Here is a 200,609-nt window from a genome sequence, read left to right on the forward strand (position 1 = left end):
GGATTCGGTCTTCGTACGAATACATGAACTACCTCCAAGTAGTCCAAGATTTTGTCCGCACCCCCAGTGGATCAGTTTTCAACGGAAATCAACAGTCCATGCAGACGGAAAACGGATTTTTGGCGTTGCGCCGGAAGGACTCTTCCAGCAGATGGGTCAGCGATTTGAAAGGGGAGACGTCAATGTCGTGGGGGACGTCGTCGGGGTAGCTCTTCAGCCAGATTTTTTCCATGGGTACTCCTGTTCAAACCATTGTGCCGACGCGGGCAGCAGGAGTTCACAGGGCTTTTCCTAGGCACTGGTGCAATTCCGTCTCGCAGGCGACAACGGGCGCGTTGAACAAGGCCTCTATCCAATGAGTTTCGCGCTGTGCGATGGTGTTCAAGAACTCACGCGCTTGCGCGCCTTTCCCGCCCATGCCAGCGAAAGTGTCAAAACCCGCTTCCAGAAACGCTTGCAGCGAAGCCAGCCCTGCCACTTTGGCGGGGCCGCGCATCATGCGCAAGGTCATGCGCAGGCCTGGGGTGCGTGTCAACCGGTCTAGCTGTGCGCCAATGTCCAATACCGCTTGCAGCTGCGCTTGGCGAATTGCCAAAGATCCCACGGAGCGCCACGCGTTGATATACCTTGGCACGTCGTTGCCATCCAACGCACACCAAGCCTGTGCCATCGCCAGGTCAAGCACCTCGGTCTGGGCGTGCAATTCTGCCAATGCCACGGCCGTAGACACGACCTGGGCAGGGAAGAAAGTCTGCAATGCGCCAGCGATGCGCGCAAACTGTTGGTCCCGATCCGAGAAATCGCGTTCGCTGTACAACTCATGCAGGAAGAAGTGGGTGGGGGCGGCGAAGGCCTTGGTGGCCAGTAAATCGCCATAGGTGCCCGCAAAACGTCGTGCCTGCAGCCGTTTGACGGCCTTCAGGCCTTGCAGCAAGCGGGCGTCACCTGCGGCCTCGCTGCGCAGGGCAGCAACCCGGTCCAGGGCGTGGCGAATGGTGTCGGCTGCGGTCATAAATGGTGGTTGAGCCCGAGTGTATCGGCGAGGTAGGACTTTTCTGTTGCAGCTGGGTCAACGGGCTTTACACGATTGAGGTGAAAATACTAGGGAAAACCCTTACATTAGCGCCATGGTTGATACAAAGAGTCTGATCAGAGCTTCATTGGAGGCTGGCCGCGAGTTTTTGCGCCCGCCTTCGGAATCTGACGACACCGGCACGCCTCGGGCCACCCCCGCGCTGGTGCCTATCCGTTCGCTGGGCGAAAACCACCGTGGGCGCATTGCCCGGCATCTGCTGGCTTTGGAGCCGCAAGACCGCTACCTGCGCTTCGGCCAGTGGACACGGGATGAGCAAATCCAGCAGTACGTGGACGCGTTGGATTTTGAGCGCGACGAAATCTTTGGCATTTACAACCGCAAGTTGGAGCTGATTGCCGTGGCGCATTTGGCCTATGCCAAGGACCAGCGTTATGACAGTTGCGCCGAGTTTGGTGTTTCCGTACTCCCCGGCGCACGCGGGCGTGGTTACGGTGCGCGCCTGTTTGACCGCGCAGCCATGCACGCGAGCAACGACGGTGTGAGCCTGATGTTCATCCACGCGCTGACCGAGAATGCCGCCATGCTCAAGATTGCCCGCAACGCTGGCGCAAGGGTCGAGCGCGATGGCTCCGAGTCCGAGGCCTACCTGCGTCTGCCACCTGCAACGCTGGACTCGCGCATGACAGAAATGATTGAAGAGCAGATCGCGCAGACGGACTACCGGCTCAAGTCGCAGGCCAAAAGCTTCTGGAGTTTTCTGGCCGACATCCAGGAAATCCGCCGCAGCGTGATCGACGCCAACCAGCGCAGTTCGCCCTGACACGCAAATCCGCTATCCTTAGCGCTCCGCAACCACGGCAGTTTCTGCCCCACACGAGTGTCCGACCCCCATCCCGCGCGTTTGTCCGATAAAGAGGACAAACGCACCTTCCTTCAGAAACTGGCCGAATTCATCCACCCGGGCCCGGACTCCACGGCCGAGCTGATCGAGACGCTGGCCGAGGCGGAAGACAACAACATCATTGGTGCCGAGTCGAGGGTGATGCTCGAAGGTGTGATCCGCATGGCGGACATGACGGCCGGCGATGTGATGGTGCCCGCCACCCGTATGGACCTGCTCAACATCCAGGAGCCTCTGGACGCGCTGCTGCACATGGTGATCGACACGGCGCACTCACGCTTTCCGGTGTTTGATGGCGAGCGCGAAAACATCATTGGCATCCTGATGGCCAAGGATCTGCTCAAGCTGCAACGCGCGCCGGAGCTGAACATCCGCGCCCTGTTGCGCCCCGCAGTGTTTGTGCCCGAGTCCAAAGGGCTGAACGACCTGCTACGCGACTTCCGTGGCAACCGCAACCACCTGGCCATCGTGATCGACGAGTTTGGCCGAGTGGCTGGGCTGATCACGATTGAGGATGTGCTGGAGCAAATCGTCGGCGAGATCGAGGACGAGTTTGACATTCCCGAAGACGAAGGCGACATTTTTGCCTTGGCCGACCGCACCTACCGCGTCAGTGGCGACACGCCACTGGAGCGCGTGAACGACGCCTTCTCGGTCACCCTGGCGGGTTCCGACCCCGAAGACCACTTTGACACCATTGGCGGTCTGATCGCCCACGAGATGGGCCACGTGCCCAAGCGCGGTGAGCGCCATACGCTGGGCGGCCTGGACTTTGTCGTGCTGCACACCAAGGGCGGTGCGGTGAAGTGGTTCAAGGTGTCGCCCACGCCCAACCACGCTGAGGCGTGAGCACGCGGTCTGTCATGTTCGCCCGGGCGCAGGTCGCGCCCAGGTCCCCACTCCTGTTTGCTACGCTTTTCATAGCTGCTTGCGCACAATCGGCGGGGGCTAGTTGGCCATTCGGCGTATTTTTTACTCAAGGCGCCACGCTCTGGTGGCTGCAGTTGCTGGCCCAGTCGGTGCTGGTGCTTGCCTTGCTGCGGGCCCCGACCGCAGGCATCGCCGCAGGGCGCGCCTGGTGGTTTGTCACCGTGTGGCTCAGCACCACGTTCTGGTGGTTGTTCATTGCCCTGCACACCTATGGCGGCCTGCCGGCGCTGCTGGGGGTGATCGCCATCGTGGCGCTGGCCGCGGCATTGGGCTTGTACTACGCCATGGCAGCCTGGGCGTTCTGGCGCTGGCACCATGTGCGGCCGATGGTGGCCGCGTTGTGCTTTGCCGCCCTGTGGACGGCGGCTGAGCTGGCCCGAGGCACTTGGCTCACCGGCTTTGGCTGGGGCGCGGTGGGCTATGCGCACCTGGACGGCCCCTTGGCCTGGTACCTGCCGTGGGTGGGGAGCTACGGTGTAGGTCTGCTGGCGGCCTGGGGTGCAGCCTCCATCGCACTGCTGGTCTTGCGCCGCGGCGTGGTGAGTTTCGGTTTGGCTGCCTGCGTGTTGGTGTTTCCCTTGCTGGCTCCGCCAGCGTGGAACACCTGGACCCAACCCAGCGGCACGCTCAGCGTGACCCTGCTGCAAGGCAACATCCCGCAGGACGAGAAGTTTGAGCCGGGCAGCGGCGTGCCGCTGGCCCTGCAGTGGTATGCCGAGCAACTGCAGCAGAGCAACACTGCGCTGGTGGTGGCGCCCGAAACGGCCGTGCCGCTGCTGCCGCAGCAACTGCCTGAGGGCTATTGGTCTGCGCTGGAGCAGCACTTTGTTCACGGCAAGTCGACCGCCATCATCGGTATCCCGCTGGGCAGCTACACGCAGGGCTATACCAACTCGGTGCTGGCCTTGGCGCCGGGCCAGAAAGAGCCCTGGCGCTATGACAAGCACCACCTGGTGCCGTTTGGCGAGTTCATTCCTCCGCTGTTCAAGTGGTTCACCCGCATGATGAACATCCCGCTGGGAGACTTCAACCGCGGGCCGCTGGGCCAACCGTCCCTGCCCGTGGCCGGTGAGCGCGTGGCGCCCAATATTTGCTATGAAGACTTGTATGGGGAAGAGTTGGCCAGTCGGTTCACGGACGCAGCGCTGGCCCCCACAGTGTTTGCCAATGTGAGCAACCTGGGCTGGTTCAACGACTCAATTGCGCTGGACCAGCACCTGAACATTTCGCGCGCCCGGGCACTGGAGTTCCAGCGCCCGTTTGTGCGCGCCACCAACACGGGCGCCACGGCCATCCTGGACTACCAGGCGGTGGTGCAACAAGCGCTGCCGCGCCTGACCCGCGGGGTGCTGGTGGGCGAGGTGCAGGGGCGCACCGGCGTGACCCCATTTGCCTGGTGGGCGGCGCGCTTCGGGCTGTGGCCTTTGTGGGTGGTGTGCCTGCTGTTGATTGCGGCCGCCTGGCGCTTGGGTCGTCGCACGCGCTGAGGGCCTGCAGCCCCGTAAAATGCGGGGTTTACTCGAACGAACGTTCTTGCCCGGCACCCGCCGCGCACCAGCCCACGCACCATGCTTACTTTTCAGCAAATCATTTTGAAACTGCAGTCCTACTGGGCTGACCGGGGCTGCGCCCTGTTGCAACCCTATGACATGGAAGTGGGCGCCGGTACCTCGCACACCGCCACCTTCCTGCGCGCCATCGGCCCCGAGCCGTGGAAAGCCGCTTACGTACAGCCCAGCCGCCGCCCCAAGGACGGTCGTTATGGCGAGAACCCCAACCGCCTGCAGCACTACTACCAGTACCAGGTGGTGCTGAAGCCAGCACCCAGCAACATCTTGGAGCTGTACCTCGGCTCGCTCGAGGCGCTGGGCTTTGACCTGAAAAAAAACGACATCCGCTTTGTGGAAGACGACTGGGAAAACCCCACGCTGGGCGCCTGGGGCCTAGGCTGGGAAGTCTGGCTCAACGGCATGGAAGTCACGCAATTCACCTACTTCCAGCAGGTGGGCGGCATTGATTGCAAGCCCGCCACGGGCGAGATCACCTACGGCCTGGAGCGCCTGGCCATGTACCTGCAGGGCGTGGACAACGTCTACAACCTGCAATGGACCGATGGCCTGAGCTACGGCGACGTGTACAAACAAAACGAGGTGGAGCAGTCGACCTACAACTTCGAACACAGCGACGCCGACTTCCTGTTCACCGCGTTCACCGCGCACGAAAAACAGGCCAAGCATTTGATCGAGGCCCAGCTGGCCCTGCCCGCCTACGAGCAGGTGCTCAAGGCCGCGCACAGTTTTAACCTGCTGGACGCGCGTGGCGCCATCAGCGTGACGGAGCGCGCTGCCTACATCGGCCGGATTCGCAACCTGGCGCGCAGTGTGGCGCAGAGTTATTACGAGAGCCGTGAGCGCCTGGGCTTCCCCATGGCGCCGCGTGAATGGGTGGAACAGATGACGAAGAAGGCCGCGTGAGAGCAATGACGATGACTACCCAAAACCTGCTCGTTGAACTGTTTGTCGAAGAGCTGCCGCCCAAGGCCTTGAAGAAGCTGGGCGAGGCGTTTTCGTCCGTGTTGGCGGACTCGCTGAAATCCCAAGGCTTGGCCGCTGCTGATGCGGCGGTCACCCACTTTGCCTCGCCGCGCCGTTTGGCTGTGCATGTCACTGCCGTGGCTGCGCAAGCTGCGGACAAAGCAGTCTCACAAAAGCTGATGCCCGTAGCCGTGGGTCTGGATGCATCCGGCAACGCAACGCCCGCACTGTTGAAGAAACTGCAAGCACTGGGTGCCGATGCGTCTGCCGTGGTAGGCCTCAAGCGCGCGCCCGATGGCAAGGCAGAAGCCCTGTTCTTTGAGAGCACCGTCAAAGGCGCCACGCTGACTGAGGGCCTGCAAAAGGCGCTGCTGGACGCGATTGCCAAGCTGCCCATTCCCAAGGTCATGACCTACCAACTGGAGTCGGGCTGTGAATTGCCAGGTTGGAGCAGCGTGAGCTTTGTACGCCCCGCGCACAGCCTCATTGCGCTGCATGGTACGGATGTGGTGCCCGTGCAAGCTCTGGGCCTCAACGCTGGCAACAGCACACAAGGCCACCGTTTCGAAGCAGCCGTGTCGCCTGTGGTGATTCCGGATGCCGACGGCTACGCAGCCATCCTGGCCATGGACGGCGCCGTGATCGCCAGCTTTGCTGACCGTCGCGCTGAGATCGTGCGCCAGCTGGCTGCCGCTGCAGCCAAGGTAGGCGGTGGTTGCAAGCCGATTGACGACGACGCGCTGCTGGACGAAGTGACTGCGCTGGTGGAGCGGCCCAATGTGCTGATCTGCGAGTTTGAAACCCAGTTTCTGGACGTGCCGCAGGAGTGTCTGATCCTGACCATGAAGGCCAACCAGAAGTACTTCCCGCTGCTGGACGCTACAAATAAGCTGACCAACAAGTTTTTGGTGGTGAGCAACATCAGCCCTGAAGACACAAGCTTTGTGATCGGCGGCAACGAACGCGTGGTGCGCCCGCGCCTGGCTGACGCCAAGTTTTTCTTTGACCAGGACCGCAAGAAGACGCTGGCTTCGCGCGTCGAAGGTCTGGGCAAAGTGGTGTACCACAACAAGCTCGGCACACAGGGCGAGCGCGTGGAGCGCGTGCGTGCGATCGCCAAGGCGATTGCGGCGCAGCTGGGCGATGCGACCTTGGTGGCGCAAGCCGACCAAGCTGCGCAACTGGCCAAGACCGATTTGGTGACCGACATGGTGGGTGAGTTCCCAGAGCTGCAGGGCATCATGGGTGGCTACTACGCGCTCAACGATGGTTTGCCCGAAGCCGTGGCCCATGCGATTGAAGACCACTACAAGCCGCGTTTTGCGGGCGACACCTTGCCGCGCAACGATGTGGGCGTGGTGGTGGCGCTGGCTGACAAGTTGGAAACGCTGGTGGGCATGTTTGGTATCGGCAACTTGCCGACGGGTGATAAGGATCCGTTCGCGCTGCGCCGCCATGCGCTGGGTGTGGTGCGTATGCTGGTGGAAACGGAAATCGCCTTGGACTTGAACTGGATCGTTGCCGCAGGGGGCCGCGCGCTCGATCCGATCAAAGTTAAATGGAAACCAGAAGAGTTTGAGGCTTTTGGATACAACATTCAACAACTGAAAGAGTTCATTTACGAACGCCTCGCTGGCTCGCTGCGCGAACAAGGCTACAGCGCGCAAGAAATCGATGCCGTGCTGGCTTTGCGCCCCCAACGTCTGGGTGATGTGGCGAAACGCCTCGCTGCGGTGCGTGCTTTCGCTGTATTACCAGAAGCTCCAGCATTGGCTGCTGCCAACAAGCGCGTGGGCAACATCCTCAAGAAGGTCGAAGGCGAAGTTCCTACGGCTATCAATCCCACGTTGCTCGTAGAGCCCGCCGAAATTGCATTGGCAGATGCTCTCAAAACCGTAGCGCCTACCGCAGATTCAGCGTGGGCTGCAGGCAATTACGCCGGAAATTTGCAAGCACTGGCCGCGCTCAAGGCACCGGTCGATGCATTCTTCGACGGCGTCATGGTGAATGCCGAAGACCCCGCGCTCAAGGCCAACCGCCTGGGCCTGCTGGCCACCCTGCACGCCGCGATGAACCGCGTGGCCGACCTGTCCAAGCTGGCGGCATAACCCAGGCGCAACGCACCATGAAACTCTGCATCCTCGACCGCGACGGCACCATCAACATCGACAGTGCGGAGTTCGTCAAATCGCCCCACGAATGGCGGCCACTGCCCGGCGCGCTCGAAGCCATTGCCAAGCTCAACCACGCGGGCTGGCATGTGGTGGTGGCCACCAACCAGAGCGGCCTGGGCCGCGGGTTGTTTGATGTGGTGGCGCTGAACGCCATGCACGCCAAGATGCACACCATGCTGGCCGCGGTGGGTGGGCGAGTGGATGCGATTTTTTACTGCCCGCACGCACCTGATGACAACTGCCACTGCCGCAAGCCTGAGCCCGGTTTGTTTGAGCAGATTGGCGAGCGCTTTGGGGTGGACCTGCGCGGCATGCCTGCCGTGGGCGATTCGGCGCGCGACCTGATTGCCGGTGCCGCCGTGGGCTGCGTGCCGCACCTGGTGCTGACCGGCAAGGCCGCCGCCTACAAGGGGCGCGAGCTGCCCGACAGTTTTCCGGCGGGCACCATCGTGCACGACGACCTGCCCGCCTTTGCCGACCACCTGGTGGCGCAGGCATGAGCGGCATGCCCCCCATCTCCGGCGTGCCCGCGCAGAAACGCCCCAACTGGCTGATGGCGGTGCTGCGCTCCTGCCTGCATATGTTGTGGATGCTGGTCACGGTGATGCCTTGGGCCATCATCATGCTGGTCGCGTCCATCCGCGTGCGCGGCAAGCCGCTGTGGTGGATGGCGGTGCGCTGGCTGGGCTGGGCCATTGGTGGCGCGCGCGTGCTGTTGGGCATCCGCACCCACGTGATTGGCTGGGAGAACCTGCCCACGGGCGACACGGCGCCTGCGATCCTGTTGGTCAAGCACCAGTCCACCTTCGAGACCTTTTTGATGCCCACGCTGATGCCACACCCGCTGGCCTATGTGTTCAAAAAGGAGTTGCTCTACGTGCCGTTCTTCGGTTGGGCTATGGGCCGGCTGGACATGGTCCACATCGACCGCAGCCAGCGCAACGAATCGTTTGCCAAGGTGGTGGAGCAGGGCAAGCGCCTGCTGGCGCAAGGCATCTGGGTCATCATGTTTCCCGAAGGCACGCGCATCCCACGCGGCCAGACCGGTACCTACAAGCTGGGTGGCACCCGCCTGGCCGTGGCCACGGGCGCGCCGGTGATTCCCGTTGCCGTCACGTCTGCCAAGTGCTGGCCACGCAAGGCCTTTATCAAGACGCCTGGTGTGGTGGAGGTGTCGATTGGCAAGCCCATCCCCAGCGAAGGGCGCGAGCCCAAAGAGCTGATGGAAGAGGTGCAGGCCTGGATCGAAGGTGAGATGCGCCGCCTGGATCCTGAGGCCTACGCGCCCCAGCGTTAACACCTGTGCGGCCCACCCAGCGCCATGCACCCATTGCTACGCTATACCCTCGATCTCTTTGAGCCTTTTGGGGCTGTAGCCCCCGTCGATAGTGCGCCAGAAGCTCCTAAAAAGGTAGCAAATCCGCTGCCTAGCCAGCCCTTTGTGGCTGGGCAGCCGCTGCACAACGCCATCGCCCCGGTCAACTACGCCCACCCCAAGGCCAACCGCGAGGTGCGGCTGGACGGCGCTGTGGTGGCCTACGCCTTTGCGCGTGGCAAGCGCCGCACCATCGGTTTTGTCGTGGGGCCCGACGGCCTGAGCGTGCGTGCGCCACGCTGGACACCGCTCTACGAGGTGGACGCTGCACTGCAGGAAAAGGCCGGCTGGATTCTGCGCAAGCTGGACGAGACGCGTGAGCGCCAGACTCGCCAGGAACATGCCCAGGTGGTGTGGCAGGAAGGGGCGGTCATTCCCTACCTTGGCAATTCCATCCGCATCGCACTGGACGGTGCCCACGGCTTTACCGCCAAGGGCGCGCAGCTGGACGAGGCAGCACGGGACGACGGCGTCACCACCCTGCGCATTGCCCTGCCGCACACCGCCACGGAGGCGCAGATCCGCGATGCGGTACAGGCCTGGCTCATGCGCCAGGCCAAGGCCAACTTTGTGCAACGGCTGGACCACTTTGCGCCGCAGCTGCAGGTGCGCTGGGCCAAGATGAGCCTGAGCAACGCCGGCACCCGCTGGGGCAGCGCGAAGAGCGACGGCTCCATCCGCCTGAACTGGCGCCTCATCCACTTCCGCCAGGCCGTCATCGACTACGTGGTGGCCCATGAGCTGAGCCACCTGCGCGTGATGGACCACAGCCCCCGCTTCTGGGACACCGTGCGCTCGGTGGTGCCCGACTACGCGGAGCTGCGCGGCAGCCTCAAGGACCCGGCGATTCCGAAGTGGTGATGATTGCTATGAAATCAGGAGCTGCTCGCGCAGATTCCATGGGGGCTGGAGGCTGATTTCTTATCTGACGGTGCTCGCATCCTGCCCAAACAGGATCTTCTTGGCCGCCTCGTCCATGCCCGGATTGCGGATGCCTTCCGCTATCGCATACGCCTTGACCGTCGCGGGGCGCGCCGCCACGCGGGCAAACCAGGCGGCCAGGTGGGGGAAGTCTTCCAGTTTCTGGCCCTGACGCTCGTAAGGCACCACCCAGGGGTAGCTGGCCATGTCGGCAATGCTGTATTCGCCGGCAATGTACTCGCGGCCATCGCTCAGGTGTTTGTTCAGCACGCCGTAGAGGCGCGATGTTTCCTTGGTGTAGCGCTCGATGGCGTAGGGCAGTTTTTCGGGTGCGTACTGCGAGAAGTGGTGGTTTTGCCCGGCCATGGGGCCCAGGCCGCCCATTTGCCAGAACAACCATTGCAGTGCCACATTGCGCTCGCGCAGGTCCTGCGGCACAAAGCGGCCAATCTTGTCGGCCAGGTAGAGCAGGATGGCGCCGGACTCAAACAACGGAATCGGTGCGCCTCCGTCGCTGGGAGCCTGGTCCACGATGGCGGGAATGCGGTTGTTGGGTGCGATGGCCAGAAACTCGGGGGCGAACTGCTCGCCGCGGCCGATGTTGATGGTGTGTAGCTGGTAGGGCAGGCCGGCCTCTTCCAAAAATAGGGTGATCTTGTGGCCGTTGGGCGTGGTCCAGTAGTACAGGTCAATCATGCAAAGCGCTCCGGTGAAAGAGAGCAAACCTTAGCTGATTTGCTTTGGGCTTGCAGTGGCCCGCCCAATCCACAGCACGGCCCCGCCGATCAACCCCATTCCGACTACCAGCACAGTAATCACGCCGCGCGCATCGGCTCCCTGGGCACCCAGGCCCACGGCCAGGCCGGCCAGGGGCTGGGTCAGGTTATTGAGCAGCACGACCACGCCGCTGGTTTTTCCAAAGTCTTGCGGCGGAATGATGCGTTGGCGCCCGGCGCGGATGTAGACGCTGAACATCTTGTCGAAGCCGATGACCAGCAAAAACCCCAACGCGTACACCATGGGGTGCACAGCCCAGGCCGTCATGAGCCCACCCGCCAGCAACAGGGTGTAGGACCACACGCCCAGCGTGTGGCCGCGCCAGTGCACGCGGGCCACCCAGGCGAGCACCAGCACGGTGACCATAGCGCCCGCGGTTTGCAGCTGGGCATACACCCCATCGCTTTGGGCTAGCAGGCCGGTCACCATCGCCGCAGCGGTGGCCTGCGTCACGCCCACCACCAGGTTCACACCGGCCGCCAGCGCAATCAGCGGTTTGAGGCCAGGCAGTTGCACGATGTGGCGCAGTGCGGTGCGCAGCGGTACCCACCAGCTCTCCCCCTGCGTGCTGCGGCCCTGGGGCAGGGTGCCGGTGTGCTGGCGCTGCCACCAGGCCAGCCCAACGTCGGCCAGCAGAAACAACAGCGCACTGCAGCCCAGCACGCCTTGCCAAGGCCACAGCGCCAAGGCCGCGGCAGCCACCGCCGGGCCAGCCACCATGCCCAGTTGGTCGGCAATCTGGGCGTGGGCCAACACCCTTTCAAACCGCTCACCGGGAAAGATGTGCGGCAGCAGCACCTCACGCGCCATCACGCCCTGGGTGGTGAACACACCGCAGGCGGCTGACACCAGCACCAGTGCCACCAGCGCGGCCTGCCCATTCAGGGTAAAGCCTGCTGCCAGCCCGGCCGCACAGCTCAGTGCCCGCAAGGCCTGGCTTTGGCGCAGCAGGCGCATGGGCGGGTGCCGGTCGCTCAGCACTCCACAGACGGGGAAGGCGACAAAACGCGTGAGCGTTTCCACAAAAAATGCAATCCCGGTCCACGATGCGCTGCCGGTCTGCTGGTACACCACCAGCGGCACCAAAAACAGCAAGATCTGATCGGCCAGACGCGAGAGCAGCAAGGAGGCGTAAAACAGCAAATGGTGGGTGCGTAGCATGGGCCCACTGTAGCGGCGATCGGTGCGCCCCCACGGGCTACTGTGGGGTGTCCTGCAGCGTTCCGGTTTTGTAACTGACCGGCGGTGTGCGGCTAGCCTGGGGTGGCGGCAAAGCGCAGCACGCCATCCGCGCCCCGCGTGCGCTGTAGCTGCCCTGCGTGCCAGAGCGCGTGCAGGTGGGCAACGGCCTCGCCCAGCGCAAAGGTGGTCTGGTGAAAGTCCATGGCACGGGTGAACAGAACGGGAATGATGTCAGCCGCACTGCTAGGCTGTTGGCGGCAAGCCTCCAGCACCTTGTCCAGGTGGGCGCGGTGGTGGTCGTGCAGCTGCTGGATGCGTTCGTGCAGGCCCGTGAAGGGCTTGCCGTGTGCCGGCAGCACCAGCGTGGACGCGGGCAGGGAACGGAACTTGTCGATGGAGCCCAGGAACAGGGCCAGCGCATCGGCCTCGGGCTCGGACTCATAGACGCTCACATTGGTGGAGATGCGCGGCAGCATCATGTCACCGCCGATGAGCACGTTCAGGCCTTCGCAGTACAGCGCCATGTGTTCCGGCGCATGGCCGTAGCCGCTGATGCAGCGCCAGGCGTGGGCGCCAATGCGCAGCGTCTGGCCGTCCAGCAGGCGGTGGTAGTCGTCGGGCACCGAAGGCACCAGGGTGGTGAAGTAGTCACGCCGGTTCAGCAGCTTGCTCTGGGTCTCGGCATCGTGGAGGCCATGCTGAGCGAAGAAGGCGGCTGTTCGCGCACCACCAAAGCTGGTCGGCGCGAGGCAGGCCAGGCGCGCCACCTGGTAGTCCAGCCCGCTGATCCACAGCGGGGCATTCCAACGCTGGCACAGCCAGTGCGCCAGGCCAATGTGGTCGGGGTGCATATGCGTGGCGATGACGCGCAGGATGGGCAGTCCCTCCAGCTCGTGGGTGAAGACCTCTTCCCATTGCGCCTTGGCTTCGTCGCGGTGGATGCAGGTGTCCACCACGCTCCAGCCCGCCACGCCGTCGATCTCGTCGCGCAGCAGCCAGAGGTTGATGTGGTTCAGCGCAAACGGCAGCGCCATGCGGATCCACTTCACGCCGGACGCCACTTCGATGCAACGCCCGCTCTCGGGCAGGGCGTCGCCCAGGGGGTAGTGCAGGCGTTGTTCCAGGTCGTTCATAAGCCTCAATCGTTTTGCTTCATAATTGACGTTTACGTAAACGTCAATCATCGAGGCATTGTAGACAGGCCCAACCCGCCCGTCTGTCGCCTCTATTACCGCCCATGAGCACCACCTACAGCATCAGCGATCTGGCCCGCGAGTTTGACCTGACCACCCGTGCCATCCGGTTTTATGAGGATTTGGGCCTGCTGCAACCCGAGCGCACCGGCCCTGGCGGGCGCAACCGCGTGTACAGTGGGCGTGATCGTACCCGCCTGAAGCTCACCCTGCGCGCCAAGCGCCTGGGCCTGTCGCTCACCGAGGCGCGCGACATCATCGAGATGTACGACAGCCCGCGCGACACCGGCGCACAGCTCAAGAAGTTTTTGGACGTGCTGGCCGTGCACCGCAAGCAGGTAGAGGAGCAGATGGCCGAGCTGCAGTCCAACCTGGACGAGATCAAGGTGCACCAGCGCGAGGCCCGTGCCCTGCTTGCCGCCAGCGAAGCCCGGGTCGGCAAGCCTGCAGCCAAGACAGTCGCCAAGGCCGCCACCAAGAAAGCCGCCTGAGCGGCAACCCCCCATACCAAAACGAGGAGACACCCCATGAACAACCTACCCGGACTCAACTTCCAACTTGGCGAAGACATTGACGCCCTGCGCGACGCCGTGCGCGAATTCGCCCAAGCCGAGATCGCCCCTCGCGCGGCCGAGATCGACAAGACCGACCAGTTCCCGATGGACCTATGGCGCAAGATGGGCGATCTGGGCGTGCTCGGCATCACCGTGGGTGAAGAATACGGCGGCGCCAACATGGGCTACCTGGCCCATATGATCGCCATGGAAGAAATCTCCCGTGCCAGCGCCTCCGTGGGGCTGAGCTACGGCGCGCACAGCAACCTGTGTGTGAACCAGATCAAGCGCAACGGCACGGACGCACAACGCGCCAAATACCTGCCCAAGCTGATCAGCGGTGAACACGTGGGCGCATTGGCGATGAGCGAACCCGGCGCTGGCTCCGACGTGCTCTCCATGAAGCTCAAGGCAGAAGACAAGGGCGGCTACTACCTGCTCAACGGCAACAAGATGTGGATCACCAACGGCCCCGACGCCGACACACTGGTCGTCTACGCCAAGAGCGAACCCGAGCTGGGTGCACGCGGTGTCACCGCCTTTTTGATCGAAAAGGGCATGAAGGGCTTCAGCATTGCGCAAAAGCTCGACAAGCTGGGCATGCGCGGCAGCCACACCGGTGAGCTGGTGTTCAACAACGTGGAAGTGCCGCACGCCAATGTGCTGGGCGCGGTCAATGGCGGCGCCAAGGTGCTGATGAGCGGCCTGGACTACGAACGCGCCGTGTTGACCGGCGGCCCGCTGGGCATCATGCAGTCGGTGATGGACAACGTTGTGCCCTACATCCACGACCGCAAGCAGTTCGGCCAGAGCATTGGCGAATTCCAGCTGATCCAGGGCAAGGTTGCAGACATGTACACCGTGCTGCAGGCCGGCCGTGCGTTTGCCTACACCGTGGCCAAAAACCTGGACCTGCTGGGTGTGGAGCACGTGCGTCAGGTCCGCAAAGATTGCGCCTCCGTCATTTTGTGGACGGCCGAGAAGGCCACCTGGATGGCGGGCGAGGGTGTGCAGATCTTCGGTGGCAATGGCTACATCAACGAATACCCGCTGGGCCGCCTGTGGCGCGACGCCAAGCTCTATGAAATCGGGGCTGGCACCTCGGAGATTCGCCGCATGCTGATTGGCCGGGAGCTGTTCGCGGAGACAATGTAGGGCTATGAGCCCTGCCATTGCCCGCACCCTGACAACTCTTCTTCACAGCATCCTGCGCGGTCTGCTGCGCGCCTGGGTGCTTGTTGTGCCACTCGTCGTGGCGATGAGCCTGATTCGGTGGGGGCAACTGGCCTATTTCTGGCCCGCGGGCTATCAGGCATCAAGCAGTGATCTTGCCGCGGTTGCGCTGCAGGGCTTTCGCTTTGACCTGAAGGTCAGCGCCATCGCAGGTTTCCTACTGTTGCTGCTGTTGCCCTGGGTCTCCGGCAAGGTGCATGGGCGCATCGTGACCGGGCTGGCGCTGCTCTATGTGATGCTGTCGCTGGTCAACCTGCATTACTTCGGCTTCTACAAGACCCCTATCGATTCCCTGGTGTTCGGCATCGTTGAAGACGACACCAACGCCGTGCTGCAAACCATCTGGCACGACTTCCCCGTCATCTGGACTCTGCTGCTGGCGGCTGCGCTCACCTGGGGCGCGGTGGCGCTGCACCGCGCACTGGTGGGGCGGGTGCAGCCCGACACGCTACTGCATACCCGCCATGCGGTGGTCAAGATAGTGACCATTGTTGTTGCATTTTTCGCGCTGGTGTTTGCGGGCAAGGGCACCATCCGCGAGATGGCGTTGCAGCGCCAGCACTTGACGGTGACCACCTCGCAGTTCCTCAACGACATGGTGCCCAACGGCGTCATCGCGCTCAAATACGCGTGGGACAGCCGGCGCGAATCGCAAAACCTGTCCGACCCGCTGGTCGGCCTGAAGGCCATGGGCTTCCCCTCGGCCCAGGCCGCCGCCCAGGCGCTGGGCCTGCCGCATGGCTCCGAGGCCGAGGTGAAAGCCGCGCTCTACCAGCACGACCCGCTGCCCGCCAGCGCGCCCAAGAAGAATCTGGTGTTCTTCCTGATGGAGTCGTGGAGCGCCGAGCCTATGCTGTACCAGAGCCCGACCTTCGATGTGCTGGGCCGCATGGCACCTACGCTGACGGATCCCAGCAAGGCCTGCCACTTCTCCAACTTCGAATCGGCCCAGCCGGGCACCCACCCGTCGCTGGAAGCCATCCTGTTCTCCACGCCCATCACGCCGCTCACCATGGGGGATGCGGGCCGCAAGCCGCTGCCGTGGTCCGTGGCGCAGGTGGCCAAACGCGCAGGCTACGACACGCTGTTTGTCACCTCGGCCCGCTCCGGTTGGCGCGACCTGAATCGCGTGCTCAAGATTCAAGGTTTTGACGAAGTCATTGACGCCAACAACCTCAAAGAGACCTACCCCGATGCCGTGGTGGGCCTGTGGGGCGTGTGGGACAGTTATGTTTACAAATACCTGGAAAAGCGAATGGCCGCGCAGCCCAAGGACCGGCCGCTGTTCGTGTTTGTGCTCACGTCCACCAACCACCCGCCCTACGACCTGCCCAAGGACTACCAACGCGTGCCGCTGGACATGAAGCAGTGGAAGGGTGAAACCAGCGAGGCCACCCTGGTGCCCAACCTGGACACCTATCGCTACGCCCACGATCTGTTGGGCGCTTTTGTGCAAGATATCCAGAAAGGTCCGTTCAAGGACAACACCATCATCGCCGCAACGGGGGACCACAATGTGCGCTCCTTCGGTGTGTACGCCGACGCGCAGCGTCGCTACCTCATGCGCCAGGTGCCCTTTGTGATCTGGGGCGACAAGTTGCAGTGTGGCAACCAGCTCACCCAGCCGGCCAGCCACCGCGACATGTTCAGCACCCTGTTCCCGCTGGCGGGGATTGACGGCAGCTATGTGAATGCGGGGCGCAACCTGCTCAAACCCCTGCCGACCCAGCCCGACCCGATGAACACGCCGCGCGGCCTGTTTTTCACCGGGGACGCCCGCAACGCCCAGGGCATGTGGCAGCTGGGCAATCCCAAATCCTTTGTCTGCACCTCCGCGCACATGGACAGCAAGCAGCCTTGCGAGTTCAACGCACTGGACGATTTGCAGGAACGTGCCCGGTACGGACTTCTGGACTGGAATGTTCGCATCTCACTTAAGAAATAATGGCGGGTATGACTGACAAACTCAACGACCTTTTTTCCCGCAACCGCGAATGGGCCGCCGAGATGGAGCGCACCCGCCCCGGTTTCTTCACCGGGCTGGCCAACCAGCAAAAGCCCAAGTACATGTGGATAGGTTGCTCCGACAGCCGCGTGCCCGCCAACGAAATCATTGGCCTGGCGCCGGGTGAGATTTTTGTTCACCGCAACGTGGCCAACGTGGTGGTGCACTCCGACCTGAACGCGCTGTCGACCATCCAGTTCGCTGTGGAGCGGCTCAAGGTCAAGCATGTGATGGTGGTGGGCCACTATGGCTGCTCTGGCGTGCAGGCCGCGCTGGAAGGCGCGCGCATCGGCCTGGCCGACAACTGGCTGCGCCACATCCAGGACGTGCGGGATCGCCACCGCGACGTGATGGACCTGATCCCTGACCACGGCAAGGCCGCCGCCCTGTGCGAGCTGAACGTGATTGAGCAGGTGGTGAATGTGGCGCAAAGCACGGTGCTGCAAGACGCCTGGGCGGCCCAGCAAGATGTGACGCTGCACGGTTGGGTGTATGGCGTGCACGACGGCCTGGTGCAGGATTTGCACATGACGGTGACGCGCCAGGACGACTTGGAAGCGTTGTACCGCGAGGCCGTATCCGGTGTGCGCCTGATGCCCCGAAATCCAAGATAAATAAGCCTCTAGCCCCCGCGGAATATGCACGAGCAGCTATCAAAAGCATAGTATCTGCTGGTCGCCATGTTCCCCACCCGCCTGGATTCCCCGCTCGCCCCCGACATTGCCCGGGCGATGATGGATGGCTTCAACCGCCACTACCAGCTGTTCCGCACCGAGAGCGCGCGCGCCAAACACCGCTTTGAGACGGCCGACTGGCACGGCCAGCAGCGGGCCCAGCGCGAGCGCATCGAGTTTTACGACCTGCGCGTGAAGGAGTGCTCCAAGCGGCTGGAGCGCGAATTCAAGGCCGGCGAGCAAAGCATGGACGTGTGGCAACAGATCAAGCTGCACTACATCGGCCTGCTGGTGAACCACCACCAGCCCGAGCTGGCCGAGACTTTTTTCAACTCGGTCACCACCAAGATCCTGCACCACAGTTACTTCCACAACGACTTCATCTTTGTGCGCCCGGCCGTCAGCACCGAGTACATCGAGAACCTGGTGTCTTCCGTGCGGCCCAACTACCGCCCGAGCTACCTGTGCTACTACCCCACACAGGACGACGTGCAGGCCCAGCTGGTTCGCATGGTGCAAGACTTCGACCTGCGCGTGCCCTTTGAAGACCTGGAGCGCGATGCTCTGCGGGTGATGGAGGTGATGCGCAGGCAGTTGGGCGAGGTGAAGTTGCGCGCCAACTTTCAGGTGCAGGTGCTGTCCAACCTGTTCTTTCGCAACAAGGGCTGCTACATCATCGGCAAGCTCATCAACGGGTTCTACGAACACGGCTTTGCACTGCCCGTACTGCATGGCCCAAACGGCAAGCTGCGCATCGACGCGGCGCTGTTTGGCGAAGACGACCTGCTGCGCCTGTTCAGCTTTGCGCGCGCCTACTTCATGGTGGACATGGAGATCCCGAGCGCCTATGTGCAGTTTCTGTGCAGCATGATGCCGCGCAAACCCCGCAACGAGCTGTACAACGCGCTGGGGCTGGCCAAGCAGGGCAAGACCCTGTTTTACCGTGACTTTCTGCACCACCTGCAGCACAGCACCGACAAATTTCGCATCGCCGCGGGCATCAAGGGCATGGTGATGCTGGTGTTTGATCTGCCCAGCTACCCCTATGTCTTCAAGGTCATCAAGGACCACTTTCCGCACCAGAAAGACACCACGCGAGCGCAGGTCGAGGGCAAGTACCAACTGGTCAAGCTGCACGACCGCGTGGGCCGCATGGCGGATACGCTGGACTACAGCGAGGTGGCGTTTCCGCGCGCGCGCTTCAGCGACGAACTGATCGCCGAGCTGCAGCAGTTCGCGCCCAGCCAGATCGAAATCAGCGACCGCGATGGCGATGGCCAGACCGAGGTCATCATCCAGCACCTCTACATCGAGCGGCGCATGATCCCGCTCAATATGTTCCTGCAGGAAGCGTTTGACGCCGGCGGCGCCGACCCTGCCAACACCAGCCCGGCCGCGCTGCGCGCCCGCGAGCAAATCACTCGCGCCGTCATCGACTACGGCTACGCCATCAAGGACATGGTGGCGGCCAACATTTTTCCGGGCGACATGCTGTGGAAGAACTTCGGCATCACGCGCAACAGCAAGGTCGTGTTCTACGACTACGACGAAATCGAATACCTGACCGACTGCCACTTCCGCAAGGTGCCCGAACCGCGCAACGAAGAGGAGGAAATGTCCGGCGAGATCTGGTACCGCGTCGGCCCGCACGACGTGTTCCCCGAAACCTTCGCGCCCTTTCTATTGGGCAACCCGCTGGTGCGCGAGGTCTTCCTGCAGTACCACGCCAACCTGCTGGACCCCGTGTTCTGGCAGACGCAGAAAGAGCGCATTGCGGCGGGCTATGTGCATGATGTGTTTCCGTATGAGCGGGAGAAGCGGTTTATCAACAAAGTGTGAAGGAGAGGGGACGATGAAATACAAAAATATGCTGGTGTGCGCTCTGCTGTGCGTGGTCAGCCTGTGGTCGCATGCGCAAATCAATCTGCAGCCCAAATACGGCGGGCAAACCAAAAATGCCGCGCAGCTTGCGGCAGATGCCGACTTCCTCGCGGGCATGGACAAGATGTTCGATAACGACCGAGCGAAGGCTGCGGAAGAGGTCGCCGCGCGGGGATGGACGCTGTACCGTAGAGGCCAGCAGGATGACGCCATGCGCCGCTTCAATCAGGCCTGGCTGCTCAACCCGGAGAATGGATCTGCCCTGTGGGGCATGGCCGCGATGGAGATGAGCAAAGAGCGTATTGCCTCGGGGCGTGCGCTGTTTGAAGAGGCCGCGAGAACAATGTCCCAAGATATTGATTTCCAAGCGGACTATGCACGCAACAAGGCCGAACTTTCTGAAAGTGAATCCGACTTGGAGGCGGTTTGGCTGGAGTTCGCGCGTATCCACGCCAAAGCGCCCAATCACACATTGAATCTGCAGAACTGGGCGATCAGCTACTTCGCGGTCGAACGGTACCGGGAGGCCTGGGAGAAGATTCTGCTGGCCGAAAAGACGCCACGTGCACGTGAGTTAGACCCGAGGTTCATCAAAGCCCTGAGCGACAAAATGCCACGCCCTTGAGCCAACGCCTTGGTGGGTGGCGTGTGACTTGGCGTACACTCCGCCCTGCCCGGGGTGCGCAATGGTTGCGCTGAGATGGATACCGAACCCGCGAACTTGATCTGGTTCATACCAGCGTAAGAAGTGCAGCGCAGCCGACGGCCGAATGCCGTCCGGGCGGCGTCTTTTCTCATCAGTTTGCGGGGCAGGTGTCTTTTCTGTCTTCGGGTCTTAACCGGAGATATCCCGTGAACGCACCCGACAAACTCGCCCAGTTCATTCGCCTCACGCGCGAACCGCTTCCCGCCTCCACCAAACGCTATTTGCAAGGCAGCCGCCCTGACATCCAGGTGCCGCTGCGCGAAATCATGCAGAGCAACGGCGAAGCCATCACCGTCTACGACACCTCCGGCCCCTACACCGACCCGCGCGCCGATATCGACGTGCGCCAGGGCCTGCCGCTGGTGCGCCAGGGTTGGGTGGATGGTCGGGGTGATACCGAGTTGTACGTGGGTCGCCCGCCTTTTGCCTTGGACGATGGCCTGAAAAATGGCGAGACTGATGCGCTGGCCGCCCTGCGTGCCCAGGCCGCCGGCCTGCAACGCCAGCCACGCCGAGCAAAAGGCGGTGTGGGCAGCGGCGCCAACGTGACGCAGATGCACTACGCCCGCAAAGGCATCGTCACCCCCGAGATGGAGTACGTGGCCCTGCGCGAGAACCAGAACCTGGAATGGCAGGCGCAGTACCTGGGCAATGCCGAGCGCGAAGCGCGCCTGGCGGGCAACAGTTTTGGCGCCAGCATCCCCAAGGTGGTGACGCCCGAGTTTGTGCGCGATGAAGTGGCCCGTGGCCGCGCCATCATTCCCGCCAACATCAACCACACCGAGCTGGAACCCATGGCTATCGGCCGCAACTTCCTGGTCAAGATCAATGCCAACATTGGCAACTCGGCGGTCACGTCCAGCATCGAGGAAGAAGTGGAAAAACTGGTCTGGTCCATCCGCTGGGGCGCAGACACCGTCATGGATTTGTCCACCGGCAAAAACATCCACACCACGCGCGACTGGATCGTGCGCAACAGCCCCGTGCCCATTGGCACCGTGCCGATTTACCAGGCGCTGGAAAAGGTGGGCGGCATTGCCGAAGACCTGACCTGGGAAATCTTCCGCGATACGCTGATCGAGCAGGCCGAGCAGGGCGTGGACTATTTCACCGTGCACGCTGGCGTGCGTCTGCCTTTTATCCATCTGACGGCCAACCGCGTGACGGGCATCGTGTCGCGCGGCGGCTCCATCATGGCCAAGTGGTGCATTGCCCACCACAAAGAGAACTTCCTCTACACGCACTTCGACGAGATGACGGAGATCATGAAGGCGTACGACGTGAGCTACTCGCTGGGCGACGGCCTGCGTCCTGGCAGCGGCGCGGATGCGAACGACGAAGCCCAGTTTGCCGAACTGCGCACGCTGGGTGAACTCACGCACAAGGCCTGGCAGCAGGACGTACAGGTGATGATCGAAGGCCCCGGCCACGTACCCATGCACATGGTGCAGGCCAACATGACCGAGCAGCTCAAGCACTGCGGTGAGGCCCCGTTCTACACGCTCGGCCCTCTGACCACCGACATCGCGCCGGGCTACGACCACATCACCAGCGGCATTGGCGCCGCCATGATTGGCTGGTTCGGCACGGCCATGCTGTGCTACGTCACGCCCAAGGAACACCTGGGCCTGCCGGACCGCGAAGACGTGAAGGTCGGCATCATCACCTACAAGATTGCCGCCCACGTGGCCGACGTGGCCAAGGGCCATCCGGGTGTGCGGGCGCGTGATGACGCGCTGTCCAAGGCGCGCTTCGAGTTCCGCTGGATGGACCAGTTCAACCTCTCGCTGGACCCGGAGACTGCCAAGCAGTTCCACGACGAAACCCTGCCCGCCGAAGGTGCCAAGGTGGCGCATTTCTGCAGCATGTGCGGCCCCAAGTTTTGCTCCATGAAGATCACGCAAGAGGTGCGCGAGTACGCCAAGAACCTGGGTGTGAGCGAGGAGCAGGCGCTGCAGTCGGGCATGGATGTGATGTCCGACGCGTTCAAGAAGGTGGGCGGGGAAATCTACATTCCGATCGCGAAGGCCTGAGCGTGGCGGCGAAGCGCATCGGCATTGCCGGCGCGGGCGTGCTCGGGCGGCTGCTGGCGTTCACGCTCAGCCGCGCGGGCCACGCCGTGCAGGTGTTCGACCCCGCATCCGGTCCCGGTCCGCGTGCGGACTCGGGCTCGCTGGCCGCGGGCTGGACGGCCGCGGGCATGCTGAGCCCGGTGGCCGAGCTGGAACGCGCGGGCGCCGAGGTGTTTGCGCTGGGCCTGCGCTCCTGCGCGCTATGGCCGCAGATCGTGCAGAGCTTGAATCAACCCGTGGAGCTGCGCATGGAGGGCAGCCTGCTGCTGGCGCACCGCAGCGATGCGGGCACCGCCCAGCGCGTGGTCGGGTTGCTGCAGGCCAAAGCCGATGCGCCCCACCAGCCGCAGCCGTTGACGCCAGCGCAGTTGCGCGAACTGGAGCCGTCCATCAGCGGCCCGGCACTAGCCTGGCTGTTGCCCTGCGAGGGGCAGATTCATCCTATACAGGCATTGCAAGCACTGGCTGCGCAGGCCACCGCGCAGGGCGTGCAGTGGCATTGGGACTTAGCAGTGAGTGCGGTGGAGTCTGGTGCGTTGCAGGTGGGCGATGCACAGCATCGCTTTGACCATGTGTTCGACGTGCGCGGCGTCAGCGCCAAGCCTGCGCTGCCCGTGCGCGGTGTGCGCGGCGAGGTGTTCTGGCTGCACGCGCCCGGCGTGCCGCTGCACCGCCCCGTACGCCTGCTGCACCCGCGCCATTCGGTCTATCTGGTGCCGCGCCCGGACGATGTAATCGTGGTCGGCGCCAGCGAGATCGAGAACGAGGACCGATCCCCCGTGTCGCTGCGCAGCACGCTGGAACTGTTGAGTGCCGCGCACAGCGCCATCCCCGCACTGGCCGAAGCGCGAGTGCTGCACACCGAGACCAACCTGCGCCCCGCGCTGCCTGACAACCTGCCCGTGGTGCGCCACAGCGCGGGCAAAACAGAAATCAATGGCCTCTTCCGCCACGGCTGGCTCATCGCGCCCGCCTTGGTAGAGCAGGCCCTGCACGAGTTATCGCTATGAGTACCTCAGACACTGCGCTGCACACCATCACCGTGGTGGTGAACGGCAACCCCGAGAGCACCACTGCCTCTACGCTGCAAGCCTGGGTGGAAGCGCGCGGCGTACTGCCCGCAGCCCTGGCCACCGCCGTCAACGGTAATTTCGTGCCACGCAGTCTGCGCGCCCAGCTGCCGTTGACTGAGGGCGACACCATCCTGACCTTCCAACCCATTGAAGGAGGTTGAACCATGTCCGCAACACCAAGAGACTGGGAGGCCGGGCGTTCTGCGCAGGTCAAGGAGGAGCCCGCAAAGCGGGCGGGGGACACGGAGCAGAACGCCCGGCCTCCTAGTCGCGCCCACGACCAGAGCGAATGGCAGATAGGCGGTCGCACGTTAACGAGCCGCTTCTTCCTCGGCACCGCCAGCTACCCCTCACCCCAAGTGCTGCAAGAAGCCATCGCCGCCTCCGGCGCCCAAGTCGTCACCATGGGCCTGCGCCGCCAACTCGCCCACGGCGCTGAAGCAGGCGACTTCTTTGCCCTCATCAAAGCCACAGGTGCCGACCTGCTCCCCAACACCGCCGGCTGCCACACTGCGCGCGAAGCCATCACCCTGGCCCACATGGCGCGCGAGTTGTTTGACACGAAATGGATCAAGCTCGAAGTGGTGGGCGACGCCCACACGCTGCAGCCCGACCCGTTTGAGTTGCTGACTGCCGCTACACAGCTGGTCAAAGACGGCTTTGACGTCTTCCCCTACTGCATGGACGACCTGGTGAGCTGCCAGCGCCTGCTGGACGCGGGCTGCAACATCCTCATGCCCTGGGGCGCGCCCATCGGTTCGGGCCAGGGGCTAGTCAACCCCGGCGCGCTGCGCACCCTGCGCGCGCGCCTCCCGGGCGTGCCGCTCATCGTGGACGCGGGCATAGGCTCGCCGGCCGACGCAGTGCAGGCCATGGAGCTGGGGCTGGACGCTGTGCTGCTCAACAGCGCGGTTGCCCACGCCGTGGACCCGGCGCGCATGGCGCGTGCATTCAAGCTCGGCATCGAATCTGGCCGCCTCGCGTTTGAGGCCGGCGTCATGGCCCGCCAAGACATGGCCGTGGCCTCCACGCCGGTAGCGGGCCATCCTATCTTGCTCTGATGGTTGCTATGAAAAAAGAAGCTACTCGCGCAATGCCTATGAGGGCTAGAAGTACATTAAGCACTGAAATGCACTTGGTGGCCGCTGGAGCACGTCCCATAGTCTGGGGCATTGCCGGCTCCGACTCCGGCGCAGGCGCCGGTCTGCAGGCGGATCTCAAAGCGGTGCACGCCTTTGGCGTGCATGGCTGCACAGCCGTGGCGGCCGTTACTGCGCAAAACTCGGTGGCCGTCACGCGCGTGGAGCCTGTCAGCGCCGAGCTGCTGGACGCGCAACTGGCCGCCCTCGCGCAGGACATGCCGCCGCACGCCATCAAGACCGGCCTGCTGGGCAGCGTGGACAACGTGCGTGTGGTCTGCCAGTGGGTAGACCGCTTGCGCGCGCAGGGCTTGCCGGTGGCGTTGGTGGTGGATCCGGTGCTGGGCGCGAGCACGGGCACCGCCTTTGCCGACGACGCGGTGTGCCAAGCCTATGTCACCGAGCTGCTGCCACGCGCCACGCTGGTGACGCCGAACCGGGCAGAGGCCATACGCCTGGGATTGGCGGAGCCCACCGCGCAGCAGGCGCTGCGGGCACAAGGTGTGTCGCTGTGCATCACCGGCGGTGATGCGGATGATGCGCAGGCCAGCGACTGGTTCAGCGGCCCACAGGCCACAGGCTGGCTCAGCCTGCCGCGTGTGGCGACCAACCACCACCACGGCACGGGTTGTACGTTCGCGTCCACCGCCGCCGCCGCGCTGGCCAGTGGCTACTGCGTGGCCGATGCGGTGGTGCTGGCCAAGATGGCCACCACCCACGCGCTGCGCCACGCCTATGCCGCAGGGCAGGGCGCGGGCCCGGTGCAAGCCCTGCCGGACTTTGCGCAGCACATCGACAACCTGCCCGCCTTCACGCTGCCGGGAGCTACAGCGCCGCTGGCCATGCATGCGCTGCAGTCCTTCGCGCCGCTGAGCAACCCCGCCCTGGGCGTCTACGCCGTGGTCGACAGCGCCGCCTGGGTACGTCGCGTGCTGCAGAGTGGCATTCGCACGGTTCAGCTGCGCATCAAGGACCCGACTGAGCCCACGCTGGTTGCACAAATTGCAGAGAGCATTGCCATTGCGCGCGCCACGCCGGGTGCGCAACTCTTCATCAACGACCACTGGCAACTCGCCCTGCAGCACGGCGCCTACGGTGTGCACCTGGGGCAAGAAGATTTGGACACCGTGGACTTGGACGCCCTAAGAAAGGCCGGTATACGCCTGGGCCTCAGTACCCACAGCTACTGGGAAGTCGCCCGCGCTTGGGCCCTGCGCCCCAGCTACATCGCCTGCGGCCCCATCTTCGCCACGCAGAGCAAAGACATGCCCTGGATTCCCCAGGGGCTGGACAACCTGCGTTACTGGGCGAACGTGTTGCCGCTACCCGTGGTGGGCATCGCGGGCATTGACGCCAGCAATGTGGCAGAGGTGGCGGCCACGGGTGCAGCCAGCGCGGCGGTGATTTCGGCGATTACGAAGGCAGAGGATCCACAGGGTGCGTGTCAGGCGTTGCTGGCGGGCTTCAAACGCCTGCTTTAAGGTTCATCGCCAGAAAGCTCTTGTCACTGCCATGCTGTACCAGCAGCGCCACCGAACCCTTGGCCTGCATCAGCAGCGCGCGAGCTTGCTCTACGGACGTGACGGGCACCTGGTTGATGGCCAGCAGGATGTCGCCGGGCGCAATGCCGGCCTTGTCGGCTTCGGGTTGCACGCCCTCGACCATCAGGCCGTAGCGCGTGTCGGCGGCGCGTTGTTCCACCGGCAGCAAAGGGCGCACGGCCAGGCCGATGGGCACAAGGACGGGGACGTTGGGTGTCGCGTTGGTCACCGGTTTGCGCAGCGCAGGATCGTCCATGGTGGCGCGGGTTTGCACCGGTTTGCCGTTGCGCAGCACATCCACCTGCACCTGCTGGCCCGGTACCGCCATAGCCACCCACAGTGGCAGGTCGTTGGATGTTTCGATGGGGTGGCCGTCAATGCCCACAATCACATCGCCCAGCAGCAGTCCGGCCTTGGTCGCCGCACTGTCTGGTCGCACTTCGGCAATGAGCGCGCCCATGGGCTTGGGCAATTTGAACGCATCGGCCAGCGCTTGCGTGACCTCCTGGGCTGAGACGCCCAGCACGCCGTGTGATGCGTGGCCCGTGGCCACGATCTGGCGCTGTACCGATTGCGCCAGGTCGATGGGGATAGCAAAGCTCAGGCCCTGGTAGCCACCGCTGCGCGTGTAGATTTGCGAGTTGATGCCCACCACCTCGCCACGCGCGTTGAACAACGGGCCACCCGAGTTGCCGGGGTTGATGGCCGCATCGGTTTGGATAAAAGGCACGGTGTAGTCGTCGGGCAGCGTGCGGCTCTTGGCGCTGACCACGCCGGTGGTCACCGTGTTGTCCAGCCCAAAGGGTGAGCCAATGGCCAGCACCCATTCACCCACGCTCAAATCTGCGGGTTTGCCAATGGCCACAGTGGGCAGGTTGCGGGCTTCGATCTTCAGCACCGCCACATCGGTTTTGGCGTCGCTGCCCAGCACCTTGGCCGTGAACTCGCGCCGGTCGGTCAGCTTGACGATCACTTCGCTGGCATGGGCAATCACGTGGGCATTGGTCAGTACCAGGCCATCGGCACTGACGATGAAGCCTGAAGCGCGCCCACTCACGGGGATCTGCATGCTGGCGCCGGTGGCGCCAAACTGTTCCTGGAATTTGCGCAGAAACAGTTGCGTGGGGTCGTCGCCGTCACTGCTTTTGCTGTTGGTGGCACCGTCCTTGCCATCGGCCGTGACCAGGCGCGTGCCGCTCACGCTGATGTTGACCACAGCCGGGCCGTAGCGCTGCACGATCTGCGCAAAGTCCGGCGTGCCCAGCGTGCGGATGGTTGGCAGGGCGGCGCTTGCAGGGCTGGTGGTTTGCGCGTGGCCGTTGGCCAGCAGGCCGGCGCTAGCCAGGACGATGAGGACAGTGCGCGCCAAGCGCGGCAGGGGACGGGAAGTGGCAAAGGCGTTCATGCAACGATGGTGCCGGGCTTGCATAAAGACGTGTAGACCGCGCATGAAGCTGCGGTAAAGTTTTTCTGCCACAATTGACGTTTACGTAAACGTCAATTGCGTTCAACCACCCGGAACAACGAGGAAGACCATGTCAGACACCATCGTGATCGTCAGCGCCGCCCGCACCCCTATGGGAGCTTTTCAGGGCGATTTCTCCAGCCTTGCCGCCCATGACCTGGGCGGTGCCGCCATCCAGGCAGCCGTACAACGTGCGGGTATCTCGCCCGAGTTGGTGACCGAGGTGCTGTTTGGCAACTGCCTGATGGCGGGCCAGGGCCAGGCGCCTGCGCGCCAAGCGGCGTTCAAGGGCGGACTGCCCAAGAGCGCGGGTGCGGTCACCTTGAGCAAGATGTGCGGCTCTGGCATGCGTGCAGCCATGTTTGCGCACGACATGCTGCTGGCAGGCAGCCACGACGTGCTGGTGGCCGGTGGCATGGAGAGCATGACCAACGCACCGCACCTGCTGTTGAAAGGCCGCAGCGGCATCCGCATCGGCCATGACCGCGTGATGGACCACATGATGCTGGACGGCCTGGAAGACGCTTACGAGGCCGGCCGCTCCATGGGCACCTTTGGCGAAGACTGTGCCGCCAAGTACAGCTTCACCCGCGAACAACAAGACAATTTCGCCACAGCCAGCGTGCAACGTGCGCAAGCCGCTATCAAATCAGGAGCGTTTGAGGCTGAGATTACCCCCGTTACTGTCAAGACCCGTGTCGGCGACGTGCAGATCAGCGTGGACGAAGGCCCCGGCAAGATCAAGCTCGACAAAATCCCCACGCTCAAGGCCGCGTTCAAGAAAGACGGCACCATCACCGCAGCCAGCAGCAGCTCCATCAACGACGGCGCGGCCGCCATGGTGCTGATGCGCGCTGGCACCGCCGCCGAGCTGGGTTGCAAGCCGTTGGCCCGCATCGTCGCCCATGCCACCCACGCGCAAGAGCCCAACTGGTTTGCCACCGCCCCCGTGGGCGCCACGCAAAAGCTGCTGGCCAAAGCGGGCTGGAAAGTGGAGGACGTGGACCTGTGGGAAATCAATGAAGCCTTTGCCGTGGTGCCCATGGCGCTGATGGCCGAGCTGCACATTCCGCACGACAAAGTGAACGTGAACGGCGGCGCCTGCGCGCTGGGCCACCCCATTGGCGCGTCCGGTGCGCGCATCATGGTGACCCTGATCCATGCGCTCAAGGCACGTGGGCTCAAAAAGGGCGTAGCCACTCTGTGCATTGGCGGCGGAGAAGCCACCGCGCTGGCGCTGGAGTTGCTATAAATTCGGTAGCTGCTCGCGCATGTTACACGAGGGCTAGGAGCATATTTTGAACGTATTTGTCATCGGCGCGTCGCGCGGCATCGGTTTGGAAGTGGTACGCCAGCACCTGGAGGCGGGTGACCGCGTCATCGCCACCGCGCGCGATGACGCGGGCCTGCAACGTCTGCGTGACCTGGGCGCCCAGGCCATGAAGCTGGATGTGGCGGACCCCGCCAGCGTCAGCGGCCTGAGCTGGGCGCTCGACGGGGAGAAGCTGGACCTGGCCTATTACGTGGCCGGCGTCTTCAGCACCGAAGACGCCCAGTCGCCCCCGACCCAGCAGGCCTTTGATTCCATGATGCATGCCAACGTACTGGGCGCCATGCAGGCGCTGCCGCAGGTGGCACCCTGGGTGCAAGAGGCGCAGGGCCAGTTTGTATTTCTGACCAGCGACTTTGCGCAGATCGGCGGCGTGGAAAGCAGCCGCGGTTGGGTCTACCACGTGAGCAAGGCGGCGCTGAACATGGCCGTGGTGGCCGCGCAGCCCGACTATCCCAAGGCCCAGTTCCTGCTGATTCACCCCGGCTGGGTGCGTACCGAGATGGGCACACCCGATGCCCCGCTGCTGCCCGAAGAGAGCGTGGCCGCCATCCGCGCCACCGTGGCCGCACGCAAGACCGGCAAGGTGGGCTTTGTCTGCAGCGATGTGCCCTACCTGCGCTGGGACGGCACACCGTTTTCCAGCTGGTAAGCCCCAAGAACAACGACGAGAGACATCCATGCTGCTGACCCAAGACCAGGAAATGGTGCGCGACGCTGTGCGCGCCTTCGCACAGGCCGAACTCTGGCCCCACGCCGCGCAGTGGGACAAGGACCACACCTTTCCCAAGGCCGCCCACCAGGGCCTGGCCGCGCTGGGCGCCTACGGCATCTGCGTGCCCGACCACCAGGGCGGCGCGGGGCTGGACTATGTGACGCTGGCCCTCGTTCTGGAAGAAATTGCGGCCGGCGACGGTGGTACCAGCACCGTCATCAGCGTGACCAACTGCCCGGTCAACGCCATCCTCATGAAATATGGCAACGCGCAGCAGCAGAAGCAGTGGCTGGAGCCGCTGGCGCAGGGGCAATTGCTGGGCGCGTTTTGCCTGACCGAGCCGCATGTGGGCAGCGATGCCTCCAGCTTGCGCACCACCGCGGTGAAGGATGGCGACGGCTACGTCATCAACGGCGTTAAGCAGTTCATCACCAGCGGCAAACATGGCGATGTGGCCATCGTCATCGCGGTGACGGACAAAGGTGCGGGCAAGAAGGGTATGAGTGCGTTTCTGGTGCCCACCAACGCACCGGGCTATGTGGTGGCGCGCTTGGAAGACAAGTTGGGCCAGCACAGCAGTGACACCGCGCAGATCAACTTTGACAACTGCCGTATCCCCGCCGAGAACCTGATCGGCAAAGAGGGCGAGGGCTATGGCATCGCCCTGGGCGGGCTGGAGGGCGGGCGCATTGGCATTGCCGCGCAAAGCGTGGGAATGGCGCGCAGCGCGTTTGAGGTGGCCGTGACTTACGCCAAAGAGCGCCAGAGCTTTGGCCAACCCATCTTCAACCACCAGGCCGTGGGCTTTCGCCTGGCGGAGTGCGCCACGCAGATCGAGGCCGCTCGCCAACTAATCTGGCACGCCGCCGCGCTGCGCGACGCAGGGCGTCCGTGTCTCAAGGAGGCCGCCATGGCCAAGCTGTTTGCCAGCGAGATGGCCGAGCGTGTCTGTAGCGCCGCCATTCAGACCTTGGGTGGCTATGGCTATGTGAGTGACTTCCCGGTGGAGCGCATCTACCGCGATGTGCGCGTATGCCAGATTTACGAAGGCACCTCCGACGTGCAAAAAATCATCATCCAGCGCGCACTGGGGTGACAACGGAGGTAGTCCGATGGCGGGGCTTGCACATCCGGGGCGTTTGAGCGAATATTTCCCCATTACAGGGGGCGCTCCAAAGGGGCGGAATCGATGTTCATTCGTCAGATCTTGATTTTGGCTTGTGGCCTGTTGTGGTCGCTGGCAGGTGTGGCACAAATCCCGGCAGAGCTGCGCTTCTCCGGGGCATTGGGTTGGTACCCGATCTTTCCCTCACAAGACAAAAAAATGGTGTTGCCCGCGCTGGGCAACGATATCGCCCAGGAGCTGGCCCGGCGCCTCAATGTCAAAGCCAGCTGGACCCGGGACGTGCCTTGGGCGCGGCTGTGGACCATGATGGATGATGGCGACCTGGACCTGATTGTGGGCGGCGCCAACAACGCCGAGCGCAAAGAGAAATACCTGGTGCTGGAGCCCTTCATGACCAGTAGCTACCACGCGTATGTGCCCTGGGGCAAGCAGTTCAAGTTTGAAAAACTGGAAGACCTGCGTGGTAAGGCGGTCGCGCGCGGCCTGGGCTCCAAGTATGGCGACGAGTACGAAACCTTCCTCAAGGAAAGCAATTCCCCTGTGCAAGACATTGGTGGCGGGGTGAAGGAAAACCTGTTTCCCATGTTGGCCGCGGGCCGCATGGACTACATCGTGCAGGACCCGGTGGATGCGAACTATTGGCTCAAGCAAAACCGCATGGAGGGGCAGTTCGTTCCCTTACCCCGGCCCATCTGGACTTCGGATGTGTACATCTTTTTGTCCAAAAAATCCCCGTGGGCCAAAGACGCCGCGCTGCTGCGCAAGACCTTGCAGGACATGAAGAAAGACGGATTTCTGGCCAGTGCATTGGCCAAGTACTGAAAGCCATTTAACGACATGACATTGCCCGACAGCATCACCGTCCTCGAGCGCGGCTGGCTCTCTAGCAACAACATCCTGATCCGAGGCAGTGACATCGCGGTGCTGATCGACAGCGGCTATTGCACCCATGCCGAGCAGACGCTGGCATTGGTGGAGACCACGCTGCAGGGCCGGCCACTGGACTTGTTGCTTAACACCCATCTGCACAGCGACCACTGCGGTGGCAACGCTGCGCTGCAGGCCCGCTACCCCGCGCTGCACACCCTCATTCCCCCAGGCCATGCCGAGTACGTGCGCGTGTGGGACGCCTATGCGCTGAGCTACACGCCCACAGGGCAGCAGTGCCCGCAGTTCCGCATGGATGGTACGTTGGAGCCCGGTACCGAGATGCGCCTGGGTGATCTGCTGTGGCAGGTGCACGCCGCGCCAGGGCACGACCCGCACTCCGTCATCCTGTTCGAACCCGCCAGCCGCACGCTGGTGTCGGCTGACGCGCTGTGGGAACGCGGCTTTGGCGTGGTGTTCCCCGAACTGGACGGCGAGGGCGCGTTTGACGAAGTGGCCGCCACGCTGGACCTGATCGAGCGCCTGAACCCCGCCACCGTCATCCCCGGCCACGGAGCTCCGTTTGCCGATGCACCAGCCGCCATCGCCTTTGCGCGCCAGCGGCTGAATGGTTTTGTGCAAAACCCCGCCAAGCACCTGCAGTACGCGGCCAAGGTGTTGCTGAAGTTCAAGCTGTTGGAAGCCCAGCAGCTGGAGATGGACGCGCTGCTGGCTTGGGCCGGGCGCACACCGTTTTTTGCCTCCACCTTTGCCGCTGGTACGGCGGGGTTGGCTTTGGAAGAAGCGGCGGGCCAACTCGTCAAGGATCTGGTGCGTTCCGGCGCGGCCACGGTGCAGGGCTCGTTGGTACTGAACGCCTGAACGGTCGCCCGGCCAAGGCATGATGGCGGGCATGAAATCCTTGGACCCTGACAACGCCTGCCCCTGCGGCCGGCTGAATAGCAAGAAACCCGCACCCTATGGCCAGTGCTGTGGCCGCTGGCTGGACAGCGACACCCCCGCGCCCGACGCCGAAAGTCTGATGCGAAGCCGCTACTGTGCCTTTGCCCTGGAGCGTGCACCCTACTTGTTGCGCACCTGGCACGCCAGCCACCGCCCGTCAAGCATCGAGTTTGAGCCCGGTGTGAAGTGGCTGGGGCTGGAGGTGCGCAGCCATACGGTGCTGGACGCGACCCACGCCGAGGTGGAATTTGTGGCGCGTCAAAAACCGCTGGCTGGTCCCGCTGTGCGCCTGCATGAGCGCAGCCGCTTTGTATGGGAAGACGGCCACTGGCTGTATGTGGATGGAGATGCGCTGTGAAGTTTGATGCTGTGTTGTTTGACTGCGATGGTGTGCTGGTGGACAGCGAGCCGATTACCAACGGCGTGCTGCGCGACATGCTGGCCGAGCAGGGCTGGCGGCTGAGCGTGCAGGAATGCATGGATATTTTTGTCGGCAAGGCCGTGATCGACGAGTGCGCCCGCATTGAAGCGGAGACCGGCAAGCCGCTCACGCCCGAATGGATGGCCGAATTCCGCGTACGCCGCAATGTGGCGCTGGATGCGCAGGTGGCTGCCATTGCCGGTGCCGTGCCCGCGGTGGTAGCCGTGCATGCCAATGTGCAGGGGCGTATTGCCTGTGCCTCCGGGGCCGACCGAGCCAAGGTGGAAATGCAGTTGCAGAAGGTGGGCCTGTGGCCTTACTTTGACGGGCGGGTGTTTAGCGGCCACGAGATGCCACGCTCCAAGCCGCATCCTGATGTGTACCTCGCTGCGGCGCAGGCCCTGGGTGTGCCCGCCAGCCGCTGTGCGGTGGTGGAAGACACGGTGACTGGCATTGCCGCCGGTGTGGCCGCTGGCGCTACGGTGTTTGCGTATGCGCCTGCGGGTCAAGGCGATGTGCTCATCCAAGCCGGCGCCCACCAGGTGTTCACACATATGGACGCGCTGTACGCCTGTCTGCTGGGCGCCGACCTGCGCCAGCGAGCCTAGGGCCGAATGTCGGGCGATGGCGTGGTCGGCACGCCCTGGTCCAGCGCCGCTTGCTGCTGCACCTGCAGCGCCCGCTGGTAGGCCGGGCGCGCCTGCAGGCGCCGCCAGTAGGCAGCCACGGCGGGCGGAAACTGCGGGGATAGGCCCAGGTGCTGCGCCAGCAACAGCGCATAGCCCACGGCCACGTCGGCCGCGGTAAAGCGGCCCGCACACAGGTACTCCGCGTTGTGTAGCGCAGCGTCCACCGCGCGCAACCGCGCCAGAAACCAGCGTGCATAGTCGGCCGCCACCTGGGGCTGCAGGCGTTCGGGCGGCTCGAAGTGGGTGTAGCGCAGTACCAGGGTCTGCGGGAAGGTGAGGGTGGCGTCACTCATGTGCAGCCAGTTCAGGTAGGCGCCAAATGCTGCATCGTCCACCGGCACATCGAGTACGCCCGCGCTATGGCGTGCGGCCAGGTACTGGCACATGGCGGCGGATTCGGTCATGCGCGTCGCGCCGTCCACTAGCAGCGGCACCGTGCCTAGCGGGTTCTCCTGCAGGTAGTCACGCGCCAGCGCGCGGGGCGGAAAGGGCAACATGCGCAGTTCGTAGGGCAGACCCAGTTCCTCCAGCATCCACAGGGGCCGCAGGGAGCGTGCGCTGACGCAGTGGTGCAGAACAATCATGGCAAGCAGTGTAGGCTGGCGGCCGGTACAGGGTGTGCCACGGCAGGGTACAAATCACGCCAAATGCAGGGCGACAGGGGCTTCACGCCAGTGGTGTGGCGCTGCGGCGGAACTCGGCGGGGGACTGGCCGGTCCAGCCCTTGAAGGCGCGGATAAAACTCTTCTCGTTCTGAAAGCCAGCCGCCTCGGCCACCTGCTTGATGGGGCGCTGGGTGCGCAGCAGCAGCTCGGTGGCGCGGCTTTGGCGCACCTCGTCTTTCAGGGCCTGCAGCGTGGCGCCTTCTTCCTTGAGCTGGCGGTGCAGGGTGCGCGGCGACACATGCAACAGCGCGGCCAGCGCCTCGGCGCCATGCGTGTCCTGCGGCTGGGCGCCCAGCAGCTGGCGCACGCGCTGCACCAGCAGGCGGTCGCGCCGGTACTGCAGCACCGTTAAGGGCAGGGCGTGCTGCAGCATCTGCTGCAGGGCTTTCTCATCACGCCGCAGCGGGAGCTGCAGGTACTGCGCATCAAAACTGATAGCGGCCTGCGCTTGCCCGAAGCGGGTCGGGCCCGAAAACAGCACCTGGTAGGCCTCGGCGTGCGGCGGCGCCGCAAACGGAAACTGCGCGTGCAGGAGCGGAATGCGCGAGTCCACCAACCAGCAGGCCAGGCCATGGATGTTGCGCAGCACCGAAACCAGGCAGAACTCGCGCAACGCGCCCCGCTCGCCCAATTCCCGGTGCTCCGCAATGCTGATGCTGGCTGTGCTGCCAGTGGTCTGCAGCGTGAGCGTGATGTCGTCCGCAATCAGGCCATGGTGGCGGCACCAGCGCTTGACGGCCAGCGCCAGCGTGGGTGCGCTGATGGAGGCGCGCGCCAGCATGCCGTAGCTGCCCCAGGGCAGGCGGCGGCTGAACCAGCCCAGCGCCTCGTCGTCCAGTTCGCGCATGGCCAGGTCCGAAATGCGCTCCATCTGCCAGGCGGTGATGCGGGCTTGCTCCTGCGGCACCTGCTCTGGCGCAATCTGTGCCTGCGCCAGGGCGCTGGCCGGGTCGTGGCCGTAGCGCGCGTAGGCGGCCACAATGGCTTGGACAAAGGCCATGGGCGTGGCGGCAATGGGGCTGGGGTGCGGCATGCCCGCAGTGTGCCAAAAAATGCGCAGGATGTGGCAGGATTTGCAACCTCAGTGGCGTCCCGCCCGGCGGGCGGCGGACGCACAATGCCTGCTGACTGTCCAACCCCTGACCGGATGCGCCCATGACGATTCTGGAATCCCAGCTCAACCCCCGCTCGGCCGATTTTGTGGCCAATGCTAGCGCTATGCGCGCCCTGGTCGATGACCTGCAGGCCCAGGTGGCCCGCATTGCCGAAGGCGGCGGCGAGGCGGCCCGCGCCAAGCATGTGGCACGTGGCAAGCTGCTGCCGCGCGACCGCGTGGCCATGCTGCTGGACCCCGGCACACCGTTTCTGGAGCTGGCACCGCTGGCCGCGCTCAACGTCTACGACAACGCGGCACCGGGCGCCGGCATCGTGGCCGGCATTGGCCGTGTGAGCGGGGTGGACTGCATGGTTGTGTGCAACGACGCCACGGTGAAGGGCGGCACCTACTACCCGCTGTCGGTCAAAAAGCATTTGCGCGCGCAGGAGATTGCGGCGCAAAACAACCTCACCTGCATCTACCTGGTGGACAGCGGCGGCGCCAACCTGCCCAACCAGGACGAGGTGTTTCCCGACCGCGACCACTTTGGCCGCATCTTCTTCAACCAGGCCAATATGAGCGCACAGGGCATTGCGCAGATTGCCGTGGTCATGGGCAGTTGCACTGCTGGCGGCGCCTATGTGCCCGCCATGAGCGACGAGACCATCATCGTCAAGAACCAGGGCACTATCTTTTTGGGTGGCCCGCCGCTGGTAAAGGCGGCGACGGGCGAGGTGGTGACGGCCGAAGACCTGGGCGGTGGCGATGTGCACACGCGCTTGTCCGGTGTGGCGGACCACTTGGCGCAGAACGACCTGCACGCGATTGCCCTTGCCCGCCAGGCAGTCGCCCATTTGAATAAAAAGAAGCCTCCAGCCCTTGCCACACTTGCGCCAATAGCTCCTAAATATGTAGCGGATGAGCTGTATGGGGTGATTCCCACCGACACGCGCAAGCCCTTTGATGTGCGCGAGATCATTGCCCGCATCGTGGATGGCAGCGAGTTCCATGAGTTCAAGCCGCGCTATGGCGCCACGCTGGTTTGCGGCTTTGCCCACATCGAGGGCATGGCGGTGGGCATCATCGCCAACAACGGCATTTTGTTCAGTGAATCGGCCCTCAAGGGCGCGCACTTCATCGAGCTGTGCTGCCAGCGCAAGATCCCGCTGGTCTTCTTGCAGAACATCACCGGCTTCATGGTGGGCCGCAAGTACGAGAACGAGGGCATCGCGCGCAACGGCGCCAAGATGGTGACCGCCGTGGCCACCGCCAAGGTACCCAAGTTCACCATCATCATCGGCGGCAGCTTTGGCGCTGGCAACTACGGCATGTGTGGCCGCGCCTACAGTCCGCGCTTTTTGTGGATGTGGCCCAATGCGCGCATCAGCGTCATGGGTGGCGAGCAGGCGGCTAGCGTGCTGGCTACCGTCAAGCGTGACGGCATTGAGGGCAAGGGTGGGCAGTGGAGTGCGGACGAGGAAGAGGCCTTCAAGGCGCCGATCCGCCGCCAGTACGACGAACAGGGCCACCCCTACTACGCCAGCGCCCGCCTGTGGGACGACGGGGTCATTGACCCTGCCGACACGCGCCGTGTGCTGGCCCTGGGCCTGAGTGCGGCATTGAATGCGCCGATCGAAGACACCAAGTTTGGTGTCTTCCGCATGTAAGGGGCTCGCCATGACCGCACTGACCCTGACCCACACCGGCGCGCTGCTCACCATCACGCTGAACCGCCCCGAGGTGCGCAACGCCTTCAACGATGAGGTGATTGCCGAGCTGACCCAGGCCTTCCAGACCGCAGCGGCGAGTGCCGAGACACGCGTCGTGGTGCTGGCGGCCGAAGGCCCCGCCTTCTGCGCGGGTGCCGATCTGAACTGGATGCGCCGCATGGCCGACTACACGCGTACTGAGAACCTGGCGGACGCCGCCAAGCTGGCCGAGATGCTGCGCGTGATGTATGCCTGCCCCAAGCCCACCATTGCGCGCATCCAAGGCGATGTGGTCGCCGGTGGCATGGGTCTGGTGGCCGCGTGTGACATGGCGGTGGCCGTGGACAGCGCGGGCTTTTGCCTCAGCGAGGTGAAACTGGGCCTGATCCCCGCCACCATCAGCCCGTATGTGGTGCGCGCCATGGGCGCACGCGCCGCGCACCGCTACTTTTTGACGGCCGAGCGCTTCAGCGCGCCGGAGGCGCATCGCATCGGCTTTGTGCACGAGGTGGTGCCGGCCGAGCAGCTGGACGCCAAGGTGGCCGAGCTGGTCAAAGCCCTGGTCAATGCCAGCCCGAATGCCGTGCGCAGCTGCAAAGAGCTGGTGCAGACCGTGGCCGGCCGAGAGATTGACGGCACCCTGATCGCCCACACCGTGGAAGGCATTGCCGACATCCGCAGCAGCAGCGAGGGCAAGGAGGGCGTGCAGTCCTTCCTGCAAAAGCGCAAACCGAACTGGCTGGTCTGAGTTCCCGAGGAAAACAACATGTTCACCAAAATCCTGATTGCCAACCGCGGTGAAATCGCATGCCGCGTGGCCGCCACGGCTGCGCGACTCGCCATCAAAACCGTCGCCGTGTATTCCGACGCGGACGCCAATGCCAAACATGTGGCCGCCTGCGATGAAGCCATCCACATCGGTGGCAGCGCGCCCAAGGACAGCTACCTGCGTTGGGAGAAGATCATTGCCGCGGCGCAGGCCACCGGTGCGCAGGCCATCCACCCAGGCTATGGCTTCTTGAGCGAGAACGAAGAGTTCGCCCAGGCCTGCGCCACGGCGGGGCTGGTGTTCATTGGCCCACCCGCGTCGGCCATCCTGGCCATGGGGCTCAAGGCCGAGTCCAAGCAGCTTATGGAAAAGGCTGGCGTGCCCCTGGTGCCCGGCTACCACGGCAAGGACCAGGACCCTGCGTTGCTGCAGCGCGAGGCGGACCGCATCGGCTACCCCGTGCTCATCAAGGCCAGCGCGGGCGGTGGCGGCAAGGGCATGCGCGCGGTGGACAAGGCGGAGGACTTTGCCGCAGCACTGGCCAGCTGCAAGCGCGAGGCCATCAACAGTTTTGGCGATGACGCGGTGCTGATCGAAAAGTATGTGCAGCGCCCGCGCCATATTGAGATCCAGGTGTTTGGCGACACGCTGGGCAACTACGTCTACCTGTTCGAGCGCGACTGCTCGGTGCAGCGCCGCCACCAGAAGGTGCTGGAAGAGGCGCCCGCGCCGGGTATGACCGAAGTCTTGCGCCAGCAGATGGGTGAGGCGGCGGTGGCCGCGGCCCGCGCCGTGCACTACGTGGGGGCCGGCACCGTCGAATTCATCGTCGAGCAAAAGCCCGATGGCGCCATGACCTTCTTCTTCATGGAGATGAATACGCGCCTGCAGGTGGAGCACCCGGTCACTGAGGCGATTACTGGGCAAGACCTGGTGGAGTGGCAACTACGCGTGGCGTCGGGCGAGCCGCTGCCGCTGCAGCAGCATGAGCTGAAGATCCAGGGCCACGCCATTGAGGCGCGCATTTGCGCCGAGAACCCCGACAACAACTTCCTGCCCGCCACCGGCACGCTGCACGTCTATGGCTTGCCCGCGCATGTGACCTTTGAGCGCGCCAGCCATGGCACACGCGTGGACTCCGGCGTGCGCCAGGGCGACACCATTAGCCCCTATTACGACTCCATGGTGGCCAAACTCATCGTGCACGGCAGCACGCGTGAGGAGGCGCTGGCGCGCATGGATGCCGCACTCGCACAAACGCATATCGTGGGGCTGGCCACCAATGTGCAGTTCCTGCGCCATGTGACCACCAGCGCGTCGTTTGCCCAAGCGAATCTGGATACCGCGCTGATTCCACGCGAGGCCGCGGCCCTGTTCAACCAGGACAAGCTGGGCCTGCCGCTGGCCGCCGCCGCCTTGGTGGCGCACACGCTGCAGGCCGAGCAGGACCAAGGCGCGCAAACCGATGCGACGGGCTGGTGCGACCCCTGGGCGCAGCGCGATGGCTGGCGTTCGCATGGTCCGTCGGTGCGCGGCTTTGCGCTGGAGTACGCCGGCGCACCCCACACCGCCGTGCTGACCACGGTGCGCGGCAACTACATGCTGGCCGTGGCGGGGCAGACCTTGCCGCTGCAGTGGGCCGTGAGCGCCACGGGCGCGCTGGACTTGCAGCTCGGTGCGCAGCGCGTCTTGGCCCATATCTATAGAAATGGCGATGTGGCCCACGTATTCACTGCGCAAGGCGCTATACAAATCGTAGCAGTTGACGCGCTGGCGCACGCTGGCGAAACCCATGCCGAGGGCGGCCGTCTGACCGCACCCATGCCAGGCAAGGTGGTGTCCTTTGCGGTGAAGGCGGGTGATGCGGTGACAAAGGGCCAGGCCCTGGCCGTGATGGAAGCCATGAAGATGGAGCACACCATTGCCGCGCCGGCCGATGGCACCGTGGCCGAGCTGCTATTTGCGCCTGGAGACCAAGTGACTGAAGGGGCCGAATTGCTGCGCCTGGAGGCGGTTGCCTGACTGCGGCGAAAATGGCCGCATGCCTTCTTTGAACGTTATTTACTACTCGGCCGATATGGATGCGGCCTCCTGGATTCCCGGCCTGCAGGCAGCCTTGCCGGGTGCCAACGTCAACCTGTGGGAACCCGGCGCTCCTGCCGCAGATTACGCCGTGGTGTGGAAGCCACCCCAGCAACTGCTGGACGAACAACCCGGCCTCAAAGCCATCTTCAACACCGGTGCGGGCGTCGATGCGCTGATGAAGCTGGACCTGCCCCAGGGCGTTCCGGTGATCCGGCTGGACGACGCTGGCATGTCGGTGCAGATGGCCGAGTACGTGTGCCACACGCTGATCCGCCACTTCCGCGAGTTCGATGGTTATGAGACCGATATGGACCACGGCAAGTGGTCCTTCCGCAAGCCCCGCAGCCGGTTGGATTACCCCGTGGGCGTGCTCGGCCTGGGTGTGCTGGGCGAGCGCGTGGCCCGGGCCGTGGCGCAGTTTGATTTTCCGGTGAACGGCTGGAGTCGCTCGCCCAAGGCCGTGCCCGGCATCCAGAGTTTTGCGGGCGAGGACCAACTGGACGCCTTTCTGGCCGCCAGCCGCGTGGTGGTGTGCCTGCTGCCACTCACACCCGACACCGAAAACCTGCTCAACGCCGAGCGCTTGGCAAAGATTTGTCCGGGGGGCTATGTCATCAATGTGGCGCGCGGTGCCCACGTGGTGGACGCCGACCTGATCGCTGCCATCGACAGCGGCCACCTGGCTGGCGCCACGTTGGACGTGTTCCGCGTGGAGCCCCTGCCCAAGGACCACGCGTTCTGGGCTCACCCCAAAATTACCCTGACCCCCCACACCTCCGCCCGCACGCTGCGCAGCGAGAGCATTGCCCAAATCGCCTTCAAGATCGGCGCGCTGCAGCGCGGCGAGGCGGTGGCGGGCCGCGTGGATGCTGCGCGCGGCTACTGAACCCAGGAGACACCCCATGGCCTACCCCTCCCAAGTCAAGATCATCGATGTAGGCCCGCGCGACGGCCTGCAGAACGAGAAGCAACCCGTGCCCGCCGCCATCAAGGTGGAGCTGGTGCACCGCCTGCAGGACGCGGGGCTCAAGGAAATTGAGGTCACCAGCTTCGTCAGCCCGAAGTGGGTGCCACAGATGGCGGACAACGCCGAGGTCATGGCGGGCATCCAGCGCAAGCCGGGTGTGCGTTACTCGGTGCTTACCCCGAATATGAAGGGCTACGAGGCGGCGGTGCGGTCCAAGCCCGACGAGATCGTGGTGTTTGGCGCAGCCAGCGAGGCCTTCAGCCAGAAGAACATCAACTGCTCGATTGAAGAAAGCATTGAACGCTTTCGCCCCGTGGCTGCTGCGGCCAAGGCGGCGGGCATTGCGGTGCGTGGCGCCATCTCGTGCGCCGTGGGCTGCCCGTACGAAGGCGAGATTGCGCCCGAGCGCGTGGCGCTGGTGGCGCGGCTCATGAAGGACATTGGCGTGGAGCATGTGGGCGTGGCCGACACGATTGGTGTGGGCACACCGGTGAAGGTGCAGCGCGCGCTGGACGCCGCGCTGCAGCACTACAGCGTGGACCAGGTGTCCGGCCACTTCCACGACACCTATGGCATGGCGCTGGCCAACACGCTGGTGAGTCTGGAGATGGGCATCTGGCATTTCGACACCTCGTCGGCCGGGCTGGGCGGCTGCCCCTATGCCAAGGGCGCCACGGGCAATGTGGCCACGGAGGATGTGGTCTACCTGCTGCACGGCATGGGCATTGAGACCGGCATTGACCTGGACAAGCTCATCGACGCGGGCAAGTTCATCAGTGACTTTCTGGTGCGCAAGCCGCATTCGCGTGCGGCCAATGCGCTGCTGACCAAGAGGGCTGAAGGATGAGCGCCGCCGGGCCGCCCCAAGGCGCGAGGGCCCCCTTGGGGGGCAGCGACCCACATGCAATGGGGGAGCGTGGGGGCCATGCGCTACCCGAAGGCGTGCAGCGCGTAGCCGCTGCGCTGCAAGAGAAAAACCACCCGCACAGCCCGGTGATGCTGGACGGCGCCGCGCGCACCGCGCAGCAGGCGGCCGACGCCCTCGGTATTGCGGTGGGCCAGATTGCCAAGAGCATCATCTTTCGGCGCCTGGCGGATGACGTGGCCGTGCTGGTTGTCACCTCGGGCGACCGGCGCGTGGACGAGGCCAAGGTGGCCGCGCTGGTGGGGCCGCTGGGTCGGGCCAACGCCGCGTTTGTCAAAGAGCGCACGGGGTTTTCGATAGGCGGCGTGAGCCCCATCGCCCATGCCACGCCCAGCGTGACGCTGATCGACCAGGACCTGTTCCGCTTTGACGAGGTGTGGGCCGCCGCCGGGCACCCGCATGGTGTGTTCAAGCTGGCACCGCAGGACTTGCTGACGCTGGCGAATGCGCCGGTGGCCGATGTGGTGGAGGTGCCAGCGTGAGTGCTATCAAAAGACTAGCTGCTCGCGCAGTGTCCATGCGGGCTGTGGCCGACAATGTGCCATCTCCGTGCAGCTCGGTGTGCCGCATGGGCCCCAGCACCGGTCTGTGTGAAGGCTGCTTTCGTTCGTTGGACGAGATCCGCGACTGGAGCACCAGCACCGACGCCACCAAGCAGCAGGTGTGGGCCGCCATTGCAAGGCGCATCGCCACTGCGTATCCGCAGGAGTTCCCCGCATGAAACAGATCACCTTCTACCTGGACCTCATCTCGCCCTATGCCTACCTGGCGTTCGAAGAGTTGCCGATGGAGCTGCTGGGCCTGAGCTACAGCGTGACCTACAAGCCCGTGTTTCTGGGCGGCCTGCTCAAGCACAACGGTGTGCTGGGCCCGGCCGAGGTACCGCCCAAGCGCGCCTGGATTTACCGCCACGTGCAATGGCTGGCCCACAGCAAGGGCGTGGTGCTGGACATGCCGGCGGTGCACCCCTTCAACCCGCTAGGCCTGTTGCGCCTGGCTGTGGCCACCGATGCGGCTGGCCTGCCCAACCGCTATGTCTGCGAGACCCTGTTCCACCACGTTTGGCGCGGCGGTGCCGATGCGGGCGATGCGCGGCGCCTGGCCGCCATCACGCAGTCGCTGGCACCCGTGCAAGACCCCGCCGGTCCGGAGGTGAAAGCCCAGCTCAAGGCCCATGCGGACGAGGCCATTGCGGCGCAGGTGTTTGGCGTGCCCTCGTTCGAAGTGGACGGCAAGGTGTTCTGGGGCGTGGACGCGTTGCCCATGCTGCGCGCCTATCTGGAAGGCGACGCCTGGTTCACCGATAGCGAAGCTGACACGCGTTGGGCTGGGGTGCACGCTGTGCCCTCGGGAATACCCTTGCGCTCCGCGTGAATTGCCGTGATGTGAAATGGTCCTACAGGGTTAGACCTTAATCTGTCAGACCCTAGTCAGTTTCGCGCAAGCCAGCGTTGGTTTCGCGTCAGAGCAGGGTCAGTGCCTACTCCAAGAATACGACAAGCCTTCATGTCGGGGGCTGTACAACGATTGGAGACACACACATGGCAACAACCGCCCCACGGCCGATGTCTGCGGAAGAGAAGAAAGTTATCTTCGCTTCCTCACTCGGCACCGTTTTTGAGTGGTACGACTTCTACCTCTACGGTTCTTTGGCAGCCATCATTGCCAAGCAGTTCTTCAGTGGTCTGGATGAAGGCTCTGCCTTCATTTTTGCGCTGTTGGCGTTTGCTGCCGGCTTCATCGTGCGCCCCTTCGGTGCCATTTTCTTCGGCCGCTTGGGCGACATGATTGGTCGCAAGTACACCTTCCTGGTGACCATCCTGATCATGGGCTTGTCCACCTTCATCGTGGGTATCTTGCCCAACTACGCCTCGATTGGCGTGGCCGCTCCCGTCATCCTGATTGCCCTGCGTCTGCTGCAGGGTCTGGCGCTTGGTGGTGAGTACGGCGGTGCTGCAACCTATGTGGCGGAACACGCACCCCACGGCAAACGTGGTGCCTACACCTCCTGGATCCAAACCACAGCGACCTTGGGCCTGTTCCTGTCGCTGATCGTGATTCTGGGTACCCGTACTGCGATGGGCGAAGAAGCCTTTGCCGACTGGGGCTGGCGCGTTCCGTTCATCGTGTCCATCCTGTTGTTGGGCGTGTCGGTCTACATTCGTTTGAGCATGAATGAGTCGCCTGCCTTCACCAAGATGAAGGCCGAAGGCAAGACCTCCAAGGCGCCCCTGTCCGAGTCCTTCGGCCAGTGGAAAAATCTGAAGATCGTGATCCTGGCGCTGATCGGTTTGACCGCTGGTCAGGCCGTGGTCTGGTACTCCGGCCAGTTCTATGCCTTGTTCTTCCTGACCCAGGCGTTGAAGGTGGACGGTCCTACGGCCAACATCTTTGTGGCGGTCTCCCTGATCATCGGCACACCGTTCTTTGTGATCTTCGGTTCCCTGTCTGACAAGATCGGCCGCAAGTGGATCATTTTGGGTGGCTGCGCATTGGCTGTGGTGACCTACTTCCCCGTGTTCACCGCGCTGACCAAAGCCGCCAACCCTGACCTGGCTGCTGCGCAAGCCGCTGCCAAGGTGACGGTGACTGCCGATCCTGCCGAGTGCTCCTTCCAGTTCAACCCCACAGGCACCAAGAAGTTCACATCGAGCTGCGACGTGGCCAAGCAACGCCTGGCCAGCGCCTCCGTGTCGTATGACAACGTGGTGGCCGCAGCCGGTACGCCTGCCGTGATCAAGGTCGGTGAGACTGTGGTGAACGTGAAGTACAGCCCCGAAGACATCGCCGCTGCCAAGGCCAAGGCCGAAGCAAAGCTGGCTGAAGTGTCTGCCGCCAACCCAGTTGACGAAAAGGCTGTGGCTGCTGCCAAGAAGTCGGTTGCCGACCTGGGCAACGAGAAGACGGCTGGTGCCACCCTGTTGGGTGCCAATCTGGGCGCTGCATTGAAGGCTGCTGGTTACCCCACCAAGGCAGATCCCACCAAGGTGGACAAGGTCATGGTGATTGCCCTCCTGACCTACCTGGTGATTTTGGTGACCATGGTGTACGGCCCTATTGCCGCCATGCTGGTGGAAATGTTCCCGACCCGCATCCGTTACACCTCCATGAGCCTGCCGTACCACATTGGTAATGGTTGGTTCGGTGGTCTGCTGCCTACCACTGCGTTCGCTATCGTGGCGCAGACCGGCAACATGTACAACGGCCTGTGGTACCCCATCATCATCGCTGGTGCAACCGTCGTCATTGGTGCCTTGTTCATCAAGGAAACCAAAGACGTGGACATCTACGCGAACGACTGATCTGTTCGATTGACATTGAGTTAACGCCCCGGCCACTCTGGTCGGGGCAATTTCCAAGCCCTCCTTGTGGGGGCTTTTTTTTTGAAAGAAATGGTATGTGGAAAATTGCAGTGGGTTTTGTGGTGTTTGCCGCAGTGGCCCTGTTCATCCTGAGCAAGGGTGGCGACATTGACATGAGTGGTGAGAAGCACGGCACCGAGGCCACACACAGCGAGGCTGCCTCTGCGCCTGCAGCCGCAGCCAGCGCAGCCAAGTAGGGTTTACCTGAGGGCACAAACGCCACATGTGGTCGCAAAAGCGGAATGCGGCCTCTAGAATGCCTGCATGAGATATGCAAAGACGGAGGCGGGGCAGCAGGCGTTCAAAGAGCGCTCGCCCCTGTTTTCTGCAAAACAGCGTTCCACCTTCATCCTGTTCGACGGCAACAAGACGCTGGAGCAGGTGCTGGCGGCCACTGCTGGCATGGGCGTGGTCGAAGCCGATGTGCAGCACATGGTGGAGCAGGGCTTTCTGGCGGAAGTCGCCCAGGCAGAACCCGCGCCTGCGGCCTCGGCCGAGATGATTCAAGACGCGGAAGATGCCGCAACGCCCCCCAGCAACCGCACCGCACAAGAGCGCTATAGCGATGCCAAGCCCATTGCCACCAAGCTCACCGCGGGCATGGGGTTGCGCGGCTTTCGTTTGAACCTGGCCGTAGAGTCCGCTGCGGGGTTTGACGACCTGCTGGTTTTGCTGCCCAAGATCCAGGAAGCCCTGGGCTCCAAAGCTTGCCGGGAATTGGAGCGCGCTCTTAAAGGGTAATCAGAGCTGCCTAGAATGTCTCTCCTCCTCCAGAAGAGCATTCACTTATGTCCCAGGGAACCATCCGCATACGCGGAGCGCGGCAGCACAACCTCAAGAACCTTGACCTGGACATTCGCACCGGCGAATTGACCGTGGTCACCGGGCCCAGCGGCTCGGGCAAGTCCAGCCTGGTGTTTGACACGCTGTACGCCGAAGGCCAGCGGCGTTACGTGGAGACCTTTAGCGCTTATGCGCGCCAGTTTCTGGACCGCATGGACAAGCCCGCCGTGGACAAGGTGGAAGGTGTACCACCCGCGATTGCCATCGATCAGACCAACCCCGTGCGCTCCAGCCGCTCCACCGTGGGCACCATGACGGAGCTCAACGACCACCTGAAGCTGCTGTTCTCCCGCGCGGGCAACCTGTTTGACAAGGACACCGCGCTGCCGGTGCAGCACGACACACCCGAGACGATTTATGCCGAGCTGGTGCGTCGGGCTGCGGAGGCGTCTGGCCCCCGTTTGGTATTGACCTTCCCGGTGGAGCTGCCCGCCAGCACCACGCAAGAGGAAGTGACCCAGTGGCTCAGCGCCAGTGGCTTCACGCGCGTGCAGGCGGAGCGCGAAGTGGGCACCGTCAGTGGCCCGCGCAAGGTGCTGGATGTGGTGGCCGATCGCTTTCGCATCGACAGTGTGGAGAAGGCCCGCGTGCTGGAAGCCATTGAAGTCGCTTTGAAGCGCGGTAGCGGTCGGTTGAATGTTTATGTATTGAATGAGGCTGCAGCCCCCGTAGACAGTGCGCAAACAGCTCCTGAAACTGTAGCAAGCGTAGCGCCCCTCTTGTGGCGCTTCTCCACCGGCCTGCACTGTCCGCAGAGTGACCTGCGCTACACGGACCCGATCGCGTCCATGTTCAGTTTCAATTCCGCCGTAGGCGCCTGTGAGGCCTGCCGCGGCTTTGGCCGCGTGGTGGGCGTGGACTACGGGCTGGTGATTCCCAACGACAAGCTGACCCTGCGCGCGGGCGCCGTCAAGCCCATGCAGACGCCCGCCTGGCAAGAATGCCAGGACGACCTGATGCGCCACGCCGAGGCTGCGGGCATCCCGCGTGATACACCTTGGTACAAATTAACCGAAGAGCAAAAAAACTGGGTCTACAAGGGCTCCCCCAACTGGAACGGCAAGTGGAACCAGCACTGGTTTGGCGTGGACCGATTTTTTGAATATCTGGAGAGCAAGGCTTACAAGATGCACATTCGCGTGCTCTTGTCCAAGTACCGCAGCTACACGCCCTGTGGCACCTGCGGCGGCGCACGGCTGAAGACCGAGAGTCTGTTGTGGCGCATTGGCACCAAGGCGCAGGCCGATGCGGTGTTGCCGCCTGCCAAACGCTTTATGCCCCAGGGTGTGAAGTGGACACGCGCGCAGCTGGAAGCCCTGCCGGGTCTGTGCCTGCACGACATGATGCTGATGTCGCTGGACAAGCTGAAGCGCTTTTTTGATTCGCTGCAAGTTCAACTGGATGCACCTGACTCCGTGTTGTCGGCGGCAGCAACGTCTGAGGCCGAACAGAAGACCCTCAAGCTGCTGTTCGAAGAGGTGGGCACGCGGCTCAAGTACCTGTGCGACGTCGGCATTGGCTACCTCACGCTGGACCGGCAGAGCCGCACGCTGTCGGGCGGGGAGGTGCAGCGCATCAACCTGACCACCGCGTTGGGCACTTCGCTGGTCAACACGCTGTTTGTGCTGGACGAGCCCAGCATTGGCCTACACCCGCGCGACATGAACCGCATCATCGTGGCCATGCAGCGCTTGCGCGATGCAGGCAACACGCTGGTGGTGGTGGAGCACGACCCGGCGGTGATGCTGGCTGCCGACCGCATGATCGACATGGGCCCTGGCCCGGGCGAGAAGGGCGGGCAGATTGTGTTTGACGGCACGACCGAGGCCCTGAAAGGCGCGGACACCATGACCGGCGCCTACCTGGGTGGCCGCAAGCAGGTGGGCATGGGCTTCAAGCGCATGGTGGCGCCCAACACGCCGCGCCTGGTGCTGGAAGGCGTGACCGAGCACAACCTGAAAAACGTGTCGGTAGAGATTCCGCTGCAGCGTTTGGTGTGCGTGACCGGCGTGTCCGGCTCCGGCAAGTCCACGCTCATTCAGGACGTGCTGGCGCCCGCGCTCTTACGCCACTTTGGCAAGGCCACCGAGACACCGGGCGCGCATGCACGCCTGCTGGGTGCCGAGCAATTGAGCGAAGTGGTGTTTGTGGACCAGTCACCCATCGGCAAGACCGCGCGTTCCAACCCCGTGAGTTATGTAGGCGCGTGGGACGCGATCCGCGAGCTGTTCGCGGGCGCTGCCCTGTCCAAGGAGCGCAGCTACACGGCCAGCAAGTTCAGCTTCAACAGCGGCGATGGCCGTTGCCCTACCTGCGGTGGTTCCGGCTTTGAGCATGTGGAGATGCAGTTCCTGAGCGACGTGTACCTGCGTTGCCCGGACTGTGATGGCAAACGCTACCGGCCCGAGATTCTGGAAGTGACGATTGAACGCAAGGGCCGCAATGTGAATGTGGCCGATGTGCTGGACCTGACGGTGAGCGAAGCGGCCGACCTGTTCAGCGCGGACCGCGATGTGATCCGCGTGTTGCAGCCCATTGTGGATGTGGGGCTGGAGTATGTGAAGCTGGGGCAGCCGGTGCCTACGCTGTCCGGCGGTGAGGCGCAGCGGCTCAAGCTGGCGGGCTTTCTGGCGGAAGCAGCCAAGAGCAGCAGCGCGAGCAAGCAGCTCATGGCCAAGCGCGGCTCGCTGTTCATGCTGGATGAGCCCACCACGGGGCTGCACTTTGATGACATTGCCAAGCTGATGCGCGCGTTGCGCAAGTTGCTGGATGCGGGCCATTCGCTGGTGGTGATTGAGCACAACCTGGATGTGATTCGGGCTTCCGACTGGCTGATTGACTTGGGGCCCGAGGGTGGGGATGCAGGTGGTGAGGTGGTAGCCTTTGGCACGCCGGAAGATCTGCTGTTGCATGCCACGTCGCACACGGGCAAGGCGCTGCGGGAATATGCGGCGGCGATGGGGGTGGTGCATGAGGTGGCGGAGTCCTCTGCGGTGTACTCGTCGCTCGCTGCTCCGGTAGGGGACGCGCCGGGCTCCTCATACGGGTACACGAAATCGTCGCCCAGCGCATCCCCAACCTCCGCGGACAATTCCATTCGCATCGTCAATGCCAAGGAACACAACCTCAAATCCTTGTCGGTGGACATTCCGCGTGGCAAGTTCAGTGTGGTGACGGGGGTTTCCGGTTCCGGCAAATCGACGTTAGCGTTTGACATTTTGTTCAACGAAGGCCAACGGCGCTATCTGGAGTCGCTCAACGCGTATGCGCGTTCCATCGTGCAGCCCGCGGGGCGGCCTGAGGTGGACGCGGTGTACGGCATTCCGCCAACGGTGGCGATTGAGCAGCGGCTCTCGCGTGGGGGGCGCAAGAGTACGGTGGGTACGACTACCGAGGTCTGGCACTTCCTGCGCCTGCTGTACGTGAAGTTAGGCACGCAGCATTGCTACAAGGATGGCGCGGCGGTGGAGCCGCAGTCGGCGGACAGCATTGCGGCGCAGTTGCTCAAGAACTACCGCGGCCAACACATTGGCCTTCTGGCCCCGCTGGTGCAAGGCCGCAAGGGCGTGTACACCGAGCTGGCCGACTGGGCGCGGCCGCGTGGCTATACCCACCTGCGGGTGGATGGCAACTTTCTTCCCACCACCAGCTTCCCGCGCATTGACCGCTTCAAGGAGCACAACATCGAGCTGCCGGTGGCCAGCCTCGATGTCACGCCATCCAACGAACCCGCGCTGCGCCAGGCGTTGGCCGATGCGCTCACGCATGGCAAGGGTGTGGTCTATGTTTTGAGCGAGATAGATGGTCTACGCGAAGCCATGGTCACTGGCTCGCCAGCAGCGGGTATTGGCAAGGTGCAGGTGTTCTCCACCAAGCGCGCTTGTCCCGTGTGCTCCACCTCGTATGCCGAGCTGGACCCGCGCCTGTTCTCCTACAACAGCAAGCACGGCTGGTGCCCGGACTGCGTGGGTACCGGCGTGGCGCTGACCAAGGAACAGCGCAAGGTGTTTGACGATTCGGTGAAGGACGACAACAAGGGCCGCGAGCAGACCTTTGCCGAGGCTGACATTGAAGACCTGCACGACGCGACCTGCCCCACTTGCAGCGGTACGCGCCTGAACGCCAAGGCGCGTAACGTGAAGTTTGCCAATGTGGGCATTACCGACATTGCGCGCCTGAGCGTGACCGATGTGCGCAAGTGGGTGCAGACGCTGCAGGTGGCCGGCGGCATGACCACGCGCGAAGGCGACATCGCACGCGATCTGGTGCCCGAAATCAAGAGCCGGCTGGAGTTTCTGGAAGAGGTGGGTCTGGGCTATCTCACGCTGGACCGCGGTGCGCCTACGCTCAGTGGTGGCGAGGCGCAGCGCATCCGCCTGGCCGCACAGCTGGGTAGCAATCTGCAGGGCGTCTGCTATGTGCTGGACGAGCCCACCATTGGTCTGCATGCGCGAGACAACAAGATTTTGCTGGGCGCTTTGCAGAGCTTAAGCGACAAGGGCAACACGCTGGTGGTGGTGGAGCATGACGAGGACACGATTCGCCATGCGGACCACATCATCGACATTGGCCCCAGCGCGGGCAAGCGGGGTGGGCGGTTGGTGGCGCAGGGGTCGATTGAGGACGTGCAGAACGCTCCCGAGTCGCAGACGGGGCGCTATCTTTTGCATGCGATGAAGCACCCTCTGGCTGTTCGCAGGGGTATGGTTAGCCATGCGGAGACGTTGGTGCTCGACGCGGCGGAAGCCGTTTCGCCGGGTTCCTCATACGGGACCACGAAATCGTCACCCGGCGATACGACTCCCGCCGCGGGTGTTGGCGCCAAGCCGGGTAAGAAACTCAGTGCGAAAGCCGCAAAGGCCGCGGTCGCTGCAGCACAAGTGAGCGCCAGCGAGACGGCAAACATCGAATTGGCAGAGCGAACGAAAGTAGCCGCCGAATACGCTGCGCTGGCCGACCGTCGCACCGCCCAAATGTCCGTCGCTGCAGCGGGTAGCCCCGGGGTGGGTGACGATTTGGCAGTTGCGCAGCGAGTGTATGAGGAGCCCGCCCCGGGGCTGCCCGCTGCGGGCACAGTACCCACGCACAAACCAAAAATCGACTGGCTAACCGTCAAAGGAGCCAATCTGCACAACCTGCAAACCGTCACCGCCCACGTGCCCCTGAAGCGCCTGGTCGCCATCACTGGCGTCAGTGGTTCCGGCAAATCCACTTTGGCGCGCGACGTGTTGCTGGCCAACGTGCAGGTGGCCGTGCAAAAACGCAGCACCAAGGCTGGCCGTGATGCGCTGGACGCGGGCGAGAAAATCCAGTGGACCGGTTGCGAAGGTGTGGAAGGTTTTGAGACCGTGGATCGCGTGCTCGAAGTGGACCAAACCCCCATCGGCAAAACCCCGCGCAGCTGCCCTGCCACCTACATCGGTTTCTGGGACACCATCCGCAAACTCTTTGCCGACACGCTGGAAGCCAAGGCGCGCGGGTATGCGTCCAACCGGTTCAGCTTCAACACCGGCGAAGGCCGCTGCCCATCGTGCGAAGGGCAGGGCATACGCACCATCGGCATGAGCTTTTTGCCCGATGTGAAAGTGCTGTGCGAGACCTGCAAGGGCGCACGCTTCAACCCCGAAACCTTGGCCGTGACCTGGCGCGGCAAGAACATTGGCGATGTGCTGCAGATGGAAGTGGACGAGGCAGTGGATTTCTTCGCTGCCATGCCCGTGATTGCGCATCCGTTGCAGCTGCTGAAGGACGTGGGCCTGGGCTACCTCACGCTGGGCCAGCCGTCCCCCACCTTGAGCGGTGGTGAGGCGCAACGCATCAAGCTGGTGACCGAGCTCAGCAAGGTGCGCGACGACGTGGGTAAGCGCGGCAACAAGGCGCCGCACACGCTGTATGTGCTGGACGAGCCCACCGTGGGTCTGCACATGGCCGATGTGGAAAAACTTATCCACGTGCTGCACCGCCTGGTCAACGGCGGCCACAGCGTGGTGGTGATTGAGCACGACCTGGACGTGATTGCCGAAGCGGATTGGGTGATTGACCTGGGGCCGGACGGCGGCAATGGTGGTGGCCGTGTGGTAGCCGCCACAACGCCCGAAGCCGTGGTGCAGCTTGGCACCCACACGGGCAAGGCGCTGGAGGCGGTGTTGGCGCGATGAAAGGCGTGCGTTAACTTCTTTTGAAACTAAGAACCGTTGGCTTGATCGGAATTGTGCTGGCAAGTGTGCTGTTTTCGGCGGCTTGCTCAAAGGGTGGCAAGGACTCGCCACCCGCAGCGGTTTCGCAGGGTGTTGAAGAAGTGCGGCCCAAGGAATGCATGGATGGCCCTGAGCTGAGCGCTTTCGGAACACGCTTCGCGCGAGAGGATGTATGGGCCAAATTGCCTGAGACCAAGACGCTAGGCGAAACCTTTGGTGATTATGCTTTGCAAGCAGTCGAGGTCACCGAGTTCGGCGTGATCGGCAGTTTGGGATGGCATGAAGGTCCCAATGTTTGTGTTCAACATCGCGATGGCGAATTGTGGGCACAAGTGCTTGGCGCAGGCGATGCCAAATGGGAAGGGCCTTTCATTGCGGTTGACGCGAAAGGCGGTTTCGAGAGAGCGTATTTCAACCGCATCTTTGGGAAGGCCTGCTACCAGACTGTAGAGGGCGAAGATTGGTGCTTTGGGGATGGATCAATCCAGATAGGGGGACGGGCGCTCAAGACAGCGGTACTGCTGGACACAAGTGAAATGCCTGAATACGGGATTCCTGTCACTGTTGAAGGAGAACCTGCTGGATTCTGGATGTTCGTCCGTGTGCAAGAGCAATGGCATGTTTTCAAGGACGAAGTGGTGACTCAGGAAGGGCATGTTGACATAGATCCCGCCCAATTCCCTCCGTGGCGTGTGCTGAGGCTGAAGCATTGAAACCACGTCACGGGTAGAGCTCGCCCAGCTTGAATCAGGTCGGTGGCTTACCGCCAGGCAACATTTGCTTACCTTCGTTCGTCATCGTTGTTTGCAAGGTAGGCGTTGTAGAAAGGTTTCTTGAAAGGAATCCCATATGAAAAACATTCTTCGCGCACCGCGCATGTTGACTACCCTGTGCATGGGGCTTGGCTTGGCCGCAGCGGCCCTTGCCCAGACGGCCCCCACGCCGCCTGCCCCTACCGCACCGATTGCGACAGCGCCTCGTCCTGCCTCCGACAAACTCGTGGGGGACTACACCGTCTGGGCGGGATCGCGGCCAAACGCCGAAGCCCTGGTGCTGGGACTGCGCAATGGTTCCTCGGTCACGTTGGGGGCTGCAGCGTCCGGGACAACCTTCACACCCAGTACCACCACCAAGCTGGGCACCGGCGAAGTCAACATCGCTCTGTCATTGGCCAAGACGTCCCTGGCCCAGCAAGGCATCACCCAGCCCACGCCTGCCCAGATTGCTGCTGCGCTTAATGGCGGTACTGTGACCACCGCCAAGGGAACCCAGACCTTGCCCGGTGTGCTGGCACAGCGCCAAAGCGGCATGGGCTGGGGCCAGATTGCCCATGCCATGGGCGTGAAGTTGGGCTCGGTGGTCAGCGCCTCCAAGTCCGGCAAAGGTACCACGGGTACGCAGTATGCCAAGGCCAAGCTGCACGACAAGGCGGGATCAGCAGGTACCCATGGCAAGGGCGAGCATGGCGGCGGCGGTTCCTCCGGTGGCGGGGGGGGCGGTGGTGGAGGCGGGGGCAAGAAGTAAGCGCCCGGAAGCCCTGTCCACACCCCGCATAAGCCCGGCATCGTCCGGGCTTATGTTTTTAATTTACCCGGATATAATTTGCCCATCAATTAAATCCGGGTAAATTTATGGCATGGTTAGAAACACCGTCTACGGCATTTGAGGGCGGCCGCTGCATCGCCGGTGGCTCGCTGAGAGAAGTGGCCTTGGCCACCAAGCCGGTGGTAGACCGCTGGGCCAGCAGCATCAGCCCGCCGCCTATCCTGGTCTTTGAGGACGCGAGCAGCGAGGTGATCGAGTTGGACTGGCGCGGCACGTTGGCCGACTTTGAGGCGCGGCTCAACGCACTGAACCCAGTCATGACGCAGGCCATGCCGCCTATTCCCGTGGAAGAGCCGCCGGTGGTGGTCGATGCGCCACGTGGCCCGGGCCGGCCCAAGCTGGGCGTGTCGGCCCGTGAGGTCACGCTGTTGCCGCGCCATTGGGAATGGTTGGCACGCCAGCCCGGCGGCGCCTCGGTGGCGCTGCGCAAGTTGGTGGAAACCGCACGCCTGGCCTCCGAAACCAAAGACCGCGTGCGCCACTGCAGCGCTGTGACCTACAAATTCATGTCCACCATGGCCGGGCATGAGCCAGGCTTTGAAGAGGCCAGCCGCGTGCTGTTTGCCGGTGACTCCGTCGGCTTTGCGGCACGTGTGGCGTCCTGGCCTGCGGACGTTCAGGCGCATCTACTCAAAATATCAACCCACGCCTTTGCCGCGTGACATAAACCGAAACAAACCGAAACTGCCCCGACACCCTGTATCAGGCCTGCGCCGGCACCATTGCAGTCATGTTCAACACATCCTTCGGGATTCGAAAGGTCAACATGAGCCACTTCTTCCGCCGCAACCTCAAACGTACCCTCATCGGCGCCCTGGGCGTCACCTTGCTGGTGGGCGGCCTCTCCGCCTGCGGCCACCGCCCGCACGACTACGGCAGCAACATGAGCGCTGAGCAATACGCGCAGAAGCGCGACAAGATGGTCGACAAAGCCGCCAGCAAGCTGGACCTGAACGAAGACCAGAAGAAACGCCTGGCCACGCTGGGTGACAAGCTGTTTGAGCAGCGCACCGCGCTGATCGGCCAGACCAAAGACCCACGCGCCGAGATGAAGGCCCTGGTGGCAGGCGACAAGTTTGACGCTGCCCGTGCCCAGGCCCTGATCAATGACAAGACCACCGCCGTGCAGGCCAAGAGCCCCGAGGTGATTGCCGCATTGGCCGATTTCTACAACAGCCTGAACCCTGCCCAGCAGCAAAAGGTGCGCGACTATATGGATGGTCGCGGTCACTGGTTCAACCGCGGATAAACCACCATGCCCACCACCACGCTGAGCGCTTTGACCGCCCCCCTGCGGGCCTATGGCGCGGTGCTATTCGAGGGATACGAGGAGCCCCACGCCGAAGTGATGGCGTTGGTGTGGGGCCCGCGGTTTGACCGCGAGCACGCCCATACCCTGCTGGAGCGTCGCCCCGGCTATGTGCCGCAGGTTTTGCACACGGTGCAAAGTGCGGCCGACCAGTTTGACCAGTTGGCGGCGGAGGAGCAGCGGCGCGTGCGCCAGCTCATCCTGCGCCACCGCAGCCGGTGGGACAATGCGCAGGCCACCCAATAACGCCTATGCACCGCATCCTGCTGATTGACGACGACACCCAACTGGGCCCGCCCCTGGCGGCCTACTTTGCGCGCTTTGACATGGTGCTGGAATGCGCCCTCAAGCCCAGCGAAGGCCTGGCCCGGCTGGCGCAGGGTGGGGTGGACGCCGCCATCCTCGACGTGATGCTGCCCGAGATGGATGGCTTCTCGCTGTGCCGCGCCATCCGCAAGGACAGCGACATTCCCATCATCATGCTCACCGCGCGTGGCGAGGTGATGGACCGCGTGGTGGGTCTGGAGCTGGGCGCGGACGACTACGTACCCAAGCCCTTCGAGCCGCGCGAGCTGGTGGCCCGCGTGCAAACTGTGTTGCGTCGGCGCCTGCCCGCAGCGGCCAAGCCCGCGGCGGCGGACGCCAACACTTTCGTCTTCAACGGCCTGGTGGTCAACGGCACCACGCGCACCGTGCAGCGCCAGGGCGAGGCGGTGGACCTCACCAGCACCGAGTTTGATTTTCTGTACATGCTGGCGCGTGAGCCCGGCAAGGTGTTCAGCCGCGACGACATCCTGAACCAGCTGCGCGGCCATGAGGCCGAGCTCTACACCCGCGCGGTCGACATTGTGGTGAGCCGCCTGCGCAAGAAGCTGGAGCCGCTGGACTGCATTAAGACCCTGCGCAACGCGGGCTACACGCTGGCCCTGGCGGGCGCGGCCCCATGAGGCTTCATGGTTTCAAGGCGTGCATGCGTGCCAGCCGCCGCGCCAAAAAGGCGCTAGCCCATTCGCTGCGCGTGCGCTTGGTCGCCATGTTTGTGCTGCTGGCCATGGCCATGGCCGCGTGCTTTCTGTTCGGCATGCAGTCGGCCCTGTCCGTGGGCTGGCGCGACGCGGCCAAGCCCCTGGTGGCCGACTACATCGACAAGCTGGCCGCCGACATCGGCAGCCCGCCCAGCATCGAACGCGCCCAGGCGCTGACGCAGCGCCTGCCGCTCAGCGTGCGCATCAGCGGCCCCCAAACCAACTGGCGCAGCCACCCGCAAGACCCCGACTACGGCCACGGCTGGATGGACGACAAACGCAACAAGACCGACGAGCTGCGTTTTTACGAACGCACCACGGCCGACGGCCACCGCATCCAGTTTGGTGTGAGCGTGCAGGCCTGGCACGACCGGCCGCGCTTCATTGGCTGGGCCACGCTGGCCATTTTGCTGAGCCTTACCGCACTGGCCTATGTGCGCGTGCGCCGCATGTTGCGCCCGCTGGACGACATCCGCGCCGGCGCCCTGCGCTTTGGCCAGGGCGATTTTTCTCAGAAGATTGTGGTGCGCCACTTTCACCACCCCGACGAGCTGGGCGAGCTGGCCCACACCATCAACACCATGGGCTCAGACATCCACCAGATGCTGGAGGCCAAACGCACGCTGCTGCTGGCCATCAGCCACGAGCTTCGCAGCCCGCTAACCCGCGCCCGCCTGAACACCGAGCTGCTGCCCGAGACCGCCGAGGTGCAGCCCAGCCGCGAAGCCCTGCTGCGCGATCTGGCGCTGATGCGCGACCTGGTGACCGACCTGCTGGAAAGCGAACGCCTGGCCAACCCCCACGCGGCCCTGTACCGCGAGCCGGTGAATCTGGCCGCCCTGGTGCACGACGTGGTGTGCGAACTGCAGGCCTCACATGCTGCCGCGCCCCACATCACCGTGGATGTGCAAGCCGCCTTGCCCCCCATGGCGTTGGACCCCACACGCATCCGCCTGCTGGTGCGCAACCTGCTGGACAACGCACTGCGCCACAGCGCGGGCGAGCACGCTGCACCCCAGATCAGCGTGCAGCGCCAACCCGACGGTTGCATCGCCATCACCGTGCGCGACTTTGGGCCCGGCGTGGCCGAGGCGCAACTGCCCAACCTGGGCCAACCGTTTTACCGGCCTGACGCGGCCCGCACCCGCGAGGGCGGTGGCGTGGGGCTGGGCCTGTACCTGTGCCGCCTGGTGGCGCAGGCGCATGGCGGAACCTTTGCCGTGCGCAACGCGCAGCCGGGGCTGGAAGTGCAGGTGGTCTTGCCAGACGCTACAGTCTGAGGCATGACCGATACCACCCTGGTTCTTCTTCCCGGCCTGATGTGTGACGTGGCAGTGTGGGCACCGCAGGTGCAGGCGCTGTCATCCCACGCCACTTGCCATGTGCCCCACTGGGGTCCGTTGGACTCGCTCACCGCCATGGCCGAGCACGTGCTGGCCACGGCACCCGCGCGCACCTTTGCCCTGGCCGGCCACAGCATGGGTGGGCGCGTGGCGCTGGAGGTGATGCGCATGGCACCCCAGCGCGTGGAGCGCCTCGCCCTGCTGGACACCGGTACGCCTGCGCTGGCCGCTGGCGCAGCCGGGGCCAAGGAAAAGGCTGGCCGCATGGAGTTGCTGGCATTGGCGCAGAGCAGCGGCATGCGCACCATGGGCGCGCAGTGGGCCAGCGGCATGGTGCACCCCAGCGTGCTGGGTACCGCCTTGTTTGAACAGATTCTGGACATGCTGGAACGCAGCAGTCCCGCCCAGTTTGCCGCCCAGATCCACGCGCTGCTGAACCGGCCCGACGCAGGACCCGTGTTGCCCACCATCACCTGCCCCACGCTGGTCCTCACCGGCCGCGAAGACCTGTGGAGCCCACCCGCCCAGCACGAGGCCATGGCCCAAGCGATTGCCGGTGCGCAGTTAGGCATCGTGGAGCAGTGCGGCCACATGAGCACCATGGAGCAACCGGAGGCGGTGAATGCGGCGTTTGTGGCGTGGCTGGCAAGTTAGGGCGCTATCAAAAGAGAAGCTGCTAGCGCAATGAATACGGGGGATAGGGCCTGTTTTTGTTTGTAACATAGAATGCAAACACGGGAGGACAGGGCATGACGCCAGAGCTAAAAGCCAGAGTCAGCATCGACGCGCTGCTTGTCGCAGCCGGTTGGCACGTCTGCAATGTGTCTGACGCCAACATCCACGCGTCCGTAGGCGTGGCCATCCGCGAATTCCCCCTCAACTCCGGCTTTGGTTTTGCCGACTACCTGCTCTACGTGAATGGCAAGGCCTGCGGGGTCATCGAAGCCAAGAAAGAGGGCGCCACGCTCACTGGCGTAGAGCTGCAAAGCGGCCGCTACGCCCAGGGCCTCCCCACCACCTTGCCCGCCTGGCGCCGCCCGCTGCCCTTTGTATGGGAGAGCACCGGCATAGAAACCCACTTCACCAACGGCCTGGACCCCGAGCCGCGCGCCCGCAGCGTATTTGCCTTCTTCCGCCCCGAGCTGCTGGTGCAGTGGTTGACCTATTTGCCGGCACCGGTAGGTTCCACCACGGAACAAGAAACCGCAGGCAACCTCCAGCACGGGCAGTCGCTGCGGCAGGCTACGCTTGCCAAAGCTTTTTCCTCCAAAAGTAATCTCGGAGTTTCTCTATGAAATACAGATTGCTCGAACTTGATGTTCCATCTGACAACCCGTTTCAGCACGACGCACTGGAACGAAAACCGCTCGTTGAATTCCTGGCCAGCCTGATTGGTAGGCTTGAAGGGCCGTTTGTTCTTGCGCTGGATTCCCCTTGGGGCACAGGTAAAACAACCATTATCAGAATGCTACAAGCTAAGTTGGTGATGGATCAATTCCAATGCGTCTACTTCAACGCGTGGAAGGTTGACTATGTGACAGATCCATTGGTGGCGCTGGTTTCTGCGCTCGATGACATTCACCTGACTGATGATGGCGCTGAGTCAGTATTCCGTGGGCACCTTAAGACGGCCAAAAAAATTACCTCCGCAGTTGCCAAGCGTGCTGTCGTCGCTGGCGTAAAAGCTGCGACTTTGGGAATTCTGGATATTGAAGAGGATTTGGAAAAGATGGCTGCCGATGCGGTAGGCGAGGTGGCGGGGAACTTGGTGGACGTTTTTCAAAAGGAAAAGCAGGCACTTGAAAAATTTCGAGTTGAAGTTGAGAAGGCCATCAAACAGTTGAAGGCGGCTGGAAAAAAGGAAACTCTCGTCTTCTTCATAGATGAGTTGGATCGCTGCCGTCCCACTTTCGCCATTGAGATGCTTGAACGCATCAAGCATCTTTTTGATGTTCTCAATATCGTTTTTGTGCTGTCAGTGGACAAGTCTCAGCTTGAGGCAAGTACGGCAGCTGTGTATGGCGAGAAGATCAATGCACCAGAGTATTTGCGGCGGTTCATTGATATTGAATACGCCCTACCTTTGGCCAGAGGAAAGAAATTCACGGAAGCATTGTTCGCGCGTTTCAACTTGGACGAGATCTTTGCGAAGCGAACACACGAGCAATTGCGATACGACCGGCAGCACTTCATTGAATTCTTTTCGTTGCTGGCTGATGCGACGCATCTATCGCTGAGAGCCCGTGAGAGGTGCTTGACTAGGCTCGTCGTCGCAATGGAGCAGACACCTGAGAACACCTTCCTATTCCCACCACTTGTCGCCTTGTTAGTAGTGCTGCGTATGGCTAAGCCTGATTTGTTTGGCGCGCTAAGGAGTGGGATAGCTTCTGCAGCGGACGTGATGGTTTACCTGAACAAGTTGCCTAGTGGGCCTGAGATTGTTGCTGATAGGTCTGGCGTAATCTTGGAAATTGGATTGCTACTAGCAGATGAAAACCAGGAGAGAAAGCAGCGAGTTCTTACTGACTTGAAAAAAACTGCGGAGGACGAAAAAACAAAGCAAGTGTCCGGCCGAGCGACGGAATTGTTGTCGATGACGAGGTATTTTCAAAACTTCCATTCAGATGGACCGCGCCTTGGCTACCTTTTGGACAAAATTGATCTGACTTCTGGTTTGAAGAGCTGAATTCTTAGGTAATTAACCAACAGACCCCATGCGCCAGCTCGACCTCTTCTCCGCCCTCCAATCCAGCACCGAAGGCATCGACACCGAATTCAAGTCGGCGCGCGGTGGCATGCCTGGCAGTTTTTGGGAGTCCTATTCCGCCATGGCCAACACCCAAGGCGGCACCATTGTGTTGGGCGTGGCCGAAAAGGCCACCGGCCTGGCGTGGGAGGGCGTGCCCGATGCCGCGCAGCTGCGCACCGTGCTGTGGGGCCAGTTGAATGACCGGCACAAGGTCAGTACCAATCTGCTGCGCGATGACGATGTGCGCACGGTGGAAGACGAGGGCCGCCAGTTTGTGGTGGTGAACGTGCCGCGTGCCTCACGGCTGCAACGCCCGGTGTTTGTAGGGCCCAACCCCATGACGGGCACCTACCGCCGTGCGGAAGAGGGCGACTACCGCTGCTCGGACGACGAGGTGCGCCGCATGCTGGCCGACCAGTCCGACACTCCTGCCGATTCGCAAATCTTGGAGCACTTTGGCCAGCCAGACTTTGACCCCGAGACGGTGAAGCAATACCGCAACCGCTTTGCCTCCCGCGCGCCAGACCATCCGTGGCTGCTGTTGGACGATGCGCCGCTGCTCACCAAGCTGAGCGCCCTGCGCCGTGACCGTGCCACGGGTGTGGAGGGCGCCACCGTGGCGGGCCTGCTGATGTTTGGCCGGTTTGAGGCGCTGCGCGATGCGCTGCCGGGCTTTCATGTGGACTACCGCGAGCGCCTGTCCGACGACCCCGCCGTGCGCTGGACCGACCGCGTGGTGCCCGATGGCACTTGGGAAAACAACCTGTTCCAGTTTTATCTGCGGGTGATGCAGCGCCTGTCGGGTGATTTAAAAATGCCCTTTCAGTTGGACCGCGAGCTGTACCGCAAAGACGATTCTGCTGTGCACGAAGCCCTGCGCGAGGCGGTGGTCAACGCGCTGGTGCATGCGGACCACCGCGGGCAGGGCGGCGTGGTGATTGAGCGCTATCCGGACCGCATTGAGTTGTCCAACCCTGGCACTTTGCTGGTATCGCGCGTGCAGTTGCTGCAGGGCGGCGTGAGCGAGTGCCGCAACAAGAGTCTGCAGCTGATGTTCCAACTCATGGGTGGTGGCGACAAGGCGGGCTCGGGTATGGACAAGATTCGCGCCGGCTGGCGTGCGCAGCATTGGCGCTCGCCTCGGCTGGAAGAGACTTTGCAACCCGACCGTGTGAAGTTGGTGTTGCCCATGGTCAGCCTGATACCGGACGAAGTGGACCAGGCGCTGCGTGTGCGCTTTGGTGACCGGTTTGCCAAGCTGGACAAAACGGCGGTGCAGGCGGTGGTGACCGCCCAAGTAGAAGGCAGCGTCACCAACAGCCGCATGCAGGAAATCACCGGCGAACACTCCAAAGACATCACCAGCGTGCTGCAAAGCCTCGTGCGTGATGGCCTGCTGACCCAGCAAAATCAGCGGCGCTGGGCAAGCTACCGTGTGGCGGAAGACTCCCCTCAATCTGGCGACGACTCCCCTCATTTGGCGAGCGACTCCCTTCAAAGCTCCCCCCAATTGGCCGGGGAGTCCCCTCATTTCGATATGAACTCCCCTCATTTGACGCCGGAGCTCCTGTCATTGGCGGAACCCGCCCGCCTCAAAGGAAAGCTGCCTGCGGCTGAAATGCAAGCGCTGGTATTGCGTCTGTGCGAGGGCCGGTGGCTGACATCCAAGGACTTGGCGGCTCTGTTAAACCGTGAAGCGGAAAACTTGCAGGGCCGCATTCTTGGCGGGATGGTGAAGAACGGGTTGCTTGAGCTGCGGTTTCCGGATGTACCGAATCGGCCTGATCAGGCGTATCGCAAGGTGGTCGTCGTTTGAGGTCGCAAATTGCGACTTCAAGTTTGCCTCTGTTTTCATAGCCGCTTGCCCAATATCTACAGGGGGCTAGAGGTGTATTCAACATGGAACCCATGAAGACTCTCCCCATCCGCCTCACCCCCGGCCAAGACCTGCGCGCCGCGCTGGAGGCGGCAGTCCTCGACCAAAACTGCCGCGCAGCCTTTGTGTTGTCCGGCATCGGCAGCCTGTCCACCGCCGGTATCCGGCTGGCGGGTGCGGATCAGCCCACGCGGCTGACGGAAAGCATGGAAATCCTTACTCTGTCGGGCACAGTGGCGGTGACTGAGGGTGGCAAGACCGCCTCCCACATGCACATGGCTATTTCCACCGCCACGGGGCAGGTGCTGGGCGGGCATGTGGCACCCGGTTGCATCGTGCTCACCACCGCCGAGGTGCTGTTGGCCCTGTTGCCCGACTGGCAGTTCACCCGTGAGCCGGATGCTGCAACGGGTTATGACGAGCTTGCGATCCGGGCGCGAGGCTGATTCTTGTCGTGGCTGGACGACATGGTGATTTGTGATTAAAGTAAGGAATCCTTACTTTCTGCCAAATGCCATGCTTGCCAAAATCACTTCCAAAAACCAGCTCACGCTGCCCAAGAGCGTGACGCAGGCCGTGGGTGCCACGGAATACTTTGACGTGGAGGCCCGTGCCGGACAGATCATCCTCACGCCCGTGCGCATCCAGCGCGGGGACGCCGTCCGGGCCAAGCTGGCCGAGTTGGATTTGACCGACGCCGACATTGCCGACGCCGTGGCCTGGGCCAGAGCGCCGCAAGCCACACCAGCCTTGGCTGCTGAGCCGGAGGCGTCATATGCCGTTACGCCTGCTAAGCCCAAGAAGGCGGCTGCCAAAAAGGCCCAGACCAAGGCATGAGCGCCCCAGTGCGCGTGGTGTTGGACACCAACGTGGTTTTGTCAGCGCTGGTGTTTGGCGGTGGATCAGCAGTGCGGGTGCGGAGGGCCTGGCAGCAGGGCGGGCTGCTGCCATTGGCCAGCACGGCCACGGTGCAAGAACTGATGCGTGTGCTGGCCTACCCCAAGTTACGACTTTCAAGTGAGGAGCAGCAAGAGTTGTTGGCCGACTACCTGCCGTATGTGCTGACCGTGCGCATCCCCCAGCCACCGCCCACCGTGCCCGACTGCCGCGACGCGATGGATTTGCCTTTCATGCAATTGGCAGTGGTGGGCAAGGCTCAAGTGCTGGCGTCTGGTGACCGGGATCTGCTGGCAATCGCCGCAGAGTTTGAGCAGGCCAGTGGCTGCCCGATTTTGACCTTGGACGCTTTTTGCAAGGCCTACTGTGATGTGTAATGCCTGCGACTGATTGAACCCAATGAACACCACCACCAAACCCCATGTCCACATTCGAAATTGAAGGTGGCGTGCCGCTGCGGGGCACCATCCGCGCCTCTGGCAACAAAAACGCCATCCTGCCCATGATTGCCGCCTGCATTCTGACCGACCAGGAGGTGGTGCTGGGCAATGTGCCCGACATCATCGACGTGCGCCACATGCTGGACGTGATCGTCGAGATTGGCGGCAAGGTCGAGCGCAGTGGCGAGCGGGTCAGCATCCATGTGGCCAGCGTGCGCACGAATGAAATCGGGCAGGTGCTTTGCAACAAGGTGCGCACCTCCATCCTCTGCGTGGCGGGCCTGCTGCACCGCACGGGCAAGGCGCGCCTGCACCCGCCCGGTGGTGATGTGATTGGCCGACGCCGGCTGGACACGCATTTTTATGGTCTGCAGAAGCTGGGCGCCAAAGTCACCATCGACGGTACCTACGACTTTGAAGTGGCCGGTGCGCTCACGGGCGCAGAGCTGTTCTTTGACGAGCCCTCGGTCACCGGCACCGAGCATATCCTCATGGCCGCCGCGGTGAGCCGGGGCCACACGCTGATCCGCAACGCCGCCTGCGAACCCCATGTGCAAGACCTGGCGCACCTGCTCAATGCCATGGGCGCCAAGATCACCGGCATCGGCACCAACCAACTCAGTGTGGACGGCGTGGAGTCGCTGAGCGGCACCACCTACACCGTGTGCCACGACCACATCGAGGCCGCGTCTTACCTGGCCCTGGCTGCGGCCACGGGCGGCGAGATCACGGTGGAGGGCACTGACAAACACGCCTACGGCATGTGCCACCGCGTGTTTGAAACCCTGGGCGTGAAAATCGAGCTGCACGACAAACACATCCACCTGCCCGCCAACCAGAGCCTGCGCGTCACGCGCGAGTTTGACGGCGCCATGCCGGTGATCGGCGATGGCCCCTGGCCCCAGTTCGCCACCGACCAGATGAGCTGCATGATCACCCTGGCCACGCAGGTGGAGGGCAATGTGCTGTTCTTCGAGAAGATGTTCGAGTCGCGTTTGTACTTTGTGGACAAACTCATCGCCATGGGCGCCGCCGCCGTGGTGTGCGACCCGCACCGCGTGGTCATCAGTGGACGCAGCAAGCTGCGCGCCACCACGCTGCCGTCGCCCGACATCCGTGCTGGCATGGCGCTGTTGGGCGCAGCCCTGTGCGCCAGTGGCAAGTCCACGCTGCAAAATGCCAACATGATCCAGCGTGGCTACGAAAAACTGAACGAAAAACTGCTGGCGCTGGGTGCCCGTATCACCCAAAAGGCTTGAGGCTTGCTATATAAAGCATAGCTGCTTGCGCATATCCCATAAGGGCTGTAGTCCTATTTGATGCTTAGATCATGAAAACCTTCTACAACCACCTCCACGCCCAGCACCAGGGCAAAGTCGAAATGTTCCGCGGCGCGCTGGTACCGTGCTTTGAAGTGCCGGCGCGTGCCGACCATGTGCTGGCGGAGCTAAAGCGCCGCCAACTGGGCACGGTGCAAAACCCGCACGCGTTTGACGACAGCGCGCTGACCGCCATCCACAGCCCGCGCTACCTGAACTTTCTGGCCACGGCCTGGGACCAATGGGTGGCGCTGGACCCGGCCAATGCGGACAAGGACATCCTGCCCTCGGTCTGGCCCACGCGCACCTTCCGCACCGACATCGAGCCCGACAACTTTGCGGCCAAGGTGGGCCTGTATTCGTACGACGCGGGCTCACCGTTCACCAGCGGCACCTGGGTGGCCGCGCGTGCCGGGGCGCATTGCGCGCTCAGTGCGGCGCAGCAGTTGGTGCTGGGCGACCGCGCATCCTTCGCGCTGAGCCGCCCGCCGGGTCACCACGCGGGCATGGACTTTTTTGGCGGCTACTGCTTCCTGAACAACGCCGCACTGGCCGCGCAGCACCTGCGCAATGCGGGCATGAAAAAAGTGGCCGTGCTGGACGTGGACTACCACCATGGCAATGGCACGCAGGCCATCTTTTACGACCGACCCGATGTGTTCTTCGCCAGCATCCATGGCGATCCGCGCACCGAATACCCCTTTTACCTGGGCCATGCCGATGAAAAAGGCCAGGGCGCGGGGCTGGGCACCAACCTGAACCTGCCGCTGCCACGCGGCACCAACTACGCCACCTGGGCGCAGGCGCTGGACACGGCGCTGGCGGCCATCCAGGCCTTTGGCGCCGAGGCGCTGGTGGTGTCGCTGGGCATGGACACTTTCGAGGGCGACCCCATCTCGGGCTTCACCCTGAAAAGCGACGACTACCTGCGCGTGGGCGAGCGCCTGGCGAAGGCGGGTTTGCCCACAGCGTTTGTCTTTGAGGGCGGTTATGCGGTGGAAGAGGTCGGTATCAACGCCGTGAACGTGCTTCAGGGATTTACCGGCGATTAACAATTGCGCGCCACGGGGCTCACCCCAGGCAGGCTAAGCTAGCGCCCCATGAAACGAGACATTTCCAAGTGGCTGGTCACGGGCCTGCTAGGTGCGCTGTGTGCCGTGGCCATTCCCGCATCGGCCGCCACCCCGGCCGAGCCCGCATCTTCCAGCCTGTTCACAGACGAGCTGTCCGAACGGCTGGTCGCCGAATTCACGCCCTGGCTGGGTAGTCGGGACGATACCGAGGCCCTGGTCAACACGCTGCGCAGCGGCCAGCCCACCCGCCCCAGCGGCGCAGCGGGCGTGGGCCCTGCCACCGGCGCCCTGGGCTATGGGGAGGCGCGTCTGGCGCTGAAGATGGCGCAGAGCACGCTGGCCCAGCAGGGCGTGGCCCAACCCAACACCGAGCAATTGCGCGCCGCCCTCCATGGCGGTGCGGCGGAAACCCCCGGCGGGGTGCAAGAGCTGCCCGGGGTGCTGCCGCTGCGTGCCCAGGGCATGGGCTGGGCGGCCATCGCCGAGCGCTCCCATGTGCCCATAGACGACCTGATGGTGCCTCCACCGCGGGCGCCCCGCCAGGCGCACAGTGCCAAACACAGCAAGACAAAGGGGCACACGGCCAAGGGCCGGGCCTCCAAAAAAACCTCTGCCAAGGGCACCAAGCCCAGCGCCAAAAAGCCCCGCAAGTAGGGCTTGCTCCGTGGGCGACTAAAACCGGCCCGCGCGCCGGGTGCGCAGCAGTGCTACCAAACCGATAGCAGCTACCGTAATCAGCACGAGGGGGAAGCCCATATTGGGCGACCAATCGATAAGCGCGCCCGACACGGCCGATGCCACCAGCCCGCCTAGCGTGTAGTTCAGCACCAGCACCGCCGTGCTGTTCACCAGCGCGATGCCCTGTTCGCGCGCGCCAATGTCCGTCATGCTGAGCGTATACAGGCTGCTGCCCGCCGCGCCCAGCACAAAGACGATGGGCCAGGCCAGCGCATGCCAGCGTGCCACCAGCAGCAAGCCGCAGGCGGTTGCCAGTGCCATGGCCACGCACAGCGCCATGAGCGTGCGCCGCCCGCGGACCTTGTCGGTGAAGCGGTCCGCCACCATGCCCACGGGAATGGCCGCCAGCGTGCTGCCCAGGCCGCTCACCGAGATCAGCAGCGCCCCTGCCGCCGCGCCCAGGCCCATGGCCAGCCCGTAGAGCGGCAGGATGGACGCCAGGCCCAGCTCAAAAAAGCCGCCAATGAAGCCGGCCAACATGATGATGGGATGGCTGCGCACCGCCTGCCACAGGCCCCGCAGACCCACGTGGGTGTTGGTGGACTCCGCGTGCGGTGGCACCACGGGGATGAATGTGGTCCAGGCCAAGCCGAGGCTGAGCAAGGCGATCACCAGGCCCAACGCGGCGGGGCCCTCAGAACCCACCCAGGCCAGCAGCGTGGGACCGATGATGAAGGTGGCGCCCACCATGGTGGCGTAGATGCCGATGGTGCGGCCCAGCCGATCCGACGGGGAGAACTCGGCAATGAAGGCCTCGGCCAGCACCCAGCGCAGCCCGCCCGCCACGCCGGCCAGCAGCTCCAGCGCAAACCACAGCCACAGCGAATCGGTGGTCAAAAAGCCGATGGCCGCCAGCAGTGGCGCGCCCGATGCAAACCACATGGTCCTGCGTTGCCCCCAGCGCCGCGTGAGTGCGGATGCAAACGGCGTGACGATAAAGATGCCTAGCCAGGTGGTGGCCGCAAACAGGCCGGCCACGGTGGTGGACACCTCGCGCTCCTTCAGCAACACCAGCATCAGCGGCGAGAGCATGAACACGCCCGACAGCTGGAACAGCGTGGAGCCAAAGACGCTGAGCAGGCCCATGGGAGAGCCGGCTGAGGTGCGGCGAACGGTGGTGTCCGTCATAGGCCGCGTGCCTGCAAAATCGCCCGCGCCACCTCGGCAAAGCCCGCGCCGCGTTCGGCCGTGGTCACGTAACCCGGCAGGTGTGCCAGCTGTGGCACAAAGCGCGCAATGTTGGCCACGCCCACGCTGTGCGTGAAGTGTTCAAACATGGCCTGGTCGTTGCCTGAGTCGCCCACAAATACCCAGCGGTCCAGCTCTTCGGTCAAGTCGCGCCTCAGCAGTTCACGTGCAATCCAGCAGGCGCCCTGCCATTTGTTGAAGTTGCCAAAACAGCCGTGGATGTGGATGCTGCTCACTGTGGTCTGCATGCCCGCGCGCTGCAGCACAGCCAGGACCTGTTGCACCGTGTCGGGGGACAGGCGCGCAAATTCGGCGTAGTCAAACGCCAGGTCGGTCTCGCGGCCCGCGCTGTCGCGGCTGAGCCGCACACCGGGCACCTCGGCCTCCACCTGCGCGGCAATGGCTTGCATGCACGCCTGGTTGGTGGCACGCATGGCTGCATCCTGTTGATGCAGTTTTGATAGCGGCTCGCGCAGATTCGACGCGGGCTGCGGGCCTTTTTCATGCACAAAGGCGACCGCGCCGTTTTCTGCCACCATGGCGTCCACAGGCCACGCCGGGCCCTGTGTCCCGGCCATGAACGGTTCGCACCAGCCTATGGGCCGCCCGGTGATGGGAATGACGGTGAGGCCTGCCGCCTTGAGGTCGGCCAGCGCCTGCAGTGCGTCCGCAGTGATGGCGCCATCGGTGGTCAGCGTGTCGTCAATGTCGGTGAACACGCCGATGATCTGCCGGCGCTGCGCGGCAGGCCATTGGTGCAAAGGGTGCATGCAGTTTCAGTCCACCAGCTCGTACAGGGCAGAGCCGTCGCCGTTGTCCTGTACTAGCCGGATTTCCGAGTGCTGGCCCAGAAAGCGGCTGGCCGCGCTGCCCGACAAAAAGGTGGGGTGTACGCCGGGGATGCGGGCGATGCGCCAGTTGCCGTCGGCTGTGGGGTTCACTGTGTGGTCCGCCGCCAGCTTGTCCGACATACGCAGGTACTCCACCAGGGCCTGGCGGTTTTCGTCGGGCGCGTCCAGCACCACCTTGTCGGCCTTCAGGCCAGGGAAGTTGCCGCCGCCAAAGGCGCGGTAGTTGTTGGTGGCGACCACAAAGCGGGCTGTGTCCACGATGGGCTTGCCTTCAAACAGCAGCTTGCGGATGCGGTGGGCGTCCGGGTTGGCCAGCTGGCCCTTGGCGTCGTAGCGGGCGGACTGGCTCACGTCGATCTCGTACTGCACGCCGTCGATCACGTCGAAGTTGTAGGACGGGAAAGCATCGTTGATGAGCGGCTGGCGTGCCGGGCCCTTGGGGTCGATGCGCAGAAACTGACCGGCCGACATTTCCAGCCATTCCCGCACCTCCGCGCCCGTGATCAGCATGGCCTTGAGCGTGTTGGGGTAGATGTAGAGGTCGGCCATGTGCTTGATAGCCAGGGGACCAGCCGGAATGTCGGTGTAGTAGTTCCAGCCCTGGCGCCCACCCGCCTTGAAGGGGGCCGCGGCCGAGAGCACAGGGTACTTCTCGTAGTCGGTACCCTGCATGGCGCGCTTCACATAGGCAATCTGCGCGTTGGACACGATCTGGATGGACGGGTCATCTGCCACCTGGGCAAAGTAGCTGTAGATGGGGGCGCTGCTCAGGGCCACCTTGTTGCGCACATAGTCCAGCGTGCGCTGGTGCTCGGCGCCAATGAGTTGCATCACCATCGGGTCTTCGGTGGCCAGTGACTGTTTGGCTGCGCGGTCAAAGATGGGGCGAATGGCGGCCTGGCTGCCCACCACCTTCCAGCTGCCGCTGCTGTTGTCCAGCGTCAGGTCGATCACGCCCAGGTGGTCGCCCCAGCGGCCGGGCATGACGGCCGGCACGCCGTTGATGGTGCCGCGCGCGATGTCCACCTTGGGGTAGTCGGCAAAGGCCTTGCCGGGAAATTCGGCATGCGCGTGGCCGAACAGAATCGCATCCACCCCGGGCACTTCGGCCAGGCGCGACACGGCGTTTTCTGCAAAGCTGCCGATCTCGCCTTTCTCGAAGCCGGAGTGGGGAATGGCAATCACCAACTGCGCGCCCTTGGCCCGCATCTCGGGCACATAGCGTTGGGCCATGTCCACCATGTCGCGGGTGACTACTTTGCCATCCAGGTTGGCCTTGTCCCACTGCATGATTTGTGGCGGCACAAAGCCGATCACGCCCACGCGCAGCTTCTGCTCCTTGCCGCTGGCATCCTTGAAGCGTCGGTCCAGCAGCACATAGGGGGTGAAGGCGTGGGTGGGCGTGGCGCTGTCCTGCTTGCCGTCGGCCAGCAGCACGTTGGCGTTCACGTAGGGGAAGGCAGCTCCGGCGATGGAGCGGCGCAAAAAGTCCAGGCCGTAGTTGAATTCGTGGTTGCCCAGGTTGGCCGCGTCGTAACCCAACGGGTTCATGACCTTGTAGGCCGGGTGCGTCTGGCCGGGCTGCAGCGGGGCCACGCGCGCCACCACATCGCCCAGCGGGTTGCCTTGCAGCAGGTCACCGTTGTCAAACAGCAGGCTGTTCGGCGTTTCGCTGCGTGCGGCCTTGATGAGGCTGATGGCACGGGCCAGGCCGTACTGGTCGGTCGGCTTGTCCTGGTAATAGTCGTAGCTCAGCAGGTTGATGTGCACATCGGTGGTCTCCAGGATGCGCAGTTTCAATTGTTCGGCGTTAGCGGCGGTACCTAGCGCTGCCAGTAGCAGGGCGCTGGCGAGGCGCAGGGAAGAGGGAAATGTCATGGGGAACTCCTGTCCGGTCAAGCCAATAAAAAAAGCCCGCTGGCTGCAGCGGGCTTTTGATCTTACTTCGGTGGGCGAAGGGGCTGGCGCTTCAGCCCGCGCTTTGCAGCGCCAGGCCCGCGTGCTCGCGCAGCGGGTGGAAGTGGATCTTGGGGAAACGCTCCTGCGCCAGGCGCACGTCGTAGGGGCTGGTGCACAGGTAAGCCAGCGTGTCGGCCGCGTCGCGCGCCATGCGGGCGGGGTAGGCGTTGATGAATTCCTGCAGCTCTTTGGGCGTGTCGGCGGTGATCCAGCGCGCGCCGGTGTACTGGCTGCCCTCCAGGCGGATGTCAGCGTCATATTCGCCCTTCAGGCGGTGCTGCACCACTTCAAACTGCAACTGGCCCACGGCACCCAGCAGCATGTTGCCGCCCATCTCGGGGCGGAACACCTGGATGGCTCCTTCTTCGCCCAGCTGGGCCAGGCCCTGCTGTAGCTGCTTGGTGCGCAAGGGGTTCTTGAGCACCACGGTCATGAACATTTCGGGCGCAAAGAAGGGCAGGCCGGTGTACATCAGGTTCACGCTGCCATCGGTAATCGTGTCGCCCAACTGCACGCCTCCGTGGGTGGTAAAGCCCACGATGTCACCCGCGTAGGCTTCTTCCACCGCCTCGCGGCGCTGGCTCATGAAGGTCACCACGCTGGTGGGGCGCAGCTCTTTGGCGGTGCGCATGACCTTGAGCTTCATGCCCGGTGTGTACTTGCCACTGGCCATGCGCACAAAGGCGATGCGGTCGCGGTGGTTGGCATCCATATTGGCCTGCACCTTGAACACCACGCCGCTGAAGGCGTCGTCTTCGGGCTGCACTTCCTTGATGACAGGCTGCTTGTTGACGATGAAAGAACTGGTGCGCGGGCCGGGCGAGGGTGCCAGGTCCACCAGCGCGTCCAGCACTTCCATCACACCAAAGTTGTTCACCCCCGAACCAAAGAACACGGGGGTTTGCTTGCCAGCCAAAAAGGCCTCCAGGTCCCAGGCGGGGGAGGCGCCGGTGGCCAGCTCCATGCTTTCCATGGCCGTGGTCCACTCGTGGCCAAAACGCTGGGCCAGCGAGGCGGAGTCGTTCAATGGCACGGCGTCAAAGTCCTGCGGGCGGCGTTCGCTCCCGCTCTCAAACACCGTCATCGCCTGCGTGCGCAGGTTCACGATGCCGCCAAACAGCTTGCCCTGGCCCACGGGCCAGGTCATGGGCACGCAGGGCATGCCCAGCTCGCGCTCGATCTCGTCCAGAATGTCCAGTGGCTCGCGTACTTCGCGGTCCATCTTGTTCACAAACGTGATGATGGGCGTATCGCGCTGGCGGCACACCTCAATGAGGCGGCGCGTCTGCGCTTCCACGCCGTTGGCAGCGTCGATCACCATCAGTGCCGAGTCCACGGCGGTCAGCACGCGGTAGGTGTCCTCGCTGAAGTCCTTGTGGCCGGGCGTGTCCAGCAGGTTGATCACGTGGTCGCGGTAGACCATCTGCATCACGGAGGATGCGACCGAGATACCGCGCTGCTTTTCAATTTCCATCCAGTCGGACGTGGCATGGCGTGTGGCCTTGCGGGCCTTGACCGAGCCGGCGATCTGGATCGCTCCCGAGAACAGCAGCAGCTTTTCGGTCAGCGTGGTCTTGCCCGCGTCAGGGTGGGAAATGATGGCAAAGGTGCGGCGGCGGCGGGTTTCGGGGGCGTAGGTCACAGGGGGTCCAAGGTCGGGGGTGGGCAGCGCACGGTGGCGGGCCACACGAGAGAAGCTCGGTATTTTACAGAGGGCGCCCGCGGCCTGCGTGCCCTTACACTCGCGCTCCAACAAGCGAAACGAGCGGAGCAGCGTGTGAGCATCAAGCAACTGGCCAGTGCACTGGGGTTATCCACCTCTACGGTCAGCCGCGCCTTGAATGGCTACACCGATGTGAACGAGCAGACCCGCGAGCGCGTGCAGGCCATGGCAGCCGCCATGGGCTACCGGCCCGATGCGGGCGCGCGCCGCCTGGTGCGCGGCAAGACCGATGCGGTGGGCATTGTCTACTCCGCCGCGGTGGAAAATCTGGGCAACCCGCAGTTTCTGGACATGGCCGATGGCCTGGGAGAGCGCCTGCAAAGCAAGCAGCTGGACCTGTTGCTGGCCGTGGCCAAGAACGAAACCGACCTGACCTTTTACGAGCGCCTGTTTCACGGTGGGCGGGTGGATGCGGTCGTCGTGCCCAACACCCGGGTGCACGACCCGCGCGTGGACTACCTGCGGGAAAAGGGCTACCCCTTTGTCGGCTATGGCCGCACCCATGCGTGCGACGACTATTCCTGGGTGGACTTTGACAACGACATGGGCAGCCGCCTGGCCGTGGAGCATTTGCTCGAACTGGGCCATACGCGGTTTGCCTATGTACATGCGCCGCTGGAGCTGAACTTTGCCTTCCAGCGCCACCGCGGCTATATGGCTGCGCTAAAGGCGCGCAACCTGGATTGCCCGGCCCACTACCGCGTGGGCGATGTGCAAGACCGGCGCAGTGGGCTGCAGGCGGTGCAGGCCCTGCTGGCTATGAGCCCACGGCCTACCGCTGTGCTGGTGGACAACAACCTGGGCGGCGTGGGCGTCATCCGCGGCCTGATGGATGCAGGTTTGCGCGTGGGGCAAGACATTTCGGTCGTGGTGCATGGCGACATTCCGCAAGACACGTTGCTCACCGGCATGCCGGTTACCACCGTCACCCAGCCCACGCCCCACACCACGGGGGAGGCGCTGGCCGACATGGTGTTCCAGGTGCTGCACGCGCCTGAAGATGGCCCCTACCACCTGCTGCGCCAGCCTGGACTGCAGCTGGGCACCACCACCGGGCCGGTGCGATAAACCCCTAAAGGTTGCCGCAGTCCGTGGCAACAGGCTAAAATGCGCCACTTCCGAGGAGCGTTGCAGCTCGCCCGATGCCCGCAGCGGCACGGCGAGTGAGGCTCGGAAAACACGGTGCGCCCTGCGCCGTGCCTCCCAACGGCGCTCACCCACTGGTATGTGTGCGGTGAGTTTTGCCTCTTGAATCCCCGCCCACCAGTGTTTATTCAAATGAACTTTTGGAGTGAACCATGAGCGCTGTGTTGAAATTTTCCAAGACCCCCAAGGCTGTCAAGGCCGCCGTTAAATCTGTCGCCCCCAAGGCCGTGAAGGCTCCCGTGGCCAAGACTGAAGACTTCAAGATTGCCGACATCAGCCTGGCCGCTTGGGGCCGCAAAGAGCTGACCATTGCCGAGACCGAAATGCCCGGCCTGATGTCCATCCGCGAAGAGTTCGCCAAGAGCCAGCCGCTGAAGGGCGCGCGCATCACCGGCTCGCTGCACATGACCATTCAGACCGGCGTGCTGGTCGAAACCCTGCAAGCCCTGGGCGCTGACGTGCGCTGGGCTTCGTGCAACATCTTCTCCACGCAAGACCACGCTGCCGCCGCCCTGGTGGCTGCCGGCACCCCCGTGTTTGCCCACAAGGGCGAGTCGCTGGAAGAGTACTGGGACTTCACCCACCGCATCTTCGAATTTGGCCCCAAGGGCTCCAAGACCGAAGGCCCCAACATGATTTTGGATGACGGCGGCGATGCCACTTTGTTGATGCACCTGGGCGCCCGCGCCGAGAAGGACATCAAGGTGCTGGCCAAGCCCGGCAGCGAAGAAGAAATCTGCCTGTTCAACGCTATCAAGGCCAAGCTGAAGGTGGACCCCACCTGGTACAGCCGCCGCCTGAAGGCCATCATCGGCGTGACCGAAGAAACCACCACCGGCGTGATGCGCCTGGAAGAAATGTCCGCCAAAGGCACACTGGCCCTGCGCGCCATCAACGTGAACGACTCGGTGACCAAGAGCAAGTTCGACAACCTGTACGGCTGCCGCGAATCCCTGGTGGACGGCATCAAGCGCGCCACCGACGTGATGATTGCTGGCAAGGTGGCCGTGGTCGCTGGCTACGGCGATGTGGGCAAGGGCTCGGCCCAGGCCCTGCGCGCCCTGTCTGCCCAAGTGTGGGTGACCGAGATTGACCCCATCAACGCCCTGCAGGCCGCGATGGAAGGCTACAAGGTGGTGACCATGGAATACGCCGCCGACAAGGCCGACATTTTCGTGACCACCACTGGTAACAAGAACGTCATCACCTACAAGCACATGGAGGCCATGAAGGACCAGGCCATCGTGAGCAACATCGGCCACTTTGACAACGAAATCGACGTCGCGTCGCTGGAAAAGCTGCAGTGGGAAGAGATCAAGCCCCAGGTGGACCACGTGATCTTCCCGGCCAAGGGCAAGAAGCCTTCCAAGCGCATCATTCTGCTGGCCAAGGGCCGTCTGGTGAACCTGGGTTGCGGCACCGGCCACCCCAGCTTCGTGATGTCTTCCAGCTTTGCGAACCAGACCATCGCCCAAATCGAGCTGTTCACCAAGCCCAAGGAATACAAGGCTGGCAAGGTCTATGTGTTGCCCAAGCATCTGGACGAAAAAGTGGCCCGTCTGCACCTGAAGAAGGTCGGCGCCATGCTGACCGAGCTGACCGACGAGCAGGCTTCGTACATCGGCGTCTCCAAAGCCGGTCCGTACAAGAAAAACACCTACCGCTACTAAGCCAAGGACTCCATGCGTATAGACCAACTGCTGGTACAGCGCGGGCTGGCCAGCACCCGCTCGCAGGCCCAACGCCTGATCGCCGATGGCGTGCAGTGGCAGAAGAGGGAAGCGGGCGGCGAGGTCTGGAAACGCGTGGTCAAGAATGGCGACGACGTGCCCGAGGACGCTCGCATCGAGCTTTTGGACGACTCCGAGGCACGCTATGTGTCGCGGGGTGGTCTGAAACTGGAGGCGGCCCTTAAGCACGTGGGCTTGTCGGTGGCGGGGCTGCGTTGCCTGGACGTGGGGCAGAGCACCGGTGGTTTCACCGACTGCCTGCTGCAAGCCGGCGCTCAAGCGGTGGTTGGGGTGGACGTAGGCAGTGCCCAGTTGCACCCGAGCCTGCGCGAAGATGCCCGGGTCTTGTGCGTGGAAAGTGTCAATGCCCGTACCCTGTCTGCTGCAGATTTGATAGCTGCTTACGCAGATAGCACGGGGGCTGAAGGCCAATTTGATCTGGAAGAGGATGGCGCAACCTTTGAAGGTTTCGATGGCTCCGATGACAGCCGTGAGGAGGCCGAGCTAGCCACCTTGCCGCCAGAATTTGCGCCACCGTTTGACCTGCTGGTGGCCGACCTGTCCTTCATCTCGCAAACCTTGGTGCTGCCCGCGGCGGTACCTTTGTTGCGGGATGGAGGCACCTTGCTAACCCTGGTGAAGCCGCAGTTTGAACTGCAGCCGGGCCAGGTAGGCAAGGGCGGCATTGTCAAAGATCCGGCCATGTACGCCATCGTCGAGCAGCGCCTGCGCGAGGCCTGTGCCGAATTGGACCTGACGGTCACCGCGTGGTTCGACTCGCCCATCGAAGGCGGCGACGGTAACCGCGAATTTTTCATTTGCGCCCGCAAGGCGGGCTGAACGCGGGCCCGCGCATGCGTGGCCGGTGAGATGGAGATGCTGATGTTGATCAACGACCGAATTCCGCTGAGTCTGGAATTCTTTCCCCCCAAAACGCCCGAAGGCGCGGAAAAGCTGCGTGGCGTGCGCCAGCAGCTGTACGCGTTGGGGCCCGATTTTTGCTCGGTCACCTTTGGTGCGGGCGGTTCCACGCAAGAGGGCACCTTCGGTGCGGTGCGTGAGATCCTGGCCGAGGGCGTGAGCGCGGCTTCGCACTTCTCGTGCATCGGTGCCACCAAAAACACCGTGCGCGATCAGTTGGCCATCCTCAAAGCCATGGGCGTGAAGCGCCTGGTCGCTTTGCGTGGCGACCTGCCCAGCGGCTACGGCGCGGGCGGCGAGTTCCACTACGCCAGCGACTTGGTCGCCTTCATTCGCGCCGAAACGGGCGATGACTTCCATATCGAAGTGGCGGCCTACCCCGAGGTGCACCCCCAGGCCAAGTCACCGGCCCATGACCTGCAGGCTTTTGCCGCCAAGGTCAAGGCTGGTGCCAACTCGGCCATCACCCAGTATTTCTACAACTCAGACGCCTACTTCCGCTTTGTGGAAGAGGTGGATGCACTGGGGTTGGAGGTGCCTGTGGTGCCCGGCATCATGCCTATCTCCAGCTCCACGCAGCTGATGCGCTTTTCGGACGCCTGCGGTGCCGAAATCCCGCGCTGGATTCGCTTGCGCCTGCAAAGCTATGGCGACGATGTGGCCTCGATCAAGGCTTTTGGGTTGGAAGTGGTGACCGATTTGTGCGAGCAGTTGCGCGCAGGCGGCGCCCCCGCGCTGCATTTTTACACCATGAACCAGAGCGCAGCCACGCTGGCGCTGTGCCAAAACCTGGGGCTGGTGCCCACGGTGCAATAACGCGGAATCGCTACGCCCGGAGAGAGGCGGTATTAGCCGCCCGACTCCAGCGTTGACGTGGCATTCGCGTCTTGTTTGAGCAATTCCACCATCTGCGGCAAGGCGTCTTTCAACGCGGCTTTGAGCGTGTGGGGTGGGTTGATCAGGAACATGCCACTGGCTGGCAGACCCGGGCGTACCACTTCGCCTTCAGCGTCCTGCAGCAGCTTGCTGGACTTCACGGTCAGCGTGGCGTGCAGCCAAGACTTGCCTGATTTGTTGGCCAGGGTCTTGAGCTTCTTGGGCAAGTCGTGTGCCTCGGGGCGTGGAATGATGGGGTACCAGACAGCGTAGGTGCCGGTGGCAAAGCGCACCATGGCGTCTGCCACCATGGCTGTGACACGGGCGTAGTCGTTCTTGACTTCGTAGCTGGGGTCGCATAGCACCAGCGCGCGGCGTGAGGGTGGCGGCAAGAACTTCTTCAGCCCTTCAAACCCGTCTTCGCGCAGGATGGCCACTTGGCGGCCCGCTTCAAGCTGGGCGATGTTCGCCATCAGGGTTTTGGTGTCGGTGGGGTGCAGCTCGAACAGTTTGAGCTTGTCGCGGTCACGCAGCAGGCTCTGGATGATGAATGGCGAGCCGGGATACACGCTCCAGTGGTTGGTGCTGTTGAAGCCTGCCACCATGTCCACATAGTCTTGCAGGGCGGGCGCAAACGGCGTTGCGGGCTTGGTGGCAACCAGTTTCAGGAAGCCCTCGGCGGCTTCCTCGCTGGTTTTGGCGAAATCGCCATCCAGCCGGTACAGGCCTGCACCCGCATGGGTGTCGAACACGTTGAGCGCGGTATCTTTTTGCGTCATGTGACGCAACACCGCCAGCAATACGGTGTGTTTGAGGACGTCGGCATGGTTGCCGGCGTGAAAGGCGTGGCGGTAACTGAACATCCCCTATGATACCTACGCAAGGCCAGCCGCCACAGGGCGGGATGTTGGAAGCGCGGCCTGAAAATAATATTGTGTAGAGCCTGAAGCTCTTTCCTACTGTTGCCACAGCATGAGTGATACCACCACCCAGCCCAGCGAGCCTGCGGCTTTGCCCCTGGGCCACATGGACGCATTGCCGCCCGGCACGATGCTGGGCGAGTTTGAGCTGCAGGCGTTGCTGGGTGTGGGTGGCTTTGGCATGGTGTACCGCGGCTACGACCATTCGCTGCACCGCCCCGTGGCTATCAAGGAGTACATGCCATCTGCATTGGTAGGGCGTGGCACTGACTTGTTGGTGTCGGCCCGCTCTACGGCCGACGCCAAGCCCTTCCAGGCCGGTTTGCAATCCTTCATCGCTGAGGCCCGGTTGCTCGCCCGTTTTGACCACCCCTCGCTGGTCAAGGTGTACCGCTTTTGGGAAGCCAACAACACGGCCTACATGGCCATGCCGCTGTATGAAGGCATCACCCTCAAGGAAGCCCGTCGCCGCATGAGCGGCCCGCCTTCGGAAGAATGGCTGCGCCAGGTGCTGTGGTCGGTTCTGGAGGCACTGCGCGTGCTGCACGACAACGACACCTTGCACCGCGACGTATCGCCAGACAACATCTTTCTGCAGAACCTGGGCCCTCCGGTGCTGCTGGACCTCGGCGCTGCGCGCCGTGCGCTGATGGACTCCAGCCAAAAGCACACCGCCATCCTGAAGGTGAACTACGCGCCCATCGAGCAGTACGCCGATGCGCACGACCTGCGCGAGGGGCCGTGGACGGATCTCTACGCGCTGGCCGCCGTGGTGCATGGCTGCCTGTGCAATGAGCCACCGCTGCCCGCTACCTTCCGGGTGGTACGTGACCGCATGCCCGCTTTTGCCCAGGTCGCCAAGACCGCAGAAACGCATTTTGGCCAGCTGTATTCGCTGGCGTTTGTAGAGGCCGTGGCCCATGCCCTGACCATAGAGCCAGCAGGACGGCCTCAGAGCGTAGACGCCTTTGCACAAGAAATGGCACTGCAGGTGCCAGCCGATATGGCGCGATTTGATTGGCACCAGGGTTTGGGGCCTTCCATCACGCTGGAGGAGCGTGGGGTGGCATCGGTGCCGTTGACCACCGCCTTACTAACCACGCAGCCAGCGCCTCAGCAGCACACCCAGCCGGTAACGTCCAAGACCTCGCGGGCTTCGGCCAAAACGGTACGAGTGCCTCCTCGTGCCAAGCACAAACCCGATGTAGTGGCTGCTATCGCTCCACGCAAGACGGCCCCTTCGGGGTGGTGGATTGCCGCCGTTGTGGCGTTGGTCGTTGGGGTGCTGGCAGCTGCTGTCACGGTAGGCATAGGTCATAAACCGACGCCGCAGGCAGCAATCGTAGAGCCGGAAAAATCCGCGACACCAGCGGAAATCGTTCCCGTAACGGAAGTGCCAGTGCCCGCAGCGGGACCCAATGTCGCGGCCTCCGCACCTCGCAATGCGTCCGCGGCCTTGGCCAAACCTGCAACGGCTGCCGTCGCAGGGGTGGCCGCAGACAAGCCGGTGGTGGTCAAGCCCAACCGGGCAGAACCCAAGCCCTCCTCCGCCCCGTCCGCCCCCCCGGTGGTTCAGGTGGCGCCGGTAGAGCTGTGCCCCGATGCCACGGTCCTCACCAAAACCATGTGCGTCTACAGGGAATGCCTAAAACCAGAGCACGCGCAGCTACCGGTTTGCATTGCCGACCGCAAGCGCTGGGAGAGTCAGAACAACCGGGCAGTCCTTCCCTAAAAAGGGGATATTTGCCGATTGGCGGGGCTTTTTGTATAATCGTGGGCTTCGCAGCGCTTTTGTGGCTCCGCGGCGAAGGCTTTTCACGAAGTACCCCCACCTAAGAGATTCCCATCAGAGGAACGCCGACCGTGGAAAAGAGCCCGCCAAACCCTCCTTTAAAAGAGAAATCTCATGTCTACTTTCAGCGCAAAACCCGCTGAGGTCGTGCACGAGTGGTTTGTGATTGACGCGACCGACAAGGTCCTCGGACGAGTAGCCAGCGAAGTTGCTCTCCGTTTGCGCGGCAAACACAAGGCCATTTACACGCCTCACGTCGATACAGGTGACTTCATCGTCATCATCAACGCAGCCCAGCTGCGCGTCACAGGGGCCAAGACCCTGGACAAGGTGTACTACCGTCACTCGGGTTACCCCGGCGGTATCACAGCCACCAACTTCCGCGACATGCAAGCCAAGCACCCTGGCCGCGCTTTGGAAAAAGCCGTCAAGGGCATGTTGCCCAAGGGTCCTCTGGGCTACGCCATGATCAAGAAGCTCAAGGTGTACGGTGGTGCTGAGCATCCCCATACCGCCCAGCAGCCCAAAGTTCTGGACATCGCTGGTATTTCTGCCAACGCAGTGAAGAGAGAGGCCGCCCAATGATCGGTGAATGGAACAATGGCACCGGCCGTCGCAAATCCAGCGTCGCCCGCGTGTTTCTGAAAAAAGGCTCCGGCCAAATCGTGGTGAACGGCAAGGCCATCGAAAAGTTTTTCGGTCGCGCAACGTCCATCATGATCTGCAAGCAGCCCCTGCTGTTGACCAACCACGCTGAAACGTTTGACATCATGGTCAACGTCGCTGGTGGCGGTGAGTCCGGCCAGGCTGGTGCAACCCGCCACGGCATTACCCGCGCTTTGATCGACTACGACGCCACACTCAAGCCCGTCTTGAGCCAGGCTGGCTTCGTGACACGCGATGCGCGTGAAGTCGAACGTAAGAAGGTCGGCTTCCACGGCGCTCGCCGTCGCAAGCAGTTCTCCAAGCGTTAATCGCCGCAACATTGCGTTGCAAAGCAACAGCCGCCAGAGTGCAAATTCTGGCGGCTGTTGTCTTTTCGGCTGCTAGACTTCGCCCTCCATGAGATTCCGCCTGCTCCGCCGCCGCCTCACCATCAGTGCGCCACGCATGGCGGTACGCAGCGCATTGCCCTGGCCGTTTCGCTGGGCCGTGTTGGCCATCGTGCTCGGGTTTTGCTCGGCCATCGGCCTGTGGGCGTTTGAGTTTGGCAAGGACATTGCCGGGCTGGACAAAGGCTCCAAGGAAGAGCTGATGCAGTTGCGTACCGACGTGGCTACCTTGCGCGCCGAGCTGACGGATGTCAAAACCGAGCGCGACCAAGCCCAGTCCATTGCCAATACCGCCGACACCTTGGTCACAGCCGAGAAGGCCTCGCACGAGAAACTGCTGGCGCAGGTCAAGCAGTTGGAAGCAGAAAACCGGGGCTTGCATGACGACCTGGGCTTCTTTGAGAAGCTGATTCCAGCGGGTGCGGTCGAAGGTTTGGCGATTCGTGGTCTGCAGGCGGAGCTCAGTGCTCCCGGAACGTTAAAATGGCAAGTGCTGGTCATGCAGCCGGGCCGCAATACGCAAGAGTTCACAGGTCGTTTGGAGTTGACTTTTGCGGGAACGGTGAATGGCAAACCCTGGTTCGCAACCTTGCCGGATGGGGCTATCCCCATCAAGATCAAGCAGTACGGACGCATGGAGGGCGAGTTGGCGCTTCCTCCTCAGGTGCTTGTCAAAAGTGTGTCAGCGCGGGTTCTTGAAGGTTCATCGGTCAAGGCGACCCAAACCCTCAAGCTGTAATGTTTACAGAGGTTCACCATGTTCAATAAGAAAAAGCAGCCCCCCATCAAAAGCTTGATTGCCGAAGGCACGCAAATCGACGGCAATATGGCCTTCTCGGACGGCCTGCGGGTCGATGGCGTCATTGTGGGCAATGTGATGGCCAGTGATACCGTGGTCAGCATTCTGGTGATTTCCGATTCCGCTAGCGTGACCGGTGAAATCACCGCCGACCACATCATCATCAATGGCACGGTGAAGGGGCCTATCCACGCCCGCCACATGCTGGAGTTGCAGCCCAAGGCGCGCATTGAAGGCGATGTGGAATACGCCGCCCTGGAAATGCACCAGGGGGCGCTGATTTCGGGCCAGTTGCGCCCGCTGCTGGGTGCAGAGGAAAAACCCACACTGAAATTAGCGGCAAATAACCAGTAAAAAGAATTCCCGAGCGAATTCCTGTACTATTTGCAGCATTCTGATACCGACCGGAGTCCCCCATGAGCGCAGTTGCCGAAAACATCCAGACCGAAATGCCTTCCCCCATTCTGTTTACCGACAGCGCGGCGGCCAAGGTGGCGGACTTGATCGCCGAAGAGGGCAATCCTGATCTGAAACTGCGCGTGTTCGTGCAGGGTGGCGGTTGTTCCGGTTTCCAGTACGGTTTCACGTTTGATGAAATCACCAACGAAGACGACACCACCATGACCAAAAATGGCGTGTCTCTGTTGATCGACGCGATGAGCTACCAGTACCTGATGGGCGCAGAGATTGACTACAAGGAAGACCTGCAGGGCGCACAATTTGTGATCAAGAACCCCAACGCCACGTCCACCTGCGGCTGCGGTTCTTCTTTCTCGACCTGAGGTCTGCCAAGCCCTGCGATTTACGCAGGGTAAATTGCACCGAGTATGCGGGCGCCCAGAGCGCCCGTTACTTTTTGCAGACTGGCTGTCTGGCGCAGGCAGGTCTGGCGGGCCAGCCAAGCAAAGGCGCTGGCTTCCACCTGTAGGGGGGGCAAGCCCTGGGCTTCGGAGGATTCCACTGCGCATCCCGGCAGATGGTGTGCCAACCTTTGCATTAAATGGGTATTGAAGGCACCACCACCGCAGACCACCAGGGTCTTGCAGTGCGGGGCGACCTTGCGCAGGGCTTCTGCACACGACCGGGCCGTTAGCTCTGTCAATGTGGCTTGCACGTCTTGCGGTGATACACCGGTCACCTTTGACAAACAGCGTGCCAGCCACGCGGCGTTGAACAGGTCGCGTCCCGTGCTTTTGGGAGGTGGTTTCGCGAAGAAGGGTTCATTGAGCAAACTCGCCAACAAGGCCGCGTGCACCTGACCACCGGCAGCCCAGCTGCCCGCATCGTCAAAAGCCTGGCCGATATGGGTTTGGCACCAGCCGTCCATCAAGGCATTGCCTGGACCACAGTCAAAGCCCTGCACGGGCGCATCCGCAGAATGATCCAACACCGTGATATTTGAGATACCGCCAATATTCAGTACGGCCATTGCGCAACCGTCTTGCCCGAAGAAGGCTTGATGAAAGGGTGGAACCAGCGGGGCGCCTTGACCGCCGGCTGCCACATCGCGGCTGCGGAAATCGGCGACCACGTCGATGCCGCAGAGTTCGGCCAGCAAGGCGGGTTGGTTCAGCTGCAGGGTGTAGCCCGTGCCATCAAACTCTTGCGGGCGGTGTCGCACGGTTTGTCCGTGGGCGCCTATGGCTCGAACTGCGGACTTCGGCGTATCGCCATCCCGCAGCAAGTTGGCGACCACTTCGGCGTATACCCTCGCCAAGCCGTTGCCAGCCAGGGCGGCACGGTGGAGCTCGTTGTCAGCAGGGGTGTTCAGGGCCAGCAACTCTGACTGCAACGCCGCAGGCAGGGGGGCGCTGCAGTGCTGCAGCACGCGCATGCGTCCTTGGGAAAAATCGGCCAGCACGCCGTCCACACCATCCATCGAGGTGCCGGACATCAGGCCAATGAAGAGCTCGGACACAGCGCGGCTCGTGCGCTTATTCGGCGCTGCTTGGGCGCAGCTGGGCCGCGGCGGCCAACTGGGCGCGCACGCCCATGGCGGCCTGGTCGAACTGGGGCTTGAGCGCCGCGGTAACGGGCACAGATTCGCTCTGGCGTGCAATCGTCAGTGGGTCATGGTGTACGCCGTTGACGCGGAATTCAAAGTGCAGGTGCGGGCCGGTGGCCCAGCCCGTGGAGCCCACGGCGCCAATGTTCTGGCCCTGCGACACGTTCTGGCCTTTTTTGACATTGATGCGGCTCAGGTGGGCATACACCGTAGTTTGGTTGTTGCGGTGCTTGACCATCACCACATTTCCAAAGCCGTTTTGCACACCCGCAAAGTCCACCACGCCATCAGCCACGGTGCGCACAGGGGTGCCTGTGGTGGCTGCGTAATCCACGCCCAGGTGGGCTTTCCAGGTTTGGAGAATCGGGTGAAAGCGCATGCTGAAGCCGCTGCTGATGCGCGAGAACTCCAGTGGCGAGGCCAGAAACGCGCGGCGCAGGCTTTCACCGGCGAGCGTGTAGTAGCTGCCCTTGGTCGTGCCTGCAACGGCGGCGGTGGGGTCGCGGAACCACATGGCTTGGTGGGCCTTGCCTGCGTTCACGAACTCGGCGCTCAGCACGCGGCCGGAGCGCAGGGGTTCACCATCGCCTTCCAGTGTTTCATACACCACGGAAAAGCGGTCGCCCTTGCGCAAGGCGCGGTGGAAGTCGATGTCGCCGGAAAAGATTTCAGCCATCTGCACGCCGATGGAGTCGGGCAGGTGGGCGTCGTCGGTGGCAGCAAACAGCGAGGTCTGGATCACGCCGCTTGCCAGGCGCGTGGTGGCCACCAGCGGCAGGGTTTCCAGCTGGGCCTTGAAGTCGGCGCCATCTTTGGTCACGCTCAGGCGCTTGAAGGTGCCATCGTCCAACGGGCTCCAGCGCGCAGTGAGGGCGGTCAGTCCTTGCAACTCGTTCACTTCGGCGGTCACGTTGCGGCCCGCGCGGCCCAGCAACTGCTGTTGCACCTGGGGGTTGGCGCGCAGAAAGGCGGAGGCTGCGGGGTCAAACACGCCCAAGCGCTTAAGCAGGCTGTCGGCGGTGTCGGTGGAGCGGGTGACTTCCGAGCGGTACAGGCGCAGCGCCTGTTCGGGCAAGGCCATGTCCAGTGGCGCGGCGGGCAGGGCCTGCACGGCCTCGACCACGGTGCGCACGGGAAAGTCAGATGCATCGGGTGCAAAAGACGCTACGGCGAAAGCGCCGCCGGTGCCGCCTACCAAAAGGGCGGCAAGAGTGGCGGTGATGCGTTGGGGGTGGCGCTGGGCCAAGTCACGTGTGTACGCAAAGCAAGCCTCTACGGCTTGGGTCAATCCGTGTTTCAAAATCTGGAACTCCGATGGATGGTGCGGCACGACTAAAATCCAGCCGCTGGCAACGAACACGTTGCAGGAGAGAGCCCGCAGTATAGCGGCGGCACCTCCCCCAGCAACCAGAAAAAACCCTTATGAATCAAGCCTCAAGCCCCCAAATTGTTGTAACCGACCGTGTGCGCGAGGCCCTGGCGGTGACCCTGCGCGGCGTGGACGAATTGCTGCCGCAAGACGAGTGGGTCAAAAAACTCGCCAAATCGGAAGCCACCGGCACGCCGCTGCGGATCAAGCTGGGGCTGGACCCCACCGCGCCCGACATCCACATCGGCCACACCGTGGTGCTGAACAAGATGCGGCAATTGCAAGATCTGGGCCACACGGTCATCTTCCTGATTGGCGATTTCACCAGCATGATTGGGGACCCCAGTGGCCGCAACAGCACCCGCCCGCCGCTGACGGCCGAGCAAATCAAGGTCAACGCCGAAACCTACCGCGCACAGGCCGACAAGATTCTGGACCCGACCAAGACCGAGCTGCGCTACAACAGCGAATGGAGTGACCCGCTGGGCGCCCGCGGCATGATCCAGTTGGCCAGCCGCTACACCGTGGCCCGCATGATGGAGCGCAACGACTTCCACGACCGCTTCAAGGCCGGCACTCCGATTGCCGTGCACGAGTTTCTGTACCCGCTGATGCAGGGTTATGACAGCGTGGCGCTGAAGAGCGATCTGGAACTGGGCGGCACCGACCAGAAATTCAATTTGCTGATGGGCCGCACGCTGCAGGCCGAGTACGGCCAGGAGCCGCAGTGCATCTTGACCATGCCGCTGCTCGAAGGCCTGGACGGCGTCGAGAAGATGTCCAAGAGCAAGAACAACTACATCGGCATTTCCGAGGACGCCAACACCATGTTTGCCAAGGTGTTGAGCATTTCCGACGTGCTGATGTGGAAGTGGTACACGCTGCTAAGTTTCAAGAGCGAGGCGGACATCGCCAAGCTCAAGGCCGAAGTGGAAGGTGGCCGCAACCCCAAAGACGCCAAGGTGGCGTTGGCCAAGGAAATCACTGCGCGCTTTCACAGTGCCGCCGCCGCCGATGCCGCCGAGCAAGACTTCATCAACCGCAGCAAGGGCGGTGTGCCGGACCAGATCGACGAGATCAGCCTGCCGCTGGGCGAAGGAGGGGCAGCCCTGGGCATCGGTGCCTTGCTCAAATCCGCAGGCTTGGCGGCTTCGAGCGGCGAAGGCAATCGACTGATTGATGGCGGTGGTGTGCGCATCGACAGCAATGTGGTGAGCGACAAGGGCCTGAAGTTGGGCGCCGGTACCTATGTGCTGCAGGTGGGCAAGCGCAAGTTCGCCCGCGTGACACTCGCCTGACCCCGCGCCATGCTGGCCTTGGTGCAACGGGTGCGACGCGCCCAGGTGACAGTGGATGAGGCGGTGGTGGGTTCCATTGGTCGCGGTCTGCTGGTGCTGGTGTGTGCCGAACAGGGTGATACCGAGGCGCAGGCGGACAAGCTCTTGGCCAAGCTGCTGAAGCTGCGCATCTTCAGCGACAGCGCGGGCAAGATGAACCTCGCGGTGCCGGACCTGGATGGTGCGGGCACGGTGGGGGGCTTGTTGCTGGTGAGCCAGTTCACGCTGGCCGCAGACACTTCGGGTGGCAACCGGCCCAGCTTTACCAACGCGGCTGCTCCGGCAGAGGGGCGGCGTCTGTACGACTACTTCGTGGCCCAGGCGCGTGTGGTGCACCCTATCGTGCAGACTGGAATTTTTGCGGCTGACATGCTGGTGGAGCTGGTTAATGACGGGCCGGTGACCATTCCTATGCGGGTGGCGCCCTCTGTCTGATTGCTATTAATTTGGTAGCTGCTTGCGCAATGTTTGCGGGGGCTAGGGGGCTCAAAGGCTTGTGAATCGTTTGGTTGGTGGTTGCCCGCGAGAGAAGGGGCTTGGCGTTTTGCTTCGTGTCCCCCGCCCGCTGTGCGGGCTCCTCCTTGACCTACGCAAAACGCCAATCCCCTTCTCCCGCTTGACGCATCGGAAGACCGACACCCACGACGCGTGTGTTTGTGTGAACTAGCCCGTAGGAGCAGTGGGGCCGCGCATTTTGCGTAGGTCAAGGAGGAGGCCGAAGGCCGGGGGACACGAAGCAAAATGTGCGGCCCCGCTGCTCCGGAGCAAGAGCCCAAGAGTCCCAAAAGCTCAATAAGGATTCTTGAATCCCAAGCGCGCCATGATCTCGGTCTCGCGCAGTTCCATCACCTCCGCGTCCTCGTCCAACTCATGGTCCCAGCCCTGCGCATGCAAGGTTCCATGGACGATCATGTGGGCGTAGTGCGCCTCCAGTGTCTTCTTCTGCTCCTTGGCTTCCTTGGCAATCACCGGCGCGCATAACACCAGATCGGCGGTCACCACGGGGTCTTGCGTGTAGTCAAAGGTCAGCACATTGGTGGCGTAGTCCTTCTGGCGGTACTCGCGGTTCAAGGTCTGGCCTTCTTCGGCGTCAACGATGCGCACGGTGATCTCGCCGTCCACTTCCAGCGTGTTGCGAATCCAGCGGATCACCTTGTGGCGCTTGAGGGCGGCGCGGTGTTTGTCGGCGTCCTTGACCTTGCCGAATTGCAGGGAGAGGGAGAGTTCGGGCAGCATCAGCGCGCTTTCGGAGATTTAGATTTTGGGGAACGTGTTTTGGGCAGGCCCACGCGGGGCAGTTCGGGCTCGGGGTCGGGGATGGCAATGCGCGGCAAATCTTCCAACCGAGCCGCATCGTAAGCATCCACGATGCGGGCCACCAGCGGGTGCCGCACGATATCGGCGCTGGTCAGGCGGGTGATGGCAATGCCGGGGGTGCGGCGCAAGATGCGCTCGGCATCTACCAAGCCGCTGAGCTGCGTTTTGGGCAGGTCAATCTGGCTCACGTCGCCAGTGATCACGGTCTTGGTGCCAAAGCCCACGCGTGTGAGAAACATCTTCATCTGCTCGGGCGTGGTGTTCTGCGCCTCGTCCAGGATGACAAACGCGTTATTCAACGTGCGCCCGCGCATGAAGGCCAGTGGCGCAATCTCCAGCGCTTGCCGCTCGAAGGCTTTGTGCACCTGGTCGTAACCCATGAGGTCGTAGAGCGCGTCGTACAGCGGGCGCAGATACGGGTCTACTTTCTGGTTCAAATCGCCGGGCAAAAAGCCCAGGCGCTCACCCGCTTCCACGGCGGGGCGGGTCAGCACAATGCGCTGCACCGCGCTGCGCTGCAAGGCGTCCACGGCGGCGGCCACGGCCAGGTAGGTCTTGCCGGTACCGGCAGGGCCAATGCCGAAGGTGATGTCGAACTCGGCGATGTTGTCCAGGTACACGGCCTGGTTCTGGCTGCGCGGCTTCAGGTCGGCGCGGCGGGTGGCCAGGGTGGGGCCGTCTGCACCGTCCGGACCACCGTTGCCGCTGAGCATGAGCTGCACGGTGGATGCGGCGATGGGGCGGCCAGCGATTTCGTACAGGGCTTGCAGCATCTCCATGGCGCGCTGGGCTTTGGCCTTGGCGCCTTCCACCTTGAATTGCTCATGCCGATGGGCAATGCGCACCTCCAGTTCGCGCTCGATGGTGCGCAGGTGCTCGTCGGTCGGGCCGCACAGGTGCGAGAGGCGTGTGTTGTTCAGCGGGGTGAAGATGTGTTTGAGAATCAAGCTGATAATCCGGCAGGGCTAAGGGGCGCCAAGGCTGGCGTTACCCTGCATTGTCCCCAATGTTCGGCCCACAGGCCACACCCCGCGTTACAACCCCAGGCAAAAGACGATGATCGGCAAACTCACAGGCACCCTCAGCGACAAAAATCCTCCGCAGGTCATCGTGGACTGTGGCGGTGTGGGCTACGAGGTGCAGGTGCCTATGAGCACCTTCTACAACCTGCCGGCCGAGGGCCAGAAGGTCAGTTTGCTGACCCATTTTGTGGTGCGTGAGGACGCGCAAATCCTCTACGGCTTTGGCAGCAGCAGCGAGCGCGAGGCGTTCCGCGAACTCATCAAGATTTCGGGTGTGGGCCCACGTACCGCGCTGTCGGTGCTCTCGGGCATGGACGTGGCGGACCTGGCACAGGCGGTGACGCTGCAGGAGGCCGGGCGCCTGGTCAAAGTGCCGGGCATTGGCAAGAAAACCGCTGAGCGCCTGCTGCTGGAACTCAAAGGCAAGCTGGGGGCGGACATTGGCGCGCCACTGGGCGCCGCCAGCGATGCGCAGGCCGACATCCTGCAGGCGCTGTTGGCGCTGGGCTACAGCGACAAGGAAGCCGCAGCCTGTCTGAAGGCCCTGCCCAAGGATGTGGGCGTGAGCGACGGTATCAAGCTGGCGCTGAAGTCATTGGCAAAATAGGCCGCTAGCCCCCGCCGATAGTGCGCAAGCAGCTACTAAATCAATAGCGGATTACTGGGCTTCGCGCACCGGGCGGCCATTCAGTGCCTGCACTGGGCGCGCATTGTTGGCGTAGAGCTGGGTGAACAGCTTGTATTGCGCACGGCTGATCTGCATGGGCTGCTTCAGCACGGTCCATAGCACGCCTTCGGTACACGGCGGCGTGGTCAGTGAGCCCATGAACTGGTAATAGCGCTGGTCGGTGGGCAGCAGCTCGTTGAGGTTGAGCAGCTCGCGCGGCATGCGCACGCGGTCGTTCACCTCCAGCGGCATATAGGTCCACACCTTGTCGATCAGCGGGTTGGCCACGCCGGGCTCCAGCAGCACGGCCACCACGGCCAGCTGTCCATCATCATTTTTGTGGACCAGGTGCGCCACCATGGCAGCACGTTTGCCGTTCACCTGTTCTTCGGATGGGGTGTGGAAGTGGAACTGCAGCAGCTTGTAGCGCGAGCCGCGTACGGTGATGGTGTTGTCGCCCTGCACATCGACCTGGATGGTGTGGCCGTTGTTGAGCACGGTGCCATTGCTGGCCGTGTAGTTGAACAGCAGCGGTTCGGCCGGGCCTTGCAGGGTGTTGCCGTCCTCGATGTTGATGGGAGACTGGCGTTTGCCCAGCGCGCAGACGTTGAAGTCGGGTTTGAGCTTGCCCCAGGCCTGTGGGCCTACGTCGCCTTCATAGGCCCAGTGCACCTCGCCGCCATGGGCTTCTGCGCCCGTCTTGGCGGCCTGGCTGGCTGCGGCGTGGGCGGGCGGGCGGCGGCTGGCAGAGGCTGCCCCTGCTGGTCCCGTACCGCTGACGGTGATGGTGAGTTTCTTCTTGGGGGCCACGCCCAGTGCCTCGCGCAGCTGGTCGCCCACCTCTTTGGCGTTGGAGGCGCTGGTGGCCTGGATATCGACCGCAGCGGGCTTTTTGGCTACCGCGGGTTTGGTGGCGGGCACCGCGTCGTTGGCCCCCACCGTGGCGGAACCCAGCGCCAGGGCCAGCAGCAGGAAGTAGGGGGAGCGGGTGGGCATGGCTGGCGCTGCCTTTCAGTCGTGCAGAAACGTAAATCCAGGCCCGGGCGCGCCAGACAAGGAGGGGATATCCTGCATATCGGCACAGTGGCGGTGCTTCTTGAGCGTGGACGGTGCCGCGCTATAGTGGGCACCCACCCCGGGTTTTGTGATTTTCAGCATGGATAGGCCTCTTTCGTGAGCATTCAGACCGACGACTTTTCTGTTCCACCCCCTGCCGCGCCGCGCATGGTGTCTGCCGCGCCGGTGTCCAGCAGCGAAGAGGCGATCGAGCGCGCGCTGCGCCCCAAGCTGTTGGACGAGTATGTGGGCCAGGCCAAGGTGCGCGAACAGTTGGAGATCTTCATCGGGGCGGCCAAAAAACGCAACGAGGCGCTGGACCACGTGCTGCTGTTCGGCCCGCCTGGTTTGGGCAAGACCACGCTGTCGCACATCATTGCCCATGAACTGGGCGTGAACCTGCGCCAGACCAGCGGCCCGGTGCTGGAAAAGCCCAAAGACCTGGCCGCGCTGCTGACCAATTTGGAAAAGAACGACGTCTTGTTCATTGACGAAATTCACCGTCTGTCGGCCGTGGTGGAGGAAATCTTGTACCCCGCGCTGGAGGACTACAAGATCGACATCATGATCGGCGAGGGGCCTGCGGCGCGCTCTATCAAACTCGATCTGCAGCCCTTCACGCTGGTGGGTGCCACCACGCGCGCGGGCATGCTGACCAACCCGCTGCGCGATCGCTTTGGCATCGTGGCGCGGCTGGAGTTTTACAGCTCCGAAGAGTTGGGGCGCATTGTCAAACGCAGCGCCGGACTCTTGGGCGTGCCCATGGAAGAAGAGGGTGGTTTTGAGATTGCCCGCCGCTCGCGCGGCACGCCACGCATTGCCAACCGCCTGCTGCGCCGCGTGCGTGACTATGCGGAGGTGAAGGGGGACGGCACCATCACGCTGGACATTGCCAACCGCGCACTGGCCATGCTGGACGTGGACCCGCAAGGCTTTGACCTGATGGACCGCAAGCTGCTGGAGGCCGTGATCCACCGCTTTGACGGCGGCCCCGTGGGGCTGGACAACATCGCCGCCAGCATTGGCGAAGAGCGCGAAACCATCGAGGATGTGATCGAGCCCTACCTGATCCAGCAAGGCTATTTGCAGCGTACGCCGCGCGGGCGCATTGCCACACTGGCGGCCTACCGGCATCTGGGTGTGACGGCGCCCGCAGCTCCGGCCGTAGACCTGCTGGGCGACTGAAGCAGCGCCCGGCAACGGGTGCTTGACTCTGGAACTCCGCAGGCGCACGATGGTCCAAGGTCTATCCACCCTGGAGGTTGACCATGGACGCACTACCGACCCCAACGGAGTTGTTCCTGCCCCGCACCCGCGGACCGTGGTCTGCGCCGGCAAGCTTTGCCCGGCCATTGGTACGCGGACCTGTGAGAACGTCTACCCGCGCTGACTGCGCGGCGCGTCGGCATTTGCGACGGGCGCTGTGGGTGGTTCTGTGCGTAGCGGCTGTGTTGGCGGGCATGGGCGTGCAAAGCCTGTACACGGCCGACCTGGCAGAGCGCCTGGCGCAGGCGCAAGCACGCGTCAATGACCTGGACCAGAACCTGCAGACCCTGCGGGCGCAAGCCTCCACCCATGATGACGTGGAGTCACTGCGCAGTGTCATGGGACATGGCTTTGATGGCACGGCGGCTCGTGTCAGTGCGGTGGAATCCGGTTCAGTGGCACCCGTGGTGTCCCGGGTGGCTAAATCGGTGGCGTTGATTCAGGCGCGCTATGTTCTGATCGATCCGCCTACTGGCCGGCCTTTGCGGCTGGTACTTGTCAAGGGCAAACCGCAGATGGGGGCCGACAACGAGCCCCGCCTCACCTTGTCCGGACAGGGGCCTATCTACATGTTCCGCTCCACTGGAACGGCCTTTGTGGTCGACGCGCAGGGTACGCTGGTGACCAACCGCCATGTCGCTTTACCGTGGGAGCAGGGCGTGGCGATGCAAGCCATGCAAAGCTTCGGCGTGCGGCCCATGGTGTTGGAGTTGCGCGGTTTTCTGCCTGGCACGGTGGAGCCGTTTGCCGTGTCAGTGGCGGGGGTGAGCGCCACCCATGACCTGGCGCTGCTGCGTGGCAGTGGTGCCGCACTGACGGCGGAGCCGCTGACGATGTCCACACTGCCCCCCTCGCCCGGCGATGCGGTGTTGGTGCTGGGCTACCCCACGGGACTGACGGCATTGATCGCGCGGGCCGACAAACGCTTTGTGTCCGGCTTGCGCCAGCAGGCCGATATGAATGACCAAAAAGCGGCGGACGCATTGGCGCAAGCCGGGCTCATCCAGCCGTTGGTCAGCCGCGGCATCGTGGCGCAGGTCAGCGCCGCCGCGGTGGTGCACGACGCCCAGACCACGTTTGGCGGCAGTGGCGGCCCGGTGCTCAACCTGCGTGGCGAGGTGCTGGCCATCAACCGGGCGATTCTGGCGGGCTTTGGCGGTGCGAACATGGGCGTGCCCGTGGGCATGGCCAGTGAACTGATGCAGGCCGAGAGTGAGGCCCGCAAGAAGGCTGAGCAGCCTTGAATGCGGCGCCTAGTGGCGCTGCGGGCTCTGCACGTTGTGCACGATGAGCAACTGGGCTGCGTAGTAAGTCAGCAAAATCCAGAACGAGGCCAGTGGCACGGGCGTGAGGAATTTGTTCACTGCAATCAGCGAGTCGCTCAGCATGAACACGCAGGCACCCACGGCCACCCAGCGGGCGGCTGCGTCACTCTGCGCTGTGGCGCGGCCAATGGCTTGCGCCGCCATCAGCGAGATCACGCACACGTAGGCCGCCACCGCCCCTTTGAGCACCGGGTCGCCCAGGCTTCCCCACAGCGTGGCGTACATCACCGCGCCAAAGGCCAGCACATAGACCAGCGCTGTGCGGCTGGGGAACCAGGCCTGCCCTTGGCGGAACAGCGCGATGTAGAACAGGTGCGCCACCAGGAACGAGGCCAGACCGGGGATGAAATAGTTGCCGGGCAGCATGAGGAACACATCGCCCACCAAAGAAAACACCAGTGCACCGATCAGCAGCGCCGTCGGTGTAATGCCAAAAAGTCCGCTGGCCCCTGGGGAATATGCGCGAGCAGCTACAAAAATGATAGCAAGCGCCATTGCCAGAGGCTTGGTGACGAGGTAGTAGGGCAGCAGGCCCATGGCCCCCAGCGTAGCAAGGGCTGCGGCCTCCATCACCAGCACCTCCAGCGCGCCCAGGCGATGCTGCATGAAGCGGCCCAGCGCCCACATGGCGGCTGACAGGGCCACGCAGCCCGCGGCCGCGTCGGCAAAACTCAGGCTGTCGGCCACCCACAGGTAGCCAGCCACCGCACCCAGCGCCAGCACAAACTGCAGGCCGGCAAACCACTGCTGGCCCCGGGTCAGTGGCGGGTCGTAGGTGTGCACCTGGTCCAGGGTGAACGCAGGTTTGGGATGGGCGGCTGCCAGGTCCGCCGGTTGCCAGCCTGGTGGCTTGAACCAGACGCGCAGCTTGTCGGCCCAGCGCCGGGTGGCCCAGCTGTCCTTGACCAAGCCCCAATAGACGTCGGCATTGGCCCACAGCGGGTCCCAGCTGTTGAGCGGGCCGCGCGTGCCGTAGACGCAGGGTTCCTGCTCTTCGGTGAAGGTGCCGAACAGACGGTCCCATAGCACCAGAATGCCGCCGTAGTTTTTGTCGATGTACGGGTCATTCACCGCGTGGTGCACCCGGTGGTTGCTGGGTGAGCAGAACACGCGGTCAAACCAGCCCAGCTTGCCCACCTGTTCGGTGTGCACCCAGAACTGGTAGAGCAGGTCGATGAGCGCGACGATGCCAAAAATCAGTGGCGGCACGCCAGCAATCGCCATGGGGATGTAAAAGATCCAGCCGAACAGGTGGCCGCTGCTGGTCTGGCGCAGTGCAGTGGAAAGGTTGTAGTGCTGGCTTTGGTGGTGCACCACATGGGCGGCCCAAAACAGCGCCACCACGTGGCCGGCACGGTGCAACCAGTAGTAGCAAAAATCGTAAAACACCAGCGCCAGCACCACGCCGTACCAGGTCTTCCAAAACTCCAGATCGGGATACAGCGCCACGGCACCAAACACGGCGGTGTAAATGCCAATGCTGAGCACCTTGGTCAGCACGCCGCTGACTTGGCTCAGGATGCCCAGGCTGATGCTGTTGATGGCGTCATTCAGGCGGTAGGCCCGTGCGCCGGGCACGCGGGCATTGGCCCGGCGGCTCCAGGCAAATTCCAGGGCGATCAGCAGCAGGAAGACGGGTGTGGCGAAAACGATGACCTTGCTCATGCCCGTATTTTTGCCGAGCAAGCGCTTGGTGCCGAGCGGGACAACCCTAGTTCGGCGTAGAGGGAGCTGACTACTTTGCGCGGAAATCGCGCCACTGCACCCGCGCAAACCAGGCACAGACCGCACCCAGCGCCAGCCAGAACAGCAGCGAGCCCCAGGAAATATTCGGGTAGCTGAAGGCCGCGCCCAGCACGGCCGTGAGGCTGATGAGGAAGCCCAGCCCCGAGAGCAGCACAAAGACCAGGGCCAGGACGCGTTCTATGCCCGTCTTCACGGTGGCCACGGCCTGCTGGGTCTGCTCCCAGGCTTCGGCCGCATCGGCCAGTGGGCTGCGGTCTTGGGCGGCCAGGGCATCGGCCACATTGGCCTGGGTGGCCAGCGCCGCAAAGTCGCCCTTGGCGGGTCGGCTCGCGCGCTTGCGCCACCAGAGCAGGCCAAACAGCGCCACGAGGGCCGCAAGGATGAGGCCCGCGTAGAGCAACTGGTCCTGCCACGGGACCGAGTTGGCGTGCAAGATGTAGTGGCCCATATCGGTCTCTCGCGTCAGGTGGTGGATTCGTCCAGCGCGCTGTCGTCCAGGTGCCGGGTATCGGCCCAACCCACCAGCGTCAGGGCGTCAGGCGTCCACAGCAGGCGGTTGATGGCGGCATTGCCCAGTTCCCAGGTGCGTGCGGCATGCAGCTCCTGCTGGGTGGCCAGGCGGTAAAGCATGTCCATCACGCCACCATGGGCTACCAGCACGATGTGTTCGCCCAGGTGCTGCTGCGCAATCTCGTTCAGGGTCAGGGCCACACGTTCACGTAACTGCAGCGGGGTTTCTCCACCGGGGGGCGCAAAGTGGGGGTCGCGCTGGCGCCAGCGCCTGGATTCTTCGGGCCATTTTTCGGCAATGTCAGCCCAGGTCTGGCCCTCAAAACTGCCAAAGCCGCGTTCGCGCAAACCCCGGTGCAGTCGCACGGCTCGCGCGTGGGGGTTGTGCGCATGGCGCGCAATGGCTTGGGCGGTGGTGTGGGCGCGTGTCAGGTCGCTGCTGTAGACGCAGTCGATGGTCTCCTCCGCTAGCGCCGCACCTACACGTTCAGCCTGCCACAAACCGCGTTCGTTGAGCCCAATGTCCAGCTGGCCCTGGATGCGGGTGTCTACGTTCCAGGCGGTTTCGCCGTGGCGCACGGCAGTGATACGGGTGGCGGCCATCAGCGGGTGTCTTTACCAGGGGCTGGCAACTCCACCACGACTTTGTGGGCACCAGGTTGGGGGTAGTTTTGGAGGGCGGCTTCCAGCATGGGCGGCAGCAGGTTCAGCGTGTCGCTCCAGGGGCTTTCAAACACGGCAGAGGTCTCGTACGCGACCTGGCCGTTGGCGGTGTCGCGCAACAGCAGGTGCACGCGGTGGCGCACCCAGGGCGGGTCCATGTCCAGCAGCGCGCGTTCGTACCACAGGCCATTGGTCCCCAGCACTAGGCCGAAACGGGGCGGGCGTGCGTAGGGGTTCTGCATGCCCTCGACACCCACGCTCACCTGCACCAGATAGCGCGGTGCGGTGTCACTGCGGTGCAGCCCGGCGTTGGCCAAGGCTTGCTCGGTCATCGCCTCAATGCGGTTTTGCACACCATTGGCGGCCTGCGACGGCAGGCGTTCAAACCGATAGCTGGCGCCGCTGACTACAGGGGTGGTGCCGACAAAGCTCTGCACATCGCTGTCGATCATGCGCGAGGTGGCGCAGCCCACTAAGAGCAGTGCGACCAGCGTGAGTCCCCAGCGGCGGAGCGCAACGAGCATGGGCATGGTGATTCCTTTCCTACAGACTGACGACCTGCAGCCCCGGCAAACCAGGCAGTCCGGGCAATGCCGGTGCAGGGAACTCCTCCGCGTCAAACGCCTTGTCACCCTCTTCGTCGGCCTCACCCGTGGTCTGGATGTTCTTGAAGTCGTGCTTGGTGTGGTCCATCAGGTGCGAGGGCACCACGTTTTGCAGGGCGGTAAACATGGTCTCGGCCCGACCGGGGTATTGCTTCTCCCAGTCACGCAGCATGTTGCCGATCTGCACGCGTTGCAGGTTGGTTTGGCTACCACACAGGGTGCACGGAATGATGGGGAACTGTCGGTGTGCTGCCCAACGGATCAGATCTTTTTCTGCCACATAGGCCAGGGGGCGAATGACAATGAATTCCCCGTTGTCGCTGGCCAGCTTGGGCGGCATGCCCTTGAGCTTGCCGCCGAAGAACATGTTCAAAAAGAAGGTTTGCAACATGTCGTCGCGGTGATGGCCCAGCGCGAGCTTGTTGCAACCCAGCTTGCGTGCCACGTTGTACAGAATGCCCCGGCGCAGGCGGCTGCACAGGCTGCACATGGTCTTGCCTTCGGGGATGTTCTTCTTGACGATGGAGTAGGTGTCCTGCGTCTCGATGTGGTACTCCACGCCCAGGTTCTTCAGGTACTCGGGCAGGATGTGGTCGGGGAAGCCTGGCTGTTTTTGGTCCAGGTTGACCGCAACGATTTTGAAGTCGATAGGCGCGCGCTGCTGCATCTTCAGCAGGATGTCGAGCATGCCGTAGCTGTCCTTGCCACCGGACATGCAGACCATGACGCGGTCGCCTTCCTCGATCATGTTGAAGTCCATGATGGCTTGGCCCACCTGGCGGCACAGGCGCTTTTCGAGCTTGTGCGTTTCGCGCTCGATCTTCAACTCTTTGTTCCGATTGGCGACGGCCTCATTGGCTTCCGCGGTCTCGTTCTCGTCTTCAACCCACACTGCACTCATAGTTTTCTCCGTTGCGCCATTTGCGCTTACCACTGGCCGGTTTCCATGCGGATGGCCACTTCACAATCGTCAAAAATTTCCAGCTTTGCAATCTTCACGCGCACCCCCAGCACGCCAGGCAGTTGCATCAGGCGGTGCGAGAGTTTGCCAATCAGGGTTTCCAGCAAATTCACATGTTCGGCCGTGCACTCGGCAATGATGATCTGGCGCACCTTGCGGTAGTCCAGCACATGGTTGATGTCATCGTCGTGCGGCAGCAGGGGCTGGGTGCCCAGGCTCAGTTCGGCGTCCACCTGAATGGGCTGGGGCGCGGTTTTTTCCGATTCCAGAATGCCCAGATTCGCGTCGAAACGCAGGCCCGTGAGGGTCAGGGTTTGGTGGCCGGTATGGGCCTTCATGCCTTCTTCACGCATTGGCGCCTTTCATGCGAAATACTTCAACGCCTACGCCCGCACAGTCGGGGTACACGTCCGGTTTTTGGGTAGACAGGCGCACGGCCCGCACTTGTGGATGGGCCAGCAACTGGGCCGCCAAGTCATCGCACAGGGTTTCCTGCAATTCCACATGGCCCTGGGCAATGCGTGCGGCGATGATTTCACGCACAAAGTCGTAGTCCACCACCTCGGCCAGCTTGTCGGCCTTGGGCGTGGTGCTGGCATAAGGCACAAACAGCTCTACGTTGAACACCAGGCGCTGGGATACGCCCTTCTCGAAATCGTGCGCACCGATCTGCACGGGTACCACATGGTCACGCAAAAACAGGCGGCGGCATTCCACGGCCAGGGTGTCGAAGATGCGCTCGCTCATGGCGCGACTCCATTGGCGGCGGGCACCATGAACATCACGTCGCGCGCCAGCGGCACCAGGTGCTGTCCGTTGTCTACTGCAATGGTCACGCCGCTGATGCAAGGGTTCTGGGCCAGGAACACGCAGGTGGCGGCCACCTGGGCCGGGTCCAGCGCACGCTGCATCAGGTTGATGCGGGCCGCTTGGTCAAAATTGTCCTGGGTCTGCGGGCCGCTCAAAAACATGAGGCCTGGCGCCACACCGCACACGCGGATGGCCGGTGCCAGTGCCTGCGCCTGCAGTGCCACAGCGCGTTCCAACGCCAGCTTGGTCACGGTGTACGAAAAATAATCGGGGTTCAGGTTGAAGACCTTCTGGTCCAGCACGTGGATGATGCTGCGTGCACCGGCGGGTTCGTCTGCCGCCGTTTGCGCCATCAGGCTGGACAGCGACAGGGGTGCGAGCAGGTTCACCTCGATTTGCTGGCGCGCGCCTTTCACATCCATGGCTTGGCCGCTGTCGGGCTCAAAGCTGGAGGCGTTGTTCACCAGGCAGTGCAGCGGCCCGGACTTGGCTGCTATCTCCTGCACCATGGCGCGGCGGCTGTCTTCGTGACCCAGGTCGGCCTGGATGGCATGGACCTCGTGCCCTTGGGCGCGCAGGCCGGTGCACAGTGCCTGCGCCGCGTCGGCGCTGCGCTGGTAGTGGCACCAGACTTCCCAGCCTGCTTGCGCAAACTGGGCGCAGAGTAGCGCACCCAGGCGATGGGCGCCACCGGTGACGAGTACGCGTTTAAGCACCAAATAGTCCTTGAGCAGAATGGGGGTGAGGGGGCAAGATAATCCTTGGCTTTACCAAACACGAGACCGTTGTTCATGTTCACTGCCGAAAGCATTCCGGCCAGCCTGACCCGAATTATCGCGGATGCCATCGAAAAAGCTGGCGGTTGGCAGGGTTTTGACGCGTTTATGGGCCAGGCCCTCTACACGCCGGGCCTGGGCTACTACGCCAACGGCCTGTCCAAATTTGGCCAGATGCCGCAGGGCCTGCGCAGTGCCGAGGGCCTGGCGGGGGCTGGCAGCGACTTTGTCACCGCGCCCGAAATGACCCCCCTGTTTGGCCAGGCGCTGGCCCGCCAGGTGGCGCAGGTGCTGGAGGCAACTGGCACCGACGAGGTCTGGGAGTTCGGTGCCGGCACGGGCGCCCTGGCCTCGCAACTGCTGGCGGCCCTGGGCGACCAAGTGCGCCGCTACACCATTGTGGATCTGTCCGATTCGCTGAAAGAGCGACAGCGCGCTGCTTTGGCACCGTTTGGCGACAAGGTGGTGTGGGCTACGGAACTGCCCACCGAGCTGCGCGGCGTGGTGGTGGGCAACGAGGTGCTAGACGCCATGCCGGTGCAGTTGCTGGTGCGCAAGGGCGGAGTCTGGCATGAGCGCGGCGTGGTGGCAGCGCAGGGCGCCCTGCAGTGGAGCGACCGCCCCACCGCCCTGCGGCCCCCGGTGGAGATTGAGGGCGCGCACGACTACCTGACCGAAATCCACGCCCAGGGCGAAGCCTTTGTGCGCACGCTGGCTGATCGTTTGGTGCTGGGGGCCATTGTGTTGCTGGACTACGGTTTTCCGGAGAGTGAGTACTACCATGTACAGCGCCACATGGGCACCGTGATGTGCCACCGGGCGCACCAGAGCGACCCCGAGCCGCTACTGGATGTGGGCCTCAAGGACATCACCGCCCACGTGAACTTCACTGGCATCGCGCTGGCCGCGCAAGACGCTGGGTTGGATGTGCTGGGCTATACCAATCAAGCCCATTTTCTGATCAACTGTGGTCTGGTCGAAGCCATGCAGGCCGCGCCCTTGCCGCAGCGCGTGGCGGCCCAAAAGCTGATCATGGAGCACGAGATGGGCGAGTTTTTCAAGGTGATTGCCTTGGGCCGCGGGGTGGATGCGCCTTTATTGGGCTTTGCCCGCGGGGACAAAACCCACCGCTTATAGCGATTTAGTCTTCGACCGTGCTCAGCACGGAAAGCGCCGGTACTGTTGGTAGCACAGTTCGCGGATGCGCTGTTGGTCTGCAGCAAGCCGTCTTTGTGCTTCGTATACCCGCTGGCGCTCTTCGGATTTGGCTTCCGATTCCTTGCGCAGTTTTTCCCGTTGTAGCGCGTCGGCTTTGCGTTGCATGTCGGTCTGCGCCATTGACTCTGCCAACATGGCGCTCCTTAGGCTATTTGAGGCATCCGCCGCCATCTGCCGCTCACGCGCCTTGTTTTCCGACTCTTGGCGGGCGAGCCTTTCCTCTGCGCGCCTGCGTTCAGCATCTTCCAGCGCTAGGGCTTCTGCTGCTAGCTTTTTTTCTTGAAGAATGGTTGCCTCTTGCGCTGCACGGGCCTTGTCGCGTGCATGGGCCATATAGCCGCCAATAGCGAACATCGATAGCACCACTAGAGTACCGACATACAAAAAATTGGTGTACCACGGCGGCGGCACTTCTTCCATAGCTATCTTGGGTGCGGACCGTGGGCGATTGACGTAGCTCTGCAGTTTGCGGTCATGCGCTGCCCGCATTTGCTCATTGGAAAGGATCTTGTAGGCTTCGCGTATAGCGATTTGCCTGGGGATAACGTCGGGATCCCGCGCCATCTTTGCGTGGCTGTAATGATCCAGCGCATCTTGCATCGCTTGGGTAATTTCTTGCAAAGTGGCGTTCCCAGGAACGCCCAAGACCTTGTACGCAGAATCCATCTGAAATATTCCCCCCTTAGCGATCACTGTTTTATTTTGTTACAGATCATATAGGGCAATTTGGCTTCTGCGCCTCTGGGGCGGGGCTGGTAACTTGGCGGTAACGACCCATTCCGGTTGCACGTTAGTATCAGCCGCCCGTTGTAATGACCCACCGACGGCCCCTTTTTTGAACGAGACAACCATGCACACAACCTCTTCGGACCTTTTGGTGAAACTGCCTCCCGGTGCGGCCCCGGTGGCCTGCGTGGATATTGGGGGGACCAAGGTGGCTGTCAATATGGCTGACACCGAAGGCGTGCGTGGCAAAGTGTCTGAGCCGACGTGCAAGGAAGGCAATAACGACGCGCTGGCCTTGCAGATCATTCGCATGATTGGCGAGAGCTGCGCGCTGGCTGGCATTGCCGTGGGCGATATTTCTGCCGTGGGCGTGGCCACTTGCGGCCCGTTTGTCATCAACCAGGGCATGGTTGAACTGGCAGGCCCCAACATTTGCGGCGGCCTGGCTGGCAAGGCGCGTGGGCTCCCCAATGACTGGAACACTGCGCTGCTGGAGGCTCCGCTAAAGGCAGCCTTCCCCAACGTGCGGGTGGAGAACGACGGCGTGGGCGCGCTGGAGGCAGAACGCCGCTGGGGCGCACTGCAGGGACTGGACAACTGCGCCTATGTGACCTGGAGCACCGGCATTGGCATGGGCCTGTGTGTAGACGGGCACATCCTGCGTGGCAAGAACGGCAATGCGGGCCATGCGGGCCACACCTTTGTCATCAGCAATGACGACGCCTTGTGCGGCTGTGGCCTGGTGGGGGATGTGGAAGGTCTGGTGGCTGGCAATGCCATTCCGCGTCGCTTTGGCGCCCAGGGTTTTGCCGATGCTGCTACGCTTTTTGTAGCTGCTCGCGCAGGAGATGCGGGGGCTACAGCCATTGTGGATGATCTTTGCACGGTGATGGGGCGCACGCTGTTCAACATGGTGGCTACGCTGGATTTGCAGCGCGTCAGCGTGGGCGGCAGCGTGTTCTGGCACAACCGCGACTACCTGCTGCCCAAGCTGCAAAACTACCTCAAGGGCAAGTTGCCGGCCCTGACCAATGGGGTCGAAATCGTGCCCGCTGGCCTGGGCGAGAAGGTGGGCGATTACGCCGCACTGGCATTGGTTGTGCCCTGACATCTCCCGGTTTTTGCCCTTTTTGGGGCACCTAGGGAAACTCCTAGTAGTTCAATGTTGAAAATTAATTAAAAATTAATTAATTCGAATTGGCATGGTGCCGGTGCGAATGCAACGTTGCTTCAAGCCCCAACAGACCGGGCTGCGAAGACAAAACTTTTTTGGAGACAAGATGTTGAAGCTTTCTAAACTCGCCACCGCCGTGGCACTCGTGGTTGCTGGTTCGGCCGCTGTGGCTGGTGAAGTGGAAGTCCTGCACTACTGGACATCCGGTGGCGAAGCCAAGTCGGTTGCTGAACTGAAGAAGATCATGCAAGCCAAGGGCCACGTCTGGAAAGACTTTGCCGTGGCTGGTGGTGCTGGCGATAACGCTGCGACCGTGCTGAAGAGCCGTGTCGTGAGCGGCAATCCTCCTGCTGCTGCCCAAATCAAGGGCCCCGCTATTCAAGAATGGGCTGCCGAAGGCGTGCTGGCCAACCTGGATGCAACCGCCAAAGCCGAAAAGTGGGACAGCCTGCTGCCCAAGGTCGTGGCTGACGTCATGAAGTACAAGGGCAACTACGTGGCTGCCCCCGTGAACGTGCACCGCGTGAACTGGATGTGGGCCAACTCCGCCGTGCTGAAAAAGGCTGGCGTGACAAGCACCCCCAAGACTTGGGACGAATTCTTCGCCGCTGCTGAAAAGGTCAAGAAGGCCGGCCTGATCCCTGTGGCACACGGTGGCCAAAACTGGCAAGACTTCACTACCTTTGAGTCCGTGGCTCTGGGCGTGGGTGGCACCAAGTTCTACAACGACGCGTTGATCAAGCTGGACGAAAAGGCACTGACCAGCGCTACCATGACCAAGGTTCTGGAAACTTTCCGCAAGATCAAGGGTTACACCGACGCTGCCGCTCCTGGCCGCGACTGGAACCTGGCCACTGCCATGGTGATCCAAGAGAAAGCCGCCTTCCAATTCATGGGTGACTGGGCCAAGGGCGAATTCACTGCCGCTGGCAAGGTTCCCGGCAAGGATTACATCTGCGCAGCCGCTCCTGGCACCGACAAGGCTTACACCTTCAACGTGGACTCCTTTGCCATGTACAAGCTGAAGGACGCAGGTGCCCAAAAGGCCCAGGCGGATCTGGCTGCTTCCATCATGGGCACTGAGTTCCAAGAAGTGTTCAACCTGAACAAGGGCTCTATCCCCGTGCGCCTGAACATGGACATGTCCAAGTTTGACGACTGCGCCAAGACGTCCGCCAAGGACTTCGTGGAAACCGCCAAGACTGGTGGCCTGGTGCCTTCCGTGGCCCACGGCATGGCGATCAAGCCCGCTGCTGAAGGTGCGATCAAGGACGCCGTTTCCCAATTCTGGAACGACGACAAGATCTCTGTTGCTGACGGTGTGAAGAACATCGCCAAGGCTGCTGCAACCAAGTAAGTTGTACTGGCGCGCAAGCGCCAGTGTCTAGCCAAGCAGACGCCCCATCCCTCCGCGGGGGTGGGGCTGTTTCCCATGTGGCCGGCCTCTCAAGATTGCATTCCCATGTCATTTCCATCCTCTTTGCGTTACCTGTGCGCCGCTGTGGCCCTGTGTGCTGGTGCGAGCCTGTGGGCTGGCGAGGTGGAGGTGCTTCACTACTGGACGTCGGGTGGCGAGGCCAAATCGGTGGCGGAACTCAAGGGCATGATGGCCCTGCGTGGCCACAGCTGGAAAGATTTCACGGTAACCGGTGGTGGCGGGCAGAACGCCATGGCCGTTCTCAAGCAGCGTGTGCTGGCGGGCAATGCCCCGGCAGCTGCAAACATCAAGGGCCCTGCCATTCAGGAATGGGCCGAGCTCAATGTGTTGACCAGTCTGGATGCCATGGCTTCCTTTGAGCGCTGGGACGAGGTTCTGCCCAAGGTGGTGGCAGACCAAATGAAATACAAAGGCCGCTACGTGGCCGTGCCGGTCAATGTGCACCGGGTGAACTGGTTGTGGGCGAACTCGGCCGTGCTGAAGAAAGCCGGCGTGGCGTCGCTGCCCAAGACGTATGACGAATTTTTTGCCGCCGCCGACAAGATCAAGGCCGCGGGCTTTGTTCCCGTGGCCCATGGCGGCCAGGACTGGCAGGACTTCACCGTGTTCGAGACCGTGGTCCTGGGCGTGGGCGGTGCGGCTTTTTACGACAAGGCGCTGGTCAAGCTGGACCGTGCGGCCCTGGCCAGCGACGAGATGCGCAAATCGCTGGAAGTGTTTCGCCGCATCAAGGCCTACACCGACGACAAATCTCCCGGCCGCGACTGGAACGTGACCACCGAGATGGTGATCAACGGCAAGGCGGGCTTCCAGTTCATGGGTGACTGGGCCAAGGGTGAATTTCTGGCGGTCGGCCAGACGCCTGGCAAGGATTTCACTTGCTCGGCTGCGCCTGGCACCGAAAAGGCCTACACCTTCAACGTGGACTCGTTTGCCATGTTCCAGCTCAAGAGCTGGGAGGCGCAAAAAGCCCAGGGTTACCTGGCCTACCTGCTGATGGGCAAAGACTTTCAGGAGAAATTCAATCTGCGCAAGGGCTCCATCCCCGTGCGCCTGAACATGCCCATGGACAAGTTTGACGAATGTGCCAAAACCTCCAGCAAGGACTTTGTGACCACGTCTGCCAGTGGCACGCTGGTGCCTTCGGTGGCCCATGGCATGGCGCTGTCGTCTTCCCAGCAGGCCAGCATGCGCTCTGCCGTGTCCGAGTTCTGGAATAACGACAAATTGACAGTGAACGAAACTCTGTCCAAGCTGTTGGCGGTAAGCGCCCCCAAACAGAAATAAAGCTTATGAAAACCCTTGAAAACATCCTACCCAAGCTGGTGATCGCCCCGGGCTTCGTGCTCGGCTTCGCCTTCATCTATGGCTTCATGATCTGGAACGGCGTGCTCTCCGTGACCGGCTCGCGCATGCTGCCCAACTACGACGAGTTTGTGGGGCTAGAGCAGTACGTGCGCTTGTGGGAGATGGACCGCTGGTACGTGGCGCTCAAAAACCTGGGTCTCTTCAGCTTGCTGTACGTGGGCGGCTCGATGATTTTGGGCATGGGCCTGGCGATATTTCTGGACCAGAAAATTCGCTTTGAAGGCGTGCTGCGCACCGTCTACCTGTACCCCATGGCGCTCTCATTCATCGTGACTGGCACCGCATGGAAATGGATATTGAACCCCAGCCTGGGCCTGGAAAAACTCATGCACGACATCGGTTGGGCCAGCTTCAGTTTTGACTGGCTGGTGCAGTCCGAGACCGCCATTTACTGCGTCGTGATTGCCGGTATTTGGCAGTCCGCCGGCTTTGCCATGGCCCTGTCCTTGGCCGGCCTGCGCGGCATTGACGACAGCATCATCAAGGCCGCCCAGATCGATGGCGCCTCGCTGCCCCGCATCTACTGGCGCATCATTTTGCCCATCCTGCGCCCCGTGGTGTTCTCCACCGTGCTGGTGCTGTCCCATCTGTCCATCAAGAGCTTTGACCTGGTCATGGCGCTGACCTCCGGTGGCCCCGGTTTCTCGTCGGACGTGCCCGCCACCTTCATGTACACCATGAGCTTCACACGCGGCCAGATCGGCCTGGGCGCCGCCAGCGCCACCATGATGTTGGCCTTTGTGGCCGCCCTCGTGGTGCCCTATCTGTACAGCGAATTGCGCTCCAAACCGCACGACCGCTAATCCACGACCGTCACACCACGATCGAAACCTATGTTGTCCAAAAACCTCCCCCGCATCCTGATCTACGGCGTTCTGCTCGTCGCCGCCTTCTTCTTCCTCGCGCCGCTCTATGTGATGTTGGCCACGTCCTTCAAGGACGCCGAGCAAATCCGCTCGGGCAACCTGCTGAGCTTGCCGTACGGTCTGAACTTTGACTCATGGAAACTGGCGTGGTCTTCCGCCTGTACCGGCGTAGATTGCCGCGGCCTGCAGCCCTACTTTGTCAACTCCGTCATCATGGCCGTGCCGGCCGTGCTCATCTCCACCGCCTGGGGCGCCATCAACGGCTACGTGCTGAGTATGTGGAAGTTCAAGGGCAGCGAGGTGCTGTTCGGCTTCATGCTGTTTGGCGTGTTCATGCCCTTCCAGGTGGTGCTGTTGCCCATGAGCCAGGTGCTCGGTTTCCTGGGCCTGTCCAGCTCGCTGGGTGGCCTGATCCTGGTGCACTGCATTGCAGGTTTGGCCGGTACCACGCTGTTCTTCCGCAACTACTACACAGCCATCCCCAAAGAGCTGGTGAATGCGGCGCGTATTGACGGTGCGGGCTTCTGGCGCATCTTCTTCCGTATCGTGGTGCCCATGTCCACGCCCATCCTGATGGTGACGCTCATTTGGCAGTTCACCAACATCTGGAACGACTTCCTGTTCGGCGTGGCCTTCAGCGGCGCCGACAGCAAGCCCATCACGGTGGGCCTGAACAACATGGCCAACACCTCCAGCAGTGTCAAAAGCTACAACGTCGACATGGCTGCGGCCGTGATTGCAGGTCTTCCCACCATGTTGGTCTATGTACTGGCAGGTCAATATTTTGTGAAAGGTCTCACCGCCGGCGCGGTGAAAGGATAAAAAATGGCAGCTTCTCTCCAAATCGCAGGCATCCGCAAAGTTTTCGGCAAGGGCGACAAAGCCGTTGAAGTGCTGAAGAAAATTGAAATCGATGTCGCCCCCGGCGAGTTCCTGATCCTGGTCGGCCCATCAGGCTGCGGCAAATCCACTCTGCTGAACATCATTGCGGGTCTGGAAGAACCGTCCGAAGGTGAACTGCGCATTGCCGGCAAGAACGTGGTGGGCGTGGCCCCCGCCCAGCGCGACATTGCCATGGTGTTCCAGAGCTATGCGCTCTACCCCACCATGAGCGTGGCCGACAACATCGGCTTCGCACTCGAAATGCGCAAGGTGCCCTTGGAGCAGCGCAAAAAACGCATTGCCGAAGTGGCCGCCATGCTGCAAATCGAACACCTGCTGGACCGCCGCCCCGCGCAGCTGTCCGGTGGCCAGCGCCAGCGCGTAGCCATGGGCCGTGCCCTGGCACGCGACCCCCAGCTGTTCCTGTTTGACGAACCGCTCTCTAACTTGGACGCCAAGCTGCGCGTTGAAATGCGCGCCGAAATCAAGCGCCTGCACCAAGTGAGCGGTATCACCAGCGTGTACGTGACGCACGACCAGATCGAAGCCATGACGCTGGGCAGCCGCATCGCGGTGATGAAGGACGGCATCCTGCAGCAGATCGGCACGCCCGATGACATCTACAGCCGCCCGGCCAATACCTATGTGGCCAGCTTCATCGGCTCGCCCACCATGAACCTGATCAAGGGCCATGTGGAAACATCCGGCGCCCAAGGTCGCTTCAGCTTCAATGGCAGTTCTCTGGATCTGGCAACCCCTGCCAAGGGTGACGCCACCTTGGGCGTGCGCCCCGAGCACATCGAGTTGCTGGCCGATGCCTCTTGGCGCGGCGAAGTGATGGTGGTGGAGCCCACCGGTGCCGACACCTATGTGGTGGTGAAGACGGCTGCAGGCGACGTGACCGTGCGCACTGCGCCCAGCGCCCAGTGGAAGGCTGGTGACCAAGTGGGCTTGCGCGTGAGCCCCGCGAATACCAACTGGTTTAACACTGCGACGGGTGTGCGTCTGGACGTGTAATCTTCCACGCTGAAAGCGAAAGCGCCGACACCATCCTTGTGGGGTGGTCCGGCGTTTTTTCTATTTCTTCAAAAGACTGGAATCAGTTGTCGAATGCGATCGATCGTCAGATCATCTGCCATGTCGTCCATCAATATAGAACCCCTGTGTCCACTCAACTGCAATAGGCTTTAGATCAATTGGTAACTGATCAAGTTGCTTCTGAGATAGGTAATCATCTTGAATGATGATTTTTCTCAGATTGGGGAACTGTCCCTTGAGCTTTTGAGTGGGGGAACCAAGCCAGAAAAAGTATTCACGGGCTTCGCGTGCATCCACAAATAAATGAATGACATCATCAGAAACTGCCAGTGAGGCTTGAATGCCGCGATGAGGCTCTGGTGAGTACGGATACATATGCTTAGGTGTTGGTCAATTTTTTGACGGTCTGCTTCCGCCGCGAAGCCGAGTCGTAAACAGACTGATAGCTGCCATTCCTTGCGCCCTGAAGCAGTCATTGCACAGAGCCTACCGACACGCCTGCGTACCAACGTAGTGTTAAGCAATACCTGCTCATAACTTCTTATAGACCACTTCGTATTCTGGGCCAAGCTCTTCGCGGATGACAGACAACAGCTCGATAGCCTTGGCGTCGAAATGTTCGTCTTCTTCACTAGTCCATGGACCTGGATCAGGTGGGTATTCCCAATTTAGGGCAGTGTCATGCAGCGCGCTTAATTCAGCCAGATATTTACGGCTATTTTCAGAGATCGGCAATCGATCCTCCACAGGCCCGACATCGAACCTTTCAGAAGCGGCAGCGTTTCCGCACCACAGCGTGCCACCGCCCCATTCAAACATCAATCGAATCCGATAACGTTGCATCTGTTCAACGAATAGTTGATGGAAAAGTCATCAGAATCGTATCAAATTGAGGCTCGCCCCGTGATGTCCGCTACCGCCGCCTCGCGGAGACGCCTGGAGACTGAAAGCAGTCTCCGCTCGTTCAAGTATCCGACTGGCGGCAAGGCCTGCCTCCAAAAGGAAATTAGCCACCATTGCTCCACTCATCCCCCGCGTAAGTCGCCCTTGGAAGTTGGTCGATAGCCTCCTGCGGCCCCTCAATCTCCCAAATGTCCACGCAGCAGCCGCAGCCATGATTTTCTGAGCGATGCACCAGCTTCTGCTGCCAGTGGTCGAACCACGCATCAATGGCGGCGACTTCGGTAGCGTCATCTAGCGAGACAACAACTGTGGCTCGTGGCATAGTTCCCATGTTCTCTAATGCTATGGTTTAGTTTAATTGGACGACTGCAAGGAACGTCCGCTTCTGCCCTGAAGCCAAGGCATCTACAGACTGATAGCCGACTTTCACTTCGCTCTGAAGCGGTCGTTAACGTTGGCGCTGTCCGGCACGTAGCATATGCCGCGCAGCGGCAGTCTGCCGCTGCGCGTCCGTGACGAGCAACCTGTTAGCGCGCATGAGAACGATCATGGCAATCACTTCGATCATTGGAAAAAGATGCCAAGTATGACCACGATGTTGCCTATAAGCCCCGCTCGCTTGGCACTTTGCGCCGATGACGCGCCGGTAGGCGTTAACGGCAAGCGACGCCAGGACCATAGGTAAAACCAAAATGCCAATATGCCGCCGCCCGCGATGATCCATCCGGTCTGATAGAACGATGCTGCGAATCCGAACAAGGCTAGAAGCGCACACGCACCGAGCACAGCCACTCCCGATGCGGAACTTTGGACGAAAGACAAGGCGCCACAAGCTTTGCAACGCACCGGAAATCCTGCGCTCGATCCCCACGCCTCGGCCAGTGGAATTGACTTCGCACCACACGATGGACAAGTCTGCATGTTGTGCTCGCTAACGAATAATTAATCGATTCTGCAGTCTATCGACACGACACCAAGGCATCTGCCCTCGACAGATGACTAGAAATATGAGGGCAGTTTTCGGCAATGCTCCACGTCAGCTCGCGTCAAAGATTGACTTTGCGATAGTCAAAGCGGTGGCTGCCGTTGGCCAACCTGAGTAGAAGGCTAGATGCGTAATAGCTTCAACAAGCTCTTCTTTTGTGAGACCGTTTTCCAATGCTTTTTTCAAATGAAATGGCAACTCGTTTTGTCGATACATTGATACCAGCGATGCAACTGTTATCAGGCTGCGCTCCCTTTTAGAAAGGCCCGGACGTTCCCAAACGTCGTTAAAAAGCACATCACTGCTTAACTCAATAAATTTCGGTGCCAGTTCTGCTAGTGGATGTGTGGCAAGTGTGTCTTTTGCTTTTGTCATATTGAGTCCCTTTTTATTCGAAGGGGCCATATTACCCAATCACTTGGGGGCGATACCCCAGAACGGCAGTGTCCTGGACGTCCGCTTCCGCCGCGAAGCCGAGGCGTCTAGAGACTGACAGCGGTCTTTCACAGCGCTCCAAAGCAGTCGTTAATGTTCGACGTTGGGGTTGACTGCAGAAAAATCTGCTGACGAAGGGATTGGGCAGCAGGCCGGTAAGTGCAGATGACATTGGTTTGATCATGGTTGCCAACCATCAGGTATGTCAAACACGATGCCGAGCCTGCCATCAAACTCGATAACACTCTCACCGCAGAAGTCTTGAACGACCAAGAGATCTAACTGTCCAAGTTGCAGTGCATCGATGTCGCGGACCCCAAAGACAAAATCGACATGCTTTCCGGGTTGGAACAAAAACCTACGGTCAACAAGGAACTGCCTGTAGACAGGGTGTTTACTAAATGCCACTTCGTCCATGATGTTGTAACGAATCCCAGCTAGAGATCCGTCTGAGCGACAGAGATAGTCATAGAAAAATCCGCCCAAAGAGATGTCGCGAGCTATTGGGCTTTGGCACGAAGCAACATCTGGCGCTTCGTGTGGAGACGGAAAAATGGAGAATCTCACGGTGTCGCTAAGCGCTGGCTGCTAGTGGACCGTAACGGCGCACTCAGCGTTGAAGAATTGCAACCATGCTGGCCGCTGTTGTGGGTCCAATCCACGAACCTGTTAGCGCCATATTTCATTACTTAACTTGCTCTTTTCTTGGTTCAGTCCATCCGGGGCGGAGCCCGCGAGCGGCTTCCTCTCGCACCATGTTTAGCGACGGCTCGTAGCCCATTTCGGCTTCGATAGCACCGATACAACCCCAGCAATCGCCGCCGCAGTCGCCAGAGAGCTCGTCATCGGGACTATTAAGTTGTCGTTTACAGATCGTACATTTCACAGCGCTAACGAACAATGTATGAGAAATTCATCGGGATACTACAAACTGAGCCGCGCCACCGGATGACCGCTTTCGGCACGTAGCCGAGGCGCGTGCAGACTGGAAGGGGGGTATTCGCATTACTCCAAAGCACTCGCTACCCTGCCATGTTTTTTTTGCGCTTGCGAACTGCATTGTCTGTTTTGATAATGGCCGCGCATTCCTCTGCTGATGGAATCGTTGTGTCTGTCTTGACGGTATGCCAGCCTCCACAGTTGGGGTCGGGGCAGCCACAAACGGTAAACCTGACAGGATGACCTGTTAGGCCTTCGCGTTTTTGAATAGCGTTTGTGCGTTCCTGGCTCTTGATGACATCAGCGATGGCTGAACGGCTGAGAAATGGACGTGACATATTGCTATTTTGATGACCGAAACGGAGCTTGCCTATCCCCCATTCAGGTGATTCTGCGGACGACCGCTTTCGCCGCATGGCTCAGGCGTCTACAGACTGACTGCAGACATTCACTGCGCTCAAAAGCAGTCGTTAATGTAAAAATGACCGGACCATCACCCTTTGCGGCGAAGCCGTCTCCTTCAGGTATGGATCCGTGTCGATTGACATGTTAAGCGTCGGCGTTTTCATAGAACGTGACCAAGTTTCCATCTGGGTCGAGTATGGCAAACTCTTTGGTTCCCCATGGCTTGGTTTCGAGGGGAGCCTTTGGGTGAACAATGGCATGTCCCTTGCACTGGTGGTACAGGCGCTCGATCCCTCGCACCTGCACCCTGCAACTCGTGGCTTCCGCGATGTGCCGATCTGTGCAGGCCCAGAAGTGAATTTGAACCGGCCCATTTGCAACGATGCCATAGCCGCCTTGAGCCACATGGACTTTCATGAAGCCCAGCTTGACGGCGAAGAACTCTGCACTTCGCTCGATATCAAGTGATGCGAGAACGGGAACTGCGGCGATGTACTCTGCGGATGCGCTCATAAGGGGTTCGCTGACGTTTAACGTCGGCCGTGAATGGGCCGCAACGGCGCACTCAGTTGTGAAGAATGGCAGGAGCGCGTCCCGCCGTTGTGGGTCCAGTCGACGAACCTGTTAAACATTGAGCGCACTACCTCTGAGTTCGAACGAGACGAGTAAGTGCTTCAGCAATTTCCAGAGCCTCATGCTCTGCCAATTCCACAGGATCATTGTGCGAATTCACAGTCTTGAGGCAAATTGTGCCGCTTGGATCAAGCCAGATCATGACTTCACCGCTAGCAAACTCCTCGATGGGTACGGGCACTGGATCCATAGTTCTTCGATGTCTAACGTAATTTACACCGCAAAGCACTGCGGTATAACGTGGGAGTGCGGTCTATAAAAATGGTATTTTTCCATATCCAGTCTGTGTAAGCTGCTCTCATAAAAATAGCAACAAACACCGCAGTTTGCTCCCCCGATTTTGACGACTCAGTTGGGCTCTGAATATCCCCCGTTCGGGTGATTTCTTGGATGTCGGCTTCCGCCGCAATCCGGCTGTCCATCACCCCTGCAACGGCAACCGAAAACTGATCGTTAACCCATGCGGCAGCGTGGTGCGCGCGGTCGCCGTGCCGCGGTGGCGCTGAGCGATCTCCGCCACGATGGACAGGCCCAGCCCGCAGCCGCCTGGTAATTCACTGGCGCGCCAGAAGCGCTCAAACACGCGCTCCAGGTGCTCGGCGGACAGGCCGGGGCCGTTGTCTTCCACTTCCAGAAGGCAGTGGCCGTCGCGCACCTGGGTGCGCAGGGTCACGTTGCTGCCCTTGCCCGCATAGCGCAAGGCGTTGTCAATCAGGTTGCTCAGCCCTTCGCGCAGCAGCAGCTTGTCACCCGGCACCGTCAGCGCGTCTTCTCCCTCGTAGCCCAGATCGACCCCGGCCGCCACGGCGCGCGGGGTCCACTCGCGTGCCACTTCGCGTGCCAAAGTGGCCACGTCCACGGGGTGGAGGGCCACCTCGGCCTCGGTGCGCGCCAGTGACAGCAGCTGGTGCACCAGGTGGGCACTGCGCTGGGCGCCGGTGTGGACCTTGGTCAAGCGTTGTTGCAGCGCTGCGGGGTCTTTCTCCTGCATGGCCAGCTCGGTCTGGCTGATGAGGCCGGCCAGCGGGGTGCGCAGTTGGTGGGCGGCGTCGTTCAAAAAGCGTTTTTCCTGGCTCAGGCTGCGGCGCAGCGTGGTCAGCAAGTGGTTGAGCGCGTTGGCCAGCGAATGCACTTCTTCGGGGGCCTGTGTCATCTCAATCGGTGACAGCGACGCCGTGGCGCGGTGCGCGAGCTGAGCCTCCAGCCGCTCCAGCGGGGCCAGGCCACGGCGGATGCCCTCGTACACCAGCACGCTGAGCACGGCGCCCAGCAGCAGCAGGGGGAACAGCACGTCGCGCACCAGCTCACGCGCAATGCGCTGCTGCACCACCAAGCTCTTGGCCACCTGCACGCGCATGCGCTGGTCGGTAAAGCCATCGCCAAAGCTCAGGTCCATGGACGCCACGCGCATGGGTTTGCCGTCCAGCACCACCTCGTAGAGCCGTGGCTCGTTGTCGGGCATGTAGAGGTCGGGTTGCATCGCCGGAATTTTGGTGTTGCCCAGCAAAAAGCTGCCGGGTGGCGAGGACACCATGTAGGCCACCCGGTCGCTGGGGTCTTGCTCCATGATGTCCTGCGCGGCGCGCGGAAAATCGATCAGCAGACCCGAGCCCAGTGGCTTGACCTGGCGTGCCAGCGAGCGGACCGATTGGGTCAAAGACTGGTCTATGGTTTTCTCGGCATAGGCAAGTGCTACGCGAAAGGCCAGTACCCCGCCCATGAGCCACAGCACCAGCTGGGGCAGCAACAGCCACACCAGCAGCTGGCGCTTCAGCGAGAAGCGGGCCGCTGCGCTCATGCGCTGTCGGTTTCCAGCATGTAACCCAGGCCGCGCACGTTGCGGATGTTCAGGCCGCTGTCGGTGAGCTTGCGGCGCAGGCGGTGCACATACACCTCCAGCGCGTTCGATCCTACGGCGGCGCCGTCTTGGGGCTGGGTTTGCCACACGGCCAGCACGTCTTCTCGGCCCACCACCTGACCCATGTTGTTCACTAAGAGCGACAGCAGGGACCACTCGCGCTGCGTCAGGTCCATGGGCTCCTCGCCCAACCATGCCAGCGGTAGCACCGGGTCCAGGCGCAGGTTGGCGTGGGTGCTGCTTTGCACCTCTAGCGAGCCGCCAAAGGCCGGCAGGCGCGAGCGGCGCAGCATGGCCTGCAGCCGGGCCAGCAGCTCGGCCATGTTGAAGGGTTTGGTGAGGTAGTCGTCGGCGCCGGCGTTCAGTCCTTGCACCCGGTCGTCCACGCCGTCGCGTGCGGTCAACACGAGCACGGGCAGGGCGGTCAGGCGTTGGCGTATCCAGTGCAGCACGCTGATGCCGTCAATCAGCGGCAAGCCCAGGTCCAGCACCACACCATCAAAGCGGTTGCCTTCCAGCAGGCTTTGGGCCTGCGCACCATCGCTGGCGCTGCTCACGCTATGGCCCGCGTGGACCAGCTGCGCACACAGGCCGTCGCGCAGCAATTCGTCGTCTTCAACAATCAGTAAATGGGCCATGGGCCAAGCATACCAAGGCGGCTGGCGCCACAGGGAGGGGGAAAGCGCGGAGTCTAGAGCCCTGCCGCGACGGCTTCGGTACGCGCCGCCTGAATCATTTGCCCTATTTTTGGGCCGCTGGCCCCCGTGGATATTGCGCGAGCAGCTACTAAATCTGTAGCAACTGCTTGCGCACGCTGCAGTGCGGCGGCCAGGCGCTCGGCCTGGGGGTAGGGCGTGTCGGTCATGCCAAGGCGGCCCTGCGCGTCGCACTGGCAGGCCTGCAGCACCTGGGCAAAGCGGTCTGGTTTGCGGAAGGCGTCGCAGCGCTCCAGCAGGCGCACCACGGCGGCGGCGTTCAGCTCGCCGGAGCGGTGGATGTTGCCGTGCTCGCGCGCCACCACCTCGGCCAGTTCGGCGCAGTCGGTGGGCACGCGCAGACGCTGGCACACGGTCTTGAGCAGGCGCACGCTGCGCTCTTCGTGGGCGATGTGGCGCGGCAGCACATCGGCCGGTGTGGTGCCCTTGCCCAGGTCGTGCCCCAGGCAGGCAAAGCGCACGGCCAGGGGCGCACCCAGCTGGGCGGCGCGGTCCAGCACCAGCATCACGTGCACGCCGGTGTCCACCTCGGGGTGGTGCTGAGGGCTCTGGGGCACGCCCCACAGGCGGTCCAGCTCGGGCAGCAGGCGGGCGAGTGCGCCGCAGCTGCGCAGCACCTCAAACATGCGCGCGGGCTGGGCCTCCATGAGGCCGGTGGCCAGCTCTTGCCACACGCGCTCGGGCACCAGGTGGTCCACCTCGCCCTCGTTCACCATGGTTTGCATGAGCGCCGTGGTTTCGGGCGCCACGGTGAAATCGGTGAAGCGCGCGGCAAAGCGCGCCAGCCGCAGGATGCGCACCGGGTCTTCGCGGAAGGCGGGCGTCACGTGGCGCAGCACGCGCTGGGCGATGTCATCGCGGCCGTGGAAGGGGTCTACCAGGCTTTTGGCATCAAATGAGCCGCTATCCCCCGTAGTATCTGCGCGAGCAGCTATGGAATTGATAGTAAGGTCGCGCCGAGCGAGGTCTTCTTCCAGCGTCACGCCGGGCTCGGCGTGCACGGCAAAGCCGCGGTAGCCCGGTGCCGTTTTACGTTCGGTGCGGGCCAGCGCGTATTCCTCTTTGCTCTGCGGGTGCAGAAACACCGGGAAGTCGCGGCCCACGGCCACAAAGCCCGCGTCCAGCATGGCCTGCGGCGTGGCGCCCACGACTACCCAGTCGTGGTCCTTCACCGGCAAGCCCAGCAGCGCATCGCGCACGGCCCCGCCGACCAGGTAGGTCTGGCCGGGGACGGTAAGGGGCGTGCGTTCAGCGGTCATGGGCGTCTCAAGGCGTCAGGCGGTAGGGCTCTTCAAAGTCCAAAAAGTCTTTCTCAGTCAGCGCCGCATCAGTCCAGGCCTTCACGCCGGGCAGGGCCAGCACGCGGTCCACATAGGCGGCGGCCTTGGGCGGCAGCGGCAGGGCGTAGGTTTTTAGGCGGGTGCAGACCGGGGCGAAGTAGGCATCGGCCACGCTGAACGGGCCAAACAGCAGCGGGCCGCCGTACTGGTCCAGCAGGCCTTCCCACATGGCAGCCAGGCGCGCTACATCGGCCCGCACGCCGGCCTTGTCACGCCAGATCAGCGCGCCTGCCTGGGCCAGGTCGGCCTCCACATTCATGGGGCAGTTGCCGCGCAGCGCGGTGAAGCCGGAGTGCATCTCGGCGCAGACGCTGCGGGCGCGGGCGCGCGCCGCCTTGTCTTGGGGCCAGAGTTGCTTGTCGGGGTACTGCTCGGCCAGGTACTCGGCAATGGCCAGCGTGTCCCACACGGTCAGATCACCGTCGACCAGCAACGGCACCTTGCCGGTGGGGGTGAGGTCACGCAGGGTGGCTTTGAACTGGGAGTCGCCGTTGAACGAGTCAAAGCGGACCATGACTTCCTCAAACGGAATGCCAGCTTGCTTGAGCAGCACCCAGGGGCGCATAGACCAGGAGGAGTAGTTTTTGTTACCGATGTAGAGCTGGGGCATGGGTCACCTTGGTTGTGGGTCTGCCATCGTAAAAGACCCTGGCATTTTCATTGATGAAAAAAAGGGCGCCCATTGATGTGGACGCCCTGGGAGCGGGTTCAGGGCAGTTCCAGGCCGGGGTCGGGCGTGGAGGTATCGCGCGGGCCCACGGTGCCTAGGCGCGCCTTCAGCGACTGGGGCTGGCCGGTGATCAGCGCCGCGTACAGCGTGGTGTTGGCCAGCACTTTCTTCACGTAGTCGCGCGTCTCGGTGAACGGCACGTTTTCGGCCCAGATGGCGGCCTCTACCGTGGGGCTGCCGGTCTGGCCGCGCCACAGGCGGGGGCGGCCGGGGCCGGCGTTGTAGGCGGCCGCGGCCATGGCCATGGAGCCGCCAAAGTCGTCCAGCACCAGCTTGAGGTAGCCAGTGCCGATGGCGATGTTGGTGTCGCGGTCGGTGATCTGGTGGGCCTGGAAGTCGGTCAGGCCAATCTTCTTGGCGGTCCAGCGTGCCGTGGCGGGCATGACCTGCATGAGGCCGGAGGCGCCCACGCCCGACTTGGCGTCCATGATGAAACGGCTTTCCTGGCGGATGAGGCCATACACATAGGCGGGCTCCAGGCCGATCATCTGGGTGCGCGCCATGACGGCGGACTTGAACGGCATGGGGAAGCGCTGTTCCAGGTCGATCACACCCTTGGTGCGCTCGCTGGTGTTGATGCAGCGGTCCCACACCTCGTTTTTGCAGGCCAGGTCGGCGGCGGCCAGCAGGCCGCGGTCGTCCATGCCGCCGCGGGCGTGCAGGTTGGTGGTGTAGTTCCACTCGCGCACGCCCTCGGTGCGCAGGCCGATCTGGATAGCGTAAAGCGCGCGGGCCAAGCCGGGGTTGCTCTTGGCCGTGTCTTTTTCTTCCAGAGTCGGGGGCAAGGGACGGGTCGGGGCGACCACCTTGTAGCCCAGCTCTTCCAGCGCCAGCATTTCGTAAAAGCCTTTGACGCTGGCAATGTTTTCCAGTGGGCGCAGTGCCTCGGTGCGGGCCACGTCGGTGGTGGCGCGGGCCAACTGGGCGCGGGCGCGCCAGTAGACCCAGGTGGGGTCATTGCGCAGGCCTTCCGGCATGGCGGCGATGGCATCGGCAACCTGGGCCCAGCGCCCGGCGCGCAGCGCGGCGCGTGCGGCCCAGACCAGGTGGTCTTCGTGCATCTGTGTAAATTGGCCCTTGGCGAAGTAGCCCAGTGCGTCGTCCGAGAGCCGTTGTGCGGCACGTTTGCCAATCACGCCCCAGATCCAGCTGCGCTCTTCCTGCGTAAGTTGGGCTTTCCAGCGCAGTTTTTCCACTTCCACCGCGGCGTCCAGCGGCTCCAGAAAGGCTTGGCGGATCAGCGCCAGCGACACCAGCTCGCGCGTTTGCGGGCGCAGTGCGGTGAGCTTGTCGTTGAGGTATTTGCCGGGGTTCAGGTAGATGGCGTTGACGGTCTTGACCCAGTCCGGGTCCATCAGGGCCACGGCCTGGGTGGCGATACGCAGTTTGTCGTTCTCCATGCCCAGGCGGGCGCGCACCCAGGCGACGTGGGTGTTGAGTTTTTTGTCCTTGATCAGCTGGCCGGCAGCGCTGCCGCAGGCTTCGTCGGCGTCTTTGAGCGAGAGCCAGGTGTCCTGCACGGCATTGGTAACGTCTGCGCCCTGGGTGGTGTAGCTGGCCAGCAGGCCGTAGCAGCGCACCGAGCGGTCATCGCCCATGCGGTACAGCGGGTATTCGCGGTTGAAAGTGTCCCAGTCGCGGTTGCGGCCCAGCTGCAGCAGCCATTCGGCGCGCAGCCGGTCTTCCTGGTAGGTGCCGCTGTGGCGGTTGAAAAAATCTTGGATATCGTTCGGGCTGGCATCGTCCAGCCGGGCCGAGAGTTCCCAGTAGGCGGCCCAGGGTTCCAGTGGGTGGGTGCGCAGCTGGGGCAGCAGGGCGGTGAGGCGTTTGCGGTCTCGCTGCTTGTAGGCTTGTGCCATGTCCAGCACCACCTCGTCGGCACGAGTGGGATCACGGGGGAGGTCACGCGCCTGTGCGCGTGCTGGTGCGAGGGCGGAGGACACCAACGCGCCACTGAGCGCCAAGGATGTCAGAATGACTGAAAACTGCATGTGGGGATTATGGACAACTCAGACGATAGCAAAGCCGCGCAAAAGAAAGCCCTTCGCAAGGCGCTTCTGGAACAACGCCTGAACCTGCCGGACCGCCTACAGCGGGCTGATTTGTTACAGCGCGTGATGCGCATCTGGCTGGTGGGCCGGCCGGACGCGGTGATTGGTGCCTACTGGCCCATCAAGGGTGAATTTGACCCGCTGCCCGCGCTGCACCGCTGGAAGGAGGACGGCGAGCTGATCGACCAGCCCCAGCCGCGCCGCATTGGCCTGCCGGTGGTGAACCGCGAACACAAGACCATGACCTTCCACGCCTGGTACCCGGGCTGTCCCATGGAAGAAGATGCCTATGGCATTCCCAAGCCCAAGGACACGGAGTTGATCGTGCCCACGCTGCTGTTTGTGCCCTGCGTGGGCTACAGCGCGGGTGGCTACCGGCTAGGCTATGGAGGCGGCTTTTACGACCGCATGCTGGGCAGCCTGAGCCCCAAGCCATTTACCGTGGGGCTGGGCTTTGGCACCGACTTTGTGGATGACTTTGAGCCCGAGCCGCACGATATGCCGCTGGACACCATCCTCAACGACCACGGGATTGTTTGGCCGACTTAGTGGCTGGCTTGGCGGTTGCGGTTTTCTTGGCTTTAGCCGGTGCCTTGGGCTTGGGCGCCGGTTTCTTGGCCTGCAAGGCGGCCTGCATCGCCAGCCGGGCCCAGGGCAGCATCAAGGCAGGAGACTCCATGGCGTCCGCCGGGGCGCCGTAGTAGTTGATGCCGCGCGTACCGGTCTTGGAGCCATAGCTGAAACGTGGACAGCCTTCGGCTTCAAACTGGGCCTGTGTGTCGGCGCTGGCCTTGAGCCACAGCGTGTCGCCACCGCCCAGGTTCGCCAAAATAGCCACGGTGAGCCCGTCCACACTGATCCCCCAGCCCCCAAACATGCGCTTGGCCACACAGGGGCCCAGGCCACTCAAAAGCTCACAGCAGTAGTCGGCAAAGTCGGGGTTCTGGATGGCCATGGTGTGGGTCGGGGGTTAGGTGCGCGCCATCAGCGCGCGGACATCGGCTTCGTAGCCTTGCAGGGTTTGCTGCAGCTTGCTGCGCTGGCTGGTGGTGGTGCTGTTGTGGAAGGCAGCAATCGCGCTGCAGGCCTGGGTGCGAACCCGGTCGGTGTACTGCCGGAACACCGGGTCGGGCGACTGCAAGCTGCGCGCCACCAGCGCGCGCACTTCGGCCTGCACATGGATCTCTGCGGGGTTGCTGGCCCGCAGGGCGCGCAGGGTTTGCAGCACATCCTGCTGGCGGCGCAGAATTTCGCGGTATTGCAGGCTGGCGTCGAAGGCCGAGGTGTCGAGCTGGCTTTGCAGCAGCGCCCGCTGTTCGTCGCTCACGCGGCCATAAAAGCCCTCTGCGCGCTCCACCAATTTCTTCAGGCGGCGGTCATTGCGCTGCTCCGGCGTGCCGTCCAGCCACTCTTCGCGCCATTCGCGGTTGCGCTTGTCCAGTGCGCGGGCCAGGTGGTCGAGCTGCGCCACCGTCAGGCTGGGTGCCAGCGCCACGGCGGTGGGCGCGGCGCGGTCCAGCACGGTTTGCACGCGTTCTTCCAGGTAGGCGCTGAGCTTGCAGACCTGTTCGGGCGCTACAGGCTGGGTGGCGGCGGTGTTCAGGTTTTTGAGCGTTTCGGCTAGTTGGGGCAACTCGCCCTTGCGGTGCCAGTCCTGCAGGCTTTGGAGGTCGTTGCGCAGGCGCAGGCTTTGGGCGCCGTCGAAATCAAAGTAGCCGTCCAGCCACCAATAGGTGAAGTCGGGCGCATTGTTGTACGCCAGGCGCACCGCACTGCAGCCACCCAGCACCAGCGACGTCATGAGCAGCCCGATAATGGCGCACCAGCGCAGGCCGCGCACACGCAGCGGCGAGCGCCTTTCATTTGGCAATGCAGACATCAGCAGGGGCATGTTGTGACTTCTAGTTTTCAGGTTTCCGGGCAAAGCTCTGGGCAAGAGGCCCAGCGCGCCGCAGTGGACGTGGTCATTATGGCGGCGGGCAAAGGCACGCGCATGAAGAGCAAGACCCCCAAGGTGTTGCACACGCTGGCCGGGCGTCCGCTGCTGCAGCATGTGCTGGATACGGCCGCCCAGTTGCTGGCACGCAAGGTGGTGGTGATCACCGGTCACGGTGCTACAGAAGTAGAAGCAGCCTGCGCAATTAATACGGGGGCTGCAGCTGATTTTGATTTAAATTTTGTGCGCCAGGAGCCGCAGCTGGGCACCGGTCACGCGGTGCAGCAGGCCGTGCCCGCGCTGGCTGACGATGGCGTGGTGGTGGTGCTGTCGGGCGATGTGCCGCTGACGCAACCAGACACCCTGTTTCACCTCATCAGGGCCTGCGGGGGCGACAAGCTGGCGCTGTTGACGCTGGAGCAACGTGACCCCACGGGCTATGGCCGTATCGTGCGCGCGGTCAATGCGGTGCAAGCCATCGTGGAGCACAAGGATGCGTCGGACGCGCAGCGCCAGATCACCGAGATCTACAGCGGCATCATGGCTGTGCCCGCCGCCCAACTCAAGCGCTGGTTGGCGCGCCTGGACAACCAAAATGCCCAGAAGGAGTACTACCTGACCGACATCGTGAAGTTCGCGGTAGCCGACGGGGTGGGCGTGGTGGCGCACAAGATTGACGACGCGGTGCAGGTGGCCGGTGTCAACAGCCCGGTGCAACTCGCCGAGCTGGAGCGTGCCTACCAGCTGCGCCAGGCCCACCGCCTGATGGAAGAGGGCGTGCGCCTGGCCGACCCCGCGCGCATCGATGTGCGTGGCGACCTGCTGTGCGCGCATGACGTGAGCATTGACATCAACTGCATCTTCCAGGGCCAGGTGAGCCTGGGCGAGGGCGTGTCCATCGGGGCGCACTGCGTGATTGCCAATGCGGTGATCGAGGCCGGTGCGGTGATTCACCCCTTTACCCACATCGACGGTGAGAAGCTGGGCGTGACCGTGGGCGCTGGCGCCTTGATTGGCCCGTTTGCTCGCTTGCGCCCCGGCGCCAAGCTGGGGGCCGAGGTACACATCGGCAACTTTGTGGAGGTAAAAAACTCCACCCTGGCCAAGGGCGCCAAGGCCAACCATTTGGCCTACCTGGGCGATGCCACGGTGGGCGAGCGCGTCAACTACGGCGCGGGCAGCATCACCGCCAACTACGACGGCGCTAACAAGCACCGCACGGTGATTGAGGCCGATGTGCATGTGGGCAGCAACTGCGTGCTGGTGGCGCCGGTCACCATCGGTGCGGGTGGCACGGTGGGCGGCGGTTCCACCATCACCAAGAACACCGAACCCGGCGCCCTGAGCGTGGCGCGTGGCAAACAGGTCAGCATTGCCAACTGGGCTCGGCCTGCCAAACAGCCCAAGGCCTGATTCACTTTTTCCGTCCCGCATGTCAGACCCCCACGCACGCATTGCCGAACTCGAAGCCGAACTCGCAGCCGTGCGGCGCGAGATGCAGGACTTTGCCTATGCCGTCTCGCACGACTTGCGTGCGCCGTTGCGGCACATCGTGTCCTACGCCCACTTGGTGCAGGAAGATGCCGGTCCGCAACTGGATGCCGAGGTGCAGGGGTTCTTGGCCACCATCACGGATTCGGCCAAGCATCTGGGCGCCATGCTGGACGCGCTGCTGGAGTTGTCACGGGTTGGAACCTTGCCGCCGGCTCCTGGGCCGGTGGACCTGAAAGCGGTGTTGGACGATGTGGTGGCGGCACTGGTGCATCGTGGTGCGCCTCGTCAGTTGGCGCTGGAGATAGACCTGCCGGAGGCCATGGTCGTGGTGGACGCGACGCTGCTGCGTGTGGTGTTAGGTGCGGTGCTGGACAACGCCTGGAAATTCACTGCTTTGCTGCCTGAGGCAGATGCGCGTGTCTGGGTGCGCGTCCAGCGGGAGGCGTCTGGTCCATGGGCTCTGGAGGTTCGTGACAATGGTGCAGGTTTTGCAGCGCCAGACGCTGACTTGGCCCTGCGCATGTTTGGGCGTTTGCATGGCAACAAACTGTTCCCAGGGTTGGGCGTGGGGTTGGCACTGGCCGCCAAAGCGGCGCAACGCATGGGCGCCGTACTTCGCATCCAGGCGGCGGTGCCCGCAGGCTGTGTGGTGACGCTGTCTTTCCCCAGCACACAAAAAAGCCCGGACATGCCGGGCCTTGTAGCGTAGCCAGGGGACTGCGCGACGGCAGTCCTGGTGCTTACCACTTCTTGATTTTGTCGTATTCGGCAAACGGATCGGCAGATTCTTTGCCCTTGGTTTCTGCGACAGGCTTGGCGGCGGCTTTGGTGGCCACGGCGACTTGTTCGTTGGTCTTGGTGTCATTGGCTTGGTCTGCAGCCATGGCTTGGCCAGCCACCAAAGTTGTCAAAGCGATTGCGATAGCGGCAAAAGATGTCTTGTTCATGATGAAGTTCCTTTCAAGGTTTAGAAGAATCCGCTCTGGCGGGCATCACACCGTCTGAACAGCATCGATGGGGCGGTTAAATCATTCGTCTCGTCGATGGGATGAACTGTAAAATTTCTAATTCAAAAGATAAACAGCGTGCGCAGCACATGTACATTGCTGTTTTGGCAACAATGATGGCTTGATATCGTTTTGGAGTGCCCCATGGACCGACTACTTTCGATGCGCGTATTTCAGCGGGTGATCGATGAAGGGGGCTTCGCCGCGGCGGCGCGAGCGTTGGACATGTCGCCTGCGGTGGTCACGCGCCTGGTGGCGGATCTGGAAGAGCACCTGGGCACCCGCCTGTTGCACCGTTCTACCCGCCGAATCTCCTTGAGCGAGGCTGGTGAGTCCTATCTGGGGCGGGTACGCGCGATTCTCCAGGACATCGATGAGGCGGACATTCTGGCCAACCAGCACACCCAGGAGCTCTCGGGCGAGCTGCATGTGCTGGCGACACCCGTGCTGGCCACCTACGTGTTGGCCCCACTGATTGCAGGATTCAGGGGCTTGTATCCCAAGATCACGCTCAACCTGCAGGTGGAGTCCTTCATGGAGCCCCCCATCGAGGGCCACGACGTGACGCTGTTCACGGCCAACGAGGCGTATGACGGAGACGTGGTGGCTCGCAAAATTGCGACCACCCAGGCGGTGTTCGTGGCCTCACCTGAGTACCTCAAGCGCCGCGGCACGCCACTGCAGCCTGCGGACCTGACTCAGCACGACTGTTTGGGCATTCGCGGCAGTACCATGGGCTTGCGCCAATGGCGACTCAAGCATGGCGAGCGTCTGGAGGAGCATGTGGATGTTCCGGTGACGCCCGTGGTGTGGTCTAACCACATCGAAACCCTGATCCGAGCGACCTTGGATGGTGCCGGCATTGCCCCCACCACCGTGGAACTGGTCGCCCCCTTTTTGGCGACGGGGGAGTTGGTGCGGGTGATTTCGCCGTGGATTGCCGGTCAGCTATTGCTGTACGCGGCGTTGCCCAGTCGCCAGTTCATGCCGCGACGTACGCGCGTGTTTTTGGACTACCTGACTGAGCAGACGCGCCTGCAGTTGGCAAACGCCATGGGCGCCGGTGGGAATGGTTGTAGTGCGGCGGCGGTGCTATACCAGCGGTAGCTCCGCGCCAAACTTGCTGCGCTTGATGCTGAAAAAGGCTTTGACATTGCGCACATTGGCGTCGCTGGTGAACAGCCGTTGCGTCAACGCCTGGTAGCTGGGCATGTCGCTGGCGTGTACCACCAGGCAAAAGTCCGGCCCCGGGGAGACGCGGTAGCACTGCTGCACGGCTGCGTCGTTTGCCACGCGGGCTTCAAACTGCGCCAGTGCTTCGGCGTCTTGTCGGTCCAGGGTGATTTCCACAATCGCGGTCAGTCCGTGGCCCACCGCGGCGGCCAGTCGCTCGGGCTGCAAGATGGCCACTTGTTTCTCGATCAAACCCGCATCGCGCAAGCGCTTGACCCTGCGCAGGCAGGTGGGCGGAGAGGTGTGCACGCGTTCTGCCAGCTCCTGGTTGTTCAGGCTGGCATCGCGTTGCAGTTGCGCAAGCAGCAAAATATCGATCGTATCGATTGAGATTGATTCCATATTTCGTTTATATATGGAATAAAAAATCTCTTCAATGAATTCATGAAATAAAAATTCTTATTTTAGAAAAATAAGATCAACTATTTTTCTGTGGTGTGCCTAACATGCAGTCCATTGCTTGATTGGAGACTGTCTATGTGTGGCATCGTCGGCGCGGTATCAACCCGCAACATTGTTCCTGTACTGGTGCAAGGCCTGGAGCGGCTGGAGTACCGTGGCTACGACTCCTGCGGTGTCGCGGTCTATGCCCAGGATGGCAAACCGGGCTTGCGCCGCGCGCGCAGCACGTCCCGCGTGTCAGAGCTGATTGAGCAAGTGGCCTCCGGTCAGGTTCAGGGCGCGCTGGGCATTGCCCACACGCGTTGGGCCACCCACGGTGCCCCCTTGGTGCACAACGCCCACCCCCACTTTAGCCATGGTCCTGGAGTGGATGCGGAAAGCAAGCCCGGCCGCATTGCGCTGGTGCACAACGGCATCATTGAAAACCACGACGAATTGCGCGCCACACTCAAGGCCAAGGGCTACGTGTTCCACAGCCAGACTGACACGGAGGTCATCGCCCATCTGATCGACAGCCTGTACAACGGCGATTTGTTTGAGGCCGTGAAAGCCACGGTGCGCCAACTGCACGGTGCCTATGCGATTGCGGTGTTTTGCAAAGACGAACCGCACCGCCTGATCGGTGCGCGTGCAGGTTCGCCGCTGATTCTGGGCGTGGGCAAAGACGGGCAAGAGCACTTTCTGGCCAGTGACGCCATGGCCCTGGCCGGTGTGACCGACCAGATCGTCTACCTCGATGAAGGTGACGTGGTCGATGTGCAGCTGGGCAAATACTGGCTGGTCGACAAGGGGCACAAGGCCGTGGCGCCCGCCCAGCGCCCCGTGAAGACGGTGCTGGCGCACAGCGGCGCGGCCGAGCTGGGACCATACCGCCACTACATGCAGAAAGAAATCTTTGAGCAGCCGCGCGCGATTGCCGACACGCTGGAAGGCGTGGAGGGCATCGTCCCTGAGCTGTTCGACGCGCAAGCCAACCACGCCCCGGGCAGCAATGCCGCACGCGTGTTTAAACAGATCGATAGTGTGCTGATCTTGGCCTGCGGCACCAGCTACTACAGCGGCTGCGCGGCCAAGTACTGGATCGAGAGCATTGCCAAGGTGCCTTGCAATGTGGAGGTGGCCAGTGAATACCGTTACCGCGACTCCGTGCCCAACCCCAACACGCTGGTGGTCACCATCACCCAAAGTGGTGAAACGGCAGACACGCTGGCTGCGCTGCGCCACGCGCAATCCCTGGGCATGAAGCACACATTGACGATTTGCAATGTGGCCACCAGTGCCATGGTGCGCGAATGCAGTCTGGCCTATGTGACCCGGGCGGGGGTGGAAATTGGCGTGGCCTCCACCAAGGCCTTCACGACCCAACTGGCCGGACTGTTCCTGCTAACCCTCTGCCTGGCCCAAGCCAAGGGCCGTCTCGGCGATGCGGAAGAAGCTCGCCACCTGAAGGCCATGCGCCATTTGCCCGCTGCGTTGCAGGCGGTGCTGGCGCTGGAGCCTCAGCTGATTGCCTGGGCAGAAGACTTTGCCAAGAAGGAAAACGCATTGTTTCTGGGGCGCGGCCTGCACTACCCCATCGCGATGGAAGGTGCGCTGAAGCTCAAGGAAATCAGCTACATCCACGCCGAGGCCTACCCGGCCGGCGAGCTCAAGCACGGCCCGCTGGCGTTGGTCACCAGCGAGATGCCCGTGGTGACCGTGGCGCCCAACGACTCGCTTCTGGAAAAATTGAAAAGCAATTTGCATGAAGTGCGCGCGCGCGGTGGCGTGCTTTACGTGCTGGCCGATGCCGACACCCGCATTGAAAGTGGCGAAGGCCTGCATGTGATTCGCATGCCCGAGCACTACGGTGAGTTGTCGCCACTCTTGCACGTGGTGCCTTTGCAGCTGTTGGCATACCACACGGCCTGCGCACGCGGTACCGATGTAGACAAACCCAGAAATTTGGCGAAGAGCGTGACGGTGGAGTGAGCGCTGGGCGGATTACAATACAAATGCGAATTATTGTTATTTGCGTTGTAACCACAACGTCCATGCCACTTTCTCTTGATACGGGCTTGCCTCATGAAAAATACACTGTCGTTTCCGTTGGTTCGCGCTGCGGCGCTGGCTGCTAGTTTCTTTGTTGCTTCCTTCAGTGCCTCTGCGCAAAGCGCACCTGAAGGCATCGTGGTGTACAACGCCCAACACGCCAGCCTGACCCAGGCCTGGGTGGACGGATTTACGCGCGAAACCGGCATCAAGGTCACCGTGCGCAACGGCGGTGATACCGAGTTGGGCAACCAACTGGTGCAAGAAGGTGTCAACTCTCCGGCCGACGTGTTCCTGACCGAAAACTCACCTGCCATGGCGCTGGTCGATGGCGCCGGCTTGTTTGCACCGTTGGACCCCGCCACCTTGGCGCAGGTGGCGCCCAACTACCGCACGGCCCATGGCCGCTGGGTGGGCATTGCGGCCCGCAGCACCGTGTTTGTCTACAAAAAAACCAAGTTCACGCCCGCACAGCTGCCCAAGTCCATGCTCGACTTGGCCAACCCGGAGTGGAAAGGCCGTTGGGGCGCTGCACCTGCGGGTGCTGACTTCCAGGCCATCGTCAGCGCGCTGCTGGAACTCAAAGGAGAGGCCGCCACGGTCGCCTGGCTCAAGGGCATGAAAGAGAATGTCGTGCCTTTCAAGGGCAATAGCATTGCCATGAAGGCCGTGAACGCTGGCCAAGTGGATGGCGCGCTGATTTACCACTACTACCATTTTGGCGATATGGCCAAGACCGGTGAGAACAGCGAGAAAACCGGACTCCATTACTTCCGTAACGAAGATCCGGGTGCCTTTGTCAGCATTTCGGGTGGTGGCGTGTTGGCGTCCAGCAAGCACAAATCAGAAGCCCAGGCCTTTGTGAAATGGATCACCGGCAAGGGTGGCCAAGAGATCTTGCGCACCGGTAGCTCGTTTGAATACGCGGTGGGCGCGGGCGCTCAATCCAACCGCAATCTGGTGCCCCTGGCCGAACTGCAAGCGCCCAAGGTCGAGCCTTCCAAGCTCAACAGCAAAAAGGTCTCCGACCTGATGACCCAGGCTGGTCTGCTCTGACCCTGTCTTGACCGCCTCTTCGATCCGCGTCTCCACGCCCTTGCTGCGCATTGCGCGGCCGGGGCGTTGGTCTTGGGTGGCTGTTGCCGCGGTGCTGGTCACGCTGGCTGCTCTGCTTCCACTGGGCTTTGTGGCGTGGGTGGGTATTCAGTCAGGCTGGACCACGGTGTCAGCGCTGGTGTTTCGCCCCCGCGTCGGTGAGCTGCTGGTCAACACGGGCTTGCTGGTGCTGGTCACCGTGCCCATCTGTGTCGTGTTGGCTGTGGCGCTGGCCTGGTTGACCGAGCGCAGTGATCTGCCAGGTGCACGCATTTGGGCTTGGCTTGCAGCGGCCCCTTTGGCCGTGCCGGCCTTTGTGCACAGCTATGCCTGGATCAGCTTGGTACCTGGCTTGCATGGCCTGGGTGGTGGTGTGCTGGTGTCGGTGGTCGCGTATTTCCCGTTTCTGTATTTGCCGGTAGCGGCTGCGCTGCGCAGGCTGGACCCCGCGATGGAAGACGCAGCGGCCTCGCTGGGGGAAGGCCCGTGGGAGGTCTTTTTCCGTGTGGTGTTGCCGCAGTTGCGCTTGGCGATTTGGGGCGGTGCCTTGCTGGTGGGCTTGCATCTGCTGGCCGAATACGGCCTGTACGTGACGATCCGTTTTGACACCTTCACCACGGCCATCGTGGACCAGTTTCAGTCCACCTACAACGGCCCCGCCGCCAATATGCTGGCGGGTGTCCTCGTCGTGTGTTGCTTTGTATTGCTGGGCTTCGAGTCGGGAACCCGCGGGCACGAGCGCTATGCCCGTGTCGGTTCTGGCTCGGCGCGGCAGCCACAGCGCAGCCGCCTGGGGCGCCTGTCCACGCTGTGCCTGTTGCTACCCGTGGTGACCGCCGTGTTGTCTCTGGGCGTGCCCTTGGTCACGCTGGCGCGTTGGTTGGTGGCCGGTGGTGCCGGCGTGTGGAATCTGTCCGAGCTCGGTCCTGCACTGTGGCAAACCCTGTTGCTGGCCCTGGCCGGCGCGCTGTTGACCACCGTGGTTTCGGTGCCGATGGCTTGGCTCTCCATACGCGCGCCGGGGCGCATCCAGCGCCTGCTGGAAGGCGGCAATTACCTGGCCGGTTCTTTGCCAGGCATTGTGGTGGCGCTGGCGCTGGTGACCATCACGGTGCGTGTGGCACTGCCTATTTACCAAACCGTGGTCACCGTTTTGTTGGCGTATATGCTGATGTTTTTGCCACGTGCGCTGGTCAGCCTGCGCGCAGGCATTGCGCAGTCGCCGGTGGAGCTGGAGCAGGCCGCGCGCAGCCTGGGCCGCTCGCCCACGCAGGCCCTGTGGCAGATCACCATGCGGCTGGCGGCGCCCGGCGCGGCGTCGGGTGTGGCCATGGTGTTTTTGGCCATTACCAACGAATTGACCGCTACGCTGCTGCTGTCACCCAATGGCACGCAGACGCTGGCTACTGCTTTCTGGTCCCATAGCAGCGAGATCGACTACGCGGGTGCCGCGCCCTATGCGCTGATCATGGTGCTGCTGTCGCTGCCCCTGACCTGGCTGCTTTACCTTCAATCCAGACGCATTGCCGGACGATGACAACCCTTGACCTGCACGCAGTGCATAAAACCTATGGCGCCGTGACCGCACTGGCCGGCATTGACCTGCAGGTGCGCGAAGGCAGTCGCACCGCCATTGTCGGCCCTTCGGGGTCGGGCAAGACCAGCCTGCTGCGCATCATTGCGGGCTTTGAAGCGCCCGATGCCGGGCGGGTGGTGTTAGGGGACCAGTTGCTGGCCGATGGCCCTGCCATCGTGCCGGCGCACTTGCGCGGCATTGGCTACGTTCCGCAAGATGGGGCCTTGTTTCCGCACCTGAGCGTGGCCGATAACGTGGGCTTTGGCTTGCCGCGGCATACACCCCAGCGCGCGCAGCGCGTTGACGAGTTGATGGAGATGGTGGCGCTGGACAAGGCCATGCTGCAGCGTCGTCCGCACGAGCTGTCGGGCGGCCAGCAGCAGCGTGTGGCGTTGGCACGCGCGTTGGCCTTGCGGCCGCGGTTGATGCTGCTGGACGAACCGTTCTCTGCACTCGATACCGGTCTGCGTGCCGTTACACGCAAGGCCGTGGCCCAACTGCTGCAGTCCGCTGGCATCACCACCATTTTGGTCACCCATGACCAGGCCGAGGCACTGTCATTTGCAGACCAGGTGGCCGTGATGCGCGAGGGTCGTCTGGCCCAGGTGGGACGCCCGCTAGATCTGTACTTGCGCCCCACAGACCCGGCAACTGCCAATTTTCTGGGCGAGGCCGTGGTCTTGCCTGCGCAGCTGTCTGCAGGCTGGGCCGAGTGCGCGCTGGGCCGCATTGCTATTCATGATGCGCAGCGCAGTGGGGCGGGGCAGATCATGTTGCGCCCCGAGCAACTGCAGCTGACCGAGCTGGCCAATGAAGGTTTGGGTGCGCAGGCCAATGCCTGCCTGGGCGTGGTGCTGGAAGCTGACTTCTGTGGCCCAGTGTCCGAGCTCACTGTGCGTCTGCTGGCCCATGCGGGCACTGCGCCGCTGCTGGTGCGTAGCCCCGGCCTACACGCACCCGCAGTAGGCGCCACCGTCTGCATCTCGGTGCAGGGCCATGCGCATGTATTTGCGCCAGGTGCTTGAGCGGCCGAGCCCAAAACAGTGTGTGACCACGAAGAAACGATATGGATATTGATCCCCTGGAGATGGTTGAAACGGCCCAGTCGGGCGCCCGCAAGCCGCGTGCGGCTTGGCTGAATCCGGCGGTGGCCATCACGGTGGCGTTGCTCGCCACCTTCATGGGCATTTGCAAGGTCAAGGACGACAACATCGTCCAGGCCATGCAGCAGGCCCAAGCCGACAAGCTGGACCATTGGCAGTTCTACCAGGCCCGCAACATCCGTGAGGAAGTGGCCAAGTCCACCCTGGTACAGCTCCGGTTGCAAGCATTGGCAGCCACCCCTAAGCAGCAAGCGGCCTATGCCGAGCAGATCCAGATGTATGAAACCCTGGCCAAAGAGCAGAACAGCAAGAAGGACGAGCTCAAGCGCCAAGCCGAGAAGGACCAGGCCAGCTATGACGCGTTGAATTACCGCGACGATCAGTTTGACCTGTCCGATGCCTCCATCGCGATTGCTATCTCCTTGCTGGCCGTGGCTTCGCTCACGCAGTTGCCCTGGCTCTACCTGCTGGCGTTGTTGCCTTCGGGGTTTGGGTTTGTGATGGGGGCCGCAGGCCTGGCGGGTTGGGCACTGCATCCCGAAGGCTTGATCAAGTTGCTGAGCTAGGCGTGCGCCCTCACCCAGAGGGCTGCACGAGGTAACACTCTGCAACACAGTCAGCGAGTGGATGGTGCTTGGCGTTGGATGGCTGCGGGGCACAGGCGCTATGCTGCCTGTGCCCCGCAGCCATATGGCTTGCCGCCCCTTCACCGTTTTGCAGAAAGCCCTTCATGCGCACTGTCTCCGCTCCTTTTGCCCTTGCCGCCTTAGGCCTGTTGACCCAGGCCAGCCTGGCCCAAACCACCGAACAACGCAGCACGCTGGCCGACCAGCAAGAAGTCGCCGTCACCATCTACAACGAGAACCTGGCCCTGGTGAAAGACCAGCGGCGTGTGTCGCTCAAACCTGGCGCAACGGCGCTGGCGTTTCGTGATGTCAGCGCGCGCATGCGCCCGGAGACGGCACAGCTGCGCAGCGTGAGCGCCCCCGGCAGCTTCAGCGTACTGGAGCAAAACTTTGACTTTGATTTGCTCACGCCCCAGAAGATGCTGGAGAAGTATGTGGGCCAAACCGTCAACGTGGTGCGCACCAACCCCGCCACCGGGGTGGAGACCAGCGAAGTGGCCACGGTGCTGTCGGCCAACAACGGTGTGGTGTTGAAGATCGGCGAGCGTATTGAAACCGGCATTCCGGGGCGGCTGGTATTTGGCGATGTGCCCGCCAATTTGCGCGACCGCCCGACGCTGGTGATGGCGCTGGACAACACGGGCGCGACCCAGCAAGACGTGGAGCTCAGCTACCTGACTGGCGGACTGGCGTGGAAGGCCGACTACGTGGTGGAGCTCAATGCGACCGATGACAAGCTCGACATTTCCGGCTGGGTCACGCTCACCAACACCAGCGGTGCCACCTACCGCAATGCCAAACTGCAGCTGGTCGCGGGCGATGTGAACCAGGTGGTGCCGGAAATGCTCAACGCACGGGTGAAGACTATGGCGGCACCTGCTGCGGCCATGGCCAAGGACTCGCGCATGGCCGAAGAGTCGCTGTTTGAATACCACCTCTACACCCTGGGCCGCCCCACCACCATTGCCGAGAACCAGACCAAACAAGTCGCGCTGCTGTCGGCCACTGGCGTGCCGGCCCGCAAAGAGCTGCTGCTGCAGGGCAACGACTATTACTACCAGGGCGCCTCGGGCGAGCTGGGCCAGAAGATCAAGGTGGGGGTGTTCGTGGAGTTTGACAACAAGGAAGCCGCGCACCTGGGCATGCCCTTGCCCAAAGGCGTCGTGCGTGTCTACAAAAAAGATGGCACAGGCAATGCGCAGTTCATTGGCGAGGACCGCGTGGACCACACGCCCAAGAATGAGAAGGTGCGTCTGAAGCTGGGTGACGCCTTCGATGTAACGGCTGACAAAAAGCAGACCGATTTCAAAAAACTCAGCGGCACCAGCAAATACAACTACGTATTTGAAAGCGCCTACGAGTTGGTGCTGAAGAACGCCAAGAAGGAGGCCGTGACGGTGACGGTACAGGAGCCCGTGCCCGGCGACTGGCAAATTTTGAACACCAGCCACACTTACACCAAAGGCGCTGCGAATACCGCGGTGTGGAAGATCAACGTGCCTGCAGAAGGTAGCACTGTTGTGACGTACCGGGCACTGGTTCGCTATTGACGCCGGGCTCAGGAGTTGCACCGTTTTGGTGCGATTTGAGGGGGTAGGTAGGTGATGGCCCAAAATTTCTCAAAAATTTTAAAAATAGGCCTAAATAACCCCCTAAATCTGCCGTTAAGAAACGTACGTCAACTCCTAAAAGTAACCGGAGGGGCCGAAAGGCCTACCAAAATGCAATTGCCATCCATTGATCGAAACCCGCATGTGCGCCCCTCCGGCGTAGATGCGGCTTCGTCTGGGGCAAATAGGGTTATCCCAGTTGCGCCGGTGAATCCCTCTGTCAGCCCCAGCCCGTCCGTCGAGCGCAGCCCAGGCGTGATCGACATGGTCAATCCCGCCTTGAAACCGCAGGAAGTCGGTGGTCCCTACAGCAGCGTGCCCGACCCTATTGGTCACACGGTGGAAGCAGTAGTGACCCAGAAGGACTGGACTATCCATCGGCCGGTGCCGCAAAAAGTGGAGGACCCTCCGCCCAAGCCCATCTCGCAGGTGCTGATGGACCATCTCAAGACAGTCTGGACCGCCAGCGCCAGCGCCATCCAGATCGAACAGGTGAAAGACCAGTTGACACCGCCAACCAACGTGGTGCCCACCGAAGTGCCGGGAGACTTGGCCAAACAGGCCTTGGTCTACACGCCCAGCAAGATCAAAAAGACCGAAAACATCTGAAGAGAGGCGGCTCCACCGCTGCGCGGGTCGCTACCCTCTGAGAGGGCTAATATTCGGGCCATGCACACTACCGCTCTCGTACTCTTCTCTGGCGGGCAGGACTCCACCACCTGCTTGGCCCATGCCCTGGCGCGCTACGAGCGCGTTGAAACCATTGCCTTTGACTACCGCCAGCGCCACAGCGTGGAGCTGGACGCCCGGCTCAATGTGCTGCGCGAGCTGCGAGCACACTTCCCACAGTGGGCCGCCAAGTTGGGTGAAGACCATTTGCTGGACCTGGCTGTATTGGGCGAAGTTAGCGAAACCTCACTCACGCGGGACACCGCCTTCCAGATGGAAGCCAGCGGCCTGCCCAACACCTTTGTGCCGGGGCGCAACCTCCTGTTTATGACGCTGGCCGCTGCCTTGGCCTACCGGCGCGGGCTGCAGGTGATCGTGACCGGCGTGTGTGAGACCGACTTCTCCGGCTACCCCGACTGCCGTGACGACACCATGAAGGCCTTGCAGTTGGCCCTGTCGTTGGGCATGGACAAGCGTTTCCTGATCGAGACCCCGCTGATGTGGATCGACAAGGCGCAGACCTGGGAATTGGCCTACACGCTGGGCGAGCAGTCCGGCGTGCCAGGTGGCGGCGAAACGCTGGTGGACCTGATCGTCGAGCACACCCACACCTGCTACCTGGGCGACCGCACGCACCGCCAAGCTTGGGGCTACGGCTGTGGCAGTTGCCCCGCCTGCGAGTTGCGGGCCAAGGGCTATGCGCGGTTTTCCGACAAGGTGAACAAGGCTCCTGTGCCCTGACCGGGGGTCAGCGTCCACTGCCGGGTGTGGAACGCTGCCACCGCCGGCCGGTGGGCGATGGACACCAAGCCGCCGCCACGCCGGGCCACCAGATCACTGAGGCGCTGGTACAGCGTGGCTTCAGCTTCTGCGTCTAGCGCGCTGGTGGCTTCGTCAGCAAAGACCCACTGGGGTTGCTTGAGCAGTACGCGGGCAATTGCCAGGCGCTGCTGCTCCCCGCCAGAGAGCTTCTGGCTCCAGGCATCCACCCGGTCCAGCGCGTCTGCCAACTGGGGCAAGAGCGCATCCGTCAGGGCCTGCTTCAGCTGTGCATCCGTGTAGGCGCCAGGCGATTGCGGGTAGGCCAATGCCTCGCGCAGTGGGCCGTTGGGAAAATAGGGGCGTTGCGGAATGAACATGGCGTCTGCCGGGGCCTGTACGGTACCGTGGGCAAACGGCCAGATACCGGCGAGGGTGCGAAACAATGTGGATTTGCCGCTGCCCGAGGGGCCTTTGAGCAGAATGCGGTCGCCACTCCGGGCCTGCAGGTCGGTGCGGGCCAGCAGCTGGATGCCATTGGGCAGCGAAAGATCCAGGTTGTGGACGGAAAGGTCGTTGGGGTTTGCTATTAATTCAGGAGCTATTGGCGCAGTATCTACGGGGGCTATGGCACTGAATGATGCTTCAAAACTGGTCAGGCGGTCGGTGGTGGCACGCCACTGAGCCAAACCACGGTAGCTCTCCACAAACCAGCTCAGGGCGCCTTGCACCTCGCCAAATGCCCCCGAAATTTGAAACAGGGTGCCCAGTTCAATAGCGCCACTAAAGTAGCGGGGGGCCGCAACGATCAGGGGGAACACCACCGCCGCCTGGCGAAAGAAGCTGGTAAACCAGACCAGATTTTTCTGCGCCTTGACCAGTGTCAGAAAATTACCCAGCAGGTCCGCAAAGCGCTGACTCAGCTGCGCGCGCACCGAGGACTCGCCCCGCTCCAATGCAATCGCCTCGCTGTACTCCCGCACCCGGATCAGGCTGTGGCGGAAGTCCGCCTCAAGTTTTTGCTGCTTGAAGTTGAGCGGGATCTGGCGTCGGCCAATGTAGTGCGTGAGCACGCTGCCGGCCACACAGTACAGAACGGCCATCCACACCATAAAGCCCGGGATGCTGTATTCCGTGCCACCCAGCGTGAAACCGAATGCGCCTGACAAGCTCCACAAAATTCCAACGAAACTCACCAGCGTGACCGCCGAACTCAGCAGGCCCATGGACAGGCCCAAGGTTTGGGAGGTGAACTGGTCAATGTCTTCCTGAATCCGCTGATCGGGGTTGTCCGGCGTTTTTGCGGGGTCGGCCGCCTCTGCGGTGAAGCGGGCCAACTCCATGCGGTAAAACGCCTGCCCCTCCAACCAGCGCCGCATGTACTGGCCCGTCATCCAGGCGCGCCAGCGAACTTGCAGCATTTGCGTCAGGTAGAACTGGTACACCGCTACGATGATGAAGGCAAATGCGAGGTAGCTGAAGCGGCCCAACTGGTGCCAGAATTCGGCACTGTTTTTTTGCTGCAAGGCGTCGTAGAAATACTTGTTCCAATCGTTGAACAGGACATTGAGATACACCATGCCCAGGTTCAGCGCCACGATGGCCAGCAGCATGCTGCGAGCTTTCCATTTTTCTTCGGATGAGAAGTAGGGGGTGGAGAGCGCCCATACACGCAGAACCATTTTTCGGATCGACGCCAGCTTGGCGCCTGCAGCAGTCATCAATGCCATCAGAACTTTCCTTGGTTAAAAAAATGCGGCGCAAGGCCGACTTCGCCCTGGGTTGTACAGGGCGCATGGTAGTCGGTGTTGCCACCGGGAATCGTTCAGAGGTCTTGGTAGGCGCTGTCGGACAGCTCGTCGTCGTCGCGGTCGCGCTGCAGCGCTGCGGGCTGGGTGGCGCGTACCTTGGCAGCAGTGTGGCCATAGCCCTTGAGCGCCAGTTGGCGCCATGCCTCGGCGTTGGCGGACAGCTGGGCGTGGTGACGTGCCATCTCCGCGCGGCGGCTTTCGTCGGCGGCGGAAGAGGGGGGCGGTGAAGACATCACGTTGCGCATGCGTTCAGCATAGCCAGCGCAGGTGCGGCTGTCAGCCGCTTTTACACAGGTTTACCAAATGCATACGTAAAGCTACCCGCGGGCTCAGGCGTGCATCAGGCCATCGAGCTTGGCGTCCCATGCAAAGCCCGGAAACAGTGCATCCAGGCCCTGGGCGTTCAGCCCTTGCGTGCTGCGCAACACCTGCGCCAACACCGCGCGAAAGTCGTGGTGCACCGGAAGGTCGCGCCCCTCGTGCAGGCTGCCCTGCGCCAGGCCGTCCCAGCGGCCATGCCAGCGTCCGCCCTGCACGCGGTTGCCCATGAGCCACAGGGCATTGCCATGGCCATGGTCGGTGCCGCGTGTGCCGTTTTCGGCGCTGGTGCGGCCGAACTCGCTGACCACGACCACCACATCGTTGGGGCGTGAGAACTCGCGGCGCAGCTGCACCAGCGTGGCGGCCAAGCTGCCCAGGTTGTTGGCCAACGCGCCGCTGGCGTTACCCTGGTTGGCATGCGTGTCCCAGCCGCCCGCCGACAGAAAACCCAGGCGCAGCGCGCGGTTTTGCCGCATCAGCGTGTTCAGGTGCTGTGCATCCAGTAGCAGCCCTTTGGCGCTGCCAGCGCCGTTGTCGGCCGCGGCCATCTCCTTGCGGTTGGCCATCGCGCCGCTGGCCATGTCCTGCGCCTGCATCTCGTCGTCGCTCAGGGCTTTGGCCGTTTCCATGCGGCTCTCGGCCCCGGCGCGGAAGGTCTTGGACAGCGCGTCATCGCCGGCGTAGAGCTTCATCACTGCGTCCCGCGTGCGCGCATCGCCCAGTGCGCCTTGTTTGGTGGCCGCCTGGCCCTTGGGCACCAGTTGCACTTGGGCGCTGCCGGCCAGGATCAGCGGGTTGGCCTCGCCCACACCCAGGGCCTCTACATTGCGCTGGCCGGCCAGCGTATTCAACCAGCCGGGCGAGGCACTGTTCTTGCCGGGGATGCCGATTTCCCAGTGGTGCTGCGCTTCAAAGTGCGAGCGCGTGGCGTCGGGTGAGCCCGCGCAGGGAATGGCGGCCAGCACGCCCTGTTGCCACAGCGGCTGCAGCGGTGCCAGTGCGGGGTGCAGGCCAAAGGTGCTGTCCAGTGCCAGCGTGGTCTGAGCGCTGCCGTCCGGCGCCGCAATGGCAATGGTGGGACGCAGGCGGTAGTAGTTGGCGTCGCCGTGCGGCACCAGGGCCGAGAGGCCATCGTAGGCGCCGCGCAAAAACACAACGACCAGCCGGGCATCGTCGCCCGCATTGGTGCGGGTGGTCTGGGCCCAGGCTTGGGGCGCGGCCCAGGCGGCCACGCTGCCCAAGGTGGTGGCGATCAGAGCGCGGCGGTTCAAAGTGTGGTGGGTCATGGGGTGCTCACTTGCGCATGAAGTCGGGGCTGGCCAGCATCAGGCCGGTGCGTAGTGCCGGGCGCTCCTGCGCAATGCTGGCCAGCGTGGTGGCGCTGAGGAAGGGGGAGAGGAAGCTGGTGTCTGCAGGCCGTGTGATGCTGAGCGCAAAGTCGGCCCGGCGCGTCAGTGCCTCGGGCACCAGCCAGGTGGCGGCGTCAAACGCATAGCCGTCCGGCGTTTGCCAGCCGTGCAGGGGCTGGCCCGCGTTGGCCAGAAAGCCTGCGGCCAAAAATAGGTTGCGATTTTCGCGCGCGCCCTGGGTGGCGGTGAGCACCGAGCAGGCGTAATCCATAGGCGTTTTGAACAGTGTGTTCTCGGCCTGCCAGAAATCGGGCAGTTGCAGCAGTGTGCGCATCACCGCGCGCAGGTCGCCGCCGGTGGAGGTGAAAGTGTCCGCGAGCTTTTTCACGGCTGCAGCGCTAGGCTGGTCGGCAATGAAAAACTGCGCCAGGCGCAAGCACACGCGCTGTGCCGTGCTGGGGTGGCGCACCAGCAGGCGGATGGCGTCCACGCCTTCCTGCTCGCCACCACCAAACGAGATGCCTGAATAGTGCTGGCCCATCACCGTCTTGCTGCCGGTGTCATGCAGGCGCGGCACAAAGCGAAAGCCCGAGCTGTCTTGTGGCCCCACGGTCCAGCCCGTGAGAATGCGCGCCATCTCGCGCACATCGGTCTGGGTGTAGCCGCCGTGCACGCCCAGGGTGTGCAGCTCCATGAGTTCGCGGGCGTAGTTTTCGTTCAGGCCGCGCGACTTGCCCATGGGGCCACGCCCGTTCTCGGCCACGCTTTGCGCTTGGTCCAGGTAGGCCAGCATGGCGGGGTGGCGCGCGCTGGCCAGCAGCAGGTCTTCAAACTTGCCCAGCGCGTGGCCGCGCGCCACGTTGATGAGGTAGTGGCCCACAAAGGGCCGTACCGCGCCCTTGCCGCTGTAGACGTTGAAGTGGTTGAACCAGAACTCTGTCATCCGGGCGAGCAAGGGGTTCTCGGCGTCGGGCTCGCTGCAGCTGCTCAGGTGCCAGGCCGCAGACTGCAGCGCCATGGAGCGGCTGTAGTACTCGGGGTCGTCGGCCAGCAGCTCCTGGCGGTTGGGCTTGTCGTCGCGGTCTTTGGGTTTTTTCTCCTTGCCCTTGCCGCGCTCTTCCCGCTCCTGGCGGAACTTGGCAAAGATCTCGGGCAGCGGGGCGTTGATGCCAGCCCATTCAGGCGCAATACGCGGTGGCTGCTGGCTGGCGACGTACGCGGCGTCCACCTGGGCCAGCGCCCAGTCGCGCGGGCTGGGGGCGCTTTGCACGGCTTGTACCAGTGCCGCAGTGGGGCCGTAGCCCACGCGGGACAGCACGCGCCAAGTTTGCGCGGTGGTGCTCAGTGGGGCGGTGTTGCCCTGGGCCCAAGCTTGGCGCACCAGCCCGCTGCTGCCCAGCAAGGCCACGGTGGTGAGGGTGCGCAGTGCGCTGCGGCGGGGCAGGGGCGGGGATGGAACGTGCATGCCCTGCACAACGCCAAGAGCCAGCGTCGGGCCTACGGGTTAGCCCGCGCTGGGGCCGGCTTTACAAAGCTTTACGGCTTGAGGCGTCAGCCGCGCGGTGTGTTGCTTACACCGCTGGCCACATGGCCCGCAGGCACATGGCGCGCGGCCGATTCGATGTGGCCGGTTTGGTCGTCAAAGAAGAAGTCGGGTTCGAACTCGCGCAGGAACTCGCCCTTGTCCAGTCCGCCCAGGAACATGGCTTCGTCCACCTCGATGTTCCAGTCCATCAGCGTGCGGATGGCGCGCTCGTGCGCCGGGGCGCTGCGTGCCGTGACCAGCGAAGTGCGGATGCGCATGTGCGGAATGGCCGCCTGCTGCATGCGGTGCAGGGCCACGAGCAAGGGTTTGAACGGGCCGTCCGGCAGGGGCTGCGAGACCTTGTCCGTCTCGTGTTTCTGAAAGGCCGAGAGGCCGCCGCTTTGGTAGACCTGCTCGGCCTCATCGCTGAACAACACGGCGTCACCGTCGAATGCAATGCGGACCTCGGAGGGGTGGGCGTCACTGGCGTGCGCGCTATGCGGGTACACCTGTGCCGCGGGCACGCCGGCGGCCAAGGCCGCGCGCACGTCGCTCAGGTGGGTGCTCAAAAACAGGTTGGCGTGCAGCGGCTTGAGGTAGCGCCAGGGCGCCTCGCCGCGCGTGAACGAGCAGCGGATGATGGGCAGCGCATAGTGTGCCGCGCTGCGCATGACGCGCAGGCCGCTGACCGGGTCGTTGCGCGAGAGGATGACCACCTCCACGCGCTGCGACGGCGTCTCGTTGAAGGCCAGCAGCTTTTGCACCAGCGAGAACGCCACACCGGGCTTGGCCGGAATGTCGAGTCGGTCGCGCTGCAACTGCATGTAGGCGCGGTCGTCGCCCTGCTCGAAGATCTGGTTCTCTTCTTCAAAGTCAAACAGCGCGCGGCTGGAGATGGCGACGACCAGCTTGCCGTCGAGGGTGAGTGCCATGGGGTATTGCTCTATTTAGCGTTGACGATGCCTTTGAAGTCATAGGGAACCACAATGGTTTGTACTTTGCCCGCTGCGACTCCTTCGGCGATTTTCAGGTTGGCCATGGCGTTCATATAGCCAATGGCGCCGGCATTGGCGTTGAGCGCTGCAATGCGCTCGGCCTCTTTCTTGGCGGTTTGCACTTCCACCTCTTTGGTCTTCAGTTCGTTCTGCGCACGCACCAGTTCATTGGCGCTGTTGACGATCACGTCGGCCGGGGTGATGGCCCGCACCTGCACCTGGGAGACCGTGATCTTGTCGCTGAGCTTTTCTTCGGTCAGGGTCTTGATAATGTTCTCGCGAATCTGCTGCTCAATGAGCGGCCGGTTGTCGGCCATCTTTAGCGATTCATAGGCGCGCGCCACCTTGTAGGCCGCGTTACGGGCGCTCAGTGCCACGTAGTTTTGCATCAACAAGATGTCGCCACCCTTTTCCGATAGGCCGTGGAAGGTCTTGTTTTTGGTGGTCCACAGCTCAGACACTGCCGACGGGTTGACGTTGTAGACCACCGTCATGTCAAAGTCTTTGATGGTGGAGTTGTCCGAGGCCAGGGGTGTCATGTTGTCAACGGCGACGGCCACGTCCTGGATCTTGAAGGTGATGATTTCACCAATCAGTGTCTGGTTGAATGAACCAGGCAGGCGCTCGGTGGGGTCGGTGGTCTTGTCAAAGTTGATCCGCAGGCCCACTTCGCCGGTTTCTATGCGGGTGCAGCCGCTCAGGGCCAGACCGAGCACGGCTATCGTCAGCGGTGTGCGAAGTGCGTTTTTCAACGTCATTGTCATGCCCCCTTTTCTATTTCACTAATTGATTCAATTGGATGATGGGCATCAGCACCGCCAGCACGATCAGCATGACCACCACACCCATGGCCACGATGAGCAGCGGCTCCAGCAGCGTGGCCAGTTGCAGTGCGCGGCGCTGCACCTCGGTGCGCAGCTGCAGGGCTGCGCGGTCCAGCATATGGGGCAGGCGGCCGGTCTGCTCGCCCAGACGGGCAAACATGGCCAGCAGCGGCGGAAAGCGTTTTTCATGCGCCAGCGCGCTGGCCAGCGGCGCGCCTTCGCGCACCAGCACCAGCGCCTGCAGCGCGTCCTCGCGCATGGCGCGGTTGGACAGCGTGTCTGCCGCGGCCTGCAAGGCCTTGAGGATGGGCACACCAGCCGCGGCCAGCATGGCCAGCGTGCTGGCAAAGCGGGCCGCGTTGTAGCTGCGCGCCAGCCGGCCCAGAATCGGCAAGCGCAGCCAGGTTGCGTCTACTTTCAAGCGAAAAGCGGCGTCAGCCCACGCCAAACGTGCGCCGCCAGCTACTAAAACAATAGCAATCAACGCCACCCAACCGTAAGTGCGCACCGCAGCGCTAATGCCCAGCATGGCGCGCGTGAGCAGCGGCAGCGCCTGTTTGGAGCCTGCAAACACATTGGCCACCTGCGGCACCACGTAGGCCAGCAAAAACATCACGATGGCCAGCGCCACTACACTCACCACACCGGGGTACAGCGCCGCACCCAGCAGTTTGGATTGCAAGTTGTGCTGCTCTTCCAGTTCATCGGCCAAGCGCTCCAGCACCAGGCCCAACTGGCCGCTGTGCTCGCCCGCACCAATCACCGCCACATAGATATTGGAGAACTCACGCGGGTGCTGGGCCAGCGCCGCACCCAGGGTGGAGCCGCCGTTCACCTCGGAGCGCAGCGTGGCCACCACATCGCGCTGGGCGGGGGTTTCGGCCTCATCGGCCAGCGAGGTCAGGGCGCGCTCCAGCGGCAGGCCGGCAGACACCAGGCCTGCCAGCTGGCGCGTCCACACGGCGCGCTGGGTGGTGGTGAAGGCGCGGCGCCCGCTGCGCACACCTGCCGTGCTGGCCTGTGCCTCACTGCCCAGCACTTGCACGCTGAGCGGCACCAGGTTCTGCGCCCGCAGCTGGCTGCGCGCGGCGCGCGGCGCGTCGGCCTCCAGCACGCCGGTGCGGGTTTTACCGTCGGCGTCCAGGGCAGCGTATGAGTAGGCGGGCATGGCGCAATGGTAGCGGCAGCGTGGTGCGCGGGTTTTCCACCATGACAAGAAATGCCCCGGCCCTTATCCTTCGATAAAAGCACGATCGTGCTATTTAAGAGCTCCATCCACCGACACAAGCGTTGGGCCACAGCTCCCCCGCGACAGCGCCCCCACCCCAGAGGTCGCACTGGTTGTATCGACGTATCCCCCTTCAACCCCATCGCCCCTCAGAGGGCCCGAGGAGACATTTGTGAAGAGAATCGTGATGACCTGGCTGGCCGCGTGCGCGCTGGCCCTCTGCCTGCTTCCCGCCACCGCATCCGCGGCCGGCTACACCCAGACCCAGTACCCCATCGTGCTGGTGCACGGCTTGTTTGGCTTTGACAACATCGGCCCCGTGGAATATTTCTATGGCATCCCATCGGCCCTGCGCGCAGACGGCGCCAAGGTCTATGTGGTGCAGGTGGCCGCCGCCAACAGCACCGAGGTGCGCGGCGAGCAACTGCTCACCCAAGTGAAGCAGATACTGGCTGCCACTGGGGCTGCCAAGGTGAACCTCATGGGCCACAGCCACGGCGGGCCTACCGCACGCTATGTGGCGTCCGTGCGGCCCGATCTGGTGGCCTCGGTCACCTCGATTGGGGGGGTGAACAAGGGCTCGGCCGTGGCCGATGTACTGCTGGGTGTGGCGCCTGCGGGCAGCCTCAGCAATACCGTGCTGGTGTCCATCACCAATGGCCTGGGCACCATCATCAACTTCCTGTCGGGCGGTGGTGGCCTCACGCAAAACTCGCTGGCTGCTGCGCAATCGCTCAGCACCGCAGGCACGGCCAAGTTCAACGCGGCCCACCCCCAAGGCGTGCCCATCACGGCCTGTGGCGAAGGCGCCTACAGCGTGAATGGCGTGGCCTATTACTCGTGGAGCGGTGCCAAGCCCTATACCAACGTGCTGGACATCATTGACCCCGGGTTGGCGCTGACCTCGCTCGCGTTTGCCGGTGCCAAGAACGATGGCCTGGTGAGCAGCTGCTCCTCGCGCCTGGGCAAAGTGATTCGCGATGACTATGCGATCAATCACCTGGACGAAGTGAACCAGACCGTGGGCCTGACCAATCTGTTTGAGACCAGCCCGGTCACGCTGTTCCGCCAGCAGGCCAACCGCCTGAAGAACGCGGGGCTGTAAGCCTTGCTGCAGTCGACCAAGAGCCGGGTGGGCGCGGGCCTGCTCGGCCTGCTGGTGGTGGCGCTGGCCCTGTGGTGGGCCAGCCGCCCAGCGGACGCTACGCAAGCGTCCGCTGCCCTGTCGTCCGTCGCGACATCGGCAGGCGCCCGTTCCTTGCAAGGCACGGTGCCTGACGGGCTGTCGCTCCCCAGTGCGCTGAACGCATTGCCCGGTGCCACGGCCACCGGCGGGCTGGACTACGGCGGACTCAAGCGCCTGTTTGACTACTACCTGAGCACGGTGGGTGAGCAATCGGTGGACACCATTGCCCAGCAGATTCGCACCGAGCTGGACAAGACCCTGGACGCCACACGCGCCGAAGCTGCCAAGCGCCTGTTGGGGCGATACCTCAATTTCAAAGGTGAGTTGGTCACACTGGAGAAGCAGTTTGCCAAGCAACCGCCGGGGGCCAAGGCCCTGCGCCTGCGCTTTGACGCCATGCAGACCCTGCGCACCCGTTTCTTCAATGCCGAGGAAGAGCAGGCCATGTTTGGCTTGGAAGACGCGGCCGATAGGGATGCGCTGGCGCGGCTGGACATTGCCAACAACCCGCAGCTCAGTGCGGCGCAAAAGCGTGAGCACCTGGCCGTGCTGGACGCCGCCATGCCCAAGGCTTTGCGTGAAGACCGCGAGGCGCCGCGCGCCGTGATCCGCCTGGACGAGATGGCCCAGGCCCTGCGCGCCCAGGGCGGCAGCGAGGACGATGTATTCCGCCTGCGCGCCAAGGCGCTGGACCCGGCCGCCGCCACGCGGCTGGCCGAAGTGGACCGAGAGGAGCAGGCCTGGAAGAGCCGCATTGCCGCGTACTTGGCTGAGCGCAACCGCGTATTGCAGTCGCTGGCCAATGCCAGCGAGACGGAGCGGCAGACCGCGCTGGACGCGCTGCAAGAGGCGCAGTTCAGTGCCAGTGAACGGCCACGTCTGGCAGCGTACACGCCCTGAGGAGACTGTTTTTTTTGGCCAAACAGCGCTCTTTTTTGATTGGTGATAGCCCGTCGCGTTGCGAAGGGGCGCACCCGGTTGGGCCAATGCCAAACAGGCGTCGTTCGAGCCTATCAATATCCCGGGCAACTTCCTGCACCACCGCGATTCGCTGCTCTACAGCGAACCCATCCTGCCGACCTCGTCCGCATTGGACAAGGTGGATGCGACCGTGGACTGATCGTTTCAGGCAACGCCAAAAAAAGGCCCTCGGAGCGCTTCCACTCCGAGGGCCTTTGCACGCGCGTAACGCTTAGTTGGTGCGTGTTACGGGGTAGAGGTTGGGGAACACTTCGTTGAGCTTGCGGCCGGCACCGGACGCGAATTCGTCGACGCCAACATCCTTGCTGGCGAAGATGTCACCGGTGCGCTGGGCTTCGGCCAGTTCGGCGCGCACTTGTTCGCGGGTCTTACCAGCCACTGCGGGTTTTGCGGGGTACGCAGCAGGGTTCAACTCATTGAGCTTGCGGCCGGCACCGGACGCGAATTCGTCGACGCCAACATCCTTGCTGGCGAAGATGTCACCGGTGCGCTGGGCTTCGGCCAGCTCGGCGCGCACTTGCTCGCGGGTCTTGCCAGCCACTGCGGGTTTTGCGGGGTATGCGGCGGGGTTCAACTCATTGAGCTTGCGGCCCGTGCTGGGGGTGAATTCGTCAAATCCCACGTCCTTGCTGGCAGCAATATCACCGGTGCGCTGGGCTTCTGCCAGTTCAGCGCGCACTTGTTCGCGGGTCTTGCCAGTGTCGGCGGCTTGGGCGTGGCCAGTAACCAATGCGGCGACGGCCAGGGCGATGGATGCGGTTGCGTATTTCATGATTCAAATCCTTCTCTAGTGATTGATTCCGTTCGCAGGACACAGCGTCCTGAAACCGGTATCGAGGGGGCGTTTCAGGTTCGTCTCATCGATGGGGTGAACTTTAGAGAAGGTTGTGCATTTAAAAAATACCTCGTCAAGCAGTGGTGCATTACGTACTTTGAAATAATCCGGGCCTTGATTTGAGAAGAAAGAACACCATGGATCGATTGACGTCAATGCGGGTATTCCAGAAGGTGATTGACGAAGGTGGTTTTGCGGCAGCGGCGCGCGCCTTGGACATGTCCTCGGCCGGTGTGACGCGGCAGATTGCCGACTTGGAGGACTACCTGGGCACACGCCTGCTGCACCGTACGACGCGCCGCGTGTCCCTGAGTCCGGCGGGGGAAACCTACCTGGGCCGGGTGCGCTCCATCCTGCAGGACATTGACGAAGCCCACGATGTGGCCAGCTCGCAGACCCATGAGCTCGCGGGCGAGCTGCGCCTGCTCTCGCCGCCCGCGCTGGCGTCTCACGTGATCGGGCCCATCATCGCCGGCTTCACGGCGCGCTATCCCGGGATTTCCTTGCACATGGATGTGGAGTCCTACACCACCCCGCCCGTGGAGGACTACGACATCACCATGCTGCCGACCGATGGCACCTACGACGGCAATGTGATTGCACGCAGGGTCTCCACAACCCAGGCTATTTTGGTGGCCTCTCCGGCCTACCTCCAACGTATGGGTACGCCCGCTACGCCTGACGAACTGATCCGGCACGACGTGCTGCGCCTGAAAGCACCCCACACCAGTTTCGACCAATGGCGGCTCTTGAACGCCGACGCCGGTGACGAAGCCGCCCACTTTGCAGTCAAACCCAAGCTGTGGGTGAACCACAGCGACACACTGGTTCGCGCTGCAGTGGACGGGGCGGGTATTACCTCCGCAGCAGTCACCCTGGTGGCGCCTTTGTTAACTGACGGTACCTTGGTGCGCGTGTTGTCGCCCTGGATCGCTGGGCACCTGGCGCTTTACGCGGCTTTTCCCAGTCGCAAGTTCATGCCAGAGCGCACACGCGTGTTTTTGGAATACTTGACAGCGCAAAGCCGCGCCCGCGCGGATGCCGTGTTGAAGGCCTGCACTCGCTGCTAGTCCCGCACCACCCGGACCAGTTCTTCGCGGCTGGTCAGACCACTGCGCACCAGGCGTTCGCCGTCGTCGCGCAGCGCCACCATGCCATCAGCCAGGCCGGCCGTGCGGATCTCGGCCTCGGATGCGTTGTGGTGTACCAGTTCGGCAATCGCGTCAGTCATGCGCAGCAACTCGAACACACCGGTGCGCCCGGTGTAGCCGGTGTGGGCACAAGCCTCGCAGCCTGGGCCGCCGCAGCGCGTGCACAGTTTTCGCACCAGGCGCTGGGCCAGCACGCCGCGTAGCGACGAGCTCAGCAGAAACGGCTCCACGCCCATATCGATGAGCCGTGTCACCGCACTGGCCGCATCGTTGGTGTGCAGCGTGGCCAGCACCAGGTGGCCGGTCAGCGAGGCCTGGATGGCGATTTGCGCGGTTTCAAAGTCGCGGATTTCGCCGATCATGATCACATCCGGGTCCTGGCGCAGGATCGCGCGCAGCGCCTTGGCAAAGGTGAGGTCGATTTTGGTGTTGACCTGCGTCTGGCCCACGCCGGGCAGTTCGTACTCGATGGGGTCTTCCACCGTCATGATGTTTTGCCGTGCCGCGTCCAGCTTCGATAACGAGGCATACAGCGTGGTGGTCTTGCCCGAGCCTGTGGGACCGGTCACCAGAATAATGCCGTGGGGCTGAGCAATCAGGCCCTCAAAGCGCTGCAGCACCGAGCCTTGCATGCCCACCGACTCCAGGCTGCGTTGGTCCTGGCTCTTGTCCAAGAGGCGCAGCACCGCCCGTTCGCCATGCGCACTGGGCAGGGTGCTCACCCGCACGTCCACCGCGCGCGTGCCGATGCGCAGGCTGATGCGCCCGTCCTGCGGCAGGCGCTTCTCCGAAATATCCAGGTCCGCCATGATCTTCAGACGCGAGATGAGCGCTGCATGCAGCGCGCGGTGCGCCTGCACCACCTCGCGCAACGTGCCGTCCACGCGAAAGCGCACGCTGCTATGGCGCTCATAGGGCTCGATGTGGATGTCGCTGGCGCCATCGCGCGCGGCCTGCGTCAGCAGCGCATTGAGCATGCGAATGATGGGCGCGTCGTCGGCCGTCTCCAGCAGGTCTTCCACCGCGGGCAGCTCCTGCATCATGCGGGCAAAGTCCGCCTCGCCCTGCACCTCGCTCATCACCGTGGCCGCGCTCGATTCGCCCTGCGCATAGGCCACACTGATGCGCTGCGTCAGCGTGGCCGCATCTTGCGTCTGCACGCTGTGCACCGCGTACTTGCGCAGCGTCTCCCCCACGGCCGATGGCGGCGTGGCCGCATGCACCCACAAGGTCAGCGTGCTGTCGGCGTCCTCCAGCAGCAACTGCTGGGTGCGGGCGAAGGCGTAGGGGAGGGGGTAGCGCATGGGGGATATCAATCCACCAGATCGGGGTAGGGCGGGAAGCTGGAAGGCTTGCCGTCGAGGTATGCCGCCATGGTGTCTTTGCTCTTCTCCATCCAGGTCCGCACGGCCTTCATATATTTACCATCGGGATTCACCGTTGCGGGTTGTGCGGTGTACAGCGTAAACAGCAGACGTTGGGTGTCATTGGCGCCTACACGCAGTTCTATCCAGGTATGGGCTTCTGGCAATCCGTCGGCGTACGGGATCAACGCTGCAAGATTGGTTTTGTCCCACTCCGTGCCGGTGGTTTTGGCGTTGACCACACGTTGACGGAAGCTTTTGGAAAAAGTGTTGGCCATGCCGCACGAAGCAATTGGTGATTCGGGTGTAGTGCCATAGTTCTCCAAGATAGGTGTCGACTTGCTTTCACATTTGGTAGAGGCTTGAGAGTAATAGTAAGGTTTGCTGTCGTAAACCAGCCAAGCGGCAGCAATGCTGGCATTGGGGTCCATATTGCGCAGGGTGAGGTAAACCCGGCTGGACTTGGTTGGACTGGTACCCGGTTGAACTTCTCGGCGCCCGGCCACTTTCCACTGCCCCGGGGGCAATGGCATGGGGGGCCCGCTTTCGTCCAGCTTGAGGGAGCCGGACAAGACTTTTCCGGGAAGGGTGATCTCCACAGCGTTGTCAATTTTCTGAGCCGTTTCACTCGCACTGTCGTTACCCGCTACAGGCGTGGGGAACGGCGCAATGGGTATGGATTTGTTGTGCAAAGCGGCCTGAATAGAGAGACCCGTTTCATGCACCCACGCTTGTGCAGCCAGGTCAAACGAATTGCCTTTTTGCATGCTGGACGGCGCACGCACATGCATTTGGTATGTCGCACGTCGCCCTTTGTCCGCACTGAACGTCATGATCAAGAACAGGCTGCTGTCGCTGATGGACGATACATAGGGGAGAAAGCCAGAATACAAGTCACGGTTGATGGCGTTGTTGCTGTGGGCTAGGTTGTCGACCATTCCCCGGTTTCCGCTAACGACATACAGTCCCCGGGCACAGCCATAAGTGAGCCCGCTTGGCAATGTCCCAAAGTCGTCCTTGAAGGGCGCCCCGGATGTCCCTATGAGATTGCACGCCGGGCTTCTCCAAACAATGGGTACTGAATCAGGCGTGAAGGTGACCATCAGCAATTCAACCGGGTTGCCGGCATCCTGGCTTTTCAGTGCCACCACGATCTCGGGCACAGAATTTCTGGATTCGGAGTTACCGCCCGTCAAGCCGACGCTGGAGCTTGCCTTGCTCACCACCAACCACTCGCCAGGAGGCAAGGGCCAGGGAGCCGCAAAGGCGCTGAAACTGATGCCCTTGCCATCAAGCTTTGTGCCAGCTTCCAGTTTGTCATACGGTGTCTGGGCCATGGCAGCGGATGCCATGCAAAGCCCTGCGAACAAAGCGGCGCGCCACGCATGGGTCAACAGTCGTTGGGCGGTTGTTGCTCTTGTCATTCTCTCTTTGTCTCCCTGCGGTTACTTATGGTTGAGGTGATGAAGGTGTTGGTGCCGCTGGCGGTGCTGGTCGCGTCTGCAACGCCGGCAACACCGGCGCCTCGTTGATCGGTACCAAGGTGCTGGCTTCGGGCTGACCATTGAGCTGGCCGCTGCGCATCAGTTCGTAACGGTCATTTGACAAGCGGTCCACCGCGGCTGCGTCGCGCACCACCACGGGACGCAGGAACACCATGAGGTTGGTCTTCTTGCGGCTGCGGGACTCACTCTTGAACAGGTTGCCAAAGAAGGGCACATCGCCCAGGCCGGGCACTTTTTCCTGGTTGCCGGCGTACTCGTCCTGCAGCAGGCCACCCAGCACTACCACGGCACCGTCTTCCACCAGCACGTTGGATTCGATGGTGCGCTTGTTGGTAGTAGGGCCGTTGGTGGCGTTGGCGGTGGACGCCAGCACGCTGGACACCTCCTGGTAAATGGCCAGCTTGACGGTGCCGTTCTCGCTGATCTGCGGCTTGACCTTGAGGGTCAGGCCCACGTCCTTGCGCTCAATGGTCTGGAAGGGATTGACCGTGCCGCTGCTGCTGCCGGTGTTGGTGAACTGGCCGGTCACAAAGGGCACGTTCTGGCCGATGACGATCTTGGCCTCTTCGTTGTCCAGCGTCAGCAGGTTGGGCGTGGAGAGCACATTGCCGCTGCCCGACTCTTCCAGAAAACGCGCCAGAAAACCCAGCACGTAGACACCATTGGTCTTGGTGGCCGCACCCAGGTTGAAGCCGCGTGAGGGCGACACGGTGCCCGCAGCACCCTGCGTGGCTAGGCTGATGATGTTCTTGCCGCCGCTGCCAAAGTTGGTGCCCAAGAGGCCAATCACGCCATCCCCCGCGTTGCCCAGCGCGCCTTGCCACTGGATGCCAAATTCGGCGGCCTTGTCGGCGCTGACCTCTGCGATCAGGCTTTCCACATAGACCTGGGCGCGGCGCGCGTCGAGCTTGTCGATGACGGCGCGCAGTTGGCGGTATTGCGGTTCGCTGGCGGTGATGATGAGGGAGTTGGTGGTGGGGTCGGCCTGGATCTGACCACCGGTGCTGGGCACATTGGCGGCGGCAGTGCTGGCTGCCGCACCCGTGCCAGAGGCAGCAGGTGTGGCGGTGGTGGGCGCACGCGCCTCGCTGCTGATGGCGGCGCGCAGCGTGGTGGCCAACTGGGTGGCGTTGGCGTTCTTCAGGTAGACCACATAGATGTTGCCGGCCGCGCCGTTGTCGCTCGCGGTGGGTTGGTCCAGCTTGCTGATGAGGGAGCGGGCCAAGGCCAGGCGTGCCTGGTTGGCGGCGCGCACGATGAGGGCGTTGCTGCGCGGCTCGGCCAGCACGGCGGTCTTGAAGCTCGCATCGGCCTGGCCGGTACCCACCGTGCCGCTGCTCTCCAGCAGGCGCAGCACCAGCGGCGCCAGGTCGCTGGCGTTGGCGTGCTTGATGGGGATGACTTCCACGTCGGTGGCGTTGGGCACATCTAGCGCGGCCACCACACGGGCCAGGCGGCGCAGGTTGTCGGCGTAGTCGGTGATCACCAGCGAGTTGGTGGCCGGGTTCACGTTGATGGGGTTGTTGGGGTTGATCAGCGGGCGCAGCACGGCCACCAGGTTGTTGGCGTTCTCGTATTGCAGCTTGATGATTTGCGTGACCAACTGGTTGCCACCCGCGCCGGGGCTGCCCGACTCGGTGGCCGACACGCCGCCGCCCTGCAGCTTGGCGTCCGCCTCGGGCACCACCTTGTCAATGCCATCGACCTGTACGACGGTGAAGCCTTGCATGCGCAGCGTGGCCAAGAACAGGTTGTAGGCGCGCGCCGGCGAGGCCGGGGTGTCGGTGGTCAGCGTGATGTTGCCCTTGACGCGCGGGTCCACCACCACGTTGCGCCCGGTCAGCGTGGCCATGGTGCGGGCCACGGCCTCGATGTCGGCGTTGCTGAAGTTCAGGGTGATGGGCTCGCCGCGCTTCACCGGAGCCGTTTGCGCCCACACTTTTGTGTCAAACAGGCCGATAGCTCCCATGAACAGTGCGCAAGCAGCTATCAAATGCATAGCAACCCGGTGGCGACCTCGGGCCATGGATGAAAGGAAAAGATGGTGCATGCGGTTAACCCACGTGGATGATGGAGCGCGCGCCATCGCGCCGTCCAATGATATTGAGCAGATTGGCCAGCGCGTCTTCGCGGCCTGCGGCGGCGCGCGCTTCGCCATCAAATTGCAGTCGACCCTGCTGCCACTGGCCGCGGCCCTGCAGCTGCAGGGCGCCGTCCAGCGTTCGCAGCGCCAGCGTGGGCGCATCGCCGCCCAGCAGTTCAATCCGGTAGCTGCCCACGGGTTGCAGCGGGGTCAGGCGCGTGCTCATCTGCAGCGCATCAATCTGCAGGCGGCCTTGCAGTGCCAGCGTGCCTTGTTGCCATTGCAGCGCCAGGCCCTGGGGCTGCAGCGCCAGCGTGCCTTGCAGCTGGATGGTGTTCCACGGCGTGCCCAGCCCGGCCAGCAGCGCGCTGGGCAGGCGCAGGGCCTGTGTGGCGTCCAGGTCGGAGGTTTGCAGTTGCACCGCGTTGGCGGATGCGTTCAGTGTCAGGTCCCACGGCATGGTCATGCAGCAGGGCGCGTGCAGGCGCAGGGCTACACCTAGCCACTGCGGGCGCAGGCGCCATTCCAGGCGCCCGGGCAGTGCGGTGACCACGGTGGGGTCAGCCCCCAGCACCAACTGGGCGCTGCCCTGCCAGACCGTGCCCTGGGGCTGCAGCAGTTGCACGCGCTGCTGGCTGGCCTCTGCCAAGCCCCAGGCCAGCCAGCGCGCGGGCGCAAAGAGGGCCGCGGCGATCAGGCCGCCGGCCAGCACGCCTGCCACGGTCCACGCCCAGGGCGCGCCGCGCCGGGGCGTGGCGGCCAGGTGGGTGGGGGCAAGCAGAGTGGCCATGGTGGGTGGTCGGTGTTCAGTTGCCGGGCAAGGGCAGTTGCAGGGTGCCGTTCCAGTTGCCCTTGGCATCGCGGCTCAGGTTGGCCTGGTTGGGGGCCAGGCGCGCTTCGGTGCGCGCGCGGGCCAGCCACTGGGCCAGGGCCTGCGGGCTGGCGCCACGCAGCGTCACGGTGGCCAGTGTGCCCTGTACCGCCACGCTGCCACTGGTGCCCAACGCACCCAACGTGCTTTGCAGGGCCTGCTGGGCAGCAGCGGTGGACAGTGGGGGCTGGGTCTGCAGGCTCTGCGCCTCGGCTTGCAGGCCGCGCATGGTTTGCAGCTGGGCCTCCAGCCGCGGGGCCTGGGTTTCCCATTGGCGCAGGCTGCGCAGCGCTGGCGCTACGCCCAGCCACCACAGCAGGGCCAGGCCGACCAAGACCATTGCCACGCCAAGCATGCGCTGCTCACGCGGCGCGCGTTGGCCCCACCAGTGGCGTAGCGACGCACTCATGGCGTACTCCGCGGGCTGAGCAGCAGGGTGTCGCCGTCCAGGCGGGCGCTGTAGCCACGCGTTTGCAACTGGTTTTGCAGTGGGGGAAGCTGTTCGGGGTTTACTGCCAGGCCGCGCACGCGCATCTCGCTCGCTACAAAATCAATAGCTGCTGGCGCATATTTTGCGGGGGCTAGAGCCTCAAAACCTTCCAAACTACCGAGTGCAGCCAACAAACTCTCCAGATCGCGCGCCGAGGCGCTGCCGCTGGCCTGGCGCAGGCTGGCCACGCCGCGTTCCATTTGCAGCGGGGCGTCCACCACCACCGGGGTGTTGGGGAAGGTGGCCAGCAAGGTGGCTTGCAAGGCGTTGCGTTGTTGCGTGAGCTGGCTGCTGGCCTGCCAGGCCGCCACATTCAACCCCAGCAGCTGCACGCCCAGCAAGGCCACAGCGGCCCAGCGCGCGGGGCGCCATTGCGGTGCCTGCCACAGCGCGGCGGCCACCTGCTGCAGGCGGCGCGTGGCCGGATGGCTGCGCGCCATGTCGCCCTGGGCCAGGTCCCAGTCGCTCTGGGCGCATTGCTGCAGGCGTTCGTCGCGCGACAGCACCTGCACCTCACCGCGGTGTAGGGCATCGGCCAGGCCGGCTACGGCGGGCTCGGCCAGCACGCTGCGTGGCAACCAGGATTCGGGAATGGAGGCGGACGAGGTGTGGTCCGCGGAGAGCGGGCGCCACTGCACGCCGTTGCCATCTATCCACACGGCCTGCGCCGCGTCTGCATCACCGGTCACCCACAAGGTGTCCGCATCGGTTTGCGGCGCCCATTCGGGCACCACGGTGCTGACCTGGTGGCCTGCATGCTCCAGCGCCAGCAGCGCCTGGCGCAGCCAGCCGCGTGCGCAGGCAGCCACCCACACGGGGCTACCTGCCGTCAGGGCGGGCTGCAGCGCAAAGTGCATCTGGGCAGGCTCGTCCAGCAGTTGGTCTTCCAGCAGGCCTTCGAGCACGGCGCGCAGCCGGGGGCCCTGGCGCTGCACGCCCACGGGTAGCTGCACGCGGTGCCACGACAACGCTTGCGCGGGTACCACGGCTGTAACATGGCCCGCCCGCGCAGCACGGCCCGCGCCCGCCCATTCCCACTGCGCCACCGGGGTGGCGGGCAGGTCAGCAGGTAATGGCAACAGGACGAGCGGCGGGTTCATGCGTGGGGTGTAAGAGGGCGCTTTTGTGGGCGGTTCATTGTACGGAGGCCACCTCGGGTGCCAGGCGCTCTTTCCATAGGGGTTTCACCAACAGGCCGTCGCGCTGCACCACGGTGCGTTCCTGGGTGTCCAGCGTGCCCAGGCGCAGGCGAACGCGCACCTCGAAATAACGCGAGTTCACGCTGTGCTGGGTGTCCACCGTGGCCAGGTTTGCCAGGCCGGACGCTTGCACTACCTCGGCCAGTGTCTGGAAGTGGTTGAGCGCACGCGCCGCGACCAGGCGCTGCGCACCCCCCGCGTCCAGACCCGGCAGGCAGGCCTGTAGCAGCACGGCGGGGGCGGTGTTCAGGTTCACCGGTGTGCGCTCGGGCAACAGCACCACATAGGGCCGCAGCACGCGCACCGTAGCGGGCGACAGGCCCAGCCAGCCCAGTTGCTCCGCGCTGCGCGGCAGCAGCGGGTGAGGCTGGTTGGTAGCTGTCGGGGTGTCGGGCGGCTCCAGCGCCAGCTGCAGGTTGTGCACCAGCACTTGTAATTCGGTGGGTGGCAGGTGCAGTGCATCAAACAGGCGCGTGACGGCCTGCAGCGTGGCCGAATGTGGACGCCCCTCCTGCACCAGGTTGAGCAGGTTCAGTCGCGCCTGCAGGTCGTTGATCTGGCCGGACAGGCTGGCCTCTTGCAGCGCCTCCAGCGCCGCATCGCCACCGCCCTGGCTGGCCAGAAAAGCGGAGAGCTTGGCGTCTTGCAGCGGCACGGCCCAGGGCTCGGCCAGGTGGTCGGTGGCGCCAGTGCGTGCGTCTTCGCGCAAGATCAGTCGCGCCCAGTCCACCGCGCCCTGCAAGATCCAACTGGCCTGGGTGCGCTGGCGCTCCGCAGTTTCCACCTCCAGCGTGCGCCACTGCTGCCACAGCGCGGCGGCGCTGAGTGCGGCCACCAGCGTGACCAGCAGCATGGCGGTGAGGATGGCCGCACCGCGCTGGCGCCGCGTGGTCGTCATGGCGTACCCCCGGTGTTGGCGCGCGCCCAGTCACGCGTCACGGCGCCGGCCAAGGGGTGGGGCTGCGACACCGTGAGCACTAGGCGCACGCCGTCAGGCACGTTGGCGGCGGGCTCGGCACCTGCGGCATTGCTCCCCGCGCTGGAGAGCGGGTTGCTCCATGCACCGCCACGGTAGAAGTACAGCTGCCATTGGTCCAGCGCGGCAATGCGCACCTCGCGCGTGCGCACGCCATTGGCGCTGTCGGCACCGGCCCCTTGTACCCAGGCATCGGCCGCAGCCCAGGCGCTGGTCCATTCTTCCCGCGTGCGCACCGGCGTGGACTGCCAGCGCAGCCACTGTGCGCGGCCTTCGCGCTCGGCGCGCGTCCAGGCCACCACCTGCACACCGGCGCTGTCGCCCGCGGCGGCGCGGCGCGTTAGGCGCAGGGTGCGGCCGTCCCACTCCAGTGTGCGGGTTTGTGGCAGCTCGGTCAGCGCGTCCAGGTCGGTGGTCCATTGAGAGAGGCCAGCGTCCAGTGCCAGCACGGCATCGGCATGTTCGCGGTTGCTGTCCATGGCCTGCTGCATGCCGGCCAGTGCGCGCCAGCCCATCACGGCCATCAGCGCCATCACGCCCAGCGCCACCAGCAGTTCGATGAGGGTGAAGCCACGGGACCGATAGATAGTTCGCATCAGTAGCGCCCCACCACGGTACCCAGTTGCAGCAGCGGCACGCCGTCCAGCGCCACGCGCGTTTCCACACGGCGGAAGTTGGGGTTGGGTGTGGGCTGCACCAGCAGGCGCAGGTCCATCGTGCGCCCCGCCTGTTCGCAGGGGCGCGTGCTGTCGCCCACATCGGGCAGCTGGCGCGACAGACGCACCTGGGCCAGCGCGTTGTCGGCACACAGCTGGGCCAGCACGCGCTCGGTCTGGCGGCCGGTGTTGCGCGTCATGGACGAGGTGGCCTGCAGGCCCGCAATCAGCGTCACGGCCACGATGGCCAGCGCCACCAGCACCTCAATCAGGGTGAAGCCCTGGTGCCTGTGGTGCGCAGTGGTCATGGCGCGTTGCTGCGCACGGCAAAGGGCCGCACGCCATCGGTGGCCACCCAGAGGCTGCGTTCGGGCTGGTCCTTGTTCCACAAGCGCACCGCTTGGGGGGCGATCAAGGGGTCGGGGCCCAGCAATACGGGCTCGCTTTGGGCCTGTATTCCTATGGCTTGCCAGGTGCTGGGGAGCGCTGAGGCGTCTTTCACTGGGGGGAGGCCTTCAAACACAAAGCCCTGCGCGGTACTGCGCCAGCGCACCGGGTTGCCGCTGGCACGGGACTGGGCACGGGCGGATTCCAGCAGCGCCGCCAAGCGCTGGGCTTCGCGGTCCAACTGGGAATGTGCCGCATCGCGCAGTGCAAAGGCCACCCCCGCTGCGGCTACCCCCACGATGGCGACCACCAGCAGGAGTTCGAGCAGGGTGAAGCCGCGCGGTCTCACCAGTTCCCGATGTCGGCGTCTTTGCCGTCGCCGCCTGCCTGGCCATCGGCGCCAAAGCTCATCACGTCGATCTCGCCCTTGAGGCCGGGGCTGAGGTACAGGTAGGCGCGGCCCCAGGGGTCGTTGGGCAGCTTGTCCAGGTAGGGGCGCCAGTTGGGGGGCGGCGAGCCTGCCGTGGGTTTGGCCACCAGCGCCTGCAGGCCCTGCTCGCCGCTGGGGTAGCGCTGGTTGTCCAGCTTGTAGAGCTTGAGCGCCTGGGTCAGGTTGGCAATGTCCGTTTTGGCGGCGGCCACGCGGGCGTCGTCGGCGCGGTCCAGCACATTGGGCACGATGAGCGCGGCCAGCACGCCGATGATGACCAGCACCACCATGAGTTCGATCAGGGTGAAGCCGCGGGCACGTGCAAAAGAGCGAGGAACAAGGCGCATGGTGTGGGAGCCAGGGTGGTGTGGGTGGAACTGGGCGCCTGCCGGGGCAGGGCGCATGGGCCTTCCATGATAATGCGCTGCATGGTCCTGTCTGCCCCTTCTCTGTGGTGGCCGCGTTTGGCGGCATTCGTTCTGGCGGCGCTGGCGGCCGCCAGTGCGGCCGTCTGGGGGCTGCGTGTGGCCGCGCCGGTGCAGGCCAGCAGCATTGCGGCTGTGGCTGCCCCTGTGGTGCCACCCGATGCTGTGGCCGTGACGCGCGCACTTGGCGGTGCTGCGGCAGCAGTCGATGCCTCCGCCGGTGCGCAGGCTGCGCCTGTGCTGGAGTCGGCACGGTTTGCGCTGATGGGGGTGGTGGGCCAGCCCCATGCCAATGGCGCTGCCTTGGTGTCGGTAGACGGCAAGCCCGCCAAGCCCTATACCGTGGGTGGGAATGTGGTGGATGGCTGGACGCTGCAGTCGGTGCAGGGGCGCCGTGCCACGCTGGCGCGCAATGGGGCGGAGATGGTGTTGGAGCTGCCAGCGCTGCTGCCTGCGGCCACGTTGCCGGTGGTCTCAGCCCAGTCGGCTTCGGGCAAGTCTGCAGACGCGGATGCCAAGGGTCCTTCCATGGAGATCAAAGGAAAAATGGCTCCCTAGCCCGCGCAGACTATGCGTGAGCAGCTACTCTTTTGGTAGCAACTCTCATCGCTGCAGGAACATGCGGTACACCGGATTTGCGGTTTCTTCCACATAGGGGTAGTTCAGCGTTTCCAGAAATTGCGCAAACGCTACGTTGTCCGCCGCAGGCACTTGCAGGCCCACCAAAATGCGGCCGTAGTCGGCGCCCTGGTTGCGGTAGTGGAACAGGCTGATGTTCCAGCCCGGGCGCATCAGGCTCAGGAACTTCATCAGCGCACCCGGGCGCTCCGGGAACACAAAGCGCAGCAACCGTTCATCTTGTGCCAAGCTGGAGATGCCGCCCACCATGTGGCGGATGTGTTCCTTGGCCAGCTCGTCGTGCGTGAGGTCCAGCGTCTGAAAACCGTGCTTGGTAAAACTCTTGGCGATCTTGCCGGACTCGCCCTTGTTCTGCGTGGTCAGGCCGACAAACACATGGGCTTGTGCGGCGTCGCTGATGCGGTAGTTGAACTCGGTCACATTGCGCGTGCCGCCGGGCAGCTCGCCAATCAGCTCGCAAAAGCGCTTGAAGCTGCCGCGCTCTTCAGGAATCGTCACTGCAAACAGCGCCTCGCGTTCCTCGCCCACCTCGGCGCGCTCGGCCACAAAGCGCAGGCGGTCGAAGTTCATGTTGGCGCCACACAGAATGGCGGCATAGGTCTCGCCCTTGGTCTTGTGGGTGGCTACGTACTGCTTGATGGCCGCCACGGCCAAAGCGCCCGCGGGCTCCACGATGGAGCGCGTGTCCACAAAAATGTCCTTGATGGCCGCGCACACGGCGTCGGTGTCCACGGTCACATAGTCGTCCACCAGGTTGCTGGCGATGCGGAAGGTTTCCTCACCCACCAGCTTCACCGCGGTGCCGTCGGAGAACAGGCCTACGTCGGGCAGGGTGACGCGCTGCTTGGCGGCCACCGACTGGATCATGGCGTCGGAGTCGTTCATCTGCACGCCGATGACCTTGACACCGGGCGCCACGGCCTTGATGTAGTTGGCCACGCCCGAGATCAGTCCGCCGCCGCCAATTGCGACAAACACGGCGTCCAGACCGGGGCCGGTCTTGCTGCCGGTTTTGTGGCCCGACTTGGCCGCCTTGTCGGCGCCCAGCGTCTGTACTTGGCGCATGATTTCCATGGCCACCGTGCCCTGGCCGGCGATCACGTCCGGATCGTCAAAGGGGTGTACAAAGGTCAGCCCCTCTTTTTTCTGCAGCGTCACGGCGTGGCCATAGGCGTCGGAATAGCTCTCGCCAAACAGCACCACCTCGCCACCAAAGCCGCGAACCGCATCCACCTTGAGCTGGGGCGTGGTGGTGGGCATCACGATGACCGAACGCACACCCATGCGGCTGGCCGACAGGGCCACGCCCTGCGCATGGTTGCCGGCAGAGGCGCAGATCACGCCCTTGGCGATCTGCTCGGGCGGCATCTGCGCCATCTTGTTGTAGGCGCCACGCAGCTTGAAGCTGCGCACGGGTTGCTGGTCTTCGCGCTTGAAGAGCACGGTGTTGTGCAGGCGGCGGCTCAGGGCGCGAGCGGGCTCCAGCGCGGTTTCGTTGGCCACGTCGTAGACGCGTGCAGTAAGGATTTTCTTGAGGTAATCCGCCGGGGTGAGGTGGGGGGCTGGGGTCTGCTGGGGGGAACTCACGGGGCTACACTCCGATATGAATAGGCGAAAACGCAATTGGACAGCTCCGCGCGGGGCTGTTAGATTGCATTGTAGCGGACTGTTTTTGGCCCCGCGCGGGGCAATTTATTGAAGGATGAACACCATGGAATGCACAGTGAGCTGGACTGGCGGCTTGAACACCCGATCTGGCATGGGCTTTGTCGCCGAGACCGGCAGCGGCCACATTTTGACGATGGACGGTGCGCCGGATGCCGCCAAACCCGAGAACGGTGGCCAGAACCTGGCGCCACGCCCCATGGAAACCGTGTTGGCCGGCACCGGCGGCTGCACCGCCTATGACGTGGTGCTGATCCTCAAGCGCGGCCGCCATGACATCCGTGGCTGCACCGTCAAGCTCACCACCGAGCGCGCCGAGGTCGATCCCAAGGTGTTCACCAAGATCCACATGCAGTTCACCGTGACCGGCAAGGGCATTCCCGCCAGCGCCGTGGAGCGCGCCATCGCCATGAGCCACGAAAAGTACTGCTCTGCCAGCATCATGCTGGGCAAAACGGCAGAGATCACGACCGGGTTCGACCTGGTCGAGGTTTGAAGAGTCTCTAGATTCGCTCCGCCACGGTGGTCATCACCTGGGCGGCGGCGCGCATGAGCGCCTTGACGGGTTGGGGCAAGTCCACGCCGCCTGCCGCTTTGGCCTCGTCCGCGTGGCGCAGCTCATCGTCATGCATTTGCGCCACGATGGCGCGTGAAGCGTGGTCACCCTCCGGCAATAGTGTCAGGTGACTCTGCAGGTGGTCGCCCACTTGCTTTTCGGTTTCCACCACAAATCCCAGGCTAACGGCATCGCCCATGCGCCCGGCCAGCAGCCCCAAACCAAAAGCTCCGGCGTACCACAGCGGGTTCAACAACGAGGGTCGTGCCCCCAGCTCTTCCAGCCGCTGCGCCGTCCAGGCCAGATGGTCGGTTTCTTCCAACGACGCCTGCGTGAAGTGCGCGCGCAGCCCGGGGTTGGGCGTGGCCAGAGCCTGTGCTGTGTAGAGGGCTTGTGCGCAGACCTCCCCTACATGGTTCACCCGCATCAGGCCTGCAGCCTTTTGCTTTTCTGCGACCGAAAGCTCTGTGACATGCTCTGCCACGGTAGGGCAAGCCTTGGCAGCGTGTGGCTGAGCGAACAGTGTGCGCAGCGCGGTGTCTGCAGCAGTAAAGAATGCGTCCATGGGAGATGTTTCCAGTATGGGGAGAGAGTCTACCGGGGCTGACGTTTAGGTGAGGTTGATGACAGTCAAACAAATTGTTGCAACCCAACAACGGTAACCGGGAGGAACCCTAATATTTCAGGCTTTTCCTTTGCCAAACGCTCCCTCGTCTGGTGCAATACATCCAACTTCCTGAATAGGAGGTTGGCCCGGAGTTCCGAACAATCGGTCCGGAGCTCTATGTTTAACCTTGGAGTATTTCTACATGAAAAAGACTTTGATCGCTTTGGCCGTTTTGGCTGCTTCCGGCGCTTCTTTCGCTCAAGCCACTATCTCTGGTAACGTGACTTCTGGCTACCGTGCGTCTACCGCTGTGACTACAGCCGCTGGCGTGAGCACTTCTAGCGACTCTTCCGGCCTGGGCCTGGATACCGCAGAATTGTTCTTCACTGCTAACGAAGACTTGGGTGGCGGCTTGAAGGCTACTGCCGTGTTGAGCTTCGACACTGTTGCCCGTGCTGGCGTTGCTGGTGGCGACACTTCCTTGACTCTGGCTAACGCTTCTTGGGGCGCTTTGGCTCTGAAGTCGGTCAAGGGTGCTGACTACCTGTCTGGCGGTATCGCCAACGTGGGTGGTGTTGGTTTTGACGGCAAAATTTTCAGCGGCAAGACTTACTCTGACAGCATTTCCTACACATCGCCTTCCTTCAGCGGTTTCACCATTGGTCTGTCCCACGCTGAAAACAGCGTGAACACCGTTACCACTGGCCAAGGCCTGGGTGTTGGCGCTGCTGGTGCTCCTACTGGTCGTGATTCTCAGCGTAGTTCTGGTATCTCCGGTGCTTACGCTGCTGGCCCCTTGGCCGCCAACCTGGGTTACACCACGTACGACCAAAAGGGTACTGAAGCTCTGGATCCATCCAACAGCGACAGCAAAGTGTATGCATCCGCTGCATACGACTTCGGCGTGTTCAAACTGGGTGCTGGTGTAGAAGCTCGCAAGCTGGTTAAGGGCACTCGCAATGACGCTCTGATCGGTGCAGCATTGCCTTTGGGCGCTTTCACACTGAACGCTACATTTGCTAGCCGTGCATTTAACGACAACAACGCAGCTACTGACGGCACCAAGACCGGTTACGGTTTGGGCGCTGCCTACGCTCTGAGCAAGCGTACTAGCGTTGTGGCTAACTACCGCAACTGGACTCAAAACGTTGGTGACAACGCCAAGTCCACAGAAACCAACCTGTTGCTGTCGCACTCCTTCTAATTTTTGGCTGGCTTAGCCAGTTTGAAATTTCAAGACAAAAAACCCGCTGTAGAAATACAGCGGGTTTTTTTTGTCATGTATGAAATTTCATAATGCGGTGAAATTTTGTCTTTTGGTGCTAATACAACAAAACATGCTTTTTGATGATCGTGTCTAATTTTTGTCCCTTTAGTTACATGACGAGGACGTGAATTTTTGTTTCAATAGACATTGCTTCTGAATTAAGAAGTATCCGTTGGTCAAAAGGCTATTGACCAACTACCTAACTCAAATTGAAGAGACATACCAAATGAAAAAAACACTCATCGCCCTGGCTGCTTTGGCTGCAACGGGCGCGTCGTTCGCGCAAGCTACGATTACTGGCAGCTTAATCACGGGCTACAAGTCTAGCTACCAGGCCCCTAATGCCGGTGCTGCTGGGCAACAAGCAGTGCAAAACGTTACCCAAGCCATCGCCGGTGGCTCGGGTGGCAACGCAGTTGGCGATTCTTCCGGCTTGGGTATTGATACATCGTTGATTACATTCAATGCCAAAGAGGATTTGGGTGGTGGCATGAGCGTGGTTGCGGAAATGAGTTTCGATGGTGTTAACCGCGCTGGCGTCAATGGTGGTGATACATCCTTGAAGTTGACTACGGGTGTCGGTCGTTTGACCCTGCAAAGCTACAAGCCTGTTGACTACCTGTCCGGCGGTATTTCTGGCGTTGGCGGCGTGGGTATGGATAACAAAGTTTTCCCATCCCGCACTTTGAAAGAGGGCTTAGGTTTTGACACCAAACTCGGTTCTGTTTATTTGGGTTTCCTGCATACTGAACAGGCTTCGGTCAGCTCTTCTACAACCGTAGGCGTAGGTAGTGGTTTGGGTGTTGGCGGTGCTGGAGCTGCTGGAACGACCGGACAACGCGCCAATAGCTGGGCTGCTACTTACGTGGGTGGTGCTTTGATTGCAAACTTGAACTATGTGGTATATGACGGTCGCACCGACAATGTGAACACGTCGTACAAAGATGTGATTCGTACTGCGGCTTCGTATGATTTTGGTGCTGCCAAATTGGGTGGTGGTCTGTCTGTTTTGACCACGACTGGCGGTGCAACATTGACGGATGCTTTGGTAGCTGTTTCGGTGCCTATCGGCGCCTTTACCTTGGGTGCAAACTTCGCTACTGAAACATTTAGTGGTTCTGTCGCGCAGACTGGCATATCGGCATCTGCCGGCGCGCTGGACCAGACTCGTAACGGCTATGGATTGTCTGCAACTTACGCTCTGAGCAAGCGCACCAGTTTGATTGCAAACTATGCCAATTGGCTGTCGGCTATTGGAAGAGACCGAAGCAGCGAAACCAACCTGCTGGTTTCCCACTCCTTCTAATCATGGCGCTGGCGTAGGCCAGTATATGGTTTAACTATAAAAGCCTGCTGTAGTAATACAGCGGGCTTTTTGTTTGGATGGTTGCCCAGTGATGCCGTAGTCAGAGGCGCAAGGCCTAAGTTCGCTTAGGCATACCGCTTGTTCCGCAAGTTGTGTTTCATCTCACGCAGCAGGGGTTGCAGCTTATTACTACCGATGCGCAGGGCCACGCAGGTGGCGAGGATGTCGATGATCATCAGGTGCAGTAGGCGGGAGACCATGGGGCTGTAGCGGTCGAAGCCTTCGGGATGGTCTGCACTGAGGTGAATATGCCCAGCACTGGCCAGGGGAGAGCCGCTGGCGGTGATGACGATGGTGGTGGCGCCGTTTTTGCGGGCGATGTCGCAGGCATCCATCAGGTCACGGGTGCGGCCGGAATTGCTGATGACGACCACACAGTCGCCCGGTCCCAGGATGGAGGCACTCATGACCTGCATGTGTCCATCGCTGTAGGCGGTGGTGTTGATGCCCAGGCGGAAGAACTTATGTTGCGCGTCTTGCGCCACGATGCCGGAATTGCCCACACCGAAGAACTGGATTTGCCGGCCTGCGCTGTAGGCGTCTACCAGCGCTAATACGGCCTTTTCAATGGCCAGGGTGGAGGCGTCGTTGCGGTACTTGAGGAAGGCGGCCACGGTGTTGTCGATGACCTTGACCATCACATCGCCGGTTTTGTCGTCGGCGTCCACGCTGCGGTGGATAAAGGGGACGCCTTCGTTCACCGTACCCGCGAGTTTCAGCTTGAAATCTGAGAGACCGTCATAGCCCACGCTGCGGCAAAACCGCACCACCGTGGGTTTGCTCACATGCGCGCGGTCGGCCAATTCGCTGACGGGCAGCTTGGCAAACGCGCGAGGGTCTGCCAGGCAGAGTTTGCCCACCCGCTGTTCGGCGGGTGCAAGGGATGGCAGCGAGGCTTTGATTCGGTCCAACATAGGTTTTAGCTTTCTTCGCTCCAGCAGAAGCCGTCGCGTGCAATCATGGCGCTGGAGGCGCTCGGCCCCCAGGTACCAGCGGCGTACAGGCGTGGGCCCTGTGTGTCTGCCGCCCAGTGTTCCAGCATGGGCTCGACCCAACGCCAGGCCTCTTCCTGCTCGTCGCTGCGCACAAACAGGTTCAGGCGACCGTCAATCACGTCCAGCAGCAAGCGCTCGTAAGCCCCCACGCGCTCGGAACCGAAGCGTTTGTCAAAGTCCAGGTCCAGTTGCACGGGCGCTAGCGTTTGCGATGCCGCAGCGCGGGACTGCCGGTTTTCCTGGCCCTGGGCCAGCAAGTGCAGCTCCAAGCCATCCTTGGGCTGCAGGTTGATGATCAGGCGGTTTGCCGCGCCTTCATTGGAGTCATAGATGGCGTGGGGCGTGGGGCGGAAGTTGATGACGATGCGCGCATCGCGGCCCGCCAGGCGCTTGCCGGTGCGGATATAAAAAGGCACACCGGCCCAGCGCCAGTTGGCGATCTCGGTGCGCAGGGCGACAAAGGTTTCGGTGTTGCTCTTGGGGTCAACACCGGTTTCTTCGCGGTAGCCTGGCACCTTGTTGCCGCCGCTGGTGCCTGCAGAATACTGGCCGCGCACCACGTCCTGCTTGAGTGTCTCTGCGGTCCAGGGTTTGAGCGAGCGCAGCACCTTGAGCTTCTCGTCGCGGATGGCATCGGCATGCGAGTTGATCGGGGGTTCCATGGCAATCGCGCACAGCAGTTGCAGCGCGTGGTTTTGCACCATGTCGCGCAGGGCGCCCGTTGTCTCGTAAAACGCACCACGGCTCTCCACGCCCAGGTCTTCGGCGATGGTGATCTGGATGTTGGCGATGTGCTCACGGCGCCACAGGGGTTCAAACAGGGCATTGCCAAAGCGCATGGCAAACAGGTTTTGTACCGAGGGCTTGCCCAGGTAGTGGTCGATGCGGAAGATCTGCTTTTCTTCAAAGAACTGGCGCACGGTCTGGTTGATTGCGCGGTTCGATGCCAGGTCATGGCCCAGCGGTTTTTCCAGCACCACGCGGGTCTTGGGGGTGTTCAGGCCGGCAGCAGCCAACTGTTCGCACACATTGGTAAACAGGCTGGGCGCAGTGGCCACGTAGATCACCACGCTGTCGGCGTTGCGCGTGTTTAGCGTCTCGGCCAGTGCTGCATAGTCGTCGGGCTTGGACAGGTCCATGCGCTGGAATTCGAGGATGGCGGCAAAGCGGGCGAACTCTTCGGCGCTGGGGCGCTTGGCCAGCTCCACTTTTTCAAAGCGGGACTGGATCAGTGCGCGGTATTGCTCGTGGCTGAGGTTGTCACGGCCCACGCCGATGATGCGTCCACCTTCTGGCAGGGAGCCGTGGCGAAACGCCTGGAACAGTGCGGGCATCAACTTGCGCCAGGCCAAATCGCCGGTGCCGCCAAACATGACTAGATCAAAGCTCATAAGACAGGTGGTACGTTTAAGAGTTACATGAAAGATGACGTTGTAATGTAACTTTGTTTCATTGATAATTCAAGGGGACAAACCACAACACGTTGCTGGTTTACCCTTACGTCTTCAACTTGGCCTTTGGCCCGCGCCCTCCATGAACCAACTCGACGCACTCAAACAATTCACCACCGTGGTGGCTGACACCGGCGACTTCAAGCAACTGGACGCCTTCAAGCCCCAAGACGCGACCACCAACCCCTCGCTGATCCTGAAGGCCGTGCAAAAGGCCGACTACGCCCCCTTGGTGAAAGACACGGTGAACCAGTTCCGTGGCCGTCCCATGGATGAGATCGTGGACCGCCTGCTGGTGCGTTTTGGCTGCGAAATCCTCTCCATCATTCCCGGTCGCGTGTCCACCGAAGTGGACGCCCGTCTGAGCTTTGACACCAACGCCACCGTGGCGCGCGGCGAGCGTCTGATCGAGTTGTACCAGGCGCAAGGCATCCATTCGGACCGCGTGCTGATCAAGGTCGCCTCCACCTGGGAAGGCATCAAGGCCGCCGAGCAACTGGAGCGCAAGGGCATTCGCACCAACCTGACGTTGTTGTTCGCGTTCTGTCAGGCGGTTGCCTGCGGCCAGGCCAAGGTGCAACTGATTTCCCCGTTTGTCGGTCGTATTTACGACTGGTACAAAAAGTCTGCCGGCGCCGCCTGGGTGGAAGCTGACAACGCGCTGGCCAATGACCCCGGCGTGAAGTCCGTGGCGCAGATCTACAACTACTACAAGAAGTTCGGTATCAAAACCGAAGTCATGGGTGCGAGCTTCCGCAATGTGGGCCAGATCACCGCCTTGGCGGGTTGCGACCTGCTGACCATCAGCCCCGACCTGCTGGCGATTCTGGCAGCCACCGACGCACCGCTGACCCAGGCACTGAACGCCGACACGGCCAAGGACCTGGCGCTGGAACATGTGAGCTATGACGAAGCCAGCTTCCGCTTGGCGCTGAATAACGACGCCATGGCGACCGAGAAGTTGGCCGAAGGTATCCGCGCCTTCTGCGTGGACGCTGTGAAGCTGGAACAACTGCTGCTGGCAGCGTAAGGGGGGCGCACCATGGCACGTATCCGTTGTGACCGCACGCCCGCGTGGGGCGCTCTGCAAGCCGCCTATGACGCCACCGGCAAGGCGCTTGATGTGCGCGAGGCCTTCAAGGCCGACGCCCAGCGCTTTGGCCGCTTCAGCCAGGAGGCGCCCTATGTGTTTGCCGACTTGTCGAAGAATCGCATTGACGCCGCGACCGAAGCCTTGTTGATGGACCTGGCACGCCAAAGCGGCGTGCTGGAACACCGCGACGCCATGTTCGCGGGCCAGAAGATCAACAACACCGAACAGCGCGAGGTGTGGCACGTTTTGTTGCGTAATCCGCCTGGAGCCCCCGTCAACTATGCGGGAGCAGCTACGGAATTTGTAGCGGGTGAGCAGGCCAAGGTGCATGCCACGCTGGACGCCATGCTGGCCTACGCCGAGAAGGTGCGTGCCGACAAGGCCATCACCGACGTGGTGAACATTGGCATTGGCGGCTCCGACCTGGGCCCGCAAATGGCCGTGCTGGCGCTGGATGCCTTTGCCACCACCGGCAAACGCCTGCACTTTGTGAGCAATGTGGACGGCCACGAGTTGGCCGCCAAGCTGCCGCACCTCAAGGTGGAGAGCACGGTCTTTTTGATCGCCAGCAAGACCTTCACCACCATCGAAACCATGACCAACGCCGCTTCGGCCAAGGCCTGGTTCGAGGCGCAGGGTGGCACCGACATTGCGCGCCACTTTGCCGCGCTGACCACCAATGTGCCGGCGGCCAACGCCTTTGGCATCACCACCACCTTTGGCTTCTGGGACTGGGTGGGCGGTCGTTACTCCATGTGGTCGGCCATTGGCCTGCCGCTGGCCATCGCCATTGGTGCTGCGGGCTTCCGCGAATTCCTGGCGGGTGCGCATGCCATGGACGAGCATTTCCGCACCGCGCCGCTGGAGAGCAACCTCCCCGTGCGCCTGGGCCTGCTGGACGTCTGGTACCGCAACTTCCACGGCTTCACCAGCCGCAGCATTGCGCCGTACCACAGCGCGCTGCGCCGCGTGCCGGCCTATCTGCAGCAGTTGGAGATGGAGAGCAATGGCAAGCGTGTGGACGCCTCTGGCGAAGCGCTGCCGTTTGGTACCTCGCCCGTGCTGTGGGGCGAGCCCGGTACCAATGGCCAGCACGCCTACTTCCAGATGCTGCACCAAGGGACCGATGTGGTGCCCATGGAGTTCATCGCCGTGAAGAAGGCGCGCCACGACCTCAAGGGCCACCAGCCGCTGCTGCTGGCCAATGTGCTGGCACAAGCCCAGGCTCTGTTGCAGGGCAAGAGCGATGCGGGCGGCCACAAGCATTTCACTGGCAACCGCCCCAGCACATTCCTGTTGCTGGACGACCTGACTCCCGCTGCATTGGGCGCGCTGATTGCGCTGCAGGAGCACCGCGTGTTTGTCAGCGGCAGCCTGTGGGGCATCAACAGCTTTGACCAGTGGGGTGTGGAGCTGGGCAAGGTGCTGGCCAAGGAAATTGAGCCGCGCCTGGCCAGTGGCGACACCACCGGGCTGGACGGCTCCACTGCGGGCCTGCTGGCCCGTTTGCGCGCCTGAGTTTGTCCACTCTGAGCCTGCACCAAGCCCGCGCGCTGCACCTCGCAGCGCAGGGTTTGCTGCAGCCGCCCGCGCGGGCGGCCAAGCGGGCCGATGTGGCGTCTTGCATCCAGCGCATGGCGCTGCTGCAGATCGACACCATCCATGTGGTGTCGCGCAGTCCTTACCTCGTTTTGCATTCCCGCTTGGGCGATTACCCGCGTGAATGGCTGGAGGACACGCTGGCGGCCGCCAAGGTATTTGAAACCTGGGCGCATGAGGCCTGCTTTGCGCATGTGGACGATCTGCACATCCACCGCAGCTACAACCGCCACACGCGCCGTCATTGGGGCCTGGCCAAAGCCGCACAAAGCCATGCAGCGCAGCGCCCGCACTTGGACAAGCTGCTGGAGCACATCCGTGCCAATGGACCCGTGAAGTCATCCGACTTTGAGCGGCCCGAAGGCAAGGGCGGCCCTTGGTGGGGCTGGAAGGACGAGAAGCGCTGGCTGGAAGCCCTGTTCGCGCTGGGCGAGCTGATGATTGCGCGGCGCGAGAATTTCCACCGCGTCTATGACCTGAGCGAGCGCGTGGCGCCGCAGCTGCTGCAGCCCGTGGCCCCGACCAGCGAGGCCACGCTGCATGCCCAGTTGATGGAGAAAGCCATCACGGCGCTGGGCATCACCCAGGCGCGTTGGGTGAACGACTATTTCCGCACCAAGCCGCGCCTCAAGGATGTGGACCTGGATGCGCTGGTGGACGCCGGCAGCGTGCAGCGCGTGGCGGTAGAGGGCTGGGATGCACCCGGCTATGTACACGCCAGCCATACTGCGCTGCTGAAAAAAGCCCGCGCCGGCAAGCTGCAGGCCACGCATACCGCGCTGCTCTCGCCGTTCGACCCCGTGGTGTGGGACCGTGAACGCGGCTCCACGCTGTTTGACTTTGACTACCGGCTGGAGTGCTACACGCCCGAAGAGAAGCGCGTGTACGGCTACTTTGTGCTGCCCATCCTGTGCCGGGGTGAACTGATCGGCCGGTTGGACGCCAAGGCGCACCGGGCCGAGGGGGTGTTCGAGGTGCGCGGCCTCCATGTCCAGCCCGGGTTGGTGTGGAGTGACGAACACATCGCCGACGTGGCCCAGGCCATCCAGCGCAGTGCGGACTGGCACGGCACGCCACAGGTGCGCATCACCCAAACCCAACCCGCCAAGCTGGCCGCCCCATTGCGGCGTGCCCTGAAGAATCTGAAAATCGAAAGACCTGACGCATGAACGTGGTGTTTGACTTTGGCGCGGTGCTGTTCACCTGGCGCCCGGTGGATCTGGTGGCCGAATGTTTCCCGGACCGCGCGTCCACGTCGGCATTGGCCGGTCATCTGGCGCACGAGGTGTTTGGTCACCCCGACTGGCAGGGGTTTGATCGCGGTGCGGTCTCCATGCCCGAGGTGATTGACCGCACCGTGGCCCGCCTGGGGCTGGACCGGGCGGCGCTGACGAAGCTGGTCGAGAGCATTGGCGAACGCTTGGTGCCCCTGCCCGAGTCGATCGCGCTGCTGAACCGGCTGGACGCGCTGCGCACCCAGCAGCAGGCCAGCGGTGCCGAGCCGCTGCACCTCTACTTCCTGTCCAACATGCCCGTGCCCTACGCGCGTACGCTGGAGCACCTGCATCCGTTTCTGTTGAACTTCGACGGGGGTATTTTTTCGGGCGATGTGCTGCTCATCAAACCCGAGCCCGCCATCTACCAGCTGCTGCAAAGCCGCTACGCGCTGGACCCCGCCAAGACCGTGTTCATCGACGATCTGCTGGGCAACATCGAGGCTGCCCAGGCGCAGGGCTGGCACGGCATCCACTTCAAGAATGCCACCCAGGTCACGCAAGAGCTGCAGGCCGTAGGTTTAAGAGAAATTGGCCTCTAGCCCCCGTATCCATTGCGCCAGCAGCTATTAAAAACATAGTGAAGCAAACGTAAAAAAGCCCTGCAAGGCAAAACCTTGCGGGGCTTTTTATTGGCTGCAAGAGGGCTTGCACCCTCAGGCAAGGGGCAATTACATGCCCATGCCGCCCATGCCGCCCATACCACCCATATCAGGCATACCGCCGCCAGCAGCGTCTTCCTTGGGGGCTTCAGCAACCATGCACTCGGTGGTGAGCATCAGGGATGCCACGGATGCCGCGTTCTGCAGCGCAGTACGTGTCACCTTGGTGGGGTCCAGGATACCCATTTCGATCATGTCGCCGTAGGTTTCGTTCGCAGCGTTGTAGCCGTAGTTGCCCTTGCCGGCCAACACAGCAGCCACCACCACGGAAGCTTCGCCGCCGCCGTTGAACACGATCTCGCGCAGGGGCGCTTCGATAGCCTTCAACACCAGCTTGATACCGGCTTCCTGGTCAGCGTTGTCGCCCTTGATGGCGCCAGCAGCTTGCTTGGCGCGCAGCAGAGCCACACCACCACCAGCCACAATGCCTTCTTCCACGGCAGCGCGGGTAGCGTGCAGAGCATCTTCCACACGGGCTTTCTTTTCCTTCATTTCGACTTCGGTGGCAGCGCCCACCTTGATCACGGCAACACCGCCAGCCAACTTGGCCACGCGCTCTTGCAGTTTTTCACGGTCGTAGTCGGAAGTCGCTTCTTCGATTTGCACGCGCACTTGCTTCACGCGGGCTTCGATGTCAGCAGCAGCGCCGGCGCCGTCGATGATGATGGTGTTTTCCTTGCCCACTTCCACGCGCTTGGCGGAACCCAGGTCAGCCAAAGTCACTTTTTCCAGGGTCAGGCCCACTTCTTCAGCGATGACCTTGCCACCGGTCAGGATGGCGATGTCTTCCAGCATGGCCTTGCGGCGGTCGCCGAAGCCAGGAGCCTTCACCGCCACCACCTTCAGGATGCCGCGGATGGTGTTCACCACCAAAGTTGCCAGGGCTTCGCCTTCGACATCTTCAGCAATGATCAGCAGGGGACGGCCAGCCTTGGCGACTTGTTCCAGGGTAGGCAGCAGGTCACGGATGTTGCTGATCTTCTTGTCGAACAACAGAACAAACGGGTTGTCCAGCAAGGCAGCTTGCTTTTCGGGGTTGTTGATGAAGTAGGGAGACAGGTAGCCGCGGTCGAATTGCATGCCTTCAACGACATCCAGTTCGTTTTGCAGGGACTTGCCGTCTTCCACGGTGATCACGCCTTCTTTGCCCACTTTGTCCATCGCGTTGGCGATGATTTCGCCAATGCTGGAGTCAGAGTTGGCGGAGATGGAACCCACTTGGGCGATCTCTTTGGACGTGGTGGTGGCCTTGGACGCCTTCTTCAGCTCGTCGATCAGGGCCGACACGGCCTTGTCGATACCGCGCTTCAGGTCCATGGGGTTCATGCCGGCGGCCACGTACTTCATGCCTTCGCGCACGATGGCTTGGGCCAGGACGGTAGCGGTTGTTGTGCCGTCGCCTGCGTTGTCAGACGTCTTGGAAGCCACTTCCTTGACCATCTGCGCGCCCATGTTTTGCAGCTTGTCTTTGAGTTCGATTTCCTTGGCCACGGACACACCGTCCTTGGTCACGGTAGGGGCGCCGAAAGAACGCTCCAGAACCACGTTACGGCCCTTGGGGCCCAGGGTCACTTTGACCGCGTTGGCCAAAATGTTCACGCCTTCAACCATGCGTGCGCGGGCTTCGCCGCCGAAAATTACGTCTTTTGCTGCCATGATAGGCTCCTAATAAAGGTTAAATGAACCGCCAGCCCGCGTGGATATTGCGCGACCAGCTATTGATTTGATAGTGATTACTTGGATTCAACGACTGCGAACAGGTCGTCTTCCTTCATGACCAACAGCTCGTCACCGTCAACCTTGACGGTCTGGCCGGAGTACTTGCCGAACAGCACGCGGTCGCCGACCTTGACGGTCAAAGCCTTGGTTTCGCCCTTGTCGTTGGTCTTGCCGGGGCCTACAGCCAGCACTTCGCCTTGGTCAGGCTTCTCTGCAGCGTTGTCGGGGATGTAGATGCCGGAGGCAGTCTTGGTTTCGCTTTCGACGCGTTTGACGATCACGCGGTCTGCCAAAGGACGCAGTTTCATGAGGAATCTCCTAGGTTTTGAAACAGAAAGGGAACAGGTGCCCACCCGGGGGTAAGCACACATGAACTTGTGGGATGGGTGCTGTTAGCACTCAACCCCAACGAGTGCTAATGATAAGGGCTTTTGGGGTGGTTTCAAGGCCACCAATGAAAACGCCATCCGAAGATGGTGTCGGTGCTGTCGAGTTTCAGCTAACGCTGTACTTTTTTCAGCCAACTCTGTAGTTAGCAGTCGCTAACTTATCGTTCTATTCGGGATTCAATGACGAAATGCGCCGCTGAGAGACAAGAATCCTCAGTCGGCAAACTCAAAAGCATTGAAGGACGCCTCTGCTTTTCAATTGCGCCTCAATGTGAGGCGCTACCATTCAGCACAAGACGAGATAGCAAACTATCCGTGTTAAGGGGGATCAGCAATTGACAGAACAAAATATAAGTACCAATGAGCCTGGGGCGCCGCCATCAAGCTCTTGGGTGCGTTTTTTGCGCACATACGGGCCTACGCCGAACAATCTGACGATGTTCGACGAATACGTGGCTGGTGCTGTGGGTAGGGCCAAGGTTCAGCCCATCGCGTTGAGCACACCGATGTTGGAGCCGATGAAAGCCCATGTTGCTTCTGGCAAGCCAGGTTCAATGCTGATTGCAGGCACGGCCGGCGACGGCAAGACTTACCACTGCCGGGCTTTATGGACATCCATGGGCGGAGACCCTCGCATGTGGGCTGCTAAGGGCAATATTAAAGAGCATCGCTTGGCCGATGGCCGCTTGGCCGTCTTCATTAAGGACCTAAGCGAGTTCAACGGCGAAGAAAGTGATGCACCCTTGGCCCGGCTTGAAAAGTCGGTGCTCGGTGGGGGCGACACAGAAATCGTTATCTTGGCCGCCAATCACGGTCAAGTTCTCGACCGTCTTCGTGACCTAGGACGCCGGCAAGGACGTAACCACCCCCTGCGCAAGCCTTTGCAGGAGTTCTTCTTGCAGGCGGGCCAGGAACCCGAGAGGCTCGCCGTCTTCGACCTAAGCCGGAGCGTGGGCCGGATGGCCTTGGAGGAAGTGGTGGCGGGGGTCGCCAAACACGCCGAATGGGAGAACTGCGCAAGATGCTCATTGAAATCGGACGGCAAGGTCTGTCCCATCTTTGAAAACCGGCAACGCCTTCTTGGAACTGGCGACAGTGCGCAACTAGGTCGTCGCCTTGGGGACCTCGTGGAAATCGCCCGGCTCAACGGCCAACACCTGCCTGTCCGAGATTTGCTCGCGTTGTGCGCCAACATGATCTTGGGGCACCGGGATGCCAAGGACGGGCTGATGTCCTGCGCGGAGGTCGCGTGGATTCAGGAGCAGGGGGTAGTGGACCGCGCGAGCGTCTACGGCAATGCGTTTGGCGCCAACTTGCCCAAGCGACGGCTGGCTGACCGCCCCGTCTTCAAGGCGATGGCGGCGTTCGGCGTAGGCGACGAGACCACCAATGGCGCCGATGGCCTGTTGGTCTATGGCAAGGACGACGTGAAGCTGGCGCCAGCATTCGCTCGCTTGATTGGCAGCGACCCGATCTATGGAGCCACTCCGAGGCTGTTGAGCGCGCAGGACAAGTATCTTGAAGGGGAGGAGGCCGCCCGCATTGACGGCGGAGCCGCTAGCTTCATGGACCTGTTGCAAGAGCAGCGGCGCAGGTTGTTCTTCACGCTGCCGCCTGGCGAGGAGGGGTATCCCTTCTGGTCCATGACGGTATTTCGCTTCGCGGGCGAATATTTGGAGATGCGCGCAGCCCTGCTCGACAAGAGGGCAGTCGCCGAGGCCGTGCGCGGCAGATTGGTGCGTGGGCTCAATCGCGTGATGACGGGCCTGCTGATCGACAACGTGGACCGCATCTTCGTCGCCAGTTCTGGCGGCTTCACTCAGTCGCGCGTCAGCGTGCTTTGCGATACCGAGGCGCCGTCGCGCCGCCTCAATGGCGTCGGCATGGCCGTCAAGCTCGAGGCCAAGACGAGTCGTCCCTCTCTGGACGTGTCTTTGGCCCAAGGCGCCGGAAATTCTGTGGCCTTTGACCTCACTCCAGTGCGCTTCGAGTTCCTCTCTCGCGTTGCCGAAGGCGCTCTTCCTGGCAGCTTCTCCAACGAGTGTTTGGAAGACATGCTGGCGTTCAAGGCCAAGCTGCTGCGCAAGGCCGAGCTCATTCGGGGCCGTAGCCAGCAGGACGACGACGAGGAGGCTGGCGCCGACATTGGCTCGCTGACTCTGAATTTCATCGATATTGAACAAGGCGGCCACGGGTTCTCTCGGCCTATCACCGTGAGGATTTCTGAATGAGGCAGCGCATTGACATTGACCGGGTCGATTTCGCTGTCGATGAGCACATTTGGGGGCACCGTCTCTATGACGAGCAATTGCCGCATTTGGCTGTGCTGGAATTTCTGGGGGTTCTGGGGTCGAATCTCGATAGTCCATTAGTGGCCACGCCAAGCGACAAAGTGCGTTATCGGCCCCAGCATCAAATTCGCCTTCGCGGCTTGCTCTTCAACAATCCTTTTGTCGAGGCGATCCGTGAGCGCTCTATCACCGACGACGAGAAGTGGCGCGAGTGGAGCGCCTTGTTTGCTCAAGACGCGACCAAGCTTGGCGACGAGGACATGGGCTACCTGCGCAAGGCGTTTTCCAGCTTCGACGACTTTGCCAAAGCAATTGAGCTGCTGCGCTCCTCGGCGTTCGAAGCTCGAAGCAACAAGCGCTGGAGCTCCAAGTTCGTTTTCCCCTTCGGTCCTGACGCGTTGTTCGAAGATTTGCGGATTGACTCGGGCGGCGCGAGCAACGACCGCCGGTTCTTCGCCCGCACGGGCGAGCTGCTTTATTTGATGCTCAGCCGCGCGGCTCGTGGGCCGGAGCTTGGGGCGCAGCTCTCGCAGCGCCTCTTCAACCGCGCCGCACCGATGAACCGGCTAGTGCGGGCCTTGCAGGGCGAGCCACAGTCGGCCTCGAATTCGCGCGATGTGGGATATCTGCCTCATGCGACCCATCCGCGCTTTGACCAGCTTTGCGAGGACTGGTTGGCAATCCTCGCCAAGGACATGCCGATCTATGACGCGTTGGAGCACTTGATTGCATCGGCGGGCCTCAATCTCCTGCTGTATTTCCTCGAGCAGGCTAAGGCGCAAGCTGGCGATGCCGAGCCAGTGGAATTCGTGTGCGAAATCGTCTCCAAGGAGCGAACCAAGGTTCGGGCGCTCTCTGGGGACAGCTACCAGCTTAACCAAGGCCTTTCGGCCAAGGCAGTTCGTGCATCCATTGAGCAAGCTAGGCTGCTGCCCGAATGGGAGTTGGCATCCAAGTCCGACTATCCAGACGCGGAGCAGGCAAGCATCATGCGTGAGCTGTTCCAGTGGCCGTCGGCAGACTCGGACGACGATGCGGACTACACGCGAATGTCAGGCGACAAGCTGATTGAGACGCTTGTGGACATGGCCATCTCGCGCCACGAGCAGCACGTCGGAAAGATTCACGCGTCGTGGTCGCGTGCCATTGGGCTTAGTTCGCGGCGCCTCGCACGGCGCACGCGATACGCGCCGAACGATCGGCTCATCAAGATGCTGGTGGTGTCCATCGTCGATGACCGGATGCAGTTCGACGAGTTCCTGGCCGAAGCCAAGCGCCGCTACGGAATCGTCATCGGCGACGCGGAAGGTTCGCGCCTTGTCGCCGACAAGAAGGTGGACCAAGAAGTGCTGAGCGAGAACCGCGCCAATCTCGAAGCGCGGCTGGTTGGGCTGGGGCTAGTGCGTCGACTTTCCGACTCCTGCTCATTCGTGGAAAACCCGTTTGGATTCAAGGGAGAAGAAATTTGCTGACCGATCGGATCATTGGGCGCGTCGGCGCCGACATCCTGGCCAAGCGCCTCAATGACGCTCGGCAGGCCGACGGTTCGACGCAGGATTCAGCGGCGTTGTTCCGCCTCGACAAACTGTCCTCTTCGCAAGTCGCTGCGGTCGCCCGCGCTGTCCTGGCCAATCACGACCTCGCCGCACGCGTCGATCTCATGATTCCAGAGGCGTTGGTCGAAGGGCAGGGCTTGCCGTCCGAGGCCCTGATTCAGCACAACGCTGGCTTTGTGCGCAATAACGCTCAGACCGCCAAGGAGGCGATCCTCACCGCCAATGGCAATGAACACAACCTGGCCGACACCTTGGGGCACGTCACCGCATTGGGAGCCAAGGAGCTGCGCGCCAACGAGGAGGCCTGGGTCGATGCCACATGCCACGTCGCCGGCATGGCGCCGGTTCCAGATGACCGGCAAGTATTCCGGTCGGCCCTCAAGGGGCTGATCTCCGCAAATGACTTGTCGCTGGTGCAGCTCGGAGACTTTTGCGCCCTCGTTACCGATGCTATGTCTTCGACGCGTGGTTTGCCAATTCGCGACGCCATCGGCTGGTCGCTGCCCAAGGTCGGGTTGCCAAGGGACACTTCGTTTTTCTCCAGCGCGAGGACCTATGGCACGTCTTACAAGCCATGGAAGAAGGCCTTCGAAAAACTCTTCGCCCATCGCGCTCCGTTGCTTCTGCGGTTGCGTCCCAACGGGCAGCCGCTGGATCCCGACGAAATGCGGCAGCGTTTGGCGGACAACGCAGCGGACATCACCGATGCCGCCCGCGTCGCGCTGGATGCTTTCATCAATGCCCCCATGGGTGACAACCAACCTGCCACCGACGTGGCGGAGTTGGAATGGGAGACCGATGGTGTTTGCCACATCTTCGACAAGCCGAAGGAAAAGCTGCAAGGCCTGGCCGAGCACACGCTGAAATTCTTCGAGCACGACTGCGAGGATGCGGAGGCTCTCGACGAGAAATGGAAGCGCCACCTTGAAGATCTCAAGGCCCGCGAAAAGCGCTCTGAATGGAACGATGACGACAAGGTCTTCTTTGAGCTGCACAGGCGCCATATTGAGCAATCCCGGCAGCTCCATGCGCGCTGGGAGAAGGCGATTTTCGGCAAGGCCATCGAATGCAATGACTTTCTCGATGGCTTCGCGGGCGTAGCTCACCACCTTTTGGCTGGTGCGGGCGACTTGGCGGGCGAACGATTCCTTCGGTTCACAGTCAACAAGGGCCGCAAAGAGTGGCGTGAGCGTTTCAACTATGACGTGGGGTCTTACTTCTCGTCAATGTATCGAGGCCTTCGGGAACTGATGGGCGCGCGGGTGGAATGGAGGGTCGAGCGCATGGGCGCTGGCAATCTGCCTGATCCACTCTTCGATTACGAAAAGTTTTTCGCCAAGGAGAAGGAGCTTCGCGGCGTGACGCTTAAACCCGTGTCATCGCTGGCTCGAAATGCGGTCCAAATCAAATTTGACGTGACGCTTGTGCAGCGCGATGGTGACCGCGAAACGATACTCGACAAGACCCAGCTCGTGTGGAGTTACCGCCCCGAGTCAATCGGGTTGGCGATGGTGTCTGATATGCGTCGCCTGCTGGAAAAGGGGGCGGTGGGTTGCACCGAGGTTCCGCGCCGATTGGTCAGCAAGAAGGGTGGCGTGCAAAGCGTCTCGCTGCTCGATACCGGCACGCTGGAGGCCACGTTCTCGCGCGATGCCGGATCGCTGGTCCCTCCGGCCAACAAGCTGCGTAGTTTGCGAGCCGAGATCAAGGATCGGATCAAGGAGCTTGCGAATGAGGGCCGACTAACCAAGGAGCAGCGCGACGAGCTCCGGGCTGCATGGGATGTGTTCGAGGCCGACTACCTCTTGGCGATGAAGGGCTTTGTGGAAACGGGTCTCCAAGGCGAAGCTGTCATGCGCCAAGCGGAGTCGTTCGCGGCGCTGCTCAATGCTCTGATGGTCCATGCTCGAGGCGACGTGTGCCGCGCCAAGCTGGTGGCCGAGGTGCTCTCAATCGGCACGGCTCGCATCTCAGGTGAGCAGCCTTCGCTCATCATTCCTCCATGGCATCCAGAGCGCATGAAGGCGCTGGCGGTCAAGACGCGCCGTGTCGCGGGTCTAGCGACCCACTTGCTCACCAGCGACAGCGTGTTGTTTGGGCACCGCGACATCTTCTTCCGGGAATTTTCCGAAGAGCTCGCTCACCCGTTCTATCCAGAGGTCGCCGTCCTGCAGCGCGGCAGTGAGCCGCTGCTTGTTTCGGAGAGCAGCACTATCAATGGATATAGCCTTTTTGAGCGCCCAATCCGAGGCGAAGAGGATGCCATGACCGATGTCGACCCAACGGCCGCAGCCAAGCAGGCGCGCGAGCTATTGGAGCGCTATATCGGCCTTCAGCCCCATGAGGCGGCCAATCTCAGCGTGTTGCTCTACAACGCGGACGCCGCGGAGCTTCCGTTGGCTACCGTCCGCGAGCTTGCCGGCCTGCAAACGGAAGATGACTTCCAATGCAATGTGTCGGTCAGGCACAGTGATCCGGCCAAGTTGCGCCGCGTCTACGCTGAATTGGTCAACAAGGCGGGCGACGATCCGGATTTGCCAGTGGTCAGCGAGACCTCCGACAACTTCATTTCCAAGCTGCGAATCGCCGTGACTCCGGCGTCGGCTACGCCAGGTCAAGACGAGGGTGGGTTCAAACCGTTCGACGTTGCGTTCCTGCATGACGTTGTGTCGCGCACGGCGGCCGAAGAATGGCTCCCGGTGGACTGGACCAACGACCGACCCAGTTTGGAACACGCCCCCTCTAGATGGTCATATCGCAGCGTATCTGGTGAGAATGAGCTCAAGTCCACTACGTTCTTGACGTGCCCGTGGCAGACGGCGTCAGGGTGGGCATATGTTGGCGCGGTGCACGCCGTGCATCGTCAAATCGATGTGCCCTTGGGTGCTCGATTTTTGCCAGCGCGCCGCATCTCTTTGCAGCACGAGGCCTTGGCTTCGACCATGAACGACGCGCATGCTTTGGCTGAATGGGTCGCCACCTACGACGAACTGCTTGATAAGCGCCAGTTGCAACACAACGGCATCACAGTCGTTCGATATCGACGCGCATCCACCAATGGACGCAACATGATTGTGAGTTCAACTTCCGAGCTGCGGTTGCTGGGCGTTCTGCTTCGAAGGCGCCTCGGCGAGCTGAGCTTGTCGCTCAGCGCTGACGAGCTGGATGCGGTCGCTGCGCGGATGAAGAAGGACGCCCTGTCGGTATCTGGCGACATCGTCCTGCGAGCCGCCAAGCGTGGCGTGTCCGCGGGCGAAATGCTCGGCCTTGTCCTTAGCCGTCATTTGGTCTCTGAGGAGTTCATCTCCCAAGCCGCAGTCGGCCGGTCATTCGGCGTATTTTTCTTGCTTGACGACTATGCAGATTGGTTGGCGCAGCGCGAAAGCCGAATCGCCGACATCTTGGCTCTTTGTGTTGAAGAGGTCGATGATCGGATTCGGCTGCGCATCTCTGTGGTCGAGTCCAAATACGTTGTTGCCGATGGCGCTGCGGAGGCGCGGCGCTCCTCGAAGGCGCAGCTCATGGCGACGCTGACCACCTTCCGAGCGGCTCTGTTTGGCGACCCAGGCCGTCTTGATCGTGATGTTTGGCTCTCGCGTCTGGCCGATTTGTTGATCGATGCTGAAATTCCACCTGGCCTCTCAGGCCTCTTGGAACGGGCTCGGGCGAAGCTGCGCGAAGGCGACGTGGACATTGGGCTGCGAGGTTATTCACATGTCTTCATTCATTCGGCTGAGGCGGGCCAAGCCCAATCTGCATCCGAACAGATCGAGATCGACAACGTAGACGGCGTTCAAGCTTGGCAGGAGGTTTTTGACCGTCAGGAGCTGCGCAAACTGGTGGAGGCCTACGCGGCCGGAGCCGGGGCAACAGATGCCAGGGCTTTGTTGGGCGGCGCGGAGCCGTGGAAATCGGTCGCGTTCAGCCGTCCCGCCGCGCGTGTCGCATGGCATGCGATGCTGGAACAGATTGGCCAGCAGTCGGATCAAGCGCAAGAAGTGATGGTGTCGGTTGAACCCATTCAACCAGCCTCGGCAAGCCATCCGGTGGCTGCGCCCGCCGATTCAACGCATGCAACTTCATCCGAGGTTGTGGCTCCGACTTCTGTGGCACAGGTGGGGGTCCACCTTTCAGCTTTGATAGCCGCTAAGCAGGTTGGTTTGTCTGTGGCGGATGATGAGCGGGAGGCTTGGGCTCAGGAGACCACCAAGAAGCTCAAAACTGCCCTGAACAGCTACGGATTGCAGGCCGCTGTCCTCGGTACGCGCATGACGCCAAATGGCTGCTTGGTCCGGCTGGCAGGCTCCGATCGACTCAGGGTCGAAGATATCGAAGCCAAGCGCACGCAACTGCTGACCACTCATGCCATCAATCTGGTGACGGTGCAGCCCAAGCCCGGTGAGATCGTTGTGACGATTGCGGGCATCAAGAGGCAGGCGGTTTCGCTTTGGGACTTGTGGGCCAAGCGGCAGCTCAATCGAAACGTTGCCGGCATCAACACTTCGTTTGTCCTTGGGCTCCAGGAGATCAATGGCTCATTGCTCTACCTGAATCTAGGTGGCGAGTTCGGCGGATTGTCCTCACACGAACCGCATTCGCTTGTGGCAGGTGCAACGGGCAGCGGCAAGTCGGTCTTGATTCAAGCGATCCTATTGGACATCGCAGCGACCAATCCGCAAGAGCTGGCCCAGATCATTCTCATCGATCCGAAGATGGGGGTGGACTACGCCGCGTTGGAGGACTTGCCACATATGCGTGAGGCCATCATCACAACCAAGGAGCGCTCGAAGGAGGTGTTGGAGGCTCTGGTCCAAGAGATGGAGAACCGCTACCGGGCTTTTGCCCAAGCGCGCGCGCGTGACTTGGCAACATTCAATGCGAAGGCGGCTCCAGAGGCTCGGCTGCCTATGGTGTTCCTAATCCATGACGAGTTTGCCGATTGGATGCTGGACGATGCTTACAAGGGCGCGGTAGGCGCCGCAGTGCAGCGGCTCGGTGTGAAAGCGCGGGCTGCAGGCATTCACTTGATCTTCGCAGCCCAGCGACCGGACAAGGATGTGATGCCGATGCAGTTGCGCGAGAACTTGGGCAACCGCCTGATTCTGAAAGTCGCCAGCGAAGCCACATCCAAGATCGCGCTTGACCGGCCGGGAGCCGAGTTGCTGCTTGGTCGCGGACACATGGCCGCCAAGCTCAATGGCGAGCAGGGCCTTGTATTCGCGCAAGCGCCATTTCTGTCAGATGACGACATCGCGCTGGCGGTGCAGGCAATAGCATCGGACAACAAAGAAAGTCCTGGTGCGGCATGAACAAGAAATGGCGCGCATCTACGCATGCAATTTCAGATATTCGCGACTGGAATCGGCAATCGATTTTGATTCTTCAACCTGACTATCAGCGCAAGGAAGTTTGGGGCGATGCCGCGAAGATGATGTTGATCGACAGCATCCTCAATGGTATTCCGATGCCGAAGATATTCGTGTCCTCAACGATAAAAGATGGGAAGACGGTGAGGACCGTTATCGATGGGCAGCAGCGGATAACAACCATTCTTGCTTTCCTTGCGGACGGTTTCCCACTTGCGGCCCCTTATTCCGGGGAGTTTGTTGGCAAGCGTTTTTCCGAGCTTCACCAAAACGTTCAAGAAGAGGTCTTGTCTTATGACATCGACTTCAACGAGGCAAAGGGCTTGTCAGACGATGAGCTTCGAGAGGTCTACTCTCGAATTAACAAATACTTCGTGGCTCTCAACAAGCAGGAGCTGCGCAGGGCGGACTATCCAGGAGATTTCCTGGATGTCGCCGACGACTTGGCTAATCTTGAATTTTTCGACGATTGCGGAATTTTTACCGCAACGGCTCGGCGCAGGTCGCTGGATGTCGAATATGTGTCGGAGCTATTGGCCGGTCTTCTGATGGGGATTACAGACCGCAAAGATGCGATTGATGTTTGCTGCAAGGAATATCGACATTGGGAACACGAGGCCAAGCGAGCTGTGTTTGTGGAATTCACAAACGTGTTGTCGGACATTGAAAAATTATTCAGTTCGGGAGTTCAGATAAAGAAGACTCGCTGGAAGCAAAAGGCTGACTTCTACTCCCTGTTCTTCGCGATTCGGTCCCTACGCGGGGAGGGGCTGGTGTTGCCTGACGATTTGACGCAACTGCGTGGAGACCTCTCCATTTTGAATCAAGGGATTGCGCCAACGTCCGATGTGCCAATTTTCAGCAAATATGCTGTCTATTGTGTGTCTCAAGCGAACTCTGCATCGAGTCGAAATTGGAGAACTTACTTCTTGACGGCGATTCTGCGAGGGACCTACGCAGGAACAATTGCGAATCTCGATCAGAGGCAAATCGTTATGGAGATTGCATCCGACATCAGGTTTGCAGTTGACAGCAACGCGGATGGTGACGGTTGCCCGCCAGTGAATGAGTTTGTTTGCCCCGCATGCGGTGTGCGGGAAAGCTCCGCGGACCTAGCAGCATCGGTCTTGTTTTGGGAGCAAGGGACTCGCGCCTTTCAGATATCAAATGCCAAATGGGCGCATGCCTCGTGCCTTGAAAAATTGGGCGCAGTGGAAATGATCAAGGGCGCTGACTTCGTCGATTTGGATGGCGAAGGCAGTCTGGAGGAGTGATGGCTGGTCTTGCAAATGCCCAAGGGAAGACTGTTATTCTTGCTCGTGGGCAGACGTTTTACTCCATTCTCGACACTCTGACTGGTGACGACGGGCGAACCTATATCGTCGGTGAGCACATCAATTCTGGTGGAAATGCGGTGGTTCACGCTTGCTACGACAGGTCAACAGGTGAAGGTTATGCTGTTAAATTTCAAGTTGAATTGAGGAATCGCAGACGAGAGCGGTTCGAGAGGGAAATACAGTTGCTTAGGGAGCTGGATGATCCCCACATCATTTCATTTGTGGCGAGTGGAAAAGTTCACGGGACGAGGATGGTGAAGCAGAATCACCTTCGTGGCCGGCCACTGCAGGCCGGGAATCATGCGGATGAAATCCCTTTCGTGGTTCTTTCGCTTGCCGCCTCAAGTTTGGCTGAGACTGCTCGCAGTCCCAACCAAATTCCAAACGCCACTTACCTAGGACAGTTTATTGGCCTGGCTCGTGCATTGGCAAAAATCAATTGCAAGGCTCTGCACCGAGATATCAAGCCAGAGAACATTCTCGTGGTCGGTGAGACGTGGGCCATCAGTGACTTTGGACTGTGCGACTTGACCGTAGGTGGAGTTGATTTGTCTGCGGACAACGAACGGATTGGGCCTGCATTCTGGATGTCGCCTGAGGCATTGAACAAACAGCTCGGCTGCGGAGATTTGATGGGCGAAGGCTCGGATGTCTTCCAGTTGGCCAGTGTGTTTTGGTATGTGGCGTGCGGCCGTCATCCGACGGGCATTGTTCGACGGGATGATTGGAAAGGCCCAGAACACCTATATCCAGTCATCGAGAGGGCTTTGTTCCACACAAAGGAAGACCGCTTCACGAGCAGTGAGGCATTCAAAGATGCTTTGATCGAGGCGATCGGACGCTCAAACGGAAGTGTGCAGGCAGCCAATCCACCTTGATGCGGCATTGCTAAACAGTGTCTCGGTCGAGGAGAGCGAGTCGAAAATTTAGCGACTTGCCACTAGGCTATTTGTGGCAAATAACGCAGGAGCCATTGCCTTCGTCTTCGCCATACACATCGTCGATGTCTTCGGGGCATGAGCGGACCGGGCGCAGCGGGTTGATGGGAATCACGGCGCGGGCGCGCTCCCTGCGCTTTTCAAAGTCGGCCACGATTTGCGCAACCCGCTCGGGCTGCTCCAATTCCGACAGTGATTCGCCAGATGACCAGGTGAACGGGGAGCCATGCTCCAAGGCATCTTTTTCCAAGGCTTTGGCCTCTTCGAACTTGTCGGGATGGCGCTCTTTGAGGCGCACCCATTCGATCTTCTGCTGGAAGAAGCAGAACGTGCAGCCACTGCGCGAGCGCCACTCGTAATACTTTGGATATCCCACCCCCGACGATTCAAGGATGTCCATCACCCCGGCCTTATCGATGCCGGCGGTGCGGAAAGGTAGGGAAACACTAAGGCCATCTTGCTTAGACGAGTAGCCCTCGCGATAGTCCTCGTCAGCTCGGATGGCCACATAGGATGTGACTTTGTCGCCCGAGGCCATCATGGGTTTGACCCACTGTTCGAAGGGCGTCAGCTTGAGCTTGCGGGTGCACCAGCGCGTCTGAGGCGAAGGCAAAAAGTGGTTGTATTCGCGCAGCCAAAAATCAAAGTCGCGGCGTGGGTTGAGCCGCTCAATGGGCTTGCCGAGATAACCCTCGAGGCGACCCAGAAACTCATACACCTCAGGCAATTCCTCACCGGTGTCAGTGAAGAAGTATTCAATATTGAGCTCGGGGTGGGCTTGTCGCATGTGAACGGCCAGCGCAGCACTGTCCTTCCCCCCCGAGATTCCGAGAACGTGGCGCTCAGCCATGGTTTTCCTCCTCGTCGGCTGTCAGCCTCATGCCTGCCTTGGCCAGAATGGCCAGCAGGACGTCAGTCCCCAGCCCTTGTTTCCTCAACTGCGCGGCGATTTCGTCGGCCTTTGATTCCACTGCTTGGCGGTGCCGGTCAGTGATGTCAAAGGAGCGCGAAATCATCTTTGCGCCTGAGCCCGCGCCAATGACCACTGCGAAGGCTTCGCTGTTGGGCTTGCGGCCTTTGACCGAAACGAAAGCCTCGGCTTGTCGAAAGCGCAATGCGACCTTGGAGATTTCGAGCGTCGCCGCATCAATGTCGCGGTCCGTCCAGTCGCGCGGAGGCTTGTTAGCCGCCAAGCTCAGGATGCCTTCGATGCTAGTTGTGCTGCCGTCGTGCTTGGCCAAGCGGGTCGCGAACGAGTCCTGTCTCAGGTCGCCCGTGATGCCGGCGACAGCCTCGGCGCGAGCCCGCAGGCGGTCGAGCTGTGCAGGTGGCGCATCCAGGGCTTCGAGCATGGCCGAGTCCACGCTTCTGAGCATGGCCTCGTAGGCGCCTGCCAATTCGGCGATGGGGCCGCGCAGAGCCTCCACATAAGTGTCGCCGTCACTGGTATCCAGCAAGGCCACCAGATCGACGAACAAGACCTTGTGGGGGTCGCTTGCTTTGAGTAGGGTGTCGCGGATGGCTCTCGCGCCATCGCTGAGCTGGTGGGTGCGTTGCGCCCATATCGGTAGGTTGAATACCAGGGCGACGAGGCCGCGAGCGGCTTCCAGAGGGTCGCGCGCCTCAGCGGCGTGTCCGACCTCGGCAAGGATGTTGGCGATGCCACCGAGGATTCGGGTCTTCTCTTCGTCGATGACCACCCAACGCAACGAGAAACGGCTTGCGTCCTGAAGGTATTCATCGATGTCGGCGTCTGTCAGGCGCGGGATGAACATCCCTTCCTTGTAGACGGCCACATTGGCTTGGTGGGCGAGAAGGAACGCGGCGAGGATTACGGGTTGGATGCCTGCCTTCACACCGAAAGGCGGGGTGGACCATAGTTCAAGGATGTCGGAGGCCTTCACCCTTGCAGAGGAGTCAACGAATAGATTGCGTGTCGCTTTCCAGATGTCGGCGAAGCGGGTTTCACCATCGGCGTCGGGCGCAACAAAGCGCCACTGTTCCTTGCCGACTTCGCGGTGCAAGCCGGTGCTGCGTAGCAATGTCTCGTAGAGTCCGCGTTCAGCGGGAAAGCCTTCGATGCCAAGGTGCTCGGCCCCCTCATGCGACAGCATGCGGTGCAGAAGGTCGCGGCGCGCCTTGACACTATTGCTCGACACGCTGTCACGGTTGACCAGTTCGCTCCACACCAGCGGAGCGCTCGGATAAAGGCCGTCTGCAAGGTCGGAGGCGATTGGGGAAAGGCGGGCGCCGATTTCGATGGACTCTTCGCTGCCATCGAACCATTGGGCGTTGGTCACTGCAGCTTGAAGTTGTTCTTCAAGGTTGGCTTTGACGGCGGCTAAGCGCGCGTGGACTTCCCGACGGGCTACGGCATCGCCTTGGAGTTCGTGCCGGTCTTTGACGGTTTCGAGAGCCACCAGTTCGGCGCCGAGCTCTTCAATGCGTGCGTGGTTGCGTGGGATGCCAACCAGCACCGGCCATGGGCTCAGCCGCGAGCTCTCTTGCGCCCTGCGCTGGGCCACTTTGGCTCCGACGCCTCGACCGGGGAGCGCGAGGGCAAACAGGCCGAATTCGCCCTTGGCTGGAACGTATTTCTCAGCCAACCGCTCAGCTTCATCGAGTTTGCTCAGCGAGAGATTCATCCACCGCATGGTGCCGGTCTCGTGATAGTGCCGCTTGGCCACGACCGGATGCAGCCCCATCAATTGGGCGAGGTGGTTGTAATCCACGCCAGGCGATGCAGCCAACGTCTTGGCGATGGCTGCGTCGATGTCGAAGTCGCTGCCTTCGAAGACAGACCACGCACCGATGTGCTTCTTGAACAGGGCCACGCGCATGCGAGAGAGCTCTTCGAGCCCCTCCTCGATTTCGGTAATCGGCTGCTTGTAGAAGATCGCGCCAAGCACTGCCGAGTCGGCGGCTAGGCCCGAGCCATTTCGGAACAGGTCGATGACGGCGATGTTCTTGATCAGCTCGATTAGGAAGGGGTTGCCCGTCTTGGCCTCGGTCCGCTCGATGGCCTCGACGGCCTGTGACCAGCGATGGCCGTCAGGCGAGGCGAGGATCGCGGGCTCGAGATTCGATCGCAGATAGTCCCAATAGTTGTCTGGGCGATACCAAGTGGCCGACTTGATCGGAGTCGCATGCAAGTAGGAGTGGAAGCCATGGGGCTCGACCGAAGCCAGGAAGCCGAAGGTGCTGCGCTCGTTTTGGCCGAACTGCCGCTTAGAGATTGGGCCAAGCAGCGCGGCCATCGCAGGGTGCAGAGGCCAGCAAGTCGCCAAAGCGTCGGCGAACTTGCCACCAACGGCAGGGCGGCGTGAACGGATGGAGTCGGCGATGGCGTTGGATGCTTCTTGCATCCATGGAGGGCGGCGCTCTGCTTCGATGGCTCGGCCGATCAGCTCCACCACTTCATCGCTTGCGGCCACGAAAGGCAAATCGACATAGCGACCTTGGACCTTGGCCCATTCATCGCGAGTGTCTGTGCCTAATCGGGCGCCATATTGGGCGAATGATTGGTGCAGCACGCCCACGACCACCAGCTTGCCATTCGCGCGGGCCGCAGCTTCTGCCAGCTCTTGGAAAAAATAGACATCGTCGCCATGTCCCAAGGCCGAGGCTTCGAGGAACTTGCCCATTTCGTCCAGGATGACCAAAACGCCATCTTGGGAATGGTCCTCGGCGGTTTGACACAGCTCGTTGATCAGGTTGGTAGGAGAGACTTTGCGGTGGTCAGTGCCCTTGCCTTTGGCCTTGCGCAGCGCGGCATTGAGTTCAGCGACTACGCTGCCGCGCTTGCCCACAACCGGCACGGTGAGCCATCCCTTGCGCGTTGGGAATGCCTTGTCGAATGCCGGCATTGCCCCGAGTTTCAATGCGTTTCGAGCGTGGGTCCGCAGATTTTTGTCCGGATGCAGCGCACTCGCGATGGCCACGGCGAGCGAGGACTTTCCGCCGCCGAAAGGGCCGGTCCAAGTGAACGAGCGTTGATTGGTTTCCGTCAACTGCCGAGCCATGTTTTCCAAGATGGAGGTGGCTGTGGAGTGGCAGATGTAACCTGCCAAGGCATCGAGACGGCCCAAGTCCGCATCTACTCGAATCGAGCGTTGGTAGTGGCGAGATATACGGACGAAGTCCGTGAGCAATTGGCCTTTGTTGTCAGTCATATGCTCGTCGAATCATTTGTAGGCGCATCTCGTTGGAGGCGCCGGTTTTTTTGTGGACTTGGCGAAGGCCTGCCGTGTCGGTCCAAGCGAGAAAACCTTCGGTGAGATCGGCAAGGCCCATCAGGCGCTCGGCTACCGAGTCTTCATCGAGCTTGAACACTCGGCCCGGAGAGCCTTCGCCATAGGCGATGGCTTCAAACGCCATCGAGCTCAGGCCCTCTGCAGTGATGTCCCAATAGTCGAGAAGCGCATAGGCGAACAAGCCGTCATGCAGAGTGGCCTTGGGGCCTCTACGGAATGCATATTGGCCTTTGTGGACTTCTTGAAGCAGCCCGAGCTCGCCAAGCAAGGGCTCGGCGAAGTCCTCGGGCGATCCGCCGGCAAAGCGAGGGGCGTAGCTACGCAGACATGTCTCCAAGTCCCGTGAAAGCGTGGATGCCGAAAGCCTGCGCTTCGGGTCGAGCTTGCGGGCAAAGTCTTCGAGCGGCGCTTCGAGTTCTTGACGAGTGAAGGTAGGCGCGGTCACCTGATTGAAGAGCCAACGCCATGTCGTGGCTCGGTTGCCCCTGCCTGCAAGCCACCAATGGGCGTGCCATGCGGTCGAAGGATTTTCTGCATAGGGGTCCAATCCGCCATCGCGCAGAATTTCGCTGCCGATCGGGGAGATTTCAAATGATTGCGGATCGTCGCCGGAGTCACGAATGACGTCGCAAGCCATGGCCCAATGTCGGATGGACGCGACCATGTTTTTTCCGACGCCAAACGAAGCGATGGCGTTCTCGTCAGTAAATGCGGCCTTCGGCACTCGACTGCCATCAACGGCTTGATCGAATGCTTTTTTGAGCCACATTTGGCGGAGCGGAAATGTCTCGTGCCCCGAAAAATGCACAGAGGCCCCCAATTTTGCTGTTCTTTTCATTGAATCGATTGTAGCGTCCGTGCATTCGAACTGGTGAAGTCCACCAGTTTGAAAGCCTAGCATCAGTAACACTGTGTGAATGTGCCTGTTTTACACACAGGCTGCATAACTGTAAATAAATACAGCTGTACATGCAACCATGTTGAATTGTCGATTCCACTTGCGAATGCTTGTTTCAAGCGTCTGCGCCGACATTAGTTTGCCTATATGGGGTTGAGTGCTTCTATTCTTTTGGCTCGCTTTTGCAGCAAAAGTGCCAGAGTTCCACATTAAATAATGACAAATGCTATTAAATTTTAATAATTGCGTTTAATTTTTATTAAATCTCGCGTTTTTTTAGAAATCGCTTGAGGCCACTGTTTGCTTGAATTAATATTCAAGAGATGAAATCCAAGGAGATCCCCGCTGAAAGGTTCGCAGAAGTACGCGAGTGGTTTGCTGTGAGCGGGACGAGCTGTAGTGAATGGGCGGCACAGCACCGCGTAGATCGGGGCACTCTCTATGCTGTATTAAGCGGAAAGAGTCGGTGCCTGCGAGGCGAAACCCATCGGATTGCAGTCCTTTTGGGGCTGAAGCCTAAAACCACTATAGAAGAAAAGATTCAGGACAAAGCCCCGGACTTTTCATTGCCGGCGGTGTGCAAATCCAACGGCCCATCAGCTCTCACGTGGGTTCAGCCGACATTTAACTGGTCGTGGGCTATGTCTGTAAGCAACTACAGGTCGAGTTAAAGATGATTGGGGGCTTGCCATCTCTTTTGTGCTCAGCTGTCATTCCGTCTAGAGGATACGCAACTCTGGCCTGGCGAGCGGGCGACGCATTTGCAAAAGTACTGACCCCAAACAGGGCGGTCAGAAAATCACCGTCCATGTGGCGAAAAAGGGGAACCCACATGTAGAAAACAAAACGCCAACCATCCTTTCGAATGATCGGCGCATGTCGGAAGCTGGATTAAGAGCTTACCTTAGGTTGGGGAACCCTAGGAAAAGTATCTCTCCAGTGGACGACTGTGTCAAGTCGATTTTCACTGGGCTGCAATCCATAAAAAGCAGCCCCTTTTCAGGAGAGATACATGCCAGCAGCACGGCAAGTTGTCACGCGTTCGCCCAAGCGCAACGTGGGACTGATCAACTGTCCCTGGTTCCAGGATAGGCCCATAGAGCACGAAAGTCGCTTGGAAAAGCACTTCGTGCTCAGGGCCATGCTTTTTCCGGGACTCAAGTCCATCAAGCACCAACCGTTCAGCATGACATTGCTGAATCATGGAAAGCGCTACACCCCCGACTTCCTACTGACCTTTTCCAACGGGGAAAGGCTGGTGTTCGAGATCAAGCGGGCAGAGCGGATCAAACAGCAGAAAGAACGTCTTGGAGAAATCTCTCAGCTTTGCAATGAAGCTGGTTTACGTTTCTTCATAGTTCATCAAGGGCAGATCGAAGGTCAGCGCAGAGCGGAGAGAGCCGCGTTGATTCGCAAGTATGCGATGCATGACCTTGCCCCTGCGCTGGTCCAGTCAGTCACGGAGCACGTCCGACAGCGGAAAGCGGGCGTGTCTGTCCAGGCCCTCAAGAAGAAGTTCGGCATTTCTCAAGAGCAAGTGTTTGCGATGGTGGCACATCGGCACATCGCTACGAACAAAGAGCTGCATCTAAGCGATGACGACTTGCTAGTTTCAACATCTTCGGAGATCAATGATGCGTCAATTCAGTTTGGAAGTTGGTTTGGTTGTGCGCCGTGGTTCACAGCAGTTGGAATTCATGAGCTTGGTGGATGGCAACAGGGTGCAGTTCCAGGATCAAAGAACCCGACTAGTGCAAGTAATGAAACTTACGACCTTTTACGCGGAGGTAATGTCCAAGAAGATTCAACCCGTCATTGGTGATCGTGGGAATGAACATGGACAGGCAGGGGAGGAGCGGGCCTCCACGCAGATATTTGATATTTCCTCTATTGAACCAAAAGACCATTCCCGATTGCAGCGCTGCATGAACTGGATCAAGGCGCTGCGCAAACGTGGAATTACACGCGGCCAGAGGGAGCGCATAGAAAAAGCCATTCCTGATATTGCGGAGGCAACAGGAGACAGGGACCCGCCAAGTGTGTCCGCACTCACCGTATGGATGCGCAAGTTCGAACTGTCGGGCAGTAACCCAGCGGTCTTGTTGTCCGGCAATCGACACCGACATCGCAGTAGGACTTTGTCAATTGTGGTGGAGGAGGTCATCAACAAGAAGCTGAGAAGCATTTATCTCAATGCTGCTCGCAACACATTAAGGCACGCGCACGAGCAAATTTTGCGAGAGCTCAAGCGCATGGTTCAGTCCAATGAGCTAGACCCAGTCCACGCCAAGGTCAGTCTGGCCACAGTGAGTCGCCGTTTATCGGAGTTTAGTCCTTACGAGCGTGACAAGGCGCGATATGGCATCGGCTATGCGCGGCCCAAGTACCGCACTTCCGTTGAAGGTACTTTGGCGGTGCGGGCTATGCAGCGTCTGGAATGCGATCACGCGCTGTTGAATTGGATTGTGATCTGCGACAGAACCGGGCTGCCGTTGGGGCGCCCCACGTTGACGATTCTGGTGGATGCCATGAGCGGCTATGTGGTCGGCTTGTATGTGTCCTTCAATGGTCCCGGCATTACTAGCGTCTTGAACGTTGTCAAAAACGCGATTCGGCCCAAGGATGAATTGACGAAGGCTGCCGGCACCACACAACCCTGGATTGCATTTGGCATCGGCGAAACCTTGGTGTTGGACAACGGCATGGAGTTTCACGCACGCGTCTTTCAACTGACGGCATGGGAACTTGGCATTGACCTGGAGTACTGCCGCGTTCGGTCTCCTTGGCTCAAGCCGCATGTCGAACGATTCTTTGCCAATCTGGACTACTTTTCACTGGCGCGGGGGCGGGTCCGAAGACCTATGGCTAATGTCTTGAACATCGATCCCAAGGAGGACGCCGCAATTCTGTTCAGCGATTTCGTGCGTGGCCTGATCAAGTTTGTGGTGGATGTCTATCCGTTCGAATTCAACGAACGCAGGGTACGCACACCATTTGAGGCTTTCCAGGAAAGTTTTACTACCTTAGGTCCTCCGACTTTTCAGTGGTCTATGGATCAGTTGGATCTGATCGCCGCCATGCGGAGGGACTTGACTATCGGGTCTGGTGGCATTGACTTTATTGGACTGTCCTACTCATCCCCCGAGGTGGCAGCGATGAAAAAAGAGGTGGCCTCCAAATTCAGAACCGGAGTGAAGTGGAATCCTGATGACCTCTCTTTTGTCTATCTGCAGCACCCACTAAAAAAGGACTGGATACCCGTTCCTAGCCTCCGTCCTGAATACACAACGGGCCTTTCCTGGAACCAGCATCTGTTGATTCGCAAGCACGCGCGCGATCACCACGTCCATGGCGGTGGGTTGGAGCAGCTATTGCAGGCCCGCCAGGAGCTCCATGAGATCTGGATGAATGGTATTGCCAGGCGCAATCGCTCCCAAGACATGCGCTCCGTAGCCAAGTTTTCAGGGCTGTCATCCAGTCAGGTGCTGATGCCTGGAGCCACCACGGTACCTCTTTTGCCCGCCTCCAAGATGGTCAGCAAGGAGGACCTGTTACTCCCACCGGTCGAAGACATTGAACCTTTTGAATCTTTTGTTATGAGGGGTGCTGCATGACGGCAAGCAACGTTGTTGACGAAGGCGACGAGTTCTCTGACTTCGATTTCGAGGACCAGGACATTGAGGCCAGGCGCCTCAAGATGTACTCGGAAAAAGCGCTAAGCATTGGCCTGCCCATTGACCAGATGTTCATCAACCATCCCGCGTTCTCCGAGGCGCTGGCTGCACTGGATCGAATTTTCCAGCTCGCGACTAAGGTGGACATGCCACATGGGATGCGATTGATCGGGTCGTCCGGAACCGGTAAGACATCCTTGTTGAAATACTTTCAGCGCTCGCTGCCCAAGTCATCGTTGTTTGTGGAGGGGTTGGGAGCCATCTACCTGCGCATTCCGATGAACGTGTCGACGCCCTACCTGGTCAGCCGATTACTTCGGCTCTATGGGTACCCTTTTAGGCGGGTTACCTGGGATGCCATGGAGCAGCGAATCACCGTGTTGTTGGAAGCCATCCGGCAGAAGGGTACCCAAGTCATCATGCTTGACGAGGCGCACAACCTTGCTCCCGTGCCCGGCAGAAGGAAGTCCTCTCAGGACGAGGGGACCTCGCCGACGGATCTCATTCGATTGCTGATGGACGAAGCTCGCATCGGGGTGATTCTCTCGGGTATCAATGCGTTGGATGGTCTCGCTGACTTGGACCAGGCACTCGCCAGCCGGGTGGTCGGTTGCTACCGCTTTGACCCCTTCAAGTACGACGCCACTTGGATCGGCCTCGTCAAGGGCTTTGTTCAACAGGTCAGTCAATTCGATCTTCGCCTTCTACTGGACAAGGAGATGAGTCAAAGGCTCTACAAGGCAACAGAGGGGAATTTGCGCAGCCTGAAGAGGCTGTTGACGGAAGTCGTTCTCGTGGCGGTGGACAGTGGTGCAGAAACAGCCGAGGTTTCGCACATTCGCAAGGCCTACGGTCTGGTTTATGGCGCGGCTTCCTTGAAGGAGAACCCCTTTGGCTCAGGCACGGCTTAGTCTGCCAATCCAGTGTGTGGTGCAGCCGGGGGAGGGTGGGATGGGATATCTGCTGCGCTCGGCCACGGCCAACGGAATTAGTTTGCACGGGCTTCGGGACTTGTGTGGGCTGTCCTCTGTTCGTACATTCTGGGCGATCGATGCCCCCAGTCTGGCTGGGGGGCTGAACGTTCCGGTTCCAGAGCTTCAGTCGATTCTGATCGACAAGCGTCGGCACATGGATGCGTCCGCGTATCAAACCGGCGGGCAGATCATTTTGCGTACGGAGTTGCTAAGACTTGGCCGGCCTCAGCTTTGTGTGACCTGCGTCCATCGCCAAGGGTATTGCAAGGCAATGTGGGACTGCCAGCTCTATACCGTGTGCCACATACACCGAACGCCCATGGTCGAACTGTGCAAAGCCTGTGGCGGTGCGCTGCGTTGGTATCGGTTGGCAGTAGACGTCTGCCACTGTGGCGCTTACCTCCAACCTCTGGGTGAGCTGGGCGCAGATGTGAGCGATGCGGACCTTTGGGTGGCGAATCGTATTGCGAAGTACTTTGGTGGCGACCCGTCTGGAGACACTGTTTCTAAGGCCATGCCGGATTGGACAAACGAACTCTCGTTCGACGGATTCTTGTCGCTGATCTTGGCTTTCGGCATACGAGTGACTTCTCACCAGAGAGTTAGTCGAATCAGTCGCACAAAGATGCCCAGAGCGTTCTGGCGGCTTGTATGTACGCGAGCTGTACAACGACTGGAGGACTACTCCGGTGGTGCAAATGCTAGGCTATTGGCCCCTTGGATTTGGGAAGGGGGCTTGGAAAGCTTGGCGCTCTCACACGTGCAGCGGGCCGATCAACAGGTCGCCTTGAGGCTACTGCGGGAGGTCTTTGATACCGAAATTGCAGCAAGGTTTGGCAGCGAACGCGCCGCGCTGTGCCAGATGTCGCTCTTCGAGGAATAAGGATGTCGGAGCAAAGACTTTACGCAGTACCGGAGCCCCTGTATCTGGAGCTACCGTCGTCTTGGTTGCCCCGAGTCGCGCTGAGCCAAGGGGAATCTTTGACGGCGGTTAAGCGATTTTTGGGGTTTTCGCAGCAAAAGGATGTAGACCTGAGCTTTCTGGGGATGCAAGCTGATGCCGTTGCCGCAATGTGTGGATTGAAAGCGGGAGTGTTTGATGAGGCCATCCGTGTGTTGAGGCTGGCACTTTCATTGGACATGCGCCATCCAGTCTTGTTCTATGCAGAAGGGCGACCCAGGTATCGCTTCTGCGTTGAATGCTTGGCCGGATTGCGGACGCCCTACTTTCCGTTGCATTGGCGATTCGATGCTTATCGGATGTGCTCGCAGCATCAATGCTTGATGGAAGAGAACTGCCCACACTGCGGTGCAATGGTTTGCCCTCAACAGGGCAGGGGCAATTCCGGGAAAACGCGAGGAAGTCAAACGTTTTCCAGTCAGTGCTTTCAGTGTTCAAAATTTCTCTGGGACATGATCCCATTGAAGGTCCATGGGATCCCGGATAGGCTGTTCATTCAGCATGAAAAAATGCGCTTGACCAATGGGGGAGCCTTCGTTGCCGCGCTATTGACTGGGGAAGCGTCAATTCCAAACAGCGATGAAACCGATCCTGGCATCGTGTTGCCGCGTATTGAGCGCATGGGGATGTTCGCATCAGGAATGAAGTCGAGAGCGGCCTACCTTAGAAAGAAAATGCCCGCAAAGTATTGGCGTTCAATGAATGCGGGTGGTGGATCACTTTACAGTTCGCAGCTTTCAACGGAACTCGCTGTCAATGCAAGCATTGGAGATCCAGACAATGGGACGTTAGGTCCATCAGAAATCTCTAGGAAAGAATGGGAGAACGTTTCCAAAATACTCAATTATTGGAGGGAAGGGAAGAAATTCTCTCGGGGATAGCTTGGTTTCTGAGCTTTCGTCGTCCTTCTCGCAAGCCGTTAGCATTCATCGGACTTCTCGTTCTCAAAGCCCGTCGGAGGGGCGATGCAGTGCAAGAAAGCACCACTTCACCTCGGCTCGTCCAAGCATATCCTCACGCACACTGTGATGGTGACAGCGCAGCCCATGATGAGCAGCCAAGTCAATAGTCTCGTCAGCAGAAACATGAAACATTCTTCTGCCTTCTGGAATCGGTCCGTGTCGAAGCGACATAAAGACCTGACCGCCATTCACAACCAATTCGGCAACGGCTTCCATCGCAGCTTCCCTCTCGGATAGATCCAAGTGCATCCAGACGGCGGAGAGTAGGACTAAATCGAATGGGCGTTTTGCTTGCCGCAGGAGGTTCAGCGTTGGTAGATGGTCATCCACCCAGTCAATTGGCAAAGCACCGTGGAGCCGCTGGCCTTCGTTGCGTAGTTCGTCCGTGGGTTCCACTGCAACGACCTGATGCCCGAGGCGCGCCATCGCAGCCGCGTCACGGCCAGAACCCGCTCCGATGTCGAGTACTACAGCGGGCGACATGGGGAGCAAATGCAAGAGATCGCGATGTACCTCGGAAAAAGTGATGCTTTCGTATTGGGCGACGAGGGCGGAGGCATTCGCACCATAGCCAGCGGTTCCGGGAACTTCAGTGGTCATAGGCTTGAGTTTAGAGAGGTGAGTCGGTGCCAGATGTAAGCGAGCGGCGATTGACTCTGGTCAAGAATGCCGGGTCATTCTCAGCTTTTAAACGGGAGGGCAGCCGAGACGATGAATCATTTCTTCGATAGATCAAATTTCCGCTGCTCAATCCCCTTGCCAAAAGAAAAAGGCCCCGCAGGGCCTTATCTAGGAAAACATGTTAGTTTCCTTTGCGAGCTTCTGTTGCCCTTGCCAACCGCAAGACCTGAATTGCTTCAGGCAGCACATTCGTATTTCACTCGCCCTCGAATTGTCATGGATGTATTTTAGGCTTAATTGGCAGATGCTAGCCCAACGATGGAACGGGTCAATTGGGCCTGAAAATTGCGCAGTGCCTCCCCCTTGGCTGAAGCCGCATGATCTTGATTGTCTTGATAGTCCTGTAGCGCGGCGGCATAGCCGCTTAGCACTGGATTGCTGGCCACGAGCAATTCCATCTTGGCTATGTGGCGCAAGAGGTTGTCGCACAAGAACTGACCTGGGGCCGTTAGACCGATGAAGACCACGACAGCCATGCCGTTCGACTCCAAGCGAACGAAACGTACGTGGTGGTCGTAGTCGTGGAAGCGGGGGTGAAACCACGTCTTGATGTCGCTCGGCAGTGGATAGCGCTTCCTCTTCTTGTTGATACCACCCCAGATGGTGTTTGTCTTCAACGAATTGCAGTCGGGGCAGGCAATTGCGAGGTTCCAGAAATGTACGGAGAACTGGGGGAATTCCGAGTGCGGAAGGATGTGCTCGATGTGCCGCGCGTGGCCGCTGTTAGTCATCCAGCGGCGGCAGTAGCAGCAGCGATTGGCCTGACGCGGCGAGAGTTGGTCTCGCAGTGCGCCCTTCAGCGCTGATGCATTGACTTTCGTCTTGGGCTTTGCCTTATCTAGCGCGTTCAGCAGGTCCCAGCCATTGACAAGGCCGCCACGGCTCGCACGGAAAATCTTGAGTAGCTCCTTCTTGGAGGCCGGCTGGTGGAGGGGCGTGCGGTGCGGCCGCGCCAAGTAGGTCTTCAACTCTTCGCGCAGGCGCTTGCGCAAAGCGGCAATGTCAGTTGAGGAAGCCGTCATGGTGTGAGTACCTCCTTGACGGCGGCGATGGCGCTCTTGATCAATGCCATGTCCTGCTCATAGCCCTCGCCACGCACCTCCTCGAGCCTTTGCTGCAGCGATACGAGCTCTCGCACTTGCTGATGCCTGTCGAGGTCGGGGACCGTCTTTGCGACTCTATCGGTGCCGGGATTATCGGCGTTGGCGATCACCTGCGAAACGATCTCCGCGCAGCGCTCCTGAATGTGATGGGTGTGGGGCGTATAAATATTGAACCCTTCGAACAGGCTGGCTTCGACAGAGTGGCGCTTCGCAGGCGTGACCTCCGAAAGGAAGCCATCTTTCATGGTGAAGCAGTGATTGCGCTCATCAGTTGCCGAGGCGATGACGATAGGTGAGTGTGTCGCTACGACGAACGAGCAGTGCAATGCATCAGCAAAAATTCGCAAGACTTGCGGCAACTGGCGCTGCCAAGCCACGTGCAGGCTGATCTCTGGTTCGTCAAGCAGCACCGTAGTGCCGGGCGGAAGATCTGACACGATCTTGATGACCATGGTGAGCACCTGTTGCTCTCCGGAGCTGAGGGAGTCGAACACCACGACTTCGCCGGAGTCACGGCGTACTACAGCGATCTTGTACTCTCCGTTTTCCAGAGGTTGGTCCGACGCGGGCTGGCCTTGCCATGTCAATTCGTGAACCTCTGCGAGCAGTAGGTCTAACGGATCCGCGGTGGAGCGCGTCGCCATTCGAACGAGGTACTGCCGGGGTTCAAAGCCCAGAGTACTCAAGGCCTCTTTGAAGCAGGCTAAGCGGTGCTGCGATCGATAGATGGCTTTCGCCATATCTCCCAACTTGCCCATGGCGATCTTGTGGGCGGTTCCGGCCTTGGAGGTGCGGGCGCCAGAGTAAGTGAAGAACGATTTAAGTGGCTCAACACTCGGTGACATATCAAAACGGTCAGTGGGTCCGAATGAAACGCCAACGCTATGTCGGCTCTCTTGCGCGAGCGACATGGCGATGTCGGCTAAGGCTAGGCTTTTCCCCGCGCCATTGTTGCCGATGAGGTAGATCGAGACCTTGCTACTCCCGTTGCTCAGCAGACTTGTGATCGGGGCAATCTGCACTTTCGGTCGCCACGCGTCGTCTGTGCGCCGCTCAACGTAGTTTTCCACGCGGAGCGAATAGTCGTTCTCGCGAATTTCGTCAAGAGGAGCGAACCGAAAGAATCCGGGGACAGAGGCGCCAGTCGTCTGTCGCAACCCCTCTCCGACGAAGGCCAGCACGCGACGCGGCGCTTGCGTGAATTCCAGCGCTTCTTCAGAAGGCGGGTGGCCTTCGTACCAGCTCGTGATCAGCACACCGACCAGGGTTGCACAGTGTTGAGACTCCTCCTTGCGAGGAGTGGGTTGCAACTGCCGCACGTCGATGAAAGCGACTTCGTTCTCGTGACTTGGGATCGAGTGACGGTTGAAATAGAGCGCTGTGCACATGGTAGGCTTGCCGGCGTCAGTAAGGCTGGGGAACGCGATGACGGCACGCAGGTGCTGGTTTTCTACCAACCGACGCGTGTCGTTGCGCATGCGTTGCAGTTTGCTTCGCTCCTTGTTTGAGAGGATGATTAGCGCCGCCCTGGGAAACTCGCTCTGTAGCCGCTGAACGTCTTCAAAGAGGAACTTCCTAGTTGCCCGGATTGGTGGAGCCTCGTCGCCAGCTTGGCGTAGTAAAAAGGTTCTGTCCATCACCGCGAGCGTGGGTTTACTTGCCCTAATGCGTCGACTAGCGTCATGAAGGTCGTGTGCCAAAAACCGAATTTCCCGGAGGAGCCGCAATCGGGAAAACCGCTCGCCTAGCAGGCGCAGAGCCTCGTCGTCTGCGCACTCATAGGTATCGGTGCCAGAGGTGATCAGGAGTTCGCCTGGCCCGGGTCCCACTTCCACCACGCTGCCGAACTGACGGATGAGAGGCAGCGCCAGGTGCGCCACCGTTGCGTGGTGGGCCTTGTTGGACGGCAAGAAATAGACTAACAGTTCATAGAACAAGGTATCTAGAATTTGGCGTAAGCCGTCCTGACCAAGTTCCCTTACACCCTGATCAACTATATGCGCGACCTCGACGATCAAGCGCCAATCTGTCCTCTGCGATGGGAAAACATGCTTTGCGTTCGAATCGACGACATCCGAGAGCACGTCAGCAAGGGTTTGGATAATCCTGAGCGAATCGCGTTCGGGAGTGTCATTGAGCAGATCCGCCATGGTTCGGCTTAGACGGTCGTCGCTGACGAGTGGGTCGTGGATTGAGGAGGCTACCAGTAGGTAGGAGACCTCGAATAGGCTTTGCGCTGGCGCGTCGTGCGCCAAAGCGAGACTCTTGATTGCCTTGCGGATTCGCTCCGCGCGCAATTCACCTTCTGACAGCATGTATTCGCTCCCTCTGTGACTTCACCGGTTCTCGTGATTGTCGCCACGCAATGACGCGACAACTCGTAGATACTAGTTTGCCTGTGGTTCTACCATGCGCCGAGTATGTATGCGATCGATTGGTAGTAGAAAGTGTGATCTCTGCCGCTATGGATCTGGACGCACTGCAGTTCGGGCATTGATCGTATTCGTTGGTAGTTAGACTTTCTATGTCCTCTATCTAGCAGCAAGTCTTAGCTTTCAGAAGTCCGCCTTTGGGTGTCGAAATTCCCTGACCGATTCTGGCCATGGCCGGCCTCGTCGCCTGTTGATCTTAATCAGTCAGTACTGGTCAATATGAGCTCCCGGGGTGGGCCTGTAATCCGAAATGGCAATCGGCGCGTTAAGATGAAATTGTTCCTGGATCGGCGACAACTGGTTCTTCACTAAGTAGCTAGTGGTTTGCTGTCTTTCACTATCCATGGCTACACCGCATCTGATCTTGAGGGGTTTCAGTTTGGATAGAAAATTTGTTCAGAGTCCGCACAGCTCCTGCATTCATGAGCCACCAGCCTTCATCACAAAGACGCTCCTTTCGGAGCATTTTTGTGCCCGTCTCACGGATACTTTTGGGGAAGTGATCGCGCGGTCTCACAACCCCGGGTCTATCTCAATACATCAGCAACAATTTATGGAGGAACTGAAATGAGCTTGTTCGAAAAATTCTTGGATGTATTCAAGACGGAAGTCCCAGGGATCTTCGAGGCCCTGTACTACGGCGTCGTTGTTGTAGCCGGAGCCGCCCTTATATGGGGAATTTATGCAAGATACGATGCACATTTCATTCGTGGGTTCGAAGAGCGTGCTGGTCAGCCAAGATTAACCATTACCAGCGCGGACGATGCCACGTGGCTTTTAAACTTCGATAACCAAAAGCTTGCAACACTGGCCATGGAGTCTCCCCATTCCGGTATCTATGATTTTAAGGTTGTCAGTTCTCAAGACCCGAGTCTGGAAGTTGGCGCGGCTTTCAAGTTCCAGAAACCCAGCATCACCAATGATTTGATTTGCCAGAATTGTGAGCAGGCCACGCGGAGCCGACTTCCTCTTCTGTGGCGAGTGGCAGTTGAATAGCTAAGAAAGCGATGGCGAGTTGCCGCTTAAGTTTCCGCAAGTTCGGTGTAAAAATTCCCTTGCCAACAGTCGGCACTATGGGCTGTTGAATTGCGTTGAAGCTTGACCCGGGGGGGATGCAGCGTAAAACTTGGACTGGTTTATGTTGTAAATCCAAGGCTCTCCCGGTATTCAATGGGACTGCGTGAGCCAAGGGATATCTTGAT

At 61.9% G+C, this 200,609-nt stretch carries 187 protein-coding genes and 2 riboswitches; of the genes, 113 read left to right on the forward strand and 74 right to left on the reverse strand.

Features of this window, described 5'->3' with window-relative positions; translation table 11 throughout:
• Positions 1–88 precede the first annotated feature (88 nt).
• Positions 89–232: a hypothetical protein gene (locus J2X15_RS16645; protein WP_310345246.1), complete on the reverse strand. Its 144-nt coding sequence runs from the start codon at positions 230–232 to the stop codon at positions 89–91.
• Positions 233–277: 45 nt separating this feature from the next.
• Positions 278–1,012 (reverse strand): FFLEELY motif protein, encoded by a 735-nt coding sequence (locus J2X15_RS16650; RefSeq protein WP_310344839.1) that lies wholly within the window; start codon positions 1,010–1,012, stop codon positions 278–280.
• A gap of 115 nt (positions 1,013–1,127) precedes the next feature.
• Between J2X15_RS16650 and J2X15_RS16655 the strand changes: the two genes are divergently transcribed.
• The 8 genes from J2X15_RS16655 (at position 1,128) to J2X15_RS16690 (ending at position 9,811) form a co-directional block, all read left to right on the forward strand.
• Entirely contained in the window at positions 1,128–1,856 is a 729-nt protein-coding gene (locus J2X15_RS16655; RefSeq protein ID WP_310344841.1) for a GNAT family N-acetyltransferase, read from the forward strand.
• A gap of 57 nt (positions 1,857–1,913) precedes the next feature.
• On the forward strand, positions 1,914–2,786 hold the full coding sequence (locus tag J2X15_RS16660; RefSeq protein ID WP_310344843.1) for an HlyC/CorC family transporter: 873 nt from the start codon (positions 1,914–1,916) through the stop codon (positions 2,784–2,786).
• Positions 2,783–4,354, forward strand: coding sequence for an apolipoprotein N-acyltransferase (gene lnt, locus J2X15_RS16665; RefSeq protein WP_310344845.1), 1,572 nt, complete (start codon positions 2,783–2,785; stop codon positions 4,352–4,354). Before J2X15_RS16660 ends, lnt begins: the two co-directional genes overlap by 4 nt.
• A gap of 81 nt (positions 4,355–4,435) precedes the next feature.
• A complete protein-coding gene (gene glyQ / locus J2X15_RS16670) occupies positions 4,436–5,341 on the forward strand; it encodes a glycine--tRNA ligase subunit alpha (RefSeq protein WP_310344847.1) in 906 nt (301 codons plus the stop codon).
• Between the two features lie 11 nt (positions 5,342–5,352).
• Positions 5,353–7,509: a glycine--tRNA ligase subunit beta gene (gene glyS, locus J2X15_RS16675; RefSeq protein WP_310344848.1), complete on the forward strand. Its 2,157-nt coding sequence runs from the start codon at positions 5,353–5,355 to the stop codon at positions 7,507–7,509.
• Positions 7,510–7,526: 17 nt separating this feature from the next.
• A complete protein-coding gene (gene gmhB / locus J2X15_RS16680) occupies positions 7,527–8,075 on the forward strand; it encodes a D-glycero-beta-D-manno-heptose 1,7-bisphosphate 7-phosphatase (protein WP_310344850.1) in 549 nt (182 codons plus the stop codon).
• 53 nt (positions 8,076–8,128) lie between these two features.
• On the forward strand, positions 8,129–8,872 hold the full coding sequence (locus J2X15_RS16685; protein WP_310345223.1) for a lysophospholipid acyltransferase family protein: 744 nt from the start codon (positions 8,129–8,131) through the stop codon (positions 8,870–8,872).
• A 24-nt stretch (positions 8,873–8,896) separates the two neighbouring features.
• The gene (locus J2X15_RS16690) at positions 8,897–9,811 is read left to right on the forward strand and encodes a M48 family metallopeptidase (RefSeq protein ID WP_310344851.1); all 915 of its coding nucleotides are present in this window, start codon (positions 8,897–8,899) and stop codon (positions 9,809–9,811) included.
• A gap of 60 nt (positions 9,812–9,871) precedes the next feature.
• Here the strand turns inward: J2X15_RS16690 and J2X15_RS16695 are convergent, their stop codons facing one another.
• The 3 genes from J2X15_RS16695 to J2X15_RS16705 all read right to left on the reverse strand — a co-directional run bounded on the left by J2X15_RS16695 (position 9,872) and on the right by J2X15_RS16705 (position 12,963).
• Entirely contained in the window at positions 9,872–10,567 is a 696-nt protein-coding gene (locus J2X15_RS16695; protein ID WP_310344853.1) for a glutathione binding-like protein, read from the reverse strand.
• 30 nt (positions 10,568–10,597) lie between these two features.
• Entirely contained in the window at positions 10,598–11,809 is a 1,212-nt protein-coding gene (locus J2X15_RS16700) for an MFS transporter (protein ID WP_310344854.1), read from the reverse strand.
• Positions 11,810–11,901: 92 nt separating this feature from the next.
• Positions 11,902–12,963, reverse strand: coding sequence for an MBL fold metallo-hydrolase (locus J2X15_RS16705; protein ID WP_310344856.1), 1,062 nt, complete (start codon positions 12,961–12,963; stop codon positions 11,902–11,904).
• A 104-nt stretch (positions 12,964–13,067) separates the two neighbouring features.
• Here J2X15_RS16705 and J2X15_RS16710 point away from each other — a divergent pair, with 104 nt between their 5' ends.
• The 11 genes from J2X15_RS16710 to thiD all read left to right on the forward strand — a co-directional run bounded on the left by J2X15_RS16710 (position 13,068) and on the right by thiD (position 25,841).
• Positions 13,068–13,514: a MerR family transcriptional regulator gene (locus J2X15_RS16710; protein ID WP_310344857.1), complete on the forward strand. Its 447-nt coding sequence runs from the start codon at positions 13,068–13,070 to the stop codon at positions 13,512–13,514.
• Positions 13,515–13,550: 36 nt separating this feature from the next.
• The gene (locus J2X15_RS16715; protein ID WP_310344859.1) at positions 13,551–14,732 is read left to right on the forward strand and encodes an isovaleryl-CoA dehydrogenase; all 1,182 of its coding nucleotides are present in this window, start codon (positions 13,551–13,553) and stop codon (positions 14,730–14,732) included.
• Positions 14,733–14,736: 4 nt separating this feature from the next.
• The gene (locus J2X15_RS16720) at positions 14,737–16,755 is read left to right on the forward strand and encodes an LTA synthase family protein (RefSeq protein ID WP_310344861.1); all 2,019 of its coding nucleotides are present in this window, start codon (positions 14,737–14,739) and stop codon (positions 16,753–16,755) included.
• An 8-nt stretch (positions 16,756–16,763) separates the two neighbouring features.
• Positions 16,764–17,429, forward strand: a complete 666-nt coding sequence (gene can / locus J2X15_RS16725) for a carbonate dehydratase (protein ID WP_310344863.1) — start codon at positions 16,764–16,766, stop codon at positions 17,427–17,429.
• Between the two features lie 66 nt (positions 17,430–17,495).
• Positions 17,496–19,328 carry a bifunctional isocitrate dehydrogenase kinase/phosphatase gene (gene aceK, locus J2X15_RS16730; protein ID WP_310344865.1) on the forward strand — a complete coding sequence of 611 codons (1,833 nt, stop codon included), beginning with the start codon at positions 17,496–17,498 and terminating at the stop codon, positions 19,326–19,328.
• Positions 19,329–19,341: 13 nt separating this feature from the next.
• Positions 19,342–19,995: a hypothetical protein gene (locus J2X15_RS16735; protein ID WP_310344867.1), complete on the forward strand. Its 654-nt coding sequence runs from the start codon at positions 19,342–19,344 to the stop codon at positions 19,993–19,995.
• A gap of 40 nt (positions 19,996–20,035) precedes the next feature.
• Positions 20,036–20,136, forward strand: a riboswitch (TPP riboswitch).
• An 86-nt stretch (positions 20,137–20,222) separates the two neighbouring features.
• Entirely contained in the window at positions 20,223–22,109 is a 1,887-nt protein-coding gene (gene thiC / locus J2X15_RS16740; protein WP_310344869.1) for a phosphomethylpyrimidine synthase ThiC, read from the forward strand.
• 2 nt (positions 22,110–22,111) lie between these two features.
• Positions 22,112–23,158 carry an FAD-dependent oxidoreductase gene (locus tag J2X15_RS16745; RefSeq protein ID WP_310344870.1) on the forward strand — a complete coding sequence of 349 codons (1,047 nt, stop codon included), beginning with the start codon at positions 22,112–22,114 and terminating at the stop codon, positions 23,156–23,158.
• Positions 23,155–23,382, forward strand: coding sequence for a sulfur carrier protein ThiS (thiS, locus tag J2X15_RS16750; RefSeq protein WP_310344871.1), 228 nt, complete (start codon positions 23,155–23,157; stop codon positions 23,380–23,382). The genes J2X15_RS16745 and thiS overlap by 4 nt, the downstream gene beginning before the upstream one ends.
• Before the next feature lie 3 nt (positions 23,383–23,385).
• Positions 23,386–24,282: a thiazole synthase gene (locus J2X15_RS16755; RefSeq protein WP_310344872.1), complete on the forward strand. Its 897-nt coding sequence runs from the start codon at positions 23,386–23,388 to the stop codon at positions 24,280–24,282.
• Positions 24,283–24,359: 77 nt separating this feature from the next.
• Positions 24,360–25,841, forward strand: coding sequence for a bifunctional hydroxymethylpyrimidine kinase/phosphomethylpyrimidine kinase (thiD, locus tag J2X15_RS16760; RefSeq protein WP_310344874.1), 1,482 nt, complete (start codon positions 24,360–24,362; stop codon positions 25,839–25,841).
• Here thiD and J2X15_RS16765 read toward each other — a convergent pair.
• The gene (locus tag J2X15_RS16765; protein ID WP_310344875.1) at positions 25,825–27,306 is read right to left on the reverse strand and encodes a Do family serine endopeptidase; all 1,482 of its coding nucleotides are present in this window, start codon (positions 27,304–27,306) and stop codon (positions 25,825–25,827) included. The two genes, thiD and J2X15_RS16765, sit on opposite strands and share 17 nt — an antisense overlap.
• A 130-nt stretch (positions 27,307–27,436) precedes the next feature.
• Here J2X15_RS16765 and J2X15_RS16770 point away from each other — a divergent pair, with 130 nt between their 5' ends.
• The 7 genes from J2X15_RS16770 (at position 27,437) to J2X15_RS16800 (ending at position 33,396) form a co-directional block, all read left to right on the forward strand.
• On the forward strand, positions 27,437–28,618 hold the full coding sequence (locus J2X15_RS16770; RefSeq protein WP_310344877.1) for an acetyl-CoA C-acyltransferase: 1,182 nt from the start codon (positions 27,437–27,439) through the stop codon (positions 28,616–28,618).
• A 43-nt stretch (positions 28,619–28,661) separates the two neighbouring features.
• Positions 28,662–29,348 carry an SDR family oxidoreductase gene (locus tag J2X15_RS16775; protein ID WP_310345225.1) on the forward strand — a complete coding sequence of 229 codons (687 nt, stop codon included), beginning with the start codon at positions 28,662–28,664 and terminating at the stop codon, positions 29,346–29,348.
• 28 nt (positions 29,349–29,376) lie between these two features.
• Positions 29,377–30,507, forward strand: a complete 1,131-nt coding sequence (locus tag J2X15_RS16780) for an acyl-CoA dehydrogenase family protein (protein WP_310344878.1) — start codon at positions 29,377–29,379, stop codon at positions 30,505–30,507.
• A 93-nt stretch (positions 30,508–30,600) separates the two neighbouring features.
• Entirely contained in the window at positions 30,601–31,359 is a 759-nt protein-coding gene (locus tag J2X15_RS16785) for a substrate-binding periplasmic protein (protein ID WP_310344881.1), read from the forward strand.
• A gap of 15 nt (positions 31,360–31,374) precedes the next feature.
• Positions 31,375–32,286, forward strand: a complete 912-nt coding sequence (locus tag J2X15_RS16790) for an MBL fold metallo-hydrolase (RefSeq protein ID WP_310344883.1) — start codon at positions 31,375–31,377, stop codon at positions 32,284–32,286.
• Between the two features lie 31 nt (positions 32,287–32,317).
• Positions 32,318–32,725 (forward strand): YchJ family protein, encoded by a 408-nt coding sequence (locus J2X15_RS16795; protein WP_310344885.1) that lies wholly within the window; start codon positions 32,318–32,320, stop codon positions 32,723–32,725.
• Positions 32,722–33,396: an HAD family hydrolase gene (locus tag J2X15_RS16800; protein WP_310344887.1), complete on the forward strand. Its 675-nt coding sequence runs from the start codon at positions 32,722–32,724 to the stop codon at positions 33,394–33,396. The genes J2X15_RS16795 and J2X15_RS16800 overlap by 4 nt, the downstream gene beginning before the upstream one ends.
• Here the strand turns inward: J2X15_RS16800 and J2X15_RS16805 are convergent.
• Together J2X15_RS16805 and J2X15_RS16810 are read right to left on the reverse strand one after the other, a co-directional pair.
• Entirely contained in the window at positions 33,393–34,061 is a 669-nt protein-coding gene (locus J2X15_RS16805) for a glutathione S-transferase family protein (protein ID WP_310344888.1), read from the reverse strand. The genes J2X15_RS16800 and J2X15_RS16805 overlap by 4 nt on opposite strands.
• An 82-nt stretch (positions 34,062–34,143) precedes the next feature.
• A complete protein-coding gene (locus J2X15_RS16810; protein ID WP_310344890.1) occupies positions 34,144–35,175 on the reverse strand; it encodes an AraC family transcriptional regulator in 1,032 nt (343 codons plus the stop codon).
• Positions 35,176–35,297: 122 nt separating this feature from the next.
• On the opposite strand from J2X15_RS16810, the gene J2X15_RS16815 reads away from it, so the two are divergent.
• The 29 genes from J2X15_RS16815 (at position 35,298) to J2X15_RS16955 (ending at position 66,385) form a co-directional block, all read left to right on the forward strand.
• A complete protein-coding gene (locus J2X15_RS16815) occupies positions 35,298–36,905 on the forward strand; it encodes a carboxyl transferase domain-containing protein (RefSeq protein WP_310344892.1) in 1,608 nt (535 codons plus the stop codon).
• Between the two features lie 10 nt (positions 36,906–36,915).
• Positions 36,916–37,695, forward strand: coding sequence for an enoyl-CoA hydratase/isomerase family protein (locus tag J2X15_RS16820; protein ID WP_310344894.1), 780 nt, complete (start codon positions 36,916–36,918; stop codon positions 37,693–37,695).
• An 18-nt stretch (positions 37,696–37,713) separates the two neighbouring features.
• Complete coding sequence (locus tag J2X15_RS16825) at positions 37,714–39,738, forward strand: acetyl/propionyl/methylcrotonyl-CoA carboxylase subunit alpha (protein WP_310344896.1); 2,025 nt, start codon at positions 37,714–37,716, stop codon at positions 39,736–39,738.
• A gap of 28 nt (positions 39,739–39,766) precedes the next feature.
• Positions 39,767–40,687, forward strand: coding sequence for a 2-hydroxyacid dehydrogenase (locus J2X15_RS16830; protein WP_409034303.1), 921 nt, complete (start codon positions 39,767–39,769; stop codon positions 40,685–40,687).
• 16 nt (positions 40,688–40,703) lie between these two features.
• Positions 40,704–41,615: a hydroxymethylglutaryl-CoA lyase gene (locus J2X15_RS16835; protein WP_310344898.1), complete on the forward strand. Its 912-nt coding sequence runs from the start codon at positions 40,704–40,706 to the stop codon at positions 41,613–41,615.
• A 59-nt stretch (positions 41,616–41,674) separates the two neighbouring features.
• On the forward strand, positions 41,675–42,175 hold the full coding sequence (locus J2X15_RS16840) for a YbaK/EbsC family protein (RefSeq protein WP_310345228.1): 501 nt from the start codon (positions 41,675–41,677) through the stop codon (positions 42,173–42,175).
• Positions 42,172–42,414 carry a DUF1289 domain-containing protein gene (locus tag J2X15_RS16845; RefSeq protein ID WP_310344900.1) on the forward strand — a complete coding sequence of 81 codons (243 nt, stop codon included), beginning with the start codon at positions 42,172–42,174 and terminating at the stop codon, positions 42,412–42,414. Before J2X15_RS16840 ends, J2X15_RS16845 begins: the two co-directional genes overlap by 4 nt.
• Positions 42,411–43,067 (forward strand): 2-hydroxychromene-2-carboxylate isomerase, encoded by a 657-nt coding sequence (locus tag J2X15_RS16850; protein ID WP_310344902.1) that lies wholly within the window; start codon positions 42,411–42,413, stop codon positions 43,065–43,067. Before J2X15_RS16845 ends, J2X15_RS16850 begins: the two co-directional genes overlap by 4 nt.
• Before the next feature lie 167 nt (positions 43,068–43,234).
• Positions 43,235–44,995 (forward strand): MFS transporter, encoded by a 1,761-nt coding sequence (locus J2X15_RS16855; RefSeq protein WP_310344903.1) that lies wholly within the window; start codon positions 43,235–43,237, stop codon positions 44,993–44,995.
• Positions 44,996–45,090: 95 nt separating this feature from the next.
• Positions 45,091–45,252 (forward strand): hypothetical protein, encoded by a 162-nt coding sequence (locus J2X15_RS16860; RefSeq protein WP_310344904.1) that lies wholly within the window; start codon positions 45,091–45,093, stop codon positions 45,250–45,252.
• A gap of 67 nt (positions 45,253–45,319) precedes the next feature.
• Positions 45,320–45,796: a hypothetical protein gene (locus J2X15_RS16865; protein ID WP_310344905.1), complete on the forward strand. Its 477-nt coding sequence runs from the start codon at positions 45,320–45,322 to the stop codon at positions 45,794–45,796.
• Positions 45,797–45,843: 47 nt separating this feature from the next.
• On the forward strand, positions 45,844–52,056 hold the full coding sequence (gene uvrA, locus J2X15_RS16870) for an excinuclease ABC subunit UvrA (RefSeq protein ID WP_310344907.1): 6,213 nt from the start codon (positions 45,844–45,846) through the stop codon (positions 52,054–52,056).
• Positions 52,057–52,097: 41 nt separating this feature from the next.
• Entirely contained in the window at positions 52,098–52,808 is a 711-nt protein-coding gene (locus J2X15_RS16875) for a hypothetical protein (protein ID WP_310344908.1), read from the forward strand.
• A gap of 136 nt (positions 52,809–52,944) precedes the next feature.
• Complete coding sequence (locus J2X15_RS16880) at positions 52,945–53,619, forward strand: hypothetical protein (protein ID WP_310344909.1); 675 nt, start codon at positions 52,945–52,947, stop codon at positions 53,617–53,619.
• A 107-nt stretch (positions 53,620–53,726) separates the two neighbouring features.
• The gene (locus tag J2X15_RS16885) at positions 53,727–54,362 is read left to right on the forward strand and encodes a DUF2239 family protein (protein ID WP_310344910.1); all 636 of its coding nucleotides are present in this window, start codon (positions 53,727–53,729) and stop codon (positions 54,360–54,362) included.
• A gap of 104 nt (positions 54,363–54,466) precedes the next feature.
• On the forward strand, positions 54,467–54,949 hold the full coding sequence (locus J2X15_RS16890) for a Spy/CpxP family protein refolding chaperone (protein ID WP_310344912.1): 483 nt from the start codon (positions 54,467–54,469) through the stop codon (positions 54,947–54,949).
• 6 nt (positions 54,950–54,955) lie between these two features.
• Complete coding sequence (locus J2X15_RS16895) at positions 54,956–55,255, forward strand: hypothetical protein (RefSeq protein WP_310344913.1); 300 nt, start codon at positions 54,956–54,958, stop codon at positions 55,253–55,255.
• Positions 55,256–55,260: 5 nt separating this feature from the next.
• Positions 55,261–55,956 carry a response regulator transcription factor gene (locus tag J2X15_RS16900; RefSeq protein WP_310344915.1) on the forward strand — a complete coding sequence of 232 codons (696 nt, stop codon included), beginning with the start codon at positions 55,261–55,263 and terminating at the stop codon, positions 55,954–55,956.
• Positions 55,953–57,314 carry a HAMP domain-containing sensor histidine kinase gene (locus tag J2X15_RS16905; RefSeq protein WP_310344916.1) on the forward strand — a complete coding sequence of 454 codons (1,362 nt, stop codon included), beginning with the start codon at positions 55,953–55,955 and terminating at the stop codon, positions 57,312–57,314. The genes J2X15_RS16900 and J2X15_RS16905 overlap by 4 nt, the downstream gene beginning before the upstream one ends.
• 3 nt (positions 57,315–57,317) lie before the next feature.
• Positions 57,318–58,031 carry an alpha/beta fold hydrolase gene (locus tag J2X15_RS16910; RefSeq protein ID WP_310344918.1) on the forward strand — a complete coding sequence of 238 codons (714 nt, stop codon included), beginning with the start codon at positions 57,318–57,320 and terminating at the stop codon, positions 58,029–58,031.
• Positions 58,032–58,126: 95 nt separating this feature from the next.
• A complete protein-coding gene (locus J2X15_RS16915; RefSeq protein ID WP_310344920.1) occupies positions 58,127–58,672 on the forward strand; it encodes a type I restriction endonuclease in 546 nt (181 codons plus the stop codon).
• The gene (locus tag J2X15_RS16920) at positions 58,669–60,063 is read left to right on the forward strand and encodes a KAP family P-loop NTPase fold protein (RefSeq protein WP_310344922.1); all 1,395 of its coding nucleotides are present in this window, start codon (positions 58,669–58,671) and stop codon (positions 60,061–60,063) included. Before J2X15_RS16915 ends, J2X15_RS16920 begins: the two co-directional genes overlap by 4 nt.
• A 28-nt stretch (positions 60,064–60,091) precedes the next feature.
• Positions 60,092–61,942 (forward strand): ATP-binding protein, encoded by a 1,851-nt coding sequence (locus tag J2X15_RS16925; protein ID WP_310344924.1) that lies wholly within the window; start codon positions 60,092–60,094, stop codon positions 61,940–61,942.
• Between the two features lie 92 nt (positions 61,943–62,034).
• On the forward strand, positions 62,035–62,448 hold the full coding sequence (locus J2X15_RS16930) for a PPC domain-containing DNA-binding protein (RefSeq protein ID WP_310344926.1): 414 nt from the start codon (positions 62,035–62,037) through the stop codon (positions 62,446–62,448).
• 70 nt (positions 62,449–62,518) lie between these two features.
• Complete coding sequence (locus J2X15_RS16935; RefSeq protein WP_310344927.1) at positions 62,519–62,839, forward strand: AbrB/MazE/SpoVT family DNA-binding domain-containing protein; 321 nt, start codon at positions 62,519–62,521, stop codon at positions 62,837–62,839.
• Positions 62,836–63,276 carry a putative toxin-antitoxin system toxin component, PIN family gene (locus J2X15_RS16940; protein ID WP_310344929.1) on the forward strand — a complete coding sequence of 147 codons (441 nt, stop codon included), beginning with the start codon at positions 62,836–62,838 and terminating at the stop codon, positions 63,274–63,276. The genes J2X15_RS16935 and J2X15_RS16940 overlap by 4 nt, the downstream gene beginning before the upstream one ends.
• A 44-nt stretch (positions 63,277–63,320) precedes the next feature.
• The gene (gene murA, locus J2X15_RS16945; RefSeq protein ID WP_310344931.1) at positions 63,321–64,598 is read left to right on the forward strand and encodes a UDP-N-acetylglucosamine 1-carboxyvinyltransferase; all 1,278 of its coding nucleotides are present in this window, start codon (positions 63,321–63,323) and stop codon (positions 64,596–64,598) included.
• Positions 64,599–64,669: 71 nt separating this feature from the next.
• A complete protein-coding gene (locus J2X15_RS16950) occupies positions 64,670–65,710 on the forward strand; it encodes a histone deacetylase family protein (RefSeq protein ID WP_310344933.1) in 1,041 nt (346 codons plus the stop codon).
• A gap of 48 nt (positions 65,711–65,758) precedes the next feature.
• The gene (locus J2X15_RS16955) at positions 65,759–66,385 is read left to right on the forward strand and encodes a hypothetical protein (RefSeq protein WP_310344934.1); all 627 of its coding nucleotides are present in this window, start codon (positions 65,759–65,761) and stop codon (positions 66,383–66,385) included.
• A gap of 18 nt (positions 66,386–66,403) precedes the next feature.
• Here J2X15_RS16955 and J2X15_RS16960 read toward each other — a convergent pair whose 3' ends face one another.
• The 4 genes from J2X15_RS16960 to J2X15_RS16975 all read right to left on the reverse strand — a co-directional run bounded on the left by J2X15_RS16960 (position 66,404) and on the right by J2X15_RS16975 (position 72,109).
• Positions 66,404–67,597: an MFS transporter gene (locus tag J2X15_RS16960; RefSeq protein WP_310344935.1), complete on the reverse strand. Its 1,194-nt coding sequence runs from the start codon at positions 67,595–67,597 to the stop codon at positions 66,404–66,406.
• A complete protein-coding gene (locus J2X15_RS16965) occupies positions 67,594–68,427 on the reverse strand; it encodes an HAD family hydrolase (protein WP_310344936.1) in 834 nt (277 codons plus the stop codon). The genes J2X15_RS16960 and J2X15_RS16965 overlap by 4 nt, the downstream gene beginning before the upstream one ends.
• Positions 68,428–68,433: 6 nt before the next feature.
• Positions 68,434–70,386 carry a bifunctional 2',3'-cyclic-nucleotide 2'-phosphodiesterase/3'-nucleotidase gene (locus J2X15_RS16970; protein ID WP_310344938.1) on the reverse strand — a complete coding sequence of 651 codons (1,953 nt, stop codon included), beginning with the start codon at positions 70,384–70,386 and terminating at the stop codon, positions 68,434–68,436.
• Positions 70,387–70,477: 91 nt separating this feature from the next.
• A complete protein-coding gene (locus J2X15_RS16975) occupies positions 70,478–72,109 on the reverse strand; it encodes a peptide chain release factor 3 (RefSeq protein ID WP_310344940.1) in 1,632 nt (543 codons plus the stop codon).
• A gap of 33 nt (positions 72,110–72,142) precedes the next feature.
• Here J2X15_RS16975 and J2X15_RS16980 point away from each other — a divergent pair, with 33 nt between their 5' ends.
• The 4 genes from J2X15_RS16980 (at position 72,143) to metF (ending at position 76,803) form a co-directional block, all read left to right on the forward strand.
• Positions 72,143–73,258, forward strand: coding sequence for a substrate-binding domain-containing protein (locus J2X15_RS16980; protein ID WP_310344942.1), 1,116 nt, complete (start codon positions 72,143–72,145; stop codon positions 73,256–73,258).
• A gap of 46 nt (positions 73,259–73,304) precedes the next feature.
• A riboswitch (S-adenosyl-L-homocysteine riboswitch) is annotated at positions 73,305–73,412 on the forward strand.
• A gap of 76 nt (positions 73,413–73,488) precedes the next feature.
• Positions 73,489–75,006: an adenosylhomocysteinase gene (ahcY, locus tag J2X15_RS16985; RefSeq protein ID WP_310344943.1), complete on the forward strand. Its 1,518-nt coding sequence runs from the start codon at positions 73,489–73,491 to the stop codon at positions 75,004–75,006.
• 12 nt (positions 75,007–75,018) lie between these two features.
• Positions 75,019–75,906 (forward strand): TlyA family RNA methyltransferase, encoded by an 888-nt coding sequence (locus J2X15_RS16990; RefSeq protein ID WP_310344945.1) that lies wholly within the window; start codon positions 75,019–75,021, stop codon positions 75,904–75,906.
• A 42-nt stretch (positions 75,907–75,948) separates the two neighbouring features.
• Positions 75,949–76,803, forward strand: coding sequence for a methylenetetrahydrofolate reductase [NAD(P)H] (gene metF, locus J2X15_RS16995; protein ID WP_310344947.1), 855 nt, complete (start codon positions 75,949–75,951; stop codon positions 76,801–76,803).
• 32 nt (positions 76,804–76,835) lie between these two features.
• Here the strand turns inward: metF and J2X15_RS17000 are convergent, their stop codons facing one another.
• Positions 76,836–77,726, reverse strand: a complete 891-nt coding sequence (locus J2X15_RS17000) for a 23S rRNA (adenine(2030)-N(6))-methyltransferase RlmJ (protein ID WP_310344949.1) — start codon at positions 77,724–77,726, stop codon at positions 76,836–76,838.
• Between the two features lie 109 nt (positions 77,727–77,835).
• On the opposite strand from J2X15_RS17000, the gene J2X15_RS17005 reads away from it, so the two are divergent.
• The 6 genes from J2X15_RS17005 to erpA all read left to right on the forward strand — a co-directional run bounded on the left by J2X15_RS17005 (position 77,836) and on the right by erpA (position 82,208).
• Positions 77,836–79,515, forward strand: coding sequence for a serine/threonine protein kinase (locus J2X15_RS17005; protein WP_310344951.1), 1,680 nt, complete (start codon positions 77,836–77,838; stop codon positions 79,513–79,515).
• 174 nt (positions 79,516–79,689) lie between these two features.
• A complete protein-coding gene (rplM, locus tag J2X15_RS17010; protein WP_310344953.1) occupies positions 79,690–80,160 on the forward strand; it encodes a 50S ribosomal protein L13 in 471 nt (156 codons plus the stop codon).
• Positions 80,157–80,549, forward strand: coding sequence for a 30S ribosomal protein S9 (gene rpsI, locus J2X15_RS17015; RefSeq protein WP_094477218.1), 393 nt, complete (start codon positions 80,157–80,159; stop codon positions 80,547–80,549). Before rplM ends, rpsI begins: the two co-directional genes overlap by 4 nt.
• Positions 80,550–80,637: 88 nt before the next feature.
• Complete coding sequence (locus J2X15_RS17020; RefSeq protein WP_310344956.1) at positions 80,638–81,366, forward strand: DUF6776 family protein; 729 nt, start codon at positions 80,638–80,640, stop codon at positions 81,364–81,366.
• Between the two features lie 18 nt (positions 81,367–81,384).
• Positions 81,385–81,780, forward strand: coding sequence for a bactofilin family protein (locus tag J2X15_RS17025; protein WP_310344959.1), 396 nt, complete (start codon positions 81,385–81,387; stop codon positions 81,778–81,780).
• A gap of 62 nt (positions 81,781–81,842) precedes the next feature.
• A complete protein-coding gene (gene erpA / locus J2X15_RS17030; RefSeq protein ID WP_310344961.1) occupies positions 81,843–82,208 on the forward strand; it encodes an iron-sulfur cluster insertion protein ErpA in 366 nt (121 codons plus the stop codon).
• Between the two features lie 20 nt (positions 82,209–82,228).
• Here erpA and J2X15_RS17035 read toward each other — a convergent pair whose 3' ends face one another.
• Together J2X15_RS17035 and J2X15_RS17040 are read right to left on the reverse strand one after the other, a co-directional pair.
• Positions 82,229–83,344, reverse strand: coding sequence for an anhydro-N-acetylmuramic acid kinase (locus tag J2X15_RS17035; protein WP_310344964.1), 1,116 nt, complete (start codon positions 83,342–83,344; stop codon positions 82,229–82,231).
• Positions 83,345–83,360: 16 nt separating this feature from the next.
• Positions 83,361–84,731 carry a peptidoglycan DD-metalloendopeptidase family protein gene (locus tag J2X15_RS17040; RefSeq protein WP_409034299.1) on the reverse strand — a complete coding sequence of 457 codons (1,371 nt, stop codon included), beginning with the start codon at positions 84,729–84,731 and terminating at the stop codon, positions 83,361–83,363.
• Positions 84,732–84,853: 122 nt separating this feature from the next.
• On the opposite strand from J2X15_RS17040, the gene tyrS reads away from it, so the two are divergent.
• Positions 84,854–86,098, forward strand: coding sequence for a tyrosine--tRNA ligase (tyrS, locus tag J2X15_RS17045; RefSeq protein WP_310344970.1), 1,245 nt, complete (start codon positions 84,854–84,856; stop codon positions 86,096–86,098).
• A 9-nt stretch (positions 86,099–86,107) separates the two neighbouring features.
• A complete protein-coding gene (dtd, locus tag J2X15_RS17050) occupies positions 86,108–86,572 on the forward strand; it encodes a D-aminoacyl-tRNA deacylase (RefSeq protein WP_310344973.1) in 465 nt (154 codons plus the stop codon).
• A gap of 354 nt (positions 86,573–86,926) precedes the next feature.
• Here dtd and ybeY read toward each other — a convergent pair whose 3' ends face one another.
• On the reverse strand, positions 86,927–87,373 hold the full coding sequence (gene ybeY, locus J2X15_RS17055; RefSeq protein ID WP_409034300.1) for an rRNA maturation RNase YbeY: 447 nt from the start codon (positions 87,371–87,373) through the stop codon (positions 86,927–86,929).
• Complete coding sequence (locus J2X15_RS17060; RefSeq protein WP_310344976.1) at positions 87,373–88,401, reverse strand: PhoH family protein; 1,029 nt, start codon at positions 88,399–88,401, stop codon at positions 87,373–87,375. The genes ybeY and J2X15_RS17060 overlap by 1 nt, the downstream gene beginning before the upstream one ends.
• Positions 88,402–88,510: 109 nt before the next feature.
• On the opposite strand from J2X15_RS17060, the gene ruvA reads away from it, so the two are divergent.
• Entirely contained in the window at positions 88,511–89,083 is a 573-nt protein-coding gene (gene ruvA, locus J2X15_RS17065) for a Holliday junction branch migration protein RuvA (RefSeq protein WP_310344979.1), read from the forward strand.
• Positions 89,084–89,134: 51 nt separating this feature from the next.
• Here the strand turns inward: ruvA and J2X15_RS17070 are convergent, their stop codons facing one another.
• Positions 89,135–90,139, reverse strand: coding sequence for a carbonic anhydrase (locus J2X15_RS17070; RefSeq protein ID WP_310344981.1), 1,005 nt, complete (start codon positions 90,137–90,139; stop codon positions 89,135–89,137).
• Positions 90,140–90,154: 15 nt separating this feature from the next.
• On the reverse strand, positions 90,155–90,301 hold the full coding sequence (locus tag J2X15_RS17075) for a hypothetical protein (protein ID WP_310344983.1): 147 nt from the start codon (positions 90,299–90,301) through the stop codon (positions 90,155–90,157).
• Positions 90,302–90,316: 15 nt separating this feature from the next.
• On the opposite strand from J2X15_RS17075, the gene ruvB reads away from it, so the two are divergent.
• Complete coding sequence (gene ruvB / locus J2X15_RS17080) at positions 90,317–91,384, forward strand: Holliday junction branch migration DNA helicase RuvB (protein WP_310344987.1); 1,068 nt, start codon at positions 90,317–90,319, stop codon at positions 91,382–91,384.
• Between the two features lie 83 nt (positions 91,385–91,467).
• A complete protein-coding gene (locus tag J2X15_RS17085) occupies positions 91,468–92,709 on the forward strand; it encodes a trypsin-like peptidase domain-containing protein (protein ID WP_310344990.1) in 1,242 nt (413 codons plus the stop codon).
• 9 nt (positions 92,710–92,718) lie between these two features.
• Here J2X15_RS17085 and J2X15_RS17090 read toward each other — a convergent pair whose 3' ends face one another.
• The 8 genes from J2X15_RS17090 to J2X15_RS17125 all read right to left on the reverse strand — a co-directional run bounded on the left by J2X15_RS17090 (position 92,719) and on the right by J2X15_RS17125 (position 98,801).
• Positions 92,719–94,455: a lysoplasmalogenase family protein gene (locus J2X15_RS17090; RefSeq protein WP_310344992.1), complete on the reverse strand. Its 1,737-nt coding sequence runs from the start codon at positions 94,453–94,455 to the stop codon at positions 92,719–92,721.
• Between the two features lie 70 nt (positions 94,456–94,525).
• A complete protein-coding gene (locus J2X15_RS17095; RefSeq protein WP_310344996.1) occupies positions 94,526–94,984 on the reverse strand; it encodes a hypothetical protein in 459 nt (152 codons plus the stop codon).
• A 14-nt stretch (positions 94,985–94,998) separates the two neighbouring features.
• Entirely contained in the window at positions 94,999–95,649 is a 651-nt protein-coding gene (locus tag J2X15_RS17100; RefSeq protein WP_310344998.1) for a histidine phosphatase family protein, read from the reverse strand.
• Entirely contained in the window at positions 95,649–96,239 is a 591-nt protein-coding gene (locus J2X15_RS17105) for a DUF4136 domain-containing protein (RefSeq protein WP_310345001.1), read from the reverse strand. Before J2X15_RS17105 ends, J2X15_RS17100 begins: the two co-directional genes overlap by 1 nt.
• A gap of 13 nt (positions 96,240–96,252) precedes the next feature.
• Entirely contained in the window at positions 96,253–97,215 is a 963-nt protein-coding gene (ttcA, locus tag J2X15_RS17110; protein WP_310345003.1) for a tRNA 2-thiocytidine(32) synthetase TtcA, read from the reverse strand.
• 26 nt (positions 97,216–97,241) lie between these two features.
• On the reverse strand, positions 97,242–97,613 hold the full coding sequence (locus tag J2X15_RS17115) for a dihydroneopterin aldolase (protein WP_310345005.1): 372 nt from the start codon (positions 97,611–97,613) through the stop codon (positions 97,242–97,244).
• A gap of 7 nt (positions 97,614–97,620) precedes the next feature.
• The gene (locus J2X15_RS17120; protein ID WP_310345007.1) at positions 97,621–98,022 is read right to left on the reverse strand and encodes a dihydroneopterin aldolase; all 402 of its coding nucleotides are present in this window, start codon (positions 98,020–98,022) and stop codon (positions 97,621–97,623) included.
• A complete protein-coding gene (locus J2X15_RS17125) occupies positions 98,019–98,801 on the reverse strand; it encodes an SDR family NAD(P)-dependent oxidoreductase (protein WP_310345010.1) in 783 nt (260 codons plus the stop codon). The genes J2X15_RS17120 and J2X15_RS17125 overlap by 4 nt, the downstream gene beginning before the upstream one ends.
• Before the next feature lie 75 nt (positions 98,802–98,876).
• Here J2X15_RS17125 and J2X15_RS17130 point away from each other — a divergent pair, with 75 nt between their 5' ends.
• Positions 98,877–99,998: a class I SAM-dependent methyltransferase gene (locus J2X15_RS17130; protein ID WP_310345013.1), complete on the forward strand. Its 1,122-nt coding sequence runs from the start codon at positions 98,877–98,879 to the stop codon at positions 99,996–99,998.
• Positions 99,999–100,019: 21 nt separating this feature from the next.
• Here J2X15_RS17130 and J2X15_RS17135 read toward each other — a convergent pair whose 3' ends face one another.
• The gene (locus tag J2X15_RS17135) at positions 100,020–100,745 is read right to left on the reverse strand and encodes a DnaJ domain-containing protein (RefSeq protein WP_310345016.1); all 726 of its coding nucleotides are present in this window, start codon (positions 100,743–100,745) and stop codon (positions 100,020–100,022) included.
• Positions 100,746–100,929: 184 nt separating this feature from the next.
• On the opposite strand from J2X15_RS17135, the gene J2X15_RS17140 reads away from it, so the two are divergent.
• From J2X15_RS17140 to J2X15_RS17165, 6 genes are all read left to right on the forward strand, one after another.
• Positions 100,930–101,913, forward strand: a complete 984-nt coding sequence (locus tag J2X15_RS17140; protein WP_310345019.1) for an ROK family protein — start codon at positions 100,930–100,932, stop codon at positions 101,911–101,913.
• 172 nt (positions 101,914–102,085) lie between these two features.
• The gene (locus tag J2X15_RS17145) at positions 102,086–103,336 is read left to right on the forward strand and encodes an ABC transporter substrate-binding protein (protein WP_310345021.1); all 1,251 of its coding nucleotides are present in this window, start codon (positions 102,086–102,088) and stop codon (positions 103,334–103,336) included.
• 105 nt (positions 103,337–103,441) lie between these two features.
• Positions 103,442–104,704, forward strand: a complete 1,263-nt coding sequence (locus tag J2X15_RS17150; RefSeq protein WP_310345025.1) for an ABC transporter substrate-binding protein — start codon at positions 103,442–103,444, stop codon at positions 104,702–104,704.
• Between the two features lie 5 nt (positions 104,705–104,709).
• Complete coding sequence (locus J2X15_RS17155) at positions 104,710–105,588, forward strand: carbohydrate ABC transporter permease (RefSeq protein ID WP_310345027.1); 879 nt, start codon at positions 104,710–104,712, stop codon at positions 105,586–105,588.
• A 30-nt stretch (positions 105,589–105,618) separates the two neighbouring features.
• A complete protein-coding gene (locus tag J2X15_RS17160; protein ID WP_310345028.1) occupies positions 105,619–106,473 on the forward strand; it encodes a carbohydrate ABC transporter permease in 855 nt (284 codons plus the stop codon).
• Between the two features lie 3 nt (positions 106,474–106,476).
• Complete coding sequence (locus J2X15_RS17165) at positions 106,477–107,550, forward strand: ABC transporter ATP-binding protein (RefSeq protein WP_310345030.1); 1,074 nt, start codon at positions 106,477–106,479, stop codon at positions 107,548–107,550.
• Between the two features lie 111 nt (positions 107,551–107,661).
• On the opposite strand, the gene J2X15_RS17170 is transcribed toward J2X15_RS17165, so the two are convergent.
• The 11 genes from J2X15_RS17170 to J2X15_RS17220 form a co-directional block, all read right to left on the reverse strand.
• Entirely contained in the window at positions 107,662–107,946 is a 285-nt protein-coding gene (locus tag J2X15_RS17170; RefSeq protein WP_310345033.1) for a hypothetical protein, read from the reverse strand.
• Between the two features lie 156 nt (positions 107,947–108,102).
• Positions 108,103–108,414 carry a hypothetical protein gene (locus J2X15_RS17175; RefSeq protein WP_310345035.1) on the reverse strand — a complete coding sequence of 104 codons (312 nt, stop codon included), beginning with the start codon at positions 108,412–108,414 and terminating at the stop codon, positions 108,103–108,105.
• Between the two features lie 1,096 nt (positions 108,415–109,510).
• Positions 109,511–109,834: a carboxymuconolactone decarboxylase family protein gene (locus J2X15_RS17180; protein WP_310345037.1), complete on the reverse strand. Its 324-nt coding sequence runs from the start codon at positions 109,832–109,834 to the stop codon at positions 109,511–109,513.
• Between the two features lie 240 nt (positions 109,835–110,074).
• Positions 110,075–110,311 carry a hypothetical protein gene (locus tag J2X15_RS17185; RefSeq protein WP_310345039.1) on the reverse strand — a complete coding sequence of 79 codons (237 nt, stop codon included), beginning with the start codon at positions 110,309–110,311 and terminating at the stop codon, positions 110,075–110,077.
• A gap of 605 nt (positions 110,312–110,916) precedes the next feature.
• Positions 110,917–111,171: a hypothetical protein gene (locus J2X15_RS17190; protein WP_310345041.1), complete on the reverse strand. Its 255-nt coding sequence runs from the start codon at positions 111,169–111,171 to the stop codon at positions 110,917–110,919.
• Between the two features lie 211 nt (positions 111,172–111,382).
• Entirely contained in the window at positions 111,383–111,751 is a 369-nt protein-coding gene (locus J2X15_RS17195) for a bleomycin resistance protein (protein ID WP_310345043.1), read from the reverse strand.
• Positions 111,752–112,292: 541 nt separating this feature from the next.
• A complete protein-coding gene (locus J2X15_RS17200) occupies positions 112,293–113,669 on the reverse strand; it encodes a sensor histidine kinase (RefSeq protein ID WP_310345046.1) in 1,377 nt (458 codons plus the stop codon).
• On the reverse strand, positions 113,666–114,367 hold the full coding sequence (locus tag J2X15_RS17205) for a response regulator transcription factor (RefSeq protein ID WP_310345048.1): 702 nt from the start codon (positions 114,365–114,367) through the stop codon (positions 113,666–113,668). The genes J2X15_RS17200 and J2X15_RS17205 overlap by 4 nt, the downstream gene beginning before the upstream one ends.
• Positions 114,368–114,420: 53 nt before the next feature.
• Positions 114,421–115,704, reverse strand: coding sequence for a multifunctional CCA addition/repair protein (locus tag J2X15_RS17210; RefSeq protein ID WP_310345051.1), 1,284 nt, complete (start codon positions 115,702–115,704; stop codon positions 114,421–114,423).
• A 7-nt stretch (positions 115,705–115,711) separates the two neighbouring features.
• Positions 115,712–116,395 (reverse strand): glutathione S-transferase family protein, encoded by a 684-nt coding sequence (locus tag J2X15_RS17215; RefSeq protein ID WP_310345053.1) that lies wholly within the window; start codon positions 116,393–116,395, stop codon positions 115,712–115,714.
• Positions 116,396–116,493: 98 nt separating this feature from the next.
• On the reverse strand, positions 116,494–118,506 hold the full coding sequence (locus J2X15_RS17220) for a lytic transglycosylase domain-containing protein (protein ID WP_310345055.1): 2,013 nt from the start codon (positions 118,504–118,506) through the stop codon (positions 116,494–116,496).
• A 9-nt stretch (positions 118,507–118,515) separates the two neighbouring features.
• On the opposite strand from J2X15_RS17220, the gene J2X15_RS17225 reads away from it, so the two are divergent.
• Positions 118,516–119,115, forward strand: coding sequence for a 5-formyltetrahydrofolate cyclo-ligase (locus tag J2X15_RS17225; protein ID WP_310345058.1), 600 nt, complete (start codon positions 118,516–118,518; stop codon positions 119,113–119,115).
• Here the strand turns inward: J2X15_RS17225 and J2X15_RS17230 are convergent.
• Positions 119,084–119,521: a TfoX/Sxy family protein gene (locus J2X15_RS17230; protein ID WP_310345061.1), complete on the reverse strand. Its 438-nt coding sequence runs from the start codon at positions 119,519–119,521 to the stop codon at positions 119,084–119,086. The genes J2X15_RS17225 and J2X15_RS17230 overlap by 32 nt on opposite strands.
• A 15-nt stretch (positions 119,522–119,536) precedes the next feature.
• The gene (locus J2X15_RS17235; protein ID WP_310345064.1) at positions 119,537–120,457 is read right to left on the reverse strand and encodes a DUF6279 family lipoprotein; all 921 of its coding nucleotides are present in this window, start codon (positions 120,455–120,457) and stop codon (positions 119,537–119,539) included.
• 78 nt (positions 120,458–120,535) lie between these two features.
• On the opposite strand from J2X15_RS17235, the gene glmU reads away from it, so the two are divergent.
• Positions 120,536–121,915, forward strand: coding sequence for a bifunctional UDP-N-acetylglucosamine diphosphorylase/glucosamine-1-phosphate N-acetyltransferase GlmU (gene glmU, locus J2X15_RS17240; protein ID WP_310345235.1), 1,380 nt, complete (start codon positions 120,536–120,538; stop codon positions 121,913–121,915).
• A gap of 19 nt (positions 121,916–121,934) precedes the next feature.
• Complete coding sequence (locus J2X15_RS17245; RefSeq protein WP_310345067.1) at positions 121,935–122,705, forward strand: sensor histidine kinase; 771 nt, start codon at positions 121,935–121,937, stop codon at positions 122,703–122,705.
• Positions 122,706–122,736: 31 nt separating this feature from the next.
• Here J2X15_RS17245 and J2X15_RS17250 read toward each other — a convergent pair whose 3' ends face one another.
• Positions 122,737–122,943, reverse strand: a complete 207-nt coding sequence (locus tag J2X15_RS17250; RefSeq protein ID WP_310345068.1) for a hypothetical protein — start codon at positions 122,941–122,943, stop codon at positions 122,737–122,739.
• A 204-nt stretch (positions 122,944–123,147) separates the two neighbouring features.
• On the opposite strand from J2X15_RS17250, the gene J2X15_RS17255 reads away from it, so the two are divergent.
• Positions 123,148–124,110, forward strand: a complete 963-nt coding sequence (locus J2X15_RS17255) for a LysR family transcriptional regulator (protein WP_310345070.1) — start codon at positions 123,148–123,150, stop codon at positions 124,108–124,110.
• Here J2X15_RS17255 and J2X15_RS17260 read toward each other — a convergent pair.
• Positions 124,096–124,578 (reverse strand): Lrp/AsnC family transcriptional regulator, encoded by a 483-nt coding sequence (locus tag J2X15_RS17260; protein ID WP_310345071.1) that lies wholly within the window; start codon positions 124,576–124,578, stop codon positions 124,096–124,098. The two genes, J2X15_RS17255 and J2X15_RS17260, sit on opposite strands and share 15 nt — an antisense overlap.
• Before the next feature lie 135 nt (positions 124,579–124,713).
• On the opposite strand from J2X15_RS17260, the gene glmS reads away from it, so the two are divergent.
• The 8 genes from glmS (at position 124,714) to queC (ending at position 134,089) form a co-directional block, all read left to right on the forward strand.
• Positions 124,714–126,609 carry a glutamine--fructose-6-phosphate transaminase (isomerizing) gene (glmS, locus tag J2X15_RS17265; protein ID WP_310345075.1) on the forward strand — a complete coding sequence of 632 codons (1,896 nt, stop codon included), beginning with the start codon at positions 124,714–124,716 and terminating at the stop codon, positions 126,607–126,609.
• 93 nt (positions 126,610–126,702) lie between these two features.
• Positions 126,703–127,725 carry an iron ABC transporter substrate-binding protein gene (locus tag J2X15_RS17270; protein WP_310345077.1) on the forward strand — a complete coding sequence of 341 codons (1,023 nt, stop codon included), beginning with the start codon at positions 126,703–126,705 and terminating at the stop codon, positions 127,723–127,725.
• 7 nt (positions 127,726–127,732) lie between these two features.
• Positions 127,733–129,301: an ABC transporter permease gene (locus tag J2X15_RS17275; RefSeq protein WP_310345079.1), complete on the forward strand. Its 1,569-nt coding sequence runs from the start codon at positions 127,733–127,735 to the stop codon at positions 129,299–129,301.
• Positions 129,298–130,365 carry an ABC transporter ATP-binding protein gene (locus tag J2X15_RS17280; protein ID WP_310345082.1) on the forward strand — a complete coding sequence of 356 codons (1,068 nt, stop codon included), beginning with the start codon at positions 129,298–129,300 and terminating at the stop codon, positions 130,363–130,365. Before J2X15_RS17275 ends, J2X15_RS17280 begins: the two co-directional genes overlap by 4 nt.
• 41 nt (positions 130,366–130,406) lie before the next feature.
• Positions 130,407–131,009, forward strand: coding sequence for a DUF4337 domain-containing protein (locus tag J2X15_RS17285; protein WP_310345085.1), 603 nt, complete (start codon positions 130,407–130,409; stop codon positions 131,007–131,009).
• A 164-nt stretch (positions 131,010–131,173) separates the two neighbouring features.
• On the forward strand, positions 131,174–132,619 hold the full coding sequence (locus tag J2X15_RS17290; protein WP_310345088.1) for a DUF4139 domain-containing protein: 1,446 nt from the start codon (positions 131,174–131,176) through the stop codon (positions 132,617–132,619).
• A gap of 267 nt (positions 132,620–132,886) precedes the next feature.
• Positions 132,887–133,288 carry a hypothetical protein gene (locus tag J2X15_RS17295; RefSeq protein WP_310345091.1) on the forward strand — a complete coding sequence of 134 codons (402 nt, stop codon included), beginning with the start codon at positions 132,887–132,889 and terminating at the stop codon, positions 133,286–133,288.
• Between the two features lie 60 nt (positions 133,289–133,348).
• The gene (gene queC / locus J2X15_RS17300) at positions 133,349–134,089 is read left to right on the forward strand and encodes a 7-cyano-7-deazaguanine synthase QueC (RefSeq protein WP_310345094.1); all 741 of its coding nucleotides are present in this window, start codon (positions 133,349–133,351) and stop codon (positions 134,087–134,089) included.
• Here the strand turns inward: queC and J2X15_RS17305 are convergent.
• From J2X15_RS17305 to gspF, 7 genes are all read right to left on the reverse strand, one after another.
• Positions 134,044–135,837: an ABC transporter ATP-binding protein/permease gene (locus tag J2X15_RS17305; protein ID WP_310345097.1), complete on the reverse strand. Its 1,794-nt coding sequence runs from the start codon at positions 135,835–135,837 to the stop codon at positions 134,044–134,046. The genes queC and J2X15_RS17305 overlap by 46 nt on opposite strands.
• A gap of 95 nt (positions 135,838–135,932) precedes the next feature.
• Positions 135,933–136,151: a hypothetical protein gene (locus J2X15_RS17310; protein WP_310345099.1), complete on the reverse strand. Its 219-nt coding sequence runs from the start codon at positions 136,149–136,151 to the stop codon at positions 135,933–135,935.
• A gap of 96 nt (positions 136,152–136,247) precedes the next feature.
• Complete coding sequence (locus tag J2X15_RS17315; RefSeq protein ID WP_310345101.1) at positions 136,248–137,525, reverse strand: DUF1501 domain-containing protein; 1,278 nt, start codon at positions 137,523–137,525, stop codon at positions 136,248–136,250.
• A gap of 7 nt (positions 137,526–137,532) precedes the next feature.
• A complete protein-coding gene (locus tag J2X15_RS17320) occupies positions 137,533–139,053 on the reverse strand; it encodes a DUF1800 domain-containing protein (protein ID WP_310345103.1) in 1,521 nt (506 codons plus the stop codon).
• 86 nt (positions 139,054–139,139) lie between these two features.
• Entirely contained in the window at positions 139,140–140,045 is a 906-nt protein-coding gene (locus J2X15_RS17325; RefSeq protein ID WP_310345105.1) for a 5'-nucleotidase, read from the reverse strand.
• An 11-nt stretch (positions 140,046–140,056) separates the two neighbouring features.
• Positions 140,057–140,872, reverse strand: a complete 816-nt coding sequence (locus J2X15_RS17330) for an SPFH domain-containing protein (RefSeq protein WP_310345108.1) — start codon at positions 140,870–140,872, stop codon at positions 140,057–140,059.
• A gap of 10 nt (positions 140,873–140,882) precedes the next feature.
• Positions 140,883–142,100, reverse strand: coding sequence for a type II secretion system inner membrane protein GspF (gene gspF, locus J2X15_RS17335; RefSeq protein ID WP_310345111.1), 1,218 nt, complete (start codon positions 142,098–142,100; stop codon positions 140,883–140,885).
• Positions 142,101–142,347: 247 nt separating this feature from the next.
• Between gspF and J2X15_RS17340 the strand changes: the two genes are divergently transcribed.
• From J2X15_RS17340 to J2X15_RS17350, 3 genes are read left to right on the forward strand one after another with little or no spacing between them, the layout of a single operon-like run.
• A complete protein-coding gene (locus J2X15_RS17340; protein ID WP_310345238.1) occupies positions 142,348–143,265 on the forward strand; it encodes a lipase family alpha/beta hydrolase in 918 nt (305 codons plus the stop codon).
• A 3-nt stretch (positions 143,266–143,268) separates the two neighbouring features.
• Positions 143,269–144,246 (forward strand): lipase secretion chaperone, encoded by a 978-nt coding sequence (locus J2X15_RS17345; RefSeq protein ID WP_310345114.1) that lies wholly within the window; start codon positions 143,269–143,271, stop codon positions 144,244–144,246.
• Between the two features lie 58 nt (positions 144,247–144,304).
• Entirely contained in the window at positions 144,305–144,466 is a 162-nt protein-coding gene (locus J2X15_RS17350; RefSeq protein ID WP_310345116.1) for a hypothetical protein, read from the forward strand.
• A gap of 72 nt (positions 144,467–144,538) precedes the next feature.
• Here the strand turns inward: J2X15_RS17350 and J2X15_RS17355 are convergent, their stop codons facing one another.
• A complete protein-coding gene (locus J2X15_RS17355) occupies positions 144,539–145,099 on the reverse strand; it encodes a DUF4148 domain-containing protein (protein WP_310345119.1) in 561 nt (186 codons plus the stop codon).
• Positions 145,100–145,299: 200 nt separating this feature from the next.
• Between J2X15_RS17355 and J2X15_RS17360 the strand changes: the two genes are divergently transcribed.
• Positions 145,300–146,232: a LysR family transcriptional regulator gene (locus tag J2X15_RS17360; RefSeq protein ID WP_310345120.1), complete on the forward strand. Its 933-nt coding sequence runs from the start codon at positions 145,300–145,302 to the stop codon at positions 146,230–146,232.
• Here the strand turns inward: J2X15_RS17360 and J2X15_RS17365 are convergent.
• The 11 genes from J2X15_RS17365 to gspG form a co-directional block, all read right to left on the reverse strand.
• Positions 146,229–147,617: a GspE/PulE family protein gene (locus J2X15_RS17365; RefSeq protein WP_310345121.1), complete on the reverse strand. Its 1,389-nt coding sequence runs from the start codon at positions 147,615–147,617 to the stop codon at positions 146,229–146,231. The genes J2X15_RS17360 and J2X15_RS17365 overlap by 4 nt on opposite strands.
• An 8-nt stretch (positions 147,618–147,625) precedes the next feature.
• Positions 147,626–149,029: a hypothetical protein gene (locus tag J2X15_RS17370; RefSeq protein ID WP_310345124.1), complete on the reverse strand. Its 1,404-nt coding sequence runs from the start codon at positions 149,027–149,029 to the stop codon at positions 147,626–147,628.
• A 97-nt stretch (positions 149,030–149,126) separates the two neighbouring features.
• On the reverse strand, positions 149,127–151,232 hold the full coding sequence (gspD, locus tag J2X15_RS17375) for a type II secretion system secretin GspD (protein ID WP_310345126.1): 2,106 nt from the start codon (positions 151,230–151,232) through the stop codon (positions 149,127–149,129).
• A 4-nt stretch (positions 151,233–151,236) separates the two neighbouring features.
• Positions 151,237–152,055: a type II secretion system protein N gene (gene gspN / locus J2X15_RS17380; protein WP_310345128.1), complete on the reverse strand. Its 819-nt coding sequence runs from the start codon at positions 152,053–152,055 to the stop codon at positions 151,237–151,239.
• A gap of 16 nt (positions 152,056–152,071) precedes the next feature.
• Positions 152,072–152,545 (reverse strand): type II secretion system protein GspM, encoded by a 474-nt coding sequence (gspM, locus tag J2X15_RS17385; RefSeq protein ID WP_310345130.1) that lies wholly within the window; start codon positions 152,543–152,545, stop codon positions 152,072–152,074.
• Positions 152,542–153,726, reverse strand: coding sequence for a type II secretion system protein GspL (gene gspL / locus J2X15_RS17390; protein ID WP_310345133.1), 1,185 nt, complete (start codon positions 153,724–153,726; stop codon positions 152,542–152,544). Before gspL ends, gspM begins: the two co-directional genes overlap by 4 nt.
• 34 nt (positions 153,727–153,760) lie before the next feature.
• Positions 153,761–154,723, reverse strand: a complete 963-nt coding sequence (gene gspK, locus J2X15_RS17395; RefSeq protein WP_310345136.1) for a type II secretion system minor pseudopilin GspK — start codon at positions 154,721–154,723, stop codon at positions 153,761–153,763.
• Complete coding sequence (locus tag J2X15_RS17400; RefSeq protein ID WP_310345139.1) at positions 154,720–155,397, reverse strand: PulJ/GspJ family protein; 678 nt, start codon at positions 155,395–155,397, stop codon at positions 154,720–154,722. The genes gspK and J2X15_RS17400 overlap by 4 nt, the downstream gene beginning before the upstream one ends.
• Positions 155,397–155,765, reverse strand: coding sequence for a type II secretion system minor pseudopilin GspI (gspI, locus tag J2X15_RS17405; protein WP_310345142.1), 369 nt, complete (start codon positions 155,763–155,765; stop codon positions 155,397–155,399). The genes J2X15_RS17400 and gspI overlap by 1 nt, the downstream gene beginning before the upstream one ends.
• On the reverse strand, positions 155,762–156,193 hold the full coding sequence (locus J2X15_RS17410; protein ID WP_409034301.1) for a prepilin-type N-terminal cleavage/methylation domain-containing protein: 432 nt from the start codon (positions 156,191–156,193) through the stop codon (positions 155,762–155,764). Before J2X15_RS17410 ends, gspI begins: the two co-directional genes overlap by 4 nt.
• Positions 156,190–156,621, reverse strand: a complete 432-nt coding sequence (gene gspG / locus J2X15_RS17415) for a type II secretion system major pseudopilin GspG (RefSeq protein WP_310345144.1) — start codon at positions 156,619–156,621, stop codon at positions 156,190–156,192. Before gspG ends, J2X15_RS17410 begins: the two co-directional genes overlap by 4 nt.
• A 117-nt stretch (positions 156,622–156,738) precedes the next feature.
• Between gspG and J2X15_RS17420 the strand changes: the two genes are divergently transcribed.
• Entirely contained in the window at positions 156,739–157,257 is a 519-nt protein-coding gene (locus J2X15_RS17420) for a type II secretion system protein N (protein ID WP_310345147.1), read from the forward strand.
• 45 nt (positions 157,258–157,302) lie between these two features.
• On the opposite strand, the gene ilvA is transcribed toward J2X15_RS17420, so the two are convergent.
• Complete coding sequence (ilvA, locus tag J2X15_RS17425) at positions 157,303–158,925, reverse strand: threonine ammonia-lyase, biosynthetic (RefSeq protein WP_310345149.1); 1,623 nt, start codon at positions 158,923–158,925, stop codon at positions 157,303–157,305.
• Positions 158,926–159,049: 124 nt separating this feature from the next.
• Here ilvA and J2X15_RS17430 point away from each other — a divergent pair, with 124 nt between their 5' ends.
• Entirely contained in the window at positions 159,050–159,499 is a 450-nt protein-coding gene (locus tag J2X15_RS17430) for an OsmC family protein (RefSeq protein WP_310345151.1), read from the forward strand.
• 7 nt (positions 159,500–159,506) lie between these two features.
• On the opposite strand, the gene coq7 is transcribed toward J2X15_RS17430, so the two are convergent.
• A complete protein-coding gene (gene coq7, locus J2X15_RS17435; protein ID WP_310345154.1) occupies positions 159,507–160,124 on the reverse strand; it encodes a 2-polyprenyl-3-methyl-6-methoxy-1,4-benzoquinone monooxygenase in 618 nt (205 codons plus the stop codon).
• Positions 160,125–160,368: 244 nt separating this feature from the next.
• On the opposite strand from coq7, the gene J2X15_RS17440 reads away from it, so the two are divergent.
• Entirely contained in the window at positions 160,369–161,370 is a 1,002-nt protein-coding gene (locus J2X15_RS17440) for a porin (RefSeq protein WP_310345156.1), read from the forward strand.
• Positions 161,371–161,659: 289 nt separating this feature from the next.
• Positions 161,660–162,739: a porin gene (locus J2X15_RS17445; protein WP_310345160.1), complete on the forward strand. Its 1,080-nt coding sequence runs from the start codon at positions 161,660–161,662 to the stop codon at positions 162,737–162,739.
• Positions 162,740–162,864: 125 nt separating this feature from the next.
• Here J2X15_RS17445 and J2X15_RS17450 read toward each other — a convergent pair whose 3' ends face one another.
• Both J2X15_RS17450 and zwf read right to left on the reverse strand, forming a co-directional pair.
• Positions 162,865–163,713, reverse strand: a complete 849-nt coding sequence (locus J2X15_RS17450) for a MurR/RpiR family transcriptional regulator (RefSeq protein ID WP_310345163.1) — start codon at positions 163,711–163,713, stop codon at positions 162,865–162,867.
• A gap of 5 nt (positions 163,714–163,718) precedes the next feature.
• Positions 163,719–165,185: a glucose-6-phosphate dehydrogenase gene (gene zwf / locus J2X15_RS17455; RefSeq protein ID WP_310345166.1), complete on the reverse strand. Its 1,467-nt coding sequence runs from the start codon at positions 165,183–165,185 to the stop codon at positions 163,719–163,721.
• 142 nt (positions 165,186–165,327) lie between these two features.
• Here zwf and tal point away from each other — a divergent pair, with 142 nt between their 5' ends.
• The 4 genes from tal to J2X15_RS17475 are packed head-to-tail and all read left to right on the forward strand — an operon-like array spanning position 165,328 to position 169,753.
• Entirely contained in the window at positions 165,328–166,275 is a 948-nt protein-coding gene (tal, locus tag J2X15_RS17460) for a transaldolase (RefSeq protein ID WP_310345169.1), read from the forward strand.
• A 12-nt stretch (positions 166,276–166,287) separates the two neighbouring features.
• Positions 166,288–167,856 carry a glucose-6-phosphate isomerase gene (gene pgi, locus J2X15_RS17465; protein ID WP_310345172.1) on the forward strand — a complete coding sequence of 523 codons (1,569 nt, stop codon included), beginning with the start codon at positions 166,288–166,290 and terminating at the stop codon, positions 167,854–167,856.
• A 2-nt stretch (positions 167,857–167,858) separates the two neighbouring features.
• Positions 167,859–169,106: a winged helix-turn-helix domain-containing protein gene (locus J2X15_RS17470; RefSeq protein ID WP_310345175.1), complete on the forward strand. Its 1,248-nt coding sequence runs from the start codon at positions 167,859–167,861 to the stop codon at positions 169,104–169,106.
• Entirely contained in the window at positions 169,103–169,753 is a 651-nt protein-coding gene (locus J2X15_RS17475) for an HAD family hydrolase (RefSeq protein ID WP_310345177.1), read from the forward strand. Before J2X15_RS17470 ends, J2X15_RS17475 begins: the two co-directional genes overlap by 4 nt.
• A 129-nt stretch (positions 169,754–169,882) precedes the next feature.
• Here J2X15_RS17475 and groL read toward each other — a convergent pair whose 3' ends face one another.
• Both groL and groES read right to left on the reverse strand, forming a co-directional pair.
• Positions 169,883–171,529 carry a chaperonin GroEL gene (gene groL, locus J2X15_RS17480; protein ID WP_310345179.1) on the reverse strand — a complete coding sequence of 549 codons (1,647 nt, stop codon included), beginning with the start codon at positions 171,527–171,529 and terminating at the stop codon, positions 169,883–169,885.
• A 77-nt stretch (positions 171,530–171,606) separates the two neighbouring features.
• Positions 171,607–171,900, reverse strand: a complete 294-nt coding sequence (gene groES, locus J2X15_RS17485) for a co-chaperone GroES (protein ID WP_094477374.1) — start codon at positions 171,898–171,900, stop codon at positions 171,607–171,609.
• A gap of 518 nt (positions 171,901–172,418) precedes the next feature.
• On the opposite strand from groES, the gene J2X15_RS17490 reads away from it, so the two are divergent.
• From J2X15_RS17490 to J2X15_RS17510, 5 genes are read left to right on the forward strand one after another with little or no spacing between them, the layout of a single operon-like run.
• Positions 172,419–174,212 (forward strand): hypothetical protein, encoded by a 1,794-nt coding sequence (locus tag J2X15_RS17490; RefSeq protein WP_310345185.1) that lies wholly within the window; start codon positions 172,419–172,421, stop codon positions 174,210–174,212.
• Entirely contained in the window at positions 174,209–175,744 is a 1,536-nt protein-coding gene (locus J2X15_RS17495; RefSeq protein WP_310345188.1) for a hypothetical protein, read from the forward strand. Before J2X15_RS17490 ends, J2X15_RS17495 begins: the two co-directional genes overlap by 4 nt.
• A complete protein-coding gene (locus J2X15_RS17500; protein ID WP_310345190.1) occupies positions 175,738–181,137 on the forward strand; it encodes an FtsK/SpoIIIE domain-containing protein in 5,400 nt (1,799 codons plus the stop codon). Before J2X15_RS17495 ends, J2X15_RS17500 begins: the two co-directional genes overlap by 7 nt.
• Positions 181,134–182,468, forward strand: a complete 1,335-nt coding sequence (locus tag J2X15_RS17505) for a DUF262 domain-containing protein (protein WP_310345191.1) — start codon at positions 181,134–181,136, stop codon at positions 182,466–182,468. The genes J2X15_RS17500 and J2X15_RS17505 overlap by 4 nt, the downstream gene beginning before the upstream one ends.
• Positions 182,468–183,409, forward strand: a complete 942-nt coding sequence (locus J2X15_RS17510) for a protein kinase domain-containing protein (protein ID WP_310345192.1) — start codon at positions 182,468–182,470, stop codon at positions 183,407–183,409. Before J2X15_RS17505 ends, J2X15_RS17510 begins: the two co-directional genes overlap by 1 nt.
• Positions 183,410–183,476: 67 nt before the next feature.
• Here the strand turns inward: J2X15_RS17510 and J2X15_RS17515 are convergent, their stop codons facing one another.
• From J2X15_RS17515 to J2X15_RS17525, 3 genes are read right to left on the reverse strand one after another with little or no spacing between them, the layout of a single operon-like run.
• A complete protein-coding gene (locus J2X15_RS17515; RefSeq protein ID WP_310345193.1) occupies positions 183,477–184,319 on the reverse strand; it encodes a phosphoadenosine phosphosulfate reductase domain-containing protein in 843 nt (280 codons plus the stop codon).
• Positions 184,312–187,641: an ATP-binding protein gene (locus tag J2X15_RS17520; protein WP_310345194.1), complete on the reverse strand. Its 3,330-nt coding sequence runs from the start codon at positions 187,639–187,641 to the stop codon at positions 184,312–184,314. The genes J2X15_RS17515 and J2X15_RS17520 overlap by 8 nt, the downstream gene beginning before the upstream one ends.
• On the reverse strand, positions 187,634–188,491 hold the full coding sequence (locus J2X15_RS17525) for a DUF4007 family protein (protein ID WP_310345195.1): 858 nt from the start codon (positions 188,489–188,491) through the stop codon (positions 187,634–187,636). The genes J2X15_RS17520 and J2X15_RS17525 overlap by 8 nt, the downstream gene beginning before the upstream one ends.
• A gap of 452 nt (positions 188,492–188,943) precedes the next feature.
• Here J2X15_RS17525 and J2X15_RS21270 point away from each other — a divergent pair, with 452 nt between their 5' ends.
• The 6 genes from J2X15_RS21270 to J2X15_RS17550 all read left to right on the forward strand — a co-directional run bounded on the left by J2X15_RS21270 (position 188,944) and on the right by J2X15_RS17550 (position 195,110).
• Positions 188,944–189,291: a helix-turn-helix domain-containing protein gene (locus J2X15_RS21270; protein ID WP_409034302.1), complete on the forward strand. Its 348-nt coding sequence runs from the start codon at positions 188,944–188,946 to the stop codon at positions 189,289–189,291.
• Positions 189,292–189,632: 341 nt separating this feature from the next.
• Positions 189,633–190,442, forward strand: a complete 810-nt coding sequence (locus J2X15_RS17530) for a TnsA endonuclease N-terminal domain-containing protein (protein ID WP_310345197.1) — start codon at positions 189,633–189,635, stop codon at positions 190,440–190,442.
• Complete coding sequence (locus J2X15_RS17535; protein ID WP_310345206.1) at positions 190,411–192,234, forward strand: DDE-type integrase/transposase/recombinase; 1,824 nt, start codon at positions 190,411–190,413, stop codon at positions 192,232–192,234. The genes J2X15_RS17530 and J2X15_RS17535 overlap by 32 nt, the downstream gene beginning before the upstream one ends.
• On the forward strand, positions 192,231–193,205 hold the full coding sequence (locus J2X15_RS17540; protein WP_310345208.1) for a TniB family NTP-binding protein: 975 nt from the start codon (positions 192,231–192,233) through the stop codon (positions 193,203–193,205). The genes J2X15_RS17535 and J2X15_RS17540 overlap by 4 nt, the downstream gene beginning before the upstream one ends.
• A 16-nt stretch (positions 193,206–193,221) precedes the next feature.
• Entirely contained in the window at positions 193,222–194,151 is a 930-nt protein-coding gene (locus J2X15_RS17545; RefSeq protein ID WP_310345244.1) for a TniQ family protein, read from the forward strand.
• A gap of 2 nt (positions 194,152–194,153) precedes the next feature.
• Positions 194,154–195,110, forward strand: coding sequence for a TniQ family protein (locus J2X15_RS17550; protein WP_310345211.1), 957 nt, complete (start codon positions 194,154–194,156; stop codon positions 195,108–195,110).
• A 63-nt stretch (positions 195,111–195,173) separates the two neighbouring features.
• On the opposite strand, the gene J2X15_RS17555 is transcribed toward J2X15_RS17550, so the two are convergent.
• From J2X15_RS17555 to J2X15_RS17565, 3 genes are all read right to left on the reverse strand, one after another.
• A complete protein-coding gene (locus tag J2X15_RS17555) occupies positions 195,174–195,791 on the reverse strand; it encodes a class I SAM-dependent methyltransferase (RefSeq protein WP_310345214.1) in 618 nt (205 codons plus the stop codon).
• A 314-nt stretch (positions 195,792–196,105) separates the two neighbouring features.
• Positions 196,106–196,894 carry an HNH endonuclease gene (locus tag J2X15_RS17560; RefSeq protein WP_310345216.1) on the reverse strand — a complete coding sequence of 263 codons (789 nt, stop codon included), beginning with the start codon at positions 196,892–196,894 and terminating at the stop codon, positions 196,106–196,108.
• The gene (locus tag J2X15_RS17565) at positions 196,891–199,290 is read right to left on the reverse strand and encodes an AAA family ATPase (protein ID WP_310345218.1); all 2,400 of its coding nucleotides are present in this window, start codon (positions 199,288–199,290) and stop codon (positions 196,891–196,893) included. Before J2X15_RS17565 ends, J2X15_RS17560 begins: the two co-directional genes overlap by 4 nt.
• Before the next feature lie 684 nt (positions 199,291–199,974).
• Here J2X15_RS17565 and J2X15_RS17570 point away from each other — a divergent pair.
• Positions 199,975–200,403 (forward strand): hypothetical protein, encoded by a 429-nt coding sequence (locus J2X15_RS17570; protein WP_310345221.1) that lies wholly within the window; start codon positions 199,975–199,977, stop codon positions 200,401–200,403.
• Positions 200,404–200,609 lie beyond the last annotated feature (206 nt).

The organism is Rhodoferax saidenbachensis, assembly GCF_031457975.1.
Classification (GTDB): Bacteria; Pseudomonadota; Gammaproteobacteria; order Burkholderiales; family Burkholderiaceae_C; genus Allorhodoferax; species Allorhodoferax saidenbachensis_A.

Coding starts and splice junctions, on each gene's coding strand:
- J2X15_RS16645 (WP_310345246.1), bottom strand. CDS start 232: ATGGAAAAAATCTGGCTGAAGAGCTACCCCGACGACGTCCCCCACGAC.
- J2X15_RS16650 (WP_310344839.1), bottom strand. CDS start 1,012: ATGACCGCAGCCGACACCATTCGCCACGCCCTGGACCGGGTTGCTGCC.
- J2X15_RS16655 (WP_310344841.1), top strand. CDS start 1,128: ATGGTTGATACAAAGAGTCTGATCAGAGCTTCATTGGAGGCTGGCCGC.
- glyQ (WP_310344847.1), top strand. CDS start 4,436: ATGCTTACTTTTCAGCAAATCATTTTGAAACTGCAGTCCTACTGGGCT.
- glyS (WP_310344848.1), top strand. CDS start 5,353: ATGACTACCCAAAACCTGCTCGTTGAACTGTTTGTCGAAGAGCTGCCG.
- gmhB (WP_310344850.1), top strand. CDS start 7,527: ATGAAACTCTGCATCCTCGACCGCGACGGCACCATCAACATCGACAGT.
- J2X15_RS16685 (WP_310345223.1), top strand. CDS start 8,129: ATGGCGGTGCTGCGCTCCTGCCTGCATATGTTGTGGATGCTGGTCACG.
- J2X15_RS16690 (WP_310344851.1), top strand. CDS start 8,897: ATGCACCCATTGCTACGCTATACCCTCGATCTCTTTGAGCCTTTTGGG.
- J2X15_RS16695 (WP_310344853.1), bottom strand. CDS start 10,567: ATGATTGACCTGTACTACTGGACCACGCCCAACGGCCACAAGATCACC.
- J2X15_RS16700 (WP_310344854.1), bottom strand. CDS start 11,809: ATGCTACGCACCCACCATTTGCTGTTTTACGCCTCCTTGCTGCTCTCG.
- J2X15_RS16705 (WP_310344856.1), bottom strand. CDS start 12,963: ATGAACGACCTGGAACAACGCCTGCACTACCCCCTGGGCGACGCCCTG.
- J2X15_RS16710 (WP_310344857.1), top strand. CDS start 13,068: ATGAGCACCACCTACAGCATCAGCGATCTGGCCCGCGAGTTTGACCTG.
- J2X15_RS16715 (WP_310344859.1), top strand. CDS start 13,551: ATGAACAACCTACCCGGACTCAACTTCCAACTTGGCGAAGACATTGAC.
- J2X15_RS16720 (WP_310344861.1), top strand. CDS start 14,737: ATGAGCCCTGCCATTGCCCGCACCCTGACAACTCTTCTTCACAGCATC.
- can (WP_310344863.1), top strand. CDS start 16,764: ATGACTGACAAACTCAACGACCTTTTTTCCCGCAACCGCGAATGGGCC.
- aceK (WP_310344865.1), top strand. CDS start 17,496: ATGTTCCCCACCCGCCTGGATTCCCCGCTCGCCCCCGACATTGCCCGG.
- J2X15_RS16735 (WP_310344867.1), top strand. CDS start 19,342: ATGAAATACAAAAATATGCTGGTGTGCGCTCTGCTGTGCGTGGTCAGC.
- thiS (WP_310344871.1), top strand. CDS start 23,155: ATGAGTACCTCAGACACTGCGCTGCACACCATCACCGTGGTGGTGAAC.
- J2X15_RS16755 (WP_310344872.1), top strand. CDS start 23,386: ATGTCCGCAACACCAAGAGACTGGGAGGCCGGGCGTTCTGCGCAGGTC.
- J2X15_RS16765 (WP_310344875.1), bottom strand. CDS start 27,306: ATGAACGCCTTTGCCACTTCCCGTCCCCTGCCGCGCTTGGCGCGCACT.
- J2X15_RS16770 (WP_310344877.1), top strand. CDS start 27,437: ATGTCAGACACCATCGTGATCGTCAGCGCCGCCCGCACCCCTATGGGA.
- J2X15_RS16780 (WP_310344878.1), top strand. CDS start 29,377: ATGCTGCTGACCCAAGACCAGGAAATGGTGCGCGACGCTGTGCGCGCC.
- J2X15_RS16785 (WP_310344881.1), top strand. CDS start 30,601: ATGTTCATTCGTCAGATCTTGATTTTGGCTTGTGGCCTGTTGTGGTCG.
- J2X15_RS16790 (WP_310344883.1), top strand. CDS start 31,375: ATGACATTGCCCGACAGCATCACCGTCCTCGAGCGCGGCTGGCTCTCT.
- J2X15_RS16795 (WP_310344885.1), top strand. CDS start 32,318: ATGAAATCCTTGGACCCTGACAACGCCTGCCCCTGCGGCCGGCTGAAT.
- J2X15_RS16805 (WP_310344888.1), bottom strand. CDS start 34,061: ATGATTGTTCTGCACCACTGCGTCAGCGCACGCTCCCTGCGGCCCCTG.
- J2X15_RS16810 (WP_310344890.1), bottom strand. CDS start 35,175: ATGCCGCACCCCAGCCCCATTGCCGCCACGCCCATGGCCTTTGTCCAA.
- J2X15_RS16815 (WP_310344892.1), top strand. CDS start 35,298: ATGACGATTCTGGAATCCCAGCTCAACCCCCGCTCGGCCGATTTTGTG.
- J2X15_RS16820 (WP_310344894.1), top strand. CDS start 36,916: ATGACCGCACTGACCCTGACCCACACCGGCGCGCTGCTCACCATCACG.
- J2X15_RS16825 (WP_310344896.1), top strand. CDS start 37,714: ATGTTCACCAAAATCCTGATTGCCAACCGCGGTGAAATCGCATGCCGC.
- J2X15_RS16835 (WP_310344898.1), top strand. CDS start 40,704: ATGGCCTACCCCTCCCAAGTCAAGATCATCGATGTAGGCCCGCGCGAC.
- J2X15_RS16840 (WP_310345228.1), top strand. CDS start 41,675: ATGGGGGAGCGTGGGGGCCATGCGCTACCCGAAGGCGTGCAGCGCGTA.
- J2X15_RS16850 (WP_310344902.1), top strand. CDS start 42,411: ATGAAACAGATCACCTTCTACCTGGACCTCATCTCGCCCTATGCCTAC.
- J2X15_RS16855 (WP_310344903.1), top strand. CDS start 43,235: ATGGCAACAACCGCCCCACGGCCGATGTCTGCGGAAGAGAAGAAAGTT.
- J2X15_RS16860 (WP_310344904.1), top strand. CDS start 45,091: ATGTGGAAAATTGCAGTGGGTTTTGTGGTGTTTGCCGCAGTGGCCCTG.
- J2X15_RS16865 (WP_310344905.1), top strand. CDS start 45,320: ATGAGATATGCAAAGACGGAGGCGGGGCAGCAGGCGTTCAAAGAGCGC.
- uvrA (WP_310344907.1), top strand. CDS start 45,844: ATGTCCCAGGGAACCATCCGCATACGCGGAGCGCGGCAGCACAACCTC.
- J2X15_RS16880 (WP_310344909.1), top strand. CDS start 52,945: ATGAAAAACATTCTTCGCGCACCGCGCATGTTGACTACCCTGTGCATG.
- J2X15_RS16885 (WP_310344910.1), top strand. CDS start 53,727: ATGGCATGGTTAGAAACACCGTCTACGGCATTTGAGGGCGGCCGCTGC.
- J2X15_RS16890 (WP_310344912.1), top strand. CDS start 54,467: ATGAGCCACTTCTTCCGCCGCAACCTCAAACGTACCCTCATCGGCGCC.
- J2X15_RS16895 (WP_310344913.1), top strand. CDS start 54,956: ATGCCCACCACCACGCTGAGCGCTTTGACCGCCCCCCTGCGGGCCTAT.
- J2X15_RS16900 (WP_310344915.1), top strand. CDS start 55,261: ATGCACCGCATCCTGCTGATTGACGACGACACCCAACTGGGCCCGCCC.
- J2X15_RS16905 (WP_310344916.1), top strand. CDS start 55,953: ATGAGGCTTCATGGTTTCAAGGCGTGCATGCGTGCCAGCCGCCGCGCC.
- J2X15_RS16910 (WP_310344918.1), top strand. CDS start 57,318: ATGACCGATACCACCCTGGTTCTTCTTCCCGGCCTGATGTGTGACGTG.
- J2X15_RS16915 (WP_310344920.1), top strand. CDS start 58,127: ATGACGCCAGAGCTAAAAGCCAGAGTCAGCATCGACGCGCTGCTTGTC.
- J2X15_RS16920 (WP_310344922.1), top strand. CDS start 58,669: ATGAAATACAGATTGCTCGAACTTGATGTTCCATCTGACAACCCGTTT.
- J2X15_RS16925 (WP_310344924.1), top strand. CDS start 60,092: ATGCGCCAGCTCGACCTCTTCTCCGCCCTCCAATCCAGCACCGAAGGC.
- J2X15_RS16930 (WP_310344926.1), top strand. CDS start 62,035: ATGAAGACTCTCCCCATCCGCCTCACCCCCGGCCAAGACCTGCGCGCC.
- J2X15_RS16935 (WP_310344927.1), top strand. CDS start 62,519: ATGCTTGCCAAAATCACTTCCAAAAACCAGCTCACGCTGCCCAAGAGC.
- J2X15_RS16940 (WP_310344929.1), top strand. CDS start 62,836: ATGAGCGCCCCAGTGCGCGTGGTGTTGGACACCAACGTGGTTTTGTCA.
- murA (WP_310344931.1), top strand. CDS start 63,321: ATGTCCACATTCGAAATTGAAGGTGGCGTGCCGCTGCGGGGCACCATC.
- J2X15_RS16950 (WP_310344933.1), top strand. CDS start 64,670: ATGAAAACCTTCTACAACCACCTCCACGCCCAGCACCAGGGCAAAGTC.
- J2X15_RS16955 (WP_310344934.1), top strand. CDS start 65,759: ATGAAACGAGACATTTCCAAGTGGCTGGTCACGGGCCTGCTAGGTGCG.
- J2X15_RS16960 (WP_310344935.1), bottom strand. CDS start 67,597: ATGACGGACACCACCGTTCGCCGCACCTCAGCCGGCTCTCCCATGGGC.
- J2X15_RS16965 (WP_310344936.1), bottom strand. CDS start 68,427: ATGCACCCTTTGCACCAATGGCCTGCCGCGCAGCGCCGGCAGATCATC.
- J2X15_RS16970 (WP_310344938.1), bottom strand. CDS start 70,386: ATGACATTTCCCTCTTCCCTGCGCCTCGCCAGCGCCCTGCTACTGGCA.
- ahcY (WP_310344943.1), top strand. CDS start 73,489: ATGAGCGCTGTGTTGAAATTTTCCAAGACCCCCAAGGCTGTCAAGGCC.
- J2X15_RS16990 (WP_310344945.1), top strand. CDS start 75,019: ATGCGTATAGACCAACTGCTGGTACAGCGCGGGCTGGCCAGCACCCGC.
- metF (WP_310344947.1), top strand. CDS start 75,949: ATGTTGATCAACGACCGAATTCCGCTGAGTCTGGAATTCTTTCCCCCC.
- J2X15_RS17000 (WP_310344949.1), bottom strand. CDS start 77,726: ATGTTCAGTTACCGCCACGCCTTTCACGCCGGCAACCATGCCGACGTC.
- J2X15_RS17005 (WP_310344951.1), top strand. CDS start 77,836: ATGAGTGATACCACCACCCAGCCCAGCGAGCCTGCGGCTTTGCCCCTG.
- rplM (WP_310344953.1), top strand. CDS start 79,690: ATGTCTACTTTCAGCGCAAAACCCGCTGAGGTCGTGCACGAGTGGTTT.
- rpsI (WP_094477218.1), top strand. CDS start 80,157: ATGATCGGTGAATGGAACAATGGCACCGGCCGTCGCAAATCCAGCGTC.
- J2X15_RS17020 (WP_310344956.1), top strand. CDS start 80,638: ATGAGATTCCGCCTGCTCCGCCGCCGCCTCACCATCAGTGCGCCACGC.
- J2X15_RS17025 (WP_310344959.1), top strand. CDS start 81,385: ATGTTCAATAAGAAAAAGCAGCCCCCCATCAAAAGCTTGATTGCCGAA.
- erpA (WP_310344961.1), top strand. CDS start 81,843: ATGAGCGCAGTTGCCGAAAACATCCAGACCGAAATGCCTTCCCCCATT.
- tyrS (WP_310344970.1), top strand. CDS start 84,854: ATGAATCAAGCCTCAAGCCCCCAAATTGTTGTAACCGACCGTGTGCGC.
- dtd (WP_310344973.1), top strand. CDS start 86,108: ATGCTGGCCTTGGTGCAACGGGTGCGACGCGCCCAGGTGACAGTGGAT.
- ybeY (WP_409034300.1), bottom strand. CDS start 87,373: ATGCTGCCCGAACTCTCCCTCTCCCTGCAATTCGGCAAGGTCAAGGAC.
- ruvA (WP_310344979.1), top strand. CDS start 88,511: ATGATCGGCAAACTCACAGGCACCCTCAGCGACAAAAATCCTCCGCAG.
- J2X15_RS17070 (WP_310344981.1), bottom strand. CDS start 90,139: ATGCCCACCCGCTCCCCCTACTTCCTGCTGCTGGCCCTGGCGCTGGGT.
- J2X15_RS17075 (WP_310344983.1), bottom strand. CDS start 90,301: ATGCTGAAAATCACAAAACCCGGGGTGGGTGCCCACTATAGCGCGGCA.
- J2X15_RS17085 (WP_310344990.1), top strand. CDS start 91,468: ATGGACGCACTACCGACCCCAACGGAGTTGTTCCTGCCCCGCACCCGC.
- J2X15_RS17090 (WP_310344992.1), bottom strand. CDS start 94,455: ATGAGCAAGGTCATCGTTTTCGCCACACCCGTCTTCCTGCTGCTGATC.
- J2X15_RS17095 (WP_310344996.1), bottom strand. CDS start 94,984: ATGGGCCACTACATCTTGCACGCCAACTCGGTCCCGTGGCAGGACCAG.
- J2X15_RS17100 (WP_310344998.1), bottom strand. CDS start 95,649: ATGGCCGCCACCCGTATCACTGCCGTGCGCCACGGCGAAACCGCCTGG.
- J2X15_RS17105 (WP_310345001.1), bottom strand. CDS start 96,239: ATGCCCATGCTCGTTGCGCTCCGCCGCTGGGGACTCACGCTGGTCGCA.
- ttcA (WP_310345003.1), bottom strand. CDS start 97,215: ATGAGTGCAGTGTGGGTTGAAGACGAGAACGAGACCGCGGAAGCCAAT.
- J2X15_RS17115 (WP_310345005.1), bottom strand. CDS start 97,613: ATGAAGGCCCATACCGGCCACCAAACCCTGACCCTCACGGGCCTGCGT.
- J2X15_RS17120 (WP_310345007.1), bottom strand. CDS start 98,022: ATGAGCGAGCGCATCTTCGACACCCTGGCCGTGGAATGCCGCCGCCTG.
- J2X15_RS17130 (WP_310345013.1), top strand. CDS start 98,877: ATGTTCACTGCCGAAAGCATTCCGGCCAGCCTGACCCGAATTATCGCG.
- J2X15_RS17135 (WP_310345016.1), bottom strand. CDS start 100,745: ATGGATTCTGCGTACAAGGTCTTGGGCGTTCCTGGGAACGCCACTTTG.
- J2X15_RS17140 (WP_310345019.1), top strand. CDS start 100,930: ATGCACACAACCTCTTCGGACCTTTTGGTGAAACTGCCTCCCGGTGCG.
- J2X15_RS17145 (WP_310345021.1), top strand. CDS start 102,086: ATGTTGAAGCTTTCTAAACTCGCCACCGCCGTGGCACTCGTGGTTGCT.
- J2X15_RS17150 (WP_310345025.1), top strand. CDS start 103,442: ATGTCATTTCCATCCTCTTTGCGTTACCTGTGCGCCGCTGTGGCCCTG.
- J2X15_RS17155 (WP_310345027.1), top strand. CDS start 104,710: ATGAAAACCCTTGAAAACATCCTACCCAAGCTGGTGATCGCCCCGGGC.
- J2X15_RS17160 (WP_310345028.1), top strand. CDS start 105,619: ATGTTGTCCAAAAACCTCCCCCGCATCCTGATCTACGGCGTTCTGCTC.
- J2X15_RS17165 (WP_310345030.1), top strand. CDS start 106,477: ATGGCAGCTTCTCTCCAAATCGCAGGCATCCGCAAAGTTTTCGGCAAG.
- J2X15_RS17170 (WP_310345033.1), bottom strand. CDS start 107,946: ATGTATCCGTACTCACCAGAGCCTCATCGCGGCATTCAAGCCTCACTG.
- J2X15_RS17175 (WP_310345035.1), bottom strand. CDS start 108,414: ATGCAACGTTATCGGATTCGATTGATGTTTGAATGGGGCGGTGGCACG.
- J2X15_RS17180 (WP_310345037.1), bottom strand. CDS start 109,834: ATGACAAAAGCAAAAGACACACTTGCCACACATCCACTAGCAGAACTG.
- J2X15_RS17185 (WP_310345039.1), bottom strand. CDS start 110,311: ATGGACGAAGTGGCATTTAGTAAACACCCTGTCTACAGGCAGTTCCTT.
- J2X15_RS17190 (WP_310345041.1), bottom strand. CDS start 111,171: ATGTCACGTCCATTTCTCAGCCGTTCAGCCATCGCTGATGTCATCAAG.
- J2X15_RS17195 (WP_310345043.1), bottom strand. CDS start 111,751: ATGAGCGCATCCGCAGAGTACATCGCCGCAGTTCCCGTTCTCGCATCA.
- J2X15_RS17200 (WP_310345046.1), bottom strand. CDS start 113,669: ATGAGCGCAGCGGCCCGCTTCTCGCTGAAGCGCCAGCTGCTGGTGTGG.
- J2X15_RS17205 (WP_310345048.1), bottom strand. CDS start 114,367: ATGGCCCATTTACTGATTGTTGAAGACGACGAATTGCTGCGCGACGGC.
- J2X15_RS17210 (WP_310345051.1), bottom strand. CDS start 115,704: ATGACCGCTGAACGCACGCCCCTTACCGTCCCCGGCCAGACCTACCTG.
- J2X15_RS17215 (WP_310345053.1), bottom strand. CDS start 116,395: ATGCCCCAGCTCTACATCGGTAACAAAAACTACTCCTCCTGGTCTATG.
- J2X15_RS17220 (WP_310345055.1), bottom strand. CDS start 118,506: ATGCAGTTTTCAGTCATTCTGACATCCTTGGCGCTCAGTGGCGCGTTG.
- J2X15_RS17225 (WP_310345058.1), top strand. CDS start 118,516: ATGGACAACTCAGACGATAGCAAAGCCGCGCAAAAGAAAGCCCTTCGC.
- J2X15_RS17230 (WP_310345061.1), bottom strand. CDS start 119,521: ATGGCCATCCAGAACCCCGACTTTGCCGACTACTGCTGTGAGCTTTTG.
- J2X15_RS17235 (WP_310345064.1), bottom strand. CDS start 120,457: ATGCCCCTGCTGATGTCTGCATTGCCAAATGAAAGGCGCTCGCCGCTG.
- glmU (WP_310345235.1), top strand. CDS start 120,536: ATGGCGGCGGGCAAAGGCACGCGCATGAAGAGCAAGACCCCCAAGGTG.
- J2X15_RS17245 (WP_310345067.1), top strand. CDS start 121,935: ATGTCAGACCCCCACGCACGCATTGCCGAACTCGAAGCCGAACTCGCA.
- J2X15_RS17250 (WP_310345068.1), bottom strand. CDS start 122,943: ATGAACAAGACATCTTTTGCCGCTATCGCAATCGCTTTGACAACTTTG.
- J2X15_RS17255 (WP_310345070.1), top strand. CDS start 123,148: ATGGACCGACTACTTTCGATGCGCGTATTTCAGCGGGTGATCGATGAA.
- J2X15_RS17260 (WP_310345071.1), bottom strand. CDS start 124,578: ATGGAATCAATCTCAATCGATACGATCGATATTTTGCTGCTTGCGCAA.
- glmS (WP_310345075.1), top strand. CDS start 124,714: ATGTGTGGCATCGTCGGCGCGGTATCAACCCGCAACATTGTTCCTGTA.
- J2X15_RS17270 (WP_310345077.1), top strand. CDS start 126,703: ATGAAAAATACACTGTCGTTTCCGTTGGTTCGCGCTGCGGCGCTGGCT.
- J2X15_RS17280 (WP_310345082.1), top strand. CDS start 129,298: ATGACAACCCTTGACCTGCACGCAGTGCATAAAACCTATGGCGCCGTG.
- J2X15_RS17285 (WP_310345085.1), top strand. CDS start 130,407: ATGGATATTGATCCCCTGGAGATGGTTGAAACGGCCCAGTCGGGCGCC.
- J2X15_RS17290 (WP_310345088.1), top strand. CDS start 131,174: ATGCGCACTGTCTCCGCTCCTTTTGCCCTTGCCGCCTTAGGCCTGTTG.
- queC (WP_310345094.1), top strand. CDS start 133,349: ATGCACACTACCGCTCTCGTACTCTTCTCTGGCGGGCAGGACTCCACC.
- J2X15_RS17305 (WP_310345097.1), bottom strand. CDS start 135,837: ATGGCATTGATGACTGCTGCAGGCGCCAAGCTGGCGTCGATCCGAAAA.
- J2X15_RS17310 (WP_310345099.1), bottom strand. CDS start 136,151: ATGTCTTCACCGCCCCCCTCTTCCGCCGCCGACGAAAGCCGCCGCGCG.
- J2X15_RS17315 (WP_310345101.1), bottom strand. CDS start 137,525: ATGACCCACCACACTTTGAACCGCCGCGCTCTGATCGCCACCACCTTG.
- J2X15_RS17320 (WP_310345103.1), bottom strand. CDS start 139,053: ATGCACGTTCCATCCCCGCCCCTGCCCCGCCGCAGCGCACTGCGCACC.
- J2X15_RS17325 (WP_310345105.1), bottom strand. CDS start 140,045: ATGGCACTCACCCTCGACGGCAAGCTGGTCGTCGCCATCTCCAGCCGC.
- J2X15_RS17330 (WP_310345108.1), bottom strand. CDS start 140,872: ATGACAATGACGTTGAAAAACGCACTTCGCACACCGCTGACGATAGCC.
- gspF (WP_310345111.1), bottom strand. CDS start 142,100: ATGCCCGCCTACTCATACGCTGCCCTGGACGCCGACGGTAAAACCCGC.
- J2X15_RS17340 (WP_310345238.1), top strand. CDS start 142,348: ATGACCTGGCTGGCCGCGTGCGCGCTGGCCCTCTGCCTGCTTCCCGCC.
- J2X15_RS17355 (WP_310345119.1), bottom strand. CDS start 145,099: ATGAAATACGCAACCGCATCCATCGCCCTGGCCGTCGCCGCATTGGTT.
- J2X15_RS17360 (WP_310345120.1), top strand. CDS start 145,300: ATGGATCGATTGACGTCAATGCGGGTATTCCAGAAGGTGATTGACGAA.
- J2X15_RS17365 (WP_310345121.1), bottom strand. CDS start 147,617: ATGCGCTACCCCCTCCCCTACGCCTTCGCCCGCACCCAGCAGTTGCTG.
- J2X15_RS17370 (WP_310345124.1), bottom strand. CDS start 149,029: ATGGCATCCGCTGCCATGGCCCAGACACCGTATGACAAACTGGAAGCT.
- gspD (WP_310345126.1), bottom strand. CDS start 151,232: ATGCACCATCTTTTCCTTTCATCCATGGCCCGAGGTCGCCACCGGGTT.
- gspN (WP_310345128.1), bottom strand. CDS start 152,055: ATGGCCACTCTGCTTGCCCCCACCCACCTGGCCGCCACGCCCCGGCGC.
- gspM (WP_310345130.1), bottom strand. CDS start 152,545: ATGAGTGCGTCGCTACGCCACTGGTGGGGCCAACGCGCGCCGCGTGAG.
- gspL (WP_310345133.1), bottom strand. CDS start 153,726: ATGAACCCGCCGCTCGTCCTGTTGCCATTACCTGCTGACCTGCCCGCC.
- gspK (WP_310345136.1), bottom strand. CDS start 154,723: ATGACGACCACGCGGCGCCAGCGCGGTGCGGCCATCCTCACCGCCATG.
- J2X15_RS17400 (WP_310345139.1), bottom strand. CDS start 155,397: ATGCGAACTATCTATCGGTCCCGTGGCTTCACCCTCATCGAACTGCTG.
- gspI (WP_310345142.1), bottom strand. CDS start 155,765: ATGACCACTGCGCACCACAGGCACCAGGGCTTCACCCTGATTGAGGTG.
- gspG (WP_310345144.1), bottom strand. CDS start 156,621: ATGCGCCTTGTTCCTCGCTCTTTTGCACGTGCCCGCGGCTTCACCCTG.
- J2X15_RS17430 (WP_310345151.1), top strand. CDS start 159,050: ATGGAATGCACAGTGAGCTGGACTGGCGGCTTGAACACCCGATCTGGC.
- coq7 (WP_310345154.1), bottom strand. CDS start 160,124: ATGGACGCATTCTTTACTGCTGCAGACACCGCGCTGCGCACACTGTTC.
- J2X15_RS17440 (WP_310345156.1), top strand. CDS start 160,369: ATGAAAAAGACTTTGATCGCTTTGGCCGTTTTGGCTGCTTCCGGCGCT.
- J2X15_RS17445 (WP_310345160.1), top strand. CDS start 161,660: ATGAAAAAAACACTCATCGCCCTGGCTGCTTTGGCTGCAACGGGCGCG.
- J2X15_RS17450 (WP_310345163.1), bottom strand. CDS start 163,713: ATGTTGGACCGAATCAAAGCCTCGCTGCCATCCCTTGCACCCGCCGAA.
- zwf (WP_310345166.1), bottom strand. CDS start 165,185: ATGAGCTTTGATCTAGTCATGTTTGGCGGCACCGGCGATTTGGCCTGG.
- tal (WP_310345169.1), top strand. CDS start 165,328: ATGAACCAACTCGACGCACTCAAACAATTCACCACCGTGGTGGCTGAC.
- pgi (WP_310345172.1), top strand. CDS start 166,288: ATGGCACGTATCCGTTGTGACCGCACGCCCGCGTGGGGCGCTCTGCAA.
- J2X15_RS17475 (WP_310345177.1), top strand. CDS start 169,103: ATGAACGTGGTGTTTGACTTTGGCGCGGTGCTGTTCACCTGGCGCCCG.
- groL (WP_310345179.1), bottom strand. CDS start 171,529: ATGGCAGCAAAAGACGTAATTTTCGGCGGCGAAGCCCGCGCACGCATG.
- groES (WP_094477374.1), bottom strand. CDS start 171,900: ATGAAACTGCGTCCTTTGGCAGACCGCGTGATCGTCAAACGCGTCGAA.
- J2X15_RS17490 (WP_310345185.1), top strand. CDS start 172,419: ATGTTCGACGAATACGTGGCTGGTGCTGTGGGTAGGGCCAAGGTTCAG.
- J2X15_RS17495 (WP_310345188.1), top strand. CDS start 174,209: ATGAGGCAGCGCATTGACATTGACCGGGTCGATTTCGCTGTCGATGAG.
- J2X15_RS17505 (WP_310345191.1), top strand. CDS start 181,134: ATGAACAAGAAATGGCGCGCATCTACGCATGCAATTTCAGATATTCGC.
- J2X15_RS17510 (WP_310345192.1), top strand. CDS start 182,468: ATGGCTGGTCTTGCAAATGCCCAAGGGAAGACTGTTATTCTTGCTCGT.
- J2X15_RS17515 (WP_310345193.1), bottom strand. CDS start 184,319: ATGGCTGAGCGCCACGTTCTCGGAATCTCGGGGGGGAAGGACAGTGCT.
- J2X15_RS17520 (WP_310345194.1), bottom strand. CDS start 187,641: ATGACTGACAACAAAGGCCAATTGCTCACGGACTTCGTCCGTATATCT.
- J2X15_RS17525 (WP_310345195.1), bottom strand. CDS start 188,491: ATGTGGCTCAAAAAAGCATTCGATCAAGCCGTTGATGGCAGTCGAGTG.
- J2X15_RS21270 (WP_409034302.1), top strand. CDS start 188,944: ATGAAATCCAAGGAGATCCCCGCTGAAAGGTTCGCAGAAGTACGCGAG.
- J2X15_RS17530 (WP_310345197.1), top strand. CDS start 189,633: ATGCCAGCAGCACGGCAAGTTGTCACGCGTTCGCCCAAGCGCAACGTG.
- J2X15_RS17535 (WP_310345206.1), top strand. CDS start 190,411: ATGTCCAAGAAGATTCAACCCGTCATTGGTGATCGTGGGAATGAACAT.
- J2X15_RS17540 (WP_310345208.1), top strand. CDS start 192,231: ATGACGGCAAGCAACGTTGTTGACGAAGGCGACGAGTTCTCTGACTTC.
- J2X15_RS17550 (WP_310345211.1), top strand. CDS start 194,154: ATGTCGGAGCAAAGACTTTACGCAGTACCGGAGCCCCTGTATCTGGAG.
- J2X15_RS17555 (WP_310345214.1), bottom strand. CDS start 195,791: ATGACCACTGAAGTTCCCGGAACCGCTGGCTATGGTGCGAATGCCTCC.
- J2X15_RS17560 (WP_310345216.1), bottom strand. CDS start 196,894: ATGACGGCTTCCTCAACTGACATTGCCGCTTTGCGCAAGCGCCTGCGC.
- J2X15_RS17565 (WP_310345218.1), bottom strand. CDS start 199,290: ATGCTGTCAGAAGGTGAATTGCGCGCGGAGCGAATCCGCAAGGCAATC.
- J2X15_RS17570 (WP_310345221.1), top strand. CDS start 199,975: ATGAGCTTGTTCGAAAAATTCTTGGATGTATTCAAGACGGAAGTCCCA.